The sequence below is a fragment of the Streptomyces sp. NPDC005281 genome, assembly GCF_040607495.1.
Taxonomy (GTDB): domain Bacteria; phylum Actinomycetota; class Actinomycetes; order Streptomycetales; family Streptomycetaceae; genus Streptomyces.
In genome coordinates this window covers 56,520-284,121 of sequence record NZ_JBEXGX010000004.1, presented here as the reverse complement: position 1 = coordinate 284,121, position 227,602 = coordinate 56,520, and the positions used below count along the sequence as shown (strand labels likewise).

Here is a 227,602-nt window from a genome sequence, read left to right as displayed (position 1 = left end):
ACCGCCGACATACGGTCCATGATCCCGGCGTTGTTCACCAGTACGTCCACGCCGCCGAACCGCTCCACCGCGGTCGCGGTCACCCGGTCGACGACCTCCTGCTCGCTGAGGTCGCCCGTCACGGCCACGGCGCTGCCACCGGCCGCAGCTATCTCGCCGACCACCGCCGCGGCGCCCTCGGCGTTGAGGTCGGCCACGACCACCCGCGCGCCCCCGGCCGCGAAGGCGAGGGCGGTGGCACGGCCGATGCCCGAGCCCGCGCCGGTGACGATGACGCTGCGGCCGTCCGGTGCAGTGGCGCTCATGACGTTCTCCCAGAGGTTGCGTACGAGTGCGGACGACGTGCCGCGCCGCCACAGTACGACTTATTGTCGCTGAATGACAGAAAGTCTTCGGGGCGGTTCGAGATCGCTAGACTCACCGCAGCCGCAGTCCCGGGCGGCATATGCGGACGGAACCGAGAACCGAGGAGTCATCAGTGCCGGACGGCGCGATCGGCGAACACCCCGGCCGGCGGCGCGGCCGTACCGGGCGGCCGCCGCTCACCGACGAACGCAGGGCCGAGATCCGGCTGGAGATCGCCAGGGCCGCGGTGGAACTGTTCGTGGACCAGGGCGTGGCCGCCACCACCGGGGACCAGATCGCCGAGGTCGTCGGCCTGTCCACCCGGACCCTGTGGCGTTACTTCCCGGGCAAGGAGAGCTGCGTGAGCCCCCTGTTCGCGGCCGGGATCGACGCCATCGCCGCGGCGCTGCGGGCCTGGCCCGAAGGCGCTCCCCTGGAGGACGCGCTGGAGCAGGCGTCCACGAACGGCGAGGGCCCGATGGCGATGCCGGAGCCGCCGAGGGTCCGTACGCTGCTGCGGCTCACCCGTACCGAGCCGGGACTGCGGGCCGTCTGGCTCCAGGCCCATGACGAGGCCGAGCCGGTGTTCGCCCGGGCGCTCGCCGACCGCGCCGGGCTCGGCGCCGTCGACCTGCGCTCGGAGATCCAGGCGGCCATGCTCAACGCGGCACTGCGCGCGGCGGTCGAGCACTACGCGTGGCGCGCCGACGAGGCGGAGCCCGATCCTGTGACGGCCCGGGCGGAGCTGGCGGGGACCATCCGCTCGGCTCTGATCGTCGCCGCGAACGGCATCACCTGACCTCGGCCTTCAGTCCCTATGGCCCTCGTACGTCTTCGAGCCGGCCGGTCTCCTGGACGCGTGGTCCTCACACCTTCCGATAGGTGTACGCCTCCGCTGCCGCCGCCTCCACCGCCGCGAGGTCGGCGCCCGCCGAGGCCGTGACGACCGCGGCCACCGCGCCCTCGACGAAGGGGGCGTCCACCAGCCTTGTATCGTCCGGGAGTTCGTCGCCCTCGGCGAGCAGCGCCTTGACGGTGAGCACGGCGCTGCCCAGGTCGGTCAGCACCGCGACCCCGGCGCCCCTGTCCACGGAGGCCGCGGCGGCGGCGATCAGGTCCGCGCTGGTGCCGAGCCCCCCGTCCAGGGTGCCGCCCGCCGGCGCCACGGGTGCGAGCGTGCCGCCACCGGCCAGGCCCGTGGCCAGTTCGGCGACGGACGCGGCGACGGCGGCGCTGTGCGAGACCAGCACGACGCCGACGAGCGGTTGCTCCCTCTCACTCACCGGACGCCTCCACGAGTGCCGCGATCAGCAGGGCCGAGGAGGTGGCGCCCGGGTCCTGGTGCCCGATGCTGCGCTCGCCCAGATAGCTGGCCCGGCCCTTGCGGGCCTGTAGGGGCGTCGTCGACACGGCACCCTCCTCGGCCGCTGACTTCGCCGCGGCGAACGACTCGGTGAGCGCGTCGACCGCGGGAACCAGGGTGTCGATCATGGTCTTGTCGCCCGGCGCGGCTCCGCCGAGCGCCATGACGGCGTCGACGCCCGCGCGCAGCGCTTCCGCGAACTGCGCGTCGGTGACCTCGGCGGCGTCCCCGAGCGCCTTGCCGGTACGGCGCAGCAGGGTGCCGTACAGCGGCCCGGACGCGCCGCCGACCGTCGAGATCAACTGCCGTCCGGCGAGCGTGAGTACGGCACCGGGGGTGTCCGGGGCGTCCTTCTCCAGCACGGCGGTCACGGCGTTGAATCCGCGCTGGAGATTGCTGCCGTGGTCGGCGTCGCCGATGGGGGAGTCCAGGTCGGTGAGCCGCTCCGCCTCGCGGTCCACCGACGCGGCGGTCAAGGTCATCCAGCGGCGGAAGAAATCGGCGTCGAGCACGGAATCTCCTTGCGTGGTAAGGAAGTTGACCAGGTTGCCGGGGAAGGGGCCGGACGACGTGCCGTGGGCCGGTCCCGCGGGCCGAGCCCGGTCGCCCGACTCCTGGCCCGCGTACCGGTATTCACACGCCCCAGCGAAGCCCCGGCGTCCTCACCGGCGCGTCCCACAGGCGCAGCAGTTCCTCGTCCACCTCGCACAGGGTCACCGAGGCGCCCGCCATGTCGAGGGAGGTGACGTAGTTGCCGACGAGGGTGCGCGCCACGGGGACGCCACGCTCCGTCAGCACCCGCTGGACCTCCGCGTTGAAGCCGTACAGCTCCAGCAGGGGGGTGGCGCCCATGCCGTTGACGAGGAGCAGTACGGGATTGCGCGGCGCGAGGTCGTCCAGCACGGCGTGCACGGAGAAGTCGGCGATCTCGCGCGAGGTCATCATCGCGCGCCGCTCCCGGCCGGGCTCGCCGTGGATGCCGACACCGAGCTCGAGCTCCCCGGGCGGCAGATCGAACGTCGGGCTGCCCTTGGCCGGAGTCGTACAGGCGCCGAGCGCGACGCCGAAACTGCGGGAGCTCTCGTTGACCCGCCGGGCCAGGGCCTCGACCGCCTCCAGGGGCGCGCCCTCCTCGGCGGCGGCGCCCGCGATCTTCTCCACGAACAGCGTCGCGCCCGTTCCGCGCCGCCCGGCCGTGTACAGACTGTCGGTGACGGCCACGTCGTCGTTGACGAGGACCTTGGCGATCCGGATGCCCTCGTCCTCGGCCAGCTCCGCCGCCATGTCGAAGTTGAGGACGTCGCCGGTGTAGTTCTTCACGATGAACAGCACGCCCGCGCCACTGTCGACGGCGGCGGCTGCCCGCACCATCTGGTCCGGAACCGGGGAGGTGAAGACCTCGCCCGGGCAGGCGGCCGACAGCATTCCGGGGCCCACGAATCCGCCGTGCAGCGGCTCGTGCCCGGAGCCGCCGCCGGAGACGAGGCCGACCCGCCCGGCGACCGGGGCGTCCCTGCGTACGATCACACGGTTGTCGACATCCACCGTCAGCTCCGGATGGGCCGCCGCCATGCCCCGCAGCGCGTCCGCCACCACCGTCTCCGCCACGTTGATGAGCATCTTCATGGGAACCTCCTGGTGAGAAGAACCGCCGGGCCGCACTCCGGCCGGCGAGCGGATCGGCGGTGCGAGGAGCTCACACTGGGAAGTATCGGTGTTCGGACGGCGATAATCACGTGCCCGTACGTTCTCCGGTGAGCGCGGGTGCCGCACTCACCGGTTCCGGCCGCCGGGGCGGTGCCGCTCCCGCTACTTCCCCGCGTTGTGCACCCGGAGGCTGCCGCGGTCGCTCTCCTTCAGGCCGCGGCCGATGATCAGGCGCTGGATCTGGTTGGTGCCCTCGAAGATCTGCATGACCTTGGCCTCGCGCATATAGCGCTCGACCGGGAAGTCGCGGGTGTAGCCGGCGCCGCCGAGCACCTGGACCGCGTCCGTGGTGACCTTCATGGCGTTGTCGGTCGAGATCAGCTTGGCGATCGACGCCTCGGACTGGAACGGAAGTCCCTCGTCCTTGAGCCGGGCGGCCGCGAGCGTGGTGGCCCGGGAGACCTGCACGGCGGCGGCCATGTCGGCGAGGACGAAGGCCAGTCCCTGGTGCTCGATGATGGGCCGGCCGAACGTCTCCCGCTCGCGCGAGTAGCGCAGCGCGTGGTCCAGCGCGCCCTGGGCGAGGCCCGTGGCCACCGCCGCGATCCCGAGCCGTCCGCAGTCGAGTCCGGCGAAGGCGATCCTGAGGCCCTCGCCCTCCTCGCCGAGCCGGCGGCTCGCGGGGACGCGCACGTTCTCCAGGCGGACGGTGGCGGTGGCGGACCCGGTCAGGCCCATCTTCTGCTCCGGGGGATCGGCCACCAGGCCGGGCGAGTCGGCCGGGACGAGGAAGCAGGAGATGGCGTGCGAGCCCGCGTCGGACGTACGGGCCATGACCGTGTAGAAGTCCGCGTGTCCACCGTGCGTGGTCCAGGCCTTGGCGCCGTTGAGCACGTAGTCGTCGCCGTCCCGCACGGCCCGCGTGCGCATCGCGCCCGGGTCGGAGCCGGCATGGGCCTCGGACAGGCAGTAGGCGCCGAGCAGCTCGCCGCCGAGCATGTCCGGGAGCCACTCCTTCTTCTGGTCCTCGGTGCCGAACGAGGCGAGGGCGAAGCAGGACAGCGCGTGGACCGACACACCCACCGCCACGCTCGCCCACACGGCGGCGATCTCCTCCAGGGCCTGGAGGTACACCTCGTAGGGCTGGTCGCCGCCGCCGAACTCCTCGGGGTAGGGCAGGCTGAGCAGCCCGGCCCGGCCGAGCGTCCGGAAGACCTCGCGGGGGAAGCGTCCCTCGGCCTCCGCCTCGGCGACGCGCGGAACGAGCTCCTTCTCGGCGAGCTCGCGGGTGAGAGCGATCAGGTCGACGGCTTCCGCCGTGGGGAGAGTGCGGGTCGCGGGCATGGCATGTCCTCGGTGGTGGCGGTTCGCTGGACGATTTTGATACGCCAGGCGATACAACAGTATCGTTTTTGGTACCGCCAGGCCATGCCGGCCGACGACGGATCCACCGGTCGCCGACCGGTTTCCCGTGTTCTGCGCGCGAGGCGCCGGGATCGCGGCCGACCGTGGGCCTGAACCTGGGTCTGGACCTGGACCCGTCCCTGGGCTTGCTCGTGGGCGTGGGCAGGGAGGGGGCGCGGCGAAGGTGCCGTGCGCGGTCGGGGTGGCGGGGCCTCGGGGCGTCGAGGTGGACGGGCGGCGGGGCGGCGGGGTGGCGGGCGTCAGGGTGAGACGGCGTGCACGATGAGCGACGCCAGTTCGGCGTAGGCCTCGGCGTCGTTCAGCCCCGTCCGTGCGGCGACCTCGCCACGCTGGATCTCCTGCATGGTCGCGGCCACGACCTCTCCCACGAACGCGGCGTGGACGTCACGGAAGGCCCCGGCGGCCACGCCGTGCGCGATCAACTGCCGGATCCTTCCGGCGGCGAGGCGCGTATTGGCCTCGTACACCTCGCGGGCCGGTTCGAACCGGGCCATGTCGTCGAGGAACCGCCGGGAGAGCGGCCGCAGCTGCTCGGCGACCGCGTCCAGGTAGACCACCACACGCTCGGAGGGTGCGGAGGTGTCGGCCACCTGCTTCTCGACGGCCTGGGCGGCCTCCCGGAAGTAGTGCTTCACCGCCTCCCGTACCAACTCCTGCTTGCTTCCCGCGAGTTGGTACAGCGTCGTCTTCGAGCAGTGCAGCCGCTCGGTCAGCTCGTCGAGAGTGAACGCCGCGAAGCCCTCCGCCACCAGCAACGCGACCAGCCGTTGGAGCAGGTCGGTCTGGCGCGCGGTACGACGTGTGGACGGCATGATCTCAGCGTAACCGTTCCTCCTTCACCGTGACCGTCGCCCCTTCAGCGGCACGATCCCGGCGGGAAGGCCCGCTGTCCTGGGCCGATGCGCCCGGGGCCGCAGGCCACCGGGGGCGCTTGGCCGTCCGGCCCGGTCGCCGTCCGGCCCGGTCGCCGTCCGGCCCGGTCGCCGACCGGACCGGGGGAGGGGAGGACGTCAGCAACCGGCCTCTTCGGACGAGGGGAGGGCGTCAGCAACCGGCCTCTTCGGACGAGGGGAGGGCGTCAGGAGCCGGCCCCCTCGGGGGAGGCGGACGTGGGTGACGAGCCGAGGCCCTCCGCTTCCGGGAGCCGTTGTACGTCGACCCCGCGCACCTGCGCCAACTCGTGCTTGAGAGCGGCGAGTTCCGCGCCGCCCGCCATATGGTCGGTGAGTTCCTCCAGGCCGACCTCACCGCGGTCGGCGCTGAGTTCGAGCGTGCCGAGCCGCAGCACGCTGAAGTGGTCGCCGACCATGTAGGCGTGGTGCGGGTTGTGGGTGATGAAGATGACGCCGAGGCCGCGGTCGCGGGCGGCGGCTATGTACTTGAGGACGACTCCGGACTGCTTGACACCGAGCGCGGCGGTCGGTTCGTCGAGGATCAGGACGCGGGCGCCGAAGTACACGGCGCGGGCGATGGCCACGGACTGGCGCTGCCCGCCGGAGAGGGTGCCCACCGGCCGGTCGAGATCGTCGAGGACGATGCCCATGTTGCGCAGTTCCTCGTCGGCGGTCCGCTTCATCCGGGCGATGTCGAGCCGGCGTACGGGCCAGGGGCCCTTGGTCATCTCGGAGCCGAGGAAGAAGTTCCGCCACACCGGCATCAGCGGCACCGTCGCGAGGTCCTGGTAGACGGTGGCGATGCCCTTGGCGAGAGCCTCGCGCGGGGTGCCGAACCGCACCGCCGTGCCGTCCACGAGAAACTCGCCCTCGCTGTGCCGGTGCAGCCCCGAGATGATCTTGATGAGAGTGGACTTCCCGGCGCCGTTGTCACCGAGGACGCAAGTCACCCGGCCGGGACGGACGACGAGGGAGACGTCGTGCAGGGCGCGGATGTTGCCGTACGACTTTCCCACGCCGCGCAGTTCGACGATCGCGGCGCCGTCGTGCCCGGGCGGCGCGCCCGGGGTGGGGACGCCCGTGCTTCCGGATCCGTTGTCTGCCATGGGTCGGTTCACCTCCGGGTCGCCGTGCGGCGGACCCACAGATTGACGAGCGTGGCGCCGAGCAGCATCACGCCGAGGAAGGCCTTGAACCAGTCGGGGTTCCAGCCGGCGTAGACGATGCCCTGGTTCACCATGCCGAACATGAAGGCGCCGAAGACGGGGCCGATCGCGGATCCGTACCCGCCGGTGAGCAGGCAGCCGCCGATCACCGACGCGGCGATGTAGATGAGCTCCTGGCCGACGCCCTCGCCCGACTGCACCGTGTTGAACGAGAACAACTCGTGCATGCCGACGAACCAGGCGCCGAAGCCGACCGCCATGAACAGCGTGATCTTGGTGAAGGTCACCGGTACGCCGACCGCGCGGGCGCTGTCCTGGTCGCCGCCGACCGCGAAGACCCAGTTGCCGTACTTGGTGCGCAGCAGCACCCAGGTGGCGAGCGCCGCGAAGACGAGCCACCACACGACCGTGATCTTCACCTGGACGCCGCCGACGTCGAACGACGAGGCGAAGACTCTCTTCGCCTGGCCGAAACCGTCCATGTCGCTGATGTCGTCGGTGGCGACGTTGTCGGTGACCAGTTTCGTGACGGCGAGGTTCACGCCTTGCAGGATCAGGAAGGTCCCGAGCGTCACCAGAAAGCTCGGCAGCCCGGTGCGGACCATCATCCAGCCGTTGAACGCGCCGATCGCGAGGGAGAGGACGAGCGCGACGACGACACCGGCCCAGACGTTCATGGTGAGCTGGTAGCTGAGCATGCTCGCCGTCAGCGCCGAGGTGATCACCGCGACACCGGCGGACAGGTCGAACTCGCCGCCGATCATCAGCAGGGCCACGGGCAGGGCCATGAGGCCGATCGTCGACGACTGGTAGAGCACGGTCGCCATCGAACTGCCGGAGCGCAGCGACGGCGCCGCGATCAGGAAGAAGACGAACACGGCGGCGGCGCCGAGGAACACCCCGACCTCCGGCCGGGCGAGCAGCCGCAGAGCCAGGGGCCGCCGTGCGGTCCGCCCGACGGCCGTCCCGGGGCCGGGGGCCGGCGGCGCGGTCGCCGTCGGCCCGGCCGTGCTCATCACCGGGTGCCCTTCGCGGCGAACGCGGCGACGGTGTCGACGTTGCTCTTGTCCACGAACGCCGGACCGGTGAGCACCGGCTGCTCGCCGCCGCCGCTGTAGTTGCCGTTGTTCTTGTAGAGCCACAGCGAGTCGATCGCCAAGTAGCCCTGGAGGTACGGCTGCTGGTCCACGGCGAACTGGATGGTGCCCTTGCTGATGGCGCCGGTCAGTTCCTTGTTGAGGTCGAACGTGGCGATCTTGGCCTTGCTGTCGGCGTCACTCACCGACTGCACCGAGGTCAGGGCGTACGGGGCGCCGAGCGCGACGACGTAGTCGATCGCGGGGTCCTGCTTGAGCTTCGCGGTGATCGTGGACTTCACGGACGGCATGTCGGTGCCGTTGACGTACAGGTTCTCCGTGGTCCCGCTGAACGTCTTCTTCATGCCGTCACACCGCTGGGTGAGGCCGACGTTGCCCTGTTCCTGGATCACACAGACGGCCTTCTTGGCGCCCTCCGCGTTCAGCTTTTTCCCGAGTGCCTCGCCCGCGACGGTCTCGTCCTGGCCGAAGAACTCCATCAGGCCCAGCTTCTTCCAGTCGCTCAGACCGGAGTTGAGCCCCACGACCGGTATGCCTGCCGAAGTCGCCTTGCTGATGGCGTCCTTCATGGCGCCGGGCTTGGCCAGGGTGACGGCGATGCCGTCGACCTTCTGGTCGATCGCGTTCTGCACCAGGTTGGCCTGGTCGCCCGCGTTCGGGTCGTGCGCGTAGACGAGCCTGATGTTGTCCTTGGCGGCCGCGGCCGCGGCGCCCTTGTGGACGATGTCCCAGAACGTGTCGCCGGGCGCCTGGTGGGTGACCAGGGCGACCGTCATCTGCGGTGTGTTCGCCTTGCCTGCGGTGCCGCCGGCCCCGCTCTCGTCGGCCTTCTTGCCGCCCGAGCTGCTGGAGCAGCCTGCGGCGAGCAGTAACGACGCCGCCGTCAGGGCCACGAGGGGGGCGATTCTGCGGGAACGGGGCGGGAACGTGCGATCCATCAGTCCAGCACCTCACTGTGCGGCCGGGGTCTGTGTGTCTCCTCCCCTACATCCCCAGCATCAGACGCATCACGCATACGAAATGGACCAGGACGTCAACCAACCACCTTGTGCTGTACCGGACTTGAGGCCCCGTGCACCTCTTGTCCGGCGGCACCCACCCCGTTCTTTCGCCCCCTCCGCCCCTACCCTTCCCGTACCCGGGGCTCCGCCCCGGACCCCGCTCCTCAAACGTCGGAGGGGCTGAAAACACGCAGCCGGAGAGGCTGGAACTCACGCCGCAGGCGAATGCCGGGCCCAAGGGGCTGAAATTCACGCCGCAGGTGAAGGCCGGGCCGGAGGGCCCGAATCTCACACCCGTGAGGGACCCCACCCAAGCCACAGTCCCCCCGCACCCGGCATCCGGCGGAAGGGGCCGTGCCGGTACATCACATGCCCGTCGCCTACGCCCGGATCGAGCAGCGTTTCCCATCTCGCCGACGTCTGATCCAACGGCGACGGGCGGATGTACCGGCACGGCCCCGACCCACCACCGGACCGGCACCGAGCGCGGCGCGAACCAGACGTACGGCTATGCCTCGAGTGGCACCCACGTGCCCGACGCCGCCGAGCGCCCCATCGCGTCCAGCGCCGTAGCGCTGCGGACCGCGTCGACCAGGGTCGCGCCGTACGGCCTGCCGTCCGCGATCGACCGCAGAAAGGTGTGCGCCTCGACGACCTTGAGATCGTCGTAGCCCATGCTGTTCGCCGCGCCCGGCTGGAAGGCGGCGTAATCCCCGGCCCCCGGACCGACGAACACGGTGCTGACCGGCTGGTCCCGGTACGTCGAACCCCGGCTCACACCCAGCTCACCCATCCGGCGGAAGTCCCAGAACACCGCCCCCTTGGTGCCGTGGACCTCGAACCCGTAGTTGTTCTGCTCGCCCACCGAGACCCGGCACGCCTCCAGAACACCGCGCGCACCGGAGACGAAGCGCAGGAGACAGCTGACGTAGTCCTCGTTCTCGACGGGCGCCGGCTCGCCGCCCGCCGCGCGCTCGTGTCCCGAGGTCGCACCGGCCGGCCGGGCCCGCAGGGACACGAAGACCGCGGTGTCCGCCATCAGCGCCTCGATCTCGCCCACCAGGAAACGGGCCAGGTCGACGCCGTGCGAGGCCAGGTCGCCGAGGACACCGCTGCCGCCCCGCTCCCGTTCGAAGCGCCAGGTCAGCGCGCCCTCGGGATCGGCCGCGTAGTCGCTGAACAGGCGGATGCGCACATGGGTGACGCCACCGATGTCACCGGAGGCGATCAGCTCGCGGGCCGCCACGACGGCCGGTGCGCCCCGGTAGTTGAAGCCGACCGTGCCCCGTACTCCGGCCTCGGCGACCGCGCCCGACACGGCCCGGGCGTCGTCGGCGGTCAGCCCCACCGGCTTCTCGATCCAGATGTGCTTGCCGGCAGCCGCCATGGCCACACCGATCTCACGGTGCAGGAAGTTCGGCGCGGTGATGCTCACGGCCTCGACACGAGGGTCGGCGGCGATCTCCCGCCAGTCACGGACGGCGGCGGCGAACCCGTACCGCGCGGCGGCCTCCTCGGCCCGGCCGGGCACCTCGTCGGCGACGGTGATCGGTTCGGGACGCAGGGGGAGCCGCGGGAAGTGGTGCGGAACGCGAGCGTACGCCTGCGTGTGCACCCGTCCCATCCAGCCGAACCCCACGACAGCGACACCGAGCGCACGCACCACGATCGCCCTCCTTCAAGCCGAGCCGAGCCGCCCAAAGCGGCCCCGAGCCGCCCCGAGCCGTCCCGGACCGACGAGACCGATGGAGCCGGAGCCGGGACCGGGATCGGGACCGGAACGGGAACCGGGTCCCGCCCCGCGACCAGGCTAATGCGAGCGCGCCACCGTCAGGGGGCGACGGACGACCGCTGTTCCAGGATCCGCAGGGCCCGCTCCGCCCAGTCGATGATCGCCTGCTCGAAGGCGCGTCCCCCCAGGAGAGTGAGATACGGGCCGACCCGCTCGGCCCCGGCGAGGTACTCCTCCTCGGTGCGCCCGTCGAACAGCCGGGCGCCGATCCGCTCGTAGTGCGCCAGCTTCGCGCGCGACCATTCCAGCCGCTCGACGATCGCCACCCGGACGGCGTCGGCGTCCCCGATGTCGAGTGCGTACACCTTGACCATCAGCTCGTCGCGGATCGCGGTGGGTTTCGCGGACCCGGAGGTGAAGGAGGCCAGGGTTTCGAGCCCGGCCGCCGTCAGTGAGAAGACCCGCTTGTTGGGCCGGCGCTCCTGCCGCACGAGCCGGGCCTCGATGAGCCCCTCGGACTCCATCCGGTCGAGCTCCCGGTACAACTGCTGCGGGGTCGCCATCCAGAAGTTGGCCACGGAGGCGTCGAACCCCTTGGCCAGGTCGTAGCCCGAGGCCTCGCCCTCCAGGAGCGTGGCCAGTACCGCGTTGCGCAATGCCATCCCGCAAGGCTAGACGGCCTCCCCTCGCAGGACTAATCTTATCCGCACCTAATCAATTAATTGAGTATGAGTAGAGTGGTGAACGCGATGAACTCCTTCCGCAAGGCCGTGGAGGCCGGAGACCTCGGCGCCGTCGAGGAACTGCTGGCCGACGACGTCGTGTTCACCAGCCCCGTCGCCTTCAAGCCGTACCCGGGCAAGCCGATCACCGCGGCCATCCTGCGTGGCGTCTGGCGCGTCTTCAGTGACTTCCGCTACGTCCGCGAGATCGCCGGCGCCGACGGCCGCGACCACGCGCTGGTCTTCACGGCCAAGGTGGGCGACAAGGAGATCAACGGCTGCGACTTCCTGCACTTCGACGAGGACGGTCTCATCGACGAATTCACGGTGATGGTGCGTCCGTTGTCGGCGGCGCAGGCGCTCTCCGAGGCGATGGGGGCGCAGTTCGAGCAGATCTCGCGCGAGGCGGCCGGAGCGTGAGGGTGCCGGCTCGGGCGGTTTGAACCGACTCCCTCCGGCTACCCGCCTGTTGTGACGACGACTTCACAACAGGAGCTCTTCCGGTACCTGGAGGACCGCTTCGCCTGCGCCCAGGCCTGTACCGACTGCGCCCGGACCGCCGCGTTGCGCGCGAGCCTCATGGACCCCGACGGGCCGAAGGAGCAGGAATCCGCGCGGCGTTCGGGCATTCTGTGCGCGGAGGTGTGCGAGGCGACCTGCCATGTTCTGTCCCGCCAGCAGGGGCAGAGCGAACGGGAAGTCCGTGCCCAGCTGGAATGGTGCCGGGACGTCTGCCTGGAGTGCGCCGAGGCTTTCGACGGCTGCCCCGGGGCGGAGGCCGCCGCGCGGAGATGCCGTGACTGCGCCCGGTCGTGCGTGGACTTCATCGCCACGCTGAGGTGAGGCCGCACGGAGCCGGGCGCGGGCCGGTCAGGCGAGCGGGCGTCCGGCGCGGACGTTCCAGCGTCCGGCGCGCCCGCTCAACTCGGTGACGGTGAGCGGCGGCACGTCCACGCGCCAGAACGCCGGCTCCGGCGCCCCCAGCACCCGTACCACCAGGGCCCGTACGACCTCGGGCTCCACCACGGCGACGGTCCGGCCGTCGAACCCGGCCGCCGCGTCGAGGCGTTCCGCCACCCGGTCGCAGAACGTCCGGACCGACTCGCCGTCGTGCGGCGCCGACGCGGGGTCGGCGAGCCACCGCGCCACCGCCTCCGGTTCCTTCGCGCTCACCTCGGCCAGCGTCGCCCCGCGCCAGCGGCCCACATCGAGAGGCGCCAACTCCGTTGCTTCGGAGCCGCCTTCGAGTCCGAGTGCCTCGGCGGTCTGCCGGCACCGCAGGGTGGGGGAGACCCACAGCCGCCCGCCGGCGGGAACGGCACCCGCCTCGGCCGCCGTCCGGGCGGCCCGCAGGCCCGAAGTGTCCACCGGGCTCCCGTCGTCGAAGCGGGCCTCGCGCAGCGCCTCGCTGATCGCCGCGGAGATCAAGGTCACTCGGCTGGTCATGCCATCACTCTCATGTGTCGTGGACCCGGTTCGTGTTCATCGGACCGGGTGGTCGTGCGTCGCGGCCCCCCGACCGGAATCGCGCCTCCGACCGGAATCATGGCCCCTTACTGGAGTCTTGGCCTCCGGCCGAGGGTGCGGATCCGTCCGGAGTCGTCGCCCCCGACGGAAGGCGAATCCCTGCCCCATCAGGACGGTTGCCCTCCTCCACTGTGCTTCACGAACTGTGGGGCGCACAAAGTGCAGGGGGCCGTGCGCCCTTGGCCGGGCTGCGGCTTCGCGGTACGGTCACGTGGATATTGACGACGGTTCGGCGGAAGCCCGGTGGAAGTCCGGCACGGTCGCGCCACTGTAAGCCCGGCACATGTCACCCCGGCCAGGGGTGACGGACGCGGGCAAGTCAGACCCGTGACCGTCGTCCTGTGCACCACCGAGATGGGACGCGAGTTCCCCAGGAGGTTCTGCCCCATGGCGCAGTCCGTCGCTCAGCCGACCGTCACCCCCGCCGCCGTTCCCGCCAAGCTGCCGATCGGTGCGATCGTCCCCTGGGCGGCGTTCTTCGGCATCCTGATGCTGGTCCTGCTCTACTTCGTCGGCGCCGAACAGGGCGCCACCTCCCTCGTCTCCGGCGAGAACGTCCACGAATGGGTCCACGACGCACGGCACCTGCTCGGCTTCCCCTGCCACTGACGGCGACGGGGAACGTACGAGCCACGATATTGCGCGACGGCCGGGAAGCCCCGGTCCGTACGACGGGGGCGGTGCCCGGAAGGCCGGGCACCGCCCCCGTCGCATGCGCGGGGGCGCCCCGGCGTCCGTGTCGTCGGCGTCATCGCCATTCCCAATTTCTGGAACACGTTCTACGGTGTGCGCCGTCAGGTCGGGCCCGGGGATCCAGGAGGCGCCGTGCATCTCGAATACACGCCGGAGCAGCAGCGGTTGCGGACCGAACTGCGGGTCTACTTCGCCGAGTTGGTTCCGGACAACGCCTACGCCCGCTACGCCGATCCGGCGGCGCAGAAGCGCTTCTACCGCGAGACGATCAGGCGGCTCGGCGCGGACGGCCGGCTCGGGGTCGGCTGGCCCGAGGAGTACGGCGGGCAGGGCCTCGGCCCGATGGAGCAGTTCATCTTCTTCGACGAGGCGGCCCAGGCCGGGGTGCCACTGCCGCTGATGGCGCTCAGCACGGTGGGGCCGACGATCATGCGGTTCGGCACCGAGGAGCAGAAGTCCTACTTCCTGCCGAAGGTCCTCTCCGGCGAGATCGACTTCGCGATCGGCTACAGCGAGCCCGACGCCGGGACGGATCTCGCGGCGCTCAGGACCAGGGCCGTACGCGAGGGCGACGAGGAGACCGGTCACTACACGGTCAACGGCCAGAAGATCTGGACGACCAACGGCGACACGGCCGACTGGGTGTGGCTCGCGGTCCGCACCGATCCGGACGCCCCGCCGCACAAGGGCATCACCATGCTCCTCGTGCCGACCTCCGACCCCGGCTACTCGTGCACCGTCATCAACACGCTCGCCTCGCACGACACCACCGCGAGCTACTACGAGAACATCCGCGTCCCCGCCACGCGCCGGGTCGGCGAGGAGAACAAGGGCTGGCGGCTGATCACCAACCAGCTCAACCACGAGCGCGTCACCCTCGCCGCACACGGGACCATGGCCATCCGCGCCCTGCACGACGTCCAGCGCTGGGCGATGGAGACCAAGCTCGCCGACGGCCGCCGCGTCGTCGACCTCCCCTGGGTGCGCCGCCTCCTCGCGCGCACGCACACCAGGCTGGACGCCATGAAGCTCCTCAACTGGCGCATGGTGAACGCCGTCCAGGAGGGCACCCTCACCCCCCAGGACGCCTCCGCCGTCAAGGTGTACGGCTCCGAGGCGCGTCGGGACGCGTACGCATGGCTGATGGAGATCGTCGCGGCCCCCGGCGTCCTGAAGGAGGGCTCGGCCGGCGCCGTCCTGCACGGCGAACTCGAACGCGGCTACCGATCAGCCGTGATCTTCACCTTCGGCGGCGGCAACAACGAGATCCAGCGGGAGATCATCTCGTGGATCGGCCTGGGGATGCCCAGGGTGCGGCGCTAGCGGGATGTGACCAGGATCAGCAGTTGACAGGCAGCTCGCGCCAGTTGCTGCCGAGAGCACCGGCGTCCGCCCGATCTGCACCGGCACTCAACGATCTTCGCTCCAGGCCGTAGGCATACCGAGACCGACGACCGTTTGCTTGCGGGAACGCCTGTCGATCTGGGCGAGCTCATCCTCCGCGCCGGCGAGACTGGCGCGTAGTCCTTCGACTTCGCCGGGCAGCAATAAGGTCAGCCGAATGGCCGATTACTGGTTATCGGTGAACTGCGGGCCCTTCTCCTGATTGTAGATTTCCTCACCGGATGCGTTGTAGGCGTGGACGTAGGGACTCGGGCCCGCATAGTGCGAGCCGGGGTTGTCGACGGAGAGAGCCGCCGCGTAGACGAACGCGCCGCCGGCCATGACCGCCGGGTACTGCTTCGGATTGTCGCCGTAGCTGATGGCGATCTTGGCAATGTTGGATGTGTAGTGCCCGGCGCCCAACCCTAGATATCGCCCCTTGCCGGTGGACTCGCGAATGGAGTCGAAATACTCGATCGTATGACCGGTGCCCCACAGGCGATTGTTGATGAACGTGGGCGGGGAATCCTGGCTGTTGCCCTTGTCGCCCTTTGACTCGCATTGCGCTTACTGATCGGCGGAGTTGACGGCGATGACCACACCGTCCCCGTCCTGCGAGGCGATGGGAGCGCGGGCCGCGACCACCGCGTGGTAGCTCGAGGCATCCGAGCCCAGGCAGGAGAACAGGATCTTGGCGACGGTCCCAGCGTCGATCGGGGTCGTCGTCCCGCACCGACATACGACGCTCGTCGTCGACCAGGACGGCGACGCGGTCCGCGTGGTCGCCCACCGACTCGTCGTGCGAGACGAGCCGGCGCAGCAACGCCTCGGCCCGCCTCAGCCGCCGCCTGGTGTTCGACAGCAGGCGGTCGGCGATGCCCAGCAACCACGGCAGAGCCGAGTCGCGGTCCAGCACCGTCTCCGATCGCCGACGCCAGGCATGCAAGAACACGGTCGACGTGAGGTCTTCGGCCTCGGACCGGTCGGTCGTCCGCCGGAACAGGTGGTTGTAGACGGTCTTCCCGTGACGGTCGAAGACCCGACCGAACGCCTCCCGGTCGCCGTCGACGGCCCTCGCCCACAGTTCTCGGTCAGATATGCCTCCGACCGGTACGGCGGGACCAGCGTCGTTCAGTTCCATGCTCTGTACGTGTCCGGCAACCAGCCGAAGGTTCCCGCTGAACCAGCTCCGGTTTGACGGACTCAGATTCAACCGGCCAGAGCGACAGCGCCGGTTGGAGGGAGACGGCGCTGCCCCTGCTGCCGGAGGAGTGGTCGCCCGAACAGATCGTCGGACACCTGCGTCTGCATCACGAGGGCGACCCGCAGACGCAGATCACCCACCAGACGATCTTCCGGTCGATCCGCACCACCCGCTGGAAGGTGGTCCCCCGCGAACTGTGCAGGCGGGTTCGAACTGGCCGCCCGATCCGGAAGAACAAGCGCCACACGGTGAAAGGCCAGTGGCGTTCACAGATCACCGGCGCCCGACCGATCGAGGAGCTGCTCCGGCAGTATCTGCCCAAAGGAACAAACCTGTCGAAGTTCAGCCGGGACGAGCTTGACGCCATCGCGGCGAAGCTCAACAAGCGGCCGCGCGAGTGCCCTGGATTTCGCACACCGGCCGAGAGTGTCGCCTTGATCGGTCGAATCCAGATCAACACCTGCCACCTACCCGGCAACACTCCGAGGGGAGCCGTAACTCGTCTCTGTCACTCAACATCCGTCATTAAAACGCCACTTGCTCTAATGAAGACCGAGTCACTACAGTCGCCATCCGAACCTTTGCTCGGTTGTTCACTCGCTGGGGGTGACAGCGAAGGATCACCGCTCGTCGGCGTATTCGGCAGGCGGCCGAAAGAAGAAGGAGCTCGCTTTCGTGGCGTCCCACCGTCGACCCAAGCAGCCGAGCCGCACCCGTGTGACCGTGCTCACCACCGCCGCAGCTGCCGCCGTTGCTCTCAGTGCCAACGCCGCCAATGCCGCGCCGTCCGAGAAGCCCAACAAGGACGAGGTCAAGACCAAGGTCGACAAGCTCTACCAGGAGGCCGAGCAGGCCACCGAGAAGCTCGACGGCGCCAAGGAGAAGCAGAAGGAACTACAGAAGGAGATCAACTCCCTTCAGGACAACGTCGCCCGCGGCCAGGACGCGCTCAACCAGCTCCGCGACGGCCTCGGCTCGATGGCGAGTGCCCAGTACCGCACCGGCGGCATCGACCCCTCCGTGGCGCTCTTCCTCTCCTCGAACCCGGACGACTTCCTGGACAAGGCCTCGGCCATGGACCAGCTGACCGCTCAGCAGGCCGAGTCGCTCAAGAAGGTCCAGGAGAAGCAGCGTTCGCTCGCCCAGCAGCGTGCCGAGGCCTCCGCGAAGCTCAAGGACCTCGCCGACACCCGGGCCGAGCTCGCGAGCAAGAAGAAGGAAGTCCAGAGCAAGCTGGGCTCCGCGCAGAAGCTCCTGAACTCGCTGACGGCGCAGGAGAAGGCGGCGCTGGCCACCCAGGACCAGCGGCGGGCCACCCGCGCCGGCGAGCGGGTCGACCTCGGCACCACCAAGGCCGCCTCGGGCCGCGCCGCCGCCGCGTTCGCCGCCGCCCAGAGCGTGATCGGATCACCGTACGCGTACGCCCACTCCGGCCCCAGCACCTTCGACTGCTCGGGCCTCACCTCCTGGGCGTACGCCCAGGCCGGCGTGACCATACCCCGCACCTCGGAGGCCCAGGCCAACGCGGGCACCCGCATCTACTCGCAGAGCGATCTCCAGGTCGGCGACCTGGTCATCTTCTACGGCGACCAGCACCACGTCGGTTTCTACGCGGGCGGCGGCCAGGTGCTGCACGCCCCGCACACCGGCGCGTTCGTCCGCTACGAGGCGATCGGCAACATGCCCTTCCAGTTCGGCGTCCGGATCTGATCCGTGCCTCGGGCCGGGGCTGCGGTGCGGTCTTGACGACAGCCGCGCCCGTCATGGCCCACCGCTGCTGCACCTTCGGCGGGCCGCGAGTGGAGACGCTCGCCGGGGCGGACGCGGGCGCGCAGGCCGCGTTCGATGTCCTGGAGGCGCGCGACCCGGTCGTCCTCCGGGAGGTTCTGCCGAAGGAAGGTGCGACTGGTGACGGTGACGTCGATTACCGACCGGAACCGGGCACCGGGGTCTTCGTCAGAGAGGACAACTCCTGCCCGCCCTGGTCGAGGCGGAACGGCGGGTACTCGTCGGTCATCAGCGCGCCATAGGCAGCCACCCGTGCGACCCAGCGGACCAGGCCGAGCAGGAAGTCGAAGAGGTGGACCGGGTAGCGGGCCGTGAACGCCAAGATGATCACGGCGACCAGGGAGAGGAAGGGGATCAGGCCGCCGCCACGCCAACCGTCCGATTCTCCCCAGCCACCGACGAGGATCCCGACGACGATGTACTGCGGGATCGCCAGCAGCCACCACTTCACCAGGACCAGACCGCGGGAGAGGCGCTCGGGATACACGACGTCGAAATGCGCCGGGTAGTCGGGCACGTCCGCGAGGGTGAACGGCGGGTACCGGTCGGTGCCGAGCACGGTGTGGGCGTAGTAGCCGACACGCCAGTTCCAGCGCATCACGCCGACATTGAAGTCGAAGAGGGATCGTGGGTAGCGGCCGGTGAACAGGATGGCGAAGAACGCGACGACGGTCACGAGGACGAACGCGATCCACAGGAAGAACAGCACGATGTAGTGCGGGATGGCTAGGAACCACTTCACCAGCCACAGCCATCTGGACAGCCGAGGATCGAGAAACGCCTCGATACGCACAGGCGACGCGGTGACAGGAATCATGTGGCCAACTCCTTTCGAGCGCCCCCTCCAGGCGGCCACCCGCTGGTGCCCTCACTCAACGGGCAGGACAGCAGGGCGATCGCCTGATCATGAAATCAGGCTCGCACGTGAGGTGGAGGGCCGCGACTCGGGTGGTTCGGGCCCTCGGGGCCGACGGCCTCGGCGCGCATGTCGTCCAGGCGGCGCACGGGCGGAAGCAGGTGCGCCGTCCTGCCGTCGTGCGCCCATGGGTCGTGCGGCTGGGTCGCGCCGTCGCCGTCGCGACGATCCGCGGCCGTGTGTCATGGGCACCACGCCCCGCTGTGTCCCCGCTCGGCCGTGCGGGCGGCTCCCGGCCTGAAACATTCTCCCGGCCGTGTCACGGCTCGGACCCGGCTCGCGTCGGGGCCCGTACAAAGGCGGCTGGTAGCTCGTCATACTGGACGAGGCCGGGGGCGGGCTCGGGGCCGAGCAGTGACGGGGGCGATGGCGCGATATGGCGGAGAGCAGGCTGATCCAGGGCCGGTACCGGCTCCTTGATCCGATCGGGCGCGGCGGCATGGGCGAGGTGTGGCGGGCCCGGGACGAATCGCTCGGCCGTCAGGTGGCCGTCAAGTGCCTCAAGCCGCTCGGCCCGCACCACGACCCGTCCTTCAGCCGCGTCCTGCGTGAGAGGTTCCGGCGCGAGGCCCGCGTCGCCGCGGCTCTCCAGCACCGCGGAGTGACCGTCGTACACGACTTCGGCGAGTCCGACGGTGTGCTGTACCTGGTGATGGAACTACTGGAAGGGCTCAACCTCGGCCAGCTGCTGGAGGAGAACCAGAACCGTCCGCTTTCCGTCGCCGAAGTCGTCGACATCGCCGACCAGGTGACCGCCGCGCTCGCCTACACCCACCAACAGAGCATCGTCCACCGCGACTTGAAGCCGGCGAACATCATGCGGCTGACCGACGGCACGGTGAAGATCTGCGACTTCGGCATCGCCCGCCTCGGCGCCGACATCGGGTTCACCTCACGGCTCACCGGAACCGGTGTCGCGATGGGCACCCCGCACTACATGTCGCCGGAACAGATCGCGGGTTCGGAGGTCGACCAGCGCAGCGACCTCTACTCCTTCGGGTGCGTGCTGTACGAAATCGCCACAGGTGCCCCGCCGTTCGACCTCGGCGACGCCTGGGGCATCCTCGTCGGCCACCGCGACACCGAGCCCGAACCGCCCCGCAGCCACCGGGCCGACCTCCCCGAGTACCTGGAGCGGATCATCCTGGACCTGCTCGCCAAACGGCCCGAGCAGCGCCCGCAGGACGCCGGCGAGCTCGCCCGCCGCATCACCGCCGGACGCACCACGCCGATGTACGTGCCGACCGTCGTCGCCCCGGCCCAGCCGCACCCCGCCCCCGGACCGAGGACCACGACGCCGCAGTTCCCGGCCCGGCCCGAGCAGCCGCCTTCCCTCGCACCCCGGCTGCCGTCCTGGACCCAGGGCATGACCACCGGACACAAGGCCACCGGCGCGGGATGGCGCGGCACCCCGCCCGACGCGTCCGCCGGTCTCACCGGCGAGTGGACCACCCGCCCCTCCACGGCCGTCTCGCCCCCGCCCCGCCGCGGTGAACGGCCCGCCCCCGCACCGGAGTCGGTCACCGCTCTGACGGGGCGGCACAACGCCGGTCTGAGCCTCGGACGGCTCGGCCGGTGGACCGAGGCGGGCGAGGTCCACCGCTCGGTCGCGGCCGAACGGGAGCTGCTGCTCGGGCCCGACCACCCGGACACCCTCGCCAGCCGGTACGAGGTCGGCTTCACCCTGAGCCGCACCGGACAGCCCGCCGAAGCTCTCGGCGAGTACGCCCGCGTCGCCCAGGACAGAGAGCGGGTGCTGGGCGTCGGCCACCCGGACACCCTGGCCGCGCGGCAGGAAATGGCCTATGTGCTGGGCCAGTTGGGCCGCCATTTCGAGGCGCACCAGGCCTATACGTCCGTGCTCGCGGCCCGGGAGCGCGCGATGGGCCCCGACCATCCGGACACCCTGCGCTGCCGCCACAACCTCGCCTTCAACCTCAGCAGACTCGGACGCCTGGAGGACTCGTACCGCATGGCGGCCGAAGTCGCCCTCGCCCGCGCCCGGGTGCTCGGCCCGGCCCACGCGGACACGCTCGTCACCCGCTACGAAGTCGCCTACGTGCTCGGTCAGCTGGGGCGCTGGCCCGAGGCGCTGCACACCTACGAGGAGGTGGCCGCGGCCCGTTCACGGGCACTGGGGCCGGACCATCCGGACACCCTCGCCGCCCGCTACGAGGTGGGCATCAGCCTCGGCAGGCTCGGGCGCAGCGCACAGGCGCTGGAGCTGTACCGCTCTCTCGTCGGCGACCGGACCCGCGCACAGAGCGCCACCCATCCCGAGACCCTGCGCGCCCGGCACGGGCTCGGTGTGAACCTCGGCCGTCTGGGCCGCTGGGAGGAGGCCCTCGCCGAGTCCCGTGACGTGTGCGCCATCCGCGAGCGCGCCCTCGGGTCCGACCACCCCGACACCCTGGTCAGCCGGCGTGAGGTCGCCGTCGGACTCGGCTGGCTCGGGCGCTGGGCCGACGCCCTCACCGAGTACCGGCGTGTCGCGGCCGCCCGCGAGCGGGTGCTCGGGTCCGACCATCCCGACACACTCGCCGGCCGCAACGACGAGGCGCACTGCCTGGAGCAGCTCGGACACGGACGGGAAGCGGCGGAGCTGTACCGCAAGGTGGCCGCCCTGCGGCAGCAGCGGGCGGCCGAAGGTCGCTGACCGACCAAAACGCTCCTTCACGAGAGCGGGAGCGGGAGCCGGTGCCGGTGCCGGGAGAACAGCACCGGAAGAACGTGCCGAGAAAAGAGCGAAAGAAACTTGGCCCGTGATGTCGAGAAGCCGTGGCCCGCTCCGTCCCAGAGGTGAACGCGACCACAATGGGCCGCACCAGTCACGAGGAGAAGCACCATGGCCAAGTACCTGCTGCTCAAGCACTACCGGGGCGCTCCGGCCGCGGTCAACGACGTCCCCATGGACCAGTGGAGGCCGGAGGAGATCTCCGCGCACATCCAGTACATGAACGACTTCGCGGCCCGGCTGGAGAAGACCGGCGAGTTCGTCGACGGCCAGGCGCTCGCCCCCGAGGGGCAGTGGGTCCGGTACGACGGCGAGGGCCGTCCGCCGGTCACCGACGGACCGTTCGCCGAGACCAAGGACCTCATCGCCGGCTGGATGGTGATCGACGTCGACACCCACGAGCGCGCCGTCGAACTGGCAGGGGAACTGTCGGCCGCCCCCGGCGCGGGCGGCAAGCCGATCCACGAGTGGCTCGAGGTCCGCCCGTTCCTGACCGCGGCGCCCACCGTCACGGAGTGACCTCATCCATGAACGAGGCCCTGCTCCGGAGCCTCACGCCCAGCGTGCTCGCCATCCTCGTCCGCCGCGGAGCCGACTTCGCGGCGGCCGAGGACGCCGTGCAGGACGCCCTCGTGGAGGCCGTACGCGTCTGGCCGGAGGACGAGCCGCGGGACCCGAAGGGCTGGCTGGTCACCGTTGCCTGGCGCCGGTTCCTCGACGCGACGCGGGCGGACGCCGCCCGCCGCCGGCGAGAGGACCTCGTCGACGAGGAGCCGGCGGCGGGTCCTGCGGCCGGGGCCGACGACACCCTCCAGCTCTACTTCCTGTGCGCCCACCCGTCACTGACCCCGTCGTCCGCCGTCGCGCTCACCCTGCGCGCCGTCGGCGGACTCACCACGCGGCAGATCGCCCAGGCCTACCTGGTGCCCGAGGCGACCATGGCGCAGCGCATCAGCCGGGCCAAGCGCACCGTGTCCGGCGTGCGGCTCGACCGGCACGGTGATGTCGCCACCGTGCTGCGCGTCCTCTATCTGGTCTTCAACGAGGGCTACTCCGGCGATGTCGACCTCGTCGCCGAGGCCATCCGGCTCACCCGGCAGCTCGCGGACCAGGTCGACCACCCCGAGGTGGCGGGACTGCTCGCCCTCATGCTGCTCCACCATGCCCGGCGCGCGGCCCGGACCGCGCCCGACGGCAGCCTGGTGCCGCTGGCGCAGCAGGACCGCGGCCGGTGGGACACCCTGGCGATCGCCGAAGGAGTCGCGATCCTCCAGACGGCCCTCGCCCGCGACCGGCTGGGCGAGTTCCAGGCCCAGGCCGCCATCGCGGCACTCCACGCCGACGCGCGCACCGCCGAGGAGACCGACTGGGTGCAGATCGTCGAGTGGTACGACGAACTCGCGCGGCTGACCGACAGTCCCGTCGTCCGGCTCAACCGTGCGGTGGCCGTCGGCGAGGCCGACGGACCGCGCGCCGGCCTGGTCGCGCTCGCGGCGCTGGATGCGTCGCTGCCCCGCCACACCGCGGTGGCCGCCTACCTCCACGAGCGCGACGGCGATCCGGCGAAGGCGGCACTGCTCTACGCACAGGCGGCGCTGAAGGCGTCCGACCTGGCCGAACGCGACCACCTGACACGCCAGGCCGCTCGCCTCAACACCCGCCGGGGACGCTGACGGACCGAGCCGGACGGCTCCAGAGGCGGTCACGACCCGAGCCCGACAGCTCCAGGGACTTTGACGACCCGAGCCCGGTGTCTCCGGAGGTGTGCGGCGGTCCAGGGTCCGGAGGGGCCGCCCGCCTGGATCGGGCGGCCGTGGTCCGAGGCATCAGGGCCCACCCGTACGGAGCGCCGCCGCCTGCCGCGCACCCCTGGCCGACGTAGATCATCACGTGCTACGAAGAACCATGCCTGTAGACGAGGGATATGACGCCGTGATCGTCGGCGGCGGCCACAACGGACTGGTCGCCGCCGCCTATCTGGCACGGGCCGGGCGGTCCGTGCTGGTGCTGGAGCGACTGGGGAACACCGGCGGCGCCGCCGTCTCCACCCGGCCTTTCGCCGGGGTCGACGCGCGGCTGTCGCGCTACTCGTACCTGGTGAGCCTGCTGCCCCGGAAGATCGTGCGGGACCTGGGCCTCGACTTCCGGGTCCGGGGCCGGACGGTGTCCTCGTACACCCCCGTCGAGCGCGACGGACGGCCCACGGGGCTGCTCGTCGGCGGCGGCGAGCGGCGGACTCGCGAGGCGTTCGCCCGGCTGACGGGATCGGAGCGCGAGTACGAGGCGTGGCAGCGCTTCTACGGGATGACCGGCCGCGTCGCGAAGAGCGTGTTCCCGACGCTCACCGAGCCGCTGCCCACCCGCGAGGAGCTGAGAGCGCGGGTCGACGACGAGGAGGCCTGGCGGATCCTGTTCGAGGAGCCGGTCGGTACGGCGGTCGAGGAGTACTTCGCCGACGACCTCGTGCGCGGAGTCGTTCTCACCGACGCGCTCATCGGCACCTTCGCCGACGCGCACGACCCCTCGCTGCGGCAGAACCGCTGCTTCCTGTACCACGTGATCGGCGGCGGCACGGGAGCCTGGGACGTGCCCGTCGGCGGCATGGGCGCCCTCACCGACGCGATCACCGGCGCGGCCCGCGCGGCGGGCGCCGTGATCCGGACCGGACACGAGGTGCTGCGGATCGACACGGACGGCGAGTCCGCCGAGATCACCTACCGGACGGCCGAAGGCGAGGGCGTACTGGCGGCCCGTCATGTCCTGGTGAACGCCTCGCCGCAGGAGCTCGCCCACCTCACGGGAGACGAGCCGCCGGCCCCCGCGGAGGGAGCGCAGCTCAAGGTGAACATGCTGCTCAAGCGGCTGCCGAGGCTTCGCGACACCTCCGTCGACCCGCGCGAGGCGTTCTCCGGGACCTTCCACATCGCGGAGGGTTACGAGCAGCTGGCGACCGCGCACGCGCAGGCCGCGGCCGGTGAGCTGCCCGCCGCACCGCCCTCCGAGATCTACTGCCACTCGCTGACCGACCCGAGCATCCTCGGCCGGGACCTGGTCGAGCAGGGGTACCAGACCCTCACGCTCTTCGGCCTCCACACGCCCGCCAGGCTCTTCGAGCGGGACAACGACGCCGTACGCGAGGAGTTGCTGAAGTCGACGCTGGCCCAGCTGGACGCGCACCTCGCGGAGCCGCTCACCGACTGTCTGGCCACCGACGCGGACGGGCGGCCGTGCATCGAGGCGAAGACCCCGCTCGACCTGGAGCGGGATCTGCGTCTGCCGGGCGGCAACATCTTCCACCGCGATCTCGCCTTCCCCTACGCCCAGGAGGGCACCGGCCGCTGGGGAGTGGAGACCCGGCACGCCAACGTGATGCTGTGCGGAGCGGGCGCGGTGCGGGGCGGCGGGGTGAGCGGGGTGCCGGGACACAACGCGGCGAAGGCCGTACTGGAGTCGCTGCGCGGGACGGACCAGGCCTGAGCCGCGCCCTCTCATACTTGATTGGCGCTTAGCAGCAGGCACCCGGCACCCGGCGCACTCAGCCGGTGCACTCAGCCGGGTGCCTGGCGCACTGAACCGAGTGCCGAGTGCCGTGTGCTGGGTGCCGTGTGCTGGGTGCTGGGTGCCTGGTGTCCGGTGCCGCGTCTCCGCGCCGTCCCTCGTCGAAGAGCCCGCGGGGAACGGAAGCAACCTGACGGAGTATCAGAAAAGGCCTTCCCTCGTCCGGACGTCTGCGGCATCCTGCGCCCATGCAGACGGAGCTGAGCAGTCAACTGGGAGTCGAGCACGCCATTTTCGGCTTCACGCCGTTTCCCGCCGTCGCCGCGGCGATCAGCCGCGCGGGTGGACTCGGTGTGCTCGGCGCGGTCCGCTACACCGCCCCCACGGACCTCGAACGCGACCTCGACTGGATCGAGGCGCACGTCGACGGCAGGCCCTACGGTCTGGACGTCGTCATGCCCGCCACGAAGGTCGAGGGCGTCAGCGAGGCCGACGTCGAGGCGATGATCCCCGAGGGACACCGGCAGTACGTCAAGGACACCCTCGCCAAGTACGGCGTCCCCGAACTCGCCGAGGGCGAGGCGTCCGGCTGGCGCATCACCGGCTGGATGGAACAGGTCGCCCGGGGCCAGCTCGACGTCGCCTTCGACTATCCGATCAAGCTGCTGGCCAACGCGCTGGGTTCACCACCCGCGGACGTCGTCGAACGCGCCCACGCCCAGGGCGTGCTCGTGGCCGCCCTCGCGGGCAGCGCCCGGCACGCACGCAAGCACGCCGAGGCGGGCATCGACGTCGTCGTCGCGCAGGGCTACGAGGCGGGCGGGCACACGGGGGAGATCGCCTCCATGGTGCTCACGCCCGAAGTCGTCGACGCCGTGGGCCCGTTGCCCGTCCTGGCGGCGGGCGGCATCGGCAGCGGACAGCAGGTGGCCGCCGCGCTGAGCCTCGGCGCCCAGGGGGTGTGGCTGGGTTCGGTCTGGCTGACCGTGACGGAGGCCGACATGCATTCGCCCGCCGTCACCCGGAAACTGCTCGCCGCCTGCTCCGGTGACACCGTCCGCTCGCGGGCCCTGACCGGCAAGCCGGCCCGCCAGCTGCGCACCGAGTGGACCGACGCCTGGGACGACCCGGACGGCCCCGGCACGCTCCCCATGCCGCTCCAGGGGCTGCTGGTCGCCGACGCCGTCTCCCGCATCCAGAAGTACGAGGTGGAGCCGCTGCTCGGCACACCGGTCGGGCAGATCGTCGGCCGGATGAACAGCGAACGCTCCGTCCAGGAGGTCTTCGACGACCTGACCCGGGGCTTCGAGCGAGCCGTCGACCGCATCAACCGCATCGCGGGCAGGGAGGACCAGGTATGAGCACGGCACCCAACGGCTTCTGGGCGCAGGCCGCCGCCGACCCCGAGCGTGTCGTCCTCGTCGCCCCGGACGGCGAGGAATGGACCGCGGGACGCCTGCACGCGGCGGCCAACGGGCTCGTCCACGGACTGCGTGCCGCGGGCCTCGAACGAGGCGACTCCTTCGCCGTCGTGCTGCCCAACGGCGTCGAGTTCCTCGTCGCCTACCTCGCCGCCTCGCAGGCGGGCCTCTACCTCGTCCCCGTCAACCACCACCTCGTCGGGCCCGAGATCGCCTGGATCGTCTCCGACTCCGGAGCCAAGGTCCTCATCGCCCACGAACGCTTCGCCGACGCCGCCCGGCACGCCGCCGACGAGGCGAAGCTCCCCGGTGACCGGCGGTACGCCGTCGGCGCGGTCGAGGGCTTCAGGCCCTACGCCGAACTCCTCGACGGACAACCCGGGTCGGCGCCGGAGGACCGCACCCTCGGCTGGGTCATGAACTACACCTCGGGCACCACGGGCCGCCCGCGCGGCATCAGGCGCCCCCTGCCCGGCAAGCTCCCCGAGGAGTCGTATCTCGGCGGCTTCCTCGCCATCTTCGGCATCAGGCCCTTCGACGGCAACGTCCACCTCGTCTGCTCGCCGCTCTACCACACGGCGGTCCTCCAGTTCGCGGGCGCGTCCCTGCACATCGGCCACCGGCTGGTGCTGATGGACAAGTGGACCCCCGAGGAGATGCTGCGTGTCATCGACACACACAGGTGCACCCACACTCATATGGTGCCCACCCAGTTCCACCGGCTGCTGGCCCTCCCCGAAGAGGTGAAGGCCCGCTACGACGTCACCTCCATGCGGCACGCCATCCACGGCGCGGCCCCGTGCCCCGACCATGTGAAGCGGGCCATGATCGCGTGGTGGGGCGAGTGCGTAGAGGAGTACTACGCGGCCAGCGAGGGCGGCGGCGCCTTCGCCACCGCCGAGGACTGGCTGAAGAAGCCCGGCACCGTCGGCAAGGCATGGCCCATCAGCGAACTGGCCGTGTTCGACGACGACGGAAACCGGCTGCCGCCCGGTGAACTCGGCACCGTCTACATGAAGATGAGCACCGGCGGCTTCTCGTACCACAAGGACGAGGGCAAGACCCGGAAGAACCGCATCGGCGACTTCTTCACCGTCGGGGACCTCGGCCTCCTCGACGAGGACGGCTATCTCTTCCTCCGCGACCGCAAGATCGACATGATCATCTCGGGCGGGGTCAACATCTACCCGGCCGAGATCGAGTCGGCGCTCCTCTCCCACCCCGCCGTCGCCGACGCGGCCGCCTTCGGCATCCCGCACGACGACTGGGGCGAGGAGGTCAAGGCCGTGGTCGAGGCCGCGCCGGGGCACGAGGCCGGGCCCGCGCTCGCCGCCGACATCCTCGGCCACTGCGAGCGCCGACTCGCCGGCTACAAAAGGCCCAAGAGCCTCGACTTCATCGCGGCCATGCCCCGCGACCCGAACGGAAAGCTCTACAAGCGACGGCTCCGCGATCCCTACTGGGAGGGCCGCAGCCGGACGATGTGACACGGGCCGGCGTGCCGCGGGGAGGCCCGGGCCGCCGCACTCACTTGACCTCGACCTTGCGTGGATCGAGGATCATGTGCCATGAAGCCTGGACACGGCAGTACGGTCGACGGGGTGCTGCGCCGCAGCGCACGGCGCACACCGGCGCGGCGCGCCGTCGACTACCGAGAGCGCTCCTGGACGTACGCGGAACTCGACGAGGCCGTCTCCCGCGCGGCGACCGTCCTCCTCGACGAGGGGCTGTCCCCCGGGGACCGCGTGGGCGCCTACGGCCACAACTCGGACGCCTATCTGATCGGCTTCCTGGCCTGCGCCCGCGCGGGCCTCGTCCATGTGCCGGTCAACCAGAACCTGACCGGGGACGACCTCGCCTACATCGTCGGCCAGTCGGGAAGCTCCCTGGTCCTGACCGACCCCGACCTCGCCGGCCGGCTCCCGGAGGGCGTACGGACCCTGCCGCTGCGCGACGCCGAGGACTCGCTCCTCGCACGGCTGGACGCGGCGCGCCCGTACGACGGTGAGGAGCCGCGCGGCGACACGCTCGTTCAGCTGCTCTACACCTCGGGGACCACCGGGCTGCCCAAGGGCGCGATGATGACGCACCGCGCCCTGGTGCACGAGTACCTGAGCGCGATCACCGCCCTCGACCTGAGCGCCGGGGACCTGCCTGTGCACTCGCTGCCGCTCTACCACTCGGCGCAGCTGCATGTGTTCCTGCTGCCCTATCTCGCGGTCGGCGCCTCGAACACCATCCTCGACGCGCCGGACGGCGACCGGCTCTTCGACCTGATCGAGGCGGGCCGCGCGGACAGCCTGTTCGCCCCGCCCACGGTGTGGATCGCCCTGTCGAATCGGCCCGACTTCGCCGAACGCGACCTGAGCGGCCTGCGCAAGGCGTACTACGGCGCGTCGATCATGCCGGTCCCCGTCCTGGAACGGCTGCGCGAACGGCTGCCGAAGCTGGCCTTCTACAACTGCTTCGGCCAGAGCGAGATCGGCCCCCTCGCCACGGTTCTCGGACCCGACGAGCACAAGGGCCGGATGGACTCGTGCGGACGTCCGGTGCTGTTCGTGGACGCCCGGGTCGTCGACGAGGAAGGCAAGGACGTGCCGGACGGGACGGCGGGTGAAGTCGTCTACCGCTCACCGCAGTTGTGCGAGGGCTACTGGGACAAGCCGCAGGAGACGGCCGAGGCGTTCCGCGACGGCTGGTTCCACTCGGGGGACCTCGCGGTGCGCGACGCCCACGGCTACTTCACCGTGGTGGACCGGGTCAAGGACGTCATCAACTCCGGTGGTGTCCTGGTCGCTTCACGGCAGGTCGAGGACGCGCTGTACACGCACGAAGGGGTCGCCGAGGTGGCCGTCGTCGGGCTTCCCGACGAGCGCTGGATCGAGGCCGTCACCGCGGTCGTCGTCCCCCGGGGCGAGGTCACCGAGGACGAACTGATCGCCCACGCACGCGAGAAGCTCGCCCACTTCAAGGCGCCCAAGCGGGTCCTGTTCGTGGACGAGCTGCCGCGCAACGCCAGCGGAAAGATCCTCAAGCGGGAACTGCGGGACCGGTTCGGCGAGGCGTAGCGGACAGGGCCGCGGGGGTGTCAGGCGCCCCGCGGCCCTGCCGGCACCCTCAGCCCCGCGGGCGCAGGTCCACGATCCGCTTCAGTTTGCCCACCGACCGCTCCAGGGACTCCGGTTCGACGATCTCCACCGTGACGGAGACGCCGATCCCGTCCTTGACGCCCGCGGTGATCGCCCGCGCGGCGGCCTCGCGTGTCTCGGGTGTGGCGCCCGACCGTGCCTCCGCCCGTACGGTCAGGGCGTCGAGGCGGCCCTCCCGGGTCAGCCGGAGCTGGAAGTGCGGGGCGACCCCCGGTGTCCGCAGCACGATCTCCTCGATCTGCGTCGGGAAGAGATTGACCCCGCGCAGGATCACCATGTCGTCACTGCGCCCGGTGATCTTCTCCATCCGGCGGAAGACCCGCGCCGTACCGGGCAGCAGCCGCGTCAAGTCCCTTGTCCGGTAACGGATCACGGGCATGGCCTCCTTGGTGAGCGAGGTGAAGACCAGCTCGCCCTCCGTGCCGTCCGGCAGTACCTCACCGGTGATGGGGTCGACGACCTCCGGGTAGAAGTGGTCCTCCCAGACGTGCAGACCGTCCTTGGTCTCCACGCACTCCTGGGCGACCCCGGGGCCGATGACCTCCGAGAGGCCGTAGATGTCCACCGCGTCGATCGCGAACCGCTCCTCGATCTCGTGGCGCATCTGCTCGGTCCACGGCTCGGCCCCGAACACCCCGACCCGCAGCGAGGTGCCGCGCGGGTCGACGCCCTGCCGCTCGAACTCGTCCAGCAGGGTCAGCATGTACGACGGTGTCACCATGATGATCTCGGGCTTCAGGTCCTGGATCAGCTGGACCTGACGTGCCGTCATGCCGCCGGACGCCGGGATCACCGTACAGCCGAGGCGCTCCGCACCGTAGTGGGCGCCGAGTCCGCCGGTGAACAGCCCGTATCCGTAGGCGATATGGACCTTGTCGCCGGGCCGGCCGCCCGCCGCGCGGATCGAACGGGCCACCATGTCGGCCCACATGGACAGATCGTTCTCCGTGTAGCCGACGACCGTGGGCCGCCCGGTCGTCCCGCTCGACGCGTGCAGACGGCGGATCCGGTCCTGCGGCACGGCGAACATCCCGTACGGATAGTTCTCCCGCAGATCCGCCTTCACCGTGAACGGGAACCGGGACAGGTCGGCGAGCGAACGGCAGTCGTCGGGGCGCAGTCCGGCCTTGTCGAAGGACTCCCGGTAGAAGGGGACGTTCTCGTACGCGTGCCGCAGCGACGCGCGCAGCCGCTCCAGCTGGAGCGCCCGCAGCTCCTCCGGGTCCAGCCGCTCGCCCGCGTCGAGCAGGCCCTTCGAGTCCGTCGAGCCCGCCATCGCGCCCTCTCCCTCGCCAAACATGCCATACCGGACGACCGATCATTCGGTCGTTCCTTTCCGGACAGTAATTAGGTGTCCGTGGTCAGTGCAAGGGGTCGGCGGCGCTTTTTGCGGAGCGGGAGCCGGGGGGCGGTTCAGCGGACCAGGGCGGGGCGCCTGGGGTCGAACTCCCAGCCGGGGACCAGGTGACGCATGGCGACCGCGTCGTCACGGGCGCCGAGCGCCTCCTTCAGGTACAGCTCGTGCGCCGCCAGCAGCCGGTCCATGTCCAGCCGGACGCCGAGACCGGGTGCGTCCGGCAGCGCGATCTCGCCGTCGACGATGCGCGGCGGGGCGACCGTGAGCCGCTCCAGACCCTCCTGCCAGATCCAGTGCGTGTCGAGGGCGTTGTACGGGCCGGGCGCCGCGGCGCCGCAGTGGGTGACCATGGCGAGCGAGATGTCGAAGTGGTTGTTCGAGTGGCAGCCCCAGGTCAGGCCCATCGCGTTGCACAGCTGGGCCACGCGCACCGAGCCCCGCATGGTCCAGAAGTGCGGGTCGGCGAGCGGGATCGAGACCGACTGGAGCGCCAGGGCGTGGGTCAGCTGCCGCCAGTCCGTGGCGATCATGTTCGTCGCCGTCGGCAGTCCGGTCGCCCGGCGGAACTCGGCCAGGATCTCCCGTCCCGAATAGCCGTCCTCGGCGCCGCAGGGGTCCTCGGCGTAGGCGAGCGTGCCCACCAGGGGCCCGCACAGCTCGATCGCCTCGCGCAGCGACCAGGCACCGTTGGGGTCGAGGGTGACGCGCGCCCCGGGGAAGCGGTCCTTCAGCGCGCGTACGGCCCGTACCTCCTCGGCACCCTCCAGGACACCGCCCTTGAGCTTGAAGTCCCGGAAGCCGTAGAGCTCGTGGGCGGCCTCGGCCTGCCGGACGATCGCGTCGGGCGTGAGTGCCTCCTTGTGCCGCAGCCGGTACCAGTCCACGTCCGAACCGCTCTCGCGGACGTACGGCAGGTCCGTGCGGTCCGGGTCGCCGACGAAGAAGAGGTAGCCGAGCACCCTCACCCGGTCGCGTTGCTGCCCGTCTCCGAGGAGGGCGGCGACGGGTACGTCGAGGTGCTGGCCGAGGAGGTCGAGCAGGGCGGACTCGACGGCGGTGACTGCGTGGACGGTCGTGCGCAGATCGAAGGTCTGGGCGCCGCGGCCACCGGCGTCGCGGTCGCGGAAACGGTCCCCGATCTCGCCCAGGACCCGCTGGTAGTCGCCCACCTTCGTGCCGAGGACGAGCGGCTCCGCGTCGCGCAGCGTCCTGGTGATCTTCTCTCCGCCCGGCACCTCGCCGAGCCCGGTCCGCCCCTCGGAGTCCTTGAGGACCACGACATTGCGGGTGAAGTAGGGGCCGTGGGCGCCCGACAGGTTCAGCTCCATGCAGTCCCGTCCGGCGACGGGGTAGACGGAGAACTCGGTGATCGTCGGTTGCTGGCTCTTCATCAGAATCCTTGTGTACGGGGACGACGGGTGCCGGTGATCACAGGATGACGGCGCGGGGCCGGGAGAGGGTGTGATCCGCCCCGAGCCCTGCCGGGCCGTCCCCCGCGTGCTTCAGGCGGGCCGGCGCCCGGCTCCGGCGAGGGCCAGCCCGGTGTCGAGGATCCGCTCCAGTGCCGCCAGGTCGGCCGGGCCGGGGTCCGTGAGCGGCGCGCGCACCGGGCCGACGGGGAGGCCGCGCAGCCGGGCGGCGGCCTTGACGAGGGACACGGCGTAGCCGGGCACCTTGTCGCGCAGTTCGACGAGCGGGACGTAGAAGTCGCTCAGCAGCTTGTTCACGGTCGCCTCGTCGCCGCCGCGCAGGGCCGTGAAGAAGGCGCCGGCGATCTCGGGGGCGAAGGCGTGGACGGCGGACGAATAGGCGGGGACGCCGACGGTGGCGTACGCGCGGGCCTGGATCTCGGCGGTGGCCGCGCCGTTGAAGAACAGGAAGCCGTCCGGCGCGGCGAGGGTCAGGCGCTGGAGCCGGTCGAGGTCGCTGTGTCCGTCCTTGAGCCCGACGACGCCCGGGATCGCCGCGATGGCCCGCAGCCCCTCGGGGCTGAACGCGACCGGGCCGCGCTGATAGGCGATGAGCGGCAGCCGGGTACCGGCGGCGATCCGGCGCAGCTGCTCGACCAGGCCGGACTCGGGGGCCTCGACGAGGTAGTGGGGCATGACGAGCAGGGCGTCCGCGCCCGCGTCCTCCGCGATCCGCGCGAACCGCAGCGCCTGAGCCCAGCCGTAGCCGGTGCCCGCGACCACGGGCATGCGGCCGTCCGCGATCTCGACCGTCGCGGTGACGACGGCGCGGTACTCGTCCTCGTCCAGCGCGCTGAACTCGCCGGTGCCGCAGGCGGGGAACACCGCGCCCGGGGCCGTGGCCAGCCGGCCGGCCAGATAGGTCCGGTACGACTCCGGATCGAGGTCGCCGTCTTCCGTGAAGCACGTGAGCGGGAAGGACAGTACCCCGCTCGCCATGCCGTCCCGGAGCCGCTGGACCACGCCGCCCGGATCCGCGCTGAACCCTGTCATGAGCCCCATCCCTGTATGCAGACGCTGTCTATGTATGCGAACTCAGATTAGATTCGTGAATCTCCGGGGTCAATGGGCGGGGTCCCGCGGATCCGCGTCCGGACCGGCGGCGCAGCGCGGCGGGCCCGCAGCCGGGGAGGCTGCGGGCCCGCTGGGTTCGGGTCGGACGCCCGACGCCGGGCCGGGGATCCCCGCAGGAGCGGGGAGGGCGCCCGGCCGGCCGTGGGACGGTCAGTGCGACGTGGTCGCGGCCGTCGAGCCCGGATTCGGGCCGAACGCCGTCATGAAGCGGTCGCGGAACTTGTTCATCGCCCATTCCGGCGCGTCGGCCGCGGGCTTGAGCCCTTCGGTCCAGCCCCAGTCGGAGACGCGGTCCAGCACCTTCGGGTCGCGGGCGACGATGGTGACCGGCACGTCCTTGTTCGAGGTGCCGCCGGTGACCGTCGGGACGGGCTGGTGGTCGCCGAGGAAGACGAGGACGGTGTTGTCGTCGCCGTAGCGCTGGACCCACTGGGTCAGGCTGTCCAGGGAGTACTGGATGGCCTTGCGGTACTCGGTCCGCACCCGCTTCGAGCTCTTCCAGACCTCCGTGGGGTCGGTGCCCTCCTTCTTGATCTTGTAGAAGACCGAGCCGTCCCCGAGGTCCTTCCAGTCGATCGTGTGGGCGATGGGGGACCAGGGATTGTGGCTGGAGGCGAGAATGATCTCCGCCATGATCGGGTCCCGGTTCTTCTTGCCGTGCTCCAGCTTCTGGAAGGACTCCAGGCTGAACTGGTCCGGCACCGGGGTCCAGCTGAAGTACGGGCCCTGGTAGCCGAGGTGCGTCGAGTCGTAGATGTGGTCGAGGCCGAAGTACTTGCCCTCGGGCCAGGCCTTGCGCACGCCCGGGACGATACCGACGGTCCGCCAGGCGCCGGTCTTCTGGAAATAGCTGGTGAGGGTCGCGCGGTCGCTGGTGGTCAGGGACCGGTATCGCTGCTGGTTCTTGACCCAGGTGCCGGACAGGAACGTCGAGTGGGCGAGCCAGCTGCCGGCGCCCGTCACGGGCGACCGGAGCCAGCCGCTGCGCGCCGAGAAACCGGCCGCCTTCAGCCGGGCGCCGCCCGCCTTGAGTGTCGCGTCGACCTCCGGTCCCATCGTCGGATCGTCGATGGCCACCCGGCCGTAGCTCTCGATGAAGGTGAGCATCACGTCCTTGCCGCGCAGCCCGGTCAGCAGCTGGTCGGACGGAGTGTGGGCGAAGGCGTCGACGGCCATCTGCTTCTTGTAGACGTCGGCGTCACCGAGACCGTCGCGTACGTACTGCACACGGTTGGAGAGATACTGGGCGTAGCCCTTGGTGGCGAACGTGACCCCGCCGAACTGCACGCCCAGCGTGAAGCAGGCGACCCACGCCACGCCCAGGACCAGCGTGGTGCGTACGGCCGCGGTGCGGCGCCGGGCCAGCGCGTTCGCCAGCCGCATCATCGCGAGCACGCTGAGAGCGAGCACGGCGACGACCAGGACGATCACCCCGGCCACCGCGAGTATCTCGCCCGAGCGCCCGAACGAGTCCTTCACCCAGTCCGCCCCGTCGCTCAGCAGCACCCAGTCGAAGACCAGGTCGAACGGCCGGGCCAGGGTCTCGCGGAAGCCCATGTCGAGGCACTTCAGGACGGCGGAGAGCCCGAGGAGCACTCCGAGGACTCCGGCAGTGATCCGCCGCGCCCGCGACGGCAGGACGAGCAGGACGGCCGCGAGGAAGACCGCCTCGACCGGGAGACGGAGGAACGCCTGGACGGACATCCAGTCGAGGCGGTTGGGCACGAGGAGCACGGTGAGCACCAGCGCACCGGCGAGGACGGTCGTGCCCACCCGCACGACGCGCGCGGCCACTGGGTAACGACGGCGCCAGCCGAACCAGCCGGGGCGGGCGGGGGAGGCGGCGTCCGCGGTGGGCTCGCCGTCGTCCGAGGAGCCGGGTCCGGCGGGATGTCCGTCCGCGGCCTCGGTCGTCGTTTCGTCGTCGGCCGTGGCCTGCCGGCCGTTGGGTTCCTCGTCGGCGGCGGGACGTGAGCCGGAGGCGTCGTCGGCGGTCGGGGAGTGCGAGTTGGTTGTCTCGTCGTCGAGGGCCTCTGCGCCGGTGGGCCCGTCGTCGGTGGCGGGGTGCGGGTCTGAGGCGTCCTCGGCGGCGGCGAGACGTGAGCCGGCGGCGTCCTTGTCGTCGGCGGAGCGCGAGGCGGAGGCCTCCTCGTCGTCGGCGGGGCGCGACGCGGTGGCTTCGGCGGGGTGCGAGGCGGTGGGTTCGTCCTCGGTGGCGGAGCGCGAGACGACGGGTTCGTCGTCGGCGGGATGCGGGACCGTGGCTTCGTCGTCGGCGGGGTGCGGGCCGGTGGATTCGGCGGCGGCCTCGTCGCCGGCCGCCTCCTTGGCCCGCTCTTCCGTTCCGGCTTCCGTTCCAGGACTCTCGTGCGCCCCGGTCTGTTCGCCCGTTCCGGAGTTCCCCCGGGTGCCGTCCGCCGCCGTGGCGTCGGGGTCCGGACCCGCGTCGGCATCCGGCAGTTGACGAGGATGCGTGTGGTGCGACACCCGAAGGTCCTTCCGTGCGTAACCCGGTGCTGGTACGACGGATGCTGTTCCGTCATTCCCCATACGGCCTGCCGTCACCTCTTGTTCAAGGCGGAGGCCGGCCGCGCACAGAGTATGTCGCCGGGATCACCCGGATGACGCCGGAGGCGGCTGGCGGTCCGCCACCACCGCCACCTCCCGCGCCCACCGGTAGTCGGCCTTGCCGCTCGGCGAGCGCTGGACGGAGTCCGTGATCACCAGCTGGCGGGGAACCTTGTATCCGGCCAGCCGGGCGCGGCAGTGCGCCTGGATGTCGTCGAGCGACAAGACCGGTGCGCCCTCGCGGAGCTGGACGACGGCTGCCACGTGACTGCCCCACTTCGGGTCAGGCACTCCGGCGACGAGGGCGTCGTACACGTCCGGATGTGATTTCAGGGCCTGTTCGACCTCCTCGGGATAGACCTTCTCGCCGCCGGTGTTGATGCACTGCGAGCCGCGGCCCAGGACGACGACGATGCCCTCCTCGTCGACCGTGGCCATGTCGCCGAGGAGGACCCAGCGTTCCTCGCCCTTGCGGAAGAACGTCTCGGCGGTTTTTCCGGGGTCGTTGTAGTAGCCGAGGGGTACGTGGCCGCGCTGCGCGACCCGGCCGGGCTCACCGACCGCGACCGGCTCGTGGGTCACCGGATCCACCACCTGTGTACGGGCGTTGACGCGTATCCGGAAGCCGCGCTCGGGGCCGGAGTCGGGCGTCGCGGTGCCGTTGAAGCCAGACTCCGAGGAGCCGAAGTTGTTGAGGAGCATCACGTTCGGGACGAGTGCCTGGAACTGTTCGCGCACGGTGTCCGACATGATCGCGCCGGACGAGGACACGCTGAACAGGGCGGAACAGTCCGTGCCCTTGAGGGGGCCGCTCAAGGCGTCGATCAGGGGCCGCAGCATCGCGTCGCCGACCAGCGACACGCTGGTCACCTTCTCCTTCTCGATCGTCCGCAGGACCTCCTCGGGCACGAACTTGCGGTGGATCGTGACGCGTTGGCCGAAGTTGAAGGCGATGAACGCGGTCAGCGTCGAGGTGCCGTGCATCAGCGGGGGAGTGGGGAAGAAGGTGATCCCGGCGCCACCCGCCGCGACGCGCTCGGCGAGCTCCTGCGGCTTCGTGACCGGATCACCGGTCGGCGCACCGCCGCCGAGACCGGCGAAGAAGAGGTCCTCCTGCCGCCACATCACGCCCTTGGGCATCCCCGTCGTGCCACCGGTGTAGATGATGAACTGGTCGTCCGCGGAACGCGGAGGGAACCCGCGCAGGGGCGAACCGGCGGCCTCGGCGTCGCCGAAGTCCACCACGTCCGCCGCACCGGGGGCATCCGCCATGTCAGCCGCACCGGCGGCGTCCACCGGGTCCACCGTGTCCAGGGCGTCCACCGCCCCCGGGGCGCCCACCCCATCAGCCGCACCCACGCCGTCCCCCGTACCCGCCACAGGCGCGGCGGCGCCCACCCGAACGAGGTGCCGCAGCCGCGGCGCCCGCGGCCGTGCCGCCGCCACCCGGTCGGTGAACTCCGCGTCGAAGACCAGCGCCACCAGGTCAGCGTCCTGATAGAGGTAGGCCAATTCCTCTTCCACGTACCGGTAGTTGACGTTGACGGGGACGATCCGCGCCTTCAGGCAGCCCAGCACCGTCTGGAGGTATTCGACGCCGTTGTACAGGTGGAGGCCCAGATGCTCGCCGGGGCGGATCCCGCTGTCGATCAGATGGTGCGCGACCCGGTTCGCGGCCGCGTCCAGCTGCGCGTATGTCAGACGGCGCTCGGCGCCCGTGCCCGGGTGGTCGATGTACACGAGGGCCTCGCGGTCCGGGACCACGTCGACGACCGACTCGAACAGGTCGGCAAGGTTGTACTCCACCGTTCCTCCTGACCGTGCGCGTCCGTGGCCGTGTGTTCCCGGAGTGGTGTCCGCCCCGGACCCGACGGTCATCAGAGCAAAGCCCGGCCCAAGTGGGAAGAGTCCCGGCGCAATAAATCTGACTGTCTGTCAGAAAACCCTTGTACTGGCTCGACGCCTCCTGCAACCTGTTCTCGCATCCGAGACGGGAGGACGGCAATGGGTGGTACGGAACACCTCACCGTGCAGCGCGAAGGCGCCACACTGGTGCTCACGCTCAACAGGCCAGAGGCCAGGAACGCGCTCTCGCTGCCGATGCTGGTCGGCCTGTACGACGGCTGGGTCGAGGCCGACGAGGACGACGCGATCCGCTCGATCGTGCTCACCGGCGCCGGCGGTGCCTTCTGCGCCGGGATGGACCTCAAGGCGCTGGCCGGCCGGGGCATGGAGGGCGAGCAGTACCGGGACCGGCTCAAGGCCGACCCCGATCTGCACTGGAAGGCCATGCTGCGCCACCACCGCCCCCGCAAGCCGGTGATCGCGGCCGTCGAGGGCCACTGCGTCGCGGGCGGCACCGAGATACTCCAAGGCACCGACATCCGGGTGGCGGGAGCCTCGGCGACCTTCGGGCTCTTCGAGGTCAGGCGCGGTCTCTTCCCGATCGGCGGTTCGACCGTGCGGCTGCAACGCCAGATCCCGCGGACCCACGCCCTCGAAATGCTGCTCACGGGACGCCCGTACACGGCTCAGGAGGCCGCGGGCATCGGACTGATCGGTCATGTGGTGCCCGACGGCACCGCGCTGGACAAGGCGCTGGCCGTCGCCGAGCAGATCAACGCCTGCGGTCCGCTCGCAGTCGAGGCCGTCAAGGCGTCCGTGTACGAGACCGCCGAACTCACCGAGACCGACGGCCTCGCCGCCGAACTCCGGCGCGGCTGGCCGGTCTTCGACACCGCCGACGCCAAGGAGGGCTCCCGGGCCTTCGCCGAGAAGCGCCCGCCCGTCTACCGACGCGCCTGACCCGCAAGCCCGGCCCCGGGCGCGTCCTGTCCGAGCAGCGGACAGGCCACGTCCGGCCCTTGGAAGGAGAGATCCGGGATGCCCGAAGTCCTCAAAGCCCCCCTCGTCGTCGAGTTCCCCTTCACCCGATCGCTCGGACCCGTGCAGAGCGCCTTCCTCACGGGCCTGCGCGAGCGGGTCGTCCTCGGCGTAACGACCGCCGACGGACGCACCCTCGTCCCGCCCGTCGAGTACGACCCCGTCACCGCCGAGGAGCTACGCGACCTCGTCGAGGTCGCCCCCACCGGCACCGTCACCACCTGGGCCTGGAACCACGAACCCCGGCGCGGCCAGCCCCTCGGAACCCCCTTCGCCTGGGTGCTGGTCAGACTCGACGGAGCCGACACCGCCCTGCTGCACGCCCTCGACGCCTCCGGCCCCGACGCCGTGCGCACCGGGATGCGCGTGCGCGTCCGCTGGGCCCCCGAGCGCTCCGGCGCGATCACCGACATCGCCTGCTTCGAGCCGTACGAGGGGGCGGCCGTGCAACCCACGGGCCGCGACGGCCTGTTCGAGGACATGGTGACCGGGATCGTCGCCCCCGCGCGGCTCGACTACGTCTACTCGCCGGGCCGCGCCCAGACCGCCTACATGGCGGGTCTCGCGGAGCGCCGGACCGTCGGCCAACGCTGCCCCTCGTGCCGAAAGGTGTACGTCCCGCCGAGGGGCGCCTGCCCCACCTGTGGGGTGGCCACCTCCGAACAGGTCGAGGTCGGCCCGCGCGGCACCGTCACCACGTACTGCATCGTCAACATCAAGGCGAAGAACCTCGACATCGAAGTCCCTTACGTATACGCGCACATCGCCCTCGACGGCGCCGGACTCGCGCTGCACGGCCGGATCGGCGGCATCCCCTACGACGAGGTCCGCATGGGCCTGCGCGTGGAGCCCGTGTGGTCCGAGGGCGGCCGCCATCCCGACCACTACCGGCCCACCGGAGAACCGGACGCGGACTACGAGACGTACAAGGAGATGCTGTAGATGGAGGCCATCAGGGACATCGCCGTCGTCGCCTTCGCGCAGAGCGACCACCGGCGCACCTCCGACGAGCTCTCCGAGGTGGAGATGCTGCTCCCGGTCCTGCACGAGGTCCTCGACCGGACAGGTCTGCGGGCCGGCGACATCGGCTTCACCTGCTCCGGCTCCTCCGACTACCTCGCCGGCCGCGCGTTCTCCTTCACCATGGCGCTCGACGGAGTGGGCGCCTGGCCCCCGATCTCCGAGTCGCACGTCGAGATGGACGGCGCCTGGGCGCTGTACGAGGCATGGACCAAACTGCTGACCGGGGACGCCGACACCGCGCTCGTGTACTCCTACGGCAAGTCCTCGCCCGGCTCCCTACGCGACGTCCTGACCCGGCAGCTGGACCCGTACTACGTGGCCCCGCTGTGGCCCGACTCGGTCGCCCTCGCCGCGCTCCAGGCGCGGGCGCTCATCGACGCGGGCGAGACCGACGAAGGGGAGCTGGCCTCCGTCGCCGCCCGCAGCCGTACCTCCGCGACCTCGAACTCCCACGCGCAGCTGCGTGGTTCGGTGCCGCACGGCGACTACCTCGTACGGCCGCTGCGCACCGGCGACTGCCCGCCCATCGGCGACGGTGCCGCCGCCGTGATCCTCGCCGCGGGGGACCGGGCCCGGGAACTGTGCGAGCGGCCCGCCTGGATCAGAGGCATCGACCACCGCATCGAGGCGCACTCCCTCGGTGTACGGGACCTGACCGACTCACCGTCCGCACGGCTGGCCGCCGAACGGGCGGGCGCGTTCGAACGGCCCGTCGACACGGCTGAGTTGCACGCACCCTTCACCTCCCAGGAAGTCGTCCTGCGCAAGGCGCTGCGACTCGACGCCGGCGTGCGGGTCAACCCCTCGGGAGGCGCCCTCGCCGCCAACCCGATCATGGCGGCGGGGCTCATCCGCATCGGCGAGGCCGCCGCACGTGTCCACCGCGGGGAGTCGGACCGGGCGCTCGCCCACGCCACCTCCGGCCCCTGCCTCCAGCAGAACCTGGTCGCCGTACTCGAGGGGGACGCCCGATGAGCAAGGAGCCCGTGGCCGTCGTGGGTATCGGCCAGACCAAGCACGTGGCGGCACGCCGGGACGTGTCCATCGCGGGACTCGTCCGCGAGGCCGCCCAACGGGCACTGGCCGACGCCGAGTTGACGTGGGCCGACATCGACGCCGTCGTCATCGGCAAGGCGCCCGACTTCTTCGAGGGCGTCATGATGCCCGAGCTGTACCTGGCCGACGCCCTCGGCGCCGTCGGCAAACCGATGCTCAGGGTGCACACGGCCGGCTCCGTCGGAGGATCGACCGCCCTCGTCGCCGCCAACCTCGTCGCGGGCCGCGTCCACGGCACGGTCCTCACCCTCGCCTACGAAAAACAGTCCGAATCCAACGCCATGTGGGGCCTCTCCCTGCCCGTCCCCTTCCAGCAGCCGCTGCTCGCCGGCGCCGGCGGATTCTTCGCCCCGCACGTACGCGCCTACATGCGGCGCACCGGCGCACCCGACACGGTCGGCTCGCTCGTCGCGTACAAGGACCGCCGCAACGCGCTGAAGAACCCCTACGCGCACCTCCACGAGCACGACATCACCCTGGAGAAGGTCCAGGCGTCGCCCATGCTCTGGGACCCGATCCGCTACTCGGAGACCTGCCCCTCCTCCGACGGGGCCTGCGCGATGGTCCTCACCGACCGTGCGGGAGCGGCCCGTTCACCGCGCCCGCCCGCCTGGATGCACGGCGGCGCGATGCGCAGCGAACCCACCCTCTTCGCCGGAAAGGACTTCGTCTCCCCCCAGGCCGGCAAGGACTGCGCGGCCGACGTGTACCGCCAGGCCGGGATCGCGGACCCCCGCCGCGACATCGACGCGGTCGAGATGTACGTGCCCTTCTCCTGGTACGAGCCCATGTGGCTGGAGAACCTCGGCTTCGCCGACGAGGGCGAGGGATGGAAGCTCACCGAGTCGGGGGTGACCGAACTGGAGGGCGACCTGCCCGTCAACATGTCGGGCGGTGTCCTCTCCACCAATCCGATCGGCGCCTCCGGCATGATCCGCTTCGCGGAAGCGGCCCTCCAGGTGCGCGGCCAGGCCGGAGAGCACCAGGTCGACGGGGCTCGCAGGGTGCTCGGCCACGCCTACGGCGGCGGATCCCAGTTCTTCTCGATGTGGCTGGTCGGCGCCGCGCCGCCCACCTCCTGAGACCGTCCCTCCCACATGGCCTGTGCGCGGCACGGACCGATCGCTAGGCTGGCCGCGGACGACGAACCGGGAGGAGCACGGACGTGGCCGAGAGCACCATCGAGCAGCACCCGCTCGCGGGCTGGGACAAGCCGGAGCTGGACCTCAGCAACGCCGACTGGCAGTCCAGCAGCCGAGGGCGTGGAGATGTCCAGATCGCCTTCGTCGAGGGTTTCATCGCGATGCGCAACAGTGGGAGCCCGCAGAGCCCTTCCCTGATCTTCACGCCCGCGGAGTGGGGGGCGTTCGTATCGGGGGCCCGCGAGGGGGAGTTCGACCTGACCTAGAGCGAGGACCGCCGGTCCGTCCCGCCCCCCGGACGTGGAGGGGCGGCGGCCCGGGTCCACGCGTCCGGGAGGCTGCCCGCCGTCCGGCTCTCCCGCGGCGCCGCCGTCGTGCGAGAGGTTCCGACCAGGAGCGTGCGAACGGGCTGCCCCGTGGATGATCGGGGCGTACGCTGAGGTGCCTGAAGGTCACGGTGCGCATCCGCTCCCGCGCGGACGCGCGATCGTGGCAGGGGGTGATCATGGGGCAACGCAGCCTTCGCAGCCGTCGGACGCTCTTCGAGCGCGAGGGTGAACTCTCAGCCGCCGACGAGGCGTTGAGCGACCTTGTCGGCCTGCGCCAGGAACCCGGCGAGCCTCCGGGCCGCCCCCGCGGCGCGCTCCTCGCCTTCGCCGGCCGGGCCGGGATCGGCAAGACGACCCTCCTCGGGGAAGTCCGCCGGCGCTCCGCGGCCAAGGGCTGCACCGTGCTGAGCGCGCGCGGCGGAGAACAGGAGCAGCGCGTCGCCTTCCATGTCGCCCGGCAGCTCCTCCAGCCGCAGCTCGCCGGATACTCCGAGGCCGAACTCCGCGTCTCCCTGGGTAGTTGGTACGCCATCGTCGGCCCCGCGCTCGGCCTCTGCGCGCCGTCCGAGGGCGCCCCGCCCGACCAGCAGGGCCTGCGCGCCGGACTCGACTGGGTGCTCACCCACCTCGCCGTGCAGCGCGCCCCGATGGTGCTCCTGCTGGACGACGCGCACTGGGCCGACGCCGAATCACTGAGCTGGCTCGCCGCGTTCGCGCCCCGCGCCGAGCAACTCCCCCTGCTCCTCGTCGTCGCCTACCGCCCCGACGAACTCCCCGAGCACGCCGAGGCGTTCAGGGGACTGCCCGGTCGTGCCGGACAGCGCCCCATCGGCCTCGAACCGCTCAGCGCCGCGGCCGTCGCCAGGCTCGTCAGGGAAGACCTCGGCACCCAGGCCGACGACGCGTTCTGCCGCGAGTGCTGGGCGGTCACCGCGGGCAACCCCTTCGAGGCCGTCGAGCTGACCGCCAAGGTCCTCGACCGCGGCCTCACCCCGACCGAGGACGGAGCGCACCTCCTGCGCGACCTCGCCGCCGCCGTCAAGGGCAGCGGCATCGTCGCCCGCCTGGAACGCCTCGGCACCGCGACCGTCCGCTTCGCCTGGGCCTGCGCCGTGCTCGGCACCGAGATCCACCCCACCCTCGCCGCCGCCGTCGCTGGCCTCGGCTCGGAAGAGGCCGCCGACGCGGCGGACGCCCTGCGCACCGCCCGCATCCTCACCGGCGCCGACCCCCTCGAATTCGTCCACCCGCTGATCGCCACCGCCGTCTACCGCGACATCCCCGGCAGCGTCCGCGTCGCCCTGCACGGCCAGGCCGCCTGGTGCGTGATCGACGAAGGCCTCGGCCCTGCCGCCGCCGCCCGCCATCTCATGGAGACCCACCCGGACGGCGACACCTGGATCGTCCAGCAACTGCGCGCCGCGGCCCGCGAGACCCAGCGCGCCGGAGCCCCCGACGCCGCCCGCCGCTACCTCGCCCGCGCCCTGCGCGAACCGCCGCCCTTCGAGGACCGCGCGGCCGTCCTGTACGAACTGGGCTGCGCCTCCCTGCTCACCGAACCGACGACCACGGTCAATCATCTGCGCGCCGCCCTCGAGGAACCGATCACCGACCCCGAGCTGCGCCACAACATCGTCTACCGGCTCTCGCAGGTGCTCGCGCACAGCGACCGTCTCGCCGAGGCCTCCGAAACCCTCGCCCGCGAGATCCCGGTCACCGGCGACGCCCGGGTACGCCTGCGCATGCAGTCCGAGCAGTTCATGTGGGACGCCTTCCGCGCCGACGAACCCGACTCGCCCGTCCGGTCCAGGCGGCTCGCCCGTCTCGCCGACCGGCTCACCGGCCACGACCTCACCGAGCGCTATGTCATCGGACTGCGCGCCTGGGACGCCACCCTGCGCGGCGAACCCGCTCCCGTCGCCCTCCACCACGCCGAGCGCGCCCTGGCCGGCGGCCTCGGCTGGGCCGAGGCCGACCGCGGCTTCGAGGTCCCGGTCCTGGTCGCCATGACCTTCATGTACGCCGACCGTCCGGGCCGGACCGAAGAACTCTTCGCCACCGGGATCGCCGACTTCGAATCCCAGGGCTGGCACGGTGCCCACCTCTCCTTCGGCTACACGATCCTCGGATACGTGCGCTTCCGCCGCGGCCGTCTCGCCGAGGCCGAGGACTTCGTCCGCGCGGGCCTCAGGCTCGCCGAACGCGTCGGACCGGGCACGCCCGTCCATTGGTACGCGGTGGGCACCCTCATCCAGGTCCTGCTCGCCCGGGGCCAGGTCGAGGAGGCCGCGCGCACCGGCGAGGCCTACGCCTTCCACGCACCCTTCTCGGCCGCCGTCACCTTCCCCGACGCCCAGACCGTGTACGGCGAACTCCTCCTCGCCCGAGGTCTCGTCAAGGACGCCGCCACCGAGCTCGCCTCCGCCGGCCGCCGCCTCGACGCGCGCGGCATGCGCAACCCCGCCTGGTGCCCGTGGCAGCTCCACCTGGCCCACGCCGAAAGCCACGACGCCCTGGAGCGGGCCGTCGCCACGGCACTCGAAGCGGTGAACCGCGCCCGCCTGTACGGCGCCCCCTCCGCGATCGGCCAGGCCCTGCGCGTCGCCGCCGAGGTCTCGCCAGGACCGGACCGCGTCCAGCTCCTCGAAGAGTCCGTCGGACATCTGGAGCGTTCCCCGGCCGCCTACGAACTGGCCTGTTCCCTGGTCGCCCTGGGCACCGAGCTGCGCCGCGCCGGACGCCCGAGGGAGGCCTCGGAGCACCTCTACCGCGGGCTCGACGCGGCGGTGCAGTGCGGTGCCGACGGCCTGATCGAGGACGCCCGTGACGAGCTGGCCTCGGCGGGACTGCGGCCGCGCCGTCTGCACAGCACCGAGACGGACACCCTCACCGCCCGCGAGCGCACCGCCGCCGCGCTCACCGCCCGGGACCGGACCCCGGCCCAGATCGCCGAGGAACTGCACATCGACGAGCACGCCGTCACCCGGCTCCTGTCGGCGGTGTACCGCAAGGTCGGCACCGACCGCAGAGGACTGGCGGCGGCACTGGGAGACCAGGCAGCCACGTCCTGACGCCGGCGGGCCGCCCCGCACTCCGGCACACGCAGCACTAGCGGGGCCCGGCACACACAGCGCCGGGCCCCCGCTACACGCGGCACCCGCGGGCCCGCACGCACAGCGCCCGCGGCCCGCTGCGGACGCCTCCCGTGGGGCCCGGTACGCGCCCGTGCACGTACCATTGCGGCATGTCCTTCCTCCGCCGCCGCAGCGCCACGCCCGCCGGGCCCGAGTTCGATGTTCTGGCCATGGATCCGGGCGACTGGCCCGGCAATCTCGGCGCGGGCCTGCTGCCCGCCCCCGACGGCAGCTGCCAGGGCGTCTTCCTGCGCTACGACCTGTTCGGCGGCCGCGGTCCCGCGATGATCATCGGCAACCTGCCCGAGGGCTCGCAGGCCCGGGACGTCGCCGAGAACGAGGTCCCCTTCGAGGTGGCCCAGCTGCTCATCGCGCTGGAGAACAACGAGGAGGTCACCGTCACCGGGACCGAGGACATGCCGGTGATGCAGGGTGACAACCTCCTGATCGTGCGCCGGCTGAAGCTCTCCGAGACCCGTATCTCCTGCGTCCAGTTCGACCGCAGCGACAACGTCCTGGTGACCATCGCCGCCTGGGACCGTCCGATCACCGACGACCTGTACGCGCTGCTGAAGCCGCTCCCGGCGGAACTCTTCCAGCAGGGCTGAGGCCGAACTCCCCGCCGGGCGTCAGAGTTTGAGGGTGAACCAGGTCGTCTTGCCCACGTCGGTGGGACGTACGCCCCAGTTGTCGGCGAGCGCGCGGACCAGGATCAGCCCGCGTCCCGACTCCTCGTTCTCACCGGCCGTACGGGGCTGCGGCAGATGCGGGCTGCGGTCGCTGATCTCCACGGTCAGATCGGTCGCGCTGCGGCACAGATGCAGGCCGATGGGTCCCTGGGCGTGCTGCACGGCGTTGGTGAGCACCTCGGAGAGCAGGAGCCGGGCGTCGTCCGTGGCGGGAATGCAGTCCCAGGCGGTCAGCGCCTTGCTCAGGAAGGCGCGGCCCTCCGGCACCGATTCGGGCGCCGCGGGCAGGTCGGTGTTGACGGTGGCCAGGGGCCCCTCGGGGAGCCGGGTGAGCAGCAGCGTGACGTCGTCGTTGTGACCGTTGCTGTCGGGCAGCAGCGCGGACAGCACATGGTCGGCGGCGTCCTCAAGATCGGGCGCCTCGGCGAACAGGTCCGTGAGTGTGGTGGTGAGCTCGGTGAGCTGATCCTCGATGTCACTGCCGGGTGTCTCGATGAGACCGTCGGTGTACAGGACGAGCGTCGCCCCGGGCGGGACAACCGAGGTCGCCTGCTCGTAGAGGATGCCGCCGACACCGAGTGGCGCGTTCACCGGCGCGGGGAGTGGCCGGGCGCCGGCGGGCGTGGCGACCAGGGTCGGCAGATGCCCGGCCGAGCAGACCGTCACCTCGCCCGCGTCGGCGGAGATCACCAGATAGCAGCAGGTCACGAGCTGGTCGGGCACATCCAGATCGCCGACCACGGCCTCCAGGGCCTGCATCAACTGGCGTGGCTGCATACCGGTCTTGGCCAGGGCGTGCGCGGCCGAGCGCAGCTGGCCCATCACGGCGGCGGCGTCCAGACCGCGGCCCATCACATCACCGATCAGCACCCCGACCCGGCCGGCTCCCAGCGGGATCAGGTCGAACCAGTCACCGCCCACCCCCGCTCCCTGCGTGGCCGGCCGGTAGCGGCTCGCGGTGGTCAGACCGGGGATGGCGGGCGGGGTGCCCATGAGACTGCGCTGGAGTGTGAGCGCGATGTGCCGCTGCTGCTCGTAGAGGAAGGTCAGCTCCGCCTCGGCCTTCTTGCGGTCGCTGATGTCCCGGACGATCGCGCACGCGCCGATAACCGTGCCGTCCGCGTCACGGGTCGGCCACAGCGTGATGTCCACGTCCAGCAGGGCCCCCGAGCGGGTCAGCCGCAGGGTCTCGAAATGCTCGACCTTCTCACCGCTGCGCAGCCGGTCGAGCAGCAGGTCGATCTCGCCGCGCCGCTCCACGGTCGCGAGCAGGGACACGTGCTTGCCCATCACCTCGGTGCGTGAGTAGCCGTACAGCCGTTGCGCCGCCGCGTTCCAGTAGGTGATGTGACCGTCCAGGGTCTTCGCGAGGATCGCGTCCTGCGAGGACTCCACGAGACCGGCCAGTTCGTTGATGCGGGCCTCGGCGCGCTTGCGCTCGCTGACGTCACGGACGGCGGCGGAGACGAGGAGCCCGTCGGTGGTCTCCAGCGGGCTGAGACTGATCTCGACGGGGAACTCGGTGCCGTCCTTGCGCAGGCCGTGGAGTTCGAGTCCGGCGCCCATGGGGCGCACCTGGCGGTTGTCGGAGTAGCCCTTGCGGTGACCGTGGTGATGGGCGTGGAAGCGGCCGGGCACGAGGAGTTCGACGGGGTGACCGAGAAGTTCCTCGCGCCGGTAGCCGAAGAGGGCCTCGGTCTGGGCGTTGACGAGTCTGATGGTGCCGGTGTCGTCGACGATGACCATGGCGTCGGGCGCGGCCTCCAGCAGACCCCGAAACCTTTCCTCGGCGGCTTTGCGGTCGCTGACGTCGCGGACGGCGGCGGAGACGAGAAGCCCGTCGCTGGTCTCCAGCGGGCTGAGACTGATCTCGACAGGGAACTCGGTGCCGTCCTTGCGCAGGCCGTGCAGTTCGAGTTCCGCGCCCATCGGGCGCACCTGGCGGTTGTCGGTGTACCCGTCGCGGTGGAAGGTGTGGTGGGCGCGGAAGCGGCCCGGGACGAGGAGTTCCACGGGGTGGCCCAGAAGCTCCTCACGGGTGTAGCCGAAGAGGGCCTCGGTCTGGGCGTTGACGAGTCTGATGGTGCCGGTGTCGTCGACGATGACCATGGCGTCGGGCGCGGCTTCCAGCAGACCTCGAAACCTTTCCTCCGCTCCCGCCGGTGCGTAGTTGCGCGGCTCACCCCCGCACTCGCACCGCCGGGGGGCCGCCGCACCCGCCGGCCGCGTTGAAGTCTCATTGACGAAGTTGCCCATGCCCGCCCCAGGGTGTGCCGTGTTGCGTGAACGGCCCATCAGAGCGTACGGAGAGCTGGGGCGCGGTTACATGTCGTTAACTGGGTGGACCACGGCCGAACCTGTTCTCGACGGCACTTTCCCTGGTCGGTTGCCGGTGTCATTGTCTTCAGCCGTCCGGACGCCGGGCCCGCCTCGCACGGACCCGGCCCCGAACCGCCCGACGGACTACGGAACCAGGTCCACGTCCGCCGCCCGCACGAACTCCACCCGGTGCCCGTACTGGATCTCGTAGTACATGTCCGTACCGATCACGACCCGGTGCGGGGCCGTGTCGAAGGTCGGCGCGTAGAAGTACTCGCCGGGCACCTTGTCACCGGCCGCGTAGCGCTGGCCGGCGAGGATCTTGTAGGGCAGGGGCGAGACGGCCTGGACGGGAACGCCCGCCGGGTACGCCTCCTTCTCCGGGTACGCCCTGCCGTACACGGGGATCTCCGCCAGACCCTCCTTGGGCGTCACCGCAGGACCCGACGCCCGCACCGCGGTCGGCTGCTCGCGCGGGTTCTCGAACCAGGCCTTCCGGCCCAGGTACCAGATCGCCGTCCAGTCGCCGTCCCTGCCGGCGAACGCGTACCGCTGCCCGGTGGAGACACGCGAGGCGACGTCGTTCACGCCGGTCGTCGAGGCGTCGCCCTTGGGATACAGGCCGATGTCCTGGATCAGCGGCGAGCTCTCGTCCGGCTGGGAGTAGAGGCGCACCTCGCTCGATCCGTGCGCCGCGCAGGGCTCGCCCTTGGTGACACAGCCCGTGTACAGCGGCTGGTTCGCGTCGAAGTCGGGCAGTACGGTCACCAGGCCGCCGACCTTGCCGAACGTGCGGTGGAACGGGTGCCCGAGAAGCGTGAAGTAGTGCTGCCAGTCCCAGTACGGGCCCGGGTCCGTGTGCATGCCCGGGATGGTGGAGGTCGTGGGCCCCGGCACGTTGTCGTGCCCGAGGATGTGCTGGCGGTCCAGCGGGATGTCGTACTTCCGGGCGAGGTAGCGCACCAGACGGGCCGAGGCCCGGTACATCTCCTCGGTGTACCAGGTGTCGGGCGCGGTGAGGAAGCCCTCGTGCTCCAGGCCGATCGACTTCGCGTTGATGTACCAGTTGCCCGCGTGCCAGGCCACGTCCTTGGCCTTCACATGCTGGGCGATGTGCCCGTCGGTCGAGCGCAGGGTGTAGTTCCACGACACATAGGTCGGGTCCTGGACGAGGTTCAGCACACCGTCCCAGGTGCCTTCCGTGTCATGGATGACGATGTACTTGATGCTCTGCGACGCGGGCCGGTCGCCGAGGTCGTGGTTGCCGTAGTCGCCGTCGCCGAACTCCGCGTACGGGGCCGGGATCCACTCGCAGGACACGGTCCGCGGGCATTCCGTGCCGTCGGCGGAGACCGTCCGCAGTCCCGCGCGGCGCAGCTGCGCGGTGTCGGGGCTGAGCCCCGGCTGAGCGGTGAGCGTCACCTGCTGGCCCGCGTCCGTGGTGCGTCGCTCACCGGTACGCATCACGTCGTACGCGTCGTCGGCGTAGGTCGCCGCGGTGGTGCTGTCGTCCGCTCCCGAGAAGCGTGCCACCGCTGCGTACCAGTCGGAGGCGTCGTCGCTCAGCGGCTCGCCCAGGTCCCGCTGCGCGGCGGCCAGGAGCGCGGCGCCGCCGGCGACGTTCGCCGTGGCGTCGGTGCGCAGGGTCTCCGCCGGCAGGCCGGTGAGACCGGCGGCCTTCGTCAGTGTCTTGAACCGGGTCGGCAGCTGGGAGTTCGCGGGCACCTGTGTGTCGGGCAGGAGGGCGCGGCGCGAGCTGTCGCCGCGGGAGTCCTCCGTGCCGTCGCTGTGATGCGGGGTCGCGGCGATCGCCGTGCGGGCGTCGGTCAGGTGCATGGGACCGTAGCCGCCGGTGACGCTCGGGGCCCCGGCGTGTGTGTCCCAGCGGGACTGGAGATAGGAAACGGCGAGCAGCACGCTCTGCGGAACGTGGTACTCGTCGGCCGCGGCGGCGAACGCCCGCTGCAACCCGCTCGCGGGCACCTCCCCGGCCGCGCTCGAAGGGGCCGCGCCGAGCAGCGGCAGCAGCAGCGCCGCCGAGGCGACGGCTCCCGCGGATCTGCGCGCGCGTCTGTGCCTGGTGGTGCTCCTGGGTTCGGTGGCGGACCGGTGCAATGCAGCCTCCTGGGACGGTCGGGCGCGGTGGGGCGAGCGAGAGCCGAACGCGTCAGTGCTACCGGCTCTTCGACGATCCGTCAATCATGCGCAGGAAGAGGCGATTTCCCATGTCAGCGTGGGGTGAAGTGGTTTCGTGGCGACGGCCTCCCGGCCTGCGGGGCGTCAGTGGCATGGACCAATGCTCCGGTCGTCGGGCCGTGCATGAGGGAGGTCCGCGCCGAGCCGGTGAGGCGGCGGCAGCGCGGACCTCCGTCCCCCTTCAGCGAGTGCCGACCGCCGCGCGTACGGCCCGGCGGGCCAGCTGGCAGTCGTCGTGCAGCCGCCTGAGCAGCAGCCGCTGTTCCTCGCCGGACGGCACGGCAGCCGGGTGCGCCGGGCCCGCTGCCGCCGGGGCCGCGTCGTGCAGGGAGCGCTGCACGGCCATCTCGTACGTACGGATCTCGCGGGTCAGGACGATCATCAGGTTCACCAGGAAGGCGTCCCGTGCCGCCGGACCTGCCGACTGCGCGAGCTGGCTGATCTGACGGCGCGCCACGGGAGCGTCGCCGAGGACCGCCCACAGCGTCGCCAGGTCGTAGCCCGGCAGATACCAGCCCGCGTGCTCCCAGTCCACCAGCACTGGACCGGCCGGTGAGAGAAGGATGTTCGACAGGAGGGCGTCGCCGTGGCAGAACTGCCCCATGCCCTGGCGGCCGGAGGACGTCGCGATGCCGTGCACGAGCTTCTGGAGGTCGCCCATGTCGCGGTCGGTGAGCAGCCCCAGCTCATGGAAGCGGGAGATCCGTTCCGCGTAGTCGAGCGGGGCGTTGAAGGTCCCGGCCGGCGGGCGCCAGGCGTTCAGCCGGCAGATGGCGCTCAGCGCGGCGCGGATGTCCGTGCGGGGTGGGGCCTCGACGGGGTGGCGCTGGAGCGCGGCCACGCGGCCCGGCATGCGCTCGATCACCAGTGTGCAGTTGTCCGGGTCCGCCGCGATCAGCCGGGGCACCCGAACAGGCGGGCGGTGCCGGACGAACAGACGGTATGCAGCTATTTCGTGCCGGATCCGCTCGGCCCAGACGGGGGAGGGATCCAGTAAACACTTGGCGACCGCCGTGCTGCGTCCCGTCGTGCCGACGAGGAGCACGGAGCGTCCGCTGCGGCGCAGCACCTGCACCGGGGCGAACTCCGGGCAGATCCGGTGCACCGACGCGATCGCCGTGCGCAGCTGGGCGCCCTGGGGGCCGGACAAGTCGAGTCTCCCGCTGAGCGGTTGGGTGCCGAGCCCCGGCACGCGCCGTGTCCGGCCGGCACCGAGTACGGGGGCCGCCTGACGTGCGGGGTCGAGATAAGGGCCGCTGCCCACCGGGCGGGGGTACAACGACCGGGGCGGAGCGGACACGGAGGACGATGCTGTGTACATGGGCGAAACAGATCCCTTCGTGTGCCTGCAAGTTGCCGCGCTGCCCGCCCCGGCCGCCTGGTTCATCCTGGGGAATGTCCCTGGCAACCGGGTCGGGGTGGCGCGTTCCTACCTGACACCCGACGTCCACTGGCACACCATCTGGCGCACCCTGGCGAACCCTGGCGAATAGTCGCTCAGCAACTGACAGGCGGTTACTGTCGAAATCAGCCGAGAACCTGGGGGCTTGACGTGAACGGACAACCCAACACCCGTCTGTCGGACCTGTTCGGCCTGGCCGGCTGGTCCAAGGGTGAACTCGCGAGGCTGGTCAACCGGCAGGCGGCGGCCATGGGCCACCCCCAGCTGGCGACGGACACCTCGCGGGTGCGGCGGTGGATCGACATGGGAGAGATCCCGCGCGATCCGGTGCCGCGGGTGATGGCGGCTCTGTTCACCGAGCGTCTCGGCCGTGTCGTGACCATCGAGGACCTCGGTCTGGTCAGGCACGGGCGTACGGGGAAACGGCAAGGCGACGGGAGTGTGGAACATCCCGATGTGCTGCCGTGGGCGCCCGACCGAACCGCCGCGGTCCTCACCGAATTCACGGGAATGGACCTCATGCTCAACCGACGCGGCTTGGTGGGCGCGGGTGCCGCGCTCGCCGCGGGATCCGCACTCAGCCCTGCCATGCACGACTGGCTCCGCAACGATCCGGCCCTCGCGGCCGACGCTCCGCAGTTCGAAGACCCCCTGCACGCCGACCCCGCCGGGTTCGACCGCTATGAGGCCGCCCCCATCGGGTCGCAGGAGATCGAGGAACTGGAGCGCTCCGTCGAGGTGTTCCGGGCCTGGGACGCGGCCCGCGGCGGCGGGCTGCAACGCAAGGCCGTGGTGGGCCAGCTCAACGAAGTGGGAGGCATGCTCTCCTACCGGCACCCCGATCATCTACAGCGGCGCCTGTGGGGCGTCGCCGCCAACCTCGCCGTCCTCGCGGGCTGGATGTCGCACGACGTCGGCCTCGAACCCACGGCGCAGAAGTACTTCGTCATCGCGGCCCACGCGGCCCGCGAGGGCGGCGACCGGCCTCGCGCGGGGGAGGCGCTCTCCCGGGCGGCCCGCCAGATGGTGCACCTGGGCCGGCCCGACGACGCGCTCGACCTCATGAAGCTCGCCAAGTCCGGTTCCGGCGACGAGGTGCTGCCGCGTACGCGGGCGATGCTGCACACCATCGAGGCCTGGGCGCAGGCGTCCATGGGCAAGGGCCAGGCCATGCGACGCACCCTGGGCATGGCGGAGGACCTGTTCGTCTCCGACCGCGGTGACGTACCGCCGCCCAGCTGGATGCAGTTGTTCGACGAGGCCGACATGCACGGCATGCAGGCGCTCGCCTACCGCACCCTGGCCGAGCACGAGCCGGCCGCCGCGGCGACCGCGCAGCGGCACGCCAAGGAAGCGCTGAAGCTGCGGGAGTCGGGGCGGGACCGGTCGAAGATCTTCGACCACATCTCGCTCGCGTCGGCCTGCTTCATCGCCGACGATCCCGAACAGGCCGACCGCTACGCGCGACTGGCCCTGACGTCGATGGGCTCCAACTCCTCCCATCGCACCTGGGACCGGCTGCGCGAGATGTACCGGCTCACCGGGCAGTACTCCAGCTATCCGAAGATCAGCGATCTGCGGGAGCAGATCAAACTCGCGCTGCCGAAGGGTTCGCTCAAGCCCAGGCGCGGCGACAGCGCGCGCGTCTAGGGGGCTTGCTTCCTTCATGCCTCCTCGCGCGGGCGGGTGTTCGGCGCCCGCCGCGACTCGGCGGCTCGGCTGACAACGGCGTCGGTCGCCGTCAGGACCCGATCCGGGCGATGAGCACGCAGGCGTCGTCCTCGCGCTCGGCTCCGCCGAACTCCTCGACAACCATCCGAATACAGTCCTGGGCCGTACGGGCCTCGCCGAAGCGTGGGGCCAGGTCGAGCAGCCTCTGGACGGCCGCCACTCCGCCCTCGCCCTCGGCCTCGTCCGGGCGCTGGGCCTGTGAACGCCGGGGGATCAGGCCCTCGGTGCGCAGGAGCAGCAGGTCGCCCACGCGGAGGCTTTCCTCGGCCTGCCCGTAGACGGCTCCGGAGGTGGCTCCCAGCAGCACGCCGTCCGGTGCGGTCAGCGTGCGCCCCGTCCCGTCGCGGTACAGCAGCGGGGCGGGGTGTCCTGCCTGGGCCCAGCTGAGGGTGCGGGTCGCCGGGAGGTAGCGGCAGCAGACGGCGCTGCCCAGGGCGGGCTGGACGGTGACGTCGAGCAACTGATTGAGCCAGGAGAGGAGTTGACCGGGCCGGGTGCCCGCGACCGCCATCCCGCGCAGGGCGCCGAGCAGCATCGCCATGCCCGACGTCGCGGTGACCCCATGGCCGGTCAGATCGCCGACGCTCAACAAGGTCTCGCCGTCGGGGAGTTCGAGAGCGTCGTACCAGTTGCCCCCGATCGGCGCGCCGGCCGACGACGGGAGGTAGTGAGCCGCCACGTCCAGCGCCCGGGGTCCCTGGCGCGGGAAACGCAGGGAGCCGCGCCAGGGCGGCAGTACGGCCTCCTGGAGTTCGAGAGCGAGCCGGTGCTCGGTCTGCGCGACGTGCTGCCGGCGCTGGAGGGATTCGCCGGTCTCGCCCACCGTCCGCTGGCTGCGGCGCAGTTCGCTGACGTCGCGCAGCACGGCCCACATCGACGCGGTGCTGCCGTCGGGGTCGAGTACGGGCTCACCCATCATGTGCACGGTCCGCACTGAGCCGTCGGGGCGCGTGATGCGGAATTCCCCGTCGATGGGCTTGGCGTCGATGAGGCAGTCGGTGACCATCGTCGTCAGCATCGGCCGGTCCTCGTCCAGGACCAGCGAGGGCAGTTCGTCGAGAGTGAGCGGGGGAGCGGCGGCGTCGCGGCCCAGGATCTGGTAGAGCTCACCGGACCAACTGGCCTCGTCCGTCAGCAGGTTCCACTCGGCGCTGCCGACCCGGCTCAGCAGTGAGCCCGGCCGGGGCGCGGCCGTCGCGGTCCGGCCGGCGGCGGGGGCCACCGGTGGGACGGGCGCCTCCGACGGGCCGTCCCGCAACTGTGCCAAGTGCGAGTCCAGGTCGTTCAGTTGATGCAGAGCGAGATTGCACAGCGCGCGCTGCCAGCGACCGTGCGGGTCCTCCTCGTCCGCGGGTGCCTCACGCCGTACGGCGTCCACCTCGCCGCGCAGGCGCCGCGTCTGCGAGATGAGCGCGTCGACCGTGCCGCGGCTGGGCGGCTGGGCGGCTGAGCGGTCCGCAGAGAGATGGGGTGGCATGACGTACTCCGATGCGGGACGGTACGACCTCGGTGAGGGAAGGACCGCTACGACTGTCGCACAGCCCGCGACGCGCTGTAAGGGATTTGGCAACACCCGATACGGGCGTGCTTCTGGTATATGCCGCAGTCCTCCCGGAGTGGGTGACCGGTCCCGATGCGGTAGTCGTCGTCCGGGGTCAAGTCGTAGAGACCGTACGTGACTTGAGGGGCAGGGACGGTGTCGCGCGGCGCCTTCATTCTGCTGTTCGAGGGTCAGGTGTGCGAGTGCCCGGAGCGCGTTCAGAGGGAGCGTGCGAAGTCCGCCACCTCGGCGTCGTACAGATAGGACGGATCAATGCCCATCGAGGCGAAGTTGCCCTCGATCTCCAGGGCGGCCATGCCGTGCAGATGGGCCCACAGCATCGTGGCGCGCGCGGCGACGGCCTCCGGTACGTCCTCGAAGCCGTGCCGCTCCCGCCACTCCTGGAACTGCGCCGCCGCGCCTCGCGGTTCCCGCGGCTCCGGCTCGGCGGCCAGCGCGCCCACCGCGTCCAGGAGTACGGTCATGGCGGACTGCGAGGCCTCGACCAGGCGCGAGGCCTGGGCGTCGTACCCCTGGAGCGGGGCACGGAAGAGCAGGCGGTAGCGGTGCGGCTCGGCCAGCGCCCAGGCCCGGTAGGCATGGACCAGTCCGGTCAGGCGGCCGGCGGGGTCGCCCGGGCCGGCCTCGGCGGCACCGGCGAGGGCCGACGCCAGGTCCCCGTAGGCGTCGACGACGAGTTCGGTCAGCAGGCTGTCGCGGTTGGCGAAGTAGCGGTAGAGCGCGGGGCCCGTCATGCCCAGCTGCTTGGCGATCGCGTTGAGCGACAGCGCCTCCGGGCCGCCCTCGGCGAGCTGGCGCAGTGCCGCCGTCTTCACCTCCTGGCGCACCTGTGCGCGGAACCGGTCGCGCGGGCCGGTCCCGGTCCGGGTTTCTGCGGCCATGTCGTCGCCTCTTCGTGTCGGTTTGCGAAGGCCAGGTGTGTTAGAACCTATCACACTCGCGACAGTGAGTAACAAGATGACCCCAGGCGCCAGGGAGCGGGCGCCCCGCCGCCCGCGTCCGTCCGTCGCCGGTGGGCCGGTGGCCCGGTCAGGCGTAGAGATCCGGGCGCGGGGCGAGTTCGACGGCCACCCGGGCACCGCTCTCCAGTGCCCGGACTCCCGCCTCGGCGACGGCGGAGGCCGCGTACCCGTCCCAGATCCCGGGCCCGGTGACCCGGCCGGCCCGAGTGGCGTCCACCCAGGCCTGGACCTCGCGGTCGTAGGCGTCGGCGAAGCGTACGAGATAGTCCTGCGCCACCTCGTCGTGCCGGGCGCCCGCCGTCGTCACGGCCATGGAGCGCTCGTCCCCGATCCGCGCGCTCCCCGACTCGCACACCGCCTCGCACGCCACCTGGTAGCCGAACCCGCAGTTCACGAAGACCTCGACGTCGACCAGGGCGCCGTCGGCCGTCTCGAAGAGGACGAACTGAGGGTCGATCAGCCCCTCGGGCGCGGTGGAGGACGACCCGGGGCGCAGCACGGTCACCGCCGTCAGCTCCTGCCCCAGCAGCCAGCGCGCGGCGTCGATCTCGTGCGAGACGGAACTGTTGACCAGCATCGCCGAGGTGAAGCCGGGCGGCGAGGAGACGTTGCGGTGAGTGCAGTGCAGCATCAGCGGGCGGCCCAGCCGGCCACTGTCCAGCAGCGACTTGAGACGCCGGTACTCGGCGTCGTACCGGCGCATGAACCCGACCTGCGTCAGCCGCCGCCCGAGCCGCACCTCCGCCTCCATCACCCGCAGCGCCCCGGCCGACTCCGGCACCAGCGGCTTCTCGCACAGCACCGGCAGGCCCCGGGCGAACGCGGCGAGCAGGGCCTCCTCGTGCGCGGGGCCTGGGGAGGCGATCAGTACGGCCTCCACCCCGGGCGCGTCGAGCGCGGCCGCCGCCTCGGTGTGGACCGACGCACCGTCGATGCCGGCCGCGGCCTCCTGGGCGCGACCGGTGTCGGGATCCGCCACGGCGGCGACCCTGGCGCCGCTCACCGCCCGGTCCAAGCGGCGTACATGGTCGGCTCCCATGTGTCCGGCACCCAGTACCGCCACACCCAACAGCTCACTCACGCGGTGCGCACCTCTCCGACGACTCTTCCCGGGGCGATCCGTCCCGGTGATCCGATTGTCGGCCGGAGGGATCCGGAACGCAGCACCCGCAAGGGGTTCCCTTATCGGGCATTCAAGGCAATTGATTGTTAATGTCGCTCAAGTCGCCGGACGGCGTTGCCCGTATCGCGGTGGCGCACCGCGATGCCCGTCTCCGGCAGGACACCCATGACGCAGGTCGACACAGAGCCCGAGGCGGCACCGGCCGCCAAGCTGACCCTGGTCACCCTCACGATGATGGTCGTCGGCTCCATGGTCGGCGCAGGGGTGTTCTCCCTCCCTCGGCGGTTCGCCCAGGAGACGGGTGTGGCGGGCGCGCTGATCGCCTGGGCCGTCGCCGGTACCGGCATGCTGATGCTCGCCTTCGTCTTCCAGCGGCTCGCGATCAGCAGACCCGACCTCGACGCGGGCGTCTACGCGTACGCCAAGGCCGGTTTCGGCGAGTACCTCGGATTCTTCTCGGCCTTCGGCTACTGGGCCAGTGCCTGCGTCGGCAACGTCACCTACTGGGTGCTCATCATGTCGACGATCGGTGCCATCGCGCCCGCGCTCGGCGACGGGGACACCGTCCTCGCCGTCGTGCTCTCCTCGGTCTGCCTGTGGGCCTTCTTCCTCCTCATCCGGCGCGGGGTGAAGGAGGCGGCGGCCATCAACCGGATCGTCACCGTCGCCAAGGTCGTGCCGATCCTCGTCTTCGTCGTCCTCGCGCTCTTCTACCTGAAGCCCCATGTCTTCGCCGAGAACTGGGCCGGCGCCGACTACGCCGGCTCGCTCTTCGAGCAGGTCAAGGGCACCATGCTGGCCACGGTCTTCGTCTTCCTCGGCGTCGAGGGGGCGAGCGTCTACTCCCGGCACGCCCAGCGCCGCGAGGACGTGGGCCGCGCCACCATCCTCGGTTTCCTCAGTGTGTTCGCCATCTTCGCCTCGGTCACGATCGTGTCGTACGGGCTCCTGCCCATGGGCGAGATCGCCGAGCTCAGGCAGCCCTCGATGGCCGGAGTCCTGGAGAGCGCGGTCGGCACCTGGGGACAGGTCTTCGTCAGTGTCGGGCTCATCGTCTCGGTGCTCGGCGCCTACCTCGCCTGGACGCTGATGGCGGCCGAAGTGCTGTTCGTCGCGGCCAAGGACGAGGACATGCCCCGCTTCCTGGCCCGCGCCACGCGCGCCGACGTGCCCGTGCCCGCGCTGCTGCTGACCACCCTGCTCACCCAGGTGGTCCTCGTCGTCACCCTGTTCTCGGACGACGCCTTCAACTTCGCGCTCGACCTGACCAGCGCCCTGACACTGATCCCGTTCCTGCTGGCGGCCGGCTTCGCCCTGAAGATCGCCCGGCGCCGGTTCGGGAGCGACCTCGTCGTCGCCGCGCTCGCCACCGTCTACACCGCCTTCCTCCTCTACGCGGCCGGACTGAAGTACCTCCTCGTCTCCTTCATCATCTACGCGCCCGCCACCGTGCTGTTCGTGATGGCGCGGCGTGAGCAGGGCAGGACACCGTTCTCGCCCCGCGAACTGGTCATCCTCGTCGTCTCGGTCGCCGGTGCCGTCACCGGGATCGTCGCCCTGGCGCTGGGCTGGATCAGTCTGTGAACCGTCGGCCCCAGGCCCCGGAGAAAGGCACACCGTGACCAGTCAGGACACCGCCGGCCGCCCGGCGTACGGCGTTCACTCCGAGGTCGGCACGCTCCGCAAGGTCCTGGTCTGCGCACCCGGCCTCGCCCACCGCCGGCTCACCCCGACCAACGCCGACGACCTCCTCTTCGACGACGTGATGTGGGTGGGGAACGCCCAGCGCGACCACGCCGACTTCGTCAACAAGCTGCGGGGGCGCGGGGTTGAGGTCGTGGAACTGCACGACCTGCTCGCGCAGACGATGGCCCTGCCCGTGGCGAAGGACTGGCTCCTCGACCGGAAGATCACCCCGAACGAGGTCGGGCTCGGACTCGTCGACAGCACCCGGGCCTTCCTGGAATCCCTCGAACCCCCCGCCCTCGCCGAGTACCTGATCGGCGGACTCTCCACCGCGGACCTGCCCGACGAGTTCCGCACCGGCTACCTCTCCCTGGCCCGCGAATCCACCGGCGTGCGCGAATACCTCATGCCGCCGCTGCCCAACACCCTCTACACCCGCGACACCACCTGCTGGCTCTACGGGGGCCTGACCCTCAATCCCCTCTACTGGCCCGCCCGGCACGACGAGACCCTCCTGATGAAGGCCGTCTACTCCTTCCACCCCGACTTCGTGGACTCCAAGGTGTGGTGGGGCGACCCCGAACTATCCTGGGGCCAGGCCACGTTCGAGGGCGGCGACATCATGCCGGTCGGCAACGGCGTCGTCCTCATGGGCATGAGCGAGCGCACCTCGCGCCAGGCCATCAGCCAGGTCGCGGCCGCCCTGTTCCGCAACGGCGCGGCCGAGCACATCGTCGTCGCGGGCATGCCGAAACTGCGCTCCGCGATGCACCTCGACACGGTCTTCACCTTCGCCGACCGCGACCTGGTCACCCTGTATCCGGCCATCATGAACGCGGTGCACACGTTCTCCCTGCGGCCGAGCGACAAGGCCCCCGGGGTCGAACTCACCGACGAGGGCTCACGCGCCTTCACCGATGTCGTCGCCGGGGCGCTGGGCCTGCCCGAACTGCGGGTCGTCGAGACCGGCGGCGACGTGTACGCCTCCGAACGGCAGCAGTGGGACAGCGGCAACAACGCCGTCGCCCTGGAGCCGGGCGTGGTGTTCACCTACGACCGCAACACCCAGACCAACACCCTGCTGCGCAAGGCGGGCGTGGAGGTCATCACCATCGTCGGGTCCGAGCTGGGGCGGGGACGCGGCGGCGGCCACTGCATGACCTGCCCCATCGTGCGGGACCCCGTCGACTTCTGACGCCCGGCGCGGGCCCCGCCGTCCGGCGGCTCAGAACGAGTCGGGATCGGCGCCGGCCCAGTCCGCCGCCCAGGCCGACGGCGGCTCGGCGAGCAGCACCCCGGGCGCGAGCCACTCGTACAGCTCGGCGTAGGACTTCACTGTCGTCGGTCCGATGCGCCGCAGCAGCCGGTGGGGCGTGAGCTCGCCGGGATCCCGCACCCCCATCGCGGCCATGATCTGGCTCGCACCGCGCACGGTGGCCCGGTGGTAGCGCAGCACCCGCTCGGACTTGTCGGCCACGTCCAGCGCACGCACCCGGCGCGGATCCTGGGTCGCCACACCGACCGGGCACTTGTTCGTGTGACACCGCTGGGCCTGCACACAGCCGACGGCGAACATCATCGCCCGGGCCGCGTTGGTGTAGTCGGCGCCCTGGAGAAGGCGTTTGACGATGTCCGAGCCGGTCGCGACCTTGCCGCTCGCGCCGATCCGTACCCGGTCGCGCAGCCCGGCGCCGACCAGCGCGTTGTGCACCGTGATCAGACCCTCGGTCAGCGGCGTACCGATGTTGTCCGCGAACTCCAGGGGAGCCGCCCCCGTCCCGCCCTCCGAGCCGTCCACGACGATGAAGTCGGGTGTCACCCCCTCGGCGAGCATCGCCTTGCACACGGCCAGGAACTGACGACGCGAGCCCACACAGAGCTTGAAGCCGGTCGGCTTGCCGCCCGCCAGTTCACGCATCCGCGCGATGAACCGCACCAGTTCCCTCGGGGTCGAGAACACTCGGTGATACGGGGGCGACACCACCGTCGCGCCCTCGGGCACACCGCGGGCCAGCGCGATCTCCGCGTTCACCTTCGCCCCGGGCAGCACACCGCCGAACCCCGGCTTCGCTCCCTGGGAGAGCTTCAGCGACAGGCACTTCACCTCGGGCAGCGCCGCCTTGTCCGCGAACTCCCTTTCCTCGAAGTCCCCTTCGGGGGTACGGCACCCGAAGTACCCCGTGCCGATCTCCCATACGAGGTCACCGCCACCCCGCAGATGGTGGTCCGACAGACCGCCCTCGCCGGTGTCGTGCGCGAAACCCCCCAGCGCAGCACCCCTGTTGAGAGCCACGACGGCGTTCGCCGACAGCGCTCCGAAGCTCATCGCCGAGACGTTGAGCAGCGACATCTCGTACGGCTGGGTGCAGTCGGGGCCGCCCACCCGGACGACCGGCGGCTCGTCCGGCACCTCGACCGGGCGCATCGACGGCTCCAGGAACTCGTAGCCGTCCACGTACACGTCACGCTCCGTGCCGAACGGCTCCTCGGCCTCGACCCCCTTGGCCCGCTCGTACACGATGGTGCGCACGCTCCGGTCGTAGGGCCGCCCGTCGAAGTTGCGCTCGACGAAGTACTGCTGGAGCTCCGGGCGCAGCGCCTCCATGAGGAAGCGCAGATGGCCCAGCAGCGGATAGTTGCGCAGCACGGAGTGGCGGCGCTGCGCCAGGTCGAGGCCGCCGAGCGCGGTCAGCGCCAGCAGCGGACCGGCCGCGCACCACCACCAGGGCGAGACGGCGCCCGTGAGGAGCAGCGCCCCGGCGGCACCGAGGGCGACGAGCAGCAGTGGGAGCATCCGGCGCACCCCATGAGTCAAACGCATGGGGACGAAAGCCGCCGATCGTGACACCCGCTCGGGGTGTCACGCTCACCCTGTGGGGTGTCCGTCAGTAGCCGTCCGCGTCCTGCGGACCGCAGTAGCTGCCGCCGGCCGGCAGCGACCCGTACAGCAGGAAGTCGTCGACCTTGCGGTGCACGCACTTCGAGGACGCGTACCCGGTGTGCCCGTCGCCCTTGTTGTCGAGCACCACCGCGGCGGAACCGAGACGCTTCGCGGTCTCCTCGGTCCAGCGGTAGGGGGTCGCCGGGTCCCCGCGGGTGCCGACGAGCAGCATCTTCGGGGCGGGTACGTCGCGGACCTTCTCGCGTATGTAGTCGGTGCCCTTCGGGCGGCCGTAGCACATCAGCACCTGGGCCAGCCGGTACCGGCCGAAGACCGGCGAGGCCTCCTCGTAGGCGGCGCGCAGTTGGGCGACCTGCCGGGCGACCTCGCCGGCGCTCGGCCGGTCGGGGTCGTCGGCGCAGTTGACGGCCATCAGGGCGGCGGGAAGGTTGTCGAGGGGGACGTCCTCGGCGTCGACGAGCCCGCTGTGCTTCGGCCGCTGCCGGACGGGTGTGGAGGTGCCGGGCAGGGAGGCACCGCCGTACAGCTGGTTCAGTCCGTGGGTGTCGCCGTCCTGGACCAGCAGACCGAGGGCCTGTTCCAGGACGGGCCACATCGCCTTGCTGTAGAGCGCCAGGCCGATCGCCCCCACCAGGTCCTGTCCGGTGAACTCCTGGCCGTAGTCCGAGGGCACCGGCTCCTCGTCGAGCGACTTCACGAGCTGGACCACCTGCTCGCCCGCGCTGCGCGCGTCCTGTCCGAACGGGCAGGCCAGGTTCTTCGCACACCAGGTGATGAAGTCGTCGAGGGCGGTCTGCTGTCCTTCCGCGCCGGTGAGGCCCTGCTCGGTGATCGGCTCGGTGAGGGTGTCGACGCCGTCGAGCACCATCCGTCCCGTCTTCTTGGGGAACTGGGCCGCGTACACCGCGCCGAGCCGTGTTCCGTACGAGAATCCGAGGTAGTTGAGCTTCTTGTCGCCGAGCGCCTGGCGCATCACGTCCAGGTCGCGGGAGGCGTTGACCGTGCCGATGTGGGGGAGGACCGCCCCCGAGTGCTCCGCACAGGTGTCCGCGGCCTTCTTGACCGCCTTGAGCGCCGCCTGCACGTCGGAGCCGGTGGCTGTCGCCCCGAAGATCTCGTCCGCGCCGTCGCCGCAGCTGACGGGCGAGGACCGGCCGACGCCCCGGGGGTCGAAGGTCACCACGTCGTAGCCGTTCGTCAGACCCATGAAGTCCTTGCCGCCAGCGGCGAGCCCGGGTATGCCCGCACCGCCGGGACCGCCGAAGTTCAGCAGCACCGAACCCCGTGAACGGCCCGTCGCCCGGTAGCGGGCCAGCGCCAGATCGAGCGTGCCGCGGTCCGGCCGCGCGTAGTCCAGCGGGACGGTGACCTTGCCGCATTGCAGGTCCTTGGGCATGCCGTCGCCCTTGCAGGCCGCCCATGCGACCCTCTGGCGGTAGAAGGTGGCCAGACCGGGCTGGTCGTCGGCCGTCGCCCCCGTCGGCAGACCGGCCGCCAGCAGGGTCAGCGTCGCGGTGGCGGCTCCCACGACCGCGAAGCGTTGGTGCACGGACAGCATGCCTGCCTCCAGGGGTCGCCTGCGGTGGACCGGCGATACCTCCCGGATCACGATAGACGCGGCCCCGGGGGCCCGCCTCCGGGCGCCGGGACCGGCCGGAGTCCCCTGACCGGCGCCGTTGTCTCCCTCGCGGGGTGCTCAGGGCGTTCGAAATACGTGACGCTCGATGGAGTGAAAGGCCGACAGGCCATAACTCGGACCGTCCACCGGCGTTCTTGGCAATGTGGGCGAGCGCCCACGTCGTTGTCAGGAAGGCAGTGAACGTATGAAACGGGTGACCCGAAATGGTTTGATCGCCGCGGCCGCCGCCTCGGGCGCGCTGGTGGCGGCGATGCCGGCCCACGCCGACTCCGCGGCGGACGGCGCGGCGGCAGGCTCGCCCGGCCTGATCTCCGGCAACACCGTCCAGCTGCCCGTGGACGTCCCCGTGAACCTGTGCGGGAACACGGTGAACGTGGCCGGGCTGCTCAACCCCGCCGCGGGCAACCGTTGCGCCAACGGGAGCGCCGAAGGCGGGGCCTCCCGGACCGGCGGCGGGCGGCACGGGGGAGCCGGAAGGCACGTCGGCGGCGGCACCGCCGGGCATGGCGGCACGGTCGGTGGCGGTGACCGTCACGGCGGTGTGGCCGGTGGTGGTGGGGGCGCCGTGGCGCACGGGAGCGGAAAGGATTCGCCGGGTGTGCTCTCGGGCAACGGCCTCCAGCTTCCGGTGGATCTCCCGGTCAACGTCAGCGGCAACTCCGTGACGGTGGTCGGCCTCGGCAACCCGGCCGTCGGGAACGAGTCGGTCAACACCTCGGGCGCCGAGCCGGTGCGGGAGCACCACCCCGCGAAACCCGCCCCGAGGCCGTCCACGCCGAGCGCGGTGACGCCCGACGCCGGAACGCCGGAGAAGGTACTGCCGCGGAGCGCGACCGCGGCCACCCTCGCCCACACGGGCGCGGACGGCACGATGTCCGCCGTGGCGGCGAGCGCGGCGATGCTGCTGGGCGGCGCCGTCCTGTACCGCCGGTTCCGTCCCGCCTCGGCGCACTGACCCGCGGCGATCACGGACGGGAGGCTCCATCGGACGGGTGACCGGTGGAGCCTCCTTCATGTCCGTCTCCCGCGGACCGCCTCGGTCACCAGCTCCAGGCGGGTCAGCTCCCTTGCGGCGGACAGGATGTGGGTGGAGTCGGTGCGCCGGGTGCCGCGGCCCTTGAGCAAGCCGGCCCGCCGGATCCGGGTGAGCGCGAGGCCCAGCAGCCGGTCGGCGCGGTCGCCCTCGGCGAGCCGGTCGCGGAAGTCGGACAGGACGCTGTGGTGGAAGCCGGGGTCTTCCAGCTTCAGGCCGAGGGCGTACGTGAAGTCGATGCGGCAGCGCACCGCGACGTCACCGGCTCCCAGCGGTCGAGGCCGCCCGCGCCGGTCGACCATTTACATAAACTATGAATATAAAAATGCTATGCTTCGAGCATGAGTCGTCAAGACGCCGCTCCTGGCGCGTCCGCCGCCATCGGGGCAGCCCTCTACGGCCTGGCCACCAGGGCCGCGAGACGCCTGCCACGGGACATGAGCCTGACGTCCGCCGCCACCCTGGCCACCCTGGACCGGACCGGCCCGCGGCGCATCACCGATCTGGCCGCAGTCGAGGGCGTCACCCAGCCCGCGATGACCGCCCTGGTCCGGGTGAATGAGGAGTCCGGCCTGGTCGAGCGGCGGGGCGACGCGTCCGACAAGCGGGTCACGCTGGTGTGCCTGACCGAGGCCGGCGCCTCCTATGTCCGGACGCGGCGCCAGGCGGGCGTCCACGCGTTCGAGCGGTTGATCGGCGAGCTCACCGGCGACGAGGTCGAGGCGCTGGTGGCGGCCCTTCCGGCGCTGAAGCATCTGGCAGCGCTCGAAAGCCAGGACCGCGAAGGGCCGAAGCAGTGACCGGGCAGCCGGTCGGCGGGGTCGCGGTGAAGGCGTTCCCGGTGGCGCGTTCCGAGGCGCGGCTGCTGGTCCCCGCCCTGATGTTCATCGCTCTGGTCGTGGCGGCGGTCGCCAGCCTCGGGACGCCGCTCATCACCAGCGTGGCGACCTCGTTCCACGTCTCGCTCGGCAGCGCGCAGTGGACGCTGACCGTCGCGCTGCTCAGCGGCGCCGTCGCCACGCCGGTCCTGGGCCGGCTCGGAGCGGGCCCGCACCGGCGGGCCACGATCCTCGCCACGCTGGCGGTCGTCGTCGCCGGCAGCGCGCTCACCGTGCTGCCGCTGCCGTTCGCGTGGCTGCTGGCCGGCAGGGCGGCCCAGGGCGTCGGGCTCGGGCTGACGGCGCTGATGATGGGCGTGGCCCGGGACCACCTCCCCGAGGAGCGCAGCGCGGCCGTGATCGCCCTGATCTCGGTGGTCTCGATCATCGGGGCCGGCGTCGGCTACCCGCTGGCCGCACTGCTCGCCGAGCTCGGCGGGGTACGGGCCGCCTACGGCCTCGGCCTGGTCGTCACCACCGGCGCCCTCCTGACCGCGTGGCGCTCCATGCCCGAAGCCCCCGAAGGCCGCTCCGCCCACGTGGACGTTGTTGGCGCGGTCGTCCTGGCCGCTGCGCTGCTCCTGGTGCTGTTCCTCGCCGGCGAACGGAATCTGTGGAGCCGGCACCTCGCCGTGGCGGCGGGCCTCGCCGTCGTAGCGGTGGTGCTGCTCTGCGTCTGGGCCGCCATCGAACTGCGCAGCACGACGCCCCTGGTCGATGTGCGGGCGGTGCGGCACCCGGCGGTCGCCGGGGCGAACCTCGCCATGTTCGTCGGCGGGATCGGCATGTACCTCCTGCTCACGCTCATCACCCGGTACGCGCAGACGCCGCACGGCGCCGGGTACGGCTTCGGGCTGACGACCTTCGTCGCCGGGCTGGTCCTCATCCCGTTCTCGGTGCTGGGGTTGGTCGCCGGCAAGCTCACACCGCGGGTCCGGACGCGGATCGCCGACCCCCTGCTCCTGGCCGGCAGCGCCGTCGTGGTCGGCGGCGGGTTCGCCCTGTTCGCGGCGGCCCGGTCGGACCTGGCCGAACTGTTCGCGGCGATGGGCGTGCTCGGCTTCGGCGTCGGTGGCTTCTCGGCCGCGATGCCCGGCGTCATCCTGGCCGTCACCCCCAAGAGCGAGACGTCGAGCGCCATGAGCTTCAACTACGTCGTCCGCAGCGTCGGGTACTCCCTGGGCAGCGCCATCGGCGGCCTGATCCTCGCCGCGGGCACCGGCCCCGGCCACCTCTTCCCCGACGACAGCGCCTACACCACCGCGGCGCTGGTCGGCATCGGCGCCATGGCGATCACGACGCTGGCAAGCCTCGCTCTCGCCCGCCGAGGCTCGTCCGAGACCAACCCGTAAGTCGGATGCACTCATCCCAACACTGGAGGTTCCATGCCCAAGGGCTACTGGGTCAGCGCCTACCGCGCCATTTCAGACCCTGAGAAGCTGGCTGCTTACAACAAGCTGGCGGGTCCGGCCGTCAAGGCCGGGGGCGGTCGGATCCTCGCCCGTGACAGTCGGGTCGTGGCGCATGACGCCGGAATCGCCGAGCGCACCATCCTGATCGAGTTCGACAGCTTCGAGCAGGCCGTCGCGGCGCACGAGAGTGCGGCCTACCAGGAGGCGCTGGTCGCCCTCTCCGACGGCGTCGAGCGCGACTTCCGCATCGTCGAAGGCATCGACTGACCGAGGCCCAGTCGGATCTTCACCACTTGTGCGGTGATCCGTGAGAAACGGCCCAGGGGAGCGGCGTCGTGCCGGGCGGGGTGCCTGCCGAAGTGGCCGAATCCCTTCCCGCGGGCGGTGCCTGTCGCTGCGTCCGGCGCGGAGATCGGCAAGGATGCTGCGCGGGCGACCGGCAGGCGCACCCCGCGTCCCACCTACCGGCGCACCCCGCGCCCCGAACGCCGGCGCGCACCCGACCCGTACGCATTGGAGTGCCCCATGACCTCTCCGGGACCCGACGGCCTCGTCGTCAGCCAGGCCACGCTCGACGACTGGAAGGTCGTCGGCGGCTGGGCGGCGGACGAGGGATGGAATCCCGGCCTGTCCGACAGCGTGAGTTTCTTCGCGCAGGATCCCGGGGGCTTCTTCATCGGACGCGTCGACGGGGAGCCGGTCTCGGCCATCTCGATGGTCAACTACAGCGCCGACTACGCCTTCCTGGGCTTCTATCTCGTACGCCCCGATCTGCGCGGGAACGGATACGGCCTCGCCACCTGGGAGACGGCCCTGGCCCACGCGGGCGGCCGGACCGTCGGCCTCGACGGCGTGGTCGCGCAGCAGGACAACTACCGCAAGTCCGGTTTCGAACTCGCCTACAGGACCGTCCGGTTCACCGGCGTGGCCCCCGTGGGGGAGCAGCCGTCGGGCGTGCGGTCGGCCGAGCCGGTGGATCGGGCCGCGATCACGGCGTACGACAGTGCCTGTCAGCCGGCCGACCGGCCGGCGTTCCTGGAGTCGTGGCTGACAACCCCCGGACACCGCACCTTCGTCCGGCACGGCGACGGCGGCCGGCTGAGCGGGTATGCGGTGATCCGTCCGGCGCGTGACTGCCTGCGGATCGGCCCCCTGTTCGCCGACACGGCCGAGGACGCCCGCGCCCTGTTCACCGCGCTCGCCGCCGACGCGGGCGGCAGGGCGCTCGCCATCGACGTGCCCCGGACGAACACCTCGGCCGTCGCCCTCGCCGAACAGCTCGGCCTGGCCCCCTCCTTCGAGACGGCCCGCATGTACACCGGCCCGGTCAGGGCGTCGGCGCGGGAACGGGTCCACGGCGTGACGTCACTCGAACTGGGCTGACCCGGCAGGGGTTTACGGCCTCGTAGGCGTCGGGAGCGGTGGCGGTGACGGTGGTTCGACCCGAGGGGCGGGCGCGGTGGCGGTCGCTCAGTCCCGGGGGCGGGCCGCGGCCACCCCGGTGAGCAGGAGCATCCCGGAGTCTCCGTAGTCCGGCAGGGTCGGATCCGAGGGGATGCGGCTGACCGTGAGCCCGTCGGTGAGCGGGGTGAACACCTCGGTGATCACGTCCGTGTCCACCGGGCAGCCCGGCCAGCGGGACGCGGCGCCGATCCTGTAGGTCGGCATGTTCTCCATGAAGGCGGCGACCAGATGCCCGCCCGGTTCCGCGCACCCGACGAACCGGCGGCAGAAGTCCTTGAACTCCTCGAAGTCCTCGGTGACGCCCTCGGCCACGAAGTGCATGGAGGCGAGGCCGTAGCCTCCCGGTTCGACGGACCTCAGGTCGCCGTGCACGAGCCGCACCGGGGACAGCGACTCCTCCAGGGTCTCGGGTACGGCGGGGTTGAGGCTGCGGCACAGCGCGTGGAAGGGCAGCCAGCTCCGGTCCGGCGGCCCGTTCAACTGCTGCTCCAGATAAGCGGCGTTGGAGGCACCCGCCTCCACGGCGTCGATCCGGCGGCTCGCGGCCGACGCGAGGATCAGCGGGTAGAGATTGGGACCCGCCCCGATCTCCACGGACCGGGCGACGCCGTCCGGCGCGAACTCGCGGTAGAACGCGCTGTGGTGGGTGATGACCGCCGCGTCCGAGGGATGCAGCTCGCGGTAGTTCTCCGTCAGGTAGTCCTCGACCGGCCAGCTGTCCCAGTTCACGTCGTCATTGAGGACCGCCATCGCGGACTCCGTCCCTCGGTCGCAGCCGATAGCGCTCGGTGAGCCGGGTGAGTGTGTCGTTGAGCCGGTCGACGTCGTCGTCGGAGTTGAGCGCCGTCAGCTGGACCCGGAAACCGACCCGGTCGCGCGGGACCAGGGGATAGGCCGCCAGGGTCACATAGATGCCGTTGTCCCAGAGGAACCCGCCGACCGCGTCCAGGTCGTCGGCGTCGGCCAGGGGGATCTCGATGATCGGCAGACGGTCGGTGTTGAGCGTGCCCGCCCCCAGTGCCTCCAGATGATCGAGCACCCGCACGGTCTTGCGGTAGAGATCGGCCCGGATGGCGTCGCCGCGGGTGTCGTTGACGTCGAGACCGGCCAGCGCCGTGGCGAGGGAGGCGGTGGGCGAGGGGCCCGAGTAGAGGTAGGGGGCCGCGGTCGTCTTGAGGCGGTCCTTGAGCGCGCTGGGCAGGGCGAGGAAGGCCAGCAGCGACGAGTACGCCTTGGAGAAACCGCCGACGAGCACGATCCCTTCGTACGACTCCCCGGTGTGCCGTACGACGCTGTTGCCGCGGTCCCCGTACGGACACGACTCGTGCGGGCCGCGCTCCCCGATGACGCCGAAGCCGTGCGCGTCGTCGATGTACATCAGGGCGTTCCGCGGCCTGCACACCTCGGCCAGCCTCGTCAGGTCGGGGATGTTCCCGCTCATGCTGTTCACGCCGTCCAGGCAGACGAGCCTGGGCAGTCCGGCGGGTACCTCGTCGAGCATGGCGGCGAGTTCGTCGGGGCGTTCGGCGTGGAACCGGCGCAATGTCGCGCCCTGCCCGCGGGCCCCCACGCACCCGTCGAACACGGTCCGGTGCGCCGTGGCCTCGACGAAGACATGGCCCTGGCCGGCCAGGGCGGGGATCACCGAGGCATGGATCAGGGTCGCCGTGGGGAGCAGCAGTGTGTCCGGCGCGCCGAGCAGGTCGGCGAGTCGCTCCTCGATGTCCGGATACAGCCGGGGACTGCCGATCAGCCGCGACCAGCTGGGGTGGGTGCCCCAGCGGCGTACGGCCGGCTCGATCGCCTGGATGATCTCCGGATCGCAGTCGAAGCCGAGGTAGTTGCAGGAGGCGAAGTCGATCATCCAGTGGTCGCCGCTGCGGATGTGCCGGCCGCGTACCTCGTCCAGCACGGCGTCGCTCATGGGGCTGGTCTGCCGCAGGTGCTCCAGATCGCGCCAGCGTCTGGAGCGGCGTGTGCTCTCGGTCTGTGTGCCGTCGGTCTGTGTGTCCTCGCGTCGAATGCTCCCGGTCTGTTCGCCGTCGGGCCGTGCGGCCTCGCCACTCGTGCCGTCGGGTCGCGCGCCCTCGCTCGGTGTGCCGTCGGTCCCCGCCGTGTCGGGCGGGGAGGACCGCTCCTCGCGGGGGTCGGCGGATCCCGGATCCGTCTGTCCCATTCCGTACCTCGCTTCCGCCGTCGCGGCGGCGGACTGTACCGGGGTGCGGACCCCGTCGCGCTGCCTCAGCAGGAACTCGCTCTGCTGCACCGTCATCGGCCGGGCGAAGAGGAACCCCTGTCCGAACCGGCATCCCATGCCGGCCAGGAGATCCCGTTGCACCGGTTCCTCGATCCCCTCGGCGATCACCTGGATGCCCAGGGTGTCGGCGAGACCGACGATTCCCTCGACGAGCGCGACCTGCCGTGTGTCCAGCGCGATGTCGTCGATGAACGTCTTGTCGATCTTCAGTACGTCGACGGGGAAGTCCCGCAGATACCGCAGCGACGAGTAGCCGCTGCCGAAGTCGTCGACGGCTATGTGCACTCCGAGGTCCTTGAGCGCGTAAAGGACCGCCTGGATCTGCGCGTCCCGGCGCATCAGCACGGTCTCGGTGAGCTCCAGCTGGAGCGACCCCGGGGCGAGCCCCGGTGTGTCCAGCGCCTTGCGCACCTCGCCCAGGAAACCGCTGTCGCGGAACTGGCGGGGGGAGACGTTCACGCTGACGTACGGCGGGTCGGCGCCGTCGGCCGCCTTCTGGAGTCCGGCGATGTCCGTGACGGCGTTCGACAGGACCCACGCGCCCAGCGGCGTGATGTGCCCGGTCTCCTCGGCGAGGGCGATGAACTGTTCCGGCGGTACCGGCTCGTGCTGCGGATGCGGCCAGCGGGCCAGCGCCTCGAAGCCGACGACCTCGCCCGCGGCGATGTCGACGACGGGCTGGTAGCGCAGCGTGAACTCGGACCGGGCCACCGCGCCGTCGAGGCGTGCCTGGAGATCGTGCCGTTCCACCATCCGCACCCGAAGGCGCGGCAGGAACCTGCGCCACTGCCGCTTGCCCGCCGCCTTGGCCGCGTAGAGAGCCAGATCGGCGTGGCCGAGGAGTTCCTCGGCGTCCGTGCTGTCCCTCGCGGTGGCCACGCCGACGCTCGCCGACACGCTCACCGAGCCCTCGCGGAGGCTGAACGGTCTGCTCAGTGCCTGAATCACCTGAGCCGCCAGGAGCTCGGCGTCGAGCGGCTTCTTCGCGTCCTCCATCAGCACCGCGAACTCGTCGCCCCCGAGCCGGGCGGCGGTGTCCGTGCGGCGCAGGGTGCCCGAGAGCCGTTCGCCGACGGCGGTCAGCAGATGGTCGCCGGTGGAGTGCCCCATCGTGTCGTTGACCATCTTGAAGTCGTCGAGGTCGATGAAGAGCAGACAGGTGAGGGTCGTCCCGCGGCGGCTGCGCAGCAGAGCGCGCTCGATCCGTTCCAGGAGCAGGGTCCGGTTGGGCAGTCCGGTCAGCGGATCGTGGAACGCCCGTTCCGTCAGCTCGTGTTCCAGCCGCCGTTGCTCGGTCACGTCCCGCAGGGTGATGACCAGAGCGGCCACCGTGGGGTCCTCGCGCAGGTCGCTGCACCGCACCTCCACCTCGATGCGGCAGCCGTCGCGCAGCACCCACCAGTGGTCGTGGGTCTCGGGCGGCCCGCCGTTCCGCAGGGCGGCGAGTCCCTTGACGACCCGTGTCCGGTCGCTGGAGTCCACGAGTTCGGGCAGCGGTGCCCCGGTCAGTTCCACCTGGCCGAAGACGGCGCGCGCGGATGGGCTCGCGTACCGGACCGTGTTGTCGTCCTCGACGATGAGAATGACGTCCGAGGCGTTGCGCACCAGCGTGCGGAAGTACGCCTCGCTCTCCTTGCGGATGATCTCCTGGCGCAGCGCGATGCGTTCCACGGCCAGCCCGGCGTGCGAGGCCAGGATCTCCAACGAGCTCTGGATCTCTCGGAGTTGCTGCTCGGGTCCGGCCGCCATCAGCACGCCCGGCAGTTCTCCGGCGGGCTCGTCGGGCGGGATCATGGGGCACACCAGGGTGGTCGGCAGGCCGTCGAGCCGGGCCGCGATGTCCGTCCCGAGCTCGGCTGTGGGCACGAGGTGCGTGCGGCGGGTGACCAGCCCGCTGGCGTATTCGGCCGGCAGGACGAGACTGCGGTGCGCGACCTTGGGCCCGAACAGGGTGCTGACCGTGGTGTCGCACGTCCGCGCCACGTCCTGCGGCCGGATCGCCGCGACGAGGGACGTCGCCGAGGTGCGCAGTGCCAGTTCGCGGGCCACGGCGTTGCGGTGGGCCACCACCATTCCGGAGAGGCGCAGGAGCACCAGCAGGAAGAGCGCGGCGGAGAAGACCGCGATCACGGCGGCGTCCTGAGCGTTCCCGCGCCGCCCCTCGTAGAGCAGGATCGCGGGTGCCACGAGGGTGGCCGCGGAGAGCGAGAGCAGGCGGCGGCGGGTGGGACGCAGGGACTCCCGGTGCACCACGGGCCGGGTGAGTTCCACCATGGAGGGATGCATTCCGGCGAGCCCCCAGGCTGTGTAGAACACGATCCAGCCCGAGTCGAGCACGGTCCCGGTCTGCCACAGGTTGTTGAGCTGGAGAATCCCGTACGCGATGTCGAAGGTCAGCAGCGTCGCCGTTCCGAGGACGAGGAGCTGGAGGGCGGGGTTACGGCCCGAGCCGGGGCTCGACACCAGCAGGCGGGCCAGCATCGCGAGGACGAGGACGTCGCCGAGCGGGTAGGCGATGCTGATGGCGCGCTGCTGCCAGGTCATGCCCGGCGCATGGGTGAGCGGCTGCACCAGGAAGACCCAGACCGGCAGCGCGAGACCCAGGGCGAAGATCAGCGCGTCGAGCAGGCTCGGCAGGTCGTGGCCCGGCCAGCGGTAGCGGACGAGCCCGTACAGGCCGGCGGCGAACAGTGGATAGCAGGCGAGGTAGCAGGCGTCCGCGACGGACGGGAACGGGTTGTTGAAGTGGAAGTACGACTCCATCACGTTGTACGACGTGTCGCCCGCGGCGAAGGCCAGCAGCCCCGAGGCCAGCAGCAGCCACGGCCAGCGGTGGGCCGGGCGGTTGACGATGATTCCCGTGAGCATCGCCGCCACACCGCCGAGCCCGATGACGGCCCACAACGGGGTCCGGGTCGCGGAAACGGCCATGTAGACGGCGGTGGTGGCCATCACCAGGAGGGCGTACACGCCGAGGCGCCGTGGCCGCGGCAAGGGGCCCCTGAGGGGAAGTACCCGCAGCAAGCCGAACCGCCTCCCTACGTCGGACGGCACAGGACCGTTCGCCGGGTTTGGGGCATTGTTGATCGTAGGCACGGGGGGTGGGCCGCTGCATCTCCAGCCCGGGTGACCCCCGCGTCCGTGCGGCACCGCGCGACGGAAGGTTTTCGGGGCCCGCGCGTCCCGCCGCGTCGGACGCCCGATCTCAATTCCGTTGCCCCCGGGCCACGGCTCAGTCCCCCGTGAAGCGGTCCAGCAGGGCGTCCAGGCCGGTGTCCAGGCCGTCCGGGCCGCCGCGCACGGCGAGGGTCACGGCGATCTCGCGGAGCCGGGGCAGTTCCTGGGGCGGCATCCGGTGCAGCCCCAGACGGAAGGCGGGGTCCTCCTCCTCGGGGTTGTCCACCATGGCGCGCAGTTCGACGGAGATGTAGCCGAGCACCCAGCCGGTGAAGGCGCGGAAGACCGCCGCGGTGCGGTCCTGGCCGAGGCCCGCGTCCCGGAGCAGTGCGAGCACACGCTCCTGCTCCTTGAGCACGGCGAGCGGTCTCCTGGCCAGCGGGACGGCGAGCATGCGGGTGGAGAGCAGCGGCACGGCGTGGGGATGGGCGAGGCATACCTCGTACATGGACCGGGCGATCCGGTGCAGTTCGTCGCGCCACGCGGCGCCGTCCGGCGCGGCGGAGCCCTCCGGCACGGAACCGGTGGACAGACGCTCCTCCAGTTCGAGGTAGAGGGCCTCGACGAGTCCGTCCAGCAGGGCGTCCTTGCCCTGCGCGTACCGGTACAGAGCCATGGCCTCCACGCCGAGCCGGCCGCCGAGCCGGCGCATGCTCAGCGCGGCGAGGCCTTCTTCGTCGACCAGGTCCAGGGCGGCGGTGAGCACGCGTTCGCGGCTCAGCCGGCCGTAGTGGCCCCGGTCGCTGGCCCGCCGTGCCGGTCCGGCGGGCTTGCCGTCCTTGTCCCGCGCCCGTCCTCTGGCCATGCCCTGCCTCCGTACGGCCCGCCCGAAATCACTCCTGATCCCGACTCTATGCACGTGTGGGGCGAGGTGTAGGCATATGCGCAAATCAACACCATTCGGCGCATGTGGCGCACGGAAGTGCCGTCGGCGGTGAGCCCACCCCGGTGTCCGGTCCCGGCTGTCACGGCCCTGTCGGAGTGCCTGGTCGCGGCGGGTCCACCGGAGTCCGTCCGGCCCTGGATTGACCTGGGCCGAGCCAAGGGTGAAGATATACGTATACAGCGTAAATATACGAGTTTGCCCGCACCCGGTGGTGATCGTCGATGCTGTACGGGAGGACCCTCGCTCCGAGCTCGGGGCGACCGGGCGACGCGGCCGGAAGCCGGACCGCGCTCCCGCTGCCGGTGGCGCCCGCCGAGGGCGCGGACCCGGCCGCCACGAGGTGCGGCACGGCAACCGGCGGGTCCACGCCGCCTTCGCCTCCGAGGCCGTGCGACGGGCCGTCGACCCCGCGGCCGAGGCCTGTTCGGCCTCTCCGCCGCCGAACGCATCCCAGCAGGAGTGCGCGGTCCTGACGCCTCGCCCGCCGGACGGACAACAGACACCAGACCCTCGGCCATGAGCCGGCCACGCCCCGACCACGGAGATCGACATGCGCCTGACAGTCATCGGCACCGGATACGTCGGGGCGGTCCACGCCGCCTGCATGGCGGAAATCGGGCACGAGGTGCTCGGCGTCGACGTCGACGAGGACAGGATCGCCGCCCTGACCGCGGGCACGCCGCCGTTCTTCGAACCCGGCCTGTCGGACACACTCATGAGGGCCGTCGACAGCGGCCGGCTGCGCTTCACCACCTCACCGGCGAAGGCCGCGGCCTTCGCCGACACCCACTTCATCTGCGTCGGCACACCACAGCGCCCCGACACCGGCGCCGCGGACCTGCGCCACGTCGAGGCGGCAGTCGACGGACTGGCACCCCGGCTGCGCGACAGCGGTCACGAACGGGCCCTGGTGGTCGGCAAGTCCACCGTCCCGGTCGGCACGGCGGCCCGTCTGGCCGAGCGGCTGCGCGCCACCGCTCCACGGGCGGAAGTGGCCTGGAACCCGGAGTTCCTGCGCGAGGGCTGCGCCGTCCAGGACACCCTGCGGCCCGAGCGCATCGTGGCCGGCACCACCAGCGCGTGGGCCGAGACGCGGCTCAGAGAGCTCTACGCGCCGCTCCTGGACGCCGGCGCCCCGTTCATCGCCACCGACCCGGCCACCGCCGAACTGGTCAAGGTCGCCTCCAACTCCTTCCTCGCCACCAAGATCTCCTTCATCAACGCCATGGCCGAGATCTGCGAGGCCACCGGCGCCGACGTGCTCACTCTGGCCGAGGCGATGGGCCGGGACTCGCGCATCGGCCCCCGATTCCTCAGCCCCGGACTCGGCTTCGGCGGCAGCTGTCTGCCCAAGGACATCCGGGCCTTCGCCGCTCGCGCCGAGGAACTCGGACTGGCCGGCTCCGTCGCGTTCCTGCGCCAGGTCGACGAGATCAACACCCGGCAGCGACTGCGTACCGTCGACCTCGCCGAGAGTCTGGTGGGAGGCTCCTTCGCCGACCGCAGCGTCGCGGTGCTGGGCGCCGCCTTCAAGCCGGGCAGCGACGACGTACGGGACTCGCCCGCACTCGTGGTGGCCGACGAGGTCCGCCGCAGGGGAGCCCAGGTCCGCGTGCACGACCCCGAGGCCATCGACAACGCCCGGGCCGATCACCCCGAGCTCCAGTTCGTCCTGGACGTGGCCAAGGCCTGCGAGCGGGCGGATGTCGTCCTGCACCTGACCGAATGGCCCCAGTACCGGGACCTGGACCCGGCCGTGCTCGCGACCGTGGTGCGTTCCCCGGTCCTGGTGGACGCGCGGAACACCCTGGACCCGGCCCGGTGGCGCTCGGCCGGATGGGCACTGCACGCGCTGGGCCGTCCGGGGCCGAACTGAGCCGGGGGAGGAGAAGTCCATGCGTGTCGTCGTCTCCGGCGGAAGCGGCTTCCTGGGTTCGCACCTGTGCGAGGCCCTGCTGAACCGAGGTGACAGCGTCTGCTGCCTGGACAACCTCTCCTCGGGCAGACCGGCCAACATCGCCCCGCTCCGGCACGATCCCCGGTTCGCCTTCGAGGCGTGGGACGTCACCGAGAGGTTCAGCGTCGCCGGCGACGTGGACGCCGTGGTCCACCTGGCGAGCCCCGCGTCGCCCGTCGACTACCAGCGCTTCCCGCTGGAGACACTGGCCGCCGGCAGCAGGGGGACGGAGAACATGCTGCGCCTCGCCGACCGTCACTCGGCCCGGTTCGTGCTCGCGTCCACCAGCGAGGTCTACGGCGATCCCAAGGTGCACCCGCAGGACGAGGAGTACTGGGGACACGTCAACCCCGTCGGACCCCGCAGCGTCTACGACGAGGCCAAACGCTACGCCGAGGCCGTCTCCATGGCGTACCGGCGGACCCGGGCGGTCGACGTGGGCATCGTCCGCATCTTCAACACCTACGGCCCCCGCATGCGTTCGTACGACGGCCGGGTGGTCTCCAGCTTCATCCGGCAGGCGCTCTGCGGTGAGCCACTGACCCTCTTCGGGGACGGCAGCCAGACACGGAGCTTCTGCTACGTCGACGACATGGTCCGGGGCCTGATCGCCATGATCGACTCCCACCGGCCGGGCCCGTTCAACCTCGGGAATCCCAGCGAGCGGACCGTGCGGGAACTCGCGGAGCTCGTCGTCATGATCACCGGGTCGCGCAGCGGACTGCGTTTCCTTCCCCTGCCCGCGGACGACCCGGTCCGCCGGCGGCCCGTCGTCTCCCGAGCGCGAGAAGCACTCGGGTGGCACCCGCGGGTGTCCCTGGAGGAGGGGCTGCGGCACACCGTCGACTGGTTCGCGGCGCAGACGCGGACACCCGCGCGGTCATCCGGTCAGTCCCCGGTGGGGCGCCCGTCATGAAAGACGCCGGCGATCGCCGTAGGGGGCGGATCCGGACATGACCTCGACCCGGGCGTGCCGGGCCGGGAGGTCGTCGCCCGGCCGGGAACCGAGTGCCCGTCGCCCACGCGGGCGGCCGCGGGCGGCTCGGTGTCGGAGCGCCGCCGTCCGCGACCCGGCAGACGGGACCTCAAAGCTCCTGGTCAGGATGCGAATTCCAGTACCGCCGCCGTATCCTGAAAAGGCGGCAGAGAACACGGCGGCGTGGTTTCGATCATGAACGCACCCATCGAGGACTACGCCCTCATCAGCGATCTGGAAACCGCTGCCATGGTCGGCAGGGACGGTTCCGTCGACTGGCTGTGTCTTCCCCGGTTCGACTCGCCGGCCTGTCTGGCCGCGATGCTGGGGACACCGGACAACGGCTTCTGGCGCGTCGCGCCGGTCTCCCGGGCGGAGCACCCGCACTGCACGAGCCGGGCGTACCGGCCGGACACCCTCGTCCTGGAGTCCCGATGGGAGACGGCCACGGGCGCCGCGCGGGTCATCGACCTCATGCCGCCGCGCAGTCAACTGCCGTGCATCGTCAGGGTGGTGGAGGGCCTGTGGGGATCCGTGCCGATGCGCAGCGAACTGCGGCTGCGCTTCCACCAGGGCAGGGTGCTGCCATGGATCCAGGCCGGTGAGGCCTGCACGGTCGCCGTCGCGGGGCCGGACGCCGTCTGGCTGAACACCGAGGGCCTGGAGGCGGAACCCGGCGAAGGCGACTCCATCGTCCACGACTTCACCGTGCGGGCCGGACGCAGGACGACCCTGACGTTCGTGTGGGCGCCCTCGTACCGGACCGAACCGCCCGCCCCGCTGTCCGTCCCGGCGGAGACGGTGCTGAAGGAGACCGGTGACTTCTGGCGGCGCTGGGCGGCCCAGTGCCGGTACGACGGGCCCTGGCGTGACGCCGTGGTGCGGTCCCTCATCACGCTCAAGGCGCTCACCTACGCGCCCACCGGCGGCATCGTCGCCGCCCCGACCACCTCGCTGCCCGGCTCCATCGGCGGCGAACGCAACTGGGACCAGCGCTACTGCTGGCTGCGTGATTCCGCGCTGACGCTGTCCTGTCTCCTGCGCTGCGGCTACCGCGACGAGGCGACGGCCTGGCTCGGCTGGCTGGTACGGGCCATCGCGGGGGAACCCGCCGATCTCCAGACCGTGTACGGCGTCGCCGGACAGCGGCTGCTCCCGGAGACGGAGGCGCCGTGGCTGCCCGGATACGAGGGTTCGCGGCCGGTGCGCTTCGGGAACTCCGCGGTGAGCCAGTTCCAGCTCGACGTGTACGGCGAGGTGCTCGACGCGCTCCTGCTGTCGCTGCGGGCGGGCATCCCCATGCCGGGCCATGTGTGGAGGCTGGTGGAGGGCATGATGGGCCACCTGCGCCGCCACTGGCGCGAGCCGGACCAGGGCCTGTGGCAAGTACGCGGGCCCGCACGGCAGTTCGTCCACTCCAAGGTCATGACCTGGGTGGCGGCGGACCGGGCTCTGCGCATGGGCGAGCTGCTCGGCAGGAACGGCTCCTCGGACGGGTGGCGGGCCCTGCGGGACGAGGTCCACCGGCAGGTGTGCCGGGAGGGATGGGACGCGGGGCGGGGATCGTTCGTCCAGTCCTACGGCTCGCGGGCGCTGGACGCCTCGGCGCTGCTGATTCCCCGGCTGGGTTTCCTGCCCGCCGGGGACGAGAGGGTGGGCGGCACCGTGCGCGCGATCCGGGAGCTGACCCACGGCGGGTTCGTGCGGCGCTACGAGCCGAACGGCCACGGCGTGCACGGCGTGGACGGGATGCCCGGCAGCGAGGGCGCGTTCGTGGCGTGCTCCCTCTGGTACGCAGACGCCCTCGCCACGACCGGACGCCGGGAGGAGGCGACGGAGGTGTTCGAGAGGGTGCTGGGGATCCGCAACGACCTCGGTCTGCTCTCGGAGCAGTGGGATCCTGACGCCGGTCGCCAACTCGGCAACGCGCCGCAGGCGTTCAGCCACCTCGCGCTGGTGGAGACCGCGTTCCTGCTGTCGGAGTCGGAGTCGGAGTCGGAGTCGGCGTCTCTGGCGTAGGCCTCGGCGGTTGTGCCGGAAGCCCGGCTGCTGCCGGGCTTCCGGTCAGTCCTCGGGGGAGGTGCGCCGGGCGGATCCGGCGTAGCCCTGCGGGTTGAGCTGCTGGAACCGCCACGCGTCCCGGCACATGTCGGCGAGGCTCCGCGAGGGGTGCCAGCCCCAGGCGTGCGCGACGGCCGAGGCGTCCGCCACGAGTTCGGCGACATCTCCGGGACGGCGCGGCACCATCTCGTACGGGACGGGGCTGCCGCACGCCGCGGAGAAGGCCGCGACCACGTCGAGGACCGAACTCCCCTTGCCCAGGCCGAGGTTGTACACGTGCATGCCCGTTCCGTCCGCGAGGTGGTCGAGCGCGACGCGATGGGCCTCGACGGTGTCCATGACGTGCAGATAGTCGCGGATCGCGGTCCCGTCCGCCGTCGGGTAGTCGTCGCCGAAGACGCGCAGGCGTTCCCTTCGGCCGATGGCCACCTGGGCCAGGTTCGGCAGCAGGTTCTCCGGGGAACCGCCGGGGTCCTCGCCGAGGAGCCCGCTGGGATGAGCACCCGCCGGGTTGAAGTACCGCAGGCACAGCACGGTGTACTCGGGGTGACGCCGGCAGACGTCGGCGAGGATCTGCTCGCAGATCAGCTTGGAGGCGGCGTACGGATTCGTGGGCCGGGCCGGGGTGGACTCGTCGAGCGGTCCGTGCCCGGCCTCGCCGTAGACGGAGCAGGACGAGGAGAAGACGAGCTGGTGCACCCCGTGCTCGTGCATGGTGTTCAGCAGCGCGGTCGTTCCGCCGACGTTGGTGTCGTAGTACTCGATGGGCTTCCGTGTCGACGTGCCCACGGCCTTGTGCGCGGCGAAGTGCACGACGGCGTCAACGGGGTGACGGTCGAAGACGGCCGACAGCGCGCGGCGGTCACGGATGTCCAGTTCATAGAGGGTGCCGAGGAAACGGCCGGCGATGCGTTCCACCCGGGCGAAGACCTGTGGGCTGCTGTTGGAGTAGTCGTCGACCACGATCAACTCGTAGCCGTGGTCGAGCAGTTCGACACAGGCGTGACTACCGATGAATCCTGCGCCGCCCGTGACGAGAATGGTCGAGGGGGCACTCATGGGCCCGGCTCCTTCGTGTGCGCGGGCGGAGGTCGGGAGGAGAGCGCCGCACCGGCACGTCGTGCCAGGTGCCGGTGCCCGGGGAGGGGCGGACGGCCCGTGCGTCCGGGACCTGCCCCGGGAGATTCCGCACGATTCGGCCTGCTGGGCGCCATGGCGCGACGCTTCTGAGTGAAACCAGCGGATTGACTGCGTATGTTTACGATGTATATGTGCAACTCTGCCCCCGTCTGTCCCGCGCGTCAAGCGGCGGCGGCCCACCGAGGGGTGACCGGCGCGGCACCCCCTGGTGAGGGTGTCGTCAGGCCGCCAGTTCCCGGGCACGCCGGGCCGCCTCGCGCACCGGGGCGCGGTGGACGGGGCCGTGTCCCGGCAGCAGCACGTCGGCGGCGAGCGCCTCGATGAGTTCGAGCGAGGCGAGAGCGGCGGAGCGCTCGGTGTCGAACATCTTCGGCAGCAACTGGGGACCCTGTATCCGTGACGTGGGGTGACCGCTCACCAGGGCGTCGCCCGAGATGACCACCCCTGCGTCCGGCAGGTGGTAGACGCAGTGGCCAGGCGTGTGTCCGGGCGTGTGCACCGGGACGGGCCGGCCGGGCAGGTCGAGCGCGCCCGCGTGCGGGAAGGCCTCGGGCTTCGTCATGGTCACGTCCGCCGTGCCGCCGGAGCGGATGGCGTGCACCGCCCAGGGCAGCACGCCGGGGCGCCATGCCTGCCGCACTATCTGTCCGATGCTCACCTGATGGAGGAACTCGCGGCGCGCGTGCGGCACCTCCTTCTCGTGCAGCTGGACCGGCGTCCCGTAGGTGTGGTTCAGGAACTCGGCGGAGCCGAGGTGGTCGCTGTGCGCGTGGGTGATGAGCACGGCGGTCACGGCCTCGGGCGCGTGGCCGAGGGTCTTCAGCGACGCCAGCAGTTGCTCGCGGTCACCGGGGTATCCGGTGTCGATCAGGGTGACGGAGTCGCCCTCGGACAGCACCACCCAGTTCGTGTTGCTGCCGTGCACCAGATGAACTCCGGCGGCTGCCTCGACGATCGCTTCTTCGCGCATGACCATCCTGACGTTGGATAACTGCGAGTGCCCAGCGGGCCCTGACAGGGCGAAACGTATCGCGAGCGCGATTTGATCTGTGTTTCGCCGCGGCTTCCCGTCCCGGGGGTCCGCGCCGGCGCGGTTGCTTCTGCGGCGTGCGAACGGGCCAGATTTTGGTCCTGGTGCCCGAGTGTCGGGGGAGTGCGGGATGAGAACCAACTTCCCTTTGTGGCAGGGGACTTGACGCGTGGCGGTCAAGACGCTGCCATATGGCGAGCCGCGTTTGCTTTTGTTCGACTCTGCGAACAAACCCCTCAAGGGAGAGCCGCATGTCCCCCCTTTCGAACATGCTCCGTCCGGTGCGCCTCCTCAGACGCATCGGTGTCCATGCCGCCGTCCTGCTGCTCGCCGTCGCCGCGCTCACCGGCCTCGGCCGCCCGGCCGTGCCGCTGCGGGCCGCGCCGGCCGCCGTCGCCACCAGCCAGGCCGCCGTCACCCCGGCCCCGATGGGCTGGGCGTCCTGGAACAGCTTCGCGAGTGCCGTCGACTACGCGACCGTCAAGGCCCAGGCCGACGCGCTCGTCTCCTCCGGCATGGCCGCCGCCGGATACACGTACGTCGACATCGACGAGGGCTGGTGGCAGGGCGCCCGCGACAGCGGCGGCAACATCAGCGTCGACAGCGCCCGGTGGCCGGGCGGCATGAAGGCCATCGCCGACTACATCCACGGCAAGGGCCTGAAGGCCGGCATCTACACCGACGCCGGGAAGAACGGCTGCGGCTACTACTACCCGACGCCCTCCACGACCCCGGCCACCCCCGGCACCGGCCTGGAGGGCCACAACCAGCAGGACCTCCAGACCTTCCAGAACTGGGGCTTCGACTTCGTCAAGGTCGACTGGTGCGGCGGCGACGCCGAGGGTCTCGACCAGGAGACGACGTACAAGGCGATCCGCGACGCGAACACCGCCGCCACCGCCGTCACCGGGCACCCGCTCGTCCTGTCCCTGTGCGAATGGGGTACCGGCAACCCCTGGAACTGGGCCGCCGGAACCGGTGACCTGTGGCGCACCAGCACCGACATCGTCTACTGGCCCGACAACCCCTCGATGACGAGCGTCCTCGCGAACTTCGACAAGTCGCTGCACCCGGCCGCCCAGCACACCGGCTTCTACAACGACCCCGACATGATGACCGTCGGCATGACGGGTCTGAGCGCCGCCCAGAACCGCACCCACATGGGGCTGTGGGCCATCTCCGGCGCACCGCTGCTCGCGGGCAACAACCTCGCCACCATGAGCTCGTCGACCGCGTCGATCCTCACCGACTCCGAGGCCATCGCCGTCGACCAGGATCCGCGCGGGCTCCAGGGCGTCAAGGTCGCCGAGGACACGACGGGCCTTCAGGTCTACAGCAAGGTCCTCGCCGGCACCGGCAGACGCGCGGTCCTGCTGCTGAACCGCACGTCCGCCGCCGCCGACATCACCGCCCGCTGGGCGGACATGGGCCTGACCACGGCGGCGGCCTCGGTCCGCAACGTGTGGTCGGCCACCAACGCCGGTTCCTACGGGACGAGTTACACCACCAATGTGCCCGCGGGCGAGGCCGTCCTGCTCACCGTCGGCGGCACCGAGGGCCCGGGGACGACGTACCAGGACACCACCGCGGCGACGACCCCGACCTTCACAGGCGTCGGCGCGGCCGCCGCGGGCACGGAACTCGTCGACGTCAGCTACGCCAACGGCGGTTCCACGGCCCGCCGGGCGACCCTGAAGGTCAACGGCCAGTACGCGCAGACCCTCGCCTTCCCGCCCACCGGGTCGTCGACCACGTATCGCACCGTCTCCGTCCTCGCCTCCCTGGCCAAGGGCTCCAACACGCTGGCCTTCGCGGCCTCGGGCACCGCCCCCGACGTCGACGCCGTCACGGTCCGCGCCCTGCCCGGGACCAACGGCACCGCGATCGTCGGCACCGGCTCCGGACGCTGCCTGGACTTCTTCAGGAGCGCCATCGCCGACAACACCCAGGCCGAGCTGTGGGACTGCGGCGGAGGCCAGAACCAGACGTTCACCGCCACCACGCGGAGCGAACTCGTCGTGTACGGCAACAAGTGCCTGGACGCCTACAACAGTGGCACCGCGAACGGCACCCGGGTCGTCCTGTGGGACTGCAACGGCGGCACCAACCAGAAGTGGACCGTCAACTCCAACGGCACCGTCACCAACAAGGTCTCCGGCCTGTGCCTCGACGCGTCGGGCAACGGTACGGCGAACGGGACGGCGATCGTCCTGTGGTCGTGCAACGGCGGAACGAACCAGCAGTGGAGCCGCAACTGAGCGAACCAGGCCCCGGCGCAGCCAGGTTGACGCCGACGGGCCAGTGAGCGGGGCGGGAAAACCCGGTGCGCGGCCCGCGCCCGGTTCCCTACACTCGCCACGGAATCACACACCACCGCACCGGTGCCGTGTGTGCCGTGACGAACGAGGGGAGCCGGGCCGTGCGCTACCGCACCGCTGTCGTCGTCCCCCCGTCACAGTACGAGGTGATCCTGGTGTCCTCGTGGACCCGGTACCGGCTGCGCGGCCGGAACCGGACGCCCGCGACGACCCTCTGACCTCAGCCGCTACGGCGGCGACCGTATGCCCGGTCGCCGTACGCCGTGTCCGCCGCAGGTCCGCCACCGCCTGATCCCAGGTGTGTCGTCCGGGAATCGCGCCGACCCGTCTCCGGATCGTCCGAAAGGCCCTCGGCCGTGCGTACCGAACTGCACCGTCACCTCACCCGCTCTGTCACCAGCCCCCTCGCCGCCGTCCGCAACCTGGGCATCCTCGCCCACGTGGACGCCGGGAAGACCACCGTGACCGAACGGATCCTCTATCTCACCGGCACCATCCACAAACGGGGCGAGGTCCATGACGGCACCACCGTCACCGACTTCGACCCGCAGGAGCGCGACCGCGGCATCACCATCTTCGCCGCGGCCGTCACCTGCGCCTGGGACGGGCACCGGATCAACCTGCTCGACACCCCGGGCCACGTCGACTTCTCCGACGAGGTGGAGCGCTCGCTCCGCGTCCTCGACGGCGCCGTCGCGGTGTTCGACGCCGTGGCGGGCGTCGAGCCGCAGAGCGAGTCGGTGTGGCGGCGGGCCGACCGGCACTGCGTCCCCCGGATCGCCTTCGTGAACAAGCTGGACCGCGCCGGCGCCGACCTGGACACCGCCGTCGACTCGATCCGCGAACGGCTCCATCCGGGGCCGCTGGTCGTCCAGTTGCCGATCGGAACGGAGGACGCGTTCACCGGCGTGGTCGATCTGCTGCGCATGCGTGCCCTCGTATGGGCCGACGGTGCCGAGTCCGCCGAGGAGATCCCGGTGCCGCAGGACCTGCTGGAGGAGGCCAGGCACCGGCGCCGGCTCCTGGAGGAGGCGGTGGCGGAACTCCATCCGGCGGCCCTGGAGGAGTTCTGCGCCCGCTCCACGCTCTCGGCGCGGTCCCTCTCGGCGGCCCTCCGCGACCTGACCCGCACCGGTGAGGGCGTGGTGGTGCTGTGCGGCTCGGCCTACCGCAACCGCGGTGTCGAACCGCTGCTGGACGCGATGGTGGCCTACCTGCCCTCGCCGCTCGACGTGCCCGCCGTCCGCGGCACGCACGACGGCGCGGAGCAGGAGCGGGCCGCGGACCCCGAAGCGCCGTTCGCGGGGCTGGTGTTCAAGGTGAACGCGACCGCGACCGGACGGATGACGTATCTGCGTGTCTACGCGGGCACGGTGGAGAAGGGGCAGGTGGTGGTGGACGTGGGCACGGGACGCACCGAGCGGATCGCGCGCATCCTGCGCGTCCGCGCCGACCGCCATGCCGAGCTGGAGCGTGCCGTGGCCGGTGACATCGTCGCCGTGATCGGGCCGAAGTCCGCCCGGGCCGGGGCGACGCTGTGCGCACCCGGGGCGCCTCTGCTCCTCGAACCGCCGGTCGTCGCCGACCCGGTGGTGTCCGTGGCGGTCGAGGCGCGCAGCAGCACCGACACCGACCGGCTGGTGTCGGCGCTGGCACGGCTGGCCGAGGAGGACCCCTCGCTGACCGTCCGCACCGACCCCGAGACCGGGCAGACGGTGCTGTCGGGCATGGGAGAACTGCATCTGGAGGTGGCGGTGGAGAAGATCCGGCGCGCCCACGGGCTCGACGTCGCCGTCGGGCGGCCGAGGGTGTCCTACCGTGAGACGGTGGCCCGCGGGGTGTCGGGACTCGTGTACCGGCACGTCAAACAGGACGGCGGAGCGGGGCAGTTCGCGCATGTCGTCCTCGACGTGGAGCCGCTGGGGACGGACCCCGGTGGTGCCGGGGGAGCCGTGACGGGCTTCGAGTTCCGCTCGTCCGTCGTGGGTGGCCGGGTTCCGCAGGAGTACGTCCGTGCCGTGGAGGCCGGCTGCCGGGACGCGCTCGCCGAGGGTCCCCTCGGCGGTCACCCGGTGACCGGGCTGCGGGTCACCCTGACCGACGGGGCGACCCACGCGAAGGACTCCTCGGAGATGGCGTTCCGCGCGGCCGGCCGGTTCGGGCTGCGGGAGGCGCTGCGCGCCAGTGCCATGGTTGTGCTGGAACCGGTGGCCGAGGTCACCGTCACCGTGCCCGAGGCGGCCGTGGGCGGGGTGCTCGGCGACCTCGCGGCCCGGCGTGGCCGGGTCTCGGGCTCGCTCGGCCGGGTGGGCACATCGGTGATCACCGCCACCGTGCCGCTGGCCGAACTCTTCGGCTACGCGACCCGGTTGCGCAGCCGGACCCAGGGCCGGGGCGTGTTCACCACCCGCCCCGCCGGTCTCGCGCCGGCCCCCGCCCAGGGGGCGCCCGCCCGGTAATCCCGCCCGGTCCCGCGCCTGACGACGGCCCCGCCCCGACGGGGGCGGGGCCGTCCGGGCCCGTGCCGCGCGGGGCGGAACACCTTCGCCCCGGCACCGGTCACTCAGCCCATCCGGTCGTCGTCCGAAAGATGCTCGACGGTCTTCCCGGTCTCGGTGAAGGTGCGGGTCACATGGCCCGAGGAGTAGACCCACAGGATGCGCAGCGGGCCGTCGCCGACGTTCCTGAAAAGGTGCGGGACGGGGGAGGGGACGTACGTGGTGTCGAAGCGCGTCAGCTTCGTCACCACGCCGTCGACGACCACCTCCGCCTCGCCCTCGAGGATCGTCACGTGCTCGTCGCAGTTGTGCGAGTGCAAAGGCGCTCCGGAGCCGGCCGGGTACACGCTCATCCCGCTGGTGATCCGGTTCTCCCCGCCCGCCGAGCGTGTGGTGATGAGCGGCGTCGTCACGACGGCGCCGCCCCGGCTCAGCAGGGGCACGGACGCGGCTTCGATGATCGTGGTCATCCAGGGTTCCTCTCCCGTCGACGGTGTTGCGTCGACGGGAGACGTTAGGTCGCGTCCGGGCGAACGGGTGCCGTCCGGCGTGCAGTTTTACCTTGCGTTCCGGGAAGGGTGAGCTTCCCGCACCCGGCTGTACCGTCGGCTGGCATCGCACGGCATCCCCGTACGTGCCGGAAACACGCCGGAAAGAAAAGGCAGGTAGCAGCCACATGAGGCTCCCCGTTCTGACCGATGAGGACATGGAACCGCGCCAGCGGGAACTGGCCGCCCGCATCGCCGGCCGGCGTGGCGCGGTCCGCGGTCCCTTCCGGGTCTGGCTGCACAGCCCGGAGATGTGCGAGCGCGCCGAATCCCTCGGCGCCTTCGCCCGGTTCGACTCCAGTCTGCCCGGGCACCTGCGCGAACTGGCCCTGTTGATGGCCGCCCGGAACTGGGACGCGCAGTACTCCTGGAACGCCCATGTGGACGAGGCGATCCGGGCGGGTGTTCCCGAGGCCGCGGTCGAGGCCGTCGCCGAGAGACGGGAGGCGGCCTTCGAGGACGAAGCCGACCAGTCCTTCTACCAGTTCTGCCGGGAGGTGCTGGAGGAGCACTTCGTCCGCGACGAGACCTTCGCCCGGGCGCTTCGCCATTTCGGCCCCCGGGGCCTGGTGGACACCATCGGCGCGCTCGGCAACTTCACCATGCTCGGGATGTGCCTCAACACCTTCCAGGTGGACCTCCAGGCCGACCGCGAGCCGCCCTTCCCCGACGTCCGCGGATACGGGCGTCTCGTCCGCAACGACGGACCGCGGCCGTGACCACCCTCACGGACCAGGACACGCAAGGAGGCGCCGCCGTGACCCCCAGGACCCCGACGGCGGCGGCCGGTGACGCCGCCACGGAACACCGTCCCGTGCTGCGCGTACGCGGTGTCACCAAGAGCTTCGGCGGCGCGGCCGCGCTCACGGACGTCGACCTCGACCTGTACCCCGGCGAGGTCCACGCGCTGATGGGCATGAACGGCGCAGGGAAGTCCACGCTCGTGCAGATCCTCTCCGGAGTGCACCAGGCGGACTCCGGCACCGTCGAGGTCGACGGACACACCCAGCACGCGCTGACGGTGCGCAGGGCCCGACGGCTCGGCATCGCCTCGGTCCCCCAGCGGCGCGAACTGGCCATGGGCCTGACCGTCGCGGAGAACGTCATGCTGGGCGATCTGCCCACCCGGCGCGGCGCCGTGCACTGGAGGACCCTCAAGTCCGAGGCCGCGCGGGCCCTTTCGGGGCTCGGCATCGACATCGACGTGGAGCGGACCGCGGGTTCGCTGACCGTCGCCGAACAGACCATGGTCGAGGTGGCGCGTGAGGTACGGCGCGGCGGCCGGATCCTGGTCCTCGACGAGCCGACCGCCTGCCTGAGCGCGGAAGCGGCCCACCAGATCAGGCGGCTGGTGCGCACCCTGCGCGACGAGGGTGTCGCCGTCGTCTACATCTCGCACTACATCGACGAGGTCATGGCCGTCGCGGACCGGCTCACCGTGCTCCGCGACGGAGCCGTCGTGCGCAGCGCGCCGGCCGCCGAGCTCGACCCGGCGGCGCTGGTCCGCGCGATGGTGGGCAGGGATGTCGTCTCGCGGCGCTCCGAACGTCCCGCCCCCAAGGACGACATCGGCCTCGCGGTACGCGCACTCAGCGACGGCCGGGCCGTCCGCGGCCTCGACGTCCAGGTGCGCAAGGGCGAGATCGTCGCGGTGCTCGGACCGGCGGGTGACGCCCAGTCCCGGCTCTTCGACCTGCTCTCGGGCCGGCGCCGGCCCGACACCGGCGAACTCCTCGTCGACGGGGCCCGGGTGCCGTTCGGCCGGGTGCACGCCTCACTCGCCGGCGGCCTGCGCTGTGTCACGGGCGACCGCAGGGCGCTCGGACTGGTCCCGGGAATGTCCCTGGACGAGAACCTGATGCTCGCCGGTGACCGCTTCGCCCGCAGGCGGCTGCACCGCCGTGGCGAACTCGCCCGCCGTGCACGGCCGTTGCGCCGCGACTACGGAGTGGTCTCGCTCGCGGGCAATCCGCCGGTGAGCGCCCTGTCCGGCGGCAACCAGCAGAAGGTGCTCCTCGCGAAGTGGCTCCAGACCGAGCCGGTCGCCTGCTTCCTCGAAGACCCCACGAACGGCGTGGACATCGCCGCCATGGCCGACATCCACACCCTGGTCGACGACCTGGCCGCGCGCGGCGTGGCCGTGCTGCTCGCCTCCTCGTCCGCCGAGGAGGTCATGCGTCTGGCCGACCGGGTGATCGTCGTCAGCGCGGGCCGCACGGTCGCCGAGCACGACGTCACCGCCATCACCCGCGACGAACTCGTCGCCACCGCACTCGGAGGTCAACCGCAGTGAGCGTCAAGACACTTCCCGATGTCCCGGGGGTCGGCGAGTCGCACGGCCGGACTCGGCCGGGGGGCCGGCTCGGTGCTCTGCGCCGGGCTCCGCACACCGGCCTGACGGCCGTTCTGGTCGTCGTGGTGCTGGCCACCGTGGTGCGGACCGACGCGTTCGCCACCGACACGAACGTGATCAACATTCTGCGGCAGGTGAGTGTCACCGCCGTGATCGCCGCCGGTCTGACCCTGCTCATGACCGCGGGCGGCATGGACTTCTCCATGGGCAGCAATGTCTCCGTCACGACGGCGCTCGGGGCGCAGTTGTTGTCGCACGGCCGTTCCACCGTCTTCACCGTCGTCGCCACGATCGTTCTCGCGACGGCGATCGGGCTGGTCAACGGACTTGTCGTGACGTTCACGAACGTCGCCCCGTTCGTCGTCACCCTGGCCACGGCCACCCTGCTCGACGGAGTCGCGCTGCTGGTGCTCGACAGCGTGAGCGTCTCCATCGGCACCAGGATGTTCCCCCTGGGCAACGACAAGATCCTCGGCATCCCCTATCTGTTGATTCTGGCCGTCCTGGTCCTTGTCGCGACGGCCCTGGTCATGCGGTTCACCGTGTTCGGCCGCGACGCCTACGCCATCGGCGGCAACGAGCACGTGGCCCGGCTCAGCGGGATCAACGTCACCGCCCGCAAGCTCACGCTGTACGCCCTCACCGGCGCCCTGTCCGGTCTGGCCGGACTCATGCTGCTGTCCCGGCTCGGCTCCAGCAGTCCGGGCACGGGCGGTCTGTCCCTTCAGCTCACCGCCGTGGCCGCGGTGGTCATCGGCGGCACCTCGCTCGCCGGCGGCCATGGCACCGTCACCGGGACCGCGCTCGGTGTCGTACTCCTCGGCGTGGTGGCCAACGCGCTCAACCTCCTTCAGGTCTCCAGCAATTACCAGCCGGTCTCCGTCGGCGGGGTCCTGCTCGTCGCGGCCGTCGCGAACGAGTTCCACAAGTCCCGGTCCGCACGCGACTGACGCCGCCCCGGCACCCGTAGATCCTCGTCCTCCGCATTCCGCGGCCGATCTTCTCCCGCATTGCGCGGTCGATTTCCCTCCGCCTTCCGAATGCGCTCTCCCCTGCCCTTTTCCCGTCATGAAAGGCGTACCACGATGAGACTTTCCGTCCGTTCCCGCCGCGCGCTGATCGCCGCGGCCGCCGGCACCACCCTGATGCTGAGCGGATGCGCCAAGAACGACAACGCCGGTGCGGCCGGAGCGAGTTCCGGTGCCGTCACCCTCGGATTCGTCAATGGTGCCGACACCGCGTTCCACACCTGTCTCCAGAAAGCCGTCGAGCAGACGGCGAAGTCGGCGGGGGCCAAGGTCTACACGGCCAATTCCCATCAGAACGCGGGAACCGAACTGTCCAACATCGAGGACATGATCTCCCGCAAGGTCAGCGCGCTGATCGTGCAGACGGTCAACGTCGACTCGCTCGACGGGGACGTGGCCAAGGCCAAGGCCTCAGGCATCCCGATCTATCTGACCTCGGTCGCGCCCAACGACGCGAACGACATCCTGGGCGCCGCCGTCGTCGATCTCCAGAAGGTGGGCGCGCTGGACGCCGACTGGGTCGTCAAGGACGCCGCGGGCAGGAACGTGAAGGTCGGCGTGATCGCGGGAGCGCCCGGTGCCGCCTCCGACCTGCTCGTGGGCGGGTTCACCAACGAACTCCCGGGCACGGCGAAGGTCGTCGCGAACCAGCCCGGCATGTTCAACCCGGTCAAGGCGCAGGAGGTCGCCGAGAACATGATCCAGGCCCACCCCGACCTGGACTACGCCTTCGTGGCCAACGAGGAGATGGGCTTCGCCGTCCGCAAGGCGTTCGACGCGGCCGGCGCCAAGGACGTCAGGATCGTGACCGTCAACGGCACGGACGAGGGGCTGGCCGCCGTGAAGGACGGCCGGTTCTCCGCCACGGTGGCCAACTCGGCCATGGTCATCGGCCGGACGGCGGTGAAGAGCACCATCAGCCTGCTGGGCAAAGAAAAGGTTGACAAGATTGCCAACATTCCTCTTCTCTTGGTCACCAAGGACAACCTGACCAAGGCCCCGCGGTACTGCCCCAAGTGACAGCGCCCGCACGGTGAGCGGTGCCTTCCTCGGCGCGTCCTGAGCCCACCCCGTCGTCGTGCCTGGAATGTCCTCACGGAGCCGCCGCAAGGGCATTCCGGACCGGCACGACGCGGACCCGCACCGCCGTGAGGACCGTCCTGGGACGGAAGCACCGCCCGTACACCCGAACGACCGGCACCGCCGCCGGGGCCCACCCCTGGCAGTCGTGGGCCTCCGGAGGAAACCATGGACCGCTTGCTCCTCATGCACAGCTTCGTCACCGTCGCCCAGGTCGGCAGCTTCAACGGCGCCGCCAAGAAGCTGGGCTCCTCCGGCTCCCTGGTGTCGCGCCATGTCGCCGAACTGGAGAGACAGGTCGGTGTCAGGCTGGTCAACCGCACGGCCCGTTCCGTCAGCCTCACCGAACCCGGGCAGCGCTACGCCGACTTCGCCGCGCGCATCCTGGAGGAGATCGAGGCCGAGGACGCGGGGATAGCCCAGCTGCACGACCGCGCCGAGGGCACGCTCAGCATCATCTGCCCCAAATGGATCGGCAGCCTGGACCTCGGTGACGCGATAGCGGCCTTCTCCGCCTCCCACCCGAAGATCCAGGTCCGCTTCGAACTCGGAGGCATGTCCGACCGCACCTACGACTTCCTCGACAGCGGATTCGACGTCGCTTTCCACACCCGGGACCTACGGGACTCCAGCGTCCGCCTCAAGAAGATCGCGTCGCTGCCGTTCGTGCTGTGCGCCTCCGAGGAGTACCTGGAACGCGGCGGCCCGCTCACCGAGCCGAACGGGATCGCCGCCCATGAGTGCCTCGTCCACGTGAACGACCCGGTCTGGCGCATCGGCCACGGCCACGCCTCCACGCTGCACAAGATCCGCAACGTCGCGTTCTCGTCCAACTCCTACATCGCCCTCCAGAAGGCCGCCGTGCACGGGCGCGGAATCGCCCTGCTGCCCCAGCGGCCGGCGTACGACGACCTCATCTCGGGTGCTCTCCAGGTCCTCCTGCCCGAACTCGCGGTCCCCGACCGTCCCTTGTACGCGATCTACGGCCCCGGACAGGGCACCCCGCGCAAGGTCAGCGTATTCCTGGATTTCCTCACCGCGTGGTTCTCCCAGAATCCCATTCCCGTGATCCGTTCCTAGGAACTGTCCGTACGGCATTCCCCGGCCGCAACAAACGATTGCGCATTCCGTCGAGCCTGGACCGTTGAGCCCGCTGCCGCCCGAAACCTACGCTCAGCGGGCGACCCGCGAAACGAGGAACCCATGGGAATCCAGAGAATCGAATCGGTCACCTACGGCATCGACGATCTCGGCGAATGCGTCCGGTTCTTCGACGACTTCGGACTCTTCCTGCTGGAACGGTCCGACGAGCACGCCGTGTTCGAGACCCGCACCGGCCAGACCCTCCACCTCGACACCGCACCCGACGCGCTCCTCCCGCCCCCGGTGGAGGACGGGCCCACCCTGCGAGAGGTGGTCTGGGGCGTCGACACCCCCGGCGAACTCGAGCGCCTGGTCGCCGCGGCCGGCCGCGACCGCCCGGTCCGGCAGGACGCCGCAGGCGTGTTCCACACGGTGGACGAGACCGGTTTCGGGGCCGGACTGGCCCTCGCCCGGCCCCGTCCCGCCGACGCCGTCCCCCGGCCCGCCAACGCGCCGGGCAGCGTCACCCGCTGGAACACCGCGCTGAAGCCGATCACCCGCGTACACCCGCTGCGCATGTGCCATGTGGCGCTCAACATCCGCGAGGAGGGCCGCGAGGAGGCGGTCGCGTTCTACGTGGACCGCCTCGGCTTCCGGCCGACCGACGTCGTCGAGCCCATGGGCGTCTTCATGCGGGCACCGGGCGACGACGACCAGCACACCATGCTGCTCTGCCACCGCCCCGACAGGGCGGGCGTCAACCACATCGCCTACGAGGTCCCCGGCTTCGACGAGGTCGTCGAAGGCGGCAACCACATGATCGACCGGGGCTGGCGCGAGGCCCGCAGACTCGGCCGCCACACGGTCGGCTCGAACGTCTTCCGCTTCGTGCACGCACCCTGCGGCGGGCGCGTCGAGTACGCCGCCGACATGGACCGCGTCGACGACTCGTACGAGACGCGCGTCCACGCGACCGCCCCGCCGCACCACATCTGGGCGCTGCGCACCAACCGCGACCAGCAGGACGCCTCGGCCTCCTGACCCGCGCCGTGGACCGGCGGGGAACTCCCGCCTCCCACCCACGCCGTGGACCGGCGGGAAGCTCCCGCCTCCCGACCAGCGCCCCCGTCCTACCCGCCCCGGCCGCCGAGCCGAGGGCCCCACCGTCTCGTCCGCCGGCCTGAGAGGGCACCCACCCATGACCACCGACCACGGCTATCCGGCCGTCCGCCTGCACATAGCGGGGCAATGGTGCCCGGGCGGCACCGGCCGCACCGCCCCCATCGTCAACCCGGCCACCGAAGAGGTGATCGGCGAAGTCCCCCTCGCCAGCACCGCCGACCTGGACCGCGCCCTCGAAGCCGCCGCGCGGGGATTCAGGACCTGGCGCGACACTCCCGTCGCCCGGCGCACCGCGATCCTGCACGCCGCCGCCGACCTGCTCACCGGGCGGGCCGCAGAGGTCGGCCGGATCATGACCCTCGAACAGGGCAAACCCCTCGCCGAGGCCACGGGTGAGGCCCGCCGTGTCGCCGACACCCTGCGCTGGCACGCCGACGACGCACGCCGCGCCTACGGCCGCATCATCCCCTCCGACCCCGGCACCCTGCTGTCCGTACGCCGCGAACCGGTCGGCCCCGTCGCCGCGTTCGTCCCCTGGAACTTCCCGGCCGGCGGTCCGATGCGCAAGATCTCCTCGGCCCTCGCCGCGGGCTGCTCCATCGTCATCAAGGCGTCCGAGGAGACCCCGGCCACCGCGGCCGCCCTGGTCGGCTGCTTCGTGGACGCCGGGCTGCCGTCGGGTGTCCTCAACCTCGTCTTCGGCGAACCGGCCGAGGTCTCGGCCCACTTGATCGCCTCACCGGTCGTCCGTCTCGTCGCCTTCACCGGCTCGGTCCCCGTGGGCAAGCGACTGGCCGCCGCCGCGGGCCAGGTCATGAAGCCGTCCGTGATGGAACTGGGCGGCCACGCCCCCGTGATCGTGTGCGCGGACGCCGACCCCGCCCGTGCCGCCCGCCGCGCCGCACAGGCCAAGTTCGCCAACGCCGGCCAGGTCTGCACCTCGCCCAGCCGGTTCCTCGTCCACGAGAGCCTCCTCGACGACTTCACCGCCGAGTTCGTGAAGGCGGCCGAGGCGGTCGTCGTCGGCGACGGCCTGGCCGAGGGTACGACCATGGGGCCCCTCGCCAACGAACGCCGGCTCCGGGCGATGGAACGGCTCACAGCCGACGCCCTGCGCAGGGGCGCCACCCTGCGCACCGGCGGTGAACGCCTGGACCGCGCGGGCTACTTCTTCGCGCCGACCGTCCTCACCGGCGTGTCCCCGGAAGCGGATCTGATGCGCGAGGAACCGTTCGGGCCGCTCGCGCCCGTCACCGCGTTCGACGACCTCGACGACGCCCTGCGCACCGCCAACGAACTGCCCTACGGCCTCGCCGCGTACGCCTTCACCGAATCCGCGGCCACCGCCGAACGCCTGGTGCGCGAACTGGAGGCGGGCATCCTCTCGGTCAACCACTGCGGTGGCTCGGTCAGCGAGGCACCCTCGGGCGGCGTCAAGGAGAGCGGCTACGGCCGGGAGGGCGGGCCCGAGGCACTGGACGCCTATCTGATCACCAAGCGCGTCTCCCACCTCCTGGCGGGCTGAACACCATGAGATACGCCCGGGTGTCGGCCGGCGGACGAGCGGTGTGGGGCCGCGTGGGGGAGAAGGACGTCGAACTGCTCTCCGGATCCCCCCTGAAGAACATGGACCGGCAGGCACCCGACGACCCGGGCCTCACCGTCATCGGCACCGTGCCCCGGGCCGAGGCCGTCTGGCTGCCGCCCGTCGTCCCGCCCGTCTTCTACGCCGTCGGCCTCAACTACCCCCGACACATAGCGCATTGCGGTGCCGAGGTCCCGGCGCGTCCCGAAGTCGGCTACCGGGCCAACAGCGCGCTGACCGGCCACGGCTCGCCCATCGTCAAACCGGCCGGCGTGACGGGCCGGTTCGAGGCCGAGCCCGAACTCGTCGCCGTCATCGGCCGCACGCTTCGGCACACCACGTACGAGGAGGCCCGCTCCTCGGTGTTCGGCTGGACCATCGGCAACGACGTCAGCGCCCGTGACTGGCAGCACCAGGACCGAACAGTGTGGCGCGGCAAGAACAGCGACACCTTCAAGCCGATGGGCCCCTGGATAGAGACGGACGTCGACGCGCTCGCGCAGACGACCACGCTCCGGGTCAACGGCGAGGACCGGGCCACGTTCCCGACCGGCGACATGGTCTTCGACCCCTACGACCACATCGTCGAGATCACCCGGCACATCACCATGCGCCCCGGCGACGTGCTGTGGATGGGCGCCGAGTCGACCTGCCGGATCGAGCCCGGGGACAGCGTCGACATCGAGATCAGCGGCATCGGCGTGCTCTCCAACCCCGTACACGCAGAAGGGAATCACGCATGAGCAAGGCTCCGCGCTACATCCACCACGTCAACTTCCCCACCACCGACCCCGACCGCACCGCCGAGTGGTACACGAAGGTCTTCGGCATGAAGCGCATCATGCCCAAATCCAACACCCGGGTCGTCCTGATGACCCGAGGCAACTTCGACCTCCACTTCACCCCGGTCGAGGAGATGGAGCGCATGGCGCCCTACCACTTCGCCGTCGAGGTCGACGAGTGGGACGAGTTCCTGGCCCATCTCAAGGAGCTCGGCATCCGGCACACCCGGCCCGTCGAACGCCCCGAGAACCAGTCCAAGTTCTGCTACATCCACGACCCCGACCACACCATGATCGAGCTGGTCTTCCACGGCAGGCGCCCCAACTGAGCGCGCGGCCCGCAGTCCCCTCACCCGTACGTCTAGGAGTTACCTCCCATGCCCTTCGCCGACTCCGACGGCACCTCCCTCTACTACGAGCGCCACGGCAACGGTCCGGCGATCCTCCTCGTCCATGGCAGCGGCGGCAACCACGCCGCCTGGTGGCAGCAAGTGGCCTCTCTGCGCGACGAGTTCACCGTCGTCACCATGGACCTGCGCGGCTTCGGCAAGTCCGACTCCGCCATGGCGGAGTTCGACGGCCAGGACTTTCCCGGCGACGTCCTCGCCGTCCTGGACGCCGAGGATCTGACCGAGGTGATGCTGGTGGGCCAGTCCATCGGCTCGGTCGCCGCCCTGCGCGCCGGCCTGCTGCGCCCCGACCGGGTCCGGGCCGTCGTCCTCGGCCACTCCCTCGGCGGCATCAGCCACCCCGAACTGCGGGAACTGGCCGCCGCCGACCGCGCCGAGGCCGTCAAGCTCCCCGTCGTCGACCGGCTGCTCACCCGGCGCTTCCAGGAGGAGCACGCCGACCGCACCTTCCTCTTCCAGCAGATGGGCACCTTCAACGTCGCCCGGATGGCCGACCTGCGCAACCTCGACACCGACGGGCCCACGCTGCGCGACATCGAGGAATCGGGCGTCGGGATCGCCTTCCTCCTCGGCGAGAAGGACGCGGTGCTCAGCGTGAAGACCGTGACCCGCGCCCACGAACTGCTCCCGGGCTCCCGTCTGGAGATCGTGCCGGGGGCCCCGCACTCCATGTACTGGGAGACGCCCGGCCCCTACAACCGGGCCGTCGCGCACCTGCGCCGCACCCTCGGACAGAAGGAAGCCGCATGAGCACCCTCACCCTCGACGCCGCCGAAGAGATCGTCGCCGCCGCGCTGAAGCGGGCCCGGGCGCTCGGGAAGGCGGTGAGCGTCGCCGTGGTCGACGCGGGGGGATTCGTCGTCAGCGTGCGGCGCTGCGACGGCGCCCGCCCCCTCACCCCGGACATCGCCCGTGCCAAGGCGTACACCGCGGCCGTGATGCAGCGTCCCGGAAAGATGCTGAAGAAGTGGCAGGAGAGCCAGCCGGTGTTCTTCGCGCAGCTCTCCCAACTGCCGGGCGCCGCCCTGCCCATCATGGCCACCGAGGGCAGCGTGACCATCAAGAAGGACGGAGAGATCCTCGGCGGACTCGGCATCGCGGGCGGAACCGCGGACGAGGACCAGCAGATCGCCGACGAGGTTCTTCAATCCCTCGGCTACGAAATGGAGTTCGCGGCCTGGGGCGTCACGGGCGCGCCGGCCGACGCCCCAGGGACGCCACCGAACACCGAGAAGTCCGAGAAGAAGGGTGCCTGAGCCATGGCGGACACGTTCAACTACCGCATCGATCACCACGGCAGCCTGGTCCGCCCGGCCGGCCTCACGAACCCTGGCGACGACCCCGCGGCACTGGACGACGCGGTCAAGGAGGTGGTGGCCCTCCAGCGCAAGGTGCGTTCCACCGTGGTCACGGACGGCGACCTCCCTAGCGAGGACTTCCGCGGCGCCGTCCTCGGCGCCGTCTCGGGCTTCCGCCGTACGAGTGACACCGGGCCCGACGGCCTGTCCCGCTGGGTGGCGGAGACCCTGCCCAAGGCCGGCGGACCCCTGGTGGCCGACCGGGCGGCCCGGCTCGCCGAACTGACGGTGATCGCACCCAAGGTGTCCCTGCCGTCCCCGGCCTACCTCGCCGCCACCACCTTCGACCCCGCCCTCGCGGGCTCCGGCGGTCCCGGCTCGGTCCGCGAACTCGGCGAAGCCCTCGCGGAGATCGTCCGCGCCGAGATCGAACTGCTCGTCTCCCGAGGTGTACGGCTGATCCAGCTGACCAACCCCTTGCTGCTCGGCCACATCGCGGCCGAGCCGGTCGCCGCGGGCCCGCTGTCCTTCGAGGACACCCTCGCCGTGGAGGCACTGGCGGTACGCCTTGTCGAGCGCCCCGAGGGGGTACGCATCGGTGTCTGCCCCGGCTGGCGGGCACCGGGCGCGGTGGACAGGGCCGGGGCCGAGCGCCTGTACGGCGCCATCCCCGCCGACCGCTGGATCCTCCCGTACGACCGGGGGACGGCGGCCGAACTCGATCTGCTCAGGGCGCTGCCGGAGGACCGGGACGTGTGCCTCGGGGTCGTCGACGCGACCACTCCCGAACTGGAGGAGATCGACACGGTGCTGGCCCGTATCGACGCCGGAGCCGGGATCAAGGACATCGAGGACATGGCTCTGTCCCCGTCCCGCGGCTTCGCCGACGTCGCGACCCGCCCTCTCGTCGGCGCCGGGGACCAGCGACGCAAACTGGTCCTGGTGGAGACACTCGCCCGCTACTGCTGGGGCAACGAGTTCTGATGCCGACGCCGGTGCCGGCCGGGAGGCGACGACGCGTTGCCACCCGTCGGCCGGCACCGGCCGGGAGAGCCGTGCGATCTCCCGGCCGGACGGATCAGAGCACCTCCGCGAACGTCACCGTGCGGTCCGTCAGCAGCGGCAGCACGCGGCCCACGATGAACTCCGTGAAGTGGTCCGCGGCCCGGTGCGCCTCGAAGCCCGCGCGGTCCGTGTACCGCTCGTAGAGAACGAACGAGCCCGGCCGGTCCACCTCCGCGTGCACCTCGTAGGCGAGGTTCGCCGGTTCGGCCGGGGTGAGTTCGCGCATCCTCACCAGCGCTGCGCGCACCGCGTCCGCGTCGACGGGCGCGCACCGGTAGTGGGCGACGACTGCGAAAGCCATGTGTTTCCTCCGTAGGGGCCGGGCCGTCGGGCCCGCCGATTCCAGCACGAATCCCCTGATGGGCGACCCGCGCGAGGCGAAAGCAATGTCTGCCGTCGTGGGTCTGGCCGAACCGGCCCCCGCTCGTGTGTTGTCGGTGCGGCCCCCTCGGGCCCAGCCCTCCCACCCGGTTGACCGCGGCCCCGCACCGCGGCGGACGAGAGAAGTGATGCCGATGCGAACCATGGAAACCCTCCTCGGCGGGAAGTGGGTGGCGACCGGCGAGTGGATCGACGTCCACGACCCCTCCGATCCGCGCGTGCCCGTCGCCCGCGTTCCCGCGCTGAGCGCCGCCGATGTCAGCGACGCCTACGACCACGCCGGACGCGGCTTCGCGGTCTGGAGGCGCACCAGCCCCTTCGAGCGGGCCCGGATCATGGCGGACGCGGCCCGGCTGCTGCGCGAGCGCGCGGCGCGGATCGCCGAGGAGCTGGTCACCGAGATGGGCAAGACCCGCGCCGAGGCGACCGGCGAGACCCTCAAGGCCGCCGACTTCCTGGAGTACTACGCGGGCCTCGCCCGCCAGGGCTACGGCACGCTGGTGCACGACGTACGCCCGGACACGCGCACCCATCACCAGCGCGAGCCGCTCGGCGTCGTCCTCGCGATCACCCCGTGGAACGACCCGCTGATCACCCCGGCCCGCAAACTGGCCCCCTGCCTCACCGCGGGCAACGCGGCGATCCTCAAGCCGGCCACCGACACCCCGCAGGCCGCCCTGCATCTCGCCCGCGCCCTGCACGACGCGGGCCTGCCCGCCGGTGTCCTGGGCGTGGTCACCGGACGCGGCGCGGAGATCTCCGAGGCACTGCTCGGCGATCCACGCCTGGCCGCCGTCACCTTCACCGGCGGCAACGAGGTCGGTGAGGGGCTGCGGGCCGCGCTCGCCCACACCGGTGTGCGCTTCCAGGGCGAACTCGGTGGCAAGAACGCCACCGTGGTCCTCGCCGACGCCGACCTGCCCGCCGCCGCCAAGGCCGTGGCCGCCGCCGGTTTCGCGCAAGCGGGCCAGCGCTGCACGGCCACCAGCAGGGTGATCGTCGAGCGGCCCGTGTACGAGGAGTTCACCGCGCTGCTGCTCGCCGAGACCGCCGACCTGCGCGTCGGACCGGGGCTCGCCGCCGGTACCACGATGGGGCCGCTCGTCAGCGCCCGGCACCGGGACGGTGTCCTCCGCGCCATCGAGCGCGCGGTCGAGCAGGGCGCCAGGGTCCTCGCCGGCGGCGGCCGGCCCGCGGACGAGGCACTGGGCCACGGCTGCTACGTCGACCCGACCGTGCTCGGCGAGGTGGCCCCGGATCTCGACATCTGGCGCGAGGAGGTGTTCGGACCGGTCGTCGCGCTGCACGCGGTGGACTCCTTCGACGAGGCGGTCGAGGCGGTCAACGACTCGGTCTTCGGCCTCGCCGCCGCCGTGTTCACCCAGGACCTGGGCGCCGCGCACCGGTTCGCGGACCAGGCCGAGTGCGGCCAGATCGCGGTGAACACCACGACCTCCGGCTGGGACGTCCACCACCCGTTCGGAGGCTTCCGCGACTCCGGATCGCCGTTCAAGGAGCAGGGGGAGGAAGGGCTCCGCTTCTACACCCGGGTCAAGACCGTCGCCATCCACTTCGGTGCCTGACGAGGGCCTGAGCGACCAGAGGAGGGGAGAGCATGGCTGACGAGACGATCGCCGTCGTCGGCGCGGGCATCGTGGGCCTCGCCACGGCCCGGGAGATCGCTCTGCGCAGGCCCGGCACGCGCGTCGTGGTCCTGGACAAGGAGCACGAGGTCGCCGTCCACCAGACCGGGCACAACTCGGGTGTGGTGCACGCCGGCATCTACTACCGGCCCGGCAGCCTCAAGGCCCGCCTGTGCACCCGGGGCATGGCGATGATCCGCGCGTACTGCCAGGACCGGAAACTGCCCTACGACGAGTGCGGCAAGCTCGTCGTGGCCGTCACGGACGACGAAGTGCCGCGCCTGGAGGCCCTGCACGCCAAGTCCCTGGAGAACGGGGTGCCGGGCCTGCGGCGGATCGACGCGGGCGAGATCCACGAGATCGAACCGTACGCCGTCGGGCGGGCGGCCCTGCATTCCCCGCACACCGCCATCACCGACTACACCGCCGTCGCCCGGTCGTTCGCCCAGGACGTCGTGGACTCCGGCGGGGAGGTGCGGCTCGGCTTCCCGGTCACCCGCGTCACCCGCCTCGCCGGCGGCGGCATCGAGGTCGCCTCCGGCGCCGACGCACTGCGGGCCGACAGGCTGGTGCTGTGCGCCGGCCTCCAGAGCGACACCGTCGCCCGGCTCGCCGGCGACGGGGACGAGCCGCGCGTCGTCCCCTTCCGCGGCGAGTACATGACGGTCGCGCCGAGCAGGGCGCACATGGTCCGCGGCCTCATCTACCCCGTGCCCGACCCTCGTTACCCGTTCCTCGGCGTGCACTTCACCCGCCGCGTGAACGGCGAGGTCGAGGTCGGCCCCAACGCCGTCCTCGCCCTGGCCCGCGAGGGCTACCGGCGCTCCGACATCGACGTCCGCGAACTCGCGCGCATCGCCCGCTTCCCCGGCATGTGGCGGCTCGCCGGGGAGCACTGGCGCACCGGCGTCAAGGAGATCCGCGGCTCGCTGTCGGTGGACGCCTACATGAAGGCCGCCAGGGCCTACGTCCCCGCCATCCACGCGGCCGACGTGGTGCGCGGCGGAGCCGGCGTCCGCGCCCAGGCACTCGGCAGGGACGGCTCGCTGGTGGACGACTTCGTCATCCGTCGGGCCGGTGGCGTCACCTCCGTACGCAACGCGCCCTCGCCCGCCGCGACCTCCTCGATGGCGATCGCCGAACACATCGCCGACACCGTCCTCGGGGACACCCGCGCCACCTGAACACGCCCCGTGCGCAGGGGACTTCCGCGCAAGAACTGCTTGCGCCCCCAGCGCTCGGCAAAGGCCTCCAGCCGACCTAGCGTTCCAACCGCACCACCCCGGCACCCCTCCGCAGAGAAACGGCAGATGACATGTTCGTTGTCGACACCCAGATCCACATCTGGAAGGAAGAGACCCCGGACCGCCCCTGGGTCCCGGGCGCACGGGAGCGCATCCGCCTCAACGGACACCGCGAGGAGCCCTTCTCCTACGAGGAGGCCCTGGAGCTGATGGACGAGGCGGGCGTCAACAGGGCCCTGATCCTGCCCCCGTCGTGGGAGGGCAACCGCATCGACTACGCCCTCGAAGCCTGCGAGGCCCACCCGGACCGCTTCGGCATCATGGCCCGCGTCCCCCAGGACGACGCCGTCGAAGGCACCGCTCTGCTGAAGGACTTCGCCCTGAACCCGCACATCAAGGGCACCCGGCTCACCTTCCACCGCCCGCAGGACCGCAACTGGATGATCGACGGCACCAACGAGTGGTACTGGCCGATCGCCGAGGAACTCGGCATTCCCACCATGGTCCACGCCCCGATCTGGAAGCGCGAGCTCGGCGAGATCGCCGCCAAGCACCCCGGCCTGAAGATCATCATCGACCACATGGGCATCATGGCCCGCTGCGTGGACGACGCGATCGGCTACTGGGTCCAGGAGACCGCCGACCTGGCCGTCCACCCGAACATCTACGTCAAGGTCTCGGCGCTGCCCGGCTATTCGACGCAGCCCTTCCCGAACAAGAACATCGAGAAGTACGTGCGAGAGATGGTCGACAAGCTGGGCCCCAGGCGCTGCTTCTACGGCACCGACATCACCCGCCTGCTCGGCCACGGCATCACCTACACCGACACCATCGAACAGTTCACCCAGCACTGGGACTTCACGCCCGAGGAGCTGGAGTGGATCCTCGGCCGAGGCATCTCCGAGGTCCTCGACTGGCCGGTCGAAGGCTGAGGGCGCACCGGATATGACGGACACCGAGAAGTCACCGGGTGCCGGCGGCAGGGACGGTGGCGAAGCGCTCGTATCGGCCTTCAACGCCGTCGGCGCCGACTACGTCTTCTGCTCGTCGGGATCGGAATGGGCCCCCGTCTGGGAGTCCCTGGCCCGGCGCCACCGCGACGGCGAGAAGGCTCCGCGCTATCTGGACCTCACCCACGAGACGGTCGCGGTCGGCATGGCCACCGGCTACGGTCTTGTCGCCCGCCGCCCGCAGGCCGTGCTCCTGCACGCGGCCCCCGGTCTGCTCCAGGGCTCCATGGCGGTCCACGGCGCCCTGCTCGCGGGCGTTCCCATGGTGGTCGCCTCCTCGGAGTCGACCACCTACGGCGACGGACCCGGACCGGATCCGGGGGGTCAGTGGTACCGCAACCTGTCCGTCGTGGGCGGACCGCAGGGCATCGCCCAGCCGTTCACGAAGTGGTCCAACGAGGCCGCCGGGGTGCACACGCTGCCCGCCATGATCACGAGGGCCGCGGAGCTGGCCTGGCGGGCACCGGCGGGACCGGCCTACCTCAACATCCCGCTGGAGGTCCTGCTGGAGGAGTGGGACGGTCGCGAGGCCAAGCCGGTCGTCCAACCGGGCTCGACCCACAGCTCACCCGAAGAGGCCGACCTCGTAGCCGAGTTGATCCGCGAGGCGGCCGCCCCGGTGATCGTCACCGAGACGGCCGGCCGTGAGGCGGGCGGCTTCGAGGCCCTGGTCGCCTTCGCCGAGGCCTGGAACCTCCCGGTCCTCGAACCCGACTCGGCGGTGTGCGCCAACTTCCCGCGCACCCATCCCCTGCACGCGGGCTCGGACATCGGGCCCTGGATGGAGGAGTCCGACCTCATCCTCCTCGTCAACTGCCGTGCCCCCTTCTACCCGCCGTCGCGTCGCCCGTCCAAGGCGCGGATCGTGGTCATCGACGAGGTCCCGCAACGCCCGCACGTCGCCTACCAAGTCCTCTTCGCCGACCGTTACCTGGAAGGCAACGTCACCAACACCCTGCGCCAGCTGACCCGGCGGGCGCCCACCCGGCCCTCGGACCCGCAGGCCACGGCCGCCCTCACCGCACGGCGCGCGGAGCACGAGGAACGGCACGCGGACGAACAGGCCGCCATCGCGGCCGCCGAGGCGAAGGCGGCCCGGGCCGAGGGCGTCGACCCCGTACATGTGGCCGCGACCCTGCGCGGCCTCCTGGAGGACCGGGACGCGATCGTCGTCGACGAGACCATCACGCACAGCCGCGTCGTCAGACGCCATGTGCGGACGGCCGCCCCCGACTCCTACTTCTACGTCCAGGGCGGACTCGGCCAGGGCATCGCCGTCGCGCTCGGCGTCAAACTCGCGGCGCGGGAGCGGCCCGTGGTCCTCACGATCGGCGACGGCGCCTTCGCGTACAACCCGGTCATCCCCTCGTACGACGCCGCGAACGCCTACGGTCTGCCGCTGCTGATCGTGGTCTTCAACAACCGTGTCTACAAGTCGATGAACCTCAACCACCGCAGGTTCTACCCCGACGGCGCGGCGGCCGGGACCGGCGAGTGGCTGGGCACCGACCTGCGCCGGCTGCCCAGGCTCGCCGCGTTCGCCGAGCCGTTCGGCATGCACACCGAGACCGTCGACGCGACGGACGCGCTCGGCCCCGCCCTGGAGCGCGCGCTCAAGGCCGTGGCCGAGGGCACCACCGCCGTCGTCGACGTCCTCGTCACCCGCTGATCCAGGAGGCACCCGCCACCATGACCGACACCCCGACACCCGCGCAGGGCGACGCACTTGTCCCCCCGACCGCGCCGGGCAAGGTGCTCGTCCCCGCCGATGAGCTCCGCGACTTCGCCGCCGCGCTCCTGGAGAAGGGCGGCCTTCGCCCGGAACACGCCCGCACCACCGCCGACGTGTTCGTCTGGGCCGCGCAGCGCGGTATCGACTCCCACGGCACCGCGCGGGTCCCCGCCTACCTCGAACTGCTCGCCAAGGGGGTGGCCAACGCCCGTCCCGAGATCAGGCTCGAGTCGGGGGCCACGGCCGTCGCCGTCCTCGACGCCGACCGCGCGCCCGGCCCGGTGGCCCTCACCGCGGCGGCCGAGGAGGCCGTGACCCGGGCCAGGGCGAGCGGGGTCGCGGCCGTCGGCGTGCGCCGCACCGTGCACACCGGTGCCATCGGCTACTACGTCTCGAAGATCGCCGAACAGGGCCTGATCGGCATCGCGTTCGTCGCCGGCATGCCCAACATGGGCTACACCGGGGTCAAGGGCGCGGCCGTCGCGACCAGCCCGCTCGCGGTCGCCGTGCCGGCGCGGAGCCATGCCCCGCTGCTCCTCGACATGGCCACCGCCACGATCGCCCTGGGCCGGATCCGGCAGGCCAGGGCGAACGGAACCCCGCTCCCCGAGGGCGCCGCCGCCACCGGGGACGGCACCCCCACCACCGACCCGGAGCGGGCCGTCATGCCGCTGCCGCTGGGCGGCGCCAAGGGGTCCGGCATGTCACTCGCCTTCGAGCTGCTGACCAGTGTGCTCGTCGGCGCGCCCATCTTCGCCGCCTTCCACTCCGGAGATCCCGAGGGCCGCGAGCACCGCCAGAACGCGCTGCTCGTCGCCATCGACCCGGCGGCCTTCGGGGACGCCGACGCCTTCGTCGCGGCTGTCGACGCCACGCTCGCCACGCTGAAGTCGCTGACACCGGCGGACGGGGCGCCGGGTGTGTACTACCCGGGTGAGCGCAGCGCCTCGGTCGCGGCGCTGCGCGCGGGGGAGGGAGTGCCGGTGGCGGCCGGGGTGTGGCGTGAACTGACGGAGAGCGCGGCCGGGTTCGGCGTCGCGGCCCCCCAACTCCGGTTCTAGCTCCCGGACGTTGTCGTACGTGGAGGCGGCCCGGAGCCGCGACGGGCGAAGGATGCCTGGCGCGGCACCGGGCCGTTCCGCTGTCCGCGTACGGCAGGGCGATCCCTCGGGGGAGTGGGCCGCCCTATTGGAAGTCGCAGCCGGGGTTCGGGGCGTCCTCGGAGAAGGGCGCGCCGTGGGGCAGTACGTAGAGCACGTCCAGGACCAGCGGCTTCTTTCCGAGATTGCGTCCGATGTGGACGTTCCCCGGACCGGGCGGCTCGGTCAGTGAGTCGCCCGCGCGGTAGAGACCGTCCTGCGCGCACGCCGAGTCGAAGTGGCTGAGGGTGCCCTGCTCGACGTACCCGTACAGCGGACCGTCGTGGTAGTGCCAGCCGGTGGCCTGGCCGGGCGGGACGGTGATCTCCCTGAGGGTGTAGTCCGTGCCGTCGACGGTGGTCTGCGCGATGACCCTGCCGGTGACGCCGGGGCCGGGAGGAGTCGCGTGAGCGGGGGCGGCGACGAAGGCCAGGCAGAGGGTGGCTGCACCCGCCGAGCCGGTGCGGAGTAAGGCACGCATTCGGTAAGTCCCTTCAGCCGACGGTCGGTTCACGTTCCGTTGGACGGTGTGCGCATCCGTGCCAGGGCTCCCGCGCGTCCGGTCGAACGGCGAGCGGAGGGCGGCCGGCCGTCGGCGGCCCGCCGGGCCGTGACGGTCGAGGTTCATCGTGAGGCCGTCCCCCGCACACCACAAGCGGTGTGCGGCGGACGGGGCTGACGCCCGTCCGGCCGGCATCGGGCCCGCCCGGCCTGCGCGGCAGCGGATCCGCGGATTCCGCGAGGGCACGGTCGGCAACATGCCGAACAAAATTGTTGACAATCTTGTTGGTCTAGATTTACGTTCGACAGGCACTCACTCAGGGAGGGCGCAATGCAGAAGGAAGCCCGTCCAGGCACCGGCGAGCAGGCCAAGCAGCACGCGTTGGTGCAGCTGCGGCAGGCGATTCTGCGCGGAGAGATGGCACCGGCCCAACGGCTGGTGGAGAACGAACTCGCCGAGCAGTTCGGCGTCACCCGGGCCAGCGCGCGGGCGGCACTCATCGAGCTGGAATCGGAGGGCCTGGTCGAACGGATCCGCAACCGCGGATCACGCGTCCGGGTGGTGACCGTGGAGGAAGCGGTCGCCATCACCGAGTGCCGCATGGCACTCGAAGGGCTCTGCGCCACCAAGGCGGCCGTCCTGGCCACCGACGACCAGCTCGCCGAGCTGGCCGGTCTGGGCGACGCCATGGTCAAGGCGGTCGCCGACGGCGAACCGGTCACCTACTCCGAGCTCAACCATGAAGTGCACGCCCGGATCAGGGAGTTCTCCGGCCAGCGGACGGCCGTGGAACTCCTGGAACGGCTCAACGCCCAGCTGGTGCGCCACCGTTTCCAGCTGGCCTTGCGTCCCGGTCGTGCGCAGCAGTCCCTGAGTGAACACCTGGCCATGATCGAGGCGATCGGGGCCAGGGACCCGCAGGCGGCCGAAGAGGCCGTCCGCGCTCACCTCGGCAGTGTGATCGAAGCGCTGCGCAACTGACGTACCGCGCGGTGACGCGCGATACGACGGACAGCCGAGGCGGGCGCCCACCTGTCCACCAAGGAGATCGCTGCAATGACGCACGGCTACGCGCCCGCCGCCCCCGAGCCCCCGGCCCCGCCCGGGCCGGGGGAACGCCCGCCCCGGTCGACACTGGTCGTCACCGCGCACGCCGGAGACTTCGTGTGGCGGGCGGGGGGCGCCATCGCCCTCGCCGTCTCCCGGGGGGAGAACGTCACCATCGCCTGCCTGACCTTCGGCGAGCGCGGTGAGTCCGCGAAGGCCTGGCGCGAGGGCAAGAACCTCGACGAGATCAAGGCGATACGCCGCGAAGAGGCCGAGAAGGCCGCCGCCACGCTCGGCGCCGCGGTCCGCTTCTTCGACGCGGGCGACTACCCGCTGACCGCCACCGCCGAACTCACCGACCAGCTGGTGGCGGTCTACCGCGAGACCCAGCCGGACGTCGTGCTCACCCACACGGCCGAGGACCCGTACAACGGCGACCACCCCGCCGCCCACCGCATGGCGCTGGAGGCCAGGGTCCTCGCCCAGGCCATCGGCTACCCCGGCGAGGGCGAGATCATCGGAGCCCCGCCCGTCTTCTACTTCGAGCCCCACCAGCCCGAGATGAGCGGCTTCCGGCCCGAAGTCCTCCTCGACATCACCGAGGTGTGGGAGACCAAGCGCAAGGCGATGGAATGCCTCAGCGCGCAGCAGCACCTGTGGGACTACTACACCGACCTCGCCGTACGCCGCGGCGTCCAGCTCAAGCGCAACGCCGGCCCCAACCTGGGCCTCGCCCACAGGACCATGGCCGAGGCGTTCATGCGTCCCTACCCGCAGATCGCGAAGGAGCTGGCATGAGCGGCGTGATCGTCACCGGCCCGCCGAGGGCGGACGCCAAGGACGTCGAGGCGATCGCCGGACACGGCACCGCCACCGTGCACGAGGCGATGGGCCGCACCGGCCTCCTCGGCACCGGGCTGCGCCCGATCCAGCAGGGTGTCCGCGTCGCGGGCACCGCGGTCACCGTGCTGTCCTGGCCCGGCGACAACCTCATGATCCACGCGGCCGTGGAGCAGTGCGGCGAGGGCGACATCCTGGTCGTCACCACCACCTCGCCCTCCACCGACGGCATGTTCGGCGAACTGTTCGCCACCGCGCTCCACCGGCGCGGCGTGCGCGGCCTGGTCATCAACGCCGGCATCCGGGACACCGCCGAACTGCGCGAGATGGGCTTCGCCGCCTGGTCCGCCGCCGTCAGCCCGCAGGGCACCGTGAAGGCGACCGGCGGCTCCGTGAACGTGCCCGTGGCCATCGGAGGCCAGATCGTCCGGCCCGGCGACGTGATCCTCGCGGACGACGACGGCGTGGTGCGCGTGCCGCGCGAGGACGCCCGCGAGGTCGCCGAGGCCTCCGCGGCACGTGAGGGCAAGGAGGCGCTGGCCCGCGCCGCCTTCCTGGACGGCGAACTCGGCCTGGACCGCTACGGGTTGCGCGAGACCCTGGTGCACCTGGGCGTGACCTACACGTCCTACGACGACCACGTGCGGGACGGAGCCGCGCAGTGAGCGGGCTCACTTCCCGGCCCGGAGCCGCCATGGGTGGGAGCGACGCCTGGGTCGGAGCCGTCTTGAGCGGGCCCGACGCCCGGGTCGGAGCCGCCCTGAGCGGGTCCGACGCCCGGGCTGGAGCCGCCTTGAGCAGGCCCGACGCCCCGGACGGAGCCGCGTCGTGAGGCGCTCCGAGGAGGTGCGCTGCATGCTGCTGCGCGGCGGCACCTCCAAGGGCGCCTACTTCCTCGCAGGGGACCTGCCCGAAGGCGCCGCCGAACGCGACGCCCTGCTGTTGCGCGCGATGGGCAGTCCCGACCCGCGTCAGATCGACGGCCTGGGCGGCGCGCACCCGCTGACCAGCAAGGTGGCCGTGGTCTCCGGCTCCGCCGACCCCGCCGCCGACGTCGACTACCTGTTCCTCCAAGTCTCCGTCGACAAGGCGGAAGTGTCGGACCGTCAGAACTGCGGCAACCTCCTCGCCGGTGTCGGCCCGTTCGCCGTCGAACGCGGACTGGTCGAACCGGCGGACGGCGTCACCTCGGTGCGCATCCGCATGGTCAACTCGGGGGACCTCGCGCTCGCGACCTTCCCCACCGAAGGCGGACGGGTGGTCTACGAGGGCGACGCCGAGATCTCCGGAGTACCGGGGAGCGCCGCGCCCGTGGTCATCGAATTCCCGCGCGGGAGCGCTCCGTTGATGCCCACCGGCCACGCCCGGGATCTCGTCGCCGGCACTCCCGTGACGTGCGTGGACAACGGCATGCCGACCGTGCTGATCGCCGCGTCCTCGCTGGGCGTCACCGGGTACGAGGCCCCGAAGGACCTGGAGGAGGATCCGGCCCTGGCCGGCCGACTCCGCGAGATCCGCCTGGAGGCGGGCAGGTTGATGGGTCTCGGGGACGTCGCGAACGCCACCGTGCCCAAGCTGACCCTGCTGGCCCCGCCCCGCGACGGCGGAACCGTCATGACCCGCACGTTCATTCCGGTGCGCTGCCACACCTCGATCGGCGTCCTCGGCGCGGCGAGCGTCGCCGCCGGGCTGCGCTTGGAGGGGGGCGTCGGCCATGCCGTGGCGCACCTGCCCGAGCGGGGCGACCGGCTGCGTATCGAACACCCCACCGGGTTCCTCGACATCGAAGCGGGTGTCGAGTACGGCCCGGGCGACGACATGCCCGTGGCGCGGCGCACCGCCGTCGTCCGCACCGCACGAAAGATCTTCGACGGCACCGTGTTCCCCAGGTCCGCCGATACGGCACCGATACCCGCACCATCCCAAGGAGGTCCGCGATGACTCCGCCGCTCGGCGACATCGCCCACATCGGCCACGCCCAGCTCTTCACCCCGGACCTGGACGCCAGCGTCGCCTTCTTCACGGACTACATGGGCCTCACGGTCAACGGGGAGCAGGGCGACACCGTCTACCTGCGGACCTTCGACGACTACGAGCACCACAGCCTGGTGCTCACCGCCCGCGAGCGGCCCGGCCTCGGCCGGCTCGCCCTGCGTACCTCCGGCGAGGAGGCACTCCGGCGCCGGGTCGCGGCGGTCGAGGCCGCGGGCGGCACCGGCCGCTGGGTCGAGGACGAACCGGGGCTCGGCAAGGTGTACGTCACCGCAGACCCTGACGGTCATGAGCACGCCCTGTACTGGGAGAGCGAGTACTACCGGGCTCCCGAGGGGCTGAAGCCGGCCCTGAAGAACCAGCCGCAGGCCAAGCCCAACCGGGGCGTGGGCGTTCGGCGCCTCGACCACATCAACTTCCTCGCCTCCGACGTGCTCCCCAACGCCGAGTTCCAGCAGAACGTGCTGGGCGCCCGGCCCACCGAGCAGATCCGGCTCGACTCCGGGAAGATCGCGGCCCGCTGGCTGACCTTCACCGACAAGTCGTACGACGTCGTCTACACCTCGGACTGGACCGGTTCGGCCGGACGCCTGCACCACATCGCTTTCGCCACGGACACCCGTGAGGACATCCTGCGCGCCGCCGATCTCGCCATCGACACCGGTGTGTTCATCGAGACGGGTCCGCACAAGCACGCCATCCAGCAGACGTTCTTCCTCTACGTCTACGAACCCGGCGGCAACCGCATCGAGTTGTGCAACCCGCTCACCCGTCTCGTCCTGGCCCCCGACTGGCCGCTGATCACCTGGACCGAGGACGAGCGGAAGAAGGGCCAGGCCTGGGGTCTGAAGACCATCGAGTCCTTCCACACCCACGGCACACCGCCCATCGGCTGACCGCCCATCGGCACACCATCCATCGCCTGACGCACTTCGGCGTCCCGCGCTCTGGCGTCCCGCCCTCCGGCGTCCGCCGGGCGAACGGCCGAGCGACCCCTTCAGGCCAGTACACGCGTACGGGCGGCACCGGGCGTGTGCCGCCCGCACGTGTTTTCACCTGCTTCTCAGCCGCGCGTGCGACGGTCACGCAGGGTGGCCTGATTGCTTCCTGGATTGTTGACAAAAGCGTTGACACTCCAGGAGTTCACTCCTTAGCGTCTGTCGCACGATCGGGTCAGCCGCACGAGCCGCGTCGACCCGCACCCCCGAACCGCTTCCAGGGCCCCCACCTCCTGGACGAGAGGAAACAACGATGTCCTCCTCCCTCGCCCTGCCCGCTCGCGGCGGCGGCAGACTGGCCGCGCTGGTCGTCGGCCTCTGCTGGCTGGTCGTCCTCTTCGACGGCCTCGACATGTTCATCTACGGTTCCGTGCTGCCGCACATGCTGGAGTCGAAGGCGCTCGGCATCGACCCCGCCAAGGCCGGCGACGTCGGCTCGTGGGCCACCTTCGGCATGCTGATCGGCGCCCTGTGCTCGGGCACCGTCAGCGATTGGGCCGGCCGCAAGAAGACGATCGTCGTCTCGACCGCCGTGTTCTCGCTGGCCTCCGCGGTCTGCGCGTCCGCCGGGAGCCTGGGGGTCTTCAGCCTCGGCCGTTTCCTGGCCGGCCTCGGTCTCGGCGGCCTCCTGCCGAGCGCCATCACCATGGTCACCGAGTACGCGCCCCGAGGCCGCCGCGCCCTGATCGTGGGCTCCCTGATGACCGCTCACCAAGCCGGCGGCATCGTGGCCGGATTCGTCGCGCTCGGGACGGGCGACTGGCGGGTCGCCTTCTGGATCTGCGTCGTACCGCTGTTCATCGGCGTGCCGCTGGCGGCCGTCTACCTCCCCGAGTCGATGGCCTTCCTCCAGGCCAAGGGCCGCACCGAAGAGGCCCGCGCCCTCGCCGACCGCCACGGCGTCGACCTGGCCGCCCGCGCCGAGGAACGCAAGGCCGCGGCCGACCGCTTCAGCGCCCTCACCACCCTGTTCCGTGGCGGCCGGTGGGCCCAGACCCTCCTTTTCTGGATAGCGTCCTTCGGCGGTCTGCTCCTCGTCTACGGCGTCTCGCAGTGGCTGCCCTCGCTGATGAAGGCCAACGGCTACAACCTCGGTTCCTCGATCGGCTTCGTGATCGTCATCAACCTCGGCGGCATCGTCGGCATGCTGATCGGCGGCCGTCTCACCGACAGGTTCGGCGGCTCGCTGATCTCGGCGATCTGGTTCGGCGCCACCGCCGTCGGCATCTACTCCCTCAGCGTCAAGATGCCGCTGCCCCTCACGTACACCGTCGTCTTCCTGACCGGCCTGTTCCTCTTCAGCGCGCAGGCGATGATCTACGCGACGGTGGCGCACCGCTCCGACGACGACAACCGCGCCACCGCGGTCGGCTGGACCTCCGGCATGGGACGCTTCGGCGCCGTCTTCGGCCCCTGGCTCGGCGGCCAGTTGCTCGCCACCGGTTCGACCACCGCGGGCTTCACCGCCTTCGCCCTCGCGGGCGTCTTCTCCCTGGTGTTCGTCAGCCTGACCGGCCTGCGCCGCGTCCAGGCGACGCCCGTCGGCTCCGTACCGCAACAGGAACTGACCGCCGCCGGCTGACCGGAGCGGCTCGGGACGGCGTCCGGGCGGGCCCTGGGAAAGGGCCCGCCCGGACGCTCTCGTGTCCGCGGCCGCACGGGGAGGCGAAGCCCGGCTCCTCCTCCCCGACGCCCGTGGACACGTATTCGCGTTGCCCCGTTCGTCCCGGGATGCTGGAGTGACCCCATGGATCACGTAGCGGTACTGGCGCTCTTCGACCGGGACATGCGGGAGGGCGCGCGGCCCGACGCGCCCGGCGCCCGGGTCGAGCGCGTCGGCAAGGTGGTGCGCCAGGTCGGCGCCGACAAGGGCTGGAACGGGGTGCTCTGGTCGGACCTGGACGCGGCGGGCGCCGACGCGGCCATCGCCGAACAGGTGCGCTTCTTCTCCGGGCCAGGGGGCGGCTTCGAGTGGAAGCTGTACGGCCACGACCGGCCGGAGGACCTGGGGCAGCGACTGCGGGCGGCGGGCTTCATCGCCCAGCCCGAGGAGACGCTGATGGTCGCCGAACTGAGCGGTCTGGCCCTCGACGTGGAACCGCCCGAGGGCGTACGGCTGCTGCCGGTCACCGACCGCGCGGGCGTCGCCCTCGTCGCCGAGGTCCACGAGCAGTCCTTCGGCGGTGACAGCACCCGGCTGCGCCACCAGCTGCTCGCCCAGATCACCGGCGACACGAACACGGTCGTCGCCGTCGTGGCGCTCGTCGGCGACGTTCCGGTCAGCGCGGCCCGCATGGAACTCCTGCCGGGGGCCCGGTTCGCCGGGCTGTGGGGCGGCGGAACCGTCGAGGCCTGGCGGGGCCGGGGCATCTACCGCGCCCTCGTCGCCCACCGGGCCCGTGTCGCCGCCGAGCGCGGCTACCGCTACGTCCAGGTCGACGCCTCCAGCCAGAGCCGCCCCATCCTCACCCGCCTGGGCTTCCAGCCGCTCACGACGACCACTCCGTACCTCTACGAAGCGTGACGCCCGCGAGGGTCACTCCGTACGGGTAGGAGGGGTGGCGCCCATTAGGGTCACTCGGTACGGGGGTTTCTCAGAGGTCCAGCCGGTACTCCAGCTCGCGACGCGTCGGCCGGTAGCCGAGGGCGTCGTTGATGCCGATCATGTGCGTGTTGCTGTCGGCGGTGTCGGTCAGCAGTCCGGTGAGTTCCGGGTAGCGCAGACGGGCTTCGCGGATCGACTCCGCCTTCATCCAGAGGCCGAGGCCGTGGCCGCGGTGTTCGGGCAGGACGCCCGTTCCGTAGTGCTGGGCGTCACCCCGCCCGTCGCCCGGCACGACGAGTTCCGAGAATCCGACGATCGAACCGTCCGAGCGGTCCACCACGGCCACCGTGTGCAGCGCGTCGCCCCGGTCGAGGACGACCTGGACCACGGACCGGACCCGCTCGACGTCCCAGACCTCGGCGCCGAGGTCGCTGTCCTCCGTCGGCATGTCGTCCATGGCCCGCCGCGAGTCGGCGAAGCTGTGCGCGAGTTCGGGCGGCACGAGGCCGTCCCAGCTCCTCAACTCGTAGCCGGGATGCGGGCGTTCGGTCATCTCGGTCACTGAGCCGAGGTCCAGTTCCAGCAACGGGAGGCGGGCGAACGTCAGGGCCAGCACCGGGAGGAACCCGCGCGCCGTGAGAAACGGTTCACCGGGGGAGCCGGCCGCGACGCGGGCGACCAGTGACCGCCGTCCCTCGCTCCGCGCGGCGGTCAGCGCGGCGTCCAGGAGGGTGCCGCCCACTCCCGTACGCCGCTCGGCCGGGTGCACGGAGATCTCCAGCTCGGCCCGGTGGTCGTGCCCCTTCCTGTCCGGCAGCCGGAGGAACGCCGAGCCCACCGGAGCCCCTTCGGCGTCCGAGGCCAGCCAGGCGAGGCGCCGGCTCGACGGGGAGGAGCGCGGATCGGTCAACGGCGTGATGCGTGGCGGCAAGTTCTCTCCGTGGCGTGGGGCGCGGGCAGGGGTGCGGGCAGGCGAAGCCCGCAGACCGTAGCCATGCGCGCCCGCGCGCCGCAACACAATTCGGCAGGCGCGGCCCGAGCAGGTTTCCGGTTCGCCCCGCCCGCAGTCCGTACGGTACGCCGCACCCCGGAGTGCGGGCGGTACGGCGCTCCGTGCCGGCCGACCGGTCGGCGTCCGGCATTCGGCGCCTTCGGCCCCCGCCCATCCGGTGCCATGAATCCCGCCCATCCGGTGCCATGGCCCCCCGCACGCTGAGAGCCGAGCCGGCCCGCCGCGCAGGTCCCCGCCACCCCGCGCCGAGCCTCGACAGGCGGTCCCGCGCTTCGCGCAACGGGCCGTCCCCCGGCCGAACAACGGGCCACCACCCTTGGTGACACCATCCGGCTCACCGACCCCGCCACCGGGGCCCGGCCCCTCCACCGAGGAGCCGGCACCCGTCGACCTCAGCCGCTATCCACCGACCTCAGCCGGTATCCGTCCGACGCCCGCCGCTCAGTGGCGCCCCCTCGCCCGGTCCAGCGCCGCGACGCCTATCGCGGCCAGGCCGATCTGGATGAGCCACTCGATCCAGTCGACGCCCTTCGTGTCGGCGACGCCGAACGCGGCGGCGATCCCCGACCCGATGAACGCGGCCACGATGCCGACCGCGATCGTCCACAGGATGCCGATGCGCTGGCGTCCCGGCACGGCCAGCCGGCCGAGTACACCGATGACGATGCCGATGACGATGGCACTGATGACGCCCGAGATCTCCATTTCCGCCCCTTGTCGTCGGACTCCCGCTGCACTGCATCTGCCCGTCCGGAGCCTGGTGCAGTCCCTTCCGTTTATTGCCCGGGCTTGATGGTTCCCAGCCTGAATGCCATGTACCTTTCAATCGTTCAACGCGTGTAGATCCCCCCATGTTCGGTCTACGCGCGAAGAGTTGGCGCTCGAACCCCCTTTCCCCACCCTTCACGGAGGTTTGACGGATGCTCGGATCAAGCAGGTCCCGCCGCAGACGGCTCATGACCGGGCTCGCCGGTCTCGGGCTGCTCCTCACCGCGGGAGCCCTTCACGTCACGGTCGACGCGACCCCGGCCCACGCGGCCACCACCCACCGCGTCCTGTTCGACAACGGTCATGCCGAGACCGCGGGCAACGCCGACTGGATCATCTCCACCAGCCAGCCCGACCCGCTCGGACAGAACTCCTCCCCGACCTCGGAGACGTCCTGGACCGGCGCCCTGTCGTCGTGGGGCGTGGCCCTCCAGAAGACCGGCAACTACAGCCTGAAGACGCTGCCTTCGGGCTCCAGCCTCAGCTACGGCGGCAGCGCCGCGACCGACCTGTCGAACTTCGACGAGCTCGTGCTGCCGGAGCCCAACACGCTCTTCACCACCGCCGAGAAGACCGCCATCATGACGTTCGTCAAGAACGGCGGCGGCCTCTTCATGATCTCCGACCACACCGGCGCCGACCGCAACAGCGACGGCTACGACGCGGTCGAGATATTCAACGACCTGATGACCAACAACAGCGTCGACAGCACCGACCCGTTCGGCTTCTCGATCGACACACTGGACGTCGGATCCGACTACCCGAGCGCCATCAGCGACAGCACCAACGCGGTCCTGCACGGCTCGTTCGGGACCGTCACCAAGAGCCTGATCGCGGACGGCACCACCGCCACGCTCAAGCCCGCCGACAACTCGGCCGTCAAGGGCCTGGTCTACCGGACCGGTTACTCCGGGAACACCGGCGCGTTCTTCGCGACCAGCACCTTCGGCAGCGGCAAGGTGGCCTTCTGGGGCGACAGTTCACCGATCGACGACGGCACCGGCCAGTCCGGCAACACGCTGTACGACGGCTGGAACGACACCGGCGCCACCAACGCAGCGCTCGCCCTGAACGCCACCGACTGGCTCGCCGGCACGAGCAGCGGCGGCGGTGGCACCGGCACCTGCACGGCCGCGCAGCTCCTCGCCAACCCGGGCTTCGAGTCCGGGGCCACGTCCTGGACCGCCACCAGCGGTGTCATCACCAACAGCTCGAGCGAGGCCGCCCGCACCGGCTCGTACAAGGCGTGGCTCAACGGCTACGGCTCGGCCAACACCGACACGCTCTCCCAGGCCGTGACCATCCCCTCGGGCTGCACGGCCACCCTCAGCTTCTATCTGCACGTGGACACGGCCGAGACGACCACGACCACGGCGTACGACACCCTCAAGGCCCAGGTCCTCAACAGCAGCGGCACCGTGCTGTCGACCCTGGCCACGTACTCGAACCTGAACGCGGCGTCCGGGTACACGCAGCGCACGTTCAGCCTGGGCTCCACCTACGCCGGGCAGACGGTCACGATCAAGTTCACCGGTGTCGAGGGCTCGACGCTCCAGACGTCGTTCGTCCTCGACGACTCCGCGCTCAACGTGAGCTGAGCCGGACCCGGACGAGGGGCGGTCCCGCAACCGGGGCCGCCCCTCGCGCCGTTCAACCGGACTGACAGGCGCCGTCCCGGCAGGACCGGACCGGTGCCGTTCTACCGGGACCGGACCGTCCGCTCCGGCGTGTTCCATCCCGAGATCCGCACCCTGGGCACGGCCCCGCGCAGATCGGCCGTCCGGCAGGTCGCCGTCAGGGTCACCGACTCGCCCGGCCACAGGCTCACCTGGTTGTCGGACCACCGCACCGGCACCACCGGCCGCCCCTCGGCGTCCACGAGATGCGCGTCCGTGAGGAGGGAAGGCGTCCTCCCGGTCCCGTCGTTGCGCAGGGTGACCTTCGTCGTGGTGGTCCCGCCGGGGTCGGAGGAGGCCGACACGGAGGCCGAGACCGGTACCCGTGCCATGGAGCCGAGCCCCTTCAGATCCGCGTAGCCCGTCGTCGGTGTGTGGTACCAGTCGGTGTTCGCCCAGTCGATCGTGTCCGGCCGCGTCGACAGCCAGTAGACGTTCCGGCTGACCTCCCTGCCCCCGGCGTCGCTCAGGACCAGTCGCGCCAGATACGTCGTCGCGAGGCCCTTCACCGAGGGTGGCACGGTGAGCGCGGTGACGTGGGCCCCGTCGCCGCCCACGGTGACCTTTGTCGCGGTCCTGTCGTATCTCCGGGTTCCGTCGGGGTCGAACAGCGTGACGCGTGCCGTGAGGCCGGAGGCGGGCGCGTGCCGGCTGTTCACGACGACGACGGACCGGTCGTCGTACGAGTACTGCACGTGCAGCGGTTCGTTGGCCTTCTTCGCCCCGAAGTACGCCCCTCCCTGGTCGAGGTAACGGTCCATCAACTGCCAGTGCAGCGAGGTCCATCCACTGTCGAGCATCCAGTAGACGACTCCGGTCGCGGGCCTCGATGAGTCGGTGGCGTTGCGCCCGTACGCCTCGAACTGCGCCCGGACGTTCTCGTACTGGGCGAGCTGGGCCTTGCGTACGTAGTCGGCGAGACCGGTCGGCGCCCCGTAACGGCCGGCCAGGGCGGCATCGTAGATCTTGAGGGTGCCGAACACGGGGGACGGTGAGCGGTGGAACTGCCTGGCGTCCGGGTTCTTCCAGAGGGTGTCCAGCTCGGCGGGCGACATCATGCGGCGCAGGGTGTCCAGGGTGGGGATGTCCGGGCCCGCGCCGGTCTCGGAGTTGAAGCCGGTGGCGCCGCCCTCCCGCTTGGCGTACCAGTAGCCCGGCGGGATCCAGTCGTAGGGTCCGGTCATCTTCATGCCCGAACGGCCGGACACCGGTGAGGAGTTGTCGGAGGCGGCGGCGACCACCGGGGTCGGCCAGTCGGCCGCCTTCAGCGCATCGAGGTAGGTCTTCTCGATCCGGGCGTCCGGTGCGAAGTCGCTGCCGATGAGGAACGAGAGGACGCTCGGGTGATCACGCAGCCGGGCGGCCTCGGCGGCCATCGACGCACCCGCGACCGGGTAGTCGGCGTCGGTCCACTTCTCGCCGGTCTCGGTGCCGTTGACCTGTCCCTCCCACTTGTCGCAGCACTCCCAGCCGGGCAGCGTGAGAATGCCGTACCGGTCGGCGAGACCGAAGAACTCGTCCGGCTCGATGTGGCCTTCGAGACGGACGGTGTTGAGGCCGAGGTCGAGCACGTACTTCAGCCGGTCCTCGACGGCACCGCGGTCCCAGCGCAGGAACTCGTCGGGGGACCAGCCGCCGCCCTTGATGAGCAGCCGCCGGCCGTTGACGCTGTACTGCCGGGCGCCGTCGGAGTTGAGCGGAGCCCTCACCTCGCGGACGCCGAAGTCCTCGTGCGCGGTGTCGGAGGCGGTGCCCGCGACGGAGACGGTCAGATCGAGGCCGTAGAGCGGCTGCCCGCCCATGCCCGCGGGCCACCACACCTTCGGTGACCTCAGGTGCAGCCCCGGGACCTCGCGGGGCGAGAACGAGACGGGCTTCGTGCCGTGCGCCGCCAGCGCAACCGTCTTGGAGAAGGACACCGGGCCGATGCGTCCGGACACCACGGCGGTGACGGCCCTGCCGGTGTCGTTGCGCGCCCGCGCCTTCACCATGAGGTCGGCGGAGCGCAGCGAGGGCACGTCGAGTCGGGTCAGCACGTGCGCGTCGCGCAGCGCGACGGGGCCGCCCCGGCGGACGAGGACGTCACGGACGATGCCCATGTTCTGGTCGGGCGGGGGCTGGAGCCAGTCGATCCAGCCCATCGTCAGGTTCCGGTTCGGGTCGTTGGGCCGGACGCGGAAGGCGACCGTGTTGGTGCCGGCGCGCACCAGCGAGGTGATGTCCAGTTCGTGGTGCGTGTACGCGCCGGTGACCCGGGCGGCGTCGGCGATCCGGTGACCGTTGACGTAGACGTCCGCCGCGGAGATCACCCCGCTGAAGTCCAGATGGCTGCGCTCGGAGGTGTCGGCGACCGTGAAGTCCGAGCGGTACCACCAGGGAACGGTGAACTCGGCCTTCGGGATCTTCTTCAGGTTCGTCGAGTAGAACGGATCGGCGTACGTCCCGTCGGCGAGCAGCGCCGCGAGGACCGTGGAACGCGGGCCCGCCGGATACCAGCCGCTCACCCGGTAGCCGGGACTGGACACGGCGGACGCCGGGTCGCCGACCTTGGCGCTCGACTGGATCGCGTACCCCGACAACGCCGTGGTGCTGCCCGGCACGGAGGACACCGTCGTGACCCGGACAGGGGGCGGGGCGGCCGCTCGCGGATCGGATCCGTCGGCCCGCGCGCCGACGGAGAGGGTGCACAACAGGCCCAGGGCGACGGCGGCCGTCGCGAGGCGCGGCCGGGAGGCAGGGCGGTGGAACACGGTGATCTCCTTGGGGGTGGGGGAGCATCCGCGCTACGACACTGCAAGTTAGGAAACTTTACTAACTGGGTCCACAAGCTAGGCCGGTGAGCAAGTCATGTCAATCACCGGCCGAGCTGAGTCGAGCTGACCGCCCGCCCCTGCTGAGCCGAGCCGCGTGGCGAGCCGAGTTGATTCGAGCGAGTCGACCGGCCGAGCTGAGCCGGACCGAGTCGACAGGCAGAGCCGAGCCGAGCTGACTCGACCGGCCGTGCCGACCGACCGCCCGAGCCGGACAACCGGCCGCGTGGCCGCGGCCGTCGTCCCGGTCAAGGAACTCGACCCGGATTCGGATCCCGGTTCGGCCGGTGGACCTGGCCCCGCCTCAGGAAGCCGACCTGCGCTCGAACACCACATCCCGCGCCGTCCCCAGCGCCGTGGCCACCGCGCCGAGCAGGACCGCGTCCTCGCCCAGACGGCCCGGCGCGATCCTCGGGCGCAGCGGCGTCAGGGCGCGCAGCGTCTCGCGCACCGGCCGCAGCAGCAGGTCGACGCTGTGCCCGACCCCGCCGCCCAGGACGACCAGATCGGGATCGAGCACCGCCGTCGCGGCCGCCACCGTGTGCGCGATCCGCTCGCCCTCCAGCCGGACCGCCTCGACCGCCGGGCCCTGCCCTTCCCGTGCCGCGTCGAAGACGGCCTTCGCGGTCAGCTGCCCGGTCATGCCGAAGTGCCGGGCGGCCTCGACGACCGCCTCGCCGGACACCGCGTCCTCAAGGGTTCCGGGCTTGTGCCGGCCCGGCCAGGGAAGGAAGCCGATCTCGCCCGCCCCGCCGTGCGCCCCCGTGAACAGCCGCCCCTCGCTGACGACACCCATGCCGAGCCCGGTGCCGATCATGATGTACGCGAACAGCCTGCTGCCGGCGCCGACCCCGTACGTGTACTCGCCGAGGGCCGCGAGATTCGCGTCGTTGTGCACCTCCAACGGGATGCCCAGCTCCTCGCGCATCCGGTCGAACAGGCCCGCCCGGCCCCATCCGGGCAGGTGCATCGCGTACCGCACCCGGCGCCGCCGCTCGTCGTACACGCCCGGTGTGCCCACCACCGCGTGCGCCACCTCGTCGGCCCCGACGCCGGAGTTGGCGACGACCTGACGGGCGGTGGCGACGACCAGGTCCGCCATCGCCCCGGAGGTGCGGGCGCGGTTGCGTACGTCGGCGCGCGCGACCACGGCGCCGTCGAGGTCGGCCACCGCCACACGCAGCCAGCTGCGGCCGATGTCGATGCCGAGGGCGTACCCGGCGGCGGGGTCGGGGGCGTACAGGACGGCGATCCGGCCGCGTTCGGGCGCCACCGTGCCGACCTCGTGGACGAGTCCCGCCTTCTCCAGTGCGGCGAGCGCGCTGGAGACCGTCGGCTTGGACAGCCCCGTGTCCCGGGCGAGCTGTGCGCGTGAGGCGGCGCCCCCGGCGCGCAGCCGGTCGAGGAGCAGCCGCTCGCTCGTGTTGCGCAACCGGCGGCGGTTCCAGGGCTGTTCGGGCTGCACTGTGGAGTCGTCGGCGGGCATCGCACCATTCTCACTCATTCATGACACCCCCTTGACGCGCTTAGTAAGGCTCCTTAACTTTATCGCCCAGTCGGCCTCGCCGGGCGGGCCGAGGGGAGTCCGGCGCCGACCGGCCGCCGGCCGCCGTCGATCCGTCCGCCGCCTCCTGGGCGGCCGTCACCTCGTACTTCTGCGCGCGTTTCGTCCTGAGGAGGATCCGTGTCCGGTACCCCGCCACCCGCCGGCGGCTTCGTCCGCCGCGTCGGCCCGTTCCAGGCCACCGCCATCAACATGAGCCAGATGTGCGGCATCGGGCCGTTCGTGACGATCCCGCTCATGGTCGCCGCGTTCGGCGGCCCGCAGGCTGTCATCGGATTCGTCGCGGGCGCTCTGCTGGCGCTCGCCGACGGGCTCGTATGGGCCGAACTCGGCGCCGCCATGCCGGGCTCCGGCGGCAGTTACGTCTATCTGCGGCAGGCGTTCCAGTACCGCACCGGACGCCTGATGCCCTTCCTGTTCGTCTGGACGGCGATGCTCTTCATCCCGCTGATCATGTCCACCGGCGTGGTCGGCTTCGTCCAGTACCTCGGCTATCTGGCCCCCGACATGAGCAGAACCACCGGCGACCTCGTCGGACTCGGCATGGTCGCCCTGGTCGTCGTCCTGCTGTGGCGGGGGATCGAGCACATCGCGCGCATCACCGCCGTCATGTGGGGCGTGATGATCACCTCGGTCCTTCTCGTGATCGTCGCCGCCGCCACCGGCTTCAGCGCCGCACGCGCCTTCACCTACCCGGCCCACGCGTTCGCCCTGTCCACCGGCCACTTCTGGGTCGGCTTCGCCGCGGGCCTGACCATCGGCATCTACGACTACCTCGGCTACAACACCACCGCGTACATGGGTGCCGAGATCAAGGACCCCGGACGCACGCTGCCCCGCTCCATCATCTACTCGATCGTCGGCATCATGGCGATCTACCTGCTGCTCCAGATCGGCACGCTCGGCGTCATCGACTGGAAGCGGATGACCGACCCCGGCGACATCGCCTCCACCTCGGTGGCCTCGGCGGTCATGGAGGAGACCTGGGGCAGGGGCGCGGCCGACACGGTCACCGTCCTCATCCTGATCACCGCGTTCGCCTCGGTCTTCACCGGGCTGCTCGGCGGCTCGCGGGTGCCCTACGACGCCGCCCGCGAGCGCGTGTTCTTCCGCCCCTACGCCAAACTGCACCCCAGGCACCGCTTCCCGACGCTGGGTCTGGCCACCATGGGCGTCATCACGGCGATCGGGTTCCTGATCGGCCGCCACACCGACCTGGCCACCCTCATCCAGCTGCTGACGACCGTGATGGTGATCGTGCAGGCGCTGGCCCAGGTCGTCGCCCTGTCGGTGCTGCGCAGACGGCAGCCGGGGCTGCGCCGCCCGTACCGGATGTGGCTCTATCCCCTGCCGAGCTTCCTCGCCCTCGCCGGCTGGCTCACGATCTACGGATACGCGGACAAGAACTCCCCGGGCCGCCACCCCATCGAGTGGTCGCTGGCCTGGGTCGCCCTCGGCCTGGTCGCCTTCGTCGTCTGGGCACGTCTGGAGAAGGTGTGGCCCTTCGGCCCGAAGGAGGTCAGTGAGGACTATCTGACGGCGCCTGCCCCGGCCCCGGAGGCGGAGCCCGCCGGCGGGTGAAGGAGCCTTCCCTCGACCGGGCCGGCCTTGTCTCCCGGCCCGGTCCCTCACCCGAGCGGCGGGCCGTCGCCTTCACGGTGGTTCCAGGTCAGCAGGACGACGTCCCGGCCCTTCGCCGTACGGACCACGGGCGCGTCGTCGGTGAGGACGAAACCCGTCGCCCTCGCGACCGCCTCGCTCGCGGTGTTCCCGTCCTCGATGCACAGCACGACGCGCCGGCCGCCGACCCGGCGGTGGGCGAAGTCCACGGCGAGCCGGACCGCCCGGGTCGCGAGTCCCCGGCCCCGGTCGGGGGCCCCCACCCCGTAGGCCAGCTCGACGTCACGGTCGTCGGTCGTGCCGGGGAACAGCAGGATCTCGCCACGGGGCCGCGCGCCGTCCGTGGTGATGGCCAGCTGCACGCCCCGCCTCTCGGCGGTCTTCTGTTCGGCCGCCGCGAGGTAGGCGAGCGCCGCCTCGGTGTCGAAGGGCGAGACGACCGGCGTCCACCGGTCGATCTCGGGGTCGTCGTAGAGCGCGACGAGATCCGCCACGTCGTCGTCGGACCACTCGCGCAGATGCAGCCCGAGCCCGCCGATGCGCAGAGGCCGGGGCAAGTCGAACGTCGGTCGGCTGTCCATCGGACGATCGTGACGTGTCGGGCACGCGAAGGCCAAGGACGCGGGGACGCGTACATGGATGCGGACATCACGGCCGGTGACCGATCGGGTGTTGTCCGGATGGGCCGGGGCGGGACCAGGATAGAAAGGGGTCATCGTCCGATCGCCGGGAGGCCGTGATGCTCGTCCCCTTCGGAGCCCTTGATTTCCTCGACCGTGCCGTCACCGTGTACGGCGACCGCGTCGGTGTCGTCGACGAACCCGACCAGCCGGCCGAGCCCTGGGAGGGGCTGACCTACCGGCGCGTCGGTGAGCTCGCCAGAGCCCAGGCCGCCGGTCTCGACGCGCTGGGCGTCCCGCACGGCGCGCGCGTGGCCGTGGTCTCGCCCAACAGCGCCAGAATGCTCACCTCGTTCTTCGGCGTCAGCGGCCACGGCCGGGTCCTGGTACCGGTCAACTTCCGTCTGACGGCAGACGAGGTGAGCTACATCGTCGAGCACTCGGGCGCGAGCGTCCTGCTCGTCGACCCCGAACTGACCGACCGATTCGCCGGCGTCGGCTGCGAACACCGCTTCACGCTCGGCGCCGACGCGGACGCCGAGCTGTACCGCTTCGACGCCGACCCGCGCCCCTGGGAGGCGGACGAGAACGCCACCGCGACGATCAACTACACCAGCGGCACGACGGCCCGGCCCAAGGGCGTGCAGATCACGCACCGCAACATCTGGGTCAACGCCACGACCTTCGCCCTGCACGCCGGTGTCACCGACCGTGACGTCTACCTGCACACCCTGCCCATGTTCCACGCGAACGGCTGGGGGATGCCGTTCGCGATGGCGGGCCTCGGCGTCCGGCAGATCGCGCTGCGCAAGGTCGACGGGGCGGAGATCCTGCGCCGGGTGGCCGAGCACGGAGTGACGGTGATGTGCGCCGCCCCGGCCGTCGTCAACGCGGTGCTGGCCGCCGCCGAGTCCTTCGACGGCGAGATCCCCGGCCGCGACCGGGTCCGTATCATCGTCGCCGGAGCCCCGCCGCCCACGCAGACCGTCGCCCGGGTCGAGTCCCTGCTGGGCTGGGAGTTCATCCAGATCTACGGCCTCACCGAGACCTCACCGCTGCTCACCGTCAACCGCACCCGCTCCGAGTGGGACGACCTCGACCCGGGTGCCCGCGCCGAGAAACTGGTGCGCGCCGGTGCCCCCGCGCTGGGCGTGACCCTGCGTACGGCTGCCGACGGCGAGATCCTCGCACGCTCCAACGTCATCCTGGAGGGGTACTGGGAGCAGCCCGCGGAGTCCGAACGGGCCCTGGCCGAAGGATGGTTCCACACGGGGGACGGCGGATCCATCGGCGAGGACGGCTATCTGACGATCAGCGACCGCAAGAAGGACGTGATCATCACGGGGGGTGAGAACGTGTCCTCGATCGAGGTGGAGGACACGCTCTTCAGTCATCCGGCGGTCGCCGAGGTCGCGGTCATCGGCGTGCCGCACGAGAAGTGGGGCGAGACCGTCAAGGCCCTGGTGGTCCTCGCCCCGGACACGGAGGCGACGGAGAGCGAGCTGATCCGGTACTGCAAGGAGCGACTCGCCGGATACAAGGCGCCGACCTCGGTCGAGTTCCGGGGCGAGCTGGCCCGCACGGCCACCGGCAAGCTCCAGAAGTACAAGCTGCGCCGGCCGTACTGGGAGGGACGCGACCGGGACGTCAACTGACCTTCCGCGCCGAGTGCGGCCAGGACAGCACCGGACCACCGCGCCGCACCACTGCACCGCGCCGCACGGCACGGCACCACGGCACGGCACCACCGCGCCGTACGGCACCGCGCACGGCGCCGTACCGCGCCGCACAGCACCCCGCACCGGGCCGCGGCGGCCGTCGAACTCGCTCGCCAACGAGTGGGCTGGCGGCCGCCGTTCCATTCACCTGTAGTAATGGTCCGATCGCTTTCCGTGATCAACCGCTCGCGGGATCCGGCGCCTCCCGTCCGATCAGCGGAAGATCGTGCCCCGGCCAATCCGTTTGGGCCTCAGCTCCGGAATACCTGCGAGAGCTCCGACCGGGAGCCGGGCGGGAGGAAGCCGATGAGGCGCAGGTCAGCGGATGCTTTGGGCGGTGACGCCGGGAGCACCGGAGGGGAGCGGAACGGAGCGCTCCGGCGTACGGCCGTGATCGGCGGGGGAGTGGCCGGGCTCACCGCCGCGTACGTGCTGAGCCACGAGCGGCCGGTGGCCCTCTACGAAGCGGACGACCGGCTGGGCGGACACGCCCACACCCACGACCTGACCTCGTCCGACGGACGCCTGCACCGCGTCGACTCGGGGTTCATCGTGCACAACCACCGCACCTACCCCAACCTGCTGCGGCTGTTCGCCGAACTCGACGTCGCCACCCAGGAGTCCGAGATGAGCCTGTCGGTCCGCTGCGAGGGCTGCGGACTCCAGTACGCGGGCGCCCGGGGCCCCGCAGGCCTGTTCGCCCGGCCGCGCAGCGTGCTGCGCGGCACGTATCTGCGGATGCTCACCGAAGTGCCGGCCTTCCACCGCGCGGCACGCAGGCTCCTGGCCGAGGGCGGCGAAGACGCCCTCACACTGGGCGAGTTCATCGCCAGGGAAGGCTTCTCGCCCTACTTCACCCAGCACTTCATGACCCCGATCGTCTCCGCGGTCTGGTCCTGCGACGCGGCCACGGCCCACCGTTACCCGGCCGCCTACCTGTTCCGCTTCCTGGACCACCACGGCATGCTCTCGGTGACCGGTTCTCCCGTCTGGCGCACGGTGACCGGAGGCTCCCGCTCCTACGTCGACCGGCTGGCCAAGGAACTCGACGCGGTGCACACCTCCACCCGGGTCAGGGCCGTACGCCGCCACGCCGACGGCGTCGACATCACCACCGAGGACGGCACCACCGCCTCCTACGGCTCCGTGGTCATCGCGGTCCATCCGGGGCAGGCGCTCGGGCTCCTCGCCGACCCCACCGACCTGGAGCGCGAGGTGCTCGGGGCGTTCCGCTACTCCCGCAACACCACCCTGCTCCACACCGACACGACACTGTTGCCGAGCGCCCGCGGGGCACGGGCCTCGTGGAACTATCTGATGCCCGACTGCGAGACCGGCGCGGACCGGGTCCGGGTGAGCTACGACATGAACCGGCTCCAGCGGCTGGACGCGCCCGAGACCTACGTCGTCACGCTCGGCGGCGAGGACCGGGTCGATCCCGCACGGGTCCTGGCCCGCATGGAGTACGAACACCCCGTCTACACACCCGAGTCCGTCGCGGCGCAACGCCGACTGCCCGCCCTGAACGGCCCGGTGACGGCGTACGCGGGCGCCTACCACGGCTGGGGCTTCCACGAGGACGGCTGCCGCTCCGGCGTCGAGGCGGCCGAGGCGCTGGGGGTGACCTGGTGACCGCCGCTCCCGCTCTCTACCCCTGCACGGTCGCGCACGTACGGACCGCGCCGACCCGGTACGCCATGCGCCACCGGACGTACATGTGGCTGACCGACCCCGATCGTCCGCCTCAACTGCCTTATTTGCTGCGTGCGTTGGCCCGCTTCGACGCCCGGGACCACTTCGACGGCGATCTGCCGAGCATCCGGGCGGGCCTGGACCGCTTCCTCGCCTCGCACGGTGTCGACCTGCGCGGCGGACCGGTGCTGATGCTCGCCCACGCACGGGTGCTGGGTCATGTCTTCAACCCGCTGACCCTGTACTGGTGCCACGACCCCGACGGCACCGCGCGCTGCGTGGTCGCCGAGGTGCACAACACCTATGGCGAACGGCACTCCTATCTGCTGCGACCCGACGACAGCGGGACCGCGCGGACCCGCAAGGAGTTCTACGTGTCGCCGTTCTTCCCCGTCGACGGCGCCTACCGCATGCGGCTGCCGGAGCCCGGGGACCGGCTCGACCTGACGGTGCATCTGGAACGCGCGGGTACCCGGCCCTTCACCGCCACCGTGCGAGGAACGCGCCGGACCGCCACGGCCGGCGCCCTGCTGCGGCAGGCGCTGCGCAACCCGTGGTCCACCGTCGCCGTTTCCGCCGCCATCCGGCTGCACGGCATCCGCCTCTACCTGCGCGGACTGCCCGTCCAGCCCCGCCCACATCGACGAGCCCAGGAGAACGTGAGATGACGACAGCCCAGTCCTGCCCCGTCGAGGCACTCCGACAGGACACCGACCCGGTCCGCTGGCCGGACGTGGTGACACTGCCGCCGTCCTCGCGGGCCCGCGGCGCTGTCACCCGCGCCCTGGTGCGCCGGGCGCTCGAACGGCTGCCGCTCCAGGCGCGGTTCGCCGACGGAACCCGCGCCGGCCTCGGCGGGCCGGTCATCGAGATCCACGACCCCGCCGCCTTCCACCGCCGCGTCGGCGCCCAGGGCCTGGTCGGCTTCGGCGAGTCCTACATGGCGGGGGAGTGGGACGCGCCGGACCTGGTCGCCGCGCTCTCCGTGCTCGCCGGCCACGCGGCCCAACTGATCCCGGGCCCGCTCCAGAAGCTGCGGGGGCTCTGGGCGATGCGCAGGCCGGACGTCCAGCGCAACACCCCAGCGGGGGCCCGCGACAACATCAGCAGCCATTACGACCTGTCCAACGACCTGTTCGCGCTCTTCCTGGACGACACCCTCAGCTATTCGTCGGCCCTGTTCCGCGGCCTTCCCGCCTCCTGGGCCCTGCTGCCCGCCGCCCAGCACCGCAAGATCGACCGGCTCCTGGACCTCGCCGAGGTGGGGCCCGGCACCCGGCTCCTCGAAATCGGCACCGGCTGGGGCGAGCTGGCGATCCGTGCCGCCGCGCGCGGTGCCCGCGTCACCTCGCTCACCCTCTCCCGTGAGCAACAGGCCCTGGCCCGTGAACGGGTGAGCGCGGCGGGCCTCGAGGACCGGGTGAGTATCGAGCTGTGCGACTACCGCGAGGCCACCGGAACGTACGACGCGGTGGTCAGCGTCGAGATGATCGAGGCCGTCGGTGAGGAGTTCTGGCCCGTCTACTTCGCGACCGTCGACGCACGGCTCGCGCCCGGCGGCCGCGTCGCGCTCCAGGCGATCACCATGCCGCACGACCGCATGCTCGCCTCCCGCGACACCTACACCTGGATCCAGAAGTACGTGTTCCCGGGCGGGCTGCTGCCCTCCGTGGAGGCGGTCGAGGAGGTGACCCGCGCGCACACGGGCCTGCGCACCCTGCGCAGGGACGGCTTCGGGGCGCACTACGCGGAGACCCTGCGGCTGTGGCGCGAGCGGTTCACCGAGCGGGCCGACGAGGTCGCCGCGCTCGGCTTCGACGAGACCTTCCGCCGGATGTGGACCTTCTACCTGGCCTACTCCGAGGCGGGATTCCGCTCCGGCTATCTGGACGTACAGCAGTACCTGTTCGCGAAGGAGGCCCCCACATCATGAGCGGTTTCCCCTGGGGAGCGTTCGTCCAGAACCTCGCTCCCGCGGCCGGGGCGGCGTTCGCCGTCATGCTCGCCACCTTCGCCGTCGCCCTACGCAAGGGCGTGCACCGGATCGTGGACGTCGCCTGGGGGATCGGGTTCAGCGCCGTGGCCCTCGTCACCTTCCTGGCGTCCGCCGGTGAGGGCGACGAGGCCCGGCGCGTGCTCGTCACCGTCCTCACCTCGGTGTGGGGGCTGCGGCTGGCCGCGCACATCGCGCGGCGCGGCCGCGGGCACGGCGAGGATCCGCGCTACGAAGCCATGCTGGCCAAGGCGCCCGGCAGCCGTGACCTGTACGCCCTGCGCATGGTCTACCTCCTGCAAGGGGCGCTGGTGTGGCTGGTGTCGTTGCCCGTCCAGGCGGCGCAGTACATTCCGGGCCCACTCACCGGCTTCGCCTGGGCCGGCACAGCGCTGTGGGCCTTCGGGCTGTTCTTCGAGGCGGTCGGCGACGCCCAGCTGGCTCGTTTCAAGGCCGATCCGGGGAACCGCGGGCGCGTCATGGACCGCGGCCTGTGGAGCTGGACCCGCCACCCCAACTACTTCGGCGACTTCTGCGTCTGGTGGGGCCTGTTCCTGCTGGCCTGCGACAGTCCGCAGTCGGCCGCCGTCGCTCTGGTGTCGCCCCTGGTGATGAGCTACCTCCTCATCAACGGCAGCGGGAAGCCGATGCTGGAGCGCCACATGGCCCAGCGCCCGGGTTTCGCCGAGTACGCGGCACGCACCAGCGGCTTCTTCCCACTGCCACCGGGGCGGCGCCACTGACACCACCGGGGCTGCGCCGCCGCCCCGGTCCTCGCTGCCGACCGAGCCGAGCGTTCGTCCCCTCCCCCGAACCGAGGGGACGAACGCTCAGACGGGCAGACCCAGCAGGGCCACCGGCGTGGACGTCGGTTTCGTGGAGCCGCCGGCCGGCTCCACGGTGACCCCCATGCCGGACGCTCCGTCGACGGAGCCCTTCATCAGCACGGCCTCGGTGCTGCGGCCCGGGTCCATCAGACCCGCGGACCGCATGGTGCCCGCGTCGTCGAACCAGAGCTGGTAGACCTTTCCGGCCGGCGGCTTCGCCATCCTCGAGGAGACGAACACCGCCTGGTCCCGGCTCCTGGACACCACGACCGTGCCGCTCGCCCCGTCGGCCAGCTTCGCCGTCCGCGACGCGGCGTCGGGGGCGGCGAGGACCGCGGCCACCTGGTCCGCACGCCGTTCGGTCTGCCGGGCCTGCTCCTGGGCGTCCTGGGCGCGCTCGTGCTGCCACACCGCCGTACCGCCCAGCGCGGCCGCGGCGGCCACGGCCGCGGCGAGCGCCCATCGAGCGGGCCGCAGCCGTCGGCTGCCGATGGCCCGGGGAGCGGTGAGGGCCGTCGTTCGCGGTGACTCCTGCCGGACCGTGGTGATCCGCCGCAGTACCTGGTCCTTGAGGGCCGGGGCCGGCGTGGCGGTCATGGCCAGGCCCAGTCGCGCGGCCGCGGCACTGAGCTCACGGACCTCCTGCGCACAGTCCTCGCAATCCGCGGCGTGCCGCTCGAAACGTTCGCGTTCGTCGTCGGCCAGCGCGTGCAGCGCGTACGCGCCGGTCAGAGTGTGCAGGTCCGCCGTGGTCATGCCGTCACCCCCAGACAGTCACGCAGCCGGATGAGACCGTCGCGCAGGCGGGTCTTCACCGTGCCGAGGGGAGTCGCCAGCAGCTCCGCCACCTCCCGGTAGGTCAGCCCGCGGTAGTAGGCCAGGGTCACCGACTGCCGCTGGAGCTCGGTCAGGGTGCGCAGACAGCGCCGTACCTGCTCGCGTTCCAGGCGCGCCTCGACCTGCTCGGTCACCTCGTCGAACTCGGGGGTCCGGTCGAGGAGCGCGGCCTTGTGCTCCCGCGCCGTCGAGGCCTCGGCCGAGCGCACCCGGTCCACGGCACGCTGATGGGTGAGGGTCAGGACCCAGTTCATCACCGACCCGCGCTCGGGCCGGTAGCGGGCGGCGGTCCGCCACACCTCGACCAGCACCTCCTGGGTGACCTCCTCCGACTGCGCCCGGTCGCGCAGCACCCTGCGCACGATGCCGAGGACGGGGCCCGCCACCACGTCGTAGAGCGAGGCGAACGCCTCCTGGTCGCCACGGGCGACCCGGGCCATGAGATCCGGCAGGTCCGGCTCCGCAGACGGGTTTCTCCCGATCTCCACGGCTTCCTTCACGGTGTGGTCCTCCAGGACGCTTCGACGGTTCGGATGTGATCCGAAGCCGGTGGGGCGGCGGATTGGCCCACTGCCCGGAAAAATCTGCGGCGGGCCGCCGCTGCGACGGCCGGCCGCGGGTGCTCAGACCTCTGCCACCGGGCGCAGCGAGTCGCGCAGCTGGTGCATACCGCGGCGGGAGTGGCTCTTCACGGTGCCCAGCGGCCAGCCGGTGCGCTGGGCGATCTGCGTCTGGGTGAGGTCCTCGTAGAACGCGAGGTGCAGGACCCGGCGCTGCGGTGTCGGGAGTTTGGCCAGCTCGTGCCGGACGAGGACACGGTCGAGCGTGGTGGCCTCGGGCCGGGTCCGGGTGTCGTCGGCGAGGATCAGTAGGGCGCCGGCCGCACCCACCAGCTCGGTGCGCCGGGTCCGCGCGGAGAGCGCGTCGGCGATCTTGCGCCGGGTGATGCCGACGAGCCACCCGGCGACCGTGCCGCGCTCCGGCCGGTAGCCCCGTGCCCCGCGCCACACGGCGAGGAACACCTGCTGGGTGACGTCCTCCGCCTCGCGCGCGTCGCCGAGCGAACGCCGGGCGAGGGCGTGGACCAGGGGCGCCCAGCGGCGGTACGCGGTGGCCAGTGAGGCCTCGTCCCCGTCGACGATGCCCCGGGCCAGCGCGGCGTCCGTGACCGCGTCCCCGGGCTCGGCGGCCGGCTGCTCGGCGGTCGGATCTGCGCTCATGGCCACGGCTCCTCGTTCCGGGAACTCGTTGTGTGGGGCTCCGTGAAACCGATTGTGTGAACCATGGGACAGAGGCGACAACTCGCATCGTTTCTGCGTCGTATAGTCGCCGTATGGGTGACATCCGGTCTGATCAGGGGCGGGAGCCGGGCACGGCACCGGCCGAAGCCGGAGTCACCACCGGCGCACTGGCCCGGCGTCTCGGGGTGTCACCCACCACCCTGCGTTCCTGGGACCGCAGGTACGGAATGGGACCCGCGGTCCGTTCCGGCGGGCGGCACCGCCGCTGGGCACCCCAGGACGTGGCGATGCTCGAGGAGATGTGCCGGCTGACCTCGGCCGGAGTGCCGCCCGCCGAGGCGGCCAGGGCGGCCATGGGCGCGACGGACGCCCGGGTGCCGGGTGCCGGGGCCGAGGAGCCGGAAACCGCCGCGAACGCGGCCGGTGCGGAGCCTCTCGACGACCCCCGGCAGGAGTGCAAGGGCCTCGCGCGCGCCGCCGTACGCCTCGACGCGCCCTCCGTGGACGACCAGTTGACCGCTCTCGTCGAGCGGCACGGTGTGGTCGTCGGCTGGGAGGAGGTGATGGTGCCGACCCTGCACGCGGTGGGCCGCAAATGGGAGTCAGCGGGCGACCGCTACGTGGAGGTGGAGCACCTGCTGTCCTGGCACATCTCCCGGGTGCTGCACCGGGCCTCGGGACCGGCGGGGCCCGGAGTGCCGGTCACCGGCGCGGGACCGGTCGTGCTGGCCTGTGTGCCCGGCGAACAGCACTGTCTTCCGCTGGAGGCGCTGCACGCCGGCCTCGTCGAACAGGGCCTGCCCACCCGGATGTTCGGCGCCGCGGTGCCCCCGGAGGCACTGACCGCGGCGGTCCGGCGGCTGGGGCCGGTCGCCGTCGTGCTGTGGTCGCAGACCCGTTCCACCGCGGACCGCCCCCTGGCCCGGCACATCGCGTCCACCACCTGGGGGGTCAAGGGCGCCCGCGGTCATCCCGCCGTCCTCCTCGGCGGCCCCGGCTGGGCCGGCCGCCCGGAACCGGGCATGCTCCGGCCGCCGGGACTGAGGGAGGCGCTGACCGCGCTGGTGAGCCTTGCCGACGGCTCCGTCGGCCAGCCCGTCTGACGGGTGCCTCGAGAAAGCCGAGGCGGCCGCCCTCGCGAACTCCCGCTCGGACGGCCTTCGTTCATCGCGTCTGCGTGGGTCAGCCCACCGTCGGCGTCGGAGACGGCTGCACGGGCAGGGAGGCTCCTCCCGCCGGCAGCGACGCCCCGTCCGCCGGGAGCGCGGCCCCGCCCGCGGGCGGCGTCAGGACGACCTCGGGCTCACCGGGCTGCGGCGGCGGAGGCGTGAGATTGACCGCGGGCACCTTCGGGATGGTGGTCTCCTGGATGATCACCTGGTTGAAGTCGACCAGTCCGGTCTTCTCCATCACGGTGATGTGGTCCAGCACGGTGTCATTGGCCTGGTCGGCGAGCTGCCGTACGAGGGTGTTCTCGGTCGTGGCGCGTATCTTCGCCACCGTCGAGAAGATCTGTCCGTGGGTCACCCGCAGGATGTTGGCGAAGTCGCTGTCGAACTTCGAGCCGGAGTCCGCGCTCAGCGTCGCCACGAAGCCCTGCTGAAGCGGGGACGGCTTGTTGGGGAGCGTGATGCCGAGTTCCTTGGCGACCTTGCGGCTCGTGGTGTCGAGCCCCGCGTGCCCCGAGATCAGGTGCTGCCCCGCCGTGCGGACCGCGGGGGTGGTCCCCTTCTGGAGGGCCAGCTGCCCGACCGGGTACTCCCACAGACCCGCCGCGCGCACCTTGACGACGAAGTCGCGGTCGGCCTCCGTCAGCGGCCCCGAGGACGGATTGGCGATGATGCTCACCGGGGTGGCGGCCGTGGTCTGGACCCCCAGCATGGCCGGATAGGCGAGCGCGGCCAGGGTCAGCGTCAGCGCACCGGCCACGAAGAGTGTTCCCGCGTTCCGTGTAATGCGCATTGAGGAGCCTCCTGGGCGGGTACGGCGGTTCCGGAGATGTCGGCTCCGGGATGGCCGCGCGGTGGATCCGGTGCGAGGGGATCCGGTACGAGTGGTTCGGACGACCACGTATACGGCGGCGCACCGAAGAAGAATCTCTACAACAGGTAAAATCCTCGGCAGTTTATATTCGGATCGGTTCGTTCGTGCGCGCGGCCTGAACGCCGCCGTCAGTCGAGGCCCCGGGCCCGCTTGAACCGGGCCAGCCCCTCGGACAGTTCGACGATCGGGTCCGGGTAGTCGCAGGCCGCCCGGTCCAGGCCCTGGAGCTTCCACGGCTCGTGCACGGCCCGTCCTGCGATTCCCGCCAACTCGGGCACCCAGCGCCGGACATATACCCCGTCCGGGTCGTAACGCCTCGCCTGGGTCAGCGGGTTCAGGACGCGGTTGGGCCGGCTGTCCGTGCCCGTTCCCGCCATCCACTGCCAGTTGAGCTGGTTGTTGGCGACATCGCCGTCCACCAGCAGATCCAGGAAGTGCCGGGCCCCGACCCGCCAGTCCACGTACAGCGTCTTGGCGAGGAAGCTCGCCGTCAGCAGGCGCCCCCGGTTGTGCATCCAGCCCTCGTGACGCAGCTGCCGCATCGCGGCGTCCACCACCGGATAGCCGGTCCGCCCGTCCCGCCATGCCTCGATGTCGTCCGCCGCCTCGGCCTCCGAGCGCCAACGGTCGTGCCGGGAACGGTAGTCGGCGGCGGACGCGTCCGGCCGGGCCGCCAGCACCTGGTGGTGGAAGTCCCGCCACGCCACCTGCCGTACGAACGCCTCGGCGCCCGGACCACCCGCGCCGCGCGCCCGGTGCACCAGCTCGACAGGCGACAGCGTGCCGAAATGCAGATGGGGGGAGAGTCGGGAGGTGGCGTCGCCCGGCAGGTCGTCGTGGCGCTCCTCGTACGCCCCGATCCCGCCGCGCAGCCAGGCCGTCAGCCGTTTCCTGGCCTCCGTCTCGCCGCCCCGGGCCAGCCCCTCGGACACCCCGGACACGTCCGAGCGTGAGGGGATCGCCCGCGAACCGACGCTCTCCGGCACCCGCACGACCCGGGGGGCCGCGAGCGGGTCCCGCAACGGCTGCCGCTCCCACTGACGGTGGTACGGCGTGAAGACGGCGAAGTGGTCGGAGGCGGCCGGGGTCACGGCACCGGGGGCGAGCGCGGTGATCACCGCCTCGTGCACGTGCAGACGGCGTCCGTCCGCCTCCAGCGCGGCGCGCAGCCGCTCCTCCCGGCGGTGCGCGTAGGCGCTGACCCCGGCCGCGACGTGCACCTCGTCGGCGTCGGCCTCGGCGGCGACCCCGGCCACCTCCGCCACCACGTCGCCGGAGCGGACCACCAGCCGGCCGCCGCGTTCACGGAGCCCGGCGTCCAGGTCCGCCAGGCAGTCGGCGAGGAACGCCATCCGGTTGGGGGCGGTGAACCCGGCGTCGGCGACGGCCTCGTCGCGGACGAAGAGCGGCACCACCGCATCCGTGCCGTCGAGGGCGGCCCGCAGTGGCGGGTGATCGTGCAGGCGCAGGTCAGAGGTGAACAGGACGATCGAGACGGTCATGGGGTGGCTCCGGTACGGCGCTGAGGGGGGTACGGCATCGGTCTGCTTCGGCCCGAGCTGCTCATGCGGATGCGGATGCGGCCCGGGCGGCTCGTGCGGATGCGGTGCGCGCGGTCCGCACGGCTGAGGCGTGGTCCGGCGCCCGCGGATTCGGTGCGGGCGGCTCGTGCGGCGGGCCGGGAGCGGGAGAAGAGCAGAGGCGGCGGCGGGGGAGTGTGGATATGTGCCCGGGGTGGCGGGCGGACGTGGACCCGGCACACCCGGTCCACGACCCGCACCTGCTCGTCACGGCCGAGCGCGGCGGACAGCTCGGTGATCGGCGGTGCGCCGAGGGCGACTCCGGGCGGCGCGGCGACCCGGCGCTCCGGCCGTGCGGAGGCCGGCGGCCGGCGGGAGGACGAGGTCTGCGGTCGGCGGGAGGACGGGAGTGTGCGGTCGGTGGCGGGCACGGACGTGAGGTCAGGGAGTGAGGGCGGGTGCCGCCGCGGCGGCCGGAGCGTTCTCGGCGGCCAGCGCGATGTTCCGGGCCATGCCGCCGAACACCACGGAGTGGAACGGCGAGACACTCCACCAGTACATGTGCCCGAGCAGCCCGTGCGGATGGAACAGGGCCCGCTGCCGGTAGCGCGTGCGCCCGTCGTCCGTCACGTCGGCGTACATCTCCAGCCACGCCAGCCCCGGCAGTCTCATCTCGGCCCGCAGCCGCAGCAGATGCCCCGGCTCGATCTCCTCCACCCGCCAGAAGTCGAGGGAGTCGCCCACCCGGAGCCGGGCGGCGTCCCGGCGTCCGCGGCGCAGCCCCACCCCGCCCACCAGCCGGTCCATCCAGCCGCGCACCGCCCAGGCGAGCGGGAAGGAGTACCAGCCGTTGTCGCCGCCGATGCCCTCGATCACCCGCCACAGGTTCCCGGGCGACGCGTCCACGGTCAGTTCGCGGTCGTCCGTGTAGAGACTGCCGCCGGCCCAGTCGGGGTCCGTGGGCAGCGGGTCGCTGGCCGTCCCGGGATACGAGGCCGACGACCACCGGGTGGTCACCTGGGCGTCGCGCACCCGCTGGAGCGCCAGGGACACCGCCGCGTCGAAGCCGATCGGCCGTCCTGGAGGATCGGGAACGTACCGGACGATGTCGTGCTCGCTGCACACGACCTCATGGCGCAGGGACTCGGTGAGCGGGCGCGCGATCGACGCGGGCACGGGGGTGACGAGTCCGACCCAGTGACTGGACAGCCGGGGCGTGAGGACCGGTACGGCAAAGATGAGCCTGCGCGGCAGCCCGGCGACGGAGGCGTACCGCCGCATCATCTCGAGGTACGTCAGGACGTCGGGGCCACCGATGTCGAAGGCGCGGTTGACCTCCGGGGGCATCGCGGCGCTGCCGACGAGGGTGCGCAGTACATCGCGTACGCCCATCGGCTGGATCCGGGTGTGCACCCAGCTCGGCGTCACCATCACCGGCAGCCGCTCGGTGAGATAGCGCAGCATCTCGAAGGAGGCCGAACCGGAGCCGATGATGACCGCGGCGCGCAGCACCGTGGTCGGTACGCCCGACTCCAGCAGGATGCGCCCCACCTCGGCCCGGGACCTCAGATGCGGCGAGAGTTCCTCGACCGGTACGCCCGCGGGGGTGAGGCCGCCCAGATAGACGATCCGCCGCACGCCCGCGGCACGGGCCTGTTCGCCGAACACCCGGGCGGCCTTGCGGTCCGTCGCCTCGAAGTCGTGGCCCGTGCCGAGGGCGTGCACGAGGTAGTACGCGACCTCGCACCCGCGCAGCGCGTCGGCGACCGAGGCGGCGTCCGTGACGTCACCACGCACCACCTCGGCCTCGCCGGCCCAGGGATAGTCGCGCAGCTTGGCGGGGGAGCGGGCCAGACAGCGCACCCGGTATCCCTCGGCCAGCAGTTCGGGGACCAGCCGTCCGCCGATGTAGCCGGTGGCACCGGTGACCAGACACCTCGGGCCGGTGCGGGTCTCCTCGTCGCTCATGCGTCCTCCGTCGGTCGCCGGCATGGCCCCCGTGGGTCCGTCCCTTTCCTGATCCCTTCCACCCGGGCGGCGCCCGCGGATGCGCCGGACGGGGCGGCCGCCAGGTGCCGGACGCCCGAACGGGTGAGGTGCCGGGACTTCTATAGGCTGATCACGTGGCCAGACGAGACGACCGTGACGACCGGAGCGGTGATCCGGACCCCGATGCGGGCCAGGAGCGGGGACCGGCCGAGGCGAACGGTCTTCACGCGTTCGCGGTGGAGCTGCGCCGCTTGAACGGCGAGATCAACCGGCTGGTCCACGGCTTCGCCGGGGCGCACGGTCTGCACGCGACGGACGTGCTGGCGCTCGCGGCGATCCTCGACGCGTCGGAACCGCTCACGCCTGGCCGGCTGCGCGAGCACCTCGGGCTCACCTCGGGCGCGGTCACCGCGTGTCTGGACCGGCTCGAACGCGCCGGCCACGTCCGGCGCGTCCGGGAGAGCCCCGACCGCAGGGTGGTCCACCTCCACTACGTTCCCGACGCGAAGTCGGCCGCGCGTGCCCACTTCCGGCCGCTGGCCGACGTCACGGCGAGCGTGCGGTCCGCTTTCAGCGAGGACGAGCTGGCCGTGGTCCTCAGGTTCCTGGCGATGATGAACGAACAGCTCTCGGCCGTACGGTCTCCCGGGCGCTGACGGGCGCTGACGGGCGCTGACGGGCGCTGACGGGCGCTGACGGGCGCTGACGGGCGCTGACGGGCACGGAGGCCGTCGGCCGGTGCATCCGGACGGGCGCCGGAGCCGGAAGGGCGGGCATGGTCTACGATCTGGCCGCGAGATATCTCGATGATTGAGATTGTCATTCATTGAGGCACCTTTCAGTGAAACCTGGAGAGCGATGTCCCTCACCCCGCGACGAGCCCTGTGGCTGATCCCCGTCGTCCTGCTCGTCGCCTGGCTCGGCATCGGAGGCACCCTCGGCCCCTACGCCGGCCGGCTCGGCGAGGTCTCCACCAACGACCAGGCCGCGTTCCTGCCGCGCAGCGCCGAGTCCACCGAGGTGGTGGCCCAGCAGCGTGCCTTCCAGCAGGCCGGGACGCTGCCCGCGATCGTCGTGTGGACCGCGGACGGCCACGGTTCCACGGCCGCTGCCCGGCAGGCCGCCGCGACCCGCGCGCTCGCCTCCCTCGCCGGCACCCCCGGCGTCGTCGGCCGGCCGTCGCCCGCCCTGCCGTCGCACGACGGCAAGGCGCTGGAGGGCGTCGTCCAGCTCAGGCCCGACCTCGGCAAACAGCTGCCCGACACCGTCGGACGCGTTCGTACCGCCGCCGCGGGCGTCCCCGGTACGACCGTGTGGATCGCCGGCCCCGCCGCCAGCCAGGCCGACCTCGGCGACGCCTTCGCCGGAATCGACGGACTGCTGCTCGGGGTGGCCCTGGCCACCGTCCTGGTGATCCTGCTGCTCGTCTACCGCAGTGTGCTGCTGCCCTTCCTCATCATCCTCGGGTCCGTGTTCGCACTCGGTCTGGCCTGCGCCGTCGTCTACGTCCTCGCCGACCACGGTGTCGTACGCGTCGACGGCCAGGTGCAGGGCATCCTCTCGATCCTCGTGATCGGCGCCGCGACCGACTACGCGCTCCTGCTGAGCGCCCGCTTCCGCGAGGAACTCACCCTGAGCGCCGACCGGTTCGCGGCCGTCCGGGCGGCACTGCGGCAGTCCTGGGGCGCGATCGTCGCGAGCGCGGGAACCGTGGCCCTCGGACTGCTGGCGCTGCTGCTCAGCGATCTGACGAACAACCGGTCGCTCGGCCCCGTGGGTGCCATCGGAGTGGTCTGCGCCGCGCTGAGCGCGCTCACCTTCCTGCCGGCCGTCCTGGTACTCCTCGGCCGCGCCGCCTACTGGCCGGCCAGGCCCCGCCCGGCAGGCGGGGCGAGCACCGGCGGCGGCATCTGGAAGCGGGTCGCCGCGCTGGTCGACCGCGCCCCGCGCAAGGTCTGGGCCGGTACCCTGGCCGGGCTCCTGGCCTGCGCGGCCTTCGCACCCACCCTGACCGCGAAGGGCATCCCGCTCTCCGAGATCTTCGTCAACGACGCGCCGTCGGTCGCCGCGCAGCAGACCCTCGGACGGCACTTCCCCGGCGGCTCGGGCAACCCCGCGGTGATCATCGCGAACGCGGACCGCGTCGCGCGGGTCACGTCCGCGGCCCGCGCGACGGACGGTGTCGCGTCGGCCGCCGCGGTGACGGAGTCCGGCCGGCCCGGCGGGGGAGCGCCCCGGATCGTCGACGGCAGGGTCCGTGTCGACGTCACGCTGCGATCGGCCGCGGACAGCGACGCGGCCAAGGACACGGTCGCGCGACTGCGCACGGCTGTGCACGCCGTACCGGGCGCCGACGCGATCGTCGGGGGCTACGCGGCCCAGCAGTACGACACCCGGCAGACCGCCGAACGCGACCGCACGCTCATCGTGCCGGTGGTCCTCGCCATCATCCTGGTGATACTGGCCGGCCTGCTCCGCTCGTTGCTCATGCCGGTGCTCCTGGTGGCCACGGTGGCGCTCAACTTCCTCGCCACGCTGGGCATCTCCTCCCTGGTGTTCCGGCACGGGTTCGGTTTCACGGGCACCGACGCGTCCGTGCCGCTGTACGGGTTCGTGTTCCTGGTGGCCCTGGGAGTCGACTACAACATCTTCCTGATGTCCCGGGTCCGCGAGGAGTCGTTGCGACACGGTGTACGCGAGGGTGTGCTGCGCGGACTCGTCGCCACCGGAGGGGTGATCACCTCGGCGGGCGTGGTGCTGGCCGCGACCTTCGCCGCCCTCGGGGTGATCCCGCTGGCCTTCCTGGTGCAGATCGCCTTCATCGTCGCCTTCGGTGTCCTGCTCGACACCCTGGTCGTCCGCTCGCTGCTGGTGCCCGCCCTGGTCCGCGACATCGGCCGGCGTGCCTGGTGGCCGGGACGGCTGAGCCGCGAGCCCGAGGCCGGACCCGGGTCCGAGCCCGAGCCGGGGAACCGAGGAGACGAGCGGGACGAGCGCGTCGCGGTCTGAGCGGCGCGGCCCGGAGGGCAGATACCGAACAGGCCTGGCATGTCACGGCGAAACCCGGGCAAGCGCGTTCCACGGGACTCGTCGCTCCGGGTCCGCTGCCAGAGCTGGAGGTGTCTGCCGCCATGGGCGCAAAGGTGCTGGAACGTTTTCCCGCCGGGGCTCCGCGCGGTTCCTGGACCGCCGAGGAGTACGCGGCCCTTCGCCGTACGGAGGGACTGGCGGCGACGGTCGTGATGGACCTGAAGTCGGACGCCTTTCTCGTGGTCGTCCCGGTCGGCGACGAGGACTGATCCGGCCGGTGACATGGACTGTCCCGGCCGGCGGCGAGGGCTGACTCGGCCGGCGACGGGGACTGCCCGGCCGGGTACCTCGTCGGGCGACAGGCGCTGAACCGGAGTCCGGGCCGTCCCGGCCCCCGGAGTTCCCCGGTCCTTCGGACGTATTCCGGCCGCTCAATTCGCACAGCGGCGGAACACCGCCGTCGCGCCGACCCGTTCAGGGGTTTCCCCGGCACACCTTCGTGAAATTCGACGGTCCGGGATACGAGACCGGGCCGTGATTCCTTGACGGTCCGGACCGGGGGCTGCGACGATCTGCGTCATGAAGATGCGACTGGACCTCACGCGGCGACGCCACGTCGACCTCGCGCGTGTCTCCAGCTCCTTCTGTTGCTGCGAAGCCTGACGACCCCGACAGCAGGGTCCCCTTCGCGCGGACCGGTCCGGCCCGGCTGAATTCGATCGCCGCGCCAGGACGTCTTCCCTGACTGTCACCCGCATTGTGCCGCCCGAATTCCCGCTGAATTCCCGGGCCTTTCCTCGTCGTGCCCTCGAACCGCACATCAGGAGACGCACCGTGTCCGCGACCGAGTCCATCCGCTTCGCCCACGGGGTGCCCCATGTCGCTGGGGGCCTGGTCACCGGCAGGAACGAACAGCGCGCCGACCGGGGTTGCCGCCGCGTGCACGCGTGACGGGCGGCCGCCGCCCGTCTCCGTAAGCCCCGGCCGTCCGCCCACCAGCGAACCCGCACACGAAAGAAGACCCATGGCCATCGTCCTGTCCGTCTCCGGCAGCCCCTCGGTCTCCTCCCGCACGGCCGGACTCCTGCGCCACCTCGACGCCCGGCTCGCCGCGCAGGGCCATGAGGTGATCCCCCTCGACGTCCGCACGATCCCCGCGGAGGCGCTGCTCGGCGCGGACTTCCAGCACCCCGCCATCGTCGAGGCGACCGAGTTGTTCGCCCGCGCCGACGGCGTGGTCATCGGCACCCCCGTCTACAAGGCGGCCTACTCCGGCGTCCTCAAGGCCCTGCTCGACCTGCTCCCGCAGTACGCCCTGACCGGCAAGACCGTGCTGCCGCTGGTCACCGGAGGCAGCACCGCCCATGTGCTGGCCCTGGACTACGCGCTGCGCCCGGTCCTCAACTCCATGGGGGCCGCCCATATAGTCCAAGGCTGGTTCACCCTCGACAAGGACATCATCACGGGGCAGGACGGGACCGTCACCGTGGCGCCGGGCACCGCCGAGGCCCTGGCCCAGGTGGTGGACCAGTTCTCGCTGGCCCTCGGCCGTACGCACCTGCTCGCCGCCACGGGCTGACGCAGATGACCGTCCGAGTGACCCCGGTACGGCCTTCTCCAGGCCACTGCCCGACGGCCACCACGTGACGGCACTGCCCGACGGCCGCTCGCCCGCGGCCCATCGCCCGGCCAGTCCCCAAAGATCGGAGAACTCCGCCGTGTCCCTCACCTTCCACTGGTTCCTGCCCACCAACGGAGACAGCCGCGATGTCGTCGGCGGCGGTCACGGTACGCCCACCACCGCTTCCGGACGGGACCGGCCGCCCACGGTCGCCTACTTGAGCCAGATCGCCCGTGCCGCGGAGGACCTCGGCTTCCTCGGCGCCCTGACCCCGACGGGCGCCTGGTGCGAGGACGCGTGGCTGACGACCGCGATGGTCAGCCGGCACACGGAGCGGTTGAAGTTCCTCGTGGCCTTCCGGCCGGGTTTCGTGTCGCCCACGCTCGCCGCGCAGATGGCCTCCAGTTTCCAGCGCCAGAGCGGCGGACGGCTGCTCCTCAACGTGGTGACCGGCGGGGAGAGTCACGAGCAGCGCGCCTACGGCGACTTCCTCGACAAGGACGCCAGATATCGCCGTACCGGCGAATTCCTGCACATCGTGCGGGAGTTGTGGGACGGGAAGACCGTCGACCTGAGCGGCGAGCACCTCCGGGTCGAGGACGCCCGGCTCACCCGGGTCCCGGACCCGGTCCCCGACGTCTACTTCGGCGGCTCCTCGCCGATCGCCGGTGAGGTCGCCGCCCGGCACGCCGACGTCTACCTCACCTGGGGCGAACCGCCCGCCCAGGTCGCCGAGAAGATCGCCTGGGTCCGCGGGCTCGCGGCCGCCGAGGGGCGGACCCTCCGGTTCGGCATCCGGCTGCACGTCATCACCCGCGACACCTCCGAGCAGGCCTGGACCGAGGCCCGCCGGCTCCTCGACGGCTTCGACCCGGACACCGTGCGGTCCGTGCAGGCGGGGCTCGCCCGCAGCGAGTCGCAGGGGCAGCGGCGGATGCTCGCGCTGCACGGCGGCGGCCGGGACGGACTGGAGATCCACCCCAATCTGTGGGCCGGCATCGGTCTGGTGCGCGGCGGAGCGGGCACCGCCCTGGTCGGCAGCCACGAGGAGGTCGCCGAGCGGATCGAGGAGTATCACGCCCTGGGCATCGACGAGTTCGTGCTCTCCGGCTACCCGCACCTGGAGGAGGCCTACTGGTTCGGCGAGGGCGTCCTGCCCCGCCTCGCCGAGCGGGGCCTGTGGCGGCACCCGTTCGCGGCTCCGGCCGTCCCGGCACTCCAAGTGCCCTTCACCGGCTGAGCGGAGCCTTCGCGCCCGGCGCACCCAGCGACCCCAGGTGCGCGGCGCGCACCTGGGCGGTCTGCCCCTGCACCAGCAGGAACATCCCCTCGCGCGCGAGCCGTTGGGCCGGGCTGCGCAGATCCATCGCCCGCCCGCCGCCGGCCACGACCGCCGCCGTGGTCGCGGCCCGCATCACGTCGTACGCCAGCGTCTTGCACTCCAGCCGCTCCTCGATCCGCTCGGCCGGCACCGGGTGGTCGGCGAGTTCGTACGCCCGCCGTCTGACCTCGTCGAGACGCGCCCGCAGCGCGTCCGCCGTGTCCTTCGCCGACGGATCGTCCTCCAGCAGGCCGATCGCGGTCGCCGTGACCCCGAAGACGGCCGGGGAGGCATTGGTGTTCCTGGGCCGGTCGGTGGCCGCCCAGGTCTCGTACGGGGTGCGCAGCGCCACCGCGTCGTCGGGCAGCCACAGCCCGTCCAGCTCCAGCGAGACCGTCCGGGACGCGGTGAGCGCGGCCAGCCGCATCGGCGGCGAAGGGCGCAGCCCCGGCTGCTCGCGCGCCTCCGTGAACGCGAACAGTGCCTCGTCCCGGTCCGTCACCCCGGCCAGCAGCATGACGTCGTTCAGCCCCCAGCCGGTGTACCAGGGGACCTTCCCGTCGAAGCGCCAGCCGCCGCGCTCACGCGTGACGCGCACCGGGACACGCGGGTGGGCGCGCAACTGGGCGTACGCGACCCCGGACAGCAGTTCCCCGCGCGCCAGCGGACCCAGCAGACGGTCCCGTACCGGAAGGGCGCTCTTCGCCAGCGTCGTCACCGGCGTGTGGTGCTGGGTCTGCACGAACCAGGTCGAGCAGCACGCCCCGGCCAGGATCTCCGCGGTCTCGCGGACCACCGCGGCGGGCGCCGCCGAACCGCCGTCCGCGACCGGGGCGGCGATCCCGAGCAGCCCCGAACGCCTGACGGCCTCGATGCTGCTCACGGGCATGCCCTCCCGGTCCACGTCCTGCGCCCGGGGCGCCAGTACCCGGGCCGCGAGTTCCCGGGCGGCGGTGACGAGCGGATGCGGTGGGACGGTCATCTAAGGAATCTCCCGCTGTCGTCGTGGCGTGTGTCGATCCGGCGTTCTCCCGTTCGTGTAGTGAGGGAGAGACCGAGCGGGACCACCGAGGAGGACACGTCATGAAGTACTACCTGCTGAGCGTGATGCAGCCGCAGGGCGAGCCACCCGCGCCCGAGGTCCTGGAAGAGATCATGCACAACCTGGAGGTGTTCCACACGGAGTTGCGTGAGGCCGGCGCCTGGGTGTTCGCCGGCGGACTCCACGGGCCGGACACCGCCACCGTGCTGCGGGCCCGCGACGGTGACGTCCTGGTCACCGACGGACCGTACGCGGAGAGCAAGGAGTATCTGGGCGGGATCTGCCTGATCAAGGCGCCCGACCTCGACGCGGCGCTGACGTGGGGGCGCAAGGCGACCCTGGCGACGACGCTTCCGATCGAGGTGCGGCCGTTCACGCACGAGACAGGGGACCGGTGACCGTCGGCGCCGATGACGTCGAGGCGGTCTTCCGCGCCGAGTACGGCCGGGCGGTCGCCGTCCTGATCCGCTTCCTCGGCGACATCGGCCTCGCCGAGGAAGCCGTCCAGGACGCGTTCACCACGGCCGTGGCGAAGTGGCCGGAGACCGGAATCCCGCCGAGCCCGGCCGGCTGGATCATCACGACCGCCCGCAACCGCGCCGTCGACCGGCTGCGCCGCGAGTCCACCCGCGCGGCCCGGCACGCCGAGGCCGCCCGGCTGCACGCCCCGGACGACCCCGTGGAGGAGGGCCCCGTGCGCGACGACCGGCTCCGTCTGATCTTCACCTGCTGCCACCCCGCGCTCGCCCCGGAGGCCCGGATCGCCCTCACGCTGCGGCTCCTGGGCGGTCTGACCACCGCGCAGATCGCCCGTGCCTTCCTCGTCCCCGAACCCACCATGGCCCAGCGGATCGTCCGCGCCAAGGCCAAGATCCGCGACGCGGGCATCCCCTACCGGGTCCCGCGCGACGCGGACCTGCCGGACCGGGTCAGGGGCGTACTGGCCGTCGTCTACCTCGTCTTCAACGAGGGGTACGGCGGCCGCGAGGACCTCTGCGCCGAAGCCCTGCGCCTCGGACGCCTCCTCGTCGAGCTCATGCCCGACGAGCCCGAGGCCCTCGGCCTGCTCGCGCTGATGGTGCTCGTGGAGGCTCGCAGGCCGGCCCGTGCGACGCCGGAGGGCGACCTGATCCTCCTCGCCGAACAGGACCGCACCCGGTGGGACCGGGACCTGATCACCGAGGGCCAGGCGCTCGTACGCCGCTGTCTGCGCCGCGACCGGCCGGGGCCGTACCAGATCCAGGCCGCGGTCAACGCCGTCCACAGCGACGCGCCGACCGCCGCCGCAACGGACTGGCGTCAGATCCTGCGGCTGTACGACCAGCTCATGGAGCTCGCCCCCAGTCCGGTCGTGGCCCTCAACCGCGCCGTCGCCGTGGCCGAGACCGAGGGACCGGGGGCCGCTCTCGCGCTCGTGGACGAGCTGGACCTGGACGGCTACCACGCCTTCCACGCCGTACGGGCGGAACTGCTGCGCAGGCTCGGAAGGGACGCCGAGGCGCTGCCCGCGTACGACGCGGCCATCGCGCTGACCGGGAGCGCGCCGGAACGAGCCCGGCTCGAACGGACCAGAGCGGCCCTCGCGGGGGCCTGAAGGCTCTCCGGCACCGGGCACGGCAGGCACCCTGAGCGGGACGGTGATCCGTACCGGGCAGCGGCCCGGCATCCTCGGTAGCCTCGAAGAGACCACCACCATGGCCGTGCGCGGGCACCTCGACGACCGGGCTCGTGCGCATCGCCGGACGGCCTCCCGCCCGGTTCGTGCCGGACGGCTGTCCGAGCGCGGCGGCGGTCGGCGAGGCCGGTCCCACCGCACGGCACCGGGCCGCCCGCCTTGGGCCGAACGGCCTCCATGGGGGACCTGCGGCCCCTGCCCCACCGACCGTTTCGACACGACGATGGAACCGGAGCCCGACAGGGCAACCGATTCAGGAGGTGGACACCATGCCCCGCACCGTCACCGTGGGCCTCGACGGTTCTCCCGAGAGTCTCGCCGCCGCCGAATGGGCCGCCCGCGAGGCGCGGCTGCGCGCCCTGCCGGTCAGGCTCGTCAACGTATGGGAACCGGCCCAGCCCCCCATGGCCCAGGCACCGCTGCTCGGTGCCGAGACCCACCAGCACTGGAGCGAGCGGATCCCGCGCGAGGCCGCCGAAGGGGTACGGACACGCCACCCCGGCGTCGACGTCACCGCCGAGCAGCTCACGGGCCGGCCCGCAGAGGCGCTGCTGAAGGCCGCGGAGGACGCCGAACTCCTGGTCCTCGGCACGCGCGGGCTCAGCGGGGCGGGCGGATTCATGGTCGGCTCGGTGGGGCTCGCCGTCGTGGCGCACGCCGTGCGGCCCGTGGTGCTGGTGCGCGCCGGTGAACAGGCCGCGGACGAGCACCTCCCGGATCCGACGGGCATCCCGTCCGCCGCCGCGCCGTTCCGCCCCGTCGTGCTCGGACTCGACACCGGCCGCCCGGACGACACGCTGATCGGCTTCGCCTTCGAGGCGGCCCTCCTGCGCGCCACGGCGCTGCGGGTCGTGCACTCCTGGAACGAGCCGCCCTACATCGCGTACGGACTGCCCCCGGACCTGAAGATGAACACCCGGCTGGCCGCCGAGGACGCCGTCGCCATGACCGCGGCACTGCGGGCCTGGCGCGAGAAGTACCCGGCCGTCGAGATCATCGAGGACTCCCTGTCGGGGAAGCCGGCCAACCACCTCGTGGACGCATCCCACGAGGCCTCGCTCGTGGTCGTGGGCCGGCGGATCCGCCAGGCCTCGCTCGGTGCCCACATCGGGCCCGTCACGCACGCCGTGCTGCATCACGCCACCGCCCCCGTCGCCGTCGTCCCGCACCCGTGACCACCTCGGGCCGCCACCGGAGCCGGTGCCGGTCGCGGCCCGATCGTGCAAGGAGAGACACCTCATGAAAGCAGCAGTCGTACGCGCGTTCGGTGAGCCGCTGGTCATCGAGGAGCGCCCCGACCCCGAGCCCGGCCCGGGCCAGGTCCGCGTCCGGGTGGAGGCCTCCGGGCTGTGCCACACCGACATCCACGCGGCCAACGGCGACTGGCCGGTCAGGCCGAGCCCGCCGTTCGTCCCCGGGCACGAGGGAGTCGGCCTGGTCGAGGCGCTGGGCGACGGCGTCACCCATCTGACGGTGGGACAGCGGGTCGCCGTGCCCTGGCTCGGCAAGGCGTGCGGCCGCTGCGAGCACTGCCTCTCCGGCTGGGAGACCCTGTGCGAGCAGCAGATCAACACCGGCTACGGCTGCGACGGCGGCTACGCCGAGAAGATGCTCGCCTGGGCCGACTTCGCCCAGCCGGTGCCCGAGGGGATCTCCCCGCTCGACGCGGCGCCGCTCACCTGCGCCGGCGTGACCACGTACAAGGCCCTGAAGGTCGCCGACGTGCGCCCCAGCCAGCTCGTCGCGATCTCCGGGGTGGGCGGACTCGGCCATCTGGCCCTTCAGTACGCGAAGATCGCGGGGGCGACCGTCGCGGCGATCGACGTCACCGACGAGAAGCTCGAACTCGCCGCGGAACTCGGCGCCGACATCGTGATCGACGCCCGCAAGGAGGACCCGGGCGAGGTCCTGCGGAGCCACGGCGGAGCGCACGCCGCGCTCGCGCTCGCGGTCAACGAGGAGGCCTTCTCCGCGGTGTACACCGGGCTGCGGCGCGGCGGGAAGCTCGTCATGGTCGCGATGCCGGCGCACGGCACCATCCAGGTCCCGATCTTCGAGACCGTGCTGAACGGCACCTCCGTGATCGGCTCCATCGTCGGCACCCGGCAGGACCTGGCCGAGGTGTTCGAACTGCACGCCGCGGGCCGCACCAAGGTCATCCGCGAGTCCCGGCCGCTCGCCTCGGTCAACGAGTCCATCGACGAGGTCCTGCACGGCCGCGTCCAGGCCCGGATCGTCTTCGACTTCGGCGAAGGGAGCTGACTCCGGTGGATCTGCCCCTCGTCGTGGGCGTCGACGGGTCCGAGCTCGCGATGCGCGCCGTGGACTGGGCCACGGACGAGGCCGCCCTGCACGGGCTGCCGCTGCGGCTGGTGTACGCCTCGCTCTGGGAGCGCTACGAAGGCCCCGCTCTCGCCGAGGGGCTCGGCAGATCCTCCGAGCAGATCATGGCCGACACCGTCGTGCGGGCCGCCGCCGAACGTGCCCGCCGCCGCGACTCCACGGTGCGCGTCACCACCGCCGTGGTGCCCGAGGACGCGGTGGGCGCGCTGCTCGCGGAGGGGATGGGCGCCACCGCCCTGGTGCTCGGCTCACGGGGACGCGGCGGTGTCGCCGGGATGCTCCTCGGATCGGTGAGCCTCACGGTCGCCGCCCGCGCCCACTGCCCGGTGATCGTGCTGCGCGGCAGCCACGACAACCGGGCCGGCGGCGGCCGGTACCGGCGGATCGTCCTCGGGGTCGGGGATCCCTCGCACGGCTCGGAAGCCGCCTGCTTCGCCTTCACGGAAGCAGCCGAACGCGGGGTCGCGCTGGAGGCCGTACGGGCCTGGCGCCGGCCCGCCCACGAGAGCACCGATCACTCCCTGACGGCGGGCGGGCCCGCACGGCCGCACGAACAGCGGGCGGCGGAGATCCTGGACAAGGCGCTCAGCGGCGCCGCGGCCGGCCGGCCGGGCGTGGACGTGCGCGGACGGACCGTCGAGGGGACCGCCCGCAGGGTGCTGCTGGACGCCTCCACCGAGGCCGACCTCCTCGTCGTAGGGGTTCGGCGGCAGGACGGCCGCGGGCACATCGGCATGCAGCTCGGCCGGGTCGCCCACGCGGCACTGCACCACGCCGCCTGCCCCGTCGCCGTCGTGCCCCAGCGAGGGTGAACGGCTCAGAGACCCGCCGCGTGATCGGGGACGTAGGTCTGGAGATCGCGCGGCGGACGCACGTAACCCGTCGACGGCGGCCGGTCGGGCAGCTCCAGGACCGGCGGCGGCACCTCGTGGTAGGGAACCGTGGACAGCAGATGGGCGATCATGTTCAGCCTGGCGCGCCGCTTGTCGTCGCTCTCGACCACGAACCACGGCGCCTCGACGATGTCCGTGTGCACCAGCATCTCGTCCTTCGCCCGGGAGTACGCCTCCCAGCGGGTGATCGACTCCAGATCCATGGGGGACAGCTTCCAGCGCCGCGTAGGGTCCTTCAGCCGGCGCCGGAACCGCTTCTGCTGCTCCGCGTCGCTCACCGAGAACCAGTACTTGCGCAGCAGCACCCCCGCCTCCACCAGCATCCGCTCGAAGATCGGGCACTGGCGGAGGAACAGCTGGTGCTCCTCCTTCGTGCAGAAGCCCATGACGTGCTCGACCCCGGCGCGGTTGTACCAGCTCCGGTCGAACAGCACGATCTCTCCGGCGGCCGGCAGATGCTCCACATACCGCTGGAAGTACCACTGCGTGCGCTCGCGCTCGGTCGGCATGGGCAGCGCCGCGATCCGTGCGACACGCGGATTCAGATGTTCCGCCACCCGCTTGATCGTGCCGCCCTTGCCCGCCGCGTCCCGGCCCTCGAAGACCACCACCACACGGGCGCCCTCGGACCGCACCCATTCCTGGAGCTTCACCAGCTCCGTCTGGAGACGCAGCAGCTCCCGCTCGTACGCCGCGAGCGGCACCTTCGCCGTCTTCTCGTCGGCCATGCCGCCTCCCTCACCCGATGACGCCTCCCGTGAAGCGCTGAGATGAACCGCCTCGTCGACTTGACCCGATGACCTACGGAGTCACCATGCCCAAGGCCGGACACCAGGACAGCACCGTACTGACCGACGACGAACTGCGCACTCTGGACGCCCACTGGCGCGCCGCCAACTACCTTGCCGTGGGCCAGATCTATCTCCTGGCCAACCCACTGCTCACCGAGCCCCTGACACCCGCGCACATCAAGCCCCGGCTGCTCGGCCACTGGGGCACCTCGCCCGGCCTCAACCTGGTCCACACCCACCTCAACCGCGTCGTGAAGGCACGCGGACTGGACGCGCTGTGCGTGTGGGGGCCCGGGCACGGCGGCCCGGCCGTGCTGGCGAACTCCTGGCTGGAGGGCACGTACAGCCGGACGTACCCCTCCGTGTCCCGGGACGAGGACGGCATGGGGAAGCTGTTCCGGCAGTTCTCCTTCCCCGGCGGAGTCCCGAGCCATGTCGCGCCGGAGACTCCCGGCTCCATCCACGAGGGCGGCGAGCTCGGCTACTCCCTCGCCCACGCCTATGGCGCCGCCTTCGACAACCCCGGCCTGCTGGTCGCCTGCGTCATCGGCGACGGCGAGGCCGAGACGGGACCGCTCGCCGCGTCCTGGCACTCCAACAAGTTCCTCGACCCGGTCCACGACGGCGCCGTCCTGCCGATCCTGCACCTCAACGGCTACAAGATCGCCAACCCGACCGTGCTCGCCCGGCTCCCGGAGGCCGAACTCGACGAACTGCTGCGCGGATACGGCCACGAGCCGATCCATGTCACCGGCGACGACCCCGCCCAGGTCCACCGCGCCATGGCCGCCGCGTTCGACCAGGCGCTCGACCGGATCAGGCTGCTCCAGCGCACGGCCCGCGAGGAAGGCGTCGCCGAGCGGGCCCACTGGCCCATGATCGTGCTGCGCACCCCCAAGGGCTGGACCGGCCCCGCGGAGGTCGACGGCGAACCCGTCGAAGGAACCTGGCGCGCCCACCAGGTGCCCCTGGCCGGCGTCCGCGAGAACCCGGAGCACCTGAGGCAGCTGGAGAGCTGGCTGCGCTCCTACCGCCCCGAGGAACTCTTCGACGCCGAGGGCCGGCCCGTGGCGGACGTCCTGGCCTGCGTGCCCGAGGGCTCACGGCGGCTCGGCGCCACCCCGCACGCCAACGGCGGACTCCTCCTGCGCGATCTGCCGCTCCCGCCCCTGGAACGCTTCGCCGTCCCCGTCGACAAGCCGGGCGCCACCCTCCACGAACCGACCCGGGTCCTCGGCGACCTCCTCGAACACGTCATGCGGGAGACCTCGGAGCGCCGGGACTTCCGGCTCGTAGGCCCCGACGAGACGGCCTCCAACCGCCTGGACGCCGTGTTCGGCGCCAGCGGCAAGGCGTGGCAGGCCGGGATCCTGCCGGTGGACGAACACCTGGACCGGCACGGCCGCGTCATGGAGATCCTCTCCGAACACACCTGCCAGGGCTGGCTGGAGGGCTACACCCTCACCGGCCGGCACGGACTCTTCTCCTGCTACGAGGCGTTCGTGCACATCGTCGACTCCATGGTCAACCAGCACATCAAGTGGCTCAGGACCTCACGCGAACTGCACTGGCGCGCCCCGGTCGCCTCCCTCAACTACCTGCTCACCTCGCATGTCTGGCGCCAGGACCACAACGGCTTCTCGCACCAGGACCCCGGCTTCGTCGACCACGTCCTCAACAAGAGCCCCGAGGTCGTGCGGGTCTACCTCCCGCCGGACGCCAACACCCTGCTGTCCGTGGCGGATCACGTACTGCGCAGCCGCGACTACGTGAACGTCGTCGTCGCCGGCAAACAGCCCTGCTTCGACTGGCTGTCCATGGACCAGGCCCGCGCCCACTGCGCCCGCGGCGCCGGAATCTGGGACTGGGCGGGAACGGCCGACACCGACCGGGACCCCGACGTCGTCCTCGCCTGCGCGGGCGACGTCCCCACCCAGGAGATCCTGGCCGCCTCCGGCCTCCTGCGCCGCCACCTGCCCGAGCTCGCCGTCCGGGTCGTCAACGTCGTCGACATGACCCGGCTGCTGCCACGCGAGGAACACCCGCACGGGATGAGCGACTTCGAGTACGACGGACTGTTCACCACGGACAAGCCGGTCATCTTCGCCTACCACGGCTATCCCTGGCTCATCCACCGGCTCGCCTACCGCCGCACCGGCCACCGGAACCTCCATGTGCGCGGCTACAAGGAGATGGGCACCACCACGACCCCCTTCGACATGGTCGTCCGCAACGACATGGACCGCTACCGGCTCGTCATGGACGTCATCGACCGTGTCCCCGGACTCGGAGTCCGCGCCGCCGCCCTGCGCCAGACCATGGCCGACGCCCGCTCCCGCCACGGCCTGTGGATCCGCGAACACGGAACCGACCTCCCCGAGGTCGCCGACTGGACCTGGACCGGCTGAGGGCCGCAGCCCGCGGCCCGCAAGGAGCACAACGCGACCGTCATGACCGTAGGAGTCCGCGGCCGGCGCCCACGGGTCGGGCCCGCCGTCGTCCCGCGCGTGCCGCGAGGACGGCGGGCCGCCCGTACCCGAGGATGGGGGCATGGACGACCTCACCTGGGACTACGAGGACTACCACCCGGCGCAGGAACGCCTGCGCGAATCGCTGTGCACCCTCGGCAACGGGTACTTCGCGACCCGGGGCTCGGCCCCCGAGTGCACCGCCGACTCCGTCCACTACCCGGGCACGTACGCGGCCGGCTGCTACAACCGGCTGACCTCACAGGTGGCCGGGCAGCAGGTCGAGAACGAGGACATGGTCAATCTCCCCAACTGGCTGCCCCTGCGGGTGCGAACCGCCACCGGGACCTGGCTCACCCCCGACTCCCACCGGCTGCTCGACCACCGGCTGAGACTCGACCTGGTCGCGGGCACACTGGAACGCACCGTGCGCTACGAGGACGAGGAGGGCCGGCGCCTCGCCGTGCGGCAGCTGCGCCTGGTCCACATGGCCGACCCCCACCTCGCCCTGCTGCGCACGGAGCTCACGGCCGAAGGCTGGTCAGGACCCGTCGAGATCGAGTCGGCCCTCGACGGGACGGTCACCAACAGCGGGGTCGAGCGCTACCGCTCCCTCGCCTCCCACCACCTCACGGACGTCCGGACCGGCACCGGGAAACCGGACACCGTCTGGCTGCGCTGCCGCACCACCACCTCGGAGATCGGCATCGGGCTGGCCGCCCGGACCGTCACGGACGTGCCCGCCCGGACCACGGACGCGCACACTCCGGGCCGTGCCGCCCAGCTCCTCAGGATCACGCTGGCCGACGGCCGTACGGCGACCGTGGACAAGACGGTCGCCCTGCACACCTCCCACGACGCCGCGATCAAGGACCCGCTGAACGCGGCCGTCGACCGGGTCGGCCTGGCCGCGGACTTCGAGACGCTGCTCGACACCCACCGCACGGCGTGGCGGCAACTGTGGCGCAGCACCGGCCTTGACGTACGCAACAGCGTCGGCTCGATCCTGCGCCTGCACCTGTTCCATGTGCTCCAGACGCTCTCCCCGCACACCGCCGAGCTCGACGTCGGTGTCCCGGCACGCGGGCTGCACGGCGAGGCCTACCGGGGGCACGTCTTCTGGGACGAGCTGTTCGTGCTGCCGTATCTGAACCTCCACTTCCCCGAGGTCTCCCGCGCCCTGCTCACCTACCGACACCGCCGGCTGGAGCGCGCCCGCCGGGCGGCCGAGGACGCCGGCCACACCGGCGCGATGTACCCCTGGCAGAGCGGCAGCGACGGACGGGAGGAGACCCAGCAGCTGCACCTGAACCCGCGTTCGGGGCGCTGGCTTCCCGACCACTCGCACCTCCAGCACCATGTCGGATCGGCGATCGCGTACAACGTGTGGCAGTACAGCGAGGCGAGCGGCGACACCGAGTTCCTGCACACCAAGGGCATCGACATGCTGGTGCAGATCGCCCGCTTCTGGGCCGGCTTCGCCGAGTACGACAGCGCCCTCGGCCGCTACCGGATCCGCGGTGTCGTCGGACCCGACGAGTACCACGACGCCTACCCGGACGTGGACCGGCCGGGGCTGGACGACAACGCGTACACCAATGTCACCGCCGCCTGGGTGCTCGCCCGCACCCTCGACGTGCTGGGCGAGCTGCCGGAACTGCTGCGCCGGGACCTCGTCGAGCGGACCGGCCTCGACCCCGCCGAACTCGACCTCTGGCACGACGTGTCCAGCCGGCTGCACGTGCCCTTCCACGACGGGGTCATCAGCCAGTTCGAGGGCTACGGAGACCTCGCTGAGCTCGACTGGGAGGGCTACCGGAAGCGGTACGGCGACATCCGGCGGCTCGACCGGATCCTGGAGGCCGAGGGCGACAGCGTCAACCGCTACCAGGCGTCGAAGCAGGCGGACGTGCTGATGCTGGGCTACCTCTTCTCGCCCGCCGAACTCGGCGCCCTGTTCCGCAGGCTCGGACACGAGGTCGACGACGCCCTGTGGCGGCGCACCGTCGACCACTACCTGAGGCGTACGAGCCACGGTTCGACGCTGAGCAGCCTGGTGCACGGCTGGGTGCTGGGCCGGGCTCGGCGCGCCGAAGCCTGGACGTACATCCACGAGGCGCTGCGGGGGGACATCGCCGACTTGCAGGGCGGTACCACGGGGGAGGGTATCCACCTGGGCGCGATGGCGGGCACCCTCGATCTCGTCCAGCGCGGGCTGACCGGTCTGGAGACCCGTGGCGGAGCGCTGCGGTTCGATCCGGTCCCGCTTCCGGAACTCTCCGAGTACGGGTTCGTGATCCGCTACCGGGGTCATCGTGGTGTGCAACTGCACCTGAGCGCGGGGAGGCTGCACGTCAGTGTGCCGGCGTCGGACGAGCCGCCGGTCGACATCACCCTCGCGGACCGCACCGTCACGGTGGCACCGGGCGAGTCCTGCACCCTGACGCTGCCGGACCGGCAACCGGCGACGGTGACGGGTGACGGAGGCAGGTGACGGGTGACGGGAACAGGCGGTGGCGGTGGGGCAGTGCGGGACCATCGTCGCCCGGCACCTGGAGTGCTCCCGACCGGAGCGGGCCTCAGCGCGAGGTGTGGTGGGCCGCCGCTTCCGGGTGTTCGAGCTGGTTGGCGAGAACCGCGGCCTGGACGCGCCGCTGGACGCCGAGCTTGGCCAGCAGCCGGGAGATGTGGTTCTTCACCGTCTTCTCGGACAGATAGAGCTCCTTGCCGATCTCTCGGTTCGTGAGCCCGTCCCCGATCAGCGCGAGGATGTCCCGCTCGCGCGGTGAGAGGGCGGCCAGCTCCTGCGAGACGGGCGGCTCCTCGGCCGGGTCCGTGCGCAGCTTGCGCATCAGCCGGGCGGTGGTCGTCGGGTCCAGCATCGACTGGCCGGAGGCGACGGTACGGACCGCCGAGATCAGGTCGGAACCCTTGATCTGCTTCAGCACATAGCCGGCGGCCCCGGCCATGATCGCGTCGAGCAGCGCCTCCTCGTCGTCGAACGACGTCAGCATGAGGCAGGACAGCTCGGGCATCTGGCTGCGCAGCTCCCGGCAGACGCTGATCCCGTCGCCGTCCGGTAGGCGTACGTCGAGAACCGCCACGTCGGGGCGCAGCGCGGGGCCGCGTACCAGCGCGTGCTCGACGTTGTCCGCGTCGCCCACCACCGAGATGTCGGGTTCGGCGTCCAGGAGGTCCGTCAGTCCACGGCGCACCACCTCGTGGTCGTCCAGCAGGAAGACCCTGATCGGGTTCTGCTCGGAGAACGTACGCGCCTCGGTCATGACGACCCCTTGTTCAGTGACGGACCACGGACCGTGGGCCCGCTCACATCGATCATCACGCTTCCGGCCCGGATGCACTAGGGCCGACCGGCCCCATACGAGGCGGTTTGCGCTTCACCCCTCACCCTCGGCGCGACGCCCGAGGTCAGCGCGCTGTGCCGCTGCCGTAGGGGGCGTACAGGTCGAGCAGCCGGGTCCGGGCCGACTGGAGCCGGTGGGCGACGATCTCGCCCACCCACTGCGTCACGGCCATCCCGAGTCCGGGATCGTTCCGGCACAGTGCCCGGACGTCCTCGGCGTCGAACTCGTAGGCGCGTACCGGGCTCGTCGTCTCGGCGCCCAGATGCCAGGTGTGCGGGGCGAACAGCCAGGACCAGCCGACGAGTTCGTTGTGACCGAGGATCTCGATGACGGCCGCGCGGCGGCCCGGGACCCGCAGGTCGAGGGCCACCGTGCCGGTCCGGACGATCCAGAACCGGTCCGCGTGGCCGCCTTCCTCGAACAGCCTGGAGCCCTCGGGGAACGAGACCTCACGGGCCAGTCGCAGCAGCTGTTCCCGCTGATCGGCGGGCAGCGCCCGCAGCATGGTGGATGTCGTGGAAGTGCTCATGATCCTGCCTCTTCCTGGCGGGCGACCGTTCCGCCTCAAATCTCCGCCCGCGGGTCCGCCCGCCGCCATGGGCCGTCCGGCCCCGGCCGCGGGCCGCATGGCACGGGCCGGCTCCGAAAGGGCCCCGGCATGGCTCGAGCCGGCTGCGAAAGGGCACCGCCATGGCGGGCAGGGACCTTCGGCCCCGCTGTCAGGGACTTGATCGCCGGCCGGGCGCCCTCGCACGTGTGCGGAGGCGCCCGGCCGGCGTGTTCCGCCGTGCGCCAGGGGGTTCCGCCCGTCCGGGGCGGGCACCCGCCGAGCCGTACGGCCGACCGGCATCGTCGTCCCGGAGGAACGAAGTCCCCGTTCGCAGGGGCCGTTCGGCCCCTGCCAGGGACCAGAGGCCTCTCCTCCGGCGCCCGTACGAACGCGAGACTGATTCACGTATCCCCGAGGAGGTCCCAGATGTCCCGCACCATCGTCGTCGGCCTGGACGGCTCGCCCGAGAGCGTCGCCGCAGCCGAGTGGGCAGCTTGTGAAGCCCGGCGCACGGACGCCCGACTGCACCTCGTGCACGCCTGGTTGTGGCATCCCTACGTGTACACCCCGCTGGCCGGTGTCTCGGTTCCGCCCTCGTCGGAGGACTCGGAGCGTGAATGGGCCGAACGCCTGCCCCGCGAGACCGCGGCCGAGCTCGCCGCGGACCACCCCGACCTGGCGATAACGGCCGAGCGCGTCGCGGAGCAGCCCGTCACCGCGCTGTCGGCCGCCGCCGAGGACGCCGAGCTGCTGGTCCTCGGGTCCAGGGGCCTCGGCGGAGTCGCCGGTTTCCTGACCGGATCCGTCGGACAGGCCATGGTCGCCCGGAGCCGGACGCCGATCGTTCTCGTACGGGCGGACGCACGGCCCGCGGAGGACCCCGGTCACCAGGAGGTCGTCCTCGGCCTCGACCTGGAGCACCCGGACGACTCCGTGATCGCGTTCGCCTTCCGTGCGGCGGCCCGCCGGGCGACGGACCTGCGTGTCATCCACGGCTGGAGCCTGCCGCCGTACTACGGCTACAGCGGAGCCTCCGACCCGGCCGTCGACGCGGAGCTGCTCACCGAGGCGCAGGGGCGCCTGACCGAGGCACTGACCCCCTGGCGGGAGAAGTTCCCGGCCGTCGAGGTGCGCGAACAGGCCGTTGTCGGCGGCGCGGGCCCCCATCTCGTGGAGGCCGCGCGGAACGCCGCGCTGGTCGTGGTCGGCCGCCGCAACCGTCAGTCCCCGGTCGGCAGCCACGTCGGCCCGGTGACGCAGGCGGTACTGCACCACTCCACGGCCCCGGTCGCGGTGATCCCGCACGACTGACCACTCGGCCACCACGCCACGAGACGAAGGGCCCCGGGAAATCCCGGGGCCCTTTCGCGTCGAGCCGGCGAACCGGCCGCACGACGGGAGAGACGCCCCCATGAACGCGGGGGAGGGACGCGCACCGGTGTCCCGGTCTCCCTGGGGCACGCGGTCACGGCGTCTTGTGGCCCCACTGAGGTCCTAGCCGCTCCCACTCGCGCGCCCATCGGTTGTAGCGCCGCTGGTCGAGCCGCCACCGGGCGAGGCCGCCGGCGCCGAAGACCAGGCCTCCCAGGGCCACGGCGGCGCCGACGCCCAGCAGGCTCGACTCGGTGGCCGCCGCGCTCGTGGTCGGCGGTGCCGTGGTGGGCCGGCCCCGCGCGTCCAGCCAGATCACCACGTGCGATCCGGCCTTGTGCCCGGATTCCACCAGGGCGGTTCCGACTCGGGGCGCCCCGTCCCGCGCCGTCCACCGGACCGTCGCCCGGACATGGTCGTAGACCGCGCTCTCGCCGGCGGGTACCGCCGATCCCGTACCGCCCACGAGTACGGCCGGGACGGCGTGCCTGTCGTGGCGCAGCCGCGTGAAGGACTCGTCGGCGGCATGGGCCGTCACCAGGCCGGCGAGGGTGCCTCCCAGCACCATCACCGTCCAGACGATCAGCACGATCCACGCCTCGAAGACGTCGTCACGGCGACGCAGCGGATTCCTCCGCCAGCGCCAGCACCACTGCCTCGCACCCTCGGCTCCGCGTGCTCCGCGCATGGCACCGCACCTCCTCGTTACACCCCAACAGTGCAAGGGGATCGCGGCGCGCGCGAGCGGTGGCAGAGGTCTTTCGGTCCCAGGGTGGGGACCGGCCGGCCCATGCGCGAAGCATCCGCCCCGGTCAGGGTGGATGTGCGAGGTCGAGTTGCGTGCCGGAACGGGCCGTCGGCGAGGCATATTTTCCGCCCTGGCCGTCGGGATGTTCCGCTCGTGGGGACCCCCGCCCGGGGGGACGCTCCGGGCGGGGGGACGCCCTTAGTCAGGAGGCGACCGCGCCGGAAGGAAGTGAAGGGTCATGTCCGAGCAGACACGAAGCGTCATGTTTGAACAGGCACTACGGGCGATGAACGGTGGCACATCGGGCGAGGCGGACTCGCCGCGCGAGCCGTCGCGCCCGGCGCTCGACACCGAGGAGAGCACCCCGGACGGCGCACGGAACCTCACCATGGCCGCCTCGGCGCCGACCGGGGCGGGCGACGTCGGGCGGCGAATCGCGGCACGACGCGAGGAACTCGGCCTGACCAGGGAGGACGCGGCCGCCCGCGCGGGCGTCGCCGCCGACTACCTCCGGTACCTGGAGCAGCAGCCCAGCGCGGCGCCCGGGACGAGCGCCCTGATCCGGCTCGCTGACGCGCTGGAGACCAGCGTCGCGGCGCTGCACGGCGGCGACGCCGATCTGCCGCCGGGCGTCGGCCGGGCCGCGGGCCGCTCCGAGCTGATCGAACTGGGCCCCGAGGAGTGCCGGGACCGGTTGTCGACGCACGGCGTCGGAAGGATCGCCGTCAACACTCCCGACGGGCCCGTGGTCCTCCCCGTCAACTACAGCGTCATCGACGGGTCGGTCACTTTCAGGACGGCGCCCGGTTCGGTACCCGCCACGGCGGCCGGAGCCCGGGTCGCCTTCGAGGTGGATCACATCGACGAGGCTCTCAGCCAGGGCTGGAGCGTGCTCGTCCAGGGACGTGCCCGGGCCGTGACCGGTTCCGACGTCGTACGGCGGCTGGACGCCCTCGCCCACAGCCGTCCCTGGGCCGGTGGCGCGGAGCGCGACCTGTGGGTACGCGTCGACGAGGAGAGGATCTCCGGCCGCCGGATCGCCGTGGGCTGACGCGACCGGTGGCACGGGCGTCCGGAAGCGGCCGCTTTCCGTCCGCCCGGGACCGATGGACCCTGTTCCCCCGGCGCCGGTCGCCGGAATCCGAACCGTATGTCGCTGTACTGCTGTGTCGCCTCGACGCGTGAGAGTTGGCTCCGCTGATGAACCCCAACGACGGCTTTCGTGAACTGGGCCGGCAGGAGTGCCTGGACCGGCTCGGTACCGCGCCCATCGGCAGGATCGTCCATACGCGGGACGCCCTGCCCGCGGTCCTTCCGGTCAACTTCAGTCTCGACGCCGGGTCCGCCGTCGTGCTGCGGACGCCCGCCGACTCCGAACTGGCCCGCTCCATCGACGGGGTGGTGGTGGCGTTCGAGGCCGACGCGGTGGACGCGGCCGCGCACTCGGGCTGGAGCGTGGTCGTGACGGGCCGCGCCCGGGTGGTGAACGACCCCGTCGAACACGACCGCCTCACCAGGACAGGCCCCCGTTCCTGGGTGGCCTCGCCCCATGACGTCTTCATCCGGATCGCGTCCGAACTGGTCACCGGACGCGAACTCGTCGGAGGCGTCTCGCTGTACGGCGTCGACCTGCCCTCCTGAAGCGCCCGGGGGCCGAACGGCACCCCCGGACGAGGGCGTTCGGCGCCGGTGCCGGTACTGTCCGGCCCTCGCCGGTGTCACCCCGAAGCACAAGGATCGAAAGCGTGGAAAGCGCGTAGGCGCTGGACATTCGACACTGTGCGAGGGGAGACCGGCGATGACCACGACGATGACGGCCGAGGGCCGGACGGTCGAGAGCGGGACGGCTGAGAACGGGACGGCCGAGGCCTGGCAGGGCTTCGCCGGTACGGCGTGGCGCGAGGGCATCGACGTCCGCGACTTCATTCAGGCCAACTACACGCCCTACGAGGGCGACGCGGCCTTCCTGACCGGCCCGACGGAGCGCACCCTGGCCGTCTGGGGCAAGGTCGGCGCGCTCTTCCCGGAGGAACGGAGGAAGGGAATCCTCGACGTCGACACCGCGACCCCGTCCACGATCACCTCGCACGCGCCCGGATACATCGACCGCGAAAGGGAGTTGATCGTCGGCCTCCAGACCGACGCGCCGCTGAAGCGCGCCATCATGCCGGGCGGCGGTCTGCGGATGGTCGAGAACGGGCTGAAGGCGTACGGCTACACGCCCGACGACTTCGTCACCCGTGTCTTCGGCACCTACTGCAAGACCCACAACGACGGCGTCTTCGACGCGTACACCCCCGCGATGCGTGCCGCCCGCAAGGCCGGCATCATCACCGGCCTGCCCGACGCGTACGGCCGGGGCCGGATCATCGGCGACTACCGGCGGGTGGCGCTGTACGGCACCGACCGGCTCATCGCCGCCAAGCGCGCGGAACGCGCAGGTCTCGACGTGGCGCCCTCCACCGAGCACATCATCCGCGACCGCGAGGAACTCGCCGAGCAGATCAAGGCGTTGGGCGAACTGACCCGGATGGCCGCGTCGTACGGCTGTGACGTCTCACGTCCCGCGGCCACCGCGCGCGAGGCCGTTCAGTGGCTCTACCTGGGCTATCTCGCCGCGGTGAAGGAACAGAACGGCGCCGCGATGTCCCTGGGCCGCACCTCGACCTTCCTGGACGTCTACCTCCAACGCGACCTGACCACAGGTGCGTTGAACGAGACCGGCGCCCAGGAACTGATCGACGACTTCGTGGTCAAGCTGCGTATCGTGCGGTTCCTGCGCACCCCCGAGTACGACGCGCTGTTCTCGGGAGACCCGACCTGGGTCACGGAATCCATCGGCGGCATCGGAGCGGACGGACGCCCGCTCGTCACCCGCACCTCGTTCCGCTTCCTCCAGACCCTCTACAACCTGGGTCCGGCCCCCGAGCCCAACCTCACCGTCCTCTGGTCGCCCCGACTCCCGTACGGCTTCAAGGAGTTCTGCGCCCAGGTCTCCATCGACACCAGCGCCGTCCAGTACGAGTCCGACGACCTCATGCGGCCCCGCACCGGCGACGACACCGCGATCGCCTGCTGTGTCTCCGCGATGGCGGTCGGCCGGCAGATGCAGTTCTTCGGCGCCCGGGTCAACCTCGCCAAGGCGCTCCTGTACGCGATCAACGGCGGCCGGGACGAGATCAGCGGCGACCGGATCGCTCCCAGGACACCGGCCCTGACCGGGGAGTACCTGGACCACGAGGAGCTGTCGAAGGCGTACGACGTCATGCTGGACTGGCTGGCGGAGACGTACGTCAACGCGCTCAACGTCATCCACTACATGCACGACAAGTACGCCTACGAGCGCGTCGAGATGGCGCTCCACGACTATCCCGTGCACCGCTTCATGGCCTGCGGCATCGCCGGGCTCTCCGTCGCCACGGACAGCCTGTCCGCGGTCAAGTACGCCCGGGTCAGGGTGATCCGCGACGAGACCGGTCTGGCCGTCGACTACGAGACCGAGGGCGACTACCCGGCGTACGGGAACAACGACGACCGGGCCGACGCCATCGCCGTCGGCCTGGTGGACGCCTTCATGACGAAGGTGCGCGAGCACCCCACCTACCGGGACGCCGAACACACCCAGTCGGTGCTGACGATCACCTCGAACGTCGTCTACGGCAAGCACACCGGCAACACACCCGACGGCCGCCGCGCGGGAGCGCCCTTCGCGCCCGGCGCGAACCCGATGAACGGCCGTGACCGGCACGGGGTGGCCGCGTCCGCGCTCTCCGTCGCCAAGCTGCCCTACGAGCACGCCCGCGACGGCATCTCCCTGACGACGACGATCACCCCGGAAGGGCTGGGACACGTGCCCGCCGAGCGCCCCGGCCATCTCGTCGGCATCCTCGACGCCTACACGGCCTCCGGCGGCTTCCACATGAACGTCAACATCCTGGACCGGGCGACCCTGGAGGACGCGATGGAGAACCCGGACAAGTACCCGGAGCTGACCATCCGGGTCTCCGGCTACGCCGTCAACTTCGTCCGGCTGACCCGTGAGCAGCAGCTCGACGTGATCAGCCGCACCTTCCACGGATCGCTGTGAGGACGGGTACGACGGGCCGGATCCACTCCTGGGACCTGTCCACCGGCGTGGACGGTCCCGGGACCCGGTTCGTCCTCTTCGTCAACGGCTGCCCGCTGCGCTGTCTCTACTGCGCCAACCCCGACACCTGGCACATGCGTGACGGCCGGGAGGCCACCGTCGACGAGGTGATGACGGAGATCGGGAAGTACCGGCCGTTCGTCACCACCGCCGGCGGAGGAGTGACCGTCACGGGCGGCGAGCCACTGCTCCAGCCGGCCTTCACCGGAGCGGTGCTGCGCCGCTGCAAGGCGGCCGGACTGCACACCGCCCTGGACACCTCGGGCTTCCTCGGCGCCCGCGCCACCGACGAACTCCTCGCCGACACCGACCTGGTGCTGCTCGACATCAAGTCCTTCGACGTCGCCGCCTACCGCGCGCTCACCGGCGGCGAGCTCGCCCCGACGCTGAACTTCGCCACCCGGCTCGACCGCCTCGGCGTCCCGGTGTGGATCCGCTACGTCCTCGTTCCCGGCCGGACCGACGCCCCCGAACCCATCGACGGACTCGCCCGTTTCCTCTCCGGACTCGGGAACGTCGACCGCGTGGACGTCCTTCCCTTCCACAAGATGGGCGCGCCGAAGTACGAAGCCCTGGGCATCGCCTTTCCCCTGGCGGACACTCCCGTGCCCGACCCCGCCCTGACCGAACGCGTCCGCGAGCAGTTCAGGTCCCGGGGCCTCGCCGCCCAGTGAACTCGGTGCCGGAAAATCCCGGGCGGTCCGGCCACCGCCCGGGGCAGGATGCCCTCTGTGAACCATGTCCTGAGCGGTCTCGCCGCCAACACGGCACTGCCGTCCGAGCTGGTCGACCGGCTGATCGCGGTCGCGGACGCCGACCTCGCCGGTGACCTCGCCGGGCGGGAGGACCTCAGCCACGCACAGGCGGTCGCTCTCCTCGCGCGGTACCCGGAGACCGGTGTGGGGCTCGCCTACGCGGGGAAGCTGACAGCCTCCGACATCGATCCCGTGGCGCGGCCGGACACCGCCCTCGCGCTGCTCGACGAGGGAGCCGGCGGCCCGGGGTGGGCCCGACTCTTCGCGGCGGACCCGGTGGTGGAGCGCCGGGAGAAGCTGGCCGCCTGCCCCGGCCTCCCGGCCGACGTGGTGGAGACGCTCGCAGCGGACACGAACCCGGACGTCGTCAAGGAGCTGGCGCTCTGGACCACACCGGAAACGGCCGCCAGGCTCGCGGAGCATCCGCATGCCGAGGTCCGCCGCGCGGTCGCCGTGAACGTGGCGACGCCCCCGGACGTCCTGGCGGCACTCATCAGCGGCGAGGGTCTGCCCCCGGTGACACACTGCTCGGTCTGCGAGCGCGAGGCGATTCCCTTCACCCACGATCCGGAGTGCTCCCGGCCGGACTGCGATCTGCCGGCGGGCGCTTTCTGCGAAGGCTCCCACGAGTCCGCCGTCCACGATCTGTGGGTCGCGGCCCTCGCCAACCCCGCCACGCCCGCGGACGCGGTCGTCCGCTTCGCCGGGCACCCTTCGATGCTCGTGCGCTGGACACTCGCCGCCCGTCCGGCTCTTCCCCCGCGGGTATATCGACAGCTCGCGGCGGACCCCATACCCGGTGTCCGCTCCGACCTCGCCGAGAACCCCGCGATCGGCGAGGACGTGATGCGTGCGCTGGCGGGGGACCCCGACCCCCAGGTGCGTCAAGGGCTCGCCCGCAATCCCCGTGTCCCGCTGGACGTGCTCACCGGTCTCGCTCGCACGGCCAAGGTCGGCGTCACCCTGCTTCCACGGATCGCCGACGCGACTCCCGCCGAGATCAGGGAGCTGGCCGGGTCGAAGGACCCGGCGGCGCGCATGCTCGCGGCCCGGCGTCACGATCTGCCACCCGGCATACGTGACGCGCTGGCACAGGACCCCGACGCGAAGGTGGTCAAGTCCGTCGCCACTCACCCGGGCCTCTCCGAGGGCCTGTTGCGTGCCATGGTCGAACGGCACGGAGTCCGGGTCCTCGCCAGGGTCGCGGCCAACCCCGAAGCGAGTCCGGCGTTGTTGGAGCACCTGACCCGGCAGGCGCGACCCTCGCAGAAGGTGTTCCGGGCGATCGCCCGGCACCGGAACGCGTCGGGCGAAGCGCTGCTCCGCTGCCTCGGGGACCGCGAGGCGAAAGCCTGGGCCGCCGCTCACCCGGCACTCCCGCCGCGCGTGATCGTGGAACTGCTCTCCGACGCCGACCGGCGGGTGGGGGAGGCCGCGGCCGCCAACCCGTCGCTGCCGTCCGCCGTGATGGAGGAGCTCGTGGTCGGGACCGGTAGGCAGGTCGTGAGAGCCGATTGAGATACCCGGCGGACACGGGGGAGCGGGCCGCGCATCCGTCTCCGGGATGTGCGGCCCGCTCCTCACTCGTGCGTCACTCGGCGGAAGTCAAAGCATCTCGGTCTCGCCGCGGGACGCCTCGCCCCACAGCGTGTGGAAGCTGCCCTGGCGGTCGGTGCGCCGGTAGGTGTGGGCGCCGAAGAAGTCGCGCTGGCCCTGGGTGAGTGCGGCGGGAAGCCGGTCGGCGCGCAGGGTGTCGTAGTAGGACAGGGCCGCGGAGAACGCGGGCACCGGGACACCTCTGCGGGTGGCCGTGGAGACGACCTCGCGCCACGGGACCTGGGCGTCCTTGATCTCGGTGGCGAACCCCGCGTCGGACAGCAGGCTGACCAGGCCCGGGTCGACGGCGTACGCGGCGCGGATACGGTCGAGGAACGCCGCGCGGATGATGCAGCCGCCGCGCCAGATCTTCGCCACCTCGCCGAGGTCGATGTCCCAGCCGTACTCGGCGGCGGCGTCCAGGATCATCTTCCAGCCCTGGTCGTAGGCGATCAGCTTCGACGCGTACAGGGCGTGTTCGACCTGGCTGGTGAAACGCTCGGCCTCGGTTCCCGACAGGTCCCAGTGGGTGCCGCCCGGCAGGCCGCGGTAGGCGGCGCGCAGTCCGTCCTGGCTGGAGGCGGCGCGGGCGAAGGTCGCCTGGGATATGGCGGTGACCGGGGAGCCGAGGTCCAGGGCGGTCTGCACGGTCCAGCGGCCGGTGCCCTTCTGCCCCGCCGCGTCCACCACGACGTCGACGAACGGCTCGCCGGTGGCGGCGTCCGTGTGCGCGAGGACCTCGGCGGTGATCTCGATCAGGTACGAGTCGAGGCGGCCCTTGTTCCAGCGCCGGAAGATCTCGGCGATCTGAGCCGGCGTGTAGCCGCCGACGCGGCGGAGCAGGTCGTAGGCCTCGCCGATCAGCTGCATGTCGGCGTACTCGATGCCGTTGTGCACCATCTTGACGAAGTGGCCGGCGCCGTCCGTGCCGATGTGCGTGGCACAGGGCTCACCGTCCACCTTGGCGCTGATCGACTCGAACATCGGGCCGAGCGAGGCGTACGACTCCGCGGAGCCGCCGGGCATGATGCTCGGCCCGTTCAGCGCGCCCTCCTCGCCGCCGGACACACCCGCGCCGACGAAGTGGATGCCGCGTTCGCGCAGCGACTGCTCCCGACGACGGGTGTCGGAGAAGTGGGCGTTGCCCCCGTCGATGATCATGTCGCCGTTTTCGAGCAGCGGGGCGAACTCCTCGATGACGGCGTCGGTGGCGGCACCCGCCTGCACCATGATCATGAGGCGGCGGGGGCGCTCCAGCGCGGCCACGAAGTCCTCGGCCGACTCGGCGGCGACGAACGCTCCCTCGTGCCCGAACTCCTCGACCAGTGCCTTGGTGCGTGCGGGGGTGCGATTGTGGACGGCGACGGTGTAGCCGTTCCGGGCGAAGTTGCGGGCCAGATTGCGGCCCATCACCGCGAGCCCTGTGACGCCGATCTGCGCGGACGCCTTCATGGTGTGCTCCTTGGATCCGGATCTGCCTGTCCGCGTACCTGACGGGCGAGCAGACGACTGTCGCTGTGCCGATCAGTACGCACGGGAGGGGCCGAGGTGTTCAGCCTCCGGGGCAGGAGGTGTGCCGGAGAGCGGACGGGTCGTCAGGTGCCCGTCCGGCGGTTCGGCAGCTGCCATCCGTGGTCCACCGGGCCGATGCCCGCGCCGAGTGCGAAACCGGCCTCGATCGCGGCGGTCACGTACACCTTGGCGCGCTGTACGGCCTCCGGCACCGCGAGTCCCTCGGCCAGCCCCACCGCGATGGCCGAGGCGAGCGTGCACCCCGTTCCGTGCGTGTGCCTGTTGTCGTGGCGCGGCGCGCGCAGCCAGTGCTCGGCCGTTCCGTCGGTGAGCAGATCGACGGCCTGGCCCGGCAGATGGCCCCCCTTCACCAGCACCCAGCGCGGGCCGAAGGAGAGCAGGAGCCCGGCGGCCCGGCGCATGCCCGCCTCGTCGTCCACCTTCACCCCGGTGAGCTGGGCGACCTCGTCGAGATTCGGGGTGGCCACCGTCGCCCGCGGCAGCAGCCGGGTCCGTACGGCGTCCAGCGCGTCGTCGGCCAGCAGCCGGTCCCCGTGCTTGGACACGCTCACCGGGTCCACGACGACCGGCGCGCCCACGTCGGACAGCAACTCGGCGACGGTGGTGACCAGTTCGGGCGACGAGAGCATCCCCGTCTTCACGGCCTGGACGCCGATGTCGTCGACCACACTGCGGTACTGGGCCCGAACCGCCTCCTCCGACAGCTCCCAAGCACCCTGCACGCCCACGGAGTTCTGCGCGGTCACCGCGGTGAGCACGCTCATCCCGTGGGCGCCCAGCGCGAGCATGGTCTTCAAGTCGGCCTGGATTCCCGCGCCTCCGCCTGAATCGGAGCCGGCGATCGTCAGGACGCGAGGCGGTGGCGTGGTCATTCGAGGTGTTCCTCTCGGGTACGGCCACGGGCGTGAAGGCCCGGGGCCGGCGGAGCGACGGGCGGCGGCCCTCAGGCGCGGCGGCGCAGCCGCGGCGGGGCGTAGAGGGCGAGGGCGACGAGGAACGCCACGTAGTAGGAGAGGTCGGCGCCGTGCAGCGCGTCGGCCACCGGACCCACGTACAGACCGGTGTCCATGAACGGCACGGCCGCGCCGAACGCCGCGACGAAGGCCACGAGCGAGGTCCGTCCGGAGTGCGGCCGGGTCGCCTCGGCGGTGATGTCGACCGGGGCGCCGCCGCGCTCCCGCCCCCGGGCGATCCAGTCGACGACGACGATCGCGACGAACCCGGGGATCCAATACCCCACGAACAACAGCACGTTCTGGAATCGCGCCGTCGTGTCGGCCGCGTGCATCCACAGCACCAGCGGGAAGCCGAGCGCGGCGGCGAGGGCAGCCGCCAACGGGCGCGGTATCCGTACCCCCAGAGTCTGGAGGGCCAGTGAACCGCTGTAGTCGTTCATCGCGTTGCTGCACACCGCGGCCAGTGCCACGGCCAGCAGCCCGAAGGCGCCCGCCGCACCGCCGCCCAGCAACGAGTCCACGCCCGCCGCCGTCTGGTCGGTCAGTACCGACGCGCCCCACAGACCGAGGACCTGCACGGCGACGAAGGACGTGACGAGCCCGAGCAGGGTGCACCAGAACATGCGCGGGCGGGACGTCGTACGAGGCAGGTAACGGCTGAAGTCACCCGCGTACGGTGCCCAGGACAGCGAGAGGCTCAGCGCGATGGTGCTGGTGAGCGCGAACGCGCCCGCTCCGTCGGCGCCGGTCGCGGACCCGGTCGTCGCGGGGTGGACCCCGTCGAGCATCCGCCAGGCGATCAACGCGAACGCCACGGCGAGCACGAACGTCATGACGATCTGCAAACGGTGGATGGCTTCGTAGCCGAGGACACCCAGAGCGCCCTGGGCCAGCATCATGACCAGCACACCCAGCCAGAACGGCCAGCCGCACAACCGTGCCAGCGCATCCCCGCCGAACAGGCCGATCAGCGCGTCCCAGGCGACCGACGACAGCCACTGGAGCACCCCGGGCAGCACCACGGCCCGGCCGAACGCGAGCCGCGCGAGCGGGAGTTGGCCGGTGCCGGTGAGCCCGCCCCAGGTGCTGAGGTAGGCGGTGGGCAGCGCGCCGAGCACGGTTCCGAGGACCATCGCCGCGAGAGCCGTGGTGAAGTCCAGGCCGAGCGCGATGCCGATGGTGCCGGTGAACACGCCCGTCATCGTCAGGTTCGGGGCGAACCACACGGTGAACAGGCGCCCGGCCCCGCCGTACCGATTGCTCTCGGGGACCGGCTCGATGCCGTGCCCCTCCACCCGGAGGTCGCCGGGTGCGGCGGGCATCCGCCCGTCGAAGACGGCGGGCCGGCCGTCGGCGGGCAGCCCGCCGGAAACATGCGTCAATGGCATGGAGACATCCCTCCGCCAGTACGAACTGGTTCAGGTTCGACGGGTGTGATCTCAGCCCTCGCAGGCACCCCGTGTCCGGTACGACGGACACCCTAACCGTTCCCGGGGAGTGAGCGGGAGTGGGTCCCGCCGGCAGAACCCGTGCTCAGCTCCTGTGCACGACGTGGGCACCGCGCAGCGAACCGCTCAGGCGGCACCCGAGCGGAGCCTGCCGGTCCCCGGACCCGAGTGGAGCCTGCCGGTCCCCGGACCCGAGTGGAGCCTGCTGGTTTCCCCGGACCCGAGTGGAGCCTCCGGTCACCGCACCCGGGCGGAGCCGCCAGCCGCCGGTGAGGGTGGCGGAGCCCTCCGCTCCCCGTCACCCCCACCGGTCACTCACCCGGACCAGCACCCGACCGCGTTCTCCCCGTCATCCGGGAGGCCCGGTCGGGCCTGTTCGCAGCGCGGCGCGTGCCGCCCCTCGGTACTGTCGGAGGTGATCGCCGCTCGCGCTCCGCCCCGGGGTTCCCGGACCCCGGTGGCCGGGCGGAAGGAGGCAGGGTGCCGTGACCGTGATCTCCCTGAAGTCCGCGAAGGTGCGGGAAGGGCTCACCCTCCCGTATGCCGAGGCCGGCTACCCCAGTGGTACGCCGGTCGTCTTCGTGCACGGCCTGGCCGACTCCTGGTGGTCCTTCGAGCCCCTCCTGCGGCGGCTTCCGGCATCCCTGCACGGCTACGCGCCCACACAGCGCGGGCACGGCGATGCCGACCGGCCCCCCGAGGGCTACACTCCCGACGACTTCGCCGCCGACCTGGTGGCCTTCCTGAACGCCGTCGACATCCCCCGGGCGATCCTGGTCGGGGCGTCCAGCGGAGGCGTACCGGCCCGCATCGTCGCCGGGAGCCACCCCGACCGCATCGCGGGTCTGGTGCTGATCGGTGTCCCCGGCACCCTCGCGGACAAACCGGCGGTCACCGGGCTGGTGAGCGCCATGGACGACCTCCCCGATCCCGTGCCGCGCGCGTTCGTCGAGGATTTCCTGGCCGACACCATGGCCCGCCCGATCGCGCGGGGGTTCACCGAGACCATGGTCGAGGAGAACCTCAAGCTTCCCGCGCACGTCTGGAAGGACACCGCCCGCGGTCTCCTCGACGCCGATCTGCCCGCGACCCTCGGCGGCATCCTGGTGCCCACCCTCGTCATCTGGGGCGAGCAGGACGAGTTCCTGCCCCGCGAGGACCAGCAGACCATTCTGGACGCCGTCCACGGCGCCGACTTCCTCGCCTACCCGGAGACCGGCCACTCCGTCCACTGGGAACAGCCCGAACGCGTGGTCGCCGACATCACCGCGTTCGTCACGCGGATCGAGCACCCCGGCACCCGCCGCGGCGGCGCCTGACCTCACCCGGCGGGTGAACGGTGGTGCGCCCGGGCCGCGTTGGACGTGAACCGGGCGGCCGTCGCGGTTGACGCGATCCGTACCCCTGATGCCCGCCGTCGCCCCCCGGCGTCGGTCTGCATGGCATGCTCATGCTCCCCACAGGAAGGGATCACGTGCCATGAGACCGAGCCGACGCTCCCTGCTCGCCGCCACCGCCGTACTGGGATCCGTATTCGCCCTCCCCGCGCCCGCCGGCGCCGCCGAAGTCCCCGCCGCGGGCGCCTATTACGTCCAGAGCGCCATCACGGGACTGAACGCCGCCGACAGCTCGGGCGCGGTCGTCCAGCACAACCCCAAGGGCAACGAGGACCACCAGCAGTGGACCCTCCGCCAGAACGGCTCCTCGTTCGTGCTCGAGAGCGCCGACACCGCGGGCAGTTGTCTGGGCCGCTCGGGCGACCAGGCCAGGTCTGTCGCCTGTACGAGCGCCGACGCCGCGTGGGAGGTGACGCCGGGCGGCGCCGACCAGTACACGCTCAAAGTCCCCGGCACGGAACGGTATTTGACGGTCACCGACAAGTCCTCGGGTTCCAACTACCCGGCCCAGCTGGCGATCGGGTCGGCGGGAGCCCTCGCCTCCTGGTACCTCACCCCGGTCGCGCCCCAGACCCGGCCGATGCCGTCCCAGGACCAACGCACCCTGGATCAGGTCACGTTCCTCACCGCGCACAACGCCTACGCGAACGGCGTGGACGGTGGATTCGCCCCGCCCTTCGTCAACTTCTTCCCCAATCAGAACCGCGGCATCAACCAGCAACTCGCCGACGGTGTAAGAGGTTTCATGCTCGACCTGCACCAGACGCCCGACGGGGCGATCCTCTGCCACGACAGCTGCACCCTCGTCAGCAAGCCGGTGGCGCTCTGGGTCGACCTCCAGCGCATGGTCGACTTCCTCAAGCAGCACCCCGACCAGTTCGTCACCGTATTTCTGGAGGACTACGTCGATCCGGGCGTCCTGCGCGCCGAACTCGCCAGGGTGAACGGCCTGTCCGACGTGCTCTACCGACCGGATCGGACGGGCGTGCGCGAGCACGGCTGGCCGAAGCTCGCCGACCTGACCGCCGCCGGGCAGCGCCTGCTCATCTTCACCGACCACAGCCGTCAGTCCGACGAGTCCGCCGGACTGACCCGGGACAGCTTCGGAGTCATGTACCAGCGCGAGTGGACCGTGGAGAACTACTGGTCCATGGGCTCGGGCCTCGCCTCGTCCGACTGGTCCTGCTACAGCCGCTGGTACGGCGCGGACACGAACGTGCCGCTCACCCGCACCGAGACGGGCTTCCGCCCGCTGTTCGTCATGAACCACTTCCGTGACGCCACCATCTCCGGGACCGCGAGCACGGACAACACCAAACTCGCCGACCGGGCCCGCCGCTTCTGCGAGCCGGCCGCCCGAAGGAAGCCCAACTACCTGGCGGTCGACCGCTACGACCTGGGCAACCCCGCCTCCGCGGTGAACACGCTGAACACGTACGTCTATCCGTAGGCGCACGGAGACCGCGAGCCTCGCAGAGACCGCACCGGAAGGGGAGCGGCCGATGCGAGGCTCGCACCGAAGCCGAACGAGCCGGGGAAACGGGCGCGCTCTGTCCAAGCGGGTAGGTGTGGCACACACTGTGCAGCATGGACAACGGTGCGTTGTGGGTGGCTGTGCTGACCGCCGGCACAGCGGTCGTCGCCAGCTGGGTGACCAGCAAGGGCAACGCGCAAGCCGCTCGCGTCCAGGCCCAGGCCACCGCCGAAGCCGCGCACGATGCCCGCGAACGCGAGGCGCGCCGGGCCACGCAGCTGGCCTTCATCCAGGAGGCCAACGACATGGGCATCCTGTACCGCCGGATCCCCAAGTACCTGGATGTGGAGGACCCGGAGGCGCGTCAGGAATTCCTGGCGGAGTTACGGGACCAACTGCGTGATTGCTACGGCCCCTTCCTGCGCGCCTTGGCGGTCGTCTCGCTGGAGTGCCACCCCGGTCCGGCAGCGGCGGCGAACGCTGTCCACGGGGCCTCGGGCGAGGCATACGCCCGCCTTGCCGCGGCCGAGAACGACATACGCGAAGCCGAGCACTTCCGCCGGGCCGCTGACGCCTACCTCGCCTCGATCGACGTGTTCGTCGAAGCCGCACGCCGGGCCGAGCACGCCGGGTAGCGGGGCGGCTGGATCACGCTGTCAGGGCCGCGACTCCTCCCGTGCCCGCGCCGGCTTCGCGCGTGTGCCTGCCGGCCCGCCATTCCAGCGCCTGGGGTTCCTCGGTGAACTCGATCAGATGCTGTCCGGTGAACGGTTGCAGCGCGTCGCGGACCTCCGTCGGGGTGGCGTAGAAGAACTCCTTGCGGCTGTTGACCTGGTTGACCCGCTGCGAGGCGAACTGCCGGTGGAGTTCCGTCTCCAGGCCGACCGCGTCCTTGCTGAAGATCAGCGCGTGCACATCGAAGCGGAAGGGCACGGCCGCCCCGCTCAACTCGTAGACTCGTTCCAGCGGCTCGAGCCGACGCGTCATCCCGATCTTGACCATGCGATCGCCGAAGGCACCGATGTTCGAGATGACGTACACATAGCCGGCGCGGACGTTCGCCGCGCGGGAGTCGACGTCGTGGAGAGCGTTCTCGATCTCGGCCAGTTTGGACTGCATCTCCGCCACAGCCGCGTCGTCACCGCGCTCGCGCAGGCGTTCAAGTGCTGCCTGGTAGTGGCCGAGTTCCTTGTTCAGCTTCTCGCGCTGCCGGTCGAGTTCCCGCTGGACCGCCGCTTCCTCGCGCTCCCGGGCGCGTACCTCGCGCTGGGCCTCCTTCTCCTCGTCCTTCTTCTGGAGGAAGTCGGCGGTGAGCTCCAACTCCCCTACGCGCGCGTTGTGGTAATCGTCCGTGATCCGGATGTGCATGGTGGCGCCCAGCCTGGCGATCGTCTCGCGGCTCTTGAAGAGCCGGTCGACGAGAGAGCTCAGCCGGTGCGGACGCATCGACCGTACGGCGTAGTCGGCTTCGGCGTTGTAGGCGCGCAGCATGAGCTTGGAGAAGTCGCGGACCATCTTCTGGCCCTCGCGCTTGGAGCCGTTGACCGTCCAGTCCGTGGCCGCCTGCACGGCGCGGCCCGCACGGGCGAGTGCCTTGACCTCGTTCTGCAGCGTGTCCAGGCGACTGCGATAGGCGATCGCGTCGTGCAGGGCATGCCGGTAGGCGTAGATCCCGGCCTCCTGAAGCATGGCGGTCTCGTCGGTGTTGACGATCCGGACCTGAAGTTCGGCGAGCCGCTGCTCGGCGTCGTGGAGATCCTTGCGGTGACGGTCGGCCTCCTTGCGTACTCGCTCGGTCTCCTTCGCTGTCCGCCGCGCGTCATCGAGGATCTGCTTCGCCGTCTCGCGTGCGTCCTTGAGGATGCCCTCGGCCTCCTCGGCGGCTTCGGCGGACGACTTCTCACGCAGCGTGGCGGCCTCCGCCCCGACCTGCCGTACCAGACTCGCGGTCTGCGCGGCATCCAGGCCCTGGGTCCTCGTGATCCACGCCCGCAGCTCTTCGGCCTCCGACACGGCATCCGCACGACGCCGCCCGAACAGCCCGCCCTTGCGAGGCGGTGGCACCGCGGTCGTGCCCCCTGGAGCCGCTGCGTCCGGCGCGGCGGCCGCGTCCGGCACAGCGGCGGCTCCTGCCGCAAAACCGGCGGCGAGGGTGTCGGGGGTGGACCCGGCCTCCGCGACCCACAACTGCCATCCCGCCGGCATCGAGGGCCACGACGGGTCGGGCCGCCAGTCGGGGGGCGGCGTCCATCCCGAAGGCGGCACAGGCCAACTCGGCGGCGGATTGAAACGGTAGGTGCTCATGCCCGACTCCCTTGCCCCTGTGGCTCCCCAGCACACAGGGCGCCGGTCGACCCCGGCGACGTAGGGTCACATCTTCTTGGCGATCACCCGCCCCATCAGCCGCATATCGCACCTCGTGACCATCATGTGACCATGCGTGAGGGGTGGGTGGTCGCTGTCACCGTCGAACAGGGGCTTTACGCGCCGTTGTTCGCAGCACCCTCGTGCACCCGCCGCCGAAGCTCGACGGCGCGTTCCTTGCGGAACCGGGTCGCTGCGCATTCGCCTGGGTTCGTCATGAACGCCGTCAGGGGGCCTATCGCTTGAGTGGGCGTCTTACGTGGCAAGTTTCGCGAGCCTCTTGTGGCAGCTCAGGGCGGTGACCATGGCCAGGCCTCGGCTCTGCCGGTCGTTGCGGACCACGTACGGGATCTTGAGGCCACGAGCAGCCCATGGCAGGCTCATGCTGCATGATCGATGAATTCGCGAAAGACCACCTGCACCGGAGACTGCGGCGGGATCGCGAGGCGCTGCTCTGGAAAATCGACGGCTTGTCCGAATACGACGCCCGCCGACCTTTGACAGCGACCGGGACCAACCTCCTCGGCCTGGTCAAACACGTGGCCTGCGTCGAGGCGAGGTACTTCGGCGAGGTCTTCGACCGCCCTTCCCCTGAACCGCTGCCCCGGTGGCAGGACCACGACGGCAGCGATCTGTGGGCGACCGAGGACGAGACGCGCGATCAGATCATCGGGTCCTACCGGCGCACGTGGGAACACTCGGACGCGACGATCAACGAGCTTCCCCTCGACGCCCCCGGCCACGTGCCGTGGTGGCCGGAGCCTTGTCCCAACACGAACCTGTTCGCCATCATGGTCCATGTCCTCAGCGAGTCCGTCCGGCATGCCGGGCATGCCGACATCCTGCGCGAGGGCCTCGACGGCCGGACCGGGCTGCGCGCCGAACACGAGCAGCGGATCGACGAGGGAGCCCGTGCCGCCTACTGCGCGAAGATCGGGCAGGCCGCCAGATCGGCCGCATCAGTCAAGGCTTAGCGGGGCTTAGCGGCTGTCCAACGTGACTTGATGTTCGAGCGGCACCGGAGGCGGAAGCGCGTCGGGCCACGCTGTGGGAAGCCGTACTGCTGGTCGGCGATGCCGAAGACCGTGGTGGCGGCGCGTTCGTGGCATGAGGCGATCTGGACCATGGAGCCTGCACTTACGCGAGCAGAGGCGTGAGGCGGAGAAATGGGCCCGCGACCTGCAACGGGTGAGCCAGAAGCGCGATGCGTTCTACGTATGTGCTCGCCGTGAACTGGGGGTCGCCGGGCCCCCGCCTCCCGCCGGGAACTGGCCTCGTGACTGGCGTCAGGATGACAGCTGAGGTGCGGGCACGCCGACCTCGATTCGTCGGTTCGGGCGGTAACTGGATTGGCGTTGTGCGGGGTTCACGTTCCGGACCGTCAGCCGAGACCGGGATTCGCCTCCGTCTCCGTGTACTTGTTCCGCAGAACCCGATGCGGAGCGAGGGACAGCACCCGGCCGATGAGGCCGCCCAGCGTATTGAACAGAACGTCGTCGTCGACGGTGCGGCCGGCGGCCATGGCGTACTGGGCGGCTTCGATGAACACGCTCAGCGTCAGACACTTCAGCACCCCGCGGCCCGGACGTGGCTGCCGACCGGAGAGGCCGGACAGCATGTCGAGCGGGAAGAGCATCAGGGCGTTCGACTCCTCGTGGGGGAGTCTCTTGGCGTCGCCAGGGCCGACCCCATCGGCTCGCATTGCTCAGGCAGGAAGCCGTCCTGGCCGGCGGTATCCGATGAGGTGTGGTGGGCCTGCTCTCGCGGCGTCGATTGCGAGGTCGGCGGCCGGCTTGTACCACCCGCCCGGCGGCCGCCTTCTGCAACAGGCTGTAGGCCAGCACCGGCAGCAGGATGTGAGGCCGGTCGGGCAGCGTCGTCGTGATCAGGACGGCGCCGGCGCTGCTGTTGTTCATGCCGCAGGCCAGGGTGACCGACGCGCCCGCGGGGGCGTCGAGGCGCAGCGCGCGGGTGGTGACCAGGCCCAGCGCGAACGACAGCCCGCAGACGGTGGCGGCGACGGTCACCGCGGCGGTGAACAGGACCGGTTGGGGGTGCGCGAGGAAGGGCCCGAGGGCTCCGCTCGCGTTGACGTAGGTCAGGAGCAGGGAGGCGAGTATCGCCGCGGGACCCGCCGCGCCGACCAGGAGGGACGCCGGGCGGCCGGGCAGCACCAGGCGGCACAGGATTCCGGCGCCGCACGGCAGCAGTACTCCCGTGAGGGCGAAACCGCTGCCGGCGGTCCTGGCCGCCTCCGCCAGCGAGCCCGCGTACCGGCCGTGCAGCAGCGGGCACAGGGCCGTCAGAGTCACCGGAAGGGTGAGCGGGCTGACGATCGTGGACGCCAGGACGAGGCCCACCGCCGTCGGCTGGCAGCCTTCCCCCTTGCCCGTCCACACCGTGGCCCCGGCCGCCACCGGCATCGCGACGATGAGGATCATCGCCGTGACCAGCCCGCTGCCTCCGTCGCTGTCGGGGGACTGCCGCAGCGCGAACGCGACGCCCGGGATGATCAGCAGGGGCGCGACGAGGTGCAGGACGAGGCCCGTGAGCAGCGCCGTCGGACGGCGGGCGAGCGCGCGCAGTTCGCTCAGCGGTACTTGCAGGCCCGCCGTGAACAGGACCAGGGACAGCAGGAACGGAGCTGTCGTGAAAGGGATTCCGGGTAACGGGGCGAGGCCGAGCCAGTGCGTGCGGCGCAGCCACAGGCCCGGCGCGGGCACGGTCGCGGCCGCCAGATAGGCGATGCTCACCGCCCAGCCGAGGTGGTTACGGAGCAGAGTGAGGGGGGACGTCGTGCTGCTCGTGCAACTCGTGAGGTGCTTCGGGTGCTTCGGGTGCTTCGGGTGCTTCGGGTGCTTCGGGTGCTTCTGGTGTTTCGGGGGCCTGAGGTGCCTGCGGTGCATCGTGGCGCTCTTCCGTCGTGGGGCCTTGGCGGAGACGGGGCGCCGATATCGCGGAGTGGACGGAGGGGAGGAAGCGCGTGAGGACGTACAGGAGCAGGCTCAGCCAGCAGACGGCGAACAGCCAGCCGCCCACGACGTCGGAGAACCAGTGCACGCCCAGATAGACGCGGGACAGGCCGACCAGCACGGCCCAGCAGCCGATGAGCGCGACCAGGACTCGCTTGGACTGCGGTGCGCGGGCGATCACCGCGAAGATCAGCACTCCGGCGGTGACGGCGGAGGTGGTGGTGTGACCGGACGGGAAGGACAGGCCCGAGGCATGCGTGGCCCAGTTCGCCACGGGCGGCCGGGGGCGGGCGACCAGCGACATCACGGCGAATCGCAGGGCCTGCGCGGCGGCCAGAACACATACGCCGGCGGCGACGGTGCGGACCCGCTGCCGCGCTGTCCGTCCGAGGAGCAGGCCGGCCACGACGACCAGCGCGTACGGGACGACTCCGGTGCCGGTGTACGTCACCCCGCGTGCCGCGGCGAGCGCCATGTCCGGGCGGTGCGCGACCGACCAGGAGGCGAGCCGCGAGTCGACGGACAGGGGCGCGCCGTCGCGGCCGGTCACGATCAGCGTCAGCAGTACGAACGCGACCAGGCTCCCCACCGCGGCCGACGCGGCGATGTCGCTGGTGCCTTGGCGCCTCATGGCCGAACCGGCGCGGCATCGGCCTCGTGCGCGGCTGCGACGCCCAGGTCGGCGGACATGTGGGTGGCCCCTTTCCACTGCGGGCGCGCGAACGGCAGGACAGCTCGCCCGCGCCTCTGTGCATGGCTCGATTCGTCTACATAACTGTAGACGATCAGTGGCCGGGGCTGTGCCGTATCACCCGGGAAGATCGGCGCCGTGGGGTCGGCGAGCGATGCCGTACCCTACGTGTTACGTATAACCTTGGAGAGCACCGATGAGACGCATCGCCCTGGTCACCCTCGTCGTCGACGACTACGACGAGGCCGTCCGCCACTACACCGAAGCCCTCGGTTTCCGCCTCGTCGAGGACACCCCGAGGCCCGACGGCTCGCGCTGGGTCGTGGTCGAGCCGGGTACGGACGGGGCCGGGCCGGGGCTGCTGCTCGCCCGGGCCAAGGACGAGGCGCAGCGCGGCCGGATCGGCGACCAGACCGGCGGACGTGTCGGCTTCTTCCTGTACACCGACGACTTCGCCCGCGACCACGCCCGGATGCGCGCGGCGGGCGTGACGTTCCTGGAGGAGCCGCGCCACGAGCCGTACGGCTCGGTCGTCGTCTTCCAGGACCTGTACGGCAACCGCTGGGACCTTCTCCAGCCCGCGGGCTGAGCCGGGCCACTCGCGCCTTCCGCACCCTTCCGCTCCGAACCACCTGCCGAGGAACACCGCACATGACCGCGCCCCGCATCGACATCGACACCATCCGCCGCCTGCCCAAGGCGGTCCTGCACGACCATCTCGACGGCGGTCTCCGCCCGGCCACCCTGGTCGAGCTCGCGGAGACGGTCGGCCACACCCTGCCCACCACGGACCCGCGGGAACTGGCCGACTGGTACTACGAGGCCGCCAACTCCGGCGACCTGGTCCGCTACATAGCCACCTTCGAGCACACCCTCGCCGTGATGCAGTCCCGCGAGGGCCTGCTGCGCACGGCCGAGGAGTACGTCCTCGACCTCGCCGAGGACGGTGTCGTCTACGGCGAGGTGCGGTACGCGCCCGAGCTCATGGTCAACGGCGGGCTGACCCTGCCCGAGGTCGTCGAGGCGGTGCAGGAGGGTCTCGCGGCCGGTATGGCGAAGGCCGCCGCGGCGGGCACCCCCGTCCGCGTCAACACCCTGCTGTGCGGCATGCGGATGTTCGACCGCACCCGGGAGATCGCCGACCTCGCGGTGGCGTTCCGGGACGCCGGAGTCGTCGGCTTCGACATCGCGGGCGCCGAGGACGGCTTCCCGCCCGCCGACCACCTGGCCGCCTTCGAGCACCTGCGGCGCGAGAGCGTCCCGTTCACCATCCACGCCGGCGAGGCCCACGGTCTGCCCAGCATCCACCAGGCGCTCCAGATCTGCGGCGCCCAGCGCATCGGCCACGGCGTCCGTATCACCGACGACATCGTGGACGGCAAGCTCGGCCGTCTCGCGGGCTGGGTGCGCGACCGCCGCATCGCCCTGGAGATGTGCCCGACCTCCAACCTCCAGACCGGCGCGGCGACGTCCATCGCCGAGCACCCCATCACCGCCCTGCGCGACCTGGGCTTCCGGGTCACCCTCAACACCGACAACCGGCTGGTGTCCGGGACGACGATGACCCGGGAGATGTCGCTGCTCGTCGAGGAGGCGGGCTGGGGCGTCGAGGACCTGCGCACCGTGACGGTGAACGCGGTCAAGAGCGCCTTCATCCCCTTCGACGAGCGCAAGGCCCTCATCGAGGACGTCGTGCTTCCCGGCTACGACATCTGAGCCAGCCCGCGTGCGTAGGCGGCCTGTCCGACGTGCTGGAGATCGTCGGACAGGACGCTGACCAGGCGGGCGCCCAGGGTCACCGGCGGGTCCCACCGTTCGTCCACGACGCGCTCGAAGTCATGGGCTGCCAGTCCGCCGATGAACGCCACGGTCCGTTCGTGGACGGCGTCGTGGTAGCCGAGCAGCAGGTCGCCCGACTCGACCCGGACCCGGGCGACCTTCGCGGACGTGTGCCCGTACCCGGTGTCGCCCCGCGGCAGGTCGAGCGCGAAGCGCTTCGCCCAGTCCTCGGTGAGCCACACCTGCTCCGTCCCGGCCACGTCGGCGACATGGTCGTCCTGGACCCGGGTCAGGTGCCACACCAGCCAGGTGACCGAATTCGCCTCCTCGCCGGGGCGGGCGTTGAGGCCGTCCGGCGCGAGGCCGTCGAGGGCGGCATGGACTTCTTCCCGGACGCGGCCGAATCCGTCGATGAGGATGTCCTTCGCAAGCATGGGACCACCATCGCGCATCGCGTCCGTCCCTGCGTCCGGAACCGCGTGTCCCGGACGGTGGCGGACACGCCGGTCCGCCTCCGTGCCCGTGTTCCGGGGCGGGTCAGGCGCGTTCCCGGGAGGCGTCGAGCAGCAGCATCAGGGCCCGCGCGGCCGGGCTCGTGGCCTCCTCGGGCGGCAGCATGGCGACCGTCTCGTACGAACCCTCCGAGGCGCCCTTGAAGGGCAGCGCGGTGAGATCGCGGGCTTCCGGCTTGTGACCGAAGTGGCGTGGTACGACGGCGATTCCGAGGCCCTCGTGGACGAGCTCCAGGAGGCTGTGGACGTCGTTGACCTCCAGGGCCACCGTCCGCCGCACCCCGGCCGCCGCGAAGGCCGCGTCGGTGGTGCGCCGCGGACCCCAGTCGGGATGGAAGTCGACGAAGGACTCCTCGCCCAGTTCCTCGGGCACGACCACGGCGGCCGTCGCGAGACGGTGCTCCGGATGGCACAGCACGGTCATCGGCTCGCTGGCCAGCGGGACCGACCGCAGGTGCTCGGAGTCGGCGCGGGTCCGTACGGCGAAGGCCAGGTCGAGACGGCCCGCCGCGACCTCCTCCGCCAGCGCCTCGGAACCCGCCTGCCGCAGCCGGATCTCCACGTCGGGATGCCGCCGCCGGAACGCGGCGAGCAGCCGGGCGCAGTGCACCCCGGCGATGCACTGTTCGGTGCCGAGGGAAAGAGTGCCGCGCAGCACCCCCTGCACGGCGGCCACGGCGTCGTGCGCCGAACGCACCTGGGCGAGGATCCGCTCCGCCTCGGCGAACAGGGCGCGGCCCGCCTCGGTGAGGGTGACCCTGCGGGTCGTACGGACGAAGAGCGGCGCCTGGAGCTCCCGCTCCAGCGCCCGGATGGACGAGGACAGGCCCGACTGCGACACCATGAGCCGCTCCGCCGCCCGGGTGAAGTGCCGGTCCTCGGCGACGGCGACGAAGTGCTGAAGATGACGCAGTTCCATGGGAGGCAAGGGTAGGCGCAGGACGGAGGGTGCCGAGACCCATTGAGAAGCGGGAGCGCTCAATGCCATCCGATCCTTCCGTTGGACCGATGCCCGCGGGGCGCGCGAGAGTGGAGGCAGCCTGTTTCCCCCCGGCCTCTCAGGAGTACGCGTTGTACACCCCGCACCCCGACCGTTACGCGGACATGCCCTACCGGCGCACCGGACGCAGCGGCCTGAAGCTCCCCGCGCTGTCGCTCGGCCTGTGGCACAACTTCGGCCCCGACCGGCCCGTGGACGTCCAGCGGGCGATCCTGCGTCGCGCCTTCGACCTCGGCGTCACCCACTTCGACCTGGCGAACAACTACGGCCCGCCGCCCGGCGCGGCCGAGTCCGCCCTCGGAGACGCCCTGAAGGCGGATTTCGCGCACCACCGCGACGAGCTGATCGTCTCGACGAAGGCCGGCTATCTGATGTGGCCGGGTCCGTACGGCGAATGGGGCTCGCGCAAGTACCTGCTGTCCTCGCTCGACCAGAGCCTGGGCCGGATGGGCCTCGATTACGTCGACATCTTCTACTCGCACCGCCCCGACCCGGAGACTCCCATGGAGGAGACGATGGGCGCCCTGCACTCGGCGGTCCAGCAGGGCAAGGCGTTGTACGTCGGCGTCTCGAACTATTCGGCGGAGCAGACCCGCGAAGCCGCCCGGATCCTGGCCGAACTGGGCACCCCGCTGCTCATCCACCAGCCGCGCTACTCGATGCTCGACCGTCGCCCCGAGGACGAGGGGCTGCTTGACGCGCTCGACGAGCTCCAGGTGGGGTCCATCGCGTACTCGCCGCTGGAGCAGGGCCTGCTCACCGGCCGCTACCTGAACGGAATCCCGGAGGACTCGCGGGCCGCGAGCGACAGTCCGTTCCTGAGCGCGGACACGGTCACCGAGGACCTCGTGGGCCGGCTGCGGACCCTTGACGAGATCGCCAAGTCCCGCGGCCAGTCGCTGGCCCAGCTGGCGCTCGCCTGGGTCCTGCGCGGCGGCCGGGTCACGTCCGCCCTGGTCGGCGCCAGCAGCCCGCGCCAGCTCGAGGACAGCGTCGAGGCCATCGGCAACCTGGACTTCACCGAGGACGAACTCGCCCGGATCGACGCGCTGGCCAAGGCGTAGGGCCTACGAGGCCGGACGCGCCGTCGCGCTCGCGCCGGGGTCCCTGACGCGGAAGGATCACGCGTCAGGGACCCCGGCGCGCGGACGCGAAAGAGGCCGGTCCCGGAATCCGCACTGCTGCGTATCGGTCCGGGACAGCGTCCGGATCCGCGCTCCGGCCTATCGGTCCGGAACCCCGTCCAGGAATCCGCACCCCCGCGTATCAGGCGGGCACGCGGTCCAGGAATCCGTGCACGCCGCGGATCCGGCCCTCGCCGTCCAGGACGATCACGTCGAATCCCGCGACGGGCGCCGAGCCGTCCTTCTCGTCGACCAGCTCCCAGCCGAAGCGGGCGGTGTCGTGGTGACCATCCACCGCGCCCAGCGGACGGAAGGCGAAGCCGGGGAACCGCTCGTGCGCCGACGTGATCAGCGCCGCGATCTGCTCGTGCCCGCGGACGTCGGCGAGCGGGTCGGTGTACGTGCCGTCCGTGGTCCAGGCGGCGGCCACCGCCTCCGCCAGCGTGTCCCGCCCGTCGGCGTTCCAGGCCTCGAAGTAGCGGGTGACTGCGGTCTCGTAGCGGTCGGTGTTCGCGGACATGGTGAACCAGCCTCCATCGGGGAACGTATCCATGGTCAAGGTCCGTTTCCCGGGCCTGAGTTCAGGTCCGGGACGCGTTATGACCACCCTGGCGGGCGCCGTGCGAAGCGTCGATTACCTCACGGGTAATGCCACGGCCCCGGTGCCGGAACGCCGTCGGTGCCCTTTCGGCCAATCGCGGCGGTGAATATGCCAAGAGACTGGCTGAATTCACATGGTGACAGTGTGTCAGTAGTGACGATACTCAATCAGTAGGGCAATTCAGCCATGCCCGTGCAATTGCACGGAGCATTGCACATGAGCCGCACGGAAAGCGAGGCCGGACCGGCGACGAGCGACGCCAATGGGGGAAGATCGTGCACGACGAATTCCTGTGCCATGTCACCGCGTACGGCATGTGCGGCGGTCAGCGAGTCGGCGTTCCCCTGGGCACCTATCGCGCGCCGACCCTCGCGCTGGCCCTGTGGTGGATGCGGGACCGGGCGGCCTGGATGGCCGAACGGCTCGATCCGCAGCCCGAGGATCCCGCGTTTCCGCCCAACTCGATCGCGCCGGTGGGCGAGAGCGTCCCCGACGTCCCGACGATGCTGCGCGCCTGGTGCGGTGACTCGGAGCAACAGGAGCTGGTGGCAGAGGAGTTGGCCGCGGGAAAGCTCGTCCGCGTCTCCACCAACGACGACACCACCGAATACGAACTGCTCGCGGAATCGGTGGACGCGCTGCGCATGCACCGAACCGCCGCCGTGCTCGGCATCTCAGCCGCCTGACCGGTCGCACGCTCCGGCCCGGGTGCCGATGAGGCGCGTACAGCACTCCGGCCCCCGGTACTGATCAGGCACATAAGTGAGCGAATCGTTAGAATTCTTGCATGGCAGAGAGGCAGGTCGCGGCGACTGCACCCGAGCTCGTCCTCGAAACCGAGACGGGCTCGACGGTGATGAGTCCGAACCACGATTACCGCGTAGGGCGCGATCCGCTGTGCGACGTCGTCATCGACGACGTCCGGGTCTCGTGGCACCACGCGGTGCTGCGGTCCCAGGCGGATCACTGGACGCTCGAGGACGAGAACAGCACGAACGGCACGTACGCCGACGGCCGGCGCGTCCATGAATGGGGCGTCGGACCCGGCAGCGTGATCCGCTTCGGGAGTCCCGCCGACGGCCCGCGCGCCGTCCTCGTCCGCCGCCCGCCACCTGCCGCGGAACGTCCATCGGCCGTGTCCATGCCGGCCGCCACCAGTACCTTCAAGCAGCCGACCACCGTACGGCCGCTGCCCTCCCGCACCGTCCGTATCGGCCGCGGCCCCGACAACGACCTCGTCATCGACGACCTGATCGTCTCCCGCAACCACGCCGAACTGCTGGCGAGGCCCGACGGGACGTACGAGATCGTCGACCTCGGCAGCCACAACGGCACGTTCCTCAACGGCCAGCCCGTCGAGCGGACCCTCGTCACACCGGGTGACATCGTCGGCATCGGACACTCCGCGTTCTGTCTCGTCGGCGACCAGTTGCAGGAGTACGTCGACAGCGGCGAGGTCTCCCTGGACGTGCAGGACCTCACCGTCGAGGTGGACCGGGGCCGAAAGACGCTGCTGGACCAGGTGTCCTTCCCCGTCGGTGAGAAATGTCTGCTCGCCGTCGTCGGCCCGAGCGGCGCGGGCAAGTCCACGCTCCTGAACGCGCTCACCGGACAGCGGCCCGCCGACCACGGCACGGTGCTCTACGACGGCCGTGACCTCTACCGCGACTACGCGGAGCTGCGCCAGCGCATCGGCCTCGTCCCCCAGGACGACATCCTGCACGCCCAGCTCACCGTCCGCCGGGCGCTCACCTACGCGGCGGAACTGCGCTTCCCGCAGGACACGGCCAAGGCGGAGCGCCGGGCTCGGGTGGACGAGGTGATCGGCGAGCTGGGCCTGGAGCAACGCGCCGACCAGCCCATCCACAGCCTTTCGGGCGGACAGCGCAAGCGCGTCAGCGTGGCCCTGGAACTGCTCACCAAGCCGTCCCTGCTCTTCCTCGACGAACCGACCTCCGGACTCGACCCGGGCATGGACCGCTCGGTGATGCACATGCTGCGCGGCCTCGCCGACGACGGCCGCACCGTCATCGTCGTCACCCACAGCGTGCTCAGCCTGGACGTCTGCGACCGGCTGCTGGTCCTTGCTCCCGGCGGCAAGGTCGCCTACTACGGGCCGCCCGACGACACCCTGGCCTTCTTCGGCTACCGGCAGTGGCCCGAGGCCTTCGAGGCCTTCGAGCGCGACACGGACCGGGACTGGGCGGCGGAGTACCAGGACTCTCCGTTCCACCGTCAGTACATCGACAAGTCGACCGTGCAGCCGAGGATGCCGGAAGCGGCCACCGGAGGGCTCGTCGGACCGCCCCCCAAGGCCCAGAGCTGGGGCTCCCAGCTGCGCACCCTGGTCCGCCGCTACGCGGCCGCCCTCGGGGCCGACCGGACCTTCCTCGCCATCATGATCGCCCTGCCGTTCGTGATGGGCGCGATGGCGCGGGCCCTGGCGGGCGGCAAGCTGACCCAGGACACGGCGCTGAACGCGCTGCTCATCCTGTGCGTCGGCGGTGTGCTGACCGGCGCGGCCAACGCCGTGCGGGAACTCGTCAAGGAACGGACGATCTACCAGCGGGAACGGGCCGTCGGCCTGTCCAGATCGGCGTACCTGATGTCCAAGGTCGTCGTCCTCGGCACCATCACCGTGCTCCAGGCCGTCGTCCTCACCCTGGTCGCCCTGTTCGGCGTCGACCTCAACGCGCCCGGCGGCAAGGGCGTGCTGATGCCACCGCTCGTGGAGATCACACTGGCCGTGGCCCTGCTCGCCTTCACCGCGATGATGCTCGGCCTCCTCGTGTCCGCCGTGGTGCGCAAGGAGGAGGTGACGATGCCGCTGCTGGTGCTGCTGGCCATCGTCCAGGTCGTGTTCTGCGGCGCCCTGCTGAAGCTGCACGGCGTCCCCGGTCTGGAGCAGCTGTCCTGGCTCGTGCCCTCCCGCTGGGCGCTGGGCGCCATGGCCGGGACCATCGGGCTCGCCCGGATCGTGCCCGGCGAGCTGACCGGCGACCCGATGTTCCGGCATTCGACCGGCGCCTGGCTCCTCAACATGGGCATGCTCGTCGTGCTCTCCGTCGTCTTCGGCTGGCTGGTCGTCCTGCTGCTGCGACGGCACGAGCCCGCGGTCATGCGGAAGTAGCCGCCGATGACGAGCCCCGGCTTCCGCCCGACGCATGTAGTTCCGCAGGACGGGCTGCCCGCCTGGGAGTCGCCCGACCCCTCCCGGCCCACCGTTCCCCTGGACGCGCTCCTGCCGGTCGAGCTCGCCGACCGGCTCGGGGACTGGGGGCGGGTCGTCTGCGCGAACGGCTGGTCGGCCTGGGTCGACGGCCGCCTGCTGATCGCCGTACCGCAGGTACCGCCCGCGGCCACGCAGCCGCTCGCCCGCACGGCCGATCCGCGCCCCCTGCTGGCACGCGTGGAGCGGGCGCTCACCGACTACCGGCAGGCGGCGGAGGAACTGGCGTCCGGCGGGCTGGAGGCCGAGAGCTTCCGGGCCAGGACGCAGGGCAGCCGGATCGGGGTGGTCGTCGACGGCGAGTCCCTGTGGCTGTACGACGGCGAGCACGAGCGGTGGGTGTACTGCGACGGCACGCGGCTGAGCACCTTCGCGGCCGAGGGCACCCCCTCCACCACGCGACGCGAGACGACGCACCGGCCCGAGGAGCCGGACCCGGCGCGGGACGCGAGCCCGGAGCGGGAACCGTCGCGGGAGCAGGACCGGGAGCAGGAACGGGGGCAGGTCCCGAGCGGGGCGCACGGGCGCCAGGCCGAGCCGACGCGGATCGTGCGGGAATCCGCACCCGGCGGTGCTCCCGACGGTCCTCCCGGTGGCCCCCCCAGCGGACCTCCCGGCGGACACGAACCCACCCGTCTGGTGACCTTCGAGGACGACGACCGGGGTGAGGACTGATGCGCGGCTCGGCGCTCGGCCGGGGTGACGGCTGATGGGAGAGGAGCCGGAGCGGGACAGCAGCCCGTTCTCGGGGCGGCCGTCCGACCTGATCGGACGGCAGATCGCGAGCTACCGGATCGAGCGGGAGATCGGCCGTGGCGGGATGGCCGTCGTCTACCAGGCCAAGGACCTGCGTCTGGACCGCACGGTCGCCCTCAAACTCCTCGCACCCGAACTCGCCCGCAACGACACCTTCCGGGGCCGCTTCACCCACGAGTCACGGGTGGCCGCCGCCATCGACCACCCGCACATCGTGCCCGTCTTCGAGGCGGGTGAGACGGACGGTGTCCTCTACATCGCCATGCGCTACGTCGCCGGGCGCGACCTGCGCCATCTCCTCGACCGGGAGGGACCGCTGACGGTCACCGTGGCCACCCGCATCGGCCTTCAGGTGGCCTCCGCGCTCGACGCGGCCCACGATCACGGGCTGGTGCACCGGGACGTGAAACCCGGCAACATCCTGGTCGCCGAGGGCACCGACAGCGACCACCCCGAACACGTCTACCTCACGGACTTCGGCCTGACCAAGAAGTCCCTCTCGCTGACCGGGTTCACGAGCGTCGGACAGTTCGTCGGCACCCTCGACTACGTGGCACCGGAGCAGATCTCCGGCAAGCCGGTCGACGGCCGATGCGACGTCTACAGCCTCGGCTGTGTCGTCTACGAGACGATGGCCGGCCGGCCGCCGTTCCGGCGCGACGACGACATGGCGCTGCTGTGGGCCCACCAGTACGACCAGCCTCCGGCCCTGACCAGCGTGCGCCCCGACATCCCGGACGCGGTCGACGCCGTCCTCGCGAAGGCGCTCGCCAAGAGCCCCGACGACCGGTACGACTCGTGCCTGGCCTTCCTCAGCGCCCTGCGGATCGCCGCACGCGGTCCGGTGACCGGCGGCGGCAGCACTACGAGCACGGAGGCCGAGCCCGCGCCGGGCGGCCCGGGGCCCGTACCGGAGCCGCCCGCCTGGGCCCGGCCGGTGTTCCGGAGCTGAGGCGCCCCTGCGCGCCTTCACCTGTCAGCCGTCAGGCGTCAGGGGTTGCCGTGAGCCGCGAGCGGTCAGCCGTGAGCGGTCAGGGGTCAGAGTTCGGCGTGAGCGGTCGGCCGTCAGTCGGCGGTCCCGACCTCGCCGCCGCGCCGGACGCGTTTGGCCAGAAGGGCGCCCAGGAGACCGGTGACCAGCCCCCACAGCAAGGCGAGGCCGAGGGCGCCCCACACCTGCGGGTTCAGGAGGAGCTCCCCCTTCAGACCCCCGCCGATGTCGCCGAGACCGAGGATCGACAGGCCGTAGTGCGCCGAGATCCGGCCGAGCAGACAGATCATGAGCACCGTCAGCGCCAGCGCGACCGCCATGTGGACTGCGTGCTGCCAGGCCCGCGTGCGGGCCGGTGAGCGGGCCGCCATCAGGAACGCCGCCCCGAGCAGCAGTACGGCGTCGACGGCCACCAGCCACCAGACCCTGCCGTCGTAGTCGGCGAGGGAGCCGAGATTGAGCTGGGACACGTCCGGAGTGCGCAGCACCTCGTCGAGCACATGCGGCATCGGCAGCCCGAAGGGCCCGTCCACGCGCCCGTTCCAGGTGGCGCCCAGCCCGATGGTGAACGCGAGCCAGACGACGTTGGGAAGACCGAGCAGCATCACGGCGAAGGTCTCGGACGGATGCCCGCGGGTCACCGCCACCAGCAGTCCGACGACCACGCCGAGGCCCACACAGGTGAGGAGCAGGACCACCATGGCGTACGCGGCCGGCCGCACCGATTCCTGGAACCGCAGCAGCCGGGCGGGGAGCGGCGCGCCCCGCGAGACCAGCAGGGCGATCACGAGCACGCCCGCGAGCCACAGCACCCCGAAGAACAGGGTCGGTGCCACGGCGGCCTTGAATCCCACCTGGGGCGTTGCGCCGAACAGGTCTCCGATGGCGCCGATGGTGCCGTTCCCGAGGTCGACGGTGAAGTTCTGCCGGGCCGCGAGCGCGAGTCCGATCAGGACGAGCAGCCACAGGACGGCGAGCCGTCCGGCCCAGCCGGCCAGCTCCGTAGCCCCGGCGACGGCGCGATGCCGCAGCGGCCGCAGGAATCCCGCCCCCAGCACCAGCGCCCCGGTCAGGGTCACCGACAGCGGGACCACCGTGAGGCCCGCCTTCGTCTCGGCGATGGCTCCCGCGTCGCCGGTGAACTCGATGGTGCCGCCCACCGCCGTGACGAGGGTGGCGGCGACCACCCGTGGATAGGCGTTGTCCGGGAGGTCGGTGGCGCCGGACGCCCACAGGCCGAGAGCGGCGACCACCCCCATGAGGACCAGACCGGCCAGTACGGCCACGAGGGCCTGGAGCCAGCCGTGCCGGGCGGCAGGACGCGCACCGCTGCTGTCGGCCGGGTGGGCGGACGGTGTCTGGGGGCTCACGCTGCCACGCTAAGCAGCGCCGACACCGTCCGCCCCTCGGGAGATCCGACCGCGTCGGCTTGCGGGCAACGGCGGACCGAGGCACACAATGGGTTCGTCGTGGAAGAAAGCGGCACAAAAGCCACTCGGGAGTCGCTGTATCCCTCCGACGGGAGAAGAGTCCGTGAGCGTCGAACAGCCGTCTTCCGGCCGCCCCACCGGCCCGCCCTCGGGCCCGTTGTCGGGCCCGTCGCAGCCGAGTCCGACCCAGCCCGTCAATGTCCCGCCCGCCGGACCGCCCAATGGCGCGTCCGGAGCGGGGGACGGTCCCGGCGGACCGGGAGGGGGTGGCTCGGGGGGCGGTGGCTCGGGTCCCGGGGGGTCCGGCGGTGGTGCCGGTGGACCGGGTGGGCCGGGTGGGGGACCCCAGCGGCCCTGGTGGCGGTCGGCGCCGCGGGTCGCGCTGATCACCGGTGTCGTGGCGGCGGCGGTGATCCTGGGACTGGTCTTCACCGGCGGCGGCGGCTCCAAGAACGCCAGCAGTGAGGTCTTCGCCCAGTCCGCGGACAAGTCGGGGCCCGACCCGTTCACCGAGTCGACCGCCAACGACAGTTCCATCGAGTCGCAGACGCCCACGGCGGCCCCGTCGGCGCCCACCAGCAAGGGCGGCGCCTACAGCGGCAACGCGCCCGGTCTCTACGGCGGCACCCGCAACGTGTCGAGCTGCGACGTCGAGAAGCAGATCAGCGCACTGAACGCGGACCCCGCGAAGAACAAGGCCTTCGCCTCCGTCGAGAGAATCCAGCCGAACGCGGTCCCCGCCTATCTGCGCTCCCTGACCCCCGTGCAGCTGCGCCTGGACACCCGTGTGACCAACCACGGCTACCGCAACGGCGCTCCCACCAGCTACCAGGCGGTCCTCCAGGCCGGCACCGCCGTCCTCGTGGACTCCCGCGGTGTGCCCAGGGTGCGCTGTGCCTGTGGCAACCCGTTGCTCGAACCGGTGCCGCAGAAGGGCACCGTCAAGACGACGGGCGACCCCTGGCCGTCGTACCGTGCGCAGAACAACGTGGCCGTCGTGCCGTCGACGACGGTCATCAACGTGTTCGTCCTCTACGACCCCGCTTCCAACGAGTGGATCGCGCGGCACCGGGGTGACGATGTGAAGAAGGACAAGAAGACGCACCCCCCGGTGAGCCCCTCGCCGTCGGCCAGCGACTCGCGCTCCGCGTCCCCGTCGACCTCGACCTCGACCTCGACCTCGCCGTCGTCCGAGAGTTCGTCCCCGTCGTCGTCCTCCTCCGAACCGTCCTCCGCCGCGCCGCCGTCCTCGGTGGAGCCGCCGTCCAGCGAGCCTCCGGCGTCCAAGTCGCAGGCGCCCCCGGCGTCCGGTCCGCCCTCCTCCGAGGGCGTCGCCCCGGCTTCCCCGGTGTCCCCGGTGTCCCCGGCCCAGTGAGGAAACGTCACCGCGCCGGATGAGGGTCCGGCGCGGGCGGCGGCTCTCCGCGTCCGGCCGCTTCACCGAGAGCGGAACGCCGGTCCCTTCCGGTACGGCCCCACGCTCCTAGGCTGAAGGGGTGAGCGACCACGTGACGAACGAAGCCCGCGTCATTCCCCTGCGCCCGTCGGCGAAGCCTCCGCGCACGCCGGCGGCGGACGATGCCCAGGACCGGGCGCCGCGCCCGCCCGTCCTCGCTCCGCACCGGGGAGCGGCGCCCCCCGCTCCCACGGGCCGGGAGCCCCTGTTGCGCGATCTGGTCGGTGACGTCCTGCGGAGTGAGCGGCTGGCCCAGGAACGTACGCTCAAGGACGTGGCCGAGGCGGCCCGGATCTCCATGCCCTACCTCTCCGAGGTGGAGCGCGGCCGGAAGGAGGCCTCGTCCGAGGTCCTCGCGGCAGCCGCGCGCGCCCTCGGTCTGGGTCTGGGCGAACTGCTGTCGCTGGCCCAGCGGGAACTGATCCGGCACACCCGGGCCGAGTCCCTCCGGAGCCGCTCCGCGTCGGTCCCCTCCTCGGCCACACGGTTCGACGGCATGTGCCTCGCCGCCTGACACCGGCCTGCACACCGGCCCGCCAGCCCGATACCGACGGTCCTGCCCGGCACCGGCCCGCCCGCCCACCTGACACCGGCCCGCCCACGCGGCGCCGGCCGCCTCGGGGCGGGCCGTCCGTCTGATGTCGGCCCCGCCTCCCGGCGGGCCGGCGTCAGACCACGGCGAGCCGGCGGCTCAGGATCTCGTCCGCCAGCCCGTACTCCACCGCCTCCCGCGCGGTGAAGATCTTGTCGCGGTCCATGTCCGCGCGCAGCGTGGCGACGTCGTGGTGGGTGTGCCGCGACAGGACCTCCTCGACCTGCGAGCGGATCCGCAGCATCTCCTTGGCCTGGAGGCTGAGGTCCGACACCGTGCCCTGACGGCCGCCGCTGGCCGGCTGGCCGAGCAGCACGCGCGCGTGCTCCAGCGCGAACCGCCGCCCGGGATCGCCCCCGGCCAGCAGCACCGCGGCGGTCGAGGCGGCCTGCCCGACGCAGAACGTGGAGATCGGCGCCTGCACGAAGGTCATCGTGTCGTAGATGGCCATCAGCGAAGTGAACGATCCCCCGGGCGAGTTGATGTAGATCGCGATCTCGCTCTCCGGACTCGACGACTCCAGATGGAGGAGCTGCGCGATCACGACGTTGGCGACGCCGTCGTCGATCTCCGTGCCGAGGAAGATGATCCGCTCGGAGAGCAGCCGGCTGAAGACGTCGTACGACCGCTCGCCCTGCGGGGTCCGCTCGACGACGTTCGGGATCGTGTACGTACCCATGTCAGAGTCCCGTCCGTCGCCGTGACGCGGCCGGGCGGACATCGTCGAGCGACTCCACGACCCGGTCCACCATGCCGTACTCCTTGGCCTGTTCGGCCGTGAACCAGCGGTCGCGGTCGCCGTCCCTGGAGATCGCCTCCTCGCTCTGGCCGGTGTGTTCCGCGGTGATCCGTTCGATGGCCCGCTTGGTGAACTCGTGGTTCTGCGCCTGGATCTCGATGTCGGCGGTGGTCCCGCCGATGCCCGCGGACGGCTGGTGCATCATGATCCGCGCGTTCGGCAGGGCGAAGCGCTTTCCGCGCGTGCCCACGCTGAGCAGGAACTGGCCCATGCTCGCGGCGAATCCCATCGCGAGGGTGGAGACGTCGTTGGGGATCAGCCGCATGGTGTCGTAGATGGCGAGGCCCGCGGTCACCGATCCGCCCGGACTGTTGATGTACAGGCTGATGTCCGTGCGCGCGTCCTCGGCGGACAGCAGGAGCAGTTGGGCGCACACCCGGTTCGCGGAGACCTCGTCGACCTGGGTTCCGAGGAAGACGATCCGCTGGGCGAGCAACTGCGCTGCCAGATGGTCGTCGTAGCGGGTCGCGGGGGTGTCGCCCTCCTCGGCCCGTGGTGAGCGGGCCGGATACCGGCCGGTGATGAGGGGAGTCATGGTTCCTCCTGGTCGTGACGCGGCGGGCGTCGCCGCTGACTCCACTCTCGGTCCGGCGGCGGCGCCGGACGGGATTTCTCGGCCCGTGGCAGATTCGCCGTCGGCAGAGCCGCGAAGCCCGCGCCGCGCCCCGGCGCCCCACGGTGACGGCGGGGCGGACCGGCGGAGGGCCGGTGCCCTTCCTCAGACGGTCGCGCGGAGCTGACGGAAGAACGCCCGGATGTCCCCGACCAGCGGAGCCGGCTGTTCCAGCGCGGCGAAGTGACCGCCCCGGTCGAACTCGGTCCAGCGGACGATGGTGTCGGCGCGTTCCGCGAGATGGCGCAGCGCGACGAAGTTCTCCGCGGGGAAGACGGCGAGCGCGGTCGGGGCGGCCGACGGCTCGGGCGGCGCGCCCCAATAGGCGGCGTGGGCACGCTCGTAGTAGATCCGCGCGGACGAACCGGCCGTGCCGGTCAGCCAGTACAGCATCACGTTGGTCAGCAGCAGATCCCGGTCGACGGCGTCCTCGGGACGGTCTCGCGCATCCGTCCACTGGCGGAACTTCTCCGCGATCCAGGCGAGTTGGCCGACCGGCGAGTCCGTGAGGGCGTACGCGAGCGTCTGCGGCCGGGTGGACTGGAGTGCCGCGTATCCCGCTTCCTCGCGGTTCCATTCCTGGCCCCTTCGCCAGGAGTCGAGGGTGCGCTCGCGCTCGGAGGGGCTCAGCGCGGCCAGTTCCTCGGCGGTCGGCTCGGTGACGGCGGACGAACCCGGCAGCAGGTTGAGGTGGACGCCGGTCACCCGGTCGGGGTGCGCCCGCCCGAGCTCGCGCGAGATCGCCCCGCCCCAGTCCCCGCCCTGCGCGCCGTACCGCTCGTACCCGAGGCGCTCCATCAGCTCGGCGAAGGCGGCGGCCACCCGGGTGAACTCCCAGCCGGTGTCACGTGTCGGTCCCGAGAGCCCGAAGCCCGGGATGCTCGGAACGACCAGGTGAAAGGCGTCGGCCGGATCCCCGCCGTGCGCGCGCGGATCGGTCAACGGCCCGACCACATCGGTGAATTCGACGATGGACCCGGGCCAGCCGTGCGTCATGATCAGTGGGGTCGCCCCGGGTTCCGGTGAGCGGATGTGGGCGAAGTGCAGCCGCGCTCCGTCGATCTCGGTGACGAACTGCGGCCAGGCGTTCAGCCGTTCCTCGGCCGCGCGCCAGTCGTAGGTGTGCCGCCAGTGGCGTACGAGATCCCGGAGGTAGTCCTTCGGGACGCCGTAGGCCCAGCCCACACCGGGCAGTTCGTCGGGCCAGCGGGTGGCGTCGAGGCGGTGGTGCAGGTCGTCCAGGTCGCTCTGCGGGAAGTCGACACGGAACGGATGGATGCTGGGGGAGCCGGTGGAGATCATCCGGCGGATGCTATCCCCGCTCGCGGGGCGTCCGGCAGCGGTTTTCCCGGTGGGAGGCCGGCCGTCCGCGCGCGGCCGATGAGTTTTCGGACGAGGATCGGTCGACAGAGGTGACGACGTTTTTTTGCCCGAGGAGGTAATCATGCCCGCCGACGGTTTCACCACATGTCTGTGGTTCGACGGCCAGGCCGAGGAGGCCGCCCACTACTACGTCTCCGTCTTCAAGCATTCCCGGCTCGGCCGGGTGGGCCGCTACACCGAGGCGGGGCCGGGGACCGCCGGTTCCGTGGTGGCCGTCGAGTTCGTGGCCAACGGCCAGAAGTTCGTGGCGGTCAACGGAGGCCCGCAGTTCACGTTCGACGAGGCGATCTCGTTCCAGGTCCACTGCTACGGCCAGGAGGAGGTGGACCACTACTGGAACAAGTTCCTCGAGGACGGCGGCGAGCCGGGTCCCTGCGGCTGGCTGAAGGACAAGTACGGACTGTCCTGGCAGATCGTCCCCGACGGGCTCATCGACCTGCTCGGCGATCCCGACCCGGAGAAGGCCGGCCGCACGGCCCAGGCGATGTACGGGATGACGAAGCTGGACATGGCGGCTCTGGAGAGGGCGTACGCGGGAAAGTAGCCCGTCGGCGCCCCGCGTCCGGGGTGGCCGCGCGCTTCGGCCCGCCCCCTTCGGCCCGCGCGCATGAGGCCGCGCCCTTCGGCCCGCGCGCTTCGGGCCCGGGTGTCTCAGGCCGGCTGGTCGCGCCGCCGGATCCGGGCCGCCAGCACCGCGACGTCGTCCTCCGCGTGGTGGGCGTCGAGCTTGGCGAGCACCTCGTCGAGCAGGTCGTCGACCCCGGCGCCCGGCGGGATCCGCAGGGCGGCCAGCCGTGCGAGCGACTCGTCGATGTCCTCGTCGCGGCGTTCGACGAGGCCGTCGGTGAACATCACCAGGGTGTCGTCGGGGGAGAGCCTGCGGACCACCTGCTGGTAGCCGCCGATACCTGTGCCGAGCGGCGGCCCCACCGGCAGCGGCAGCAGTTCGCCGGTGCCGTCACCGGCGAACACCACCGGGGGCAGATGCCCGGCACCGGCGATCACCGCGGTGCCGCGCGCCGGGTCGACGCGCACGAGCAGACAGGTGGCCGGGCGCCGGGTGCCGTCCTCGGCGACCGCCGTGTCCAGACGGCGCAACACCCGGTGGGGCGGAAGGTCCGTGGAGGCGACGTAGCGCAGCATCGAGCGGTACGCGTTCATGTCGACCGCGGCGTCCAGGCCGTGGCCCATCACGTCGCCGACGACCAGCAGCGTCCGCCCGAAGTGCAGCCGTACGGTCTCGAACCAGTCCCCGCCCACCAGGGAACTGCCGCCCGCGGGCAGATAGCGGGTGGCGAGGTCGAGGTTCGGATGCGGCCGGCCCGGGGCGGCGAGCAGCGCCCGCTGGAGGTCCAGGACCGTGCCGCGGAGGGACTCGTGCCGTCGGGAGTGCCCGAGATGCACGGCGGCGAGGCGCGCCGCGTGGTGCGCGACCGCCAGGTCGGTGCCGGTGAACGGCGCTCCCTGCCGCACGGCGAGCAGGACCCCGTACCGGCGTCCGTGCGCGAGCAGCGGTACGGCCATGACCTGCCGGGGTGTCCGGGCGGACAGGTCGATCGAGGCGGCGATCGGACGGCCCTCGTCGAGCGCCCGGACGGACAGGGGGCGCGGGCCGTCCGGCGGGGTGAGCAGCCGGGTACGGCCTGCCGCGGCCGCGCGGGCGAACTCGGGGCGCGGGGAGCGGCGGCCCGCCGCGACGTCCGTGGGCAGCAGGTCCACGGCGGCGGTGTCGCAGAGGCGGCGGCAGACGAACGCCACGAGCTCTTCGCAGGTCATCCGCTCGTCGAGGGTCGTGCCGATCGACTCGACGGCGTCCTCCAGGGCGTCCGACGGCGCCCCCGCACCCACCGTCTCGTCACCGCCGCGGGCCGCCATCACACCTCCACCGCATCACACCCCTGACTCCATCCACGCACGGGGGTGGCCGCCCCGCATGCTCAGCCTCGCGGCGGTCGGACGTTCACCGGCACCGCCGCCCCGTCGGGGCGCCCCGCCTCCGGATGCCGCGCCGGGCCGGTGCTTCGGCGCGCGGCCCGCGCGAAGGCTGGCTAGCGTGAGCAGCGCAACCGTTCACCGAACAGGAGAAGGTCTGGTCATGGCCGTACAGCCTGAAGGAACGCCCTGCTGGGCGGACGCGATGTTCAGCGATGTCGAAGGGGCCAAGAGTTTCTACGGGGATGTCCTCGGCTGGACGTTCGGCGAGGCCTCCTCGGAGTACGGGAACTACACGCAGGCCTTCTCCGGCGGCAAGGCGGTGGCCGCCGTCGTGCCGCCGATGCCGGGACAGGAGGGCCAGTCCGCCTGGTGTCTGTACTTCGCCTCGCCCGACGCGTCCGCGACCGCCGCGAAGATCAAGAGCCAGGGCGGCGAGGTGCTGATGGAGCCGATGAAGGTCGGGGACTTCGGCACGATGGCGCTCGCCCGGGACCCCGGCGGGGCGGTCTTCGGCGTCTGGCAGGCGGGCGTCCACGAGGGCTTCGAGTCGATCGGTGAGCCCGGCGCGTACGCCTGGGCGGAGGTCTTCACCCGCGAGCCGGACAAGTCCGACGCGTTCTTCCCGGCCGTCTTCCCCTTCACGGCCCAGCAGGTGCAGGACGACGCCGTCGACTTCCGCATCTTCAACATCGGCGGGAACCCGGTTCTCGGCCGGATGAGGATGACGGACGAGTTCCCTCCCGAGGTGCCGTCGTACGTCAACGTCTACTTCGGTGTCGAGAACTGCGACGAGGCGGTGGCCAGGGCGACGGCGCTGGGCGCGGTCCTGCGCTTCGGGCCGATGGACAGCCCGTTCGGCCGGTTCGCCGCGCTGAGCGACCCGCAGGGCGCGTCGTTCTCCGTCATCGACATGAAGACGACCCAGGGCGAGATGCCGGGGCTGGCGGACGTGTCCTGACGCTCGTCCGACGCCGCCCACCCCGCCGCTGACCGGCAGGGTGGGCGGCGGCCCCGGGCGCCGCGCGGAGGCCCCACCCGGCCCTGATCGGGCCGAGGGGCCCGTCGCCCCCGTGCGCGGCGCCCTCGCCGGGGCGTGGCATGATCGGGGTCATGCCTGAACGCGTTGTTGCCGCCTGTGACGGGGCTTCGAAGGGAAACCCGGGACCCGCCGGATGGGCCTGGGTCGTCGCCGACGGGGACGAGGCCCCCACCCGCTGGGAGGCCGGCCCCCTGGGCACGGCGACGAACAACGTCGCCGAACTGACAGCGCTGGAACGCCTGTTGACGGCTGTCGCCGCCGATGTCCCGCTGGAGATCCGGATGGACTCCCAGTACGCGATGAAGGCCGTCACCACCTGGCTGCCCGGCTGGAAGCGCAAGGGCTGGAAGACGGCAGCGGGCAAGCCCGTCGCCAACCAGGAACTCGTCGCCCGGATCGACGAACTCCTCACCGGCCGCACGGTCGAGTTCCGCTACGTCCCCGCCCACCAGGTCGACGGCGACCGGCTGAACGACTTCGCCGACCGCGCCGCGAGCCAGGCCGCGGTGGCGCAGCAGCCCGCCGGCAGCGACCTCGGGTCCCCGCAGCCTCCCGCCTCCCCCGACACCCCGGTGTCCTCGGGTGCCGCCCGCCGCCCCGCGACCAGGACGTCCCGCCCGGGCGCGTCGAGCCGCACCATCAAGGCCAAGTTCAACGGCCGTTGTGTGTGCGGGCGTTCCTATGCCGCGGGCGAGCCCATCGCCAAGAACGCCCAGGGCTGGGGCCACCCGGAGTGCCGGACCGAGGCACAGGGCGGATCCTGACTCCCGCCGGGCCCGGCGGCCACGGGCGCGGCCGGGACCGGACGGCGCCGGGGTGGGGGACTCAGACGGTGTCGAACGTGTAGAACGCGGTGTGGTCGAGCAGATCGGCCGGCCGGGTGTCGTTCCACGGCTTCATCGTCTCGCCGAGGTCGACGACGTCCGGGGTGTCCGCGAGCGGCACATAGCCGGACCCGGGGTGACGCCGCTGCCACTGGGCCCACAGCCGGTCTATGAAGGCGTGGTGGAGCCAGAACACCGGATCGTTGGGGGAGACGCCGGTGGCCATCTGGCCGCCCACCCAGACGTGCACCCGGTTGTGCAGGTTGACGCCCCGCCAGCCTTCGAGGTGATTGCGGAAGCCGTCCGAGCCGCTGTTCCAGGGCGCCATGTCGTACGTCGCCATGGCGAGCACGGACTCCACCTCGGCGCGGGTCGGCAGCTCCCTGACCCCGCTGCCCAGCGACCTGCGCAGGTAAGTGCGGCTGTCGACGCGGACGTTGACCGGCCAGTTGCCCGAGGAGGCGGCGAACGGCCCGTCCATCACCCGGCCGTCCAGACTGCGCCCGGTGCCGCCGAGGAAATCGGGCCCCCACAGGGACGCCCGCGCGGTGCGGTCGGTGCTCCAGTCCCAGTAGGGCAGCGCCACCGAGGGGTCGACGGCCTGGAGGGCACGCTCGAACTCGAGAAGGAATCTGCGGTGCCAGGGCAGGAACGACGGTGAACGGTGGCCCGTCCGCTCGCCGTTGTCGGTGTCGCCGAGGATGAACGCGTTGTGCGTGGTGACGAAGGCGTCGTACTTGCCGCTGCGCTTGAGCTGCAACAGCGCGTCGACGAATCGCCGCTTCTCGTCGGCGGTCAGGCTCGCCTGGTTCTTGCGTACGGTCATGTGCGGGACTCCACGATCTGCTTGCTGGGTGGTTCAGTTGGCGGCGAGAGGCACGAGCGGCGCCCCCTGGAGTTCCACGACGGCGTCGCGGGCCGCGTCGCGCGGGGTGGGCACCGGGGCGTAGTGGCTGACGACGCTGATCCAGCTGCCGTCGGCGTTGCTCATCACGTGCAGCTCGGCCCCGTCGATGAACACGGCGAATCCGCCCCCGTGATGGTGGCCGCCCCCGGTGACCTGGCGGCCTTCGATGCGACGCCCCTCGAAGACCTCGTCGAAGGGTTCCGGGCCGCCGTGGTGGTGCCCGGCCATGGACCGCCCCGAGGCGGCCGGCCCGTCGGGGGCCGCGGACGCGGCGGACGCGGCGAGGGTCGCGGCACCTGCGCCCGCGGCGAGTGCGGCCGCGGCGCCGAGAGCGCGGCGACGAGTGAGCTCCGGCATGCGGAGACCTCCTGTGATCAGCTGTGTTGATGACCTGATATGCCTATCGGGTCGTCAAACAGCGGGAGAAATCGCTGGATGTCGGTTGGCTGTGATCAGGACAATCGCGTATATGTCGTGCAGAGTTGAACAAAGATGATCTTGTTGTGGAAGGTGCTCGCGGCATACTCGCGGACGGAAATCCTCCGGCCGGGCGGCCTCGCGTCGATGATCTTGCGGTCGCCGCCGCCGGTTCGTGGCGCGGCTCACGCCCGCGATCTGGCGTGAACGCGGGCATGGCACCCCCTGCTACTCTTCGTGGTCAATTGACCGCATTGCGCAACACAGGGGAGTGCGCGTGAAGATCGCGTGCGTCGGTGGCGGACCCGCAAGCCTGTACTTCTCGATCCTGATGAAGCTCCAGGACCCGTCCCACGACATCACCGTCCATGAGAGGAACCCGGCCGGATCGACGTACGGCTGGGGCGTGACCTACTGGGCGGGTCTGCTCGACAAACTGCGCGAGGGCGACCCGGCGTCCGCCCTCGCCGTCAGCGAGAACTCCGTGAGCTGGAGCGACGGCGTCGCCCATGTCGGCACCCGCACGACCGTCGCCCCCGGGGACGACGGATTCGGCATCGGCCGCCGCAGGATGCTCGACCTGCTCGCCGGACGGGCGCGGGCCCTCGGGGTCCGCGTCGAGTACGAGAGCGAGATCACGGCCGACCGGCTGCCCGACGCCGACCTCGTCGTCGCCGGGGACGGGGTCAACAGCGTCCTGCGCGAGCGCCACGCCGACCACTTCGGGAGCGAGATCAGCCACGGGCGCAACCACTACATCTGGCTCGGCACGACCAAGGTCTTCGACTCGTTCACCTTCTCCTTCGTGGAGACGGACCACGGCTGGATCTGGTGCTACGCCTACCGGTTCGGCGACGACCGGAGCACTTTGGTGATCGAGTGCTCCCCGCGGACCTGGACCGGCCTCGGGCTCGACACCGCCGCGGAGGGCGACGGTCTCGCCCTGCTGGAGAAGCTCTTCGCCGACCTGCTGAGCGGTCACGGGCTCATCGGCCGGGCACAGCCCGACGGCGCCGCCCAGTGGCTCACCTTCCGCACCCTGACCAACCGGACGTGGCACCGGGGCAACCTCGTCCTGCTCGGCGACGCCGCCCACACCACGCACTACTCGATCGGCGCCGGCACCACCCTCGCCCTGGAGGACGCCATCTCCCTCGCGCGAGCCCTGCGCGAGGACGCGGACCTCGAAACCGCCCTCAGCCGCTACGGGCGGGAGCGCAGGGCCGAGCTCCTGCCGGTGCAGAGCGCGGCCCGCCACAGCGCCCAGTGGTACGAGAACCTGCCCCGCTACATCGGGCTGCCGCCGGCGCAGATGTTCGCCCTGCTCGGGCAGCGCCACTCGCCCCTGCTGCCGTACGTCCCGCCGCAGCTGTACTACCGGATCGACCGCGCCGCCGGGCGGCTGGAGGCGCTGCGCCGCCTCAAGCGCTGGCTCGGCCCCAAGGTCGCCCGCGGCGTACAGGCTCGCGCCCACCGGTAGCGGTACCGGCCGCCGCGCGAGAAGCGGATCGCGCCGGCCGGTGCGTGAGTTGTGGGTCGTGTAGGCCGCTGTGCGAGAAGTGGGCCGTGTCAGCCGGTGCGTGGGCTGCGGGCGGTGTCGGCCGGTGTGCCGGGAGCGGGCCGTGCGTCGGCCGGTGCGCGCGAAAAGGGGCGTGTCGGGCGGTGTGAGAAGTGCTCGTGCCGGGCGGTGCGAGAAGTGGACCCCTCTTCGGGTGAATGGCAATTCACCGCTAAGGTGAATTGTCATTCACCCATTTTTCACGTCTACTTCTGGAGTGCCGATGGCGGCCCTGCGCGAGCGGCTCGCGATCCCTGTCCTGGCGTTCGGCGGGATCCTCATGGCCGTCATGCAGACGGTGGTCGTCCCGTTGCTGCCCGATCTGCCCCGCCTGACCGGCGCCTCGCCGGGCACGGTCTCCTGGATGGTGACGGCGACCCTCCTCGCCGGTGCGGTGCTGACCCCGGTCCTCGGCCGCGCGGGAGACATGTACGGCAAGCGGCGCGTGCTGCTCATGGCCCTCGGGATGATGACGGTCGGCTCGCTGATGTGCGCGCTCACCTCCGACATCGGCATCCTCATCGTGGCGAGGGCGCTCCAGGGCGCGGCCGCCGCCGTGGTCCCGCTGTCGATCAGCATCCTGCGCGACGAGCTCCCGCCGGAGCGCACGGGTTCCGCCGTCGCGCTGATGAGCTCCACGGTGGGCATCGGCGCCGCCCTCGGCCTTCCGCTCGCCGCTCTCGTGGTGCAGTACGCCAACTGGCACGTCATGTTCTGGGCGACGACCGCGCTCGGGGTCATCGGGACGGCACTGGCCTGGTGGGCGGTGCGCGAATCGCCCGTACGGGAGCCGGGCCGCTTCGACACGCTGGGCGCGCTGGGCCTGGCCGCCGGACTGGTGTGTCTGCTGCTCGCCGTGTCCGAGGGCGGCACCTGGGGCTGGGCCAGTCCCAGGATCCTCGGCCTGTTCGCCGCCTGCGCCGCGATCCTCACGCTGTGGTGGCGCCAGCAGCTGAGCGCCGAGCGGCCCCTCGTCGACCTGAGGCTCGCCGCCCGTCCGCGCGTCGCCCTGCCGCACATCGCCGCGCTGCTGACCGGGTTCTCGTTCTACGGCAACTCGCTGGTCACCGCGCAGTTGGTGCAGGCGCCCACGGCCACCGGCTACGGGCTCGGCCTGTCCATCGTGGCGACCGGTCTGTGTCTGCTGCCCGGCGGGGTCACCATGCTGCTGCTCTCGCCGGTCTCGGCGCGCATATCGGCGGCCCGTGGTGCCCGGGTGACGCTGGCCCTCGGTACGGCGATCATCGCCTCCGGGTACGTCCTGCGGATCGCCGACAGCCGCGACCTGTGGGCGATCATCCTCGGCGCCACGGTCTGCTCGATCGGCACGACCTTCGCGTACTCCGCCCTGCCCACCCTGATCCTGCGCGCCGTTCCCGCGGGGCAGACCGCCTCGGCCAACGGCGTCAACGTCCTGATGCGCACCATCGGGCAGGCCGTGTGCAGTGCCGCCGTGGCCGCCGTGCTCGTGCACCACACGAGCCTCGTCGCGGGCGCCCCGGTACCCACCCTGCACGGATATCTGCTGGCCTTCGTCATGGCGGGTACCGTCGCATTGGTGGCCTGTGCCGCCGCACTGTCGATACCCACCGACCCCGCCTTCCGCGAGACCCCGCGAACCGGCCGCCCCACCGGCGCACCCCGCGACGAGGCCCTCGAAGGAGCTTGAGCACCGTGACCACCCCGCACTCCGGTCTTACGGCGTCCTCGGCCGTCCCGGTGCCCGGTGAGCAGCCGCCCGCCGCCGCTCCACCGCACGGGGATCCGCAGGCCGCGTCCGCCCCGCACAGGGCTTCCGAGACAGCGTCCGCCCCGCACCGGGATTCCGGGACAGCGTCCGCCCCGCACCGGCCGGCGGAAGCGGCGCCCGCCCCCCGTCGCGACGCCGAGGCGAGCAAGGCGGAGATCCTGCGCGCGGCCCGTTATCTGCTGGCCCGGCACGCGCACGCGGACATCACCCTCAAGGCGGTCGCCGACCGGGCCGGGGTGAGCGCGCCGCTGATCCTGAAGTACTTCGGCAACAAGGACGCGCTGTTCGCCCGCGTCATGTCCTTCGAGTCCGACGCCGACGCGCTGCTGGACGCCCCGCTGGAGGAGCTCGGCCGGCACATGGTCCGCCATCTCCTCGAAGGCCAGACCCGGCGCGGCGCCGACCCGGTCCTGCGGATCGTCTTCGCGCCGCTCCAGGGGGAGCAGGGCGAGATACTGCGGGCCAACTTCCGCGCCCAGGTCAGCGACCGGCTCGCCGGGCGGCTGAGCGGCCGTGACGCGGGGCTGCGCGCCGAGCTCGCCGTGAGCACGCTCCTCGGCCTCGGCGTGATGTACGGGATCGCGCGGGGCTCGCACCTGCGCGCCACCTCGGTCGACGACATCGTCGACCGGTACGCGCCCGCGGTGCAGGCCCAGCTCGCGCCCTGAACCCGCCGGGCCCGGCGGGAGCGGCCCTGCCGGTCAGTTCACCCCGGCCGGGCGGAACTGGACGCTGATCCGGGGCCCGGCTGCCCGCGCCGTCTTGGGGATCGCGTGCTCCCAGGTGCGCTGGCAGGAGCCGCCCATGACGATGAGGTCGCCGTGGCCCAGCGGACGCCTGACCGTGTCCCCGCCGCCCCGCGGCCGCAGCAGGAGATCACGCGGAGCGCCCACCGAGACGATGGCGACCATCGTGTCCTCGCGGGCGCCCCGGCCGATCCTGTCCCCGTGCCAGGCCACGCTGTCACGGCCGTCCCGGTAGTAGCAGAGCCCGGCCGTGGTGAACCCCTCGCCCAGCTCCTCGGCGTAGTGCGCGGACAGCGCGTCCCGGGCCTCGTCCAGGACCGGGTGCGGCAACGGATCGTCCGCGCGGAAGTACGCGAGCAGTCGGGGTACGTCCACCACGTGCTCGTACATCTGGCGCCGTTCGGCCCGCCACGGGACCTCGGCGGCGAGGCGGGTGAAGAGCTCGTCGGCCCCGCTCAGCCAGCCCGGCAGCAGGTCGATCCAGGCTCCGTCGCCCAGCGTCGTGCGCCGGAGCCCGCCGAGGGGGCCGAGACGGAGCTCGTCGGTCTGGTCGAAGAGTGAGCCCTGGAGGTGCGTGGCCATGAGGCCAGCGTACCCTCGTAATCGAAAATGTGTTCCCTTTGGTGGATGGGTGCCGTGGTCACCAGGGGACGGGGCCCGCCGCGTCGAAGAAGCCGCCGGTGGGTCCGTCCGGGCCGATCGACGCCATGCGAACGATGACCCCGGCGCCCTCCTCCACGGTCTGCGTCCCGGTGTTGCCGTTCAGATCGGTGGCGGTGAAACCCGGCTCGACGGCGTTGACCCGGATCCCGGGAAACGCCTTCGCGTACTGCACGGTGATCGTGTTGACGGCGGTCTTGGACGCCGGATAGGCGACGCCGGGATAGAGGTGGGCGGGGCTCGCGTGGTCGGTGATCCGGGTCAGCGAGGCCAGGCCGCTGCTGAGGTTCACCACGACCGGGGAGGCCGACCGCTGGAGCAGGGGCAGGAAGGCGTGCAGGACCCGCACGACACCGAAGACGTTCGTCTCGAACAGCTCGCGCATGGTTGCGGCGGTCGACTCCGCCGCGCCGATCACGCTGTTCCCCTCGCCGCGTCCCTCGATCCCGGCGTTGTTGACCAGGACGTCCAGCCCGCCCCCGGCCTCGACGGCCTTGGCCGCCGCGGCCACGGACGCGTCGTCGGTGACGTCGATGACGAGGGCGCGGGCCCCGAGTTCCGCGGCCGCGCGCCGGCCGCGCTCCGGGTCGCGGCTGCCCACGTAGACGGTGTGGCCCGCCGCGACGAGCCGGCGGGCGGTCTCGAAGCCGAGGCCCTTGTTCGCTCCGGTGATGAGTGTTGTGGTCATGCGCCCAGGGTCCGGCGGTCCGCCGCCCGCAGCCAGGAGTCCGGTCTTCCTGGGACTGCCGGTACCAGGCGGGTCCGACCGCGGGGGTGCACAGTGGGTGGCATGGTGAACACGGAGTTCGGGCGGACGGTGCGACGCTGGCGTGACCGGGTCACGCCGGAGGCCGTCGGGCTGCCCGGCGGGGGCAACCGGCGCGCGGCCGGACTGCGCCGCGAGGAGCTGGCCCTGCTCGCCGGTATCTCGGTCGACTACGTCACCCGCCTCGAACAGGGCCGGGCGGCCCATCCCTCGGAGCAGGTCGTCGAGGCCCTGGGCCGGGCCCTGCGGCTGTCGGGAGCCGAACGTGGACACCTCTTCCAGGTGGCCGGACTGGTGCCGCCGGGCCGGGGGATGGTCCCGGCCCACATCACGCCGGGTGTCCACCGGCTGCTCGACCGGCTGAACGAGACGCCGGTGGCGGTGTACGACGCGGCCTGGACCCTGCTGCTGGCCAACCCGCTGTACGCGGCCCTGCTGGGCGATCCCTCGGGGTGGCGCGGCAACGAACGCAACGGTGTCTGGCGCAACTTCGTCGGCCCCGGCAGCCGCGTGCGGCACACCCCCCGGGAGCGGCGCGCCTTCGAGGCGACGCTCGCCGCCGACCTGCGCTCGACCGCGAGCAGATACCCGACGGACCGGCGCCTCGGACAGCTCATCGACGAACTGTGCGCGAACAGCGTGCGGTTCGCGGAGCTGTGGGAGTCGGGAGCCGTCGCCCGCCACGAGGCGTCACGCAAGATCATCGACCATCCCCAGATCGGTGCCGTGGCACTGGACTGCGATGTGCTCAGTGTCGCGGGCGGAGACCTGCGGATCATGGTCTACACGGCCGAGCCCGGCACGGAGGACGCCGAACGCGTCGCCCTCCTGGGCGTTCTCGGGACACAGGCCCTCGTGGAGTGACCTCGCGGTGACGTCCGGCTGCAACACCCTTTGTCCGGCCGGTACTTCGTCCGTCACGTGTGCCGCGTTGCCCGCGGTCACCGGGTTCGTGTCGCGGTGGTACGGGAGTTGGGCGCGGGCCGTGGACGGGGCCCGGACGGATTCCCGAGCCGAGCCGCCTTCGTAGGTACCTGACGCGTCCCGGCGCCGAGTCGGTTCGTAGGCACCGGCCGAGTCCCTGTGCCGAGCCGGCCCGTGGGCACTCGCCGAGTCCTTGCGCCGAGTCGGCTTCGTAGGCGCCCGTGTCCCGGAAGCCGACCCCGCCGTGCCGGGCGGAAGGTTCCACCGTCGTGGCGACGACATGGCCGTACGCCTGCCTCCCGTGCCTCGCGGCGGGCGCCGACGGTGCGTCGGGGCCGTGGGCAACGCCGGCCCGCTTTCCGCGGGGAAGGTTCCGGTTCGGCCAACCTGTGTCCCGTTCGGGCCGTCGCACAACGTCTTCGGGGCGGGCAGGCAACCTCCCGGACGTGATCGTCGTCTTGATCGGCAACGGGCGCGTGGCACGCGGTCCTCCACGAAGCATCCCTTCACGGATGGAGACCGGGCGCACTATACCCCTTGCGTATACATGCCGTGTATACGCTGAGTGTATAGCTGATCGCCTCACGTCACCGCCCTCAAGGAGTCGACTACAGCATCACCACCGGCCGTTCCGTATGCGGACGAACGGTGGCGGACGGAAAGGCACTCATGTACGGCAAAGCCTTCGCCCCGGAGTACCAGGGCGCTCTGACCACCCTGTCGGTGAACTCCTCGCTGACCGACGTCCTCGCGGCGGGCACCGAGCAGCTGCGTGCCGCCGAACGCTCCGGAGCCCGCGCCGAGGCCGCCCGCTCGGGCCTCGCGGTTGCCGAGGCGCACCGCCGGCTCGGACAGGTGGCGGACGCCGACCGGGCGTGGAAGGCGAGTTACCGCATCGCCCGGGAGGCGGGGGACGGCGCCGCGATGGCGTGGGCGCTGTGGAGCGGCGGCACCCTGGCCCGCCAGCGCGGAGCGTTCCCGCTGGCGTGGCGGCTGCTGCGGCTGGCCGCCGAACTGGGCGGACAGGCGGGGGACGTCGTGGTGCGCGGCTACTCGCTGGCCGGCATGGCGGAGACCGGCCGCATCCAGGGCGACTACGCCGCAGTGACGACCCTGCACGAGGAGTTGCTGGCCGAGGCCCGCAAGCGTGGCGAGGCCCGGCACACCGTATGGGCTCTGGAGGGCATAGCCCAGATTCACCGCAACAACGGGGCGTACGAGCGTGCTTACGCGATGTTCGAGGAGGCGGCGGAGATAGCGGCCCGTGCCGAGGACCGGCGCGGCCACGCCTGGGCGCTGCGGGGCCTCGCGGACATCGTCTCCGTGCGCGACGGGGACGCGGACCGCGCGCTGGAGCTGCTGAGCGAGGCCGAGGTCTCCTGCCGCGCGATGAAACTGTCCGGCGCGCTCGCCTACAACCACAAGATGCGCGGCAACGTCCTCTACCGCGTGGGGCGTTATGAGCAGGCCCGCGAGGTGTACGCGGGTGCCCTCGCCGAGTTCGAGGCGATGAGCGAGCCGCGCGGCACGGCCCTGTCCCGCCTCGGGCTGGTCAAGTCCCTGGCCCGCCTCGGACGCGACGGCACCGAAACCGCCGCCGATCTGGACGAGTTGACCACCGCGCTGGAGTCCATCGGGCTGCGGCACGCCCGCCGGATGGTCGAACGAGCTCGTACGGAACTGGGGTTGACGGCCGTAGCCGAGAAAGCCGACGAGACCGACGAGACGGAGGCCGCGTGACGACCTCGACGGCCCTGGACGGTTCGGCGGTCCCGGCGGCGACCTCGCCGCCGGCGCCCCCGAAGCGTCGGGCGGCCACGACGAGTCCGGCGGCCGCGACGAGTCCGGCGGCTACGGCGAGTCCGGTGGCTACGGCGAAACCGGCGACCGCGAGGGTTTCCGCGGCCGCCACGGCTCTCACCGCCGTCACGGCCGGCGCCGCCCCGAAGGCTCCCGGGCCTTCTCCGGCCCCGGCGCCCGAGCCGCCGTCCGCCGCTCAAGTCCTGCGCCGCTGCCGTGAACTGGCCGCCCCCGCCTTGTCGGAGGCGATCGGCACACTGCACCCCTGGGTGGCCGAGATGGCCGGGTACGCGCTCGGCCACTGCGAGGTCGGCGGCGCCCCCGCCGACCACGGCCAGGGCAAAGGGGTGCGACAGGCGCTGGCCGTCCTCGGGGCGGAGATCGTCTCGGGCCCGGCCGAGGCGGGCGTGCCGGGCGCCGTGGCGGTGGAGCTCGTACATGTCTTCTCGCTGCTCCACGACGACATCATGGACGGTGACGCACTGCGCCGCGGACGCCCGGCCCTGTGGAAGGCGTACGGCACCGGTCCCGCCGTCCTCGCGGGCGACGCGCTGTTCGCGCTGGCCGTCGAGACCGTGGCCGCCACCCCTCAAGCCGGTTCCGCCGTAAGGCAGTTGACCTCGGCGCTCGGTGACCTGGTCCGCGGCCAGGCCGACGACCTGCTGTTCGCCGACCGGCCCTGGACCGGGCCCGAGGCGGTCGGGGTGGCGGAGTACGAGGTGATGGCCGAGCGCAAGACCGGTGCCCTGCTCGGCTGCGCCCTGGCCCTGGGCGCCCGGCTGGCCGGAGCGCCTGACCGGGCCGTGACCGTGCTGGACCGCGCCGGACGCCATCTGGGAGTCGCCTTCCAGATCGCCGACGACGTGCTGGGCATCTGGGGCGATCCGGCGGTCACCGGGAAGCCGGTCCACAGCGACCTGCGGCAGGGCAAGAAGACCCTGCCGGTGCTCGCGGCGCTCGGCGGGGCCGGGTACGGCGAACTCGACGAACTCCTCGCGCTCTCCCACTCCTTGGACGCCGCCGGCGTCCGCCGTGCCACGGCTCTCGTCGAGCGGGCCGGGGGCCGGGCGGCGGCCGTGCGCGAGGCGCGCCGGCATCTGGCCGCGGCGGACACGCTTCTGGCGGGGGCGGCCCTCGCCCCCGGGCCCGCGGCGGAACTCCACACGGTGCTGTCCGCGCTCGCCGACCGCACCATCTGAGGCCTCCGTGTGCGGGGAGGTGCGACATCGGTCACATGCGCGCGTTGATCGGACTCGCCAGGCAACCGCCTCATTCCTCCTCACATCTGTCCGGTCGGTGCACTGTTGGCCACTCATCGATCACCGAGAAGCAAATATTTGTAAAGAAACGTCCTGAAGTGCAAGAAAAGGGATCTTTCTTCTTTACATGTACATGGGCAATCGGTGAGGGTGGCGTTTCGGGGCCCGACAGCTCCCGTGGCGTCCAACGGCGCCGCGCCGTAAGGCGGTTGGTGATCCCGGCCGTCCCTGTGCAAAGGATCTCAGTGCGTAGACCCCACATACGCCGCGTGGCGATCGCCGTCGCCGTGACCACGGCCGCCACGCTCCCCGGTCCCGCCTTCGCGTCCGCACCCGACGGGCCCGCCCGCGTGGCGGCCGCGGCCCCGTCGCCGGTGGCCGCTGCCAGGGCGGCGGCGTTCGCGCACGCCTCGGCCACCGGTGTCACCCCCGGGGACACCCTCCAGGCCAAGGACGTGATGACGGACCCGGACGGAAAGCGGCACGTCCGCTTCGTCCGCACCCACCAGGGCCTTCCGGTCCTCGGCGGCGACATGGTCGTCCACCTCGGCAGGCGGGGCGAGTACCTGGGGGTGACCCGGGCCGCCGACCACGTGGTGAAGCCGTCCACCGTAGAGGCGCAGCTGACGCCCGAGCAGGCGGAGCGGAAGGCCGAGGCCGTGGCGAAGGGTGACGCGGGCACCGCACAGCTCGTCGTGGACGCCCGCGACGGCGCCGCCGCCCTCGCCTACCAGGTGCTCGTCACGGACAGCGACACCACCGAGGCCGGCGGGTCGAGCACGGTCGTCGTGGACGCCCGTACCGGCCGGATCCGCAGCAACACCCCGAACTCGGACGAGTTCATATCGCCGTCCCTGGCGGCCACGCTGCGCGAGCGCGGCGAGAGTGCGACCCCGCAGACCGGTACGGCCGCGGCCGGCGCCGCCGGGCTGCCCGGCCTCACCGGCGCCGCCGCCGCGGGCCACTACCCGGCCACCGCCACCGGCAGCGGGTCCTCCCTCTTCGCCGGCAAGGTGGCGCTGACCACCACCCGGACCGCGCGGACCAGCTACCTGCTCAAGGACCCGACCCGGTGGAACACCGAGACCCGGGACGCCAAGGGCCAGGAGCTGGAGTCCTTCGCGCGGGGCAAGAAGTTCACCGACGGCGACAACAAGTGGGGGACCGGCACCACTTCGGCCCGGACCACCGCCGCGGTCGACGCCCAGTACGGCATCACCCAGACCCTGGACTTCTACAAGAAGACCTTCGGCCGCAAGGGCATCAAGAACAACAGCGCCGGTGCCCGCGGAATGGTCCACTTCGGCAGCAAGGTCGGCAACGCCTTCTGGGACTCGACCTGCGGCTGCATGCTGTACGGCGACGGTGACGGCGATCTGTTCAAGAAGCCGCTGGTCGTCCTGGACGTCACGGGCCACGAGCTGACCCATGGAGTCGTCGACGCGACCGCCGCCCTCGAACCCACCCGCGTGGACAACGACGGGAACCAGTACGGCGAGCCGGGCGCCCTCAACGAGTCGCTGGCCGACATCTTCGGCTCGAACGTCGAGTTCGCGGCGAACAACCCGAAGAACCCGCCGAACTACCTGGTGGGGGAGAAGCTCGGCCTCGCCCAGAAGTTCCTGCGCCGCCTCGACCACCCGTCCCTCGACGTGCTCGAGGAGACGATCGACTACTGGTCGCCAGCCGCCTACGACACCGAGGTGCACGCCGGCTCCGGCGTCTCCTCGCACGCGTTCTACCTGCTCGCCGAGGGCAGCGGCCGCAAGACGATCAACGGCGTGACGTACGACTCGCCGACCTACGACGGTTCCCGGGTGACCGGGATCGGCCGCACCAAGGCCACCGCCGTCTTCTACCGGGCGCTCACCCGGTACATGGTCTCCACGACCGACTTCCACGACGCCCGCAAGGCCACGCTGAAGGCCGCCACCGACATGTACGGCGCGAACAGCGCCGAGTACAAGGCCGTGGACGCGGCCTGGGCCGCCGTCAACGTCACGGTCGCCAACACCCCGGCCGCCGGCCGCTGACGGACGGATCCGGCGCGCGGACAAGAGGGGCCCCGCCGGTTCGGCGGGGCCCCTGCGGCGCTGTCCGGATCAGTGCTGCTGCGTCTTCTGCGGCGTCGCCTCACTGGGGCGCACGACGACACAGCCCTCGCCCTCCAGCTTCAGCTGTACCGCCTCGCCCGAACCCCCTCGGATCATCGAGCCGATCGACTGCGAGCGGTGCAGTGAGGTGCGCAGCTGCGCCGTCCAGCCGACGACCGCGTCCGTGTCGACGAACACCGGCTGTTGCTGGGAGACGGGGATGACGAGCGGGTTGCCCTCGCATATCAGCCCCAGGCTGCCCTGACCGGTGAAGACGCTGTTGAACAGACCGCCGCCGGTGATGCCCGCGCCCTTGACGGTCTTGATCTCGTACGACAGCGAGGCGTCGAAGCACAGGACGTTGCGGCCGTTGACCGTGAACATGTCGCCGGGTTCGATGCCCACGATGAAACAGTTCTGCGCCTCGTGCGCGAACCAGGCCTCGCCCTGCCCGCGGACGGTCATCAGCGGAAGTCCCTCACCGGTGACCGCCCGCTTGAGCATGCCTCCCACGCCCTGGCCCTTGCGCTCGAACTGAAGGCTGCCCCGGTAGGCGACCATCGCGCCCTGACGCGCGAACATCTCGCCCTGGACTGCGTACTTGATGGACTTGGCGTTCTGGACGGTCATGCCCGCCGCGACGGCCGGCTGCACCATGTGGTCACTGGAAAAGAGATCGCTCTTCATGGCGGCATCCTGTCGCGGAGGCCGGGGCTCCGCCAGGGTCGTGGCGATCTTGGGACGTACGGTGACCGACTCACGACATGCCGAAGGCCGGTCCGGGACAACCGGACCGGCCCACAAGGGAGTTGTCAGGCGGCGGCCGGGGCCTCGACGTGGCTGTGCAGTCGGTTCAGGACCTCGGAGAGCTGCGCCGCGACCTCGGCGTCGTCGACGGGGTGCGTCTCGGCGAAGCGGACCACGGAGCCGGGGACGGAGAGCTTGATGTCCTCCAGCACGGTGCCGCCGGCGATGCCCACGGCCTTGCGGGCCTCGTCCTGCGCCCAGACGCCGCCGAACTGGCCGTACGCGGTGCCGGCCACGACGACCGGCTTGCCGGTGAAGGCGCCCGCGCCGTAGGGACGCGACAGCCAGTCGATGGCGTTCTTGAGGACCGCGGGGATGGTGCCGTTGTACTCCGGCGAGAAGAGCAGGAAGGCGTCGGCCGAGCCGGCCGCGGCACGCAGCCGGGCGGCGGCTGCGGGCACGTCGCCCTCGACGTCGATGTCCTCGTTGTAGAAGGGGATCTCGGCCAGGCCCTCGAAGAGCTCGACCTCGGCACCCTCCGGGGCGAGCTTCACGGCCGCCTCGGCGAGCTGACGGTTGTGGGAACCGGCGCGCAGGCTGCCGACGAGCGCGAGGATGCGTACGGACATGGATATCTCCTGGGGGGTGAAAGCGCTGAAACACTGCCGCAATAAAACGGACCGAAGTCCGCTTAAGGTCTACCACCGAAGCGGACCGCAGTCCAGTTGGCCCCGGATGCCGTTACGCTGGCTTCATGTCCCAGCCACTTCCGCCGTTCCCGAAGCGATCGGAATCGCCCGACGAGCCCGTCCTCATGCAGCTCACCGCGCCCGAGACCGCCCCGCTGCGCGCCGACGCCGCCCGCAACCGCGCGCGTCTGCTGGAGGCCGCGGCGCGGCTGGTCGAGGAGCAGGGAGTGGCCAAGCTCACGATGGAAGGCGTCGCCTGCGCGGCGGCGGTGGGCAAGGGGACCGTCTTCCGGCGCTTCGGCGACCGCACCGGCCTGCTGATGGCTCTCCTCGACCACACCGAGCAGCGCTTCCAGAACGCCTTCATCAGCGGTCCGGCCCCGCTCGGCCCCGGCGCGCCGGCGGTGGACCGCCTGCACGCCTTCGGATGCCGGGCCCTGCGTCTGACCGCCGACCGGCTCGACCTGTACCTCGCCGCCGAGCCCGAGTCCACCCGCCGCTTCACCTCGGCGCCGTACCGGGTCCGCTTCATGCACGTGTGCATGCTGCTGAGGCAGGCCGGACCGGGACCGGACACGGACGTCGAGCTCGTCGCCCAGACCCTGATGGGGTACCTGGACCCGGCACTGATCGCCCATCTCACCCGCCAGCGCGGTATGCCGCCGGAGCGCCTGGAGGCGGGCTGGCGCGATCTGGTCGACCGGAGCACCGGCCCAAGCCAGCCCTAGCCACCGGGTCCCGCGCGGGCGGACACTGGAGTCATGGGGCAACGCCTCGAGGACATGAGCGCACCCGCCCGGCTGGCCGGCCCGGACGAGGGCATCAGCGCCCAGGAGCTGGCTCTCGCCGCCCGTAATCACGGACTGCCGCTCGAGGCTCTGCGCTACGAGGTCACACCGCCGGGGCTGCACTATGTGCTCACGCACTACGACATCCCGTACGCCGAGGAGTCCGACTGGCGGCTCGTTCTCGGTGGGCGGGTACGACGCCCGCTGCTCCTCGGCGTCGACGGGCTGAAGGCGTATCCCGCGGTCAGACAGCGGGTGACCATGGAGTGCGCGGGCAACGGGCGGGCCCTGCTGACACCCCGGCCGGTGAGCCAGCCGTGGCTGGTCGAGGCGGTCGGGACGGCCGAGTGGACGGGTGTGCCGCTGCGCGTGCTGCTCGCCGAGGCCGGTGCCGAACCGGACGCGGTGGACGTGGTGTTCACCGGAGCCGATCACGGCGTGGAACGCGGGGTCGAGCAGGACTATCAGCGGGCCCTTCCGCTGGACGTGGCGCGCGGCGAGGAGCCCGAGGTCCTGGTGGCCTACGCGATGAACGGAGCCCCGCTGCCACCGCAGCACGGGTATCCACTGCGGCTCGTGGTGCCCGGCTGGTACGGCATGGCCCAGGTGAAGTGGCTCCGGGAGATCACGGTGACGAGCGCCCCGTTCCGGGGATTCCAGCAGGCCGTGGCGTACCGGCTGCGGCAGGAGGCCGCCGGAGAGGGCGAGCCGGTCACCCGTATCGCCCCGCGTGCCCTGATGGTCCCGCCCGGCTTCCCCGACTTCATGTCGCGGGCGCGGGCCGTGACGCCGGGCGCCGTCACCCTGACGGGACGGGCCTGGTCGGGGTGTGCGCCCGTGACCGGGGTCGAGGTGAGCACGGACGAGGGGCACACCTGGCACCCGGCCCGGCTGGACCCGCCGGACGGCCACCGCTGGGCCTGGCGCGCGTGGCGCTTCACCTGGACGGCGACCCCCGGCCGGCATGTCCTCGGCGCGCGCGCCACCGACGCGGACGGGCACACCCAGCCGCTCGGCCAGCCGTGGAACCGCGGCGGCTTCGTCAACAACCTCGTCCAACGGGTTCCCGTGCTCTGTCTGGATCCCGACGGCGACAGGTGAGGCCGGCGACAGCCGGTGACACCCGCGTCGCCGCGGCCAGGGGACTGGGCCGCGGCGACGCGGGGGCGGTTCCCGTCCGGGACCCGGCCCCGCTCCCGCCTTCGACGTGTCTGAAATCAGCTGAACGGATCCAGCGTGACGAAGGCCTGCTGCGGATTGCCGTCATTGACCAGGGACTCGTGGTTCCCGACATCGTCGAACGCGAACGCGTAGGCCTTGCCGTCCGCCATCTGCGCGTGGATGGCGCGGGCGTACTGGTTGGTCACCGCGTCCGCGTAGAAGTTCGCGGAAGTGGTGTCCGGTTGGTTGGGGTTGGTCAGCAGTGTGGTGCGGTTGAACCCCGCGCACAGCGTGCGTGAAATGGGCCCGCGCACCAGGTCGTTGGGCGCGTCGAGCCGCTTGTAGCAGCCGAAGACGCTGTCCGAGTCGGGCTTCTGGAAGCTGGTGACGACCGCTCCCGAGCTGTTGGTGAAGTTCATGACGCCGCCGGAGACCCGGCCGAAGTACTTGGTGTTCGGCTGGTCGGCGAACGGCGTCACCGTCAGCGTCGACGAACCGTACTTCTGCCAGACGCGGTTGATGTAGTCGTCCATGACGGTGGCCGGAAGGGACCCCGCCTCGATGCCGTGCCCCGGGGCGAGCGCCCGCAGCACCGTGCCGTCGGACCGGGTCTGGATGAGGTTCGCCCAGCCGCCCGGCCGGCCGCGCAGCGCGTTGAGGACGCCGTTGTAGCCACCGGATTTGAGGTGCCCGGTGCTCTTCGTCGTCCCGTCGGCGAGCTTGACGCCGACGGCGTAGGGCGCGGAGAACATGTCGACCTGGGTGCTGTTGATCCACAGACCGGAGTCGTTGAGCGTGTACTCGGACCAGTTGAAGAGGATGTTGTGGTTCGGGTCGCTCGGATTCTGGACGGCCGGCTGCACCAGACCGCCGGTCGTCACCCGGAAGTCGAGCTTATGGCCGAAGGAGAAGTAGAGCCGACCGGAGAACTTGGGGAGCCGGATCGTCTTCGACTGGCCGTTCGCCGGTCCCGTGATCGACGCGTCCGGCGCGGGTGTCGGCGGGTTGCCGCCCGCGGGCCACGCGTGGAAGGCGCCGTTCGCGTCGGCCCAGCCCTGCCGTCCCGAAGACAGCTGTGTGCCGAGGTCGTAGAGGTAGATCTGCTCGGCGCGGCCGGAGTTGTTGGTGAAGGTGAGCGGGATGGTCGCCGGGACCGCGGCCTCGGCGCGGGTGGGCGCTCCGAAGGTGAGCAACGCCGTGGTGAGCGTTGCCGAGGCCAGCGCCCAGGCCGGCCATCTGGTTCTCGCACGCACTCTCTGCCTCCTTGATGTGGGGGTTCAGCGAGGTGGATTCACGCGGACGCGGCTCGTCCGCTTCCCGTTGAGAGCGCTCTCAGAATCGAGCCGGACGGCGCACATGTCAACGATTCGCACACGATTGGTCCGGTCCAACTTGCCTTGTGGTGAAACGAGTTGCCGGCGAGTCAGGGGTTGACCTCCACGGCCGGTCGCTGGTTCAGTGGCTCATCCACTCAGCCACTCGCCCGGAAAGGGAAACGCGTGGAGGGAAACATGCAGGCACTGCCCCGCGAGACCATCGTGGACGTCCTGGAGGACCGGCTGCGCACGGACATACTCGACGGCCGTCATCCGGCGGGGAGTTACCTTCCCCCGGAACGGCGACTGGCCGACGGGTACGGCGTCACACGCACCACGCTCAAGCACGCCTTCGGGCGGCTCGTCCAGGCCGGGCTGCTGGAGACCCGGCACGGAGTGGGCACCCGGGTGCGGGACTACGCCCGGCTCGGCGGAGCGGATCTCCTGCCCATGCTCGTACGGCACGACTCCGGCTGGGTGCACGAGGTGTTCGAAGTGCGGCGCGGTATCGGTGCGTTGATCGCCGAACGGGCTGCCGAACGCGGCACCCGCGCGCAACGGGCCGAGCTGAGCGCGCTGCTCGCGGCCCTGCGGCGGGCCGAGGGCGCCGACGCGGTCCAGCTGGCCGACGTCGAGGTGCACCGCGCGCTGGCCCGGGCCACGGGCAACCGCGTCTACGTCCTGCTCACGAACACGCTCTTCAACGCCTACCTGCCGGTCCGTTCCCTGCTGAAGGGACCCTTCACCGACCCGGAGGCCGCCCACCGGAGGCTGGCGCCGGTCGTGGAGGCCGTCACCGCCGGGGACGCCCGGCGCGCGCGCGAGGCGGCCGGTGCCTATCTGCGGGACACCGAACGCATCATGCTGGAGGGCCTCGCGTGAGGGGCACGGTGTTCACGGAGACGATGCTCGGCACCGTCCGTCTCGACGGCGACGCGGGGGAGCGGCGCGTCCGGCTCGATCTGCGCGCCGTCGCGGACCGGGTCCTGCTTCCGCACCGGACCACCCCGGCCCGTCTGAGCGGCCGCGTGCGCATCGCCGGACACACCGACGACCCCTGCGCCGAGGGCGAGTTGGAGGTGTCACCGATCGCCCGGCGACGCATCCGCTACCGGCTCACGTTCACCACCGACGGACGCCGCCTCACCCTGGACGGCTGGAAGTCGGTGACTCCCCGCCATCCCGTCGACTCGATGACCGTGCTGCCGTTCACCCTGTACGAGGACCGGACGAGGGTGGGCGAGGGAGTCCTGCGCTTCCCCCTCGCCACCGGCCTCGTCCCGTTTCTGCTCGGCTTCCGCTTCCCGAGCCGCGAGGACCTCGCGAACCACACGGCCCCGCGCTGGAACGGCACTCCGGGCCGCACCGAGGTCTGGTACACCACCCTCACCGACCCGGCGACCGGCACCGGAATCTGGCTGCACCACGAACTCGTCGCTCCCGCCGACGGATCCGAGCCCTTCGCCCATGGCTGGGCGGCCGCGTTCCCCCGTGACGGCGAGGTGCGCCACGCCCGCTTCGGCCCCGTCCCCTGGACCCGGCCGGCCGACGGCTTCGCCACCGAGGACATCACCCACGCCGACGGCCGGCTCACGGGCAGCGCGGGCGACTTCCACTGGAAACTCCACGAACGCCCACAGGGGCCACCGCTGTTCACCTTCCCTCGCTGGTCCTGGCGCCACCCCCTGCTGCCCGCCGCCCAGATGCTGCCGGCCGCGCGCGCCACGTACGAGGGCGAAATCTCGTACGAGGGAACGACCTTGAACCTGCGCGGCGCACCCGGAGCCTCGGCCCGGATCTACGGGCACGGCAACGCGCAACGGTGGACCTGGCTGCATGCCGACCTCGGCGACGGAGACGTCCTGGAGATCGTCGCCGCCGTGTCCACCCGGCCCGCGCTGCGCCGGCTGCCCCCGCTCGTCTTCCTGCGCCTGCGACTAAACGGCCGCACCTGGCCCCGGCGGCCGGAGCGCTCGGCGATCGGCCGGATGGGACCCGGACGCTTCCGGGCCGCCTTCGGCCTGCCGGTGTGGACGGTCACCGGCCGGACGGCCCTGCGCCGCATCCGCGTCGAGGTGAACCAGCCCCCGGAACGGACACTCACCCTCGAGTACCGTGACCCGGACGGCTCCCGGGCGGTGTGCCGCAACAGCGAGTCCGCGGACGCCCGTGTCGTCCTGGAACGCTGGTGGGGCCACTGGCGCCCCGAAGCCTCCTGGACCCTGGACGGCACCGCGCACGCCGAGGCGGGCGAACGATGACCGCCGACGGGCTGGTCGCCGCGCTCCTCGCCGACGACGGCGCCGCCGGATGGCCCGCCCGAGTCCCGCAACGCCTCGATTCCGTGCTCGCCGCACTGCCCCGGCCGGCCCGCGCCGGGGTGCGCACCGCCGTCGCCGCCCTGGAGACGTACGCCCTGGTGCGCACCGGCAGGACCCTGGCGGCGCTTCGCCCCGACGAACGCGAGGACGTGCTCCGCTCGCTGGCCGGGCGGCCCCGGCTCGCCCCGCTGCTGGACCTCCTCAAGGTTCCCGTCCTGCTCGCCGCCGGCACCGAACGGACCCAGCCCGAACCCGCCTCCGTACCCGCCCCGGCGGATCCGCCCCTCGACTGCACGCCGGCCGAGGAGTGGCCGGCCCGCACCACCGCCGACGCCGTCGTCGTCGGCTCCGGCGCGGGCGGCGCCATGGCGGCGCGGACCCTCGCCCGCGCCGGACTGAGCGTCGTCGTCCTGGAGGAGGGCCGCCACCACACGACCGCCTCCTTCGGCCGCCGGGCACCCCTCGACCGGTTCACCGAGCTGTACCGGGACGGCGGCGCCACCGTGGCCCTCGGCAGCCCACCGGTCCTGCTGCCCGTCGGCCGTGCCGTCGGTGGCACCACCGTGGTCAACTCCGGTACCTGCTACCGCACTCCGGACCACGTGCTCGAACGCTGGCGGAGTGTCTTCGGGTTCGGGCTCGCCGAGCGATTCGGACCCCTCCTCGACGAGGTCGAGCGCACCCTGCGGGTGGCACCCCAGCCGCTCGACGTCCTCGGCAACAACGGGCTGATCACCCTCAGGGGCGCCGAACGGCTCGGCTGGCGGGCCGCCCCGCTGCGCCGCAACGCCCCCGGCTGCAAGGGCTCGTGCCAGTGCGTGGTGGGCTGCCCCACCGGAGCCAAACAGAGCGTGCAGCTGTCCGTCCTGCCCGACGCCTGCGCCGCCGGTGCCCGGATCGTCACGGGCGCTCGGGTCCTGCGCATCCTGCTCGACCATGACGTGCCGGGCCCGCCCCGCGCCGCGGGAGTCCGGGCGCGCCGCCCGGACGGCGGCGAACTGGAGATCCTCAGTCCCCTCGTCGTGACGGCGGCCGGCGCCCTCGGGACTCCGCCCCTGCTGCGCCGCTCGGGCCTCGGCGGACATCCCCGTCTGGGCCGCAACCTCAGCGTGCACCCGGCCACCAGCGTCGCCGGACGCTTCGCCGAGCCGGTGACGGCCTGGCGGGGCGTGCTCCAGAGCGTCGGCGTCGAGGAGCTGCACGCACACGGGATCCTCGTCGAGGCGACCGCGAGCCCGCCCGGCATGAGCAGCTTCGTCCTGCCCGGCCTCGGCCGGGAACTGCGGCGCGAACTGGAGGGCTCGGACCGGCTGGCCACCCTCGGCGCGATGATCGCCGACCGCCCGTCGGGCCAGGTCAGGGGCCGGGACCGGACGCTCGTCCGCTACGACCTCGACCCCCGTGACGGCGACCGCCTGATGACCGCCGTACGTGCCATGGGCCGACTGCTGTTCGCCGCGGGGGCGACGGAGGTGCTCACCGGAGTCCCCGGCGCACCCCGCGCCGCGACACTCGACGCGCTCGACGAACTGCTCACCTCGGTCCGCGCCCGAGATCTCCACGTGTCGGCGTTCCACCCGACCGGCACGGTGGCAGCGGGAGGCGATCCGCAGCGGGCACCCGCCGACCCCGAGGGCAGGCTCCGCGGTGCGCGCGGAGTCCTGATCGCGGACGGGTCGGTCCTGCCGGGCTGCCCGGAGGTCAACCCGCAGTTGAGCATCATGGCGGCGGCCCTGGCGGTCACGGACGCGTGGCTCGACGGAGCACGGCACGGGGGCTGATCCGGCCCCGCCACCCCAATGGGCCCCCGTGGTTCGCCGTGGCGGGGAGCGGCGCGGAGCATGAGGGAGTCCGTACGGCGGGAAAAGGGACGAGCCGCCGTGCCCCGTACGGCAGGAAGAGGCCAGCCCCATGAGCAGACGTGTTCCCCACGGCCGAAGCGGATCACGGCGTGTCGTTGTCCTGCTGTCCGCGATCGCGTGCGGCTCCGCTCTCGTCTCGTGCAGCTCGGACAACGGCGGCGGCAACAGTGCAACGGCCTCGATCACCCCGCGGCCCACTCCGCCGAACGCCTCGAACTTCACGGGGACTCCGCCGTCCGCCATCGCCTCGGCGGCCTCCTCGATCATCGGGTCGGCGTCCGAGCGGGCCTCCTCCGCAGCCGCCTCCGTCTCGGCCAGGGCCTCGGAGTTCGCGGCCTCGGTCTCGGCCGACACCGCCCGCGCGGCCGCCACCGCCGAGAAGCAGCTGAAGAACGTCAAGGGCGGCGGCAACGCCACGTCCGAGGTCAGCATGACCGGCCTGCCCACGTCGGAAACCGGCGGACTGCGTGCCGTGGTGGTCACCATCACCAACAGGAGCGGCAAGACGGCCTCGTACGCCGTGCAGGTCGACTGGAAGAACCCCGACGGCAAGGTCGTGGAGACGGCGTTCGTCGGGAAGGAGAACCTCGAGCCCGGCAAGAAGGCGCAGCCGGTCGTGATCAGCAGGCAGCCCGCGGAGCCCCAGCTCACCCCCGCCCTGACCAAGGCCCAGCGCTACTGACACGACGGGCGCGGACGGACACGGGCGAGCGGCGCCCTCGCCCCGGAGAACCCGGCCCCCTGTCGAGGGCGGGCTCCCCGGGGCGCACCCGTGCGGGCGGGCCGCCGGGAACGGGCTGCCGGAAGCGCGGTGCCGGGAATCGTCAGGGATACGAGACCACGGTCGACGGCACCGTCGAGGTGCCCGACGTGGGCGAGCCCGTGTCGTTGACGACGTGCTCGTACTGCCCGTTGCCGCCGAGCGAGACCACCAGCAGATCGTGGAACTTGACGCCCGGCCGGTTCGGCGCCGCGAAGCCGTGGTGCTGGACGATCGTCGGGTCGACGTTGTAGTAGCAGTAGCTGCCCAGACCCCAGCCCTCGTGGGTGGTCACGTTGTCGCCGACCTTGTAGGCCGCGTACCCCTTGACGCTCCCGTTCTGCACGGCGGCCTGGTTGGGCGCGTCGTACGCCTTCTCGTTCTGGAAGAAGACGGTGCGGCCCCGCTGGCCGTACCACTGCACGTCGTACTTGTTGAAGTGCTCGACGAACAGGCCGGTGGCCAGGACGTCGTCGCCGTTGACGCGGATGCCGTAGTCGGCCCTGTTGGTCTCCCAGCCGACACCGGTGCCGTGGTCGGCGCGCCACACCCAGGTGTGGTCGATGATCGTGTGCCTGCTGTTGACGACGATGCTGGTCGTCGCCCTGCCCGCGCCGGCACCGCCGATGCGGACGAAGACGTCCTGCACGGTCGTCGGATCGGCCGAGTGGTCCGCCGAGGCCCCGGCCGGGCCGATCTCCAGGAGCGTGCAGAAGTAGCGACTACGGGTCCCAACTCTGGTATCACGTAGGCATGGAGAGATTGGTCGCCCGGGAGTACCGCCGCCTGTCCGATAACAAGGGCGGCACCAGTATCGAGGACCAGGGGGCAGACAACGCGTCGGCCGCCGACGAGCAGGACTGGGACCTCGGGGATCCGTACATCGACGACGGCGTGAGTGCCTCGCGCTACGCCCGCGGCCGACGCGGTGACTTCGAGCAGCTGGTCGCCGACCTGGGGAGCGGACCGACCGGGCGCGAGAGCGCGTTCGGGGCCGACATCCTCATGCTGTGGGAGTCCTCGCGCGGATCCCGGCGCGTCGGCGAGTGGGTCAGCTTCATCGAGCTGTGCGAGGACAAGGGCGTCAAGATCTGGGTCACGACCCATGAGCGCCTGTACGACCCGGCCAACGGCCGCGACCGCAAAGCCCTGATCGACGACGCCAACGACTCGGAGTACGAGTCGTACAAGACCCACAAGCGCGTCGCGCGCACGACCCCGAAGGAAGCACGCAGAGGCCGGCCGCACGGCGAGGCCCCGTACGGCCTCAAGCCGGTATACGACCAGCGCACCGGGAAGTTGGTCACCTGGGTCGAGGACGAGACCCGGTCGATGGTCCCGAAGGAGCTCTTCGAGATGCTCGACACGGGGCACTCCTTCGCCGAGATCACCCGCACCTTCAAGGAACGTGGGTACCTCAATCTGTCCGGCGGCCCGCTCACCCACGGGTATCTCCGAGCCATGGCGACCAGGCACTCGTACGCCGGACTGCGCTACTACCAGGGCACGGTGTACCCCGGCGTGTGGGACGGCCTCATCCCGGAGGAGCGGTTCTGGTCCGTCTACCGGATGGTCACCGATCCCTCGCGGCTCAGCGCCGGACCTGTTCAGCACGTCCTCACGGCCGGCCTCTACTGCGGCCGGTGCGATGGCCAGCTCTCTGTCAGATCCGCGCCCGGGCGCTACCCCGTCTACCGCTGCCGTGGCTGCAACCTGAAGATCCAGAAAGCTGGAGTCGACGACCTCATCCTCGGCGACCGCGGCCGTCCCGGCATCCTCATGTCCTACCTCGCCCGCCCGGACATCTACGAGGTCCTCCGCGCACCCGGCTCCGACGACGCCACCGTCCGCGCAGTGCGCGCCGACCTGGCCCGGGCCCGCGCCGACCGAGACGAGATGCGAGACGCGAAGGGCACTACCCTCGCCGAGGTCAGGATCCTGGCCACCAGCCTCGAAGCCAAGGAAGCCGAAGTGGCCGCGCTGGAGGCGAGGGAGCGGGAACTCACCGTTCCCGCCGCCATCCTCGCCATCCTCAGGCCGGGCGCGGACGTATGGGACTCCTGGGGCGAGGCTCCTCTGCGGGCGCGCCGGGCAACCGCGCGACTCGTCCTGGGCCCCGGCTACCTCGGGAGGGCGTGCGTCCTGCCCAGCCCCCGCACCGGGCGGGACGCGATCGCAGAACGTCTCGAGTGGCGCCAAACGGCGCCGTCACCGGCCCCTCGCCCGAACTGACCTTTCCGCCCGCGCCGCCGACCCCGGCTGACCAGGACCACGGGGCGGCCGGGTGATCAGTCTCAGATGCGCCCGGGACCGCTCTTCGGCTCTCTTCTCCACCGGAGGGTCATCCGGCGAACCGGCCGGAGGACGTTCCCGGCGCGCTTTCCGGGCCGCTTCCACGGTGCCCAGCACAGCACCCACTGCCAAATCGATTCTGCGCTGCTCCTCGGCCCTGCGGTGAAGGCCGAAAGCCTTCACCCCAGCCATCACGGAGATCGCGATAATCGCCCCTCCCGCCACTGCGGCGACGACCTGCCCAACTTGCGACATGAGCATCCCTCCCCAGGTACGTGCACGTGTCATATGTGGGGGAGGACCACTCTCCGCAATATCTCCGTAACAGGAGTACAACATTCAACGGGTCGTGACCGAGACTTTACTATCCGGCGCGAGGATTTTGACGCTCCTGGGTTGCTTGACCGGATTCCTCCCCGTGGGAGCGCTCCAATTCCAGCCGCACCCGCCGCCAGACCTCATCCGCCTCGCTCGGCGTCAAGCGAAGCTCGCGGATGGTGGAGGCCAATAGCCGCTGCGCGAGGCTGAGTTCCTCGGCGAGCTCGGCGGCCGGCACCCCGGGGAGGGTGCCGTCTTCGACTGCCGTCGGTTCACCGCCATCGAGGATCGCGGCGACGCTGCCGCGCACCCACTCAAGCGCCCGCTCCAGCTTGTAGTAAGTCGAGCTGCGCGCTCGCATGCCTTTGCGGATCTTGCCGAGGGTTTCGTCGGAGATGTCGGCCCTGCGGCAGACCTCGGCGTATTCCAGGGCGAGGGTCGTGATCCGGCGCTCGATGTACTGCGCTAGCCGTACGCGCGGTTCTGGGGCGGCTGTCATGCGCTGAGAGTACATCTGCATTCCAACCTACTCCAATGTTCGTCATGCGCTCTGACCTGGACATCCGTGCTCTCACTCTCGCTCCGTGACTCCAATATCACCCAACTACTGTCCAAGCTACTGGCAGGTAAGGCTTGAGCATTCCAATAAATGGAGTAGCTTGGAGTCCATGTTGAGCCGGAAGATCTCCGGAGCAAAGCTCCGGCATGTGCGCGAGGACCGGTGCCTCAAGGTGACCGAGGTCGCCGAGGCGGCGGGTTGCTCGCACTGGAATCTCTACAAGATCGAACAAGGTGGATCCCAGCCGTCGCCGCAGGTCTACGCCGCTTTGAAGACGGTCCTGCAGGCCGACGATGACGACCTCCTCGACGACGCCGGGAACGCCGCGTGACCGAGTCGGAGCGGCAGGCGTACATCGACTCGATCGTGTCTGCCGCTCCGCCGCTCTCGGCGGAGGACGCGGCCCTGGTCCGCGCGTTCATCCCGCTCCGGTCGCGCCGCGCCACCGAGGCTCCGGCCCTCAAGGCCCGCGCCGCCCGCCGCACGGCCGCCTGACCCAACAGTTCGGGGCCGCGCCCGGCTCGTCCCCGGATCGCGACCCCTCAGCGCACCACACCCCGTGAAGGAGTGGAACACCGTGACCGCATCATCCCAGAACCCGGGGGCCATGCCGCCCCTGTCCCTGACCGGCACCCTCGTGGCCGCCGCCCCGATGTCTCTGGAGACCGCAGCCGCGGCCGCCGTCCTCGACGCGGTGCTGAAGGCGGACGGCTCCGCCACCGGCGAGGACCTCGCCCAGGCCGAGCGCACCGCCGGCATCCTCTTCGACGCCGCGAGCGTCGAGGCCGCCGTCTCCGCCGCCGTCGAGCAGACCCGCGCCGAATGCCGGGCCGAGACCGCCGACCTCCGCGAGCAGCTCGCCGTGATGGCGGGATCACGCCGCCAGGTCGCCGCCGTGATGCGCCTGTGCGAGGGCCGGCGCGGCGACGAACTGCTGCTCGTGGCCGCCGTCGCCGTCGCCGCCGAGGCCGGCATCACCGCGACCGACGGCCTGCCCATGACGCTCACGTGGAATCGCCACGCAGGACTCCCGGCCGAGGCCGACACGGCCAAGGCCGTCACGCTGCAGTGCACCTCGGTGTACGGCGGCCGCGCGGACCTGGTAGTCACCGGCGACGACCGCCCCGCCCTCGCGAACCTGCTCGACGGAGAAGCCCGCGTCGTCGACGAGCCCTGCAAGCAGACGCTGTGCGGCACCCCCGAGGACCTGGACGCCTCCGACCCGGCCCTGTTCGGCTGGACGCGCATCGAGGTCGCTGGCGTCGAGGGCGAGCCGCGCTGGTACTGCAGCGCCTACTGCGTCACCAACGCCCTCGCCGAGGCCGCCGAAGAGCTCGCCGACGCCGACTACCTGGCCGCCATGGGCGGTGTGCAGTGATCTCGCCCCTGGACACGTACCTGGGCTGGGACAAGCCCGAGCACCTCAAGGGATGCAAGCGTCCGTCGTGGGACATCGGCATCCGCGACGAGGAGCGCACGGCCCGCTACCAGTACCGGGGCGACGACCCGATCAAACACTCCTGCCCGCAGGAGGACTGCGGCCACCGCAACACCTTCACCCAGACCATGATCCGCATCGTCTGCAAGTCGTGCGGCGCCGCCGAGCTCATCACCCGCGAGAAGACCGCCGACACCCGCACCTTGCCGACCAGCACCACGGCCCTCGGCTACGGCCTGGCCCCGCGTCAGGTGGCCGGCCTGCTGCTCTGGCCCGGCCACCCGTACCTCGACATCGGCAGCTACCGCACCGACGATCCTCACGACTTCGTCCTCACCCGGACCGGGGTGAAGGAGGTCACCGAAGCCTCGATCGTTGGTCAGATCACCCAGGGCCGAGGCGATCGCGGCGGCATCGTGTGGACGGCGCTTGCCGTGCCCGACCCCAAGGGCCAGTTCGGGTACGGGCAGCGGATCCGGTGGGCGCACGCCAACGACGGCCGCGGCCGCGGCGGTACGCCACTGCGCACGGTCCCGGCGGCCGTCAAGTGGATCGGTGCCCGGCTCGCCGAGGCCTCCGCCCTGGGCGGTGTGGCGTGACCGCCATCGAGGAGAGGGCGGCTGTCACCGCCGGGAAGAGCACCCTGGACCGCATCCGGTCCGTGGGCAATGCCACCCGGGCCCTGACGCTCCCGCACCTCCCGTACGCCGACGCCGTCGTGGCGGAGCTCGATGCCGCGTTGATGCCTCCCGTCGCCGTCGAGGTCGGATTACGCGACGCGAAGCCCGGCCACCCAGTGCTGTTCATGCGCGTCGTGTGGCCGGCGGGGACGGCCCTGCTGGACGACGGGGTCCGCGAGAAGGGCCTGACGCTCGCGTGGTCGCACGTGACCGGCTGGTCCGCGCACAACGCCGTCGATGAGACGGAGCTCCTGAACGTCGACACTCTGGCCGACCCGCGCTTGATCGCGCTGGCCGCCCTGGACCTCGCCGAGCAGGACCTCAGCCTCATGTGGAGTCCGCCGGACGGAACCGATGGCCGCTGGATCAACGCGGTCTACCTCGACGTCGCACTCATCCGCTTCGAGGGCCGCGAGGTGGCCCGGTGACTGTCACCCGAGCGCTCCTGATCTTCGCGGTCGTCATCGCCGCCTGGTGGGCGATTGCCCTGGTCGCCGACCGCCTGATCGGCCACACCATCCACGTCCCCGCGTGGCTGGCAGCCCGCACCATCCCGGGCTGGCTGCCCGCCTACGTCCGCCGCGACCGCAAGGAAGCCCAGCAGGAGAAGGAGCCGCTATGGCGCGCCAGGGATACATCGCCGAGGCCGCGATCTCAGTCATCGCCGCCCGACTCTCGATCGAGGTTCCCGGCCTGGAGCAGGACGAGGTCAAGCGCATCGCCCACCGCGCGGCCGCCGACCTGACCCGCGAGGGGTTCCGCGTCACCGCGCCCGTCGCCGCTC

At 71.5% G+C, this 227,602-nt stretch carries 197 protein-coding genes, 5 pseudogenes and 2 riboswitches (2 of these 204 only partly in view); of the genes and pseudogenes, 123 read left to right on the top strand and 79 right to left on the bottom strand.

The genetic code is table 11. The features are described 5' to 3' along the window. Nucleotides 1-305, bottom strand: partial view of an SDR family NAD(P)-dependent oxidoreductase gene (locus ABZV42_RS08365; RefSeq protein WP_355990600.1) — the 5' end (the start) only. Its footprint begins 460 nt before the window's first position; 305 of the gene's 765 nt are visible here — the first part of the coding sequence; the start codon lies at nucleotides 303-305; its stop codon lies beyond the left edge, outside the window. A gap of 173 nt (nucleotides 306-478) precedes the next feature. On the opposite strand from ABZV42_RS08365, the gene ABZV42_RS08360 reads away from it, so the two are divergent. Further along, nucleotides 479-1,144, top strand: coding sequence for a TetR/AcrR family transcriptional regulator (locus ABZV42_RS08360; RefSeq protein WP_355990603.1), 666 nt, complete (start codon nucleotides 479-481; stop codon nucleotides 1,142-1,144). Between the two features lie 67 nt (nucleotides 1,145-1,211). On the opposite strand, the gene ABZV42_RS08355 is transcribed toward ABZV42_RS08360, so the two are convergent. The 10 genes from ABZV42_RS08355 to ABZV42_RS08310 all read right to left on the bottom strand — a co-directional run bounded on the left by ABZV42_RS08355 (nucleotide 1,212) and on the right by ABZV42_RS08310 (nucleotide 11,331). Further along, the gene (locus ABZV42_RS08355) at nucleotides 1,212-1,628 is read right to left on the bottom strand and encodes a PTS fructose transporter subunit IIA (RefSeq protein WP_356051262.1); all 417 of its coding nucleotides are present in this window, start codon (nucleotides 1,626-1,628) and stop codon (nucleotides 1,212-1,214) included. Then, on the bottom strand, nucleotides 1,621-2,220 hold the full coding sequence (gene dhaL, locus ABZV42_RS08350) for a dihydroxyacetone kinase subunit DhaL (RefSeq protein ID WP_355990607.1): 600 nt from the start codon (nucleotides 2,218-2,220) through the stop codon (nucleotides 1,621-1,623). Before dhaL ends, ABZV42_RS08355 begins: the two co-directional genes overlap by 8 nt. Before the next feature lie 121 nt (nucleotides 2,221-2,341). After that, on the bottom strand, nucleotides 2,342-3,334 hold the full coding sequence (gene dhaK / locus ABZV42_RS08345) for a dihydroxyacetone kinase subunit DhaK (RefSeq protein ID WP_355990609.1): 993 nt from the start codon (nucleotides 3,332-3,334) through the stop codon (nucleotides 2,342-2,344). A 183-nt stretch (nucleotides 3,335-3,517) separates the two neighbouring features. Next, nucleotides 3,518-4,699: an acyl-CoA dehydrogenase family protein gene (locus ABZV42_RS08340; protein ID WP_355990611.1), complete on the bottom strand. Its 1,182-nt coding sequence runs from the start codon at nucleotides 4,697-4,699 to the stop codon at nucleotides 3,518-3,520. Nucleotides 4,700-5,019: 320 nt separating this feature from the next. Then, a complete protein-coding gene (locus ABZV42_RS08335; RefSeq protein ID WP_356051260.1) occupies nucleotides 5,020-5,592 on the bottom strand; it encodes a TetR/AcrR family transcriptional regulator in 573 nt (190 codons plus the stop codon). A 266-nt stretch (nucleotides 5,593-5,858) separates the two neighbouring features. After that, nucleotides 5,859-6,779: an ATP-binding cassette domain-containing protein gene (locus ABZV42_RS08330; protein WP_356051258.1), complete on the bottom strand. Its 921-nt coding sequence runs from the start codon at nucleotides 6,777-6,779 to the stop codon at nucleotides 5,859-5,861. 8 nt (nucleotides 6,780-6,787) lie between these two features. Then, a complete protein-coding gene (locus ABZV42_RS08325) occupies nucleotides 6,788-7,855 on the bottom strand; it encodes an ABC transporter permease (protein WP_355990617.1) in 1,068 nt (355 codons plus the stop codon). After that, the gene (locus ABZV42_RS08320) at nucleotides 7,855-8,874 is read right to left on the bottom strand and encodes a substrate-binding domain-containing protein (protein ID WP_355990619.1); all 1,020 of its coding nucleotides are present in this window, start codon (nucleotides 8,872-8,874) and stop codon (nucleotides 7,855-7,857) included. The genes ABZV42_RS08325 and ABZV42_RS08320 overlap by 1 nt, the downstream gene beginning before the upstream one ends. 571 nt (nucleotides 8,875-9,445) lie before the next feature. Continuing rightward, the gene (locus ABZV42_RS08315; protein WP_356051256.1) at nucleotides 9,446-10,603 is read right to left on the bottom strand and encodes a Gfo/Idh/MocA family oxidoreductase; all 1,158 of its coding nucleotides are present in this window, start codon (nucleotides 10,601-10,603) and stop codon (nucleotides 9,446-9,448) included. A gap of 164 nt (nucleotides 10,604-10,767) precedes the next feature. Further along, a complete protein-coding gene (locus tag ABZV42_RS08310) occupies nucleotides 10,768-11,331 on the bottom strand; it encodes a PadR family transcriptional regulator (protein ID WP_355990623.1) in 564 nt (187 codons plus the stop codon). Between the two features lie 87 nt (nucleotides 11,332-11,418). Between ABZV42_RS08310 and ABZV42_RS08305 the strand changes: the two genes are divergently transcribed. Together ABZV42_RS08305 and ABZV42_RS08300 are read left to right on the top strand one after the other, a co-directional pair. Then, nucleotides 11,419-11,811 (top strand): nuclear transport factor 2 family protein, encoded by a 393-nt coding sequence (locus ABZV42_RS08305; protein WP_356051342.1) that lies wholly within the window; start codon nucleotides 11,419-11,421, stop codon nucleotides 11,809-11,811. A 51-nt stretch (nucleotides 11,812-11,862) separates the two neighbouring features. Further along, nucleotides 11,863-12,234 carry a ferredoxin gene (locus tag ABZV42_RS08300; RefSeq protein ID WP_355990625.1) on the top strand — a complete coding sequence of 124 codons (372 nt, stop codon included), beginning with the start codon at nucleotides 11,863-11,865 and terminating at the stop codon, nucleotides 12,232-12,234. A 27-nt stretch (nucleotides 12,235-12,261) separates the two neighbouring features. Here ABZV42_RS08300 and ABZV42_RS08295 read toward each other — a convergent pair whose 3' ends face one another. Next, nucleotides 12,262-12,837, bottom strand: a complete 576-nt coding sequence (locus ABZV42_RS08295; protein WP_355990627.1) for a histidine phosphatase family protein — start codon at nucleotides 12,835-12,837, stop codon at nucleotides 12,262-12,264. Between the two features lie 269 nt (nucleotides 12,838-13,106). After that, a riboswitch (cobalamin riboswitch) is annotated at nucleotides 13,107-13,268 on the top strand. 37 nt (nucleotides 13,269-13,305) lie between these two features. On the opposite strand from ABZV42_RS08295, the gene ABZV42_RS08290 reads away from it, so the two are divergent. Next, nucleotides 13,306-13,527 carry a CbtB-domain containing protein gene (locus ABZV42_RS08290; protein ID WP_355990629.1) on the top strand — a complete coding sequence of 74 codons (222 nt, stop codon included), beginning with the start codon at nucleotides 13,306-13,308 and terminating at the stop codon, nucleotides 13,525-13,527. A 216-nt stretch (nucleotides 13,528-13,743) separates the two neighbouring features. Next, nucleotides 13,744-14,934, top strand: a complete 1,191-nt coding sequence (locus ABZV42_RS08285) for an acyl-CoA dehydrogenase family protein (protein WP_356051254.1) — start codon at nucleotides 13,744-13,746, stop codon at nucleotides 14,932-14,934. A 246-nt stretch (nucleotides 14,935-15,180) separates the two neighbouring features. On the opposite strand, the gene ABZV42_RS08280 is transcribed toward ABZV42_RS08285, so the two are convergent. Then, complete coding sequence (locus tag ABZV42_RS08280; protein ID WP_355990637.1) at nucleotides 15,181-15,417, bottom strand: hypothetical protein; 237 nt, start codon at nucleotides 15,415-15,417, stop codon at nucleotides 15,181-15,183. Nucleotides 15,418-15,727: 310 nt separating this feature from the next. Continuing rightward, nucleotides 15,728-16,135, bottom strand: a pseudogene (locus ABZV42_RS08275) (sigma factor); the annotation flags it as partial. 362 nt (nucleotides 16,136-16,497) lie between these two features. Here ABZV42_RS08275 and ABZV42_RS08270 point away from each other — a divergent pair. Beyond that, nucleotides 16,498-16,632, top strand: a pseudogene (locus ABZV42_RS08270) (IS30 family transposase); the annotation flags it as partial. A 241-nt stretch (nucleotides 16,633-16,873) separates the two neighbouring features. Beyond that, nucleotides 16,874-17,908 carry an NlpC/P60 family protein gene (locus ABZV42_RS08265; RefSeq protein ID WP_356051252.1) on the top strand — a complete coding sequence of 345 codons (1,035 nt, stop codon included), beginning with the start codon at nucleotides 16,874-16,876 and terminating at the stop codon, nucleotides 17,906-17,908. 214 nt (nucleotides 17,909-18,122) lie between these two features. Here the strand turns inward: ABZV42_RS08265 and ABZV42_RS08260 are convergent, their stop codons facing one another. After that, nucleotides 18,123-18,803: a DUF4389 domain-containing protein gene (locus ABZV42_RS08260; protein WP_355980403.1), complete on the bottom strand. Its 681-nt coding sequence runs from the start codon at nucleotides 18,801-18,803 to the stop codon at nucleotides 18,123-18,125. A gap of 475 nt (nucleotides 18,804-19,278) precedes the next feature. Between ABZV42_RS08260 and ABZV42_RS08255 the strand changes: the two genes are divergently transcribed. The 7 genes from ABZV42_RS08255 (at nucleotide 19,279) to ABZV42_RS08225 (ending at nucleotide 29,623) form a co-directional block, all read left to right on the top strand. After that, nucleotides 19,279-21,558 carry a tetratricopeptide repeat protein gene (locus ABZV42_RS08255; protein ID WP_356051250.1) on the top strand — a complete coding sequence of 760 codons (2,280 nt, stop codon included), beginning with the start codon at nucleotides 19,279-19,281 and terminating at the stop codon, nucleotides 21,556-21,558. Nucleotides 21,559-21,747: 189 nt separating this feature from the next. Further along, nucleotides 21,748-22,155, top strand: coding sequence for a YciI family protein (locus tag ABZV42_RS08250; RefSeq protein WP_355980397.1), 408 nt, complete (start codon nucleotides 21,748-21,750; stop codon nucleotides 22,153-22,155). A gap of 8 nt (nucleotides 22,156-22,163) precedes the next feature. After that, a complete protein-coding gene (locus ABZV42_RS08245; RefSeq protein WP_355980440.1) occupies nucleotides 22,164-23,309 on the top strand; it encodes a DUF6596 domain-containing protein in 1,146 nt (381 codons plus the stop codon). 232 nt (nucleotides 23,310-23,541) lie between these two features. Next, on the top strand, nucleotides 23,542-25,113 hold the full coding sequence (locus ABZV42_RS08240; protein ID WP_355980394.1) for an NAD(P)/FAD-dependent oxidoreductase: 1,572 nt from the start codon (nucleotides 23,542-23,544) through the stop codon (nucleotides 25,111-25,113). A gap of 269 nt (nucleotides 25,114-25,382) precedes the next feature. Next, nucleotides 25,383-26,495 (top strand): nitronate monooxygenase family protein, encoded by a 1,113-nt coding sequence (locus ABZV42_RS08235; protein WP_356051248.1) that lies wholly within the window; start codon nucleotides 25,383-25,385, stop codon nucleotides 26,493-26,495. Further along, entirely contained in the window at nucleotides 26,492-28,042 is a 1,551-nt protein-coding gene (locus ABZV42_RS08230) for an acyl-CoA synthetase (protein WP_356051246.1), read from the top strand. Before ABZV42_RS08235 ends, ABZV42_RS08230 begins: the two co-directional genes overlap by 4 nt. Nucleotides 28,043-28,123: 81 nt before the next feature. Continuing rightward, nucleotides 28,124-29,623: an acyl-CoA synthetase gene (locus ABZV42_RS08225; protein ID WP_356051244.1), complete on the top strand. Its 1,500-nt coding sequence runs from the start codon at nucleotides 28,124-28,126 to the stop codon at nucleotides 29,621-29,623. Between the two features lie 49 nt (nucleotides 29,624-29,672). On the opposite strand, the gene paaK is transcribed toward ABZV42_RS08225, so the two are convergent. The 5 genes from paaK to ABZV42_RS08200 form a co-directional block, all read right to left on the bottom strand. Next, on the bottom strand, nucleotides 29,673-30,980 hold the full coding sequence (gene paaK / locus ABZV42_RS08220; protein ID WP_355980382.1) for a phenylacetate--CoA ligase PaaK: 1,308 nt from the start codon (nucleotides 30,978-30,980) through the stop codon (nucleotides 29,673-29,675). A gap of 137 nt (nucleotides 30,981-31,117) precedes the next feature. Next, nucleotides 31,118-32,452: an enolase C-terminal domain-like protein gene (locus tag ABZV42_RS08215; RefSeq protein WP_355980379.1), complete on the bottom strand. Its 1,335-nt coding sequence runs from the start codon at nucleotides 32,450-32,452 to the stop codon at nucleotides 31,118-31,120. A 111-nt stretch (nucleotides 32,453-32,563) separates the two neighbouring features. Then, nucleotides 32,564-33,523: a 5-dehydro-4-deoxyglucarate dehydratase gene (locus tag ABZV42_RS08210; protein WP_356051242.1), complete on the bottom strand. Its 960-nt coding sequence runs from the start codon at nucleotides 33,521-33,523 to the stop codon at nucleotides 32,564-32,566. 231 nt (nucleotides 33,524-33,754) lie between these two features. Continuing rightward, nucleotides 33,755-36,091: a sulfatase gene (locus ABZV42_RS08205; protein ID WP_356051240.1), complete on the bottom strand. Its 2,337-nt coding sequence runs from the start codon at nucleotides 36,089-36,091 to the stop codon at nucleotides 33,755-33,757. 126 nt (nucleotides 36,092-36,217) lie between these two features. Then, nucleotides 36,218-37,978, bottom strand: a complete 1,761-nt coding sequence (locus ABZV42_RS08200; protein WP_356051238.1) for an acyl-CoA synthetase — start codon at nucleotides 37,976-37,978, stop codon at nucleotides 36,218-36,220. A 198-nt stretch (nucleotides 37,979-38,176) separates the two neighbouring features. On the opposite strand from ABZV42_RS08200, the gene ABZV42_RS08195 reads away from it, so the two are divergent. The 7 genes from ABZV42_RS08195 to ABZV42_RS08165 all read left to right on the top strand — a co-directional run bounded on the left by ABZV42_RS08195 (nucleotide 38,177) and on the right by ABZV42_RS08165 (nucleotide 46,347). After that, a complete protein-coding gene (locus ABZV42_RS08195) occupies nucleotides 38,177-38,977 on the top strand; it encodes a crotonase/enoyl-CoA hydratase family protein (protein ID WP_355980367.1) in 801 nt (266 codons plus the stop codon). Nucleotides 38,978-39,055: 78 nt separating this feature from the next. After that, a complete protein-coding gene (locus ABZV42_RS08190) occupies nucleotides 39,056-39,997 on the top strand; it encodes an OB-fold domain-containing protein (RefSeq protein ID WP_355980364.1) in 942 nt (313 codons plus the stop codon). Then, a complete protein-coding gene (locus ABZV42_RS08185) occupies nucleotides 39,998-41,053 on the top strand; it encodes a thiolase domain-containing protein (RefSeq protein ID WP_356051236.1) in 1,056 nt (351 codons plus the stop codon). Continuing rightward, on the top strand, nucleotides 41,050-42,216 hold the full coding sequence (locus ABZV42_RS08180) for a thiolase domain-containing protein (RefSeq protein ID WP_355980358.1): 1,167 nt from the start codon (nucleotides 41,050-41,052) through the stop codon (nucleotides 42,214-42,216). The genes ABZV42_RS08185 and ABZV42_RS08180 overlap by 4 nt, the downstream gene beginning before the upstream one ends. 83 nt (nucleotides 42,217-42,299) lie before the next feature. Next, on the top strand, nucleotides 42,300-42,542 hold the full coding sequence (locus ABZV42_RS08175; RefSeq protein ID WP_355980355.1) for a DUF397 domain-containing protein: 243 nt from the start codon (nucleotides 42,300-42,302) through the stop codon (nucleotides 42,540-42,542). Between the two features lie 239 nt (nucleotides 42,543-42,781). After that, entirely contained in the window at nucleotides 42,782-45,676 is a 2,895-nt protein-coding gene (locus tag ABZV42_RS08170; protein WP_356051234.1) for an AAA family ATPase, read from the top strand. A 173-nt stretch (nucleotides 45,677-45,849) separates the two neighbouring features. Continuing rightward, nucleotides 45,850-46,347: a hypothetical protein gene (locus ABZV42_RS08165; RefSeq protein WP_326789595.1), complete on the top strand. Its 498-nt coding sequence runs from the start codon at nucleotides 45,850-45,852 to the stop codon at nucleotides 46,345-46,347. A gap of 21 nt (nucleotides 46,348-46,368) precedes the next feature. On the opposite strand, the gene ABZV42_RS08160 is transcribed toward ABZV42_RS08165, so the two are convergent. The 3 genes from ABZV42_RS08160 to ABZV42_RS08150 all read right to left on the bottom strand — a co-directional run bounded on the left by ABZV42_RS08160 (nucleotide 46,369) and on the right by ABZV42_RS08150 (nucleotide 52,264). Beyond that, the gene (locus ABZV42_RS08160; protein WP_356051232.1) at nucleotides 46,369-48,684 is read right to left on the bottom strand and encodes a PAS domain S-box protein; all 2,316 of its coding nucleotides are present in this window, start codon (nucleotides 48,682-48,684) and stop codon (nucleotides 46,369-46,371) included. 207 nt (nucleotides 48,685-48,891) lie between these two features. Further along, the gene (locus ABZV42_RS08155; RefSeq protein ID WP_356051230.1) at nucleotides 48,892-50,862 is read right to left on the bottom strand and encodes a peptidoglycan recognition family protein; all 1,971 of its coding nucleotides are present in this window, start codon (nucleotides 50,860-50,862) and stop codon (nucleotides 48,892-48,894) included. A gap of 262 nt (nucleotides 50,863-51,124) precedes the next feature. Beyond that, nucleotides 51,125-52,264, bottom strand: a complete 1,140-nt coding sequence (locus tag ABZV42_RS08150; protein WP_355980346.1) for an aminoglycoside phosphotransferase family protein — start codon at nucleotides 52,262-52,264, stop codon at nucleotides 51,125-51,127. On the opposite strand from ABZV42_RS08150, the gene ABZV42_RS08145 reads away from it, so the two are divergent. Further along, nucleotides 52,263-52,436: a hypothetical protein gene (locus ABZV42_RS08145; RefSeq protein WP_158997174.1), complete on the top strand. Its 174-nt coding sequence runs from the start codon at nucleotides 52,263-52,265 to the stop codon at nucleotides 52,434-52,436. The genes ABZV42_RS08150 and ABZV42_RS08145 overlap by 2 nt on opposite strands. Before the next feature lie 59 nt (nucleotides 52,437-52,495). Continuing rightward, on the top strand, nucleotides 52,496-53,995 hold the full coding sequence (locus tag ABZV42_RS08140; protein WP_356051228.1) for a hypothetical protein: 1,500 nt from the start codon (nucleotides 52,496-52,498) through the stop codon (nucleotides 53,993-53,995). Nucleotides 53,996-54,086: 91 nt separating this feature from the next. Here ABZV42_RS08140 and ABZV42_RS08135 read toward each other — a convergent pair whose 3' ends face one another. From ABZV42_RS08135 to ABZV42_RS08125, 3 genes are all read right to left on the bottom strand, one after another. Further along, the gene (locus ABZV42_RS08135; RefSeq protein WP_355980338.1) at nucleotides 54,087-55,553 is read right to left on the bottom strand and encodes a SpoIIE family protein phosphatase; all 1,467 of its coding nucleotides are present in this window, start codon (nucleotides 55,551-55,553) and stop codon (nucleotides 54,087-54,089) included. 281 nt (nucleotides 55,554-55,834) lie between these two features. Beyond that, nucleotides 55,835-56,518 carry a TetR/AcrR family transcriptional regulator gene (locus tag ABZV42_RS08130; protein WP_355980335.1) on the bottom strand — a complete coding sequence of 228 codons (684 nt, stop codon included), beginning with the start codon at nucleotides 56,516-56,518 and terminating at the stop codon, nucleotides 55,835-55,837. Nucleotides 56,519-56,666: 148 nt separating this feature from the next. Further along, on the bottom strand, nucleotides 56,667-57,680 hold the full coding sequence (locus ABZV42_RS08125) for a Gfo/Idh/MocA family oxidoreductase (protein ID WP_356051226.1): 1,014 nt from the start codon (nucleotides 57,678-57,680) through the stop codon (nucleotides 56,667-56,669). Between the two features lie 207 nt (nucleotides 57,681-57,887). Between ABZV42_RS08125 and ABZV42_RS08120 the strand changes: the two genes are divergently transcribed. After that, nucleotides 57,888-59,306, top strand: coding sequence for a basic amino acid/polyamine antiporter (locus tag ABZV42_RS08120; RefSeq protein ID WP_355980329.1), 1,419 nt, complete (start codon nucleotides 57,888-57,890; stop codon nucleotides 59,304-59,306). A 34-nt stretch (nucleotides 59,307-59,340) separates the two neighbouring features. Then, complete coding sequence (locus ABZV42_RS08115) at nucleotides 59,341-60,603, top strand: arginine deiminase (protein WP_356051224.1); 1,263 nt, start codon at nucleotides 59,341-59,343, stop codon at nucleotides 60,601-60,603. Nucleotides 60,604-60,633: 30 nt separating this feature from the next. Here ABZV42_RS08115 and ABZV42_RS08110 read toward each other — a convergent pair whose 3' ends face one another. Continuing rightward, nucleotides 60,634-62,202 (bottom strand): FMN-binding glutamate synthase family protein, encoded by a 1,569-nt coding sequence (locus ABZV42_RS08110; RefSeq protein ID WP_356051221.1) that lies wholly within the window; start codon nucleotides 62,200-62,202, stop codon nucleotides 60,634-60,636. 91 nt (nucleotides 62,203-62,293) lie between these two features. Continuing rightward, the gene (locus ABZV42_RS08105) at nucleotides 62,294-63,868 is read right to left on the bottom strand and encodes an alpha/beta hydrolase (RefSeq protein ID WP_355980320.1); all 1,575 of its coding nucleotides are present in this window, start codon (nucleotides 63,866-63,868) and stop codon (nucleotides 62,294-62,296) included. 265 nt (nucleotides 63,869-64,133) lie between these two features. On the opposite strand from ABZV42_RS08105, the gene ABZV42_RS08100 reads away from it, so the two are divergent. Then, entirely contained in the window at nucleotides 64,134-64,904 is a 771-nt protein-coding gene (locus tag ABZV42_RS08100; RefSeq protein WP_356051219.1) for a chaplin, read from the top strand. Nucleotides 64,905-64,975: 71 nt separating this feature from the next. On the opposite strand, the pseudogene ABZV42_RS08095 reads toward ABZV42_RS08100, so the two are convergent. After that, nucleotides 64,976-65,236, bottom strand: a pseudogene (locus ABZV42_RS08095) (transposase); the annotation flags it as partial. Between the two features lie 183 nt (nucleotides 65,237-65,419). Here ABZV42_RS08095 and ABZV42_RS08090 point away from each other — a divergent pair. From ABZV42_RS08090 to ABZV42_RS08075, 4 genes are all read left to right on the top strand, one after another. After that, nucleotides 65,420-65,782, top strand: a complete 363-nt coding sequence (locus tag ABZV42_RS08090) for a MarR family transcriptional regulator (RefSeq protein ID WP_356051340.1) — start codon at nucleotides 65,420-65,422, stop codon at nucleotides 65,780-65,782. Then, nucleotides 65,779-67,212 (top strand): MFS transporter, encoded by a 1,434-nt coding sequence (locus tag ABZV42_RS08085; RefSeq protein ID WP_356051217.1) that lies wholly within the window; start codon nucleotides 65,779-65,781, stop codon nucleotides 67,210-67,212. The genes ABZV42_RS08090 and ABZV42_RS08085 overlap by 4 nt, the downstream gene beginning before the upstream one ends. Before the next feature lie 33 nt (nucleotides 67,213-67,245). Beyond that, the gene (locus tag ABZV42_RS08080) at nucleotides 67,246-67,539 is read left to right on the top strand and encodes a DUF1330 domain-containing protein (RefSeq protein WP_356051215.1); all 294 of its coding nucleotides are present in this window, start codon (nucleotides 67,246-67,248) and stop codon (nucleotides 67,537-67,539) included. Between the two features lie 258 nt (nucleotides 67,540-67,797). Beyond that, nucleotides 67,798-68,655, top strand: coding sequence for a GNAT family N-acetyltransferase (locus tag ABZV42_RS08075; RefSeq protein ID WP_356051213.1), 858 nt, complete (start codon nucleotides 67,798-67,800; stop codon nucleotides 68,653-68,655). Nucleotides 68,656-68,742: 87 nt separating this feature from the next. Here ABZV42_RS08075 and ABZV42_RS08070 read toward each other — a convergent pair whose 3' ends face one another. The 3 genes from ABZV42_RS08070 to ABZV42_RS08060 all read right to left on the bottom strand — a co-directional run bounded on the left by ABZV42_RS08070 (nucleotide 68,743) and on the right by ABZV42_RS08060 (nucleotide 74,975). Then, nucleotides 68,743-69,486 (bottom strand): class I SAM-dependent methyltransferase, encoded by a 744-nt coding sequence (locus ABZV42_RS08070; protein WP_355980305.1) that lies wholly within the window; start codon nucleotides 69,484-69,486, stop codon nucleotides 68,743-68,745. Beyond that, nucleotides 69,470-73,945, bottom strand: coding sequence for an aminotransferase class I/II-fold pyridoxal phosphate-dependent enzyme (locus ABZV42_RS08065; RefSeq protein ID WP_356051338.1), 4,476 nt, complete (start codon nucleotides 73,943-73,945; stop codon nucleotides 69,470-69,472). The genes ABZV42_RS08070 and ABZV42_RS08065 overlap by 17 nt, the downstream gene beginning before the upstream one ends. Before the next feature lie 280 nt (nucleotides 73,946-74,225). After that, complete coding sequence (locus ABZV42_RS08060; protein WP_356051211.1) at nucleotides 74,226-74,975, bottom strand: TetR/AcrR family transcriptional regulator C-terminal domain-containing protein; 750 nt, start codon at nucleotides 74,973-74,975, stop codon at nucleotides 74,226-74,228. A gap of 631 nt (nucleotides 74,976-75,606) precedes the next feature. On the opposite strand from ABZV42_RS08060, the gene ABZV42_RS08055 reads away from it, so the two are divergent. The 3 genes from ABZV42_RS08055 (at nucleotide 75,607) to ABZV42_RS08045 (ending at nucleotide 80,008) form a co-directional block, all read left to right on the top strand. Beyond that, nucleotides 75,607-76,932, top strand: coding sequence for a UDP-glucose/GDP-mannose dehydrogenase family protein (locus tag ABZV42_RS08055; protein WP_356051209.1), 1,326 nt, complete (start codon nucleotides 75,607-75,609; stop codon nucleotides 76,930-76,932). A gap of 19 nt (nucleotides 76,933-76,951) precedes the next feature. Next, nucleotides 76,952-77,929, top strand: a complete 978-nt coding sequence (locus tag ABZV42_RS08050; protein WP_355980298.1) for a UDP-glucuronic acid decarboxylase family protein — start codon at nucleotides 76,952-76,954, stop codon at nucleotides 77,927-77,929. Between the two features lie 255 nt (nucleotides 77,930-78,184). Next, nucleotides 78,185-80,008, top strand: coding sequence for a glycoside hydrolase family 15 protein (locus tag ABZV42_RS08045; RefSeq protein ID WP_356051207.1), 1,824 nt, complete (start codon nucleotides 78,185-78,187; stop codon nucleotides 80,006-80,008). A 45-nt stretch (nucleotides 80,009-80,053) separates the two neighbouring features. Here the strand turns inward: ABZV42_RS08045 and galE are convergent, their stop codons facing one another. Together galE and ABZV42_RS08035 are read right to left on the bottom strand one after the other, a co-directional pair. Then, nucleotides 80,054-81,109 carry a UDP-glucose 4-epimerase GalE gene (gene galE, locus ABZV42_RS08040; RefSeq protein WP_355980294.1) on the bottom strand — a complete coding sequence of 352 codons (1,056 nt, stop codon included), beginning with the start codon at nucleotides 81,107-81,109 and terminating at the stop codon, nucleotides 80,054-80,056. Nucleotides 81,110-81,410: 301 nt separating this feature from the next. Continuing rightward, on the bottom strand, nucleotides 81,411-82,160 hold the full coding sequence (locus ABZV42_RS08035) for an MBL fold metallo-hydrolase (protein WP_355980291.1): 750 nt from the start codon (nucleotides 82,158-82,160) through the stop codon (nucleotides 81,411-81,413). Nucleotides 82,161-82,471: 311 nt separating this feature from the next. On the opposite strand from ABZV42_RS08035, the gene ABZV42_RS08030 reads away from it, so the two are divergent. The 3 genes from ABZV42_RS08030 to fusA all read left to right on the top strand — a co-directional run bounded on the left by ABZV42_RS08030 (nucleotide 82,472) and on the right by fusA (nucleotide 86,997). After that, entirely contained in the window at nucleotides 82,472-84,478 is a 2,007-nt protein-coding gene (locus tag ABZV42_RS08030; protein WP_355980289.1) for an RICIN domain-containing protein, read from the top strand. Between the two features lie 137 nt (nucleotides 84,479-84,615). Next, entirely contained in the window at nucleotides 84,616-84,756 is a 141-nt protein-coding gene (locus ABZV42_RS08025) for a hypothetical protein (protein WP_355980286.1), read from the top strand. 138 nt (nucleotides 84,757-84,894) lie between these two features. Continuing rightward, on the top strand, nucleotides 84,895-86,997 hold the full coding sequence (gene fusA, locus ABZV42_RS08020) for an elongation factor G (protein WP_356051205.1): 2,103 nt from the start codon (nucleotides 84,895-84,897) through the stop codon (nucleotides 86,995-86,997). Nucleotides 86,998-87,101: 104 nt separating this feature from the next. Here the strand turns inward: fusA and ABZV42_RS08015 are convergent, their stop codons facing one another. Further along, nucleotides 87,102-87,506 carry a cupin domain-containing protein gene (locus tag ABZV42_RS08015; protein ID WP_355980280.1) on the bottom strand — a complete coding sequence of 135 codons (405 nt, stop codon included), beginning with the start codon at nucleotides 87,504-87,506 and terminating at the stop codon, nucleotides 87,102-87,104. Nucleotides 87,507-87,712: 206 nt separating this feature from the next. On the opposite strand from ABZV42_RS08015, the gene ABZV42_RS08010 reads away from it, so the two are divergent. The 12 genes from ABZV42_RS08010 (at nucleotide 87,713) to ABZV42_RS07955 (ending at nucleotide 99,309) form a co-directional block, all read left to right on the top strand. Beyond that, nucleotides 87,713-88,303, top strand: a complete 591-nt coding sequence (locus ABZV42_RS08010; RefSeq protein WP_355980277.1) for a carboxymuconolactone decarboxylase family protein — start codon at nucleotides 87,713-87,715, stop codon at nucleotides 88,301-88,303. Beyond that, on the top strand, nucleotides 88,300-89,877 hold the full coding sequence (locus tag ABZV42_RS08005) for a sugar ABC transporter ATP-binding protein (RefSeq protein WP_356051203.1): 1,578 nt from the start codon (nucleotides 88,300-88,302) through the stop codon (nucleotides 89,875-89,877). Before ABZV42_RS08010 ends, ABZV42_RS08005 begins: the two co-directional genes overlap by 4 nt. Further along, nucleotides 89,874-90,887, top strand: coding sequence for an ABC transporter permease (locus ABZV42_RS08000; RefSeq protein ID WP_355980273.1), 1,014 nt, complete (start codon nucleotides 89,874-89,876; stop codon nucleotides 90,885-90,887). Before ABZV42_RS08005 ends, ABZV42_RS08000 begins: the two co-directional genes overlap by 4 nt. Before the next feature lie 135 nt (nucleotides 90,888-91,022). Further along, nucleotides 91,023-91,985, top strand: coding sequence for a sugar ABC transporter substrate-binding protein (locus tag ABZV42_RS07995; RefSeq protein WP_356051201.1), 963 nt, complete (start codon nucleotides 91,023-91,025; stop codon nucleotides 91,983-91,985). Between the two features lie 228 nt (nucleotides 91,986-92,213). Next, nucleotides 92,214-93,125 (top strand): LysR family transcriptional regulator, encoded by a 912-nt coding sequence (locus ABZV42_RS07990; RefSeq protein WP_355980271.1) that lies wholly within the window; start codon nucleotides 92,214-92,216, stop codon nucleotides 93,123-93,125. Between the two features lie 123 nt (nucleotides 93,126-93,248). Next, nucleotides 93,249-94,169, top strand: coding sequence for a VOC family protein (locus ABZV42_RS07985; RefSeq protein WP_355980268.1), 921 nt, complete (start codon nucleotides 93,249-93,251; stop codon nucleotides 94,167-94,169). A 157-nt stretch (nucleotides 94,170-94,326) separates the two neighbouring features. After that, nucleotides 94,327-95,775: an NAD-dependent succinate-semialdehyde dehydrogenase gene (locus ABZV42_RS07980; RefSeq protein ID WP_356051199.1), complete on the top strand. Its 1,449-nt coding sequence runs from the start codon at nucleotides 94,327-94,329 to the stop codon at nucleotides 95,773-95,775. 5 nt (nucleotides 95,776-95,780) lie between these two features. Then, nucleotides 95,781-96,578 (top strand): fumarylacetoacetate hydrolase family protein, encoded by a 798-nt coding sequence (locus ABZV42_RS07975; protein ID WP_356051197.1) that lies wholly within the window; start codon nucleotides 95,781-95,783, stop codon nucleotides 96,576-96,578. Then, nucleotides 96,575-96,946, top strand: coding sequence for a VOC family protein (locus tag ABZV42_RS07970; RefSeq protein WP_355980259.1), 372 nt, complete (start codon nucleotides 96,575-96,577; stop codon nucleotides 96,944-96,946). The genes ABZV42_RS07975 and ABZV42_RS07970 overlap by 4 nt, the downstream gene beginning before the upstream one ends. A 48-nt stretch (nucleotides 96,947-96,994) precedes the next feature. Further along, a complete protein-coding gene (locus tag ABZV42_RS07965; protein ID WP_355980256.1) occupies nucleotides 96,995-97,777 on the top strand; it encodes an alpha/beta hydrolase in 783 nt (260 codons plus the stop codon). Continuing rightward, a complete protein-coding gene (locus ABZV42_RS07960; protein WP_356051195.1) occupies nucleotides 97,774-98,283 on the top strand; it encodes a heme-binding protein in 510 nt (169 codons plus the stop codon). Before ABZV42_RS07965 ends, ABZV42_RS07960 begins: the two co-directional genes overlap by 4 nt. Before the next feature lie 3 nt (nucleotides 98,284-98,286). Next, nucleotides 98,287-99,309: a methionine synthase II (cobalamin-independent)-like protein gene (locus ABZV42_RS07955; protein WP_355980250.1), complete on the top strand. Its 1,023-nt coding sequence runs from the start codon at nucleotides 98,287-98,289 to the stop codon at nucleotides 99,307-99,309. A 94-nt stretch (nucleotides 99,310-99,403) separates the two neighbouring features. Here the strand turns inward: ABZV42_RS07955 and ABZV42_RS07950 are convergent, their stop codons facing one another. Next, a complete protein-coding gene (locus ABZV42_RS07950; protein WP_355980247.1) occupies nucleotides 99,404-99,691 on the bottom strand; it encodes a putative quinol monooxygenase in 288 nt (95 codons plus the stop codon). Nucleotides 99,692-99,905: 214 nt separating this feature from the next. Here ABZV42_RS07950 and ABZV42_RS07945 point away from each other — a divergent pair, with 214 nt between their 5' ends. The 5 genes from ABZV42_RS07945 (at nucleotide 99,906) to ABZV42_RS07925 (ending at nucleotide 106,461) form a co-directional block, all read left to right on the top strand. Further along, nucleotides 99,906-101,354, top strand: a complete 1,449-nt coding sequence (locus ABZV42_RS07945) for an aldehyde dehydrogenase family protein (RefSeq protein WP_355980244.1) — start codon at nucleotides 99,906-99,908, stop codon at nucleotides 101,352-101,354. A gap of 32 nt (nucleotides 101,355-101,386) precedes the next feature. Beyond that, complete coding sequence (gene lhgO / locus ABZV42_RS07940; RefSeq protein WP_355980241.1) at nucleotides 101,387-102,598, top strand: L-2-hydroxyglutarate oxidase; 1,212 nt, start codon at nucleotides 101,387-101,389, stop codon at nucleotides 102,596-102,598. 131 nt (nucleotides 102,599-102,729) lie between these two features. Beyond that, nucleotides 102,730-103,590: an amidohydrolase family protein gene (locus tag ABZV42_RS07935; protein ID WP_355980238.1), complete on the top strand. Its 861-nt coding sequence runs from the start codon at nucleotides 102,730-102,732 to the stop codon at nucleotides 103,588-103,590. A 13-nt stretch (nucleotides 103,591-103,603) separates the two neighbouring features. Further along, entirely contained in the window at nucleotides 103,604-105,337 is a 1,734-nt protein-coding gene (locus tag ABZV42_RS07930; RefSeq protein ID WP_356051193.1) for a thiamine pyrophosphate-dependent enzyme, read from the top strand. 20 nt (nucleotides 105,338-105,357) lie between these two features. After that, nucleotides 105,358-106,461 (top strand): Ldh family oxidoreductase, encoded by a 1,104-nt coding sequence (locus ABZV42_RS07925; protein ID WP_356051192.1) that lies wholly within the window; start codon nucleotides 105,358-105,360, stop codon nucleotides 106,459-106,461. A 124-nt stretch (nucleotides 106,462-106,585) separates the two neighbouring features. On the opposite strand, the gene ABZV42_RS07920 is transcribed toward ABZV42_RS07925, so the two are convergent. After that, a complete protein-coding gene (locus tag ABZV42_RS07920; protein ID WP_355980232.1) occupies nucleotides 106,586-107,020 on the bottom strand; it encodes a cupin domain-containing protein in 435 nt (144 codons plus the stop codon). 351 nt (nucleotides 107,021-107,371) lie between these two features. Here ABZV42_RS07920 and ABZV42_RS07915 point away from each other — a divergent pair, with 351 nt between their 5' ends. The 7 genes from ABZV42_RS07915 (at nucleotide 107,372) to ABZV42_RS07885 (ending at nucleotide 114,442) form a co-directional block, all read left to right on the top strand. After that, nucleotides 107,372-108,022, top strand: coding sequence for a GntR family transcriptional regulator (locus ABZV42_RS07915; protein ID WP_355980230.1), 651 nt, complete (start codon nucleotides 107,372-107,374; stop codon nucleotides 108,020-108,022). Nucleotides 108,023-108,097: 75 nt separating this feature from the next. Continuing rightward, nucleotides 108,098-108,886 (top strand): PIG-L deacetylase family protein, encoded by a 789-nt coding sequence (locus ABZV42_RS07910; protein WP_355980228.1) that lies wholly within the window; start codon nucleotides 108,098-108,100, stop codon nucleotides 108,884-108,886. Then, the gene (locus ABZV42_RS07905) at nucleotides 108,883-109,593 is read left to right on the top strand and encodes a 4-carboxy-4-hydroxy-2-oxoadipate aldolase/oxaloacetate decarboxylase (RefSeq protein WP_356051190.1); all 711 of its coding nucleotides are present in this window, start codon (nucleotides 108,883-108,885) and stop codon (nucleotides 109,591-109,593) included. Before ABZV42_RS07910 ends, ABZV42_RS07905 begins: the two co-directional genes overlap by 4 nt. Nucleotides 109,594-109,783: 190 nt before the next feature. Then, a complete protein-coding gene (locus tag ABZV42_RS07900; protein ID WP_356051336.1) occupies nucleotides 109,784-110,869 on the top strand; it encodes a 4-oxalomesaconate tautomerase in 1,086 nt (361 codons plus the stop codon). After that, nucleotides 110,866-111,816, top strand: a complete 951-nt coding sequence (locus ABZV42_RS07895) for a VOC family protein (protein ID WP_355980224.1) — start codon at nucleotides 110,866-110,868, stop codon at nucleotides 111,814-111,816. Before ABZV42_RS07900 ends, ABZV42_RS07895 begins: the two co-directional genes overlap by 4 nt. A gap of 355 nt (nucleotides 111,817-112,171) precedes the next feature. Continuing rightward, nucleotides 112,172-113,500, top strand: coding sequence for an MFS transporter (locus tag ABZV42_RS07890; RefSeq protein WP_356051188.1), 1,329 nt, complete (start codon nucleotides 112,172-112,174; stop codon nucleotides 113,498-113,500). Between the two features lie 165 nt (nucleotides 113,501-113,665). Continuing rightward, complete coding sequence (locus ABZV42_RS07885) at nucleotides 113,666-114,442, top strand: GNAT family N-acetyltransferase (protein WP_355980219.1); 777 nt, start codon at nucleotides 113,666-113,668, stop codon at nucleotides 114,440-114,442. A gap of 70 nt (nucleotides 114,443-114,512) precedes the next feature. On the opposite strand, the gene ABZV42_RS07880 is transcribed toward ABZV42_RS07885, so the two are convergent. After that, complete coding sequence (locus ABZV42_RS07880; RefSeq protein ID WP_355980216.1) at nucleotides 114,513-115,394, bottom strand: GNAT family N-acetyltransferase; 882 nt, start codon at nucleotides 115,392-115,394, stop codon at nucleotides 114,513-114,515. 522 nt (nucleotides 115,395-115,916) lie between these two features. Next, nucleotides 115,917-116,180, bottom strand: coding sequence for a GlsB/YeaQ/YmgE family stress response membrane protein (locus ABZV42_RS07875; protein WP_355980213.1), 264 nt, complete (start codon nucleotides 116,178-116,180; stop codon nucleotides 115,917-115,919). A gap of 215 nt (nucleotides 116,181-116,395) precedes the next feature. Between ABZV42_RS07875 and ABZV42_RS07870 the strand changes: the two genes are divergently transcribed. Continuing rightward, nucleotides 116,396-117,841 (top strand): hydrolase, encoded by a 1,446-nt coding sequence (locus ABZV42_RS07870; protein ID WP_355980210.1) that lies wholly within the window; start codon nucleotides 116,396-116,398, stop codon nucleotides 117,839-117,841. 101 nt (nucleotides 117,842-117,942) lie between these two features. Here the strand turns inward: ABZV42_RS07870 and ABZV42_RS07865 are convergent, their stop codons facing one another. Both ABZV42_RS07865 and ABZV42_RS07860 read right to left on the bottom strand, forming a co-directional pair. Further along, nucleotides 117,943-120,669, bottom strand: a complete 2,727-nt coding sequence (locus ABZV42_RS07865; RefSeq protein WP_355980207.1) for a sugar-binding domain-containing protein — start codon at nucleotides 120,667-120,669, stop codon at nucleotides 117,943-117,945. A gap of 364 nt (nucleotides 120,670-121,033) precedes the next feature. Further along, a complete protein-coding gene (locus ABZV42_RS07860) occupies nucleotides 121,034-122,233 on the bottom strand; it encodes an ROK family protein (RefSeq protein WP_355980204.1) in 1,200 nt (399 codons plus the stop codon). A gap of 180 nt (nucleotides 122,234-122,413) precedes the next feature. On the opposite strand from ABZV42_RS07860, the gene ABZV42_RS07855 reads away from it, so the two are divergent. Next, nucleotides 122,414-123,874 (top strand): APC family permease, encoded by a 1,461-nt coding sequence (locus ABZV42_RS07855; protein WP_356051186.1) that lies wholly within the window; start codon nucleotides 122,414-122,416, stop codon nucleotides 123,872-123,874. A 47-nt stretch (nucleotides 123,875-123,921) separates the two neighbouring features. On the opposite strand, the gene ABZV42_RS07850 is transcribed toward ABZV42_RS07855, so the two are convergent. Beyond that, the gene (locus ABZV42_RS07850; RefSeq protein ID WP_356051184.1) at nucleotides 123,922-124,494 is read right to left on the bottom strand and encodes a GNAT family N-acetyltransferase; all 573 of its coding nucleotides are present in this window, start codon (nucleotides 124,492-124,494) and stop codon (nucleotides 123,922-123,924) included. A 158-nt stretch (nucleotides 124,495-124,652) separates the two neighbouring features. On the opposite strand from ABZV42_RS07850, the gene ABZV42_RS07845 reads away from it, so the two are divergent. From ABZV42_RS07845 to ABZV42_RS07825, 5 genes are all read left to right on the top strand, one after another. Beyond that, nucleotides 124,653-126,188, top strand: a complete 1,536-nt coding sequence (locus ABZV42_RS07845) for an AMP-binding protein (RefSeq protein WP_355980195.1) — start codon at nucleotides 124,653-124,655, stop codon at nucleotides 126,186-126,188. A gap of 369 nt (nucleotides 126,189-126,557) precedes the next feature. Further along, nucleotides 126,558-127,883, top strand: coding sequence for an FAD-dependent oxidoreductase (locus ABZV42_RS07840; RefSeq protein WP_355980192.1), 1,326 nt, complete (start codon nucleotides 126,558-126,560; stop codon nucleotides 127,881-127,883). Further along, nucleotides 127,880-128,611 (top strand): DUF1365 domain-containing protein, encoded by a 732-nt coding sequence (locus tag ABZV42_RS07835; RefSeq protein WP_355980190.1) that lies wholly within the window; start codon nucleotides 127,880-127,882, stop codon nucleotides 128,609-128,611. The genes ABZV42_RS07840 and ABZV42_RS07835 overlap by 4 nt, the downstream gene beginning before the upstream one ends. Next, nucleotides 128,608-129,876 (top strand): class I SAM-dependent methyltransferase, encoded by a 1,269-nt coding sequence (locus tag ABZV42_RS07830; protein ID WP_355980188.1) that lies wholly within the window; start codon nucleotides 128,608-128,610, stop codon nucleotides 129,874-129,876. The genes ABZV42_RS07835 and ABZV42_RS07830 overlap by 4 nt, the downstream gene beginning before the upstream one ends. After that, on the top strand, nucleotides 129,873-130,679 hold the full coding sequence (locus tag ABZV42_RS07825; RefSeq protein WP_355980186.1) for a DUF1295 domain-containing protein: 807 nt from the start codon (nucleotides 129,873-129,875) through the stop codon (nucleotides 130,677-130,679). The genes ABZV42_RS07830 and ABZV42_RS07825 overlap by 4 nt, the downstream gene beginning before the upstream one ends. Nucleotides 130,680-130,766: 87 nt before the next feature. On the opposite strand, the gene ABZV42_RS07820 is transcribed toward ABZV42_RS07825, so the two are convergent. The 3 genes from ABZV42_RS07820 to ABZV42_RS07810 all read right to left on the bottom strand — a co-directional run bounded on the left by ABZV42_RS07820 (nucleotide 130,767) and on the right by ABZV42_RS07810 (nucleotide 132,820). Further along, complete coding sequence (locus ABZV42_RS07820) at nucleotides 130,767-131,519, bottom strand: anti-sigma factor (RefSeq protein ID WP_355980184.1); 753 nt, start codon at nucleotides 131,517-131,519, stop codon at nucleotides 130,767-130,769. Then, nucleotides 131,516-132,100, bottom strand: coding sequence for a sigma-70 family RNA polymerase sigma factor (locus ABZV42_RS07815; protein ID WP_355980181.1), 585 nt, complete (start codon nucleotides 132,098-132,100; stop codon nucleotides 131,516-131,518). Before ABZV42_RS07815 ends, ABZV42_RS07820 begins: the two co-directional genes overlap by 4 nt. A 123-nt stretch (nucleotides 132,101-132,223) precedes the next feature. Next, the gene (locus tag ABZV42_RS07810; RefSeq protein ID WP_355980179.1) at nucleotides 132,224-132,820 is read right to left on the bottom strand and encodes a sigma-70 family RNA polymerase sigma factor; all 597 of its coding nucleotides are present in this window, start codon (nucleotides 132,818-132,820) and stop codon (nucleotides 132,224-132,226) included. A 113-nt stretch (nucleotides 132,821-132,933) separates the two neighbouring features. Between ABZV42_RS07810 and ABZV42_RS07805 the strand changes: the two genes are divergently transcribed. Beyond that, nucleotides 132,934-133,944 (top strand): MerR family transcriptional regulator, encoded by a 1,011-nt coding sequence (locus tag ABZV42_RS07805; protein ID WP_355980177.1) that lies wholly within the window; start codon nucleotides 132,934-132,936, stop codon nucleotides 133,942-133,944. A 79-nt stretch (nucleotides 133,945-134,023) separates the two neighbouring features. Here ABZV42_RS07805 and ABZV42_RS07800 read toward each other — a convergent pair whose 3' ends face one another. The 4 genes from ABZV42_RS07800 to ABZV42_RS07785 form a co-directional block, all read right to left on the bottom strand. After that, nucleotides 134,024-134,803 (bottom strand): DUF4142 domain-containing protein, encoded by a 780-nt coding sequence (locus ABZV42_RS07800; protein WP_355980174.1) that lies wholly within the window; start codon nucleotides 134,801-134,803, stop codon nucleotides 134,024-134,026. Between the two features lie 209 nt (nucleotides 134,804-135,012). Then, complete coding sequence (locus ABZV42_RS07795) at nucleotides 135,013-136,386, bottom strand: deoxyribodipyrimidine photo-lyase (protein ID WP_355980171.1); 1,374 nt, start codon at nucleotides 136,384-136,386, stop codon at nucleotides 135,013-135,015. Next, nucleotides 136,383-136,835, bottom strand: coding sequence for a hypothetical protein (locus tag ABZV42_RS07790; RefSeq protein WP_355980168.1), 453 nt, complete (start codon nucleotides 136,833-136,835; stop codon nucleotides 136,383-136,385). Before ABZV42_RS07790 ends, ABZV42_RS07795 begins: the two co-directional genes overlap by 4 nt. Before the next feature lie 10 nt (nucleotides 136,836-136,845). Further along, a complete protein-coding gene (locus ABZV42_RS07785) occupies nucleotides 136,846-138,372 on the bottom strand; it encodes an SDR family oxidoreductase (protein ID WP_355980165.1) in 1,527 nt (508 codons plus the stop codon). 155 nt (nucleotides 138,373-138,527) lie between these two features. Here ABZV42_RS07785 and ABZV42_RS07780 point away from each other — a divergent pair, with 155 nt between their 5' ends. The 6 genes from ABZV42_RS07780 (at nucleotide 138,528) to ABZV42_RS07755 (ending at nucleotide 144,284) form a co-directional block, all read left to right on the top strand. Next, the gene (locus ABZV42_RS07780; protein WP_355980162.1) at nucleotides 138,528-139,049 is read left to right on the top strand and encodes a MarR family winged helix-turn-helix transcriptional regulator; all 522 of its coding nucleotides are present in this window, start codon (nucleotides 138,528-138,530) and stop codon (nucleotides 139,047-139,049) included. A 202-nt stretch (nucleotides 139,050-139,251) separates the two neighbouring features. After that, nucleotides 139,252-141,402, top strand: a complete 2,151-nt coding sequence (locus ABZV42_RS07775; RefSeq protein ID WP_356051183.1) for an MMPL family transporter — start codon at nucleotides 139,252-139,254, stop codon at nucleotides 141,400-141,402. A gap of 122 nt (nucleotides 141,403-141,524) precedes the next feature. Then, complete coding sequence (locus tag ABZV42_RS07770) at nucleotides 141,525-141,692, top strand: hypothetical protein (protein WP_355980156.1); 168 nt, start codon at nucleotides 141,525-141,527, stop codon at nucleotides 141,690-141,692. 310 nt (nucleotides 141,693-142,002) lie between these two features. Continuing rightward, entirely contained in the window at nucleotides 142,003-142,086 is an 84-nt protein-coding gene (locus ABZV42_RS07765; RefSeq protein ID WP_355980430.1) for a putative leader peptide, read from the top strand. 361 nt (nucleotides 142,087-142,447) lie between these two features. Next, the gene (gene ssuE, locus ABZV42_RS07760) at nucleotides 142,448-143,002 is read left to right on the top strand and encodes an NADPH-dependent FMN reductase (RefSeq protein ID WP_355980153.1); all 555 of its coding nucleotides are present in this window, start codon (nucleotides 142,448-142,450) and stop codon (nucleotides 143,000-143,002) included. A 139-nt stretch (nucleotides 143,003-143,141) separates the two neighbouring features. Beyond that, nucleotides 143,142-144,284 carry an LLM class flavin-dependent oxidoreductase gene (locus tag ABZV42_RS07755; protein WP_356051181.1) on the top strand — a complete coding sequence of 381 codons (1,143 nt, stop codon included), beginning with the start codon at nucleotides 143,142-143,144 and terminating at the stop codon, nucleotides 144,282-144,284. Here the strand turns inward: ABZV42_RS07755 and ABZV42_RS07750 are convergent. Then, nucleotides 144,274-145,347, bottom strand: a complete 1,074-nt coding sequence (locus ABZV42_RS07750; RefSeq protein WP_355980147.1) for an acyl-CoA dehydrogenase family protein — start codon at nucleotides 145,345-145,347, stop codon at nucleotides 144,274-144,276. The genes ABZV42_RS07755 and ABZV42_RS07750 overlap by 11 nt on opposite strands. 101 nt (nucleotides 145,348-145,448) lie before the next feature. On the opposite strand from ABZV42_RS07750, the gene ABZV42_RS07745 reads away from it, so the two are divergent. From ABZV42_RS07745 to ABZV42_RS07725, 5 genes are all read left to right on the top strand, one after another. Further along, the gene (locus ABZV42_RS07745) at nucleotides 145,449-145,805 is read left to right on the top strand and encodes a YciI family protein (protein WP_355980144.1); all 357 of its coding nucleotides are present in this window, start codon (nucleotides 145,449-145,451) and stop codon (nucleotides 145,803-145,805) included. Beyond that, nucleotides 145,802-147,001: an RNA polymerase sigma factor gene (locus ABZV42_RS07740; protein ID WP_355980142.1), complete on the top strand. Its 1,200-nt coding sequence runs from the start codon at nucleotides 145,802-145,804 to the stop codon at nucleotides 146,999-147,001. Before ABZV42_RS07745 ends, ABZV42_RS07740 begins: the two co-directional genes overlap by 4 nt. 350 nt (nucleotides 147,002-147,351) lie before the next feature. Further along, nucleotides 147,352-148,257 carry a universal stress protein gene (locus ABZV42_RS07735; protein ID WP_355980139.1) on the top strand — a complete coding sequence of 302 codons (906 nt, stop codon included), beginning with the start codon at nucleotides 147,352-147,354 and terminating at the stop codon, nucleotides 148,255-148,257. Nucleotides 148,258-148,321: 64 nt separating this feature from the next. Continuing rightward, complete coding sequence (locus ABZV42_RS07730; protein WP_355980136.1) at nucleotides 148,322-149,344, top strand: zinc-dependent alcohol dehydrogenase; 1,023 nt, start codon at nucleotides 148,322-148,324, stop codon at nucleotides 149,342-149,344. A 5-nt stretch (nucleotides 149,345-149,349) separates the two neighbouring features. Then, nucleotides 149,350-150,237 (top strand): universal stress protein, encoded by an 888-nt coding sequence (locus ABZV42_RS07725; protein WP_355980134.1) that lies wholly within the window; start codon nucleotides 149,350-149,352, stop codon nucleotides 150,235-150,237. A 5-nt stretch (nucleotides 150,238-150,242) separates the two neighbouring features. On the opposite strand, the gene ppk2 is transcribed toward ABZV42_RS07725, so the two are convergent. Continuing rightward, nucleotides 150,243-151,046 carry a polyphosphate kinase 2 gene (gene ppk2 / locus ABZV42_RS07720; protein WP_355980132.1) on the bottom strand — a complete coding sequence of 268 codons (804 nt, stop codon included), beginning with the start codon at nucleotides 151,044-151,046 and terminating at the stop codon, nucleotides 150,243-150,245. Between the two features lie 86 nt (nucleotides 151,047-151,132). Here ppk2 and ABZV42_RS07715 point away from each other — a divergent pair, with 86 nt between their 5' ends. Beyond that, a complete protein-coding gene (locus ABZV42_RS07715; protein WP_355980429.1) occupies nucleotides 151,133-153,517 on the top strand; it encodes a phosphoketolase family protein in 2,385 nt (794 codons plus the stop codon). Nucleotides 153,518-153,659: 142 nt separating this feature from the next. Then, entirely contained in the window at nucleotides 153,660-156,071 is a 2,412-nt protein-coding gene (locus ABZV42_RS07710) for a glycosyl hydrolase family 65 protein (protein WP_355980130.1), read from the top strand. Nucleotides 156,072-156,156: 85 nt separating this feature from the next. On the opposite strand, the gene ABZV42_RS07705 is transcribed toward ABZV42_RS07710, so the two are convergent. Both ABZV42_RS07705 and ABZV42_RS07700 read right to left on the bottom strand, forming a co-directional pair. Continuing rightward, entirely contained in the window at nucleotides 156,157-156,861 is a 705-nt protein-coding gene (locus ABZV42_RS07705; protein ID WP_355980128.1) for a response regulator transcription factor, read from the bottom strand. Nucleotides 156,862-157,006: 145 nt separating this feature from the next. Beyond that, nucleotides 157,007-157,471 (bottom strand): cyclic nucleotide-binding domain-containing protein, encoded by a 465-nt coding sequence (locus tag ABZV42_RS07700; protein ID WP_355980126.1) that lies wholly within the window; start codon nucleotides 157,469-157,471, stop codon nucleotides 157,007-157,009. Between the two features lie 447 nt (nucleotides 157,472-157,918). Here ABZV42_RS07700 and ABZV42_RS07695 point away from each other — a divergent pair, with 447 nt between their 5' ends. Then, the gene (locus tag ABZV42_RS07695) at nucleotides 157,919-158,803 is read left to right on the top strand and encodes a universal stress protein (protein WP_355980124.1); all 885 of its coding nucleotides are present in this window, start codon (nucleotides 157,919-157,921) and stop codon (nucleotides 158,801-158,803) included. Nucleotides 158,804-158,957: 154 nt separating this feature from the next. On the opposite strand, the gene ABZV42_RS07690 is transcribed toward ABZV42_RS07695, so the two are convergent. Further along, a complete protein-coding gene (locus tag ABZV42_RS07690; RefSeq protein ID WP_355980122.1) occupies nucleotides 158,958-159,551 on the bottom strand; it encodes a hypothetical protein in 594 nt (197 codons plus the stop codon). Nucleotides 159,552-159,999: 448 nt separating this feature from the next. Here ABZV42_RS07690 and ABZV42_RS07685 point away from each other — a divergent pair, with 448 nt between their 5' ends. The 5 genes from ABZV42_RS07685 (at nucleotide 160,000) to ABZV42_RS07665 (ending at nucleotide 166,031) form a co-directional block, all read left to right on the top strand. After that, entirely contained in the window at nucleotides 160,000-160,662 is a 663-nt protein-coding gene (locus ABZV42_RS07685) for a pyridoxamine 5'-phosphate oxidase family protein (protein WP_355980426.1), read from the top strand. Between the two features lie 149 nt (nucleotides 160,663-160,811). Continuing rightward, nucleotides 160,812-161,252 (top strand): pyridoxamine 5'-phosphate oxidase family protein, encoded by a 441-nt coding sequence (locus ABZV42_RS07680; protein WP_355980119.1) that lies wholly within the window; start codon nucleotides 160,812-160,814, stop codon nucleotides 161,250-161,252. Nucleotides 161,253-161,421: 169 nt separating this feature from the next. Further along, complete coding sequence (pflB, locus tag ABZV42_RS07675) at nucleotides 161,422-163,698, top strand: formate C-acetyltransferase (RefSeq protein WP_356051334.1); 2,277 nt, start codon at nucleotides 161,422-161,424, stop codon at nucleotides 163,696-163,698. After that, nucleotides 163,695-164,432: a pyruvate formate-lyase-activating protein gene (pflA, locus tag ABZV42_RS07670; RefSeq protein WP_355980117.1), complete on the top strand. Its 738-nt coding sequence runs from the start codon at nucleotides 163,695-163,697 to the stop codon at nucleotides 164,430-164,432. Before pflB ends, pflA begins: the two co-directional genes overlap by 4 nt. 57 nt (nucleotides 164,433-164,489) lie before the next feature. Then, nucleotides 164,490-166,031: a hypothetical protein gene (locus ABZV42_RS07665; RefSeq protein WP_356051179.1), complete on the top strand. Its 1,542-nt coding sequence runs from the start codon at nucleotides 164,490-164,492 to the stop codon at nucleotides 166,029-166,031. An 87-nt stretch (nucleotides 166,032-166,118) separates the two neighbouring features. On the opposite strand, the gene gndA is transcribed toward ABZV42_RS07665, so the two are convergent. From gndA to ABZV42_RS07650, 3 genes are all read right to left on the bottom strand, one after another. Further along, complete coding sequence (gene gndA, locus ABZV42_RS07660) at nucleotides 166,119-167,561, bottom strand: NADP-dependent phosphogluconate dehydrogenase (protein ID WP_355980112.1); 1,443 nt, start codon at nucleotides 167,559-167,561, stop codon at nucleotides 166,119-166,121. A 143-nt stretch (nucleotides 167,562-167,704) separates the two neighbouring features. Further along, on the bottom strand, nucleotides 167,705-168,514 hold the full coding sequence (gene thiD / locus ABZV42_RS07655) for a bifunctional hydroxymethylpyrimidine kinase/phosphomethylpyrimidine kinase (RefSeq protein WP_355980109.1): 810 nt from the start codon (nucleotides 168,512-168,514) through the stop codon (nucleotides 167,705-167,707). 71 nt (nucleotides 168,515-168,585) lie between these two features. Beyond that, a complete protein-coding gene (locus ABZV42_RS07650; protein ID WP_355980107.1) occupies nucleotides 168,586-169,986 on the bottom strand; it encodes a cytosine permease in 1,401 nt (466 codons plus the stop codon). Continuing rightward, nucleotides 169,977-170,068, bottom strand: a riboswitch (TPP riboswitch). Its footprint overlaps the gene before it by 10 nt. Before the next feature lie 463 nt (nucleotides 170,069-170,531). Between ABZV42_RS07650 and ABZV42_RS07645 the strand changes: the two genes are divergently transcribed. The 3 genes from ABZV42_RS07645 to ABZV42_RS07635 all read left to right on the top strand — a co-directional run bounded on the left by ABZV42_RS07645 (nucleotide 170,532) and on the right by ABZV42_RS07635 (nucleotide 173,552). Beyond that, nucleotides 170,532-171,365, top strand: a complete 834-nt coding sequence (locus tag ABZV42_RS07645; RefSeq protein ID WP_355980105.1) for an alpha/beta hydrolase — start codon at nucleotides 170,532-170,534, stop codon at nucleotides 171,363-171,365. Nucleotides 171,366-171,525: 160 nt separating this feature from the next. Beyond that, the gene (locus ABZV42_RS07640; protein WP_355980102.1) at nucleotides 171,526-172,893 is read left to right on the top strand and encodes a phospholipase; all 1,368 of its coding nucleotides are present in this window, start codon (nucleotides 171,526-171,528) and stop codon (nucleotides 172,891-172,893) included. Nucleotides 172,894-173,030: 137 nt separating this feature from the next. Continuing rightward, nucleotides 173,031-173,552 (top strand): hypothetical protein, encoded by a 522-nt coding sequence (locus tag ABZV42_RS07635; RefSeq protein ID WP_355980099.1) that lies wholly within the window; start codon nucleotides 173,031-173,033, stop codon nucleotides 173,550-173,552. 13 nt (nucleotides 173,553-173,565) lie between these two features. Here the strand turns inward: ABZV42_RS07635 and ABZV42_RS07630 are convergent, their stop codons facing one another. Together ABZV42_RS07630 and ABZV42_RS07625 are read right to left on the bottom strand one after the other, a co-directional pair. Then, nucleotides 173,566-175,221, bottom strand: coding sequence for a DUF4041 domain-containing protein (locus tag ABZV42_RS07630; RefSeq protein WP_355980096.1), 1,656 nt, complete (start codon nucleotides 175,219-175,221; stop codon nucleotides 173,566-173,568). A 315-nt stretch (nucleotides 175,222-175,536) separates the two neighbouring features. Continuing rightward, complete coding sequence (locus tag ABZV42_RS07625; RefSeq protein ID WP_355980093.1) at nucleotides 175,537-175,665, bottom strand: hypothetical protein; 129 nt, start codon at nucleotides 175,663-175,665, stop codon at nucleotides 175,537-175,539. Between the two features lie 5 nt (nucleotides 175,666-175,670). On the opposite strand from ABZV42_RS07625, the gene ABZV42_RS07620 reads away from it, so the two are divergent. Further along, nucleotides 175,671-176,255: a DinB family protein gene (locus ABZV42_RS07620; RefSeq protein ID WP_355980091.1), complete on the top strand. Its 585-nt coding sequence runs from the start codon at nucleotides 175,671-175,673 to the stop codon at nucleotides 176,253-176,255. 407 nt (nucleotides 176,256-176,662) lie between these two features. Here the strand turns inward: ABZV42_RS07620 and ABZV42_RS07615 are convergent, their stop codons facing one another. The 3 genes and pseudogenes from ABZV42_RS07615 to ABZV42_RS07605 form a co-directional block, all read right to left on the bottom strand. After that, the gene (locus tag ABZV42_RS07615; protein WP_355980420.1) at nucleotides 176,663-176,899 is read right to left on the bottom strand and encodes a VanZ family protein; all 237 of its coding nucleotides are present in this window, start codon (nucleotides 176,897-176,899) and stop codon (nucleotides 176,663-176,665) included. 469 nt (nucleotides 176,900-177,368) lie between these two features. Next, nucleotides 177,369-178,004 (bottom strand): annotated as a pseudogene (locus ABZV42_RS07610) (sodium-dependent transporter); the annotation flags it as partial. 46 nt (nucleotides 178,005-178,050) lie between these two features. After that, complete coding sequence (locus tag ABZV42_RS07605) at nucleotides 178,051-178,884, bottom strand: phosphatase PAP2 family protein (RefSeq protein WP_355980088.1); 834 nt, start codon at nucleotides 178,882-178,884, stop codon at nucleotides 178,051-178,053. Nucleotides 178,885-179,140: 256 nt separating this feature from the next. Between ABZV42_RS07605 and ABZV42_RS07600 the strand changes: the two genes are divergently transcribed. Both ABZV42_RS07600 and ABZV42_RS07595 read left to right on the top strand, forming a co-directional pair. Beyond that, nucleotides 179,141-179,533, top strand: a complete 393-nt coding sequence (locus tag ABZV42_RS07600) for a VOC family protein (RefSeq protein WP_355980085.1) — start codon at nucleotides 179,141-179,143, stop codon at nucleotides 179,531-179,533. Between the two features lie 62 nt (nucleotides 179,534-179,595). Beyond that, on the top strand, nucleotides 179,596-180,660 hold the full coding sequence (locus ABZV42_RS07595) for an adenosine deaminase (protein WP_355980082.1): 1,065 nt from the start codon (nucleotides 179,596-179,598) through the stop codon (nucleotides 180,658-180,660). Here the strand turns inward: ABZV42_RS07595 and ABZV42_RS07590 are convergent. Beyond that, nucleotides 180,648-181,157: a DUF664 domain-containing protein gene (locus ABZV42_RS07590; RefSeq protein ID WP_355980079.1), complete on the bottom strand. Its 510-nt coding sequence runs from the start codon at nucleotides 181,155-181,157 to the stop codon at nucleotides 180,648-180,650. The genes ABZV42_RS07595 and ABZV42_RS07590 overlap by 13 nt on opposite strands. Before the next feature lie 103 nt (nucleotides 181,158-181,260). Then, a complete protein-coding gene (locus tag ABZV42_RS07585) occupies nucleotides 181,261-182,154 on the bottom strand; it encodes a LysR family transcriptional regulator (protein WP_356051177.1) in 894 nt (297 codons plus the stop codon). 152 nt (nucleotides 182,155-182,306) lie between these two features. On the opposite strand from ABZV42_RS07585, the gene mgrA reads away from it, so the two are divergent. Beyond that, the gene (gene mgrA / locus ABZV42_RS07580) at nucleotides 182,307-183,299 is read left to right on the top strand and encodes an L-glyceraldehyde 3-phosphate reductase (RefSeq protein WP_355980077.1); all 993 of its coding nucleotides are present in this window, start codon (nucleotides 182,307-182,309) and stop codon (nucleotides 183,297-183,299) included. A 202-nt stretch (nucleotides 183,300-183,501) separates the two neighbouring features. Here the strand turns inward: mgrA and ABZV42_RS07575 are convergent, their stop codons facing one another. Next, the gene (locus ABZV42_RS07575; protein ID WP_355980075.1) at nucleotides 183,502-183,879 is read right to left on the bottom strand and encodes a nuclear transport factor 2 family protein; all 378 of its coding nucleotides are present in this window, start codon (nucleotides 183,877-183,879) and stop codon (nucleotides 183,502-183,504) included. Nucleotides 183,880-184,235: 356 nt separating this feature from the next. Between ABZV42_RS07575 and ABZV42_RS07570 the strand changes: the two genes are divergently transcribed. From ABZV42_RS07570 to ABZV42_RS07555, 4 genes are all read left to right on the top strand, one after another. After that, on the top strand, nucleotides 184,236-184,646 hold the full coding sequence (locus ABZV42_RS07570; protein ID WP_355980073.1) for a hypothetical protein: 411 nt from the start codon (nucleotides 184,236-184,238) through the stop codon (nucleotides 184,644-184,646). Nucleotides 184,647-184,747: 101 nt separating this feature from the next. After that, nucleotides 184,748-187,090, top strand: a complete 2,343-nt coding sequence (locus ABZV42_RS07565) for an FHA domain-containing protein (RefSeq protein WP_355980071.1) — start codon at nucleotides 184,748-184,750, stop codon at nucleotides 187,088-187,090. Nucleotides 187,091-187,096: 6 nt separating this feature from the next. Then, complete coding sequence (locus tag ABZV42_RS07560) at nucleotides 187,097-187,864, top strand: hypothetical protein (protein WP_355980069.1); 768 nt, start codon at nucleotides 187,097-187,099, stop codon at nucleotides 187,862-187,864. Between the two features lie 34 nt (nucleotides 187,865-187,898). Then, nucleotides 187,899-188,897, top strand: a complete 999-nt coding sequence (locus ABZV42_RS07555; protein ID WP_356051175.1) for a serine/threonine-protein kinase — start codon at nucleotides 187,899-187,901, stop codon at nucleotides 188,895-188,897. Nucleotides 188,898-189,010: 113 nt separating this feature from the next. Here the strand turns inward: ABZV42_RS07555 and ABZV42_RS07550 are convergent, their stop codons facing one another. After that, a complete protein-coding gene (locus tag ABZV42_RS07550) occupies nucleotides 189,011-190,306 on the bottom strand; it encodes a streptophobe family protein (protein WP_355980063.1) in 1,296 nt (431 codons plus the stop codon). 163 nt (nucleotides 190,307-190,469) lie between these two features. On the opposite strand from ABZV42_RS07550, the gene ABZV42_RS07545 reads away from it, so the two are divergent. Further along, on the top strand, nucleotides 190,470-191,741 hold the full coding sequence (locus tag ABZV42_RS07545) for a DUF6777 domain-containing protein (RefSeq protein WP_356051173.1): 1,272 nt from the start codon (nucleotides 190,470-190,472) through the stop codon (nucleotides 191,739-191,741). 121 nt (nucleotides 191,742-191,862) lie between these two features. Next, entirely contained in the window at nucleotides 191,863-192,336 is a 474-nt protein-coding gene (locus ABZV42_RS07540; protein ID WP_355980057.1) for a helix-turn-helix transcriptional regulator, read from the top strand. Between the two features lie 154 nt (nucleotides 192,337-192,490). On the opposite strand, the gene ABZV42_RS07535 is transcribed toward ABZV42_RS07540, so the two are convergent. The 3 genes from ABZV42_RS07535 to ABZV42_RS07525 form a co-directional block, all read right to left on the bottom strand. Beyond that, the gene (locus ABZV42_RS07535; protein WP_355980054.1) at nucleotides 192,491-193,093 is read right to left on the bottom strand and encodes an ATP-dependent Clp protease proteolytic subunit; all 603 of its coding nucleotides are present in this window, start codon (nucleotides 193,091-193,093) and stop codon (nucleotides 192,491-192,493) included. 1 nt (nucleotide 193,094) lies between these two features. Further along, nucleotides 193,095-193,748 carry an ATP-dependent Clp protease proteolytic subunit gene (locus ABZV42_RS07530; protein ID WP_355980051.1) on the bottom strand — a complete coding sequence of 218 codons (654 nt, stop codon included), beginning with the start codon at nucleotides 193,746-193,748 and terminating at the stop codon, nucleotides 193,095-193,097. A 183-nt stretch (nucleotides 193,749-193,931) separates the two neighbouring features. Continuing rightward, on the bottom strand, nucleotides 193,932-195,128 hold the full coding sequence (locus ABZV42_RS07525) for an epoxide hydrolase (RefSeq protein ID WP_355980048.1): 1,197 nt from the start codon (nucleotides 195,126-195,128) through the stop codon (nucleotides 193,932-193,934). Nucleotides 195,129-195,270: 142 nt separating this feature from the next. Here ABZV42_RS07525 and ABZV42_RS07520 point away from each other — a divergent pair, with 142 nt between their 5' ends. Beyond that, nucleotides 195,271-195,753 carry a VOC family protein gene (locus tag ABZV42_RS07520; RefSeq protein ID WP_355980046.1) on the top strand — a complete coding sequence of 161 codons (483 nt, stop codon included), beginning with the start codon at nucleotides 195,271-195,273 and terminating at the stop codon, nucleotides 195,751-195,753. 107 nt (nucleotides 195,754-195,860) lie between these two features. On the opposite strand, the gene ABZV42_RS07515 is transcribed toward ABZV42_RS07520, so the two are convergent. After that, the gene (locus tag ABZV42_RS07515; protein ID WP_355980043.1) at nucleotides 195,861-197,084 is read right to left on the bottom strand and encodes a GAF domain-containing SpoIIE family protein phosphatase; all 1,224 of its coding nucleotides are present in this window, start codon (nucleotides 197,082-197,084) and stop codon (nucleotides 195,861-195,863) included. Between the two features lie 220 nt (nucleotides 197,085-197,304). Here ABZV42_RS07515 and ABZV42_RS07510 point away from each other — a divergent pair, with 220 nt between their 5' ends. Then, nucleotides 197,305-198,102: a VOC family protein gene (locus tag ABZV42_RS07510; RefSeq protein WP_355980041.1), complete on the top strand. Its 798-nt coding sequence runs from the start codon at nucleotides 197,305-197,307 to the stop codon at nucleotides 198,100-198,102. Nucleotides 198,103-198,242: 140 nt separating this feature from the next. Further along, a complete protein-coding gene (locus ABZV42_RS07505; protein ID WP_355980038.1) occupies nucleotides 198,243-198,947 on the top strand; it encodes a ribonuclease H in 705 nt (234 codons plus the stop codon). Between the two features lie 61 nt (nucleotides 198,948-199,008). On the opposite strand, the gene ABZV42_RS07500 is transcribed toward ABZV42_RS07505, so the two are convergent. Then, entirely contained in the window at nucleotides 199,009-199,833 is an 825-nt protein-coding gene (locus ABZV42_RS07500; protein WP_355980036.1) for a tyrosinase family protein, read from the bottom strand. A 33-nt stretch (nucleotides 199,834-199,866) separates the two neighbouring features. Beyond that, nucleotides 199,867-200,271 (bottom strand): tyrosinase cofactor, encoded by a 405-nt coding sequence (locus tag ABZV42_RS07495; RefSeq protein WP_355980033.1) that lies wholly within the window; start codon nucleotides 200,269-200,271, stop codon nucleotides 199,867-199,869. A 337-nt stretch (nucleotides 200,272-200,608) separates the two neighbouring features. On the opposite strand from ABZV42_RS07495, the gene ABZV42_RS07490 reads away from it, so the two are divergent. The 3 genes from ABZV42_RS07490 (at nucleotide 200,609) to ABZV42_RS07480 (ending at nucleotide 204,307) form a co-directional block, all read left to right on the top strand. Next, a complete protein-coding gene (locus tag ABZV42_RS07490; RefSeq protein ID WP_355980031.1) occupies nucleotides 200,609-201,811 on the top strand; it encodes an FAD-dependent monooxygenase in 1,203 nt (400 codons plus the stop codon). Between the two features lie 301 nt (nucleotides 201,812-202,112). Next, nucleotides 202,113-203,558: an MFS transporter gene (locus tag ABZV42_RS07485; protein WP_355980028.1), complete on the top strand. Its 1,446-nt coding sequence runs from the start codon at nucleotides 202,113-202,115 to the stop codon at nucleotides 203,556-203,558. Nucleotides 203,559-203,794: 236 nt separating this feature from the next. Further along, nucleotides 203,795-204,307, top strand: a complete 513-nt coding sequence (locus ABZV42_RS07480; protein ID WP_355980418.1) for a TetR family transcriptional regulator — start codon at nucleotides 203,795-203,797, stop codon at nucleotides 204,305-204,307. 33 nt (nucleotides 204,308-204,340) lie between these two features. Here ABZV42_RS07480 and ABZV42_RS07475 read toward each other — a convergent pair whose 3' ends face one another. Both ABZV42_RS07475 and ABZV42_RS07470 read right to left on the bottom strand, forming a co-directional pair. Then, nucleotides 204,341-204,967, bottom strand: coding sequence for an alpha-ketoglutarate-dependent dioxygenase AlkB (locus ABZV42_RS07475; protein WP_355980026.1), 627 nt, complete (start codon nucleotides 204,965-204,967; stop codon nucleotides 204,341-204,343). A gap of 58 nt (nucleotides 204,968-205,025) precedes the next feature. Continuing rightward, complete coding sequence (locus ABZV42_RS07470; RefSeq protein WP_355980023.1) at nucleotides 205,026-205,733, bottom strand: SDR family NAD(P)-dependent oxidoreductase; 708 nt, start codon at nucleotides 205,731-205,733, stop codon at nucleotides 205,026-205,028. Nucleotides 205,734-205,835: 102 nt separating this feature from the next. Between ABZV42_RS07470 and ABZV42_RS07465 the strand changes: the two genes are divergently transcribed. From ABZV42_RS07465 to ABZV42_RS07450, 4 genes are all read left to right on the top strand, one after another. Then, the gene (locus tag ABZV42_RS07465; protein WP_355980021.1) at nucleotides 205,836-206,675 is read left to right on the top strand and encodes a helix-turn-helix transcriptional regulator; all 840 of its coding nucleotides are present in this window, start codon (nucleotides 205,836-205,838) and stop codon (nucleotides 206,673-206,675) included. Nucleotides 206,676-207,404: 729 nt separating this feature from the next. Further along, entirely contained in the window at nucleotides 207,405-208,475 is a 1,071-nt protein-coding gene (locus ABZV42_RS07460) for a tetratricopeptide repeat protein (RefSeq protein WP_355980019.1), read from the top strand. Between the two features lie 263 nt (nucleotides 208,476-208,738). Next, on the top strand, nucleotides 208,739-209,734 hold the full coding sequence (locus ABZV42_RS07455) for a polyprenyl synthetase family protein (RefSeq protein ID WP_355980415.1): 996 nt from the start codon (nucleotides 208,739-208,741) through the stop codon (nucleotides 209,732-209,734). Nucleotides 209,735-210,039: 305 nt separating this feature from the next. Continuing rightward, nucleotides 210,040-211,827: a M4 family metallopeptidase gene (locus tag ABZV42_RS07450; RefSeq protein WP_355980016.1), complete on the top strand. Its 1,788-nt coding sequence runs from the start codon at nucleotides 210,040-210,042 to the stop codon at nucleotides 211,825-211,827. Nucleotides 211,828-211,896: 69 nt separating this feature from the next. On the opposite strand, the gene ABZV42_RS07445 is transcribed toward ABZV42_RS07450, so the two are convergent. Together ABZV42_RS07445 and ABZV42_RS07440 are read right to left on the bottom strand one after the other, a co-directional pair. Next, on the bottom strand, nucleotides 211,897-212,574 hold the full coding sequence (locus tag ABZV42_RS07445) for an AIM24 family protein (protein WP_356051171.1): 678 nt from the start codon (nucleotides 212,572-212,574) through the stop codon (nucleotides 211,897-211,899). Between the two features lie 125 nt (nucleotides 212,575-212,699). Next, a complete protein-coding gene (locus tag ABZV42_RS07440) occupies nucleotides 212,700-213,263 on the bottom strand; it encodes an NAD(P)H-dependent oxidoreductase (protein WP_355980011.1) in 564 nt (187 codons plus the stop codon). 125 nt (nucleotides 213,264-213,388) lie between these two features. Here ABZV42_RS07440 and ABZV42_RS07435 point away from each other — a divergent pair, with 125 nt between their 5' ends. Beyond that, nucleotides 213,389-214,051: a TetR/AcrR family transcriptional regulator gene (locus tag ABZV42_RS07435; RefSeq protein WP_355980008.1), complete on the top strand. Its 663-nt coding sequence runs from the start codon at nucleotides 213,389-213,391 to the stop codon at nucleotides 214,049-214,051. A gap of 33 nt (nucleotides 214,052-214,084) precedes the next feature. Then, nucleotides 214,085-215,212, top strand: a complete 1,128-nt coding sequence (locus ABZV42_RS07430; protein WP_355980005.1) for a sulfite oxidase — start codon at nucleotides 214,085-214,087, stop codon at nucleotides 215,210-215,212. 116 nt (nucleotides 215,213-215,328) lie between these two features. Here the strand turns inward: ABZV42_RS07430 and ABZV42_RS07425 are convergent, their stop codons facing one another. Beyond that, entirely contained in the window at nucleotides 215,329-216,465 is a 1,137-nt protein-coding gene (locus ABZV42_RS07425) for a glycoside hydrolase family 64 protein (protein WP_355980412.1), read from the bottom strand. A gap of 318 nt (nucleotides 216,466-216,783) precedes the next feature. On the opposite strand from ABZV42_RS07425, the gene ABZV42_RS07420 reads away from it, so the two are divergent. The 4 genes from ABZV42_RS07420 to ABZV42_RS07405 all read left to right on the top strand — a co-directional run bounded on the left by ABZV42_RS07420 (nucleotide 216,784) and on the right by ABZV42_RS07405 (nucleotide 221,453). Continuing rightward, on the top strand, nucleotides 216,784-217,470 hold the full coding sequence (locus tag ABZV42_RS07420; protein ID WP_355980002.1) for an FCD domain-containing protein: 687 nt from the start codon (nucleotides 216,784-216,786) through the stop codon (nucleotides 217,468-217,470). Next, nucleotides 217,467-218,849 (top strand): hypothetical protein, encoded by a 1,383-nt coding sequence (locus ABZV42_RS07415; RefSeq protein WP_355979999.1) that lies wholly within the window; start codon nucleotides 217,467-217,469, stop codon nucleotides 218,847-218,849. Before ABZV42_RS07420 ends, ABZV42_RS07415 begins: the two co-directional genes overlap by 4 nt. After that, nucleotides 218,846-220,690 (top strand): GMC family oxidoreductase, encoded by a 1,845-nt coding sequence (locus ABZV42_RS07410; protein WP_355979996.1) that lies wholly within the window; start codon nucleotides 218,846-218,848, stop codon nucleotides 220,688-220,690. Before ABZV42_RS07415 ends, ABZV42_RS07410 begins: the two co-directional genes overlap by 4 nt. Before the next feature lie 130 nt (nucleotides 220,691-220,820). Further along, the gene (locus ABZV42_RS07405) at nucleotides 220,821-221,453 is read left to right on the top strand and encodes a hypothetical protein (protein WP_355979993.1); all 633 of its coding nucleotides are present in this window, start codon (nucleotides 220,821-220,823) and stop codon (nucleotides 221,451-221,453) included. Nucleotides 221,454-221,595: 142 nt separating this feature from the next. On the opposite strand, the pseudogene ABZV42_RS07400 reads toward ABZV42_RS07405, so the two are convergent. After that, a pseudogene (locus ABZV42_RS07400) lies at nucleotides 221,596-222,240 on the bottom strand (coagulation factor 5/8 type domain-containing protein); the annotation flags it as partial. Nucleotides 222,241-222,284: 44 nt separating this feature from the next. On the opposite strand from ABZV42_RS07400, the gene ABZV42_RS07395 reads away from it, so the two are divergent. Then, nucleotides 222,285-223,763, top strand: a complete 1,479-nt coding sequence (locus ABZV42_RS07395) for a recombinase family protein (protein ID WP_356051169.1) — start codon at nucleotides 222,285-222,287, stop codon at nucleotides 223,761-223,763. A gap of 424 nt (nucleotides 223,764-224,187) precedes the next feature. Here ABZV42_RS07395 and ABZV42_RS07390 read toward each other — a convergent pair whose 3' ends face one another. Beyond that, nucleotides 224,188-224,640 (bottom strand): hypothetical protein, encoded by a 453-nt coding sequence (locus ABZV42_RS07390; protein ID WP_356051167.1) that lies wholly within the window; start codon nucleotides 224,638-224,640, stop codon nucleotides 224,188-224,190. Between the two features lie 169 nt (nucleotides 224,641-224,809). On the opposite strand from ABZV42_RS07390, the gene ABZV42_RS07385 reads away from it, so the two are divergent. The 6 genes from ABZV42_RS07385 to ABZV42_RS07360 form a co-directional block, all read left to right on the top strand. Then, entirely contained in the window at nucleotides 224,810-225,031 is a 222-nt protein-coding gene (locus ABZV42_RS07385; protein WP_356051165.1) for a helix-turn-helix transcriptional regulator, read from the top strand. Continuing rightward, nucleotides 225,028-225,195 carry a hypothetical protein gene (locus ABZV42_RS07380; protein WP_356051163.1) on the top strand — a complete coding sequence of 56 codons (168 nt, stop codon included), beginning with the start codon at nucleotides 225,028-225,030 and terminating at the stop codon, nucleotides 225,193-225,195. Before ABZV42_RS07385 ends, ABZV42_RS07380 begins: the two co-directional genes overlap by 4 nt. Nucleotides 225,196-225,277: 82 nt before the next feature. Beyond that, complete coding sequence (locus ABZV42_RS07375; protein WP_356051162.1) at nucleotides 225,278-226,078, top strand: hypothetical protein; 801 nt, start codon at nucleotides 225,278-225,280, stop codon at nucleotides 226,076-226,078. Beyond that, nucleotides 226,075-226,737, top strand: a complete 663-nt coding sequence (locus ABZV42_RS07370) for a hypothetical protein (protein ID WP_356051160.1) — start codon at nucleotides 226,075-226,077, stop codon at nucleotides 226,735-226,737. The genes ABZV42_RS07375 and ABZV42_RS07370 overlap by 4 nt, the downstream gene beginning before the upstream one ends. Then, nucleotides 226,734-227,246, top strand: a complete 513-nt coding sequence (locus tag ABZV42_RS07365) for a hypothetical protein (protein ID WP_356051158.1) — start codon at nucleotides 226,734-226,736, stop codon at nucleotides 227,244-227,246. Before ABZV42_RS07370 ends, ABZV42_RS07365 begins: the two co-directional genes overlap by 4 nt. Before the next feature lie 190 nt (nucleotides 227,247-227,436). After that, nucleotides 227,437-227,602: the 5' portion of a hypothetical protein gene (locus tag ABZV42_RS07360; protein ID WP_356051156.1), read on the top strand. It continues 26 nt past the right edge of the window; the window shows 166 of its 192 coding nt (coding positions 1-166); its start codon is at nucleotides 227,437-227,439; its stop codon lies off the right edge, out of view.

Bases quoted from the DNA above. Each gene is read 5' to 3' on its own strand.
- ABZV42_RS07440 (WP_355980011.1), bottom strand. From the start codon at position 213,263: ATGTCCGTACGCATCCTCGCGCTCGTCGGCAGCCTGCGCGCCGGTTCC.
- ABZV42_RS07885 (WP_355980219.1), top strand. From the start codon at position 113,666: ATGGATCACGTAGCGGTACTGGCGCTCTTCGACCGGGACATGCGGGAG.
- ABZV42_RS08340 (WP_355990611.1), bottom strand. From the start codon at position 4,699: ATGCCCGCGACCCGCACTCTCCCCACGGCGGAAGCCGTCGACCTGATC.
- ABZV42_RS08165 (WP_326789595.1), top strand. From the start codon at position 45,850: ATGTCCTTCCTCCGCCGCCGCAGCGCCACGCCCGCCGGGCCCGAGTTC.
- ABZV42_RS07970 (WP_355980259.1), top strand. From the start codon at position 96,575: ATGAGCAAGGCTCCGCGCTACATCCACCACGTCAACTTCCCCACCACC.
- ABZV42_RS07385 (WP_356051165.1), top strand. From the start codon at position 224,810: ATGTTGAGCCGGAAGATCTCCGGAGCAAAGCTCCGGCATGTGCGCGAG.
- ABZV42_RS07470 (WP_355980023.1), bottom strand. From the start codon at position 205,733: ATGACCACAACACTCATCACCGGAGCGAACAAGGGCCTCGGCTTCGAG.
- ABZV42_RS08325 (WP_355990617.1), bottom strand. From the start codon at position 7,855: ATGAGCACGGCCGGGCCGACGGCGACCGCGCCGCCGGCCCCCGGCCCC.
- ABZV42_RS08045 (WP_356051207.1), top strand. From the start codon at position 78,185: ATGAACGCACCCATCGAGGACTACGCCCTCATCAGCGATCTGGAAACC.
- ABZV42_RS08240 (WP_355980394.1), top strand. From the start codon at position 23,542: ATGCCTGTAGACGAGGGATATGACGCCGTGATCGTCGGCGGCGGCCAC.
- ABZV42_RS07990 (WP_355980271.1), top strand. From the start codon at position 92,214: ATGGACCGCTTGCTCCTCATGCACAGCTTCGTCACCGTCGCCCAGGTC.
- ppk2 (WP_355980132.1), bottom strand. From the start codon at position 151,046: ATGGCCGACGAGAAGACGGCGAAGGTGCCGCTCGCGGCGTACGAGCGG.
- ABZV42_RS08105 (WP_355980320.1), bottom strand. From the start codon at position 63,868: ATGCTGTCCGTGCACCAACGCTTCGCGGTCGTGGGAGCCGCCACCGCG.
- ABZV42_RS07595 (WP_355980082.1), top strand. From the start codon at position 179,596: ATGACCGCGCCCCGCATCGACATCGACACCATCCGCCGCCTGCCCAAG.
- ABZV42_RS07805 (WP_355980177.1), top strand. From the start codon at position 132,934: ATGGGTGACATCCGGTCTGATCAGGGGCGGGAGCCGGGCACGGCACCG.
- ABZV42_RS07465 (WP_355980021.1), top strand. From the start codon at position 205,836: ATGGTGAACACGGAGTTCGGGCGGACGGTGCGACGCTGGCGTGACCGG.
- ABZV42_RS08120 (WP_355980329.1), top strand. From the start codon at position 57,888: ATGACGCAGGTCGACACAGAGCCCGAGGCGGCACCGGCCGCCAAGCTG.
- ABZV42_RS08185 (WP_356051236.1), top strand. From the start codon at position 39,998: ATGGAGGCCATCAGGGACATCGCCGTCGTCGCCTTCGCGCAGAGCGAC.
- ABZV42_RS07420 (WP_355980002.1), top strand. From the start codon at position 216,784: ATGCAGGCACTGCCCCGCGAGACCATCGTGGACGTCCTGGAGGACCGG.
- ABZV42_RS07950 (WP_355980247.1), bottom strand. From the start codon at position 99,691: ATGGCTTTCGCAGTCGTCGCCCACTACCGGTGCGCGCCCGTCGACGCG.
- ABZV42_RS07495 (WP_355980033.1), bottom strand. From the start codon at position 200,271: ATGCCGGAGCTCACTCGTCGCCGCGCTCTCGGCGCCGCGGCCGCACTC.
- gndA (WP_355980112.1), bottom strand. From the start codon at position 167,561: ATGAAGGCGTCCGCGCAGATCGGCGTCACAGGGCTCGCGGTGATGGGC.
- ABZV42_RS08145 (WP_158997174.1), top strand. From the start codon at position 52,263: ATGGGCGAAACAGATCCCTTCGTGTGCCTGCAAGTTGCCGCGCTGCCC.
- ABZV42_RS07995 (WP_356051201.1), top strand. From the start codon at position 91,023: ATGAGACTTTCCGTCCGTTCCCGCCGCGCGCTGATCGCCGCGGCCGCC.
- ABZV42_RS07640 (WP_355980102.1), top strand. From the start codon at position 171,526: ATGAGACCGAGCCGACGCTCCCTGCTCGCCGCCACCGCCGTACTGGGA.
- ABZV42_RS07690 (WP_355980122.1), bottom strand. From the start codon at position 159,551: ATGCGCGGAGCACGCGGAGCCGAGGGTGCGAGGCAGTGGTGCTGGCGC.
- paaK (WP_355980382.1), bottom strand. From the start codon at position 30,980: ATGGCGGGCTCGACGGACTCGAAGGGCCTGCTCGACGCGGGCGAGCGG.
- ABZV42_RS07915 (WP_355980230.1), top strand. From the start codon at position 107,372: ATGCAGAAGGAAGCCCGTCCAGGCACCGGCGAGCAGGCCAAGCAGCAC.
- ABZV42_RS07600 (WP_355980085.1), top strand. From the start codon at position 179,141: ATGAGACGCATCGCCCTGGTCACCCTCGTCGTCGACGACTACGACGAG.
- ABZV42_RS07525 (WP_355980048.1), bottom strand. From the start codon at position 195,128: ATGATCTCCACCGGCTCCCCCAGCATCCATCCGTTCCGTGTCGACTTC.
- ABZV42_RS08110 (WP_356051221.1), bottom strand. From the start codon at position 62,202: ATGCTCCCACTGCTGCTCGTCGCCCTCGGTGCCGCCGGGGCGCTGCTC.
- ABZV42_RS07945 (WP_355980244.1), top strand. From the start codon at position 99,906: ATGCGAACCATGGAAACCCTCCTCGGCGGGAAGTGGGTGGCGACCGGC.
- ABZV42_RS07435 (WP_355980008.1), top strand. From the start codon at position 213,389: ATGTCCCAGCCACTTCCGCCGTTCCCGAAGCGATCGGAATCGCCCGAC.
- ABZV42_RS07930 (WP_356051193.1), top strand. From the start codon at position 103,604: ATGACGGACACCGAGAAGTCACCGGGTGCCGGCGGCAGGGACGGTGGC.
- ABZV42_RS07895 (WP_355980224.1), top strand. From the start codon at position 110,866: ATGACTCCGCCGCTCGGCGACATCGCCCACATCGGCCACGCCCAGCTC.
- ABZV42_RS07830 (WP_355980188.1), top strand. From the start codon at position 128,608: ATGACGACAGCCCAGTCCTGCCCCGTCGAGGCACTCCGACAGGACACC.
- ABZV42_RS08180 (WP_355980358.1), top strand. From the start codon at position 41,050: ATGAGCAAGGAGCCCGTGGCCGTCGTGGGTATCGGCCAGACCAAGCAC.
- ABZV42_RS07840 (WP_355980192.1), top strand. From the start codon at position 126,558: ATGAGGCGCAGGTCAGCGGATGCTTTGGGCGGTGACGCCGGGAGCACC.
- ABZV42_RS07625 (WP_355980093.1), bottom strand. From the start codon at position 175,665: ATGAGCCTGCCATGGGCTGCTCGTGGCCTCAAGATCCCGTACGTGGTC.
- ABZV42_RS08255 (WP_356051250.1), top strand. From the start codon at position 19,279: ATGGCGGAGAGCAGGCTGATCCAGGGCCGGTACCGGCTCCTTGATCCG.
- ABZV42_RS07520 (WP_355980046.1), top strand. From the start codon at position 195,271: ATGCCCGCCGACGGTTTCACCACATGTCTGTGGTTCGACGGCCAGGCC.
- ABZV42_RS07860 (WP_355980204.1), bottom strand. From the start codon at position 122,233: ATGAGTGAGAATGGTGCGATGCCCGCCGACGACTCCACAGTGCAGCCC.
- ABZV42_RS08230 (WP_356051246.1), top strand. From the start codon at position 26,492: ATGAGCACGGCACCCAACGGCTTCTGGGCGCAGGCCGCCGCCGACCCC.
- ABZV42_RS07430 (WP_355980005.1), top strand. From the start codon at position 214,085: ATGGGGCAACGCCTCGAGGACATGAGCGCACCCGCCCGGCTGGCCGGC.
- ABZV42_RS07405 (WP_355979993.1), top strand. From the start codon at position 220,821: ATGAGCAGACGTGTTCCCCACGGCCGAAGCGGATCACGGCGTGTCGTT.
- ABZV42_RS08320 (WP_355990619.1), bottom strand. From the start codon at position 8,874: ATGGATCGCACGTTCCCGCCCCGTTCCCGCAGAATCGCCCCCCTCGTG.
- ABZV42_RS07515 (WP_355980043.1), bottom strand. From the start codon at position 197,084: ATGGCGGCCCGCGGCGGTGACGAGACGGTGGGTGCGGGGGCGCCGTCG.
- ABZV42_RS08055 (WP_356051209.1), top strand. From the start codon at position 75,607: ATGCGCCTGACAGTCATCGGCACCGGATACGTCGGGGCGGTCCACGCC.
- ABZV42_RS07900 (WP_356051336.1), top strand. From the start codon at position 109,784: ATGCTGCTGCGCGGCGGCACCTCCAAGGGCGCCTACTTCCTCGCAGGG.
- ABZV42_RS07560 (WP_355980069.1), top strand. From the start codon at position 187,097: ATGACGAGCCCCGGCTTCCGCCCGACGCATGTAGTTCCGCAGGACGGG.
- ABZV42_RS07390 (WP_356051167.1), bottom strand. From the start codon at position 224,640: ATGACAGCCGCCCCAGAACCGCGCGTACGGCTAGCGCAGTACATCGAG.
- ABZV42_RS08065 (WP_356051338.1), bottom strand. From the start codon at position 73,945: ATGGCCACCACCGCCGTCTACATGGCCGTTTCCGCGACCCGGACCCCG.
- dhaK (WP_355990609.1), bottom strand. From the start codon at position 3,334: ATGAAGATGCTCATCAACGTGGCGGAGACGGTGGTGGCGGACGCGCTG.
- ABZV42_RS07965 (WP_355980256.1), top strand. From the start codon at position 96,995: ATGCCCTTCGCCGACTCCGACGGCACCTCCCTCTACTACGAGCGCCAC.
- ABZV42_RS07535 (WP_355980054.1), bottom strand. From the start codon at position 193,093: ATGGGTACGTACACGATCCCGAACGTCGTCGAGCGGACCCCGCAGGGC.
- ABZV42_RS07565 (WP_355980071.1), top strand. From the start codon at position 184,748: ATGGCAGAGAGGCAGGTCGCGGCGACTGCACCCGAGCTCGTCCTCGAA.
- ABZV42_RS07980 (WP_356051199.1), top strand. From the start codon at position 94,327: ATGACCACCGACCACGGCTATCCGGCCGTCCGCCTGCACATAGCGGGG.
- ABZV42_RS08195 (WP_355980367.1), top strand. From the start codon at position 38,177: ATGGGTGGTACGGAACACCTCACCGTGCAGCGCGAAGGCGCCACACTG.
- ABZV42_RS08030 (WP_355980289.1), top strand. From the start codon at position 82,472: ATGTCCCCCCTTTCGAACATGCTCCGTCCGGTGCGCCTCCTCAGACGC.
- ABZV42_RS08035 (WP_355980291.1), bottom strand. From the start codon at position 82,160: ATGCGCGAAGAAGCGATCGTCGAGGCAGCCGCCGGAGTTCATCTGGTG.
- ABZV42_RS08130 (WP_355980335.1), bottom strand. From the start codon at position 56,518: ATGGCCGCAGAAACCCGGACCGGGACCGGCCCGCGCGACCGGTTCCGC.
- ABZV42_RS07960 (WP_356051195.1), top strand. From the start codon at position 97,774: ATGAGCACCCTCACCCTCGACGCCGCCGAAGAGATCGTCGCCGCCGCG.
- ABZV42_RS07590 (WP_355980079.1), bottom strand. From the start codon at position 181,157: ATGCTTGCGAAGGACATCCTCATCGACGGATTCGGCCGCGTCCGGGAA.
- ABZV42_RS08135 (WP_355980338.1), bottom strand. From the start codon at position 55,553: ATGCCACCCCATCTCTCTGCGGACCGCTCAGCCGCCCAGCCGCCCAGC.
- ABZV42_RS08250 (WP_355980397.1), top strand. From the start codon at position 21,748: ATGGCCAAGTACCTGCTGCTCAAGCACTACCGGGGCGCTCCGGCCGCG.
- ABZV42_RS08160 (WP_356051232.1), bottom strand. From the start codon at position 48,684: ATGGGCAACTTCGTCAATGAGACTTCAACGCGGCCGGCGGGTGCGGCG.
- lhgO (WP_355980241.1), top strand. From the start codon at position 101,387: ATGGCTGACGAGACGATCGCCGTCGTCGGCGCGGGCATCGTGGGCCTC.
- ABZV42_RS08330 (WP_356051258.1), bottom strand. From the start codon at position 6,779: ATGGCAGACAACGGATCCGGAAGCACGGGCGTCCCCACCCCGGGCGCG.
- ABZV42_RS08015 (WP_355980280.1), bottom strand. From the start codon at position 87,506: ATGACCACGATCATCGAAGCCGCGTCCGTGCCCCTGCTGAGCCGGGGC.
- ABZV42_RS08260 (WP_355980403.1), bottom strand. From the start codon at position 18,803: ATGATTCCTGTCACCGCGTCGCCTGTGCGTATCGAGGCGTTTCTCGAT.
- ABZV42_RS07695 (WP_355980124.1), top strand. From the start codon at position 157,919: ATGTCCCGCACCATCGTCGTCGGCCTGGACGGCTCGCCCGAGAGCGTC.
- ABZV42_RS07555 (WP_356051175.1), top strand. From the start codon at position 187,899: ATGGGAGAGGAGCCGGAGCGGGACAGCAGCCCGTTCTCGGGGCGGCCG.
- ABZV42_RS07710 (WP_355980130.1), top strand. From the start codon at position 153,660: ATGGACGACCTCACCTGGGACTACGAGGACTACCACCCGGCGCAGGAA.
- ABZV42_RS08215 (WP_355980379.1), bottom strand. From the start codon at position 32,452: ATGAAGAGCCAGCAACCGACGATCACCGAGTTCTCCGTCTACCCCGTC.
- ABZV42_RS07765 (WP_355980430.1), top strand. From the start codon at position 142,003: ATGAAGATGCGACTGGACCTCACGCGGCGACGCCACGTCGACCTCGCG.
- ABZV42_RS07925 (WP_356051192.1), top strand. From the start codon at position 105,358: ATGACCGACACCCCGACACCCGCGCAGGGCGACGCACTTGTCCCCCCG.
- ABZV42_RS08235 (WP_356051248.1), top strand. From the start codon at position 25,383: ATGCAGACGGAGCTGAGCAGTCAACTGGGAGTCGAGCACGCCATTTTC.
- ABZV42_RS07700 (WP_355980126.1), bottom strand. From the start codon at position 157,471: ATGAGCACTTCCACGACATCCACCATGCTGCGGGCGCTGCCCGCCGAT.
- ABZV42_RS07730 (WP_355980136.1), top strand. From the start codon at position 148,322: ATGAAAGCAGCAGTCGTACGCGCGTTCGGTGAGCCGCTGGTCATCGAG.
- ABZV42_RS07890 (WP_356051188.1), top strand. From the start codon at position 112,172: ATGTCCTCCTCCCTCGCCCTGCCCGCTCGCGGCGGCGGCAGACTGGCC.
- ABZV42_RS07680 (WP_355980119.1), top strand. From the start codon at position 160,812: ATGAACCCCAACGACGGCTTTCGTGAACTGGGCCGGCAGGAGTGCCTG.
- galE (WP_355980294.1), bottom strand. From the start codon at position 81,109: ATGAGTGCCCCCTCGACCATTCTCGTCACGGGCGGCGCAGGATTCATC.
- ABZV42_RS07715 (WP_355980429.1), top strand. From the start codon at position 151,133: ATGCCCAAGGCCGGACACCAGGACAGCACCGTACTGACCGACGACGAA.
- ABZV42_RS07935 (WP_355980238.1), top strand. From the start codon at position 102,730: ATGTTCGTTGTCGACACCCAGATCCACATCTGGAAGGAAGAGACCCCG.
- ABZV42_RS07870 (WP_355980210.1), top strand. From the start codon at position 116,396: ATGCTCGGATCAAGCAGGTCCCGCCGCAGACGGCTCATGACCGGGCTC.
- ABZV42_RS08010 (WP_355980277.1), top strand. From the start codon at position 87,713: ATGAGGCTCCCCGTTCTGACCGATGAGGACATGGAACCGCGCCAGCGG.
- ABZV42_RS07810 (WP_355980179.1), bottom strand. From the start codon at position 132,820: ATGAGCGCAGATCCGACCGCCGAGCAGCCGGCCGCCGAGCCCGGGGAC.
- ABZV42_RS07975 (WP_356051197.1), top strand. From the start codon at position 95,781: ATGAGATACGCCCGGGTGTCGGCCGGCGGACGAGCGGTGTGGGGCCGC.
- ABZV42_RS07585 (WP_356051177.1), bottom strand. From the start codon at position 182,154: ATGGAACTGCGTCATCTTCAGCACTTCGTCGCCGTCGCCGAGGACCGG.
- ABZV42_RS07635 (WP_355980099.1), top strand. From the start codon at position 173,031: ATGGACAACGGTGCGTTGTGGGTGGCTGTGCTGACCGCCGGCACAGCG.
- ABZV42_RS07630 (WP_355980096.1), bottom strand. From the start codon at position 175,221: ATGAGCACCTACCGTTTCAATCCGCCGCCGAGTTGGCCTGTGCCGCCT.
- ABZV42_RS07735 (WP_355980139.1), top strand. From the start codon at position 147,352: ATGCCCCGCACCGTCACCGTGGGCCTCGACGGTTCTCCCGAGAGTCTC.
- ABZV42_RS07795 (WP_355980171.1), bottom strand. From the start codon at position 136,386: ATGACCGTCTCGATCGTCCTGTTCACCTCTGACCTGCGCCTGCACGAT.
- ABZV42_RS07955 (WP_355980250.1), top strand. From the start codon at position 98,287: ATGGCGGACACGTTCAACTACCGCATCGATCACCACGGCAGCCTGGTC.
- ABZV42_RS07910 (WP_355980228.1), top strand. From the start codon at position 108,098: ATGACGCACGGCTACGCGCCCGCCGCCCCCGAGCCCCCGGCCCCGCCC.
- ABZV42_RS07460 (WP_355980019.1), top strand. From the start codon at position 207,405: ATGTACGGCAAAGCCTTCGCCCCGGAGTACCAGGGCGCTCTGACCACC.
- ABZV42_RS07845 (WP_355980195.1), top strand. From the start codon at position 124,653: ATGCTCGTCCCCTTCGGAGCCCTTGATTTCCTCGACCGTGCCGTCACC.
- ABZV42_RS07395 (WP_356051169.1), top strand. From the start codon at position 222,285: ATGGAGAGATTGGTCGCCCGGGAGTACCGCCGCCTGTCCGATAACAAG.
- ABZV42_RS07445 (WP_356051171.1), bottom strand. From the start codon at position 212,574: ATGAAGAGCGATCTCTTTTCCAGTGACCACATGGTGCAGCCGGCCGTC.
- ABZV42_RS08070 (WP_355980305.1), bottom strand. From the start codon at position 69,486: ATGGCGGTCCTCAATGACGACGTGAACTGGGACAGCTGGCCGGTCGAG.
- ABZV42_RS07510 (WP_355980041.1), top strand. From the start codon at position 197,305: ATGGCCGTACAGCCTGAAGGAACGCCCTGCTGGGCGGACGCGATGTTC.
- ABZV42_RS07650 (WP_355980107.1), bottom strand. From the start codon at position 169,986: ATGCCATTGACGCATGTTTCCGGCGGGCTGCCCGCCGACGGCCGGCCC.
- ABZV42_RS08305 (WP_356051342.1), top strand. From the start codon at position 11,419: ATGAACTCCTTCCGCAAGGCCGTGGAGGCCGGAGACCTCGGCGCCGTC.
- ABZV42_RS07615 (WP_355980420.1), bottom strand. From the start codon at position 176,899: ATGCTGTCCGGCCTCTCCGGTCGGCAGCCACGTCCGGGCCGCGGGGTG.
- ABZV42_RS07530 (WP_355980051.1), bottom strand. From the start codon at position 193,748: ATGACTCCCCTCATCACCGGCCGGTATCCGGCCCGCTCACCACGGGCC.
- ABZV42_RS07825 (WP_355980186.1), top strand. From the start codon at position 129,873: ATGAGCGGTTTCCCCTGGGGAGCGTTCGTCCAGAACCTCGCTCCCGCG.
- ABZV42_RS07985 (WP_355980268.1), top strand. From the start codon at position 93,249: ATGGGAATCCAGAGAATCGAATCGGTCACCTACGGCATCGACGATCTC.
- ABZV42_RS07770 (WP_355980156.1), top strand. From the start codon at position 141,525: ATGGGCGCAAAGGTGCTGGAACGTTTTCCCGCCGGGGCTCCGCGCGGT.
- ABZV42_RS07705 (WP_355980128.1), bottom strand. From the start codon at position 156,861: ATGACCGAGGCGCGTACGTTCTCCGAGCAGAACCCGATCAGGGTCTTC.
- ABZV42_RS08090 (WP_356051340.1), top strand. From the start codon at position 65,420: ATGAGCCTGACGTCCGCCGCCACCCTGGCCACCCTGGACCGGACCGGC.
- ABZV42_RS07620 (WP_355980091.1), top strand. From the start codon at position 175,671: ATGATCGATGAATTCGCGAAAGACCACCTGCACCGGAGACTGCGGCGG.
- ABZV42_RS08290 (WP_355990629.1), top strand. From the start codon at position 13,306: ATGGCGCAGTCCGTCGCTCAGCCGACCGTCACCCCCGCCGCCGTTCCC.
- ABZV42_RS07850 (WP_356051184.1), bottom strand. From the start codon at position 124,494: ATGGACAGCCGACCGACGTTCGACTTGCCCCGGCCTCTGCGCATCGGC.
- pflB (WP_356051334.1), top strand. From the start codon at position 161,422: ATGACGGCCGAGGGCCGGACGGTCGAGAGCGGGACGGCTGAGAACGGG.
- thiD (WP_355980109.1), bottom strand. From the start codon at position 168,514: ATGACCACGCCACCGCCTCGCGTCCTGACGATCGCCGGCTCCGATTCA.
- ABZV42_RS08060 (WP_356051211.1), bottom strand. From the start codon at position 74,975: ATGGCCAGAGGACGGGCGCGGGACAAGGACGGCAAGCCCGCCGGACCG.
- ABZV42_RS07750 (WP_355980147.1), bottom strand. From the start codon at position 145,347: ATGACCGTCCCACCGCATCCGCTCGTCACCGCCGCCCGGGAACTCGCG.
- ABZV42_RS08225 (WP_356051244.1), top strand. From the start codon at position 28,124: ATGAAGCCTGGACACGGCAGTACGGTCGACGGGGTGCTGCGCCGCAGC.
- ABZV42_RS08295 (WP_355990627.1), bottom strand. From the start codon at position 12,837: ATGACCAGCCGAGTGACCTTGATCTCCGCGGCGATCAGCGAGGCGCTG.
- ABZV42_RS07905 (WP_356051190.1), top strand. From the start codon at position 108,883: ATGAGCGGCGTGATCGTCACCGGCCCGCCGAGGGCGGACGCCAAGGAC.
- ABZV42_RS07800 (WP_355980174.1), bottom strand. From the start codon at position 134,803: ATGCGCATTACACGGAACGCGGGAACACTCTTCGTGGCCGGTGCGCTG.
- ABZV42_RS07820 (WP_355980184.1), bottom strand. From the start codon at position 131,519: ATGACCACGGCGGACCTGCACACTCTGACCGGCGCGTACGCGCTGCAC.
- ABZV42_RS07920 (WP_355980232.1), bottom strand. From the start codon at position 107,020: ATGCGTGCCTTACTCCGCACCGGCTCGGCGGGTGCAGCCACCCTCTGC.
- ABZV42_RS08210 (WP_356051242.1), bottom strand. From the start codon at position 33,523: ATGACAGGGTTCAGCGCGGATCCGGGCGGCGTGGTCCAGCGGCTCCGG.
- ABZV42_RS08080 (WP_356051215.1), top strand. From the start codon at position 67,246: ATGCCCAAGGGCTACTGGGTCAGCGCCTACCGCGCCATTTCAGACCCT.
- ABZV42_RS07575 (WP_355980075.1), bottom strand. From the start codon at position 183,879: ATGTCCGCGAACACCGACCGCTACGAGACCGCAGTCACCCGCTACTTC.
- ABZV42_RS08170 (WP_356051234.1), top strand. From the start codon at position 42,782: ATGGGGCAACGCAGCCTTCGCAGCCGTCGGACGCTCTTCGAGCGCGAG.
- ssuE (WP_355980153.1), top strand. From the start codon at position 142,448: ATGGCCATCGTCCTGTCCGTCTCCGGCAGCCCCTCGGTCTCCTCCCGC.
- ABZV42_RS08245 (WP_355980440.1), top strand. From the start codon at position 22,164: ATGAACGAGGCCCTGCTCCGGAGCCTCACGCCCAGCGTGCTCGCCATC.
- ABZV42_RS07475 (WP_355980026.1), bottom strand. From the start codon at position 204,967: ATGGCCACGCACCTCCAGGGCTCACTCTTCGACCAGACCGACGAGCTC.
- ABZV42_RS08150 (WP_355980346.1), bottom strand. From the start codon at position 52,264: ATGTACACAGCATCGTCCTCCGTGTCCGCTCCGCCCCGGTCGTTGTAC.
- ABZV42_RS07485 (WP_355980028.1), top strand. From the start codon at position 202,113: ATGGCGGCCCTGCGCGAGCGGCTCGCGATCCCTGTCCTGGCGTTCGGC.
- ABZV42_RS07410 (WP_355979996.1), top strand. From the start codon at position 218,846: ATGACCGCCGACGGGCTGGTCGCCGCGCTCCTCGCCGACGACGGCGCC.
- ABZV42_RS08310 (WP_355990623.1), bottom strand. From the start codon at position 11,331: ATGGCATTGCGCAACGCGGTACTGGCCACGCTCCTGGAGGGCGAGGCC.
- ABZV42_RS07785 (WP_355980165.1), bottom strand. From the start codon at position 138,372: ATGAGCGACGAGGAGACCCGCACCGGCCCGAGGTGTCTGGTCACCGGT.
- ABZV42_RS07605 (WP_355980088.1), bottom strand. From the start codon at position 178,884: ATGAGGCGCCAAGGCACCAGCGACATCGCCGCGTCGGCCGCGGTGGGG.
- ABZV42_RS08050 (WP_355980298.1), top strand. From the start codon at position 76,952: ATGCGTGTCGTCGTCTCCGGCGGAAGCGGCTTCCTGGGTTCGCACCTG.
- ABZV42_RS07875 (WP_355980213.1), bottom strand. From the start codon at position 116,180: ATGGAGATCTCGGGCGTCATCAGTGCCATCGTCATCGGCATCGTCATC.
- ABZV42_RS07685 (WP_355980426.1), top strand. From the start codon at position 160,000: ATGGCCGCCTCGGCGCCGACCGGGGCGGGCGACGTCGGGCGGCGAATC.
- ABZV42_RS07745 (WP_355980144.1), top strand. From the start codon at position 145,449: ATGAAGTACTACCTGCTGAGCGTGATGCAGCCGCAGGGCGAGCCACCC.
- ABZV42_RS08075 (WP_356051213.1), top strand. From the start codon at position 67,798: ATGACCTCTCCGGGACCCGACGGCCTCGTCGTCAGCCAGGCCACGCTC.
- ABZV42_RS07775 (WP_356051183.1), top strand. From the start codon at position 139,252: ATGTCCCTCACCCCGCGACGAGCCCTGTGGCTGATCCCCGTCGTCCTG.
- ABZV42_RS07505 (WP_355980038.1), top strand. From the start codon at position 198,243: ATGATCGGGGTCATGCCTGAACGCGTTGTTGCCGCCTGTGACGGGGCT.
- ABZV42_RS08190 (WP_355980364.1), top strand. From the start codon at position 39,056: ATGCCCGAAGTCCTCAAAGCCCCCCTCGTCGTCGAGTTCCCCTTCACC.
- ABZV42_RS08100 (WP_356051219.1), top strand. From the start codon at position 64,134: ATGAAACGGGTGACCCGAAATGGTTTGATCGCCGCGGCCGCCGCCTCG.
- ABZV42_RS08335 (WP_356051260.1), bottom strand. From the start codon at position 5,592: ATGCCGTCCACACGTCGTACCGCGCGCCAGACCGACCTGCTCCAACGG.
- ABZV42_RS07500 (WP_355980036.1), bottom strand. From the start codon at position 199,833: ATGACCGTACGCAAGAACCAGGCGAGCCTGACCGCCGACGAGAAGCGG.